We start from the raw sequence: 180036 nt of genomic DNA, 5'->3' as shown, positions 1-180036 counted from the left end.
AATGGACCACCACCATCCGGGACTGGGCGCATGTCTATGGAGAACTGAGTATCATGTATGAAGGACGGCTTCCAGAATAAAGAAAAATAAGCAGAAAGACAGGCGGCAAGCCGCCTGCTCTTGACATACATGGAAGTACCTGTTATATATAAAACAAGGGTGAAAAACCTGATTTAGAAGTTTCCCACCCTTCATTATCATAGAAGAATCTTATTTACAGAAATTTTCTCATACTCTCACTTCTCGCCCCCACAGCCATGAATCAGCAGAAATTCACTTTTATCCTGGAGGAAAATACTGTCTCCCTTAAGGCCGGGATCGGATTCTATACAAAAGTAGATTTGGGCATCGTAAAATACCACTTCGAGATTGGAGCTGGAGAAAATAACTTTCACTGGACGCCATCCAGACACAGCTGAAAGATTTTAAAAGTACCAATATAGAACTGTCAACCACCGCCATTTATTGTTATGGAATTAACACAGTAGATTTTGAGAAAGAACCGAAAAAATCACTTTACTTAAAATATAACGCCCGATAACAGACAAGAGGGCTTGCAGGGTTTCTAACCTTTCAAGTCCTCTGCTGTATCATGGTGCTGCCTGCTGTGTCCGTTCCGTCAAGGACTGCCCTACGGCGTATCGGCTTCGCCTTGTCCCTTGACCTCACTACGTTTTCTCATATACTCATTATCTTTTTCTTCAAATATTTTGTTCGCAAATCCTGAATGATTGTATTACTATATTTTTCCATAAAATTCCAATCTGGATTTTCCTTTTCATCAATAGGTAATAAAATTTTCTGCTTTCTCATACGTTCTTCGTTAAATTTATATCCATAGGCGTACTTCACTTGTTGCTGTAAAATAACTGTTTTTAAAAATAAATAGATTTCTCTATTTCCAATTCTATCTTTCAATGAAAATCGTTTTACATCATCTGAAAAAATGCAAACATATGGATGATAAAAATTTTCCACTACACTTCCATTATAATTGACGCCTAATACATTTTTATCCTCAGAAGCATTTGTGTTTTTAACAAAAGCTGTCACACCATTATTTGAATCAGATGCACCAATAAATGGTTTTTGCCCTTTTATCATATTACTTTTTGTCAATCGTTTTCCAGCATGAATAACAAAAATATCTTCAATATAAAACTCTTTCCATTTTTTCTCAGTTAATCTGAAAATCCACCCCCCCCCACCGATTTTTCGGCATTTTTGCCAATATATGATATGTATTTTTGTATAATTTGCTTTTCTCGTTCTTTAATATATTGTTCCATAAAAGCATAGTCGGGATTACCATTTTTATCAATAGGTAGCATTATTTTCTGTCGTTTTAATCTTCCTGTTCCCATTTTATATCCATAACTATATTTTCCTCTTTGAGCTGTAATTTGCGTGGTAATAAAAATAGCTACATATTTATTTGGATATTTTAACCTTAATTTTCTACAATCATTTGAATATAAAGCTTTATAGGGATGATAAAAAGCATATCCCACAGAACCGTTCCTATTTACTGAAATACACCCAGCTTCCATTGTTGCATTTTCATTACTTACAAAATGACAAATACCATTATTAACTGATGACGAACTCACATATGGGTTATTTCCTTTTTTTCTTTCTGCTTCGTAAATATCACGTCCTGAATTTATTGTTGCAATTTCCTCTATAAAGAAATCCTTCCACTTTCTATCTTTTATATCCAACATTTTATTCCCCTCTTTCATCGAACAAATATCCTTTTCCATGACTAATCATATTAAACTCAAATGTCAAATAATCTGCTATGCTATTTAGAAAATCTTCTTCTGTCGGAATTTCATCATTATAATAGTAAAATGAATGTAACCATTCATCAGTGTCTTCAACTGTTGTTTCCACCATAAAACTAGACGGAAATTCTTTTACTTTTCCTTTCCAACAATCCAGTAAAAACTGCTTTCTATCTCTAGCCCTTTCTGTTTCCACCAATCCCAAGTGCTTTTTTACTTCAAATCCATCATTTTCAAAATTTATAAATTTAACCAGTTTTTCCTTTGGGTGCGGTTCTCCTGTGCTAAAGACTGCAATACATGGTACTGTTCCTACCCGATAAAATGTATCTTTATTCAAACTGATAACACCTTCTAATGTGTGGTTTTTTAAAATCTCTTTCTTTACTTGTTTATCTTCTTTCGTCTTTCCAATCATTGCTGAAACAGGAACAATAACTGCCACTTTTCCGCCAACCGTCACACAATTTAACAAATGCCTAATAAAGCATAGTTCCGATAATTGTGCCGTTTCTTTATTCTTTGCCTGTGAATACGGCGGGTTAATAAAGCCAACAGTAATTCCTTTTAATTGAATATCACTAGGATTTTTACTGAGAAAATCATTGCAGGTAAGATTGCTTTGTCCATCTCCACGCAATATCATATTTGTTGTAGCAATAGAGAACATATCATCTCGAATCTCTATTCCATATATTTGATTTTTCTTTATCCTCTTTCTTTCAGTATCGTTCTTAGCTTGTTGCAACATTTTGTGCATTCCAGAAATCAAAAAACCACCTGTTCCACAACATGGATCAAAAATAACATCTGTCGATTTTAAATCTACCAATTCACAAAACAATTCTGTAATATGTCTAGGTGTCAAAACAACTCCCAATGCCTGACCATCTCCACCCGAATAAGAAACAAATTCCCCATAAAAACGTCCCAGATAATCTTCTGGAGAATTTGAAATAACTGCTTGAAAAATATTTGTATTGATATATTCCGCAAAAAATTTCAACGGAGTTTTTCCTAAATCTTCTCTGATTGTGTTTAATTGTGGGCGGTCTTTAATTAACGTAAATTGATTTAAAACACGACTCTTTTTTACTTCTGGAGAAACTTTTGCCCTTTGAAGATTATTTTCTAATTGTTTATACAATATTGCTCCATCAGTATTCGTTTCAACCGTATCCCCTGTAAGCTGTTTCAAAGAAAATCCATGTTTTTGTTCTCTTAATGCCAACAAAATAGCTGATACAACTAACGGCTTTTCGTCTTCTCCTAATCCTCCATAATTTCTAAGATATTCATGTAATTCTTTTGCCTTTTTTAGTATATCTCCTAATTCCAAATCTTCCGGCGGTGTTTCTTCTAATACAAGTCTTTTATAGTATTCAAGGATATGCTCTTTAGAAATATTTTCAAATGTTTCTACTTCCGGCAAAATCTTATAATCATCTGTTTCATCAACAAAAACAGGTTGCAAAATATGATGTTTTCTATCCCCTGCATTTCCAAATGCAAATACTTTTTTGTATGAAGTATTCTCTATAATTTTCTTTGCATAATAAACAGCTCCATTAACAGCATAATCTCGTGTAGCAGAAACAGATAGTAAGATTTTATCCTCATCATCTTTCAACCAAAGATTATTCCTATCTGCTTTATCCTCCATTACAATTACAAAATCCTGTACAACTGCAACATATTCAGGATATCCAGCTTTTCCTGTTTGATGTTTAGAAGCTGTTTTTAAGGCATTATCAATTTCTACATTGTTACTTCCTTGTGTATCCGCCTTTATTCCTGCTTCACACAATAATTGATGTATATATAAATCAAAATTCGCTTCTTTTTTCGCCATAAAACTATCCCCTATCTTAGATTATATTTTCTAATAATCTTACATATAGCATTATACATGAAAAAAATAGCGTAGACAATGCTTTCATTATCCACGCCATTTCTCATTACATCTTTGAAATATTTACTCCATTTTCTTTCAATCTTTACTCCAAATTTACTCCATTTTAAAAATCTGTTACGATATTTTGCGGTATTCTACGATACCTTTTCTTTGAAGAAAAATGTCTGTAAACCCTGATTTTCAGCGAACTTTTCAATATTTCCAAGCACCTTATTCGATTATGAGATTTCCACTCAAATTATTTCTGCACAATATTTACAATCCGTCCGGGAACATAGATTTCCTTCACGATAGTCCCTGTAAGCTTATCCTTCACTGCCTCTCTGCCCTGAGCAATTACATCATCCTTAGTAATGTCGGCAGGCACGCTGATCACTGCGCGGGTCTTTCCATTTACCTGGACTGCGATCTCAATCTCGTCATCCTTCATGGCTTCCTCATCGCACTCCGGCCACTGGGAATGGAATACACTGTCCGTTCCTCCAAGCTGGCTCCAGAGTTCCTCGCCGATATGAGGCGCGAAGGGCGCAAGCAGGGTAACAAAGGTCTTTAATGTCTCCTTGTCAATGCCGCCTTCCTTCTTTGCCAGCTCCATCAGCTTGTTATTGTACTCCATAAAGCCGGAGATCACTGTGTTTAAGCTGAACTGGTTAAATCTCTGCTCAATGTCAAATACCAGCTTGTGGCGAAGCTTGATCATCTCCTTCGTGGGCTGAATGTCCTTGTCCCTGCTGTCCATGACCAGGTTCCAGAAACGGTTTAAGAAACGGGAAACACCCTCAATGCCTCTGTCGTCCCACTCTGCATCCAGTTCCGGCGGTCCTACGAAAAGCTCGTAAAGACGCAGGGAGTCACAGCCATAGTCTCTTACCAGATCATCCGGAGAAACCACATTTCCCTTAGACTTGCTCATCTTAATCCCGTTCTTTCCTGTGATCATTCCCTGATTGAACAGTTTCTTAAACGGCTCGTCAAAGTCGATTGCGCCAATATCGCAGAGGAACTTGGTGTAGAAACGGGAGTACAGCAGATGGAGCACCGCGTGTTCTACGCCCCCGATATACATATCTACGGGAAGGTACTGATCCGCCTTTTCCCTGGATACAAGAGCCTCGCTGTTATGGCTGTCCACATAGCGCAGGAAGTACCAGGAGGAACCGGCCCACTGAGGCATGGTATTTGTCTCTCTCTTAGCAGGAGCACCGCAGACCGGACAGGTGGTATTGACCCACTCCTCAATACCCGCTAACGGAGACTCTCCGGTGCCGGTAGGCTGATAGCTTTCCACCTCAGGCAGGCGCAGAGGCAGCTGATCTTCTGGCACAGGCACACAGCCGCACTTGGGGCAATGAACGATGGGGATCGGCTCACCCCAGTATCTCTGGCGGGAGAATACCCAGTCGCGCAGCTTATAATTTACCGTCTTGCGTCCAAAGCCCTTTTCCTCGATCATATGAGGAGCTTCCTTCTTAAGGACAGATGATTCCATACCGTTCCACTCGCCGGAATTGATCATGGTGCCGCTTGCCTCTGTATAGGCCTCGGTCATATTTTCAATCTCCTTGCCGTCCTTTGCGATCACCTGAACGATGGGAAGGCCGAATTTCTTCGCAAACTCAAAGTCTCTGTCATCGTGGGCCGGTACGCACATGATCGCACCGGTGCCATAGTCTGCCAGTACATAATCGGACAGCCAGATCGGCGTCTTTGCCCCGTTTAAGGGGTTGATGGCATAGCTTCCGGTAAATACGCCGGTTTTCTCCTTTGCCTGCATACGGTCTACATTGGAACGCATGGAAGCGTCGAAAATGTATTTCTCAACCGCCTCTCTTGTTTCATCGGTAGCCAGGCTCTTTGCCAGCTTATGCTCCGGCGCCAGCACCATAAAGGTAGCTCCATGGAGGGTATCGGGCCTTGTAGTGTAAACTGTGATCTTCTCATCTCTTCCGTCAATGGAAAATTCCACCTCAGCACCATAGGACTTTCCGATCCAGTCTGCCTGCATCTTTTTAACCTTCTCAGGCCAGTCTAACTTATCAAGATCATTTAACAGCCGCTCTGCGTAGGCAGTGATCTTTAACATCCACTGGCGAAGGTTTTTCTTTGTAACAGCGGTGCCGCAGCGTTCGCAGCAGCCGTTTACTACCTCTTCGTTTGCAAGGCCGGTCTTACAGGAAGGACACCAGTTAATCGGAAATTCCTTCTCATACGCAAGGCCCTTTTTAAACATCTGGACAAAAATCCACTGGGTCCACTTATAGAATGCGGGATCTGTGGTATTTACTTCCATGTCCCAGTCATATATAGCTGCGATCTGCTTGATCTGGCGCTTGATATTGGAAATGTTTGCCTCCGTTGACTTTGCAGGATGCACGCCCATCTTAATGGCATAGTTCTCAGCGGGAAGGCCGAAGGCGTCCCAGCCCATGGGATGGATCACATATTTGCCTCTTAACAGCTGGTATCTGCTCCATACATCGGAAATTACATAGCCTCTCCAATGGCCTACATGAAGGCCGCTTCCGGACGGATACGGGAACATATCCAGGCAGTAGTATTTTTCTTTCTTTCCGTCGTTTACATTGATCGGATTCTTTTCCCAGTTCTCACGCCATTTCTTTTCAATGGCGCTGTGATTGTACTGTGATGCCATAATCTTCATTCCTCCGTAAATAGTTGGTCTGCTGCCCCGCATAACAAAAAACCGCGTCTCTTATCCTCAAGAGACGCGGTCAAACATTCCACGCGGTACCACTCTGATTTATGCAGATAAACTGCATACACTCATGTACTCCTGTAACGGTGAGCCTCCGTCTTTTCCTACCCAGGGGCGTTAAAAAACTCCCCCTTCAGAAAAGCTGCTCCAGGACCAGTTCAGCACTCCTCTGTCACCGGATCTCATCTTCCACCGGCTCTCTGTGGGGCAGAACGAATACTTACTATTTCCTGTCAATGCATTTGCACTGAATCATAATTTAGCATATTTGATGTTGGCTGTCAATAGCGGACGCGGGAAAAATCACCAAAAATGCAACGATTCGTCCATGCCCTGTCAGAAGGGTACAGGCGCCATCCTGTTACTGTGCAGACTCCGGGGTCATATGCTCCAGCACGTCATCCACCTTCTGCTCCACTGCAAGGATGCCGTGAGCCAGCCACAGGCGGGAATCCACCTCATATACATTTCCCTTCTTTACCGCAGGGACCTCCTGCCAGAGGGGATCCTGCTGCATTTCCTCAAACCGTTTCTTCGCCTCCTCATCGGAACTGCCTCCCGCCGTACCGTATCCGGCCACTAAAAAGATATGCTCCGCCGTCAGTTCCGGAAGCATTTCCATGGAAATGGCAAGGCTGTCCTTATTATCATATTCCTCTGCCATGGGATCGGGCGTCAGTCCCAGATCCTGGTATAAAAAGCGGCTCATATCGTTCGTAGAGGCCGGATAAAGGCGGACTTCCTTTTTTAGTACGCGAAGCATGGCCGTCTCATTGTCAGAAACCGCGGATAATGCCTCTTTTGCATCGTCCAGCTTCTGATGGTACTGCTCCAGACGTGAAAGAGCCTCTTGTTCCATTCCAAGAGCCTTACCCATGGCAAGGAGAGAAACCTCCGTATCCTTTAAATCAAAGGCGGCCACCGGGGCAATCTTGCTCAGTTCCTCATAAACGGACGGCTCAAAGGAATCCCTTAAAAGGATCAGATCCGGCTCATAGGAGAGAACCTGCTCCAGATTCACCGTGTTGCTCTCTTCATCCACTGCAATGCTCCCGATTCCAAGGCTCTGAATCTGATCCTCCAGATAATACCCCTCCAGCTGCTGGCAGGCCGTCAGATCCACTCCCAGGGCCAGCGCCAGATCTTCCAGCTTGATGCATACAATCCGCTGCGGATGCTCCGGCATCACCGTCTCACCATATTTGTGTGAAAGCACAATCTGTCCATTCTCATTCTGATGGACCAGAGCAGCCGCCTCTGCCTCGATCTGAGCCCTCGCCGTGCCTGAATCCTTTACTGTAGCGGACGTTACGGCATCCGTCTGGCCTGCGCTGGCCGAAGAAGGCTCAGAGGCGCTTTTTTCCCCAGCTGCGCAGCCGCTTAAAAGCAGAGCCGCGGCTGCCGCTCCGGTTACAAGTCTCAGAACATATTTTTTCATTTTCATCCGTGATATCCTCTCTTTTATATCTCATTTTCCCCTCCCGCCATTACATGGTCATACGGAATACAAAGAGGACGGTTCGTCCTCGGATCCGTAAATACATCTGCCATCACCCCAAATACCTCCCTGCAGGTCAGGGGCGTAATCACGCTTTCGGGCCTTCCCATTTTTACGATCTTTCCCTTCTTTACCGCCACGATATGATCTGCAAACAGGGACGCGTGATTCAGATCGTGAACCACCATGATAATCGTTTTCTGATACGCCTCATTAAGCCTTTTTAACAGCTTCATGATATCAAGCTGATAGGAGATGTCCAGATAAGTGGTCGGCTCGTCCAGAAACAGAATCTCCGTATCCTGTGCCAGACACATGGCGATCCACGCCCTCTGACGCTGTCCTCCGGACAGCTGTTCCAGAGAACGTCTGGAAAATTCTTCCATCTGAGTTACCGACAGCGCCCATCGGATCTTTTCTCTGTCCTCTCCGCTCAGGCGGCCGTAGCCGGCGCGGTGAGGAGAACGGCCATAGGCAGCCAGTTCCTCCACCGTAAGTCCTTCCGGCGCTTCCGGCCCCTGCGGCAGGATGGACAGACGTCTGGCAAGCTCTCTGCTGCCCATCCTGTGAATGGATCGCCCATCCAATATTACCTGGCCTCTATCCGGCTTCATAATCCGGCACAGCGTCTTTAAAATCGTGGATTTTCCCGAACCATTGGCCCCGATCAGGGCGGTTATCTTTCCCTCTGGTATTTCCATGGAAAGATCCTCTACGATTCGGTTTCTTCCATAAGAAATATCTGTGTGCTCCGCATAAAATCTCACAGCGCTCCTCCTTCCTTTTTCCCCGCTCCCAGCAGGATATAGAGAAAATACGGCGCTCCCACAAGCGACACCACAATGCCAAGGAGCATTTCATCCGGGGCGATCACCGTCCGGGCGATCCAATCTGCTCCCAAAAGAAGGATCGCGCCTAAAAGAGCTGCGGCCGGAATCCTGTGCCGGTGTCCTGCCCCGGTCAGCTTTGCCGCCAAATGAGGGCAGATTAAGCCCACAAAGCCAATGGCTCCGCCCACGCTGACACAGGCCGCCGCCAGAGCCGCCGCCATCATAAGATAAATTAGGCGGCTTCTCTTTAGCGCAGCCCCCAGACCAATTGCCACCTCGTCCTTCAGATGCAGAAGATCTAATTCCCTGGACTGAACCAACAGCGCCGGAACCAGAATGAGGATCCACGGCAGAAGCGCCAGCACGTGTTTCCAGCTGTTTCCATACACACTGCCGATCATCCAGGTATTAACCAGATGGAATTTTTCAGGAGAAAGCCGTACCGCAATCAGGATATCCGCCGCATTGATCCCCGCAGTAACGGATACTCCGATCAGCACCATGCGGATGGGCGAAACCGCCTCTCCCTTCCGATGGGCAATGCCATAGATCAGCACAGAGGTAAGCAGAGCGCCGCCTAAGGACACAACCGGCAGCAAAAACACATTTCCTCCCTGTCCCTCCGGCTCCAGAAGCGTATACAGCATCACCGCCATTCCCGCTCCTGCGCTGACGCCCAAAAGATCCGGGCTTGCCAGGGGATTTTTGGAAATCGTCTGAAATACAGTTCCTGATACGGAAAGCCCCGCCCCCACCAGAACCGCCAAAACGATCCGCACCATACGAAAATCAAACAGAATCAGATTTTCCTCTCTGGTTCCGCCCCCTGTAAGAACACGAAATACATCTCCCATGGTCAGGCTGGTAAAGCCTGCCCGAAGGCTTCCAAGTACCATAACAGCCAAAAGCAGGCACATCAGAAAAAAACGCCTTCTGATTCTTTGCTCCTGTCTCATTTGCGTCCTCCTTTCCCAGATGCCAGCCAGATAAAAAACGGCACTCCGATCAGAGCTGTAACCGCACCTGCCGGCGTTTCAAAGGGCGGATGGATCAGACGGGATATGATATCGGCGGCAACCACCAAAAGCGCACCCCCAAGCACGGAGCAGGGAATCACCTTCCTGTAATCGGCCCCGGCCAGAAACCGCACCCCATGCGGAACAACCAGACCTACAAAGCTAATAGGGCCTGCAATCGCCACTGAAGAGCCCGTCAGGATCAGCACCGCCGCCATGGACATAAACCGGATGCGGCGTATTTTTCCTCCTAACCCTACCGCCGTCTCCTCTCCCAGACTTAAAAGCGATACCTGCCCGGCCATCAAAAGAGCCAGAAGCAGTCCTGCCGCCGTCCAGGGAAGGAGCATGGCCGCCTGCTGAGGCCGTACCCCGGAGATCCCTCCCGCATTCCAGAAGGTAAGTTCCTGAGAAATATTAAAAAACATGGCAAGAGCCTGACTGACTGCATGAAACAGCGCCGTAATGGCTGTTCCTGCCAGGGCCAGCCCCACCGGCGTGCTCCCTGCCCGGCTGAAAGCTGCGATCAGAAATATAATCCCTGCCGCTGCTCCCGCTCCTCCAAAGGAAAACAGTACCGTCACATTAAAGGAGGCTGCCGGACATACGATCATGGCCAGAGCCAGTCCCAGTCCTGCGCCTGCGTTGATGCCTAATACCGAAGGACTTGCCATGGGATTTCTGGTGGCCGCCTGCATCAGGCTTCCCGATACCGCCAGGCTGCTTCCCACCGCAGCTGCCGCAAATGTCCTGGGAATGCGCAGCGTGCGCAGAATCACATGGTTTTTATTTCCCGGATCAAACGCAAAGAGCGCTCCGGCCAGCTCTGAAAACGTGATCTTTTTTGCTCCCACGCACAGAGACAGCGCCAGCGCGCCCCCAAGAAGAACGAAACACAGACCCGCCGTCATACCCGCCCCAAAGACGCCGGATCGCCTATTTCTGCCAGACATACTTCACCTGCCTTTCCTATGTTCCAAACAAAGAGTTAGCAGTTGCTAACTATACCACAAAAATCTCCCTTTGGCAAGAAACGCAGATGAGAATTTTTCTCTCCATATAACTGATTTTTCTTGTACTGTTCCTCCCCTATATCTTAGACAGGTTCGGCTGTCCGGTCCCCCCCTTCAGCCTCCACCTTCTGCTTATATTCCGTTCCCCATGCTACCATGGCGTCCAGGATGGGCTTTAGACTGTATCCTGTCTCTGTCAGCGTATATTCCACCCGGGGCGGAACCTCTGCATAGACTTTCCGCGTCAAAAGCCCTGTTTCCTCCATGGAGCGCAAGTTGGAAGTCAGAACCTTCTGGGAAACACTTCCAACCGACCGTTTTAATTCCCCAAACCGCTTTGTTCCGTCCATCAGATCCCGGAGGATGAGCACTTTCCAGCGGTCGCTGATCAGCATTAGCGTAGTTTCTACCGGGCAGGCAGGTAATTTTTTATCCATTGGTATCCCTCACTTCTTTGCGATTTGCTGTTTATTCCTTACTGTACTTATTTATCTATCTTATAATTCATACAAATTCTATATCTAATTTTCGATTATCCGCATAAATACTATACTTTTAAGTATTTTGGAATATAGAAAAATACTCATTTTACCACAAATTTACCACGATTGAATGAGCCCTGATATGACTATAAAATAACACTAAAAAGACATCGTTGACACTTAAATGGTGTCTTTTTTAGCAGTCAATCCTAAGACTAACTGCTTTGTGTATAATGGATATGAAGTTGTCAAACTGAATTTTATAAATATCCTCTGTTTTTTGCCTCTTCAATTAATTTTGGTTGAATTAGCGGATATGTCCAATTTTTTACTAAATTATCCGTAATTAATATTTTCTCTATCTCACTATGTATTTCTTCAAAAGAAAATACATCTGCATAGAAAAGCATACCAAATGTTTCATCGTCAATGCTTTCGCTTACTCTTGTTTTTCCCTTGACAGAATATACACAAATCGGTTTGATAGTAAAGTCTGTCGCACCCGTTTCCTCCATCAATTCTCGCTTAGCAACAGATAAAATATCTTCACCACTTTCCCTGTGCCCTCCTGGGACTTCATAAGTGTCTCTTTCTCTATGTTTACAAAATATCCATTTACCATTTGTTTTGGAGATAATAACTGCAAATTTCAATAATTTATCATCTATGCTATCATAAAACTTTACTTCTACCATTTGTAAACACCTCTCTAAATTCTAATTTTTCTATTTCTTTCTCAGCTAAACAAGCTGGAATTCATCACTATAAATCAATATCTATATCGTACTTATCATCAATAAGCATATATTCTGTATTGTACTTTTTTACAAGTTCCAAAAACCGTGCATTATCTTCTAAAACACTCTCTATGGTACACCATTCATCATCTAAGCGGTTTTCTACGGCACTTGCATATTTTTTGATATTGTCAAAATGATTTTTAATATAATTTTCACTCATCACAAGACAATAATACTTGATGTTGTCAAGATATTCTCTTGTAAAGTGATTTTTCCAATCAAAAGGAATATAACACCCTTCAATAATAAGGTTTTGCTTATTCTCAATGGCAGTTTTAATCATTTCACGGATAATAGGCCACAGATACTCTGTGAGCTTATTATCATCTTCAGGTGTAAGTTTAGTATAACCGCTACGAATTAAACCCATTTTCAAGTGGTCTATTGATAAATACGAATATTTATATTTTTCAAGGAGTTTTTGTGCAAGAACAGTCTTGCCTGTGTGCGAAGCACCAGTAATTAAAATAATCATTTTTATTTCTCTTCTACTTTAACTTCTAAATTTGCCCGTTTCTTCATACCCACATTATAACAGTTCCATATATCCGCCACAACAAAAAACAGCATACCCCTTGCCATTTTTCTAACAAAAAATGCACACTTTTTCTTTCTTCCTCTTGGCTATCCAACACAGAAAAGAAAAAGCCTGTCAAGAGCCTTGCCACCATTGGTGGTGCTTTGCACTCTTTACCAGGCTTTTTGTTTGCTGTATCTTTCATGCAAGAGAAAAATTAAAGTCCTCTTTTCCATTTCTCTTTTAGATAATCGTCATAGTCCGCTTCATTAAAATCTAATTGTGGCGAAGTGTCGGGAATAGATATGTGAGGTTTACCACAAAAGCAAAATGCCCGTAGAGCCGATAAAATAAGGCTTTGCGGACATTTAAGAAGATATAAATAGATAGTCAAAAAGACATATATATTTTCTACAGCTGCCTGATAATCTCCTCTGTATACTCCTTCGTTCCTGCCGTACCCCCAAGATCCGGCGTCAGCGCCGTTCCCTGCCTTAAAACCTCATCCACCGCCCTGCGGATCTTTACGGCTGTCTCCTGTTTTCCCAGATGCTCTAACATCATACAGGCAGACCATAAAAAGGCCGTAGGATTGGCGATTCCCTTTCCCGCAATATCCGGCGCGCTTCCATGAACGGCCTCAAACATGGCAAAATCTTCTCCCATATTGCTGGAAGGCAGAAGGCCCAGGCCGCCGATTAAGCCGCTTGTAAGATCCGACAGGATATCCCCGTACAGATTCTCTGTCACAATGACATCGAATTTCTGAGGCTGCATCACTAACTGCATGGCCACATTATCAACAATTTTATCCTCTGCCTGAACCTGGGGGTACTCTTTGCTGACCTCATAGAAAATATCCCTGAACAGGCCGTCAGAAATCTTCATTATATTGGCCTTATGAACGCAGGTCACTTTCTTTCTTCCATTCTTTTGCGCATAACCAAAGGCTGCCCGGATAATGCGCTCACTGCATTTTCTTGTGATTATCTTGATGGAATGAGCCGTATCCTGATCCACCTGCGTCTCCACTCCTGCATACAGATCCTCCGTATTCTCCCGAAACATCACGATATCCACATTTTCAAACGGTGTCTTTACCGCAGAATTGGATCTTGCAGGACGCATATTGGCGTACAGGTCATACTTTTTACGAAGCATTACGTTCAAAGAGCGGAATCCCGTCCCAAGAGGCGTGGTAATCGGAGATTTTAAGAGCACACGGTTCTTTTCAAAGGATGCAAATCCCGCCTCCGGGATCAGCGCCCCGTTTTCTTCATACTCTGCCGCTCCGACCCGGAAAATCTCATACTCCAGACCAGCTCCTGCCGCATCCAGGATCTTAAGCACCGCATCTGTAATCTCCGGCCCGATGCCGTCTCCCTTAAACACTGTGATCGTATTCTTCTCCATGGCTATCTCTCCTCCATCATCATATAATCCTTATTTTCCCCTACATATTTCGTTGCCGGACGCATGATCCTTCCGTCATACAGCTTATTCTCGATGTTGTGAGCCACCCAGCCCACCATGCGGCTGCACATAAACAGAGGTGTATACAGGTCTCTGGGGATATTTAACATTCCATAAGCAAAACCGCTGTAATAGTCTACGTTGGTAGGCAGCGCCGTTCCCTTTCTCTCCTTCATCACATCCAGAGCCGCACGCTCAAACCGCTGGCGGAAATCAAATTCCGTCTGCTGCTTCTTCTCCTTTGCCACCTCCGCACAGCAGGCCCTTAACATCTCTGCCCTGGGATCAGAAATCGTATAGACTGCATGGCCGAAACCGTATACCAGGCCCGAACGGTCGTACAGCTTTCCGTCCATTAAACGGTTGACTGCAGCCCGCAGTTTCTTATCGTCGGCCGTATAGCCTCCAACATCCTCCAGTACCGCATCCATCATTTCTGCCACCTTGATATTGGCTCCGCCGTGTCTCGGCCCTTTCAGAGAGCCGATGCTGGCTGATACCGTAGAATAAATATCTGTTCCCGTAGAAGAGATGACAACGTTGGTAAAGGTGGAATTGTTGCCGCCGCCGTGATCCGCGTGGAGCATAAGAATAGTGTCCAAAAGCCTTGCTTCCTGATCTGTAAACTTCTGATCCTTTCTCAGAAGGCTCAGGAAATTTTCCGCAATGGAATACTCGGGGTTTGCATAGTGGATAAACAGGCTGTCACGGTCATAATAATGCACCTTGCTCTGATAAGCGTAGCAGGCGATGGACGGCAGCTTTGCCACCAGATTGATGCCTTTTACCAGAGTTTCATAAACATCCGTATTATCCGGGTCATCGTCATAATTATACAGCGTCAGCACGGCATCCTGAAGCTTATTCATCAGGTTCTTCCCCGGCATCCGCAGCAGGTTCATTTCCACAAATTCATCCGGGATCTCGTAGCAGTCTCTTAAAATACCGCAGAAATGCTCCAGTTCCTTTTTCTTTGGCAGGTAGCCGAACAGGAGCAAAAAGCAAACCTCCTCATATCCGAAATGACTTCCCATCTTTCCCTTTACCAGATCCGTCACATTGTAACCTCTGTAATAAAGTTCTCCCGGAATAGCCTGGATCCCGCCTTCCAAAGCCTCCGCATAGCCCACAACGTCGGCCACTCTGGTCAGCCCCACCCGGACACCGGTGCCGTCCTCATTTCTCAGGCCCTTTTTTACGTTGTATTCCTTATACCACTTATTGGGAATATCTGTGTAATTCTGGGATTTCCCATAAAACTGCGCAAGATAGCTTTCCTTTGTCATGGCCGCTCTCCTTTCCTGACCGGTTCTGTCAACGATTTCTGTTGTAGTTGATCAGACAGCCGGCCTTTACGATCTCTCGTTCCTCAGCTGTCATATCCGCCATATAAAGCATAAGTTCCCGTACCGGCTCTATACCGGCTGTTCCCAGAACGTAAGCCCGAATCTCCTTTAAATCACCGTCTAAAGCGGCGCGGATCCCCGGCACATAAATATAATCCCCTACCTCAAAATCCGGTTCCTCCTTCATCTGGAAAGGCAGCATCCCCCAGTTGATCACATTAGAACGGTAACGCTTGGTTGCGTATTCCTTACAGATATTGGCAAGTCCGCCTAATACCCTCTGGCAGCTGGCCGCCTGCTCCCTGGCTGATCCGTCTCCCGGTTTTACGGCATAAACCATGCTGCCAATCTCCGTTTCCTCTGCTGTAACCGTTTCATTTCCAGAAATAGTTCGGATGGCTGCAAAGAGAGTCTCAAGATCCGGTTCGGCCTTAATCTCTGCCTCTGCCCCTTCAGTTCTGCGTATGATTTCCAGACGTCCCATCTCCTTAGCCCGGCCTACATAGCCCGGATCCCTTCTGGATAAGGTAAATTCTGCCAGTCCCAGAGGATTGGAGCGGTAGGAAGAGGTTTCTCCTGAGGGGATCAGCTCATCCGTGGTAGTCACCGGATCCATGATCTTAGAACACACCTTAAGGAGAACATTCTCTGTCAGAGGGCTCATCTCAGGCCAGTCCTTGATATTTGGTCCGTAGATCAGATCGCTGGCCGTATCGCCCTTTTCATACCCCATATATACGCGGTTTTTATAAGAGGTATCATTAAATTCATATTCCGGTACCTGATCCCAGCCTTCCATCTCCCAGGCAGAGGTCAGCCTCCCGCCGTTTGCTGCAGTGGCGGCGATGGAACGGGCATCCATCAGGGCCACTGCAGCCATCTGGCCGCTGCCTGGTTTTGATCCCTCTCTGTTGGGGAAGTTCCTGGTAGTGTGACGGATGCTCAGGCCATTGTTGCAGGGCGTGTCTCCTGCGCCAAAACAGGGGCCGCAGAAGGCGGTTCGGATGACGGCTCCTGCATTCATCAGATCGGATACAGCCCCTTTCTTAACCAGATCCGCAAGCACCGGCTGGGAAGATGGATAAACGGCAAGAGAGAATTCTCCGCAGCCGCAGTTTCTGCCCCGCAGCGCCTGCGCCGCTTCCATTACGTTGGTATAATTGCCTCCGGCACAGCCTGCAATCACAGCCTGCTGAACCATCAGATCCTTTCCCTTCACCTTGTCAAGAAGTGTAAAATGCGCTCTGCCTCCGGATATTCTCTCTGCCTCCTTTTCCGTAAGAGCCAGAATATCCGTAAGATTCTCCTTCAGTTCGTCGATCTCATACACATTGCTTGGGTGAAACGGCAGGGCGATCATGGGCTTTACTGTGGACAAATCCACATAAACGCAGCCGTCATAGTAAGCCACTCCCTCTGGATCCAGCTGCGTAAAGTCCCCGGCCCTATGATGCTTTGCCAGATATGCTTTTGTATCGTCATCTGTGCGCCAGATGGAGGTAAGGCAGGTGGTCTCCGTAGTCATCACATCTATACCGTTTCTAAAATCCGTAGTCATGGAGGAAACGCCGGGGCCAACAAATTCCATTACCTTATTTTTCACATATCCGTTCTTAAACACCGCTCCGATAATGGCAAGGGCAATATCCTGGGGGCCTGTGCCGGGCCTTGGCGCACCGTCCAGGTATATGGCTACCACGCCGGGATAGGCAATATCGTATGTATCGCAAAGAAGCTGTTTTACCAGCTCGCCTCCGCCCTCTCCCACTGCCATAGTACCCAGAGCACCGTAACGGGTGTGACTGTCTGATCCCAGGATCATTTTTTTGCAGCCGGCCATCCTTTCTCTCATATACTGATGGATCACGGCCATATGGGGCGGCACATAAATGCCCCCGTACTTCTTCGCCGCAGACAGGCCGAACATATGGTCATCCTCATTGATGGTGCCACCTACGGCGCAAAGGGTGTTGTGACAGTTAGTCAGCACATAGGGAATGGGGAATTTTTCCATTCCTGAAGCTTTAGCCGTCTGTACGATCCCCACAAATGTGATATCGTGGGAAGCCATGCTGTCAAAGCAAAGCTTTAAATGCTCCATATCGCCAGATGTATTATGCTCCTTTAAAATAGAATAAGCGATGGTTCCTTTTTTTGCAGTCTCACGATCCACTGCCTTTCCTGTCAGTGCTTTTGCCCTTGCTGCTTCCGCTTCTGGAACCAGCTCTGTTCCATTTACCAGATACACGCCGCCTTCATATAATGATACCATGCTTTCTACCTCCTGGATCTTTCCTCGCACTCTCTGCTCCCCTGATCGGTGCAGCTGTCTGTGTGTTCTGCTGTTTTTGCAACAATTCAGGATGAACTCTCCTCTTGAACAGTTACTGTTTTTAATACTATAAAACAGAGAAATGCATTTGTCCAGTCTTATAGTTGTAATTATTACAACTTTTTAGTTGTAGATTTAAGACATTTTCTTCATTTTCCACTGTTATTTATTATCACTTCACTGCATTAAACTTATCAGCATTTGCAGACGCTGAAATTCATGTTGCATTTGCAACAATTTTATTTTATAATACCTCTGTAAAACAGTTCTTTTTAATGCAGCATCCAAATATCAGGAAAGGACAGGAAACACATATGACGGATTTCTTTCAGAAGAATTTATTTAAAAATATTTCTTTAGACGAATATAAACACCTTATTGCCTGTATGGGCGGACGGACAAGAACTTTCCGGCCGGAGGAAACCATCTGCTGCTACGATTCCGGCTCCCAGGAAATCGGAATCATCGGCAAGGGAACGGCGTCTGTGGTCCGATTTGAATACAATGGGGCAAGGACGATTTTAGAGCGCCTGGGCCCTCAGAGTACCTTCGGCTCCATGCTCTCTTACGGCAGCAGCGATCAGACGGGCGTAAGCGTTATCTGCAATACGGAATGCGAGGTTCTGTTCCTTCAATATGACCGGATCAGCGCTCCCTGCACCAAAGCCTGCGCCTTTCACCATCAGCTTACAAGGAATCTCCTTGATCTGATCTCCTGCCGCGCCCAGAATTTAAGCCGCCGGGTAGAGGTTTTATCCCAGCGCACTATCAGGGACAAGCTCATGTGCTTTTTTTCCCAGCTGGCCGTCCAGTTTGATTCCCCCTCCTTCAGCCTCCCCTTCACCATGGTGGATCTGGCTGACTACCTCTCCATTGACCGAAGCGCCATGACACGGGAACTGAAAAAGATGAAGGATGAAAAGCTGGTGGAAATTGACCGTAAAATAGTGCATCTTCTGGTATAAATATAATAATACAAACAGCGCGCAAAAGATCACTCTCTTGCGCGCTGCTGTTTAGTATGGAGATTAAAAAATGGGGTTTATTCCTCTACAACAGAAAACAGATCCTTGCCCACTCCGCAGATGGGACATACCCAATCCTCCGGGATATCCTCAAATGCAGTTCCGGGAGCGATGCCGCTGTCAGGATCACCTACCTCCGGATCATAGATATAGCCGCATGGATCGCATAGATATTTCTTCATAATAAATGTCTCCTTTCCTATTGGTAAGCATAAACAAGGCCGGGGAAAATCGCTGTCCTTATGCTCCTGTTTCGCTGTTTTCTTAACTTTGTGACCTTATATTACCATAAGTATCCCACATTTTCTGTGATATATGCAACATCATGCCCTGTTTTTGCAGAAACATCCCTGATTTCAGGCGCTTCAAGCCAAAAGAGGCTTTCGTCTTTGCCGGCCTCTGTCCTCAAAAACAGACGCACAGCCAGCCCCGCCCTGCCTATGGCGGAACCGGCTGTACCCAACAGACACACCTCGGCTTTATTCTTCTCTGGCAGCCGTCCTTGCCTCGATCTCCTTTTTCTGTACATCACCAGGAGCCTGCTCATAGCGGCTGAACTCATAAGAGAAATCTCCCAGTCCACCTGTCATGGAGCGCAGGTCTGTATTGTAGCCAAAGAGTTCAGACATTGGAATATCGGCCTCAATAACCTGCTTGCCCCGATGGTTGGATTCCATACCAAGAACACGGCCTCTTCTGCGGTTTAAATCCCCCATCACATCTCCGGTAAAGCGGTCGGGAACCGTTACCTTTAAAGAAGCGATCGGCTCCAGAAGCACTGGATTTGCGTCCATAAAGCCCTGCTTAAAGGCCAGAATGGTGGCCATCTTAAATGCCATCTCAGAGGAGTCAACGGGATGGTAGGAGCCGTCTAACAGGGTAGCCTTTAAGCCAACTACGGGGTAGCCGGCCAGCGGTCCCTTCTGTACGCACTCCTGAAGCCCTTTCTCCACTGCGGGGAAGTAATTCTTCGGCACAGAACCTCCGAATACCTTCTCCTCGAACACATACGGCGTCTCCAGATCGCCGGAAGGCTCAAACTCCATAATGACATCGCCGTACTGTCCATGTCCGCCGGACTGTTTCTTGTGCTTGCCCTGTACCTTTACCTTCCTGCGCAGCGTCTCGCGGAATGCAAACCTGGGTTTTGATAATTCCACCTCTACCTTGTAACGGGTCTGGAGCTTGCTCACCACTACCTCCAGCTGCTGGTCACCGATGCCGTAAATCAGAGATTGACGGTTTTCCGCGTCATTTTTTACAATCAGTGTCAGATCCTCTTCCATCATACGGGCCAGAGCGGTAGATACCTTATCATCCTCCCCCTTATTGACTGCCTTGTAGGCCATATATGTATATGGAGTGGAAATCTGAGGCTTGTGGTACACGATCGGGGCCGTGCGCACAGCCATGGTATCGCCCGTCTGGGTCACAGTGAGCTTTGCAGCGGCTCCGATATCACCAGCCCTTAACTCAGAAACCTCTATAACGTCCTTTCCCCGGAGCACATAGAGTTTTCCGATCTTCTCCTCAGCATCCTTATTTACATTATATACGGTGGTATCTCCCTTTAAGGTGCCGGTACAGATCTTCATCAGAGAATACTTTCCGATAAAGGGATCCACAATGGTCTTAAATACCCTGGCTGACAGGGATACGTCGTCATTGTACTTTGCAGTAAAACGCTCACCTGTAGATACGTCCACGCCAATACACTCAAAGTGATCCGGTGACGGGAAATACTTATCCATAGCCTGCAGAAGTACCTTAAAACCCTGGCAGTTAATACCGGATCCCATCATAACAGGAACGATATCACCCTCAATTACATGGGTCCTTAATGCCTGGGAGATCTCCTCCTGTGTGAACTCCTCACCCAGGAAATAGCGCTCCATATATTCTTCACTGGTCTCGGCAACGGCCTCCATAAGAGCGTCCCTTGCGATGGTAAGATTCTTCTGAACGTACTCAGGGATGGGGCACTCTTCATAATCGCTGTAGGTCGTAAAACGGCGTCCCGCCAGCTTTACCACGTTGACGAAGCCCACAAATTTTTCATTTTCACGGATCGGCAGCTGGAAGGGGGCGATCTTTCGTCCAAACTTCTTCTCCAGCTTTACAACCAGCTCACGATAGCTGGCGCGGTCGTCATCCATATTGGTGACGAAAATCAGACGGGGCAGATTGTACTTTTCGCACATCTCCCATGCTCTCTCAGTGCCAGGCTCGATTCCGGCCTTGCAGTTTACAACAATAACAGCAGCATCCGCTACGCTGATAGCTTCCTCTGCTTCTCCCACAAAGTCAAAAAAACCGGGAGTATCCAGGAGATTGATCTTGATCGGGCCGTTCTCGCCTTCATATTCCAGCGGAATCATGGTGGTGGAAATGGAGAACTGACGCTTGATCTCTTCTTTGTCATAATCACTGATGGTGTTGCCGTCGGGTACTCTTCCCATACGTTTTGTCACACCCGTAATAAATGCCAGAGCTTCCGCAACGGTCGTCTTACCGGCGCCTCCGTGTCCAAGTAATACGACGTTGCGGATCTGTTCAGTACCATATACGTTCATAAGCTTCCCTCCTGTGCGTTAAGTGTACGCTCGAATCCTAGAGCTACATGATATTCAAGCCATGTATTTATTTTACTAAATTTTTCAGTTTTTTTCAAGTATTTTGACTTATTTGTACAACTAAATTTTTATCTTTTTCAAAACATTCCGTGAAACATTATAAAACAAAACATTTTTATCCTATCTCTGTGCTCTTTTTATAAGAGGCCATTGCATCCGCCTTCATTTTCTCACATAAAAGCGTCGAACTTTAAAGCAATAAAGTGTTGACATTTTCACATTCAGGCGATACACTGGGATATAATAAAACAGCGGCCCTGCAGATACATGGGCCAGCCGAAAAAGGAGAATACTGCTATGATCATTATCATGAAGCCGAACGCCTCCGAAGAGGCTGTAAAAAAAGTAACCGATCTGATCGAATCCAAGGGGCTTACTCCCCATCTCTCACAGGGTTCCCAGGTGACTATCGTAGGCGTGGTAGGGGACAAGAGCCGCTTAGCCGGCAGCAACATCGAGATAAGCGAAGGAGTAGATAAGGTAGTGTCTGTCACAGAATCCTACAAACTGGTCAACAAAAAGTTCCATCCTGACGATTCTGTGGTCCCGGTGGGAAATACCCATATCGGCCCCGGAAACCTTACCGTTATGGCCGGCCCCTGCGCCATCGAGTCCAGAGAACAGCTGATGGAAACTGCATTTGCCGTAAAAAAGGCCGGGGCTACCTTCCTGCGGGGCGGCGCTTACAAGCCGCGCACCTCCCCCTACTCCTTCCAGGGCTTAGAGGAAGAAGGTTTAAAATATATGAAAGAAGCCAGAGAGGCTACCGGCTTAAATGTCATCTGCGAGGTCACAAGCGCCCATGCTATCGAAGCGGCTTCCAAATATGTAGATATGCTCCAGATCGGAGCCAGAAATATGCAGAACTTTGAGCTTTTAAAGGAAGCGGGAAAATCCGGTATGCCTGTACTCTTAAAGAGAGGGCTGTGCGCCACCGTCGACGAGTGGCTCAATGCTGCTGAGTATATCATTTCAGAGGGAAATCCCAATATCGTCCTCTGCGAAAGAGGAATCCGCACATATGAGACCTCTACCCGCAATACATTAGATATCAGCGCCGTGCCGGTGATCCGCCAGAAAAGCCATCTTCCGGTGATCGTTGATCCCAGCCATGCCACTGGCGTAAGAGCCTATGTGGGGCCTCTCGCAAAGGCGGCTGTAGCAGCAGGAGCGGACGGACTGATGATCGAGGTACATCCCAACCCGGCCTGCGCTCTGTCCGACGGTCCTCAGTCACTGACCTTTGATGCCTTTGAGAAGCTTATGGATGAATTAAAGCCCTACTGCGAACTGTCCGGAAGAAGAATCTCATTTTAAAAAAGCAAGGGGGATGCGCTATGGAACCATTCGCTATCAAGGATTCCACGATGGCATTCATCGGTCTTGGACTGATCGGAGGTTCTCTCGCAAAGGGAATCAAACGGGCCAGACCTGATATCCGCATTATGGCCTATATGCGGACCCGCGCCAAATTAGAGCAGGCGCAAAAGGACGGCATCGTAGACGTAATCTTAGAAGGCATTGGAGAAGAACTTCGGGAATGTGATCTCATCTTTCTGTGCACTCCGGTGGAATATAACGCCAGGTATCTCTCCGCCATCCGGCCTTTCTTAAAGCCCGGAGCGCTGATCACCGATGTGGGCAGTACAAAAACAGATATCCATGAGGAAATACGGCGTCAGGGCCTGGAGCACTGCTTTGTGGGCGGCCATCCCATGACCGGCTCGGAAAAGACAGGATATGAAAATTCCACGGATCATCTCCTGGAAAATGCCTACTATATCGTGACCCCGCCGGAGGGACAGAGCGGGGAAAGCGCCCAATATACAGAGAACGTCCGCCGCATCCTGGCGGTGGCTCAGGCAGTGGATGCGATCCCACTGGTTCTTGATTACAGGGAGCACGACCGGGTAACGGCAGCGGTAAGCCATCTGCCCCATCTGGTTGCATCCAGCCTGGTAAATCTTGTGAAAGACAATGATTCTGCCGCTGGAACCATGCGCCGGATCGCGGCTGGAGGCTTTAAGGATATCACCCGGATCGCCTCTTCTTCACCAGAGATGTGGGAGCAGATCTGTATGACAAACGCGGCTCCCATCGGAGATATGTTAGAACAGTATATCTATTCTTTACAGGAAATCCTGGCACAGATCCGCGGACATAAGGGCAGGGATATTTACCGGCTTTTTGACCAGTCCCGCTCTTACCGCAATTCTATATCAGACCGGGCCAAAGGCCCCATAGAGCCCTCCTATGAGTTTTCTGTGGATGTGGCAGATGAGGTGGGATCTATTTCCACCATTGCGGTGATTCTGGCTGCCAAGGGCATCAGCATCAAAAATATCGGCATCAATAACAACAGGGAACGGGGCGAAGGCGCTTTAAAAATCGCCTTTTACAACGAGACTTCCATGAAGGAGGCCTGGGAGCGGCTCGAAAAGTACAAATTCGACCTGGTGCGGCTGTAGAGAAATCTGTCCCTCATGGCAAAGGCATTGACACAAACCCCATGACCGGTTAAAATTTCGTGTAGAATGTTACCATCAGCTGATAAGAGAACACACGCCCCAACCGCTGGGAGTCCGAGGGAGTTCTTCGTCACAGATTTGCGGTCCTGTAAGGCACTGCCCCAGTTTCACGAATCTGCGGCGCAGAACCGTGTGTCCCCTTGTCTGCTGATGGTATGTTGCATTTAAAAGTCTAGAAAAACGAGGAATCATACATATGGAATTAAGAAAATGGGGTCCCCTTCGGGGAGAAATCACTGTCCCCGGCGACAAATCCATCTCCCATAGGGCGGTGATGTTTGGTTCCCTGGCAAAGGGAACTACGGAAATCCATGGCTTTCTCCAGGGGGCAGACTGCCTTTCCACAATCTCCTGTTTTGAGAAAATGGGGATTTCCATAGAAAACAGGGGAGATACAGTGCTGGTTCAAGGCCGCGGCCTTCACGGACTTACGCGGCCCGAGACAATTCTTGACTGCGGCAACAGCGGTACCACCACCCGCCTGATCTCCGGTATCTTAAGCGCCCAGAATTTTGATGTGACGCTCACTGGAGATGTTTCCATCCAGAAAAGGCCTATGAAGCGGATCATAGAACCCTTATCCCAGATGGGTGCCGATATCACCAGCATACACGGAAACGGCTGTGCTCCTCTTTCCATCCGCGGAAAAAGCCTCCACGGAATCCACTATACATCCCCTGTGGCTTCCGCCCAGGTAAAATCTGCGGTTCTTCTGGCAGGCCTCTATGCGGAGGGCATCACAAAGGTTACTGAGCCTTTTGTATCCAGAAACCATTCAGAACGAATGCTTAAGCTGTTCGGAGCTTCTGTTTCCACAGAGGGAACCACAGTTTCCATCTGCCCCGCTGGACAGCTCTACGGTCAAAAGGTAATGGTGCCGGGAGATATTTCCTCTGCCGCCTACTTTATCGCAGCCGGACTGATGATTCCCGGTTCTGAAATCTTAATTAAAAATGTAGGCATCAACCCCACCCGTGATGGTATTCTCCATGTATGCCGGGCTATGGGAGCCGATCTTACCCTGCTTAACGTGCGCGGCCAGGAGGGTGAACCTACCGCTGATATTCTGGTACGCTACAGCAGGCTTCACGGCACAGATATCGCAGGAGCTATCATTCCCACACTCATTGACGAACTCCCAATGATCGCCGCCATGGCAGCTGTGGCAGAAGGCGAAACAAGAATCAGCGATGCAGGTGAACTTAAGGTAAAGGAATCCAACCGGATCGCCGTCATGGCACAAAACCTGACTGCCATGGGCGCGGATGTGACGGAAACGGAGGACGGCATGATCATCCGTGGCGGAAAACCGCTCCGCGGCGCAGCCATTGAAAGCCATCTGGACCACCGGATCGCCATGACCTTTGCCGTGGCCTCCCAGTGTGCCGAAGGCGTAACCGAGATAAGAAGCGGAGAATGTGTCAGCATCTCCTATCCCTGTTTTTATGAGGATCTGATGAACCTTTCCGGAAAAAGGAGGTAAGCGCTAAATGAATCTGCAGTTAGTCAAAATGGAGCCGCAGTACCGCAGTCTGGCTGAGGACATGATACGCGAATGGAAGACAAGCGGCGAGGCCATTGTCCCCTGGGCCATTGACAGAGCGGATATCCGTGACTTTTCGGCCTATATGGACAGCCTGGAACAAACGGGGACGGCCGACGGCCTGGTGCCTGAATCTACCTTTTTCTGCCTGGATACAGACAGAAATCTTATGGTGGGAGCCATCAATATACGCCATTATCTCAATGACAATCTATTAAAACACGGGGGCCATATCGGCGACGGCGTAAGGCCTTCAGAGCGCCAAAAGGGCATCGCCACCCGGATGATCGCCCTTGGCCTTGAAGAATGTAAAAAGCTGGGCCTGAAGCGGGTTCTTATGACCTGCCGAAAAGACAATATCGGCTCTGCCAAAAGCATTATAAACAACGGCGGAATCCTGGAAAACGAAATAAAACAGGACGATGGCGTCGTGACACAGAGATATTGGATCGATCTCTGATCCCGTCAAAATCAAAAAGCCCTGGGCGGGCGTTAAACGCTACCCCAGGGCTACATCCAATACCATCATCAGTACAAATCCGGCGGCAAATCCCATGGTTCCTATATTGGAATGACTTCCCTCGGAGGCCTCCGGAATCAGCTCCTCTACCACTACATAGAGCATGGCTCCGGCGGCAAAGGATAAAAAATAGGGAAGGGATGACCCCAGCTGATCAGCCAGAAGGAGCATGACAACCGCTCCCACCGGCTCTACAATGCCCGAAAGCATTCCATAGACAAAGGCCTTTTTCTGGCCCGCCGCCTCCCTTAAGGGAAGAGAGATGACCGCTCCTTCCGGAAAATTCTGGATTGCAATTCCCAAAGCCAGTGCCAATGCACCGGTCATGGAAATGGTATGGCTCCCGGCCATCATTCCCGCAAAAGCCACGCCTACGGCCATCCCCTCAGGAATATTGTGAAGGGTCACAGCAAGCACCAGCATGGTGCTTTTTTTCAGGCTTTTTTTTGCTCCCTCCGGTTCGTCAGCATCCATGTGAAGATGCGGCACCACTGTATCCAGAAGGAGCAGGAAACCCATTCCCAGCAAAAATCCCATTGCGGCAGGAATAAAGGCAAGTTTTCCCATATTCCCGCTCATCTCCATGGCCGGGATCAGAAGAGACCACACAGAAGCCGCAACCATCACACCGGAGGCAAAGCCCAGGAATGCCTTCTGCACCCCAGGCTTTAGTTCACCCCGCAGGAAAAAGACACAGGCGGCTCCTGCCGTCGTTCCGAGAAAAGGGATCATAATCCCTGCAAATATATTCATCTTTCACCTCATATTATGTACGCGCCACTGTCCCCGAAAACGCCTTTCCCTCCTTCCCCGCCTAATCTTCCAGAAAGCCCCGAAGTTTCATATAATTCTTGATCAGCACGATCATCTGATCGTAATCAATGCGGCTGGCATTGATTGGAAGATCATAATTCTCCATATCCATCCAGTTTTTTCCAGTAAAATACCGATGATACTCCGTGCGGGTTCGGTCAATGCGCTTCATCCGGCGCAGAGCCTCCGCCTCGTCTACCTTATCTACATCCATGATCCTGCGAACTCTGGTAACCGTATCCGCGTAAACAAAGATGCGGATCACATCATCTAACTGATCCTGGAGCACATAGTTGCCGCAGCGCCCAACGATAATGCAGTTCTCAGAAGCCGCCAGCTTACGGATCACAGAGGACTGGAAACGGAACAGATTCTCCGGCGAGGTAATATTATGGCCGTTTTGGGCCGGCTCTGTCAGATCCGGTTTTATATTCGTCACAATACGGTACAGAAGGTTGTTGCCCGCCTTCTCATCCGCCAGACGGAAATACTGTTCTCCAATGGCGCTGGTTTCTGAGGTCATTTTTAAAATATCCTCGTCATAAAAATGGATTCCCAGCTCCCTGGCCAGACGCTCGCTTGTCAGGCGTCCTCCGCTTCCGTACTGGCGTTCAACGGTAATTACAAAATGTCTGCTGCTCATAAATTCAAGCCTCCTTTATGGTTTCGCTTATATCAGACTGTCAGGACATAAGCCCTAGATCACATCAATATGACACATCTTCATAGCATTTAGAGCATTTTCATGGCTCTTTGGCGTTACACCCGCACAGCAGCCTGCCCTGACGCAGATCTCCGTCTCCGGTACCTCTGCCTTAATCACCATGGCATTTGAGATCACGCAAATATCGGTACACAGGCCAATCAGTTCAATCCTGTCATATCCTCCGGCCTTTATATAGGCCGCCAGTTCCATACTTCCAAATGTATGCTTTTCAAACCGTTTTCCCGGCATATCCTTTAAGCAGGAATCCAACTCCCAGCCCTCCGTACCCCGGATACAGTGAGGAACCGGCAGTTTCCTTCCCTCCATCGTCTCCATATAGTCCTTTTCATGGGTATCCAGGGTAAATACCACCTCATCCCCTGCTGTCAGATACTCCTTAATCCGCTCCCTCACAGCCGGCACGATGGCCTCTGCCTCTTTTGTTCCCAGCGCTCCGTCTATGAAATCCTTCTGCATATCTACTACTGCCAGCAATCTTTTCACAGTTTCACTCCTCCCGGTATTTGCGGCGTCTCAGGCTCATGTCTGTTCACGCAGGCATAGCGGACATGAGCCCCTGGCCCGCGATATCACTATTATAATACCACAAATTTATATATTGGGGAATATGGGGAATCAAAAAAGTAGTTGACAAATGACGCATCCTGTATTAAGATACGAATCAATAAGCTAAACCGATGAGAAAGAGGAGTAAGTTTCCAGGGCATTTTTACAGAGAGCCGCGGGCGGTGGGATCGCGGTATTATGCAGGCAGCTGAATGGACTTTCGAGGGCAGTCCTGAACGGTATGGATATCCGCTTTGGCGGTCAGGGTAGGGACTGACGGATTCTGCACCCGTTATATTTGCAGCACATATGATAGTATGTGAGAGTGGACTTTTATTCAGTCAATTTGAGTGGCACCGCGGATTTATTTCGTCTCAATTACAACCTGGTTGTAATTGGGACTTTTTTATTATTATCAAGGAGGAACTTATTATGAAAAAATCAATGGCGATCCTTTTAACAGCAGCAATGGGCGTTTCCCTCTTAGCAGGCTGCAGCTCTTCCGGCCAGTCTGCCGCTGACAGTACAGCTCCTTCCAGTGCTGGAGCAAATACCGGCGATTCCGGCAAAAGCACGGCGGATGAGGACGGCACTTACACCATCGGTATCGGTCAGTTTGCGGAGCACGGCTCCTTAGACAACTGCCGGGAGGGCTTTCTTGCGGGCCTGGCTGAGGCGGGTATTGAGGAAGGGAAAAACCTGACCGTTCTTTATAACAACGCACAGGCTGACGGCGGCACAGCCAGCCAGATTGCAAATACCTATGCAGGCAAAAATGTAGATCTGATGTGCGCAGTCGCAACCCCCATGGCCCAGGCAGAATACAGCGTGGCCATGAAATCCGATATCCCCGTCATCTTTACCGCAGTTACCGATCCGGTAGCCGCCGAGCTGGCCAATGCGGACGGTACTCCCGTCGGCGAGGTTACAGGTACCAGTGATAAGCTTCCCATCGAACAGCAGCTGCAGATGATCCGCGAAATCCTTCCTGAGGCCAAAAATATCGGCATCATGTATACTACCAGCGAGGTAAATTCCGAATCCGCCATTGCCGAGTATAAAGAGCTTGCTCCCAAATATGGTTTTGAGATCGTAGATTCCGGCATCTCCTCTTCTGCCGATATCCCTCTGGCTGCGGACACACTGATCGGAAAGGTAGACTGCATCACCAACTTAACAGACAACACCGTGGTTGCCTCCCTTCCTGTGATCTTAAGCAAGGCTTCTGCTAAAAATATTCCTGTATTCGGAAGCGAGATCGAGCAGGTAAAAGCAGGCTGTCTGGCCGCCATGGGCCTTGACTATGTAGAACTTGGCAAGCAGACCGGACAGATGGCTGCGAAGGTTTTAAAGGGCGAAGCAAAGGCCAGTGAGATGAACTTTGAAACTATCAAGGAGGCCGCCTTCTATGGAAACCAGAAGGTTGCTGAAAACCTGGGCATCACACTCCCTGAATCTCTCACCGGCACAGCGGCCGGGATGTTCGATACGGTCACCGAATGATCCGTTATCCGCGTAAGTAAAACCACCGGCTGCCGCCCTTTATATGACGGACGGCAGCTGTGAGTATGTTTGGAGGAATATCATGACAATCATCTTAGGCATCCTTGAAGAGGGTCTGGTTTACGCCATCATGGCCCTTGGGGTTTATATCACCTATAAGATCCTGGATTTTCCGGATCTCTCCGTAGACGGCACCTTCCCTCTGGGAGCCGCTGTCACAGCCGCAGGCATCGCCGGAGGCTTTCTCTCACCGGGCTCCGCTCTGGCTGTCGCCTTTTTAACCGGCGCACTGGCCGGCTGTATCACCGGTCTGATCCATGTGAAATTAAAGGTTCGCGACCTTTTATCCGGCATCATTGTCATGACAGCCCTCTATTCCATCAATCTGCGGATCGCCGGGAAGGCAAACCTTCCTATATTTAGTAAGGAAACCATTTTTACAAACGACTTTCTCTTTGCCCATGTGCCGGAAGCCTTAAAGCCCTTTACTACCACCCTGATTCTTCTTGTACTGGTTCTCGTCTGCAAGATCCTGTTAGACGCCTACCTGCAGACGCGCTCTGGTTACCTGTTAAGGGCTGTGGGCGACAACGAGGCCTTAGTCACCGCCTTAGCCAAAGACAAGGGCATGGTAAAGATCATCGGTCTGGCGATCGCAAACGGCTTTGCTGCTCTGGCAGGCAGCGTTTACTGTCAGCAGAAGGGTTTTTTTGAAATTTCCACCGGCACCGGCACCATGGTCATCGGTCTGGCAAATGTAATCATCGGCACCCAGCTTTTTAAACGATTTGGCTTTGTAAAATCTACCACTGCTGTTATAATCGGCTCCATCATCTACAAGGCCTGCGTTTCCGCAGCCCTCCTGGTCGGCGATCTGAGCATCGGCGGATGGTCCATCCCGGTCACTGCTTCGGATTTAAAGCTCATCACCTCTGTGCTGTTTTTAATCATTCTCGTATTAAGTCCTGCGGGCGGAAAGAAGGTAAAGAGCCATGCTTGAACTGCAACACATCCATAAATACTACAATGCCGGCACGGTCAACGAGATGTGCCTGTTTGATGATTTTAACCTGACGGTCAAAGACCACCAGTTCGTATCCGTGGTGGGAAGCAACGGTTCCGGAAAAACCTCTCTTTTAAATATTATCTGCGGCAGCATCCCCTTAGATCAGGGTACCATCCGCATCGGAAATGCAGACATTACAAGGATGCCGGAATACAAGCGCCAGCGCCGCATCGGCCGGGTATACCAGAATCCGTCCATGGGCACCTGTCCTTCCATGACCATTGCTGAAAATATGGCTCTGGCAGACAATAAGGGGAAATTCTTCAACCTGCGCCCCGGAGCCAACAAACACCGGATGGATTTTTACCGGGAAAGCCTCCGCTCCCTGGGCCTTGGACTGGAGGATAAGATGGATGTTAAAGTAGGTGTTCTCTCCGGCGGCCAGCGTCAGGCCATGGCGCTTCTTATGTCCACCATGACCCCCATTGAGTTTCTCATCCTGGATGAGCACACCGCCGCCCTGGATCCAAAAACAGCAGAAACCATCATGGAACTGACGAACCGTATCGTAAAGGAGAAGGAACTGACTACCATCATGGTGACGCACAACCTGCGCTACGCCGTAGAGTATGGGAACCGCCTGCTGATGATGCACCAGGGCCATGCCATTATGGATAAAGAAGGAAAAGAAAAGGATGCAATCCAGATCGATGATATTCTGACTAAATTCAATGAGATCAGCATTGAGTGCGGAAACTGATTTTCCCGCGCCTCATCAGATCCATGTTCCCAAAAAAGAGCGGATGAAACCCGCCGGTCTGTCCCCGGCGATTCTCATCCGCTCTTATCATCATAAAACGTAACTGCTCTCACAGCCAAAGAAAATGCCCCGTCCTGAATCATTGCCATAAAACAGGAAAGCCTGCTTTTTACTCTGCAAATACCATGATTCTTGTAGCCGTATTGTCCTCATCGGACCATACTGCCGCCTTTCTCCCCTGAGTCAGATCATCCAGGGTGACGATATTTCTGGTCAGATACGGGAAGATCTCACAGTCCTCAGACAATGTATACTCTGTGCCGTCTGCCCCGGTCAGCACAGTATGTGAGGTCTGGGCATCCGTTACAACAGATTTGACCTCTACATAATCAGGCACCTTAAAATCTGCCGGAATATTGGCAAAGATCACTGCCGCATTTGTCATAGGAGGCAGGCTCATAGTCATAGCCGGGCCAATATAGGCGTAGACCGTATCTCCGTCCCTGATGTCTTCTAAGGCCATCGGCATACCGGAAACCGCATCCAGAACATACGTAGACTCCTGAGATACATTTAAAATGATCTCACCTGCCGAGCTGGCGTCCGACTGATTATCAATGGAAAGACGCCCGTCCTCCATATGAGTCACCGGGCCGTAGATCCGAACAGCCTCCATCTTCTCAGGCTGACTCCCTTCTGCGCTCTCGATCGCGCCGCTCACAGGCTCAACCACCGTGGTGCTTTCCTCCTTCGTCGTCTCCACTGCCGTCTCTGACTGGAGCTCTGTGGAATCTGCCTTTGCCGTGGCTGCACAGCCGCCGACTCCCACAACTGCTGCTGTACAGATAGCTGCTGCATATAAACCATATCTTTTCAATTATAATCTCTCCTTTAATTGCGTTTCCCTGTCTGCTGATGATACCATCATTTTTTGAAGTATATACTATTTTTCCGGAAAATCCAATAAAGGAATTCTTAACAATTATGACATAAGGATTAAATCGCTGCTTTTATCTTGCCATTTCGCTCTGAGGCCCGGTCTGGTTATGGGCCTTTATGATGGTCTCAATCTCCTCCAGATTGGAAGAGGGAAGGTCACCCGGAATAGTGTTCTTAACCGCTGCGGTGGCATTTCCGAAAGCAATGGCCCTGGAGCAGTCGCCGCCGCTGCTTAACAGCCCGTAGAGCGCGCCGGAGATATAGGCGTCTCCGCTTCCAATCCGGTCTACTACCTCAATATCATGGTACGGCTCTTCCTCATAATACATATCTCTTGCCGCGTCATAAATCACAGAGCCAAAGGTATGACGCTTGGGGCTGTGTACAATCCGCTGAGTGGAAGCCACGATGGAGATTGGATATTCCTCGGTAAAGCTCTTCATCATCTCTTTTGCAGTACCGGTTTTTAAAAAGGTAAGACGGGCTGTGTCCTCAGAGCAGAAGAAAATATCCACATAGGGAAGGATCTTTAAGATACATTCCCTCGCTTCATCGCCGCTCCACAAATTTCCCCGGAAGTTTACATCAAAGGATACCAGCGTGCCGGCCTCCTTAAAACGCTTGATCATCTCAATGGCAGTCTCGCGAATCTGAGGGCTTAAGGCCAGAGTAATGCCGGTAGTATGGAAACACTTGGAGGCAGTATAGACCTCCTCCGGAATCTCATCGATATTCAGACTGAAAAAGGAACTGTTCAGACGGTCATAGATCACCTTTGGCTTTCTGGGATACGCTCCATTTTCATAGAAGTAAACGCCCACACGGGCGGAAGGAGAATCATCATACATAAAGAAATCATCGCTGACTCCGAAGGAACGGATCTTGCCCTTCATAAAGCTTCCGATGTCATGGGAAGGAAGCTTGGAAATAACGCCGGTGCGCAGTCCTAAAAGGGATGCGCCTACGGCTACGTTTAATTCGGCTCCTCCTACCTGCTTTACAAAGGTGTCTCCTCTGGAGAGACGGTCATTGTCCGGCGGTGAAAGCCGCAAAAGCACCTGTCCCAGTGTCAGCAGGTCAAAGCTTCTTCTCTTACTCTCTTCCATTTTTATATCCTCCTAATTGTTTTCATATAACAGGGAGCCTGTCTGAAAATCCATCATTGAAACGCAATTTTCATACAGGCTCCGCTGTTTATAAGGTATAGATTGTGTTCGTTAAATGATTATCTCTGAACACGGCCGGATCCGTCGCCGCCTGCCAGATTGTCAACATCTGCACGGGTAACCAGATTGAAGTCGCCAGGAATGGTGTGCTTTAATGCGGAAGCTGCTACTGCAAACTCCAGAGCTGCCTTCATATCCTTTCCGTCAGCCAGACCGCAGATCAGACCTGCTGCGAAGGAATCACCGCCGCCTACACGGTCAACGATAGGAGTGATGTGATACTTTCTGGAATGATAGAACTCACGTGTCTTTCCATCCATGATGCAGGCAGACCAGCCGTTGTCGGAAGCGCTGTGGCTTTCACGCAGAGAGCTGATGATATACTTAAAGCCAAACTTGTCAGCCATCTGATTGAAGATATCAACATAGCCAGCCAGCTCCAGCTCACCGGAGGTAACATCTGTATTGCCTGGCTTGAAGCCAAGAACCTTCTCAGCGTCCTCTTCGTTGCCGATGCAGACATCTACATACTGCATCAGGTTTGTCATAACCTTCTGTGCCTTCTCAGATGACCACAGTTTCTTACGGAAGTTTAAGTCTACGGAAACAGTCACACCATGAGCCTTAGCTGCCTTTAAAGCTGCCTCAGTCAGTTCGATCGCTGCATCGCTGACAGCTGGAGTGATGCCTGTAAAGTGGAACCAGTCAGCGCCCTCGAAAATCTCATCGAAGTTAAACTCGTCAGGAGTAGCTGTGGAAATAGAGCTGTGCGCGCGGTCATAAACTACGTTGGAAGCTCTCATGGCAGAACCGGTCTCCAGGAAGTAGATACCCAGTCTCTCGCCGCTTCTTGCAATATGCTTTGTGCCTACGTTGTACTTTCTTAAAGCTGCTACTGCACAATCGCCGATTGGGTTTGCAGGTACTGCAGAAACGAACTCTGCATCATGACCGTAGTTTGCTAAGGATACAGCTACGTTAGCCTCACCGCCGCCGTAGTTTACGTCGAACTCGTCTGCCTGGATGAATTTCTCATTATTGGGGGTAGATAATCTTAACATGATCTCGCCCATGGTAACGATCTTTGCCATTTTTATGATCTCCTCTTAACTTTAATTGTATCTGCACCGCCCGGAAGATCCGGGCGGCGGTTTCTGATTTCTGGAGCGCCTTTAGATCGCGCAAAGGCCAGGCCTCTGCCTCTCCTGCGCCAGGGCAGCAAAAATTGCTGTTTTATTTTGCACGTGCTGCTGCTACAGCTGCTACGAACTCCTGAGCCTTTGCGGTAACAGCTGCGAAGTCGCCGGTATTTGCGCCCTTTGTTAAGCTGCTGCCGGTGCCGACTGCGTATGCGCCTGCCTTGATCCACTTGTCAACATTGTCAACATCAACACCACCGGAAGGCATGAACTCGCCCTGTGGAAGGGGGCCCTTAAAGGAGCTGATCGCAGCAGGTCCTACGATATTGCCTGGGAAGATCTTGATTACGTCGCAGCCTGCTTCCATCGCTGTAATCGCCTCGGTTGGGGTCATAACACCCGGAAGCATAGGCACTCTGTAACGGTTGCACATTTTAATTGTCTCAAGGTTCAGGCCTGGGCTTACTACATAGTTAGCGCCAGCCATGATAGCCATTCTTGCAGTCTCAGGATCCAGAACGGTGCCGGCACCAATGACTACCTTGTCGTTGTCCTTATATTTCTCAACCATGTTAGCGATCAGATCAATAGGGCTTCCCTCATCAACTGTCATGCAGATCTCGATGAAGTTGATGCCGCCGGCTACGATAGAGTCGATCACCTTCTCGCCCTGCTCCAGATTCTTTGCGCGAACCACAGCTACCAGACAATCTTCTTTCAGTCTTGCCAGAACTTGTTCTTTTTTCATTTCTCTTCTCCTTCTTTCATCTTTGTTCGTAAATGCGAATAAGTTTCATATTTACGATTTTATACTTAAATTTTAATAGTTACCGCATGATTTGTCAACAGAAATCCTGTGGAAAAATGCACATTTTTATACGCATAAACGGGCACTTTTTACATTGCAGACCAAAGAGGAAGGCCGCAGCCCCCATCCTTATATTTTTCCAATAAATCCCAAAAGTTTTGAGATCTGAACCGCCTTTTTACAGACCGTGCGTCCCAGAGCTTCATAATCCTCCGTGGGCTTATAGAGGCTGGAAACACTGATGGCGCCCATCACAGTTCCGTCAGGGCCGAAAACAGGAGCGCCTGCGCACTCCATATGTTCCTCCAGCTCTCTGGCATCCAGCGCGTAGCCCTTTTCCCTCACCAGCTCCAGTTCCTTCAGAAAATCAGTCCGGTTCCTGATGGTTCGGTCCGTGTACGTCTTAAAATGGATCCTGGCCATAAGAGCCTCTCTCTCCTCCTCCTGAGAATAAGCCAGGATGGCCTTTCCCAGTGAGGTGCAGTAAATGGGATTTTTGGTGCCGACGGTTGCCGTGGTGATAATAGGATTTTCCGGCTCATACTTGCAGATATATACGATCTCATCATCCGCACGTACACCGAAAAACACCGTTTTTCCCACTTCCCTTGCAAATGCCTTCAGCACCGGGTCGATGGTGCTGATAAAGTCCATATTGTTGGTATAATTGATTCCCACCCGGTATGCCGTAAGGCCGATGGTATAGCGCTGCTTCTGCTCCCTGGCCACATGGATCATGCCTGTGTGAACCAGGGTTGTCAAAATGTCATAAGCGCTTGTTTTCGGGATGGAAAGCTGCTCACAGATCTCATCCAGAGTAATGCCGTCCGGTTTTTGGGACACCAGCTTCAGTATATCCACAGTTCTCAGCGCAGTCCTGTTTAGTTTCATCGAGTCTCCTTTTTCTCTCAGGCCGAACCAACCGGCCGGCAGTCCGATCCCTGCTACAGAGTCACGCCCTGCTTGAAAATAGCCATATCATGGAAACCTGCTTCCTCGGATTTTACCTTCCGGCCGGAAGCCACCTCAAGCACATAGTCAAGCAGCTCCTGTGCAAGCTCTTCCTTTGTCTTATCCTCTACCATGCGGCCCGCGTTAAAATCGATCCAGTTATTCTTATGGCCTGCCAGCTTTGAGTTGCTGGAGATTTTCACGGTGGGAACCGGAGAAGCAAACGGTGTGCCTCGTCCGGTGGTAAAAAGCACGATATGAGCGCCGGATACAGCCAGGGCCGTCGCAGCTACCAGGTCATTTCCAGGTGCGCTTAAAAGATTCAGTCCCTTTACCTTAACAGGCTCCCCATATTCAAGCACACCCTTTACCAGAGAGCTTCCTGACTTCTGGGTACAGCCCAGGGACTTGTCCTCCAGAGTGGAAATACCGCCCTTTTTGTTTCCCGGGGACGGATTCTCATAAATGGTCTGATTGTGGCTGGTGAAATAATTCTTAAAGTTATTGATCAGATCCACCGTCTTTTCAAACAGTTCCGGTGTAGCGCAGCGATCCATAAGGAGGGTCTCCGCTCCGAACATCTCCGGAACCTCTGTCAGGATGGTGGTTCCGCCCTTGCTTACCAGCAGATCGGAAAACGCTCCTACCACCGGATTTGCCGTAATGCCGGAAAGACCGTCGGATCCCCCGCATTTCATGCCGATGATTAACTCGCTGGCATCAATCTTTTCTCTGGAAAATGCTCCTGCGTAGGCTGCCAGTTCTTCGATGAGCTTCATGGCCTCCTCCATCTCATCTTCCACATCCTGGCACTGAAGGAACTTTACTCTCTGTTCATCATACTCGCCGATGTAGTCCATAAGTACCGGGATATTGCTGTTTTCGCAGCCAAGCCCTAACACCAGCACGCCGCCTGCGTTTGGATGACGGATCATATCTGCCAGAACCCTGCGGGTATTTTCCTGATCATCGCCCATCTGGGAACAGCCGTAGGGATGCTGAAACGCGATCACATCTTCCACATTTCCGCCTACAAACTTTCTGGCCGCCGTCTCCAATGCCTTCGCGATGGAATTAACGCAGCCAACGGTAGGAATGATCCAAATCTCGTTGCGGATGCCCGCCTTCCCTCCAGCTCTGCGGTAACCTTCAAAATAAGTATGCCCGGTGGGTTCTACATCCTCATGGCCCTCTGGCTTATAATCATAGGTAAGAACCTCTCCAAGCGTGGTCTTTACATTATGAACGTGTACCCACTGTCCGGGAGTGATCTCTTCTTTGGCAAAGCCGATGCGAAAGCCGTATTTTACAACCTCATCTCCCGCTTTGATGGCTTTTAAGGCAAATTTGTGGCCCTGGGGGATATCTTCGATAAGCGCTACATCGGCATCCGCCACGTGCAGCACCTCTCCCTTGCTTAAAGGACGAAGGGCGACGGCAACATTGTCATTCTGATTGATCTTTACAATATCCTGCATGATCGTTCTATTCTCCTGTTCTTTATTGGTGCGCTTCGCCTGCCGGCTCTTTTTGTGGGGCGCCTGCAGGTTTATGTAAGTGCTTACATTCATTTTATCCACTTTCTCGTAGGAAGTCAATAAAAAAATAGAAAACTCTTGCAATATTTACCGAAAATATGTATAATAAAGTCAGCTTGTAAGCGCTTACAGAATGTGAGGTTGTTCCAATATGAACATTTACGATGTATCTGAGCACGCCGGAGTCTCGATTGCTACGGTATCCCGTGTATTAAACGGCAACCCCAACGTCAGCGAGCGCACCCGGGAGAAGGTGCTTCGGGTCATGGATGAGCTTGGCTACACGCCCAATGTATTTGCCAGAGGGCTGGGGCTTGACACCATGCAGACCATCGGGATCATGTGTTCCGACTCCTCAGACCCTTATCTGGCCGGCGCTATTTACTATCTGGAACGTGAGCTTCGCAGCCACAGCTACGACTCCATCCTATGCTGCACCGGCTATGACTTAAAGGTCAAGCAGAAGTATTTCAACCTGCTGCGCTCCAAGCGTGTGGATGCCATTATCCTGGCTGGTTCCAAATTCGTGGAACTGCGCCCGGAGGACAATGACTATATCTTAAAAGCTGCCGCCGAGATCCCCGTTATGCTTGTAAACGGCTATCTGGAGGGCAAAAATATCTACAGCACCGTCTGCGATGATTACGCAGCCGTATACGATGCCGTTTCCCGTCTGATCCATTCAGGAAGCAGACGGATCCTGTATCTTTATACCAGTTATTCCTACAGCGGCCTCAACAAGATGGACGGCTATAAATCAGCCCTGATCTCCTGCGGCCTTCCTGTTCGGGAAGATCTGATCCATCAGTGTCCCAAAAACATTGAGGACGCCAGAGACCTGTTATTGCGTCTGGCAGAACAGGGGCTTGATTTTGACGCGGTGGTAACTTCCGATGATTCTCTCGCTGTGGGCGCGGTAAAGTACGCCCATGCCAGACATATTTCCATCCCGGATAAGTTCAGCGTCATTGGTTATAATAACTCTCTTCTGGCCCGCTGCACCGATCCTGAAATCACTTCCATTGACAGCAGGGTGGAGTTTTTGTGCACTACGACGGTTCAGACGCTTATGAGAGTTTTCAGCGGCGCCGCGGTTCCAGGACGGACTACGATCGCTTCTGAGCTTATAAAAAGAAACACAACAAATTTCTAATTTTTAAGGAGGCTGCACTAAAATGAAACAGTTTTTAGACAAGGATTTTTTATTATCCACAGAGATGGCACAAAAACTTTACCATGACTATGCTGAGACGATGCCTATTCTGGACTATCACTGCCATATCAATCCCCAGGAGATCTGCGAGGACCGCAAGTTCGAGAACATCACCCAGGTATGGCTTGGAGGCGACCATTACAAGTGGCGTCAAATGCGTTCCAACGGCGTCGATGAAAAGTACATCACCGGCGACGCTACCGACAGAGAGAAATTCCAGGCATGGGCTGAAACGCTTCCAAAGCTGATCGGCAATCCTCTGTATCACTGGAGCCATCTGGAGTTAAGAAGATACTTCGGCTATGAGGGATATTTAAACGGCGATACCGCTGAGGAAGTATGGAATCTGTGCAACGCAAAGCTGCAGGAGGACTCCATGACCGTCCGCAACCTGATTAAGCAGTCTAACGTAACTCTGCTTTGCACCACAGATGATCCTGTTGATTCTCTGGAATTTCACAAGAAGTTAGCTGAGGATGATTCCTTTGACGTACAGGTTCTCCCTGCATGGAGACCGGACAAGGCTCTTAATGTTGAGAAACCGACCTATGCAGCTTATATCGAGCAGCTGTCCAGTGTAAGCGGCATTGAGGTAAAGGATTTCGCATCCTTAAAGGAAGCCATCAGAAACCGTATGGAATTTTTCAATTCCATGAAGTGCTGCGTATCTGACCACGCTCTGGAGTATGTAATGTACGTTCCTGCTTCCGATGCAGAAGTAGACTCTATCATCGCCAAGAGCTTAAAGGGCGAGGCTGTTTCCCGTGAGGAAGAATTAAAGTACAAGACTGCATTCATGCTGTTCGCTGCAAAAGAGTACAATAAACTCGGCTGGATCATGCAGCTGCACTATGGCTGCAAGCGTGACAACAACGCTTATATGTTTGAACAGCTTGGCCCCGATACCGGCTTTGACTGCATCAACAACTACGCTCCAAGCGCACAGATGGCTGATTTCTTAAACGCTTTAAGCGCTACCAACGAGATTCCAAAGACCATCCTCTACTCTCTGAATCCGAATGATAACGCCTCCATCGGCACTATCATCGGCTGTTTCCAGGAGAAGTTCCCAGGAAAGATCCAGCAGGGCTCCGCATGGTGGTTCAACGATCACAAGACCGGCATGACCGAGCAGATGACCTCTCTCGGAAACCTGGGATGCCTTGGAAACTTCATCGGTATGCTGACCGACTCCAGAAGTTTCCTTTCCTACACCAGACATGAATATTTCCGCCGCATCATGTGCGAGCTGATCGGCGGCTGGGTAGACAACGGCGAGTATCCGGCAGATATGAAGTCCTTAGAGAAGATCGTAAAGGGTATCTGCTACAATAACGCTGTAAATTACTTTGGGTTTGATTTAAAGACAGTGGAATAATAAACAGGTAAAAACGGGAAACATTCGGCAAAAGGAATGTTTCCCGTTTTTATGTATCGACGGCACGCAAATGATGGGCTATACAAACATGGAAATAATCAGGCCAGCAGCCAGACTCGTAAGTCCAATGACCGTTTCCATAATCGTCCAGGATTTTAGCGTTGTTTTTTCATCTATTTCCAGAAATGTTCCCACCAGCCAGAATCCGACATCATTGACATGGCTTAATGCCGTTGCGCCTCCGCAGATGGCACAGCACATGACTGCCCGGTACACCATACTCTCTCCCATAACCGCCGGCATGGAAGCCATAATTCCTGAAGCCATGGTTATTGCCACAATAGAACTGCCCACCGATGCCCGCACCATGAGCGCAACTAAAAATGCTATAAGAATCAACGGCATATCACTGTTTTCCAGCAGAGGGCCGATTACATTGCCAAGGCCGGAATCCTGAAGCATCCATCGGATAACGCCTCCGCTGGCAATTACCAAAAGGATCATGCCTACTGGCCTTAAAGAATGTTCCAGGATCTCCTTGATCCGTTTCTTGGAGAATCCCCTTCTGATCCCCAGAAAATAGATAGCCAGCAGGGTGGCAATCGTCAATGCCAAAAAGGGCTCGCCCAGAAATTCCATTATACTCTTTATGTGTTCTGCAACGGGCAGATACGCCGAAACCGTACTTAAAAGGATCAGCACCAGAGGAACCAGTATCACGAAAAATACCAGTCCAAATGACGGGAGCGTTTCATCCTCATCATGAATCTCTTCTATATTTTTCGGAAGATAAGTAAATATTTTAGTTCCGATCCATCTTCCCCAGACAATTCCCCCAGTCACCATGCAGAGGATTGCCATGGGAACTCCTACCATGATCATCGTCCCCAGATTGACCTCAAGAGCATTTGCCGCCAAAACAGAGGCCGCCGACGGAGGTACGAAGGCGTAACCGCTGGCAAGCCCTGAAAGCAGGGGAATCGCATAATACAGTGTGGATTTCTTAGTCTGTTTCGCCACACTGAATACCAGAGGGATCAGTACGACTACGCCGGCTTCAAAAAATACGGTTGTACCTATAACAAGTCCAGTCAGGCCCAGTGCCCATCCGGCTTTCTCCTGCCCAAATTTCCCAACCAGCGTTTGTGCGATCCTTCTCGCTCCGCCGCTGGATTCCAACACTCCGCCGAACATGGATCCTAATCCTACAAGCAGAGCAATTCCCTGAAGGGTTTCGCCCACTCCCTTTTCTACTGTATCAGAAATCATGGCCAAAGGCATACCGGCCCCGATTCCGATCACAATAGCTGAAATCATCATTGATATGACCGGATGCAGCTTTAATTTAATGATGAGTACAAGCAGACAGACAATCCCTGCCGCTGCCGCTATCAGCAGTCTTACAGGCTCTGCCGCAAAGGTGGTTTCCGTCATTCTCTTTTATTCCTCCTGGATTCATCTGATGTTTTTACCCAACTTGTGATTATACCCCGTTTTATTTTAATTTTCTCCTAGTGATAACCTATTCTTCCCCAAATTCATCTGATGTTTTATATTATAGTTTTTTATTTTGTAAAAAGCAATATCGTAATTTTCTCCAATTTTACAATACTCTTTTTTGCATATATTCACCGTTTTTAATAGGTTGTTTGCGATTACAGATTTTATCCTGAGTTAAAAGCATGACTTACGTTATACGCCGGGTCTTTCATTTCCTGTACAGTAAATTCATCATACCATTACAGCCTTTCCTCCTTTTTCATCAGATATCCCTTCTTTCTCAGTTCCTCCTCAATCCGGTCCAGGTTGCGTTCAGAGGGCGCAGCCACAGTATGATAATGGCATCCGCCGGTCAAAGCCTTCATGGGCTGGTCGGTGCAGCGGGCCATCTGTTCCGTAAATTCCGCCGCATCCAGGCGGTTGTTTATAATCAGATCCGCCCGGATCTGTCCATAGAGCCTGTGCTCCACCGATACGTCCAGCACACGGCCGCCGCAGTCAACAATCGTCTGCAGCTCATCCAGCGTATCCTCCGTTGTGTGATCCACAGAAAACACCCGGATACAGGAGCCTTCCCGACCGGTATTTTTCTGAAGGACGTAGCCCCGGTAGGTAGAAAGAATCCCCCTGTCCTCTGCCCGCAAAAGAGCCACATCCTGGACAATCACCTGGCGGCTGACTTTAAATTCCTTCGCAAGCTCCGTTCCGGATACAGGGGCATCCGCTGTGCTCAGGCGTTTTATAATCCCTTCTCTTCTCTTTTCTCCTTCCGTCATCTTCCTTCCTCCTTTAAAATTTCCATATCCTCTACTGTCAAATATCTCCCCAAAAAGCCCAGCCCGGCGCAGAGAGCAGTAACATGAGGCTGTTCCAGATGAGCCTCCTTTAAGGCACACGCGTCATAGAACACCTTCCGCCCGTCTCCGTCCGCCAGTACACGTCCATGGGCCATGACGATGATACGCTCAAAATATTTTGCCGCAAAATCCATATCATGCAAAACAGCGATCACCGCTTTTTTCTGGGATCTGAGCCTTCTGACAATCTCTCCGATGCAGCGGCGCCCCCTTACGTCCTGGGCGATGGTCGGCTCGTCCAGGATCAGAACCCTGGTGTCCATGGCAAGGACAGAGGCAATGGCTGTAAGTTTGCGCTCCGACAGATCCAGATCATAGGGGTTTTCGTCTCTGACCTCCCACAGTCCTACTGTCTTTAGGGCTTCCTCTGCGTGACGCAGAGCCTTTTCCCGGTCCATCCCTATATTTAAAGGCCCGACCATTACTTCATCCAGCACGCGGTTTTTAAAAATCTGATCGTCGGGATTCTGAAATACATATCCGATGCTGCCTGCCAGTTCCGCCACCGTCTTTTTTGCCAGGTCTGTTTCCTGAAATAAAATCCGCCCGGACTGCGGCTTTAAAAGCCCCTTTAAAAGCTTTATAAGCGTGGTCTTTCCTGCTCCGTTCTGGCCCACGATTGCCGTAGGGCGTGTATCCAGAGTCAGATCCAGTCCCTGCAGAACAGGCGTATCTGCTGTATAAGAAAATGAAACCTGATCCAGAGCAAATACTGCATCCTCCTTTTGAGACTCCTCCTGCCGCCCGATAGCACCTGTATTTTCTTCGCCTTTATGCGGCTCTTTCATTTCGCCGGTACTTTTCTCAAGGATCTTAAGCGTCTCCTTTGGAAACTGTTCCCTAAGCGCCTTTGTCTCCTCCTCTGTGACAGGGTATAAAAGACCTGAGGTCTGATCCTTAAGATATCCCAGCGTCACCCCAAAGCTGCGGCTGACCCTGGTAAATACAGGTGCCTCCATTCCAAACATTTCCAGATCATCTCTGGAGAAAATACGCTCCGGCGTATCAAAGGCAATCTGTTTTCCCTCATGGAGCAGAAGGATCTTATCACAGTAGGAGGCCAGTTTTTCCACTTTATGCTCTGCCATAAAAATGGTAATACCCGAATGGGCCAGCTTCTCCACCACCTGAAACACCTCATCGCTGCCCTGTGGATCCAGCTGGGAGGTTGGTTCATCCAGTACCAGCACATCCGGCTCCATGGCCAGGATACCCGCCAGGGCTACCCTCTGGATCTGGCCGCCGGACAAATCAAAGGGATTGCGGTCTCTGTACCCTTCTATCTCTAAAAGACGCAGTTTTTCCTCCACCCGCCGCCGGATTTCAGAAGCCGGCACTCCCAGGTTCTGAAGGCCGAAGGCCACTTCCTCAAACACGGTATCCTTTGCCCCGGAAAGCTGGTTAAAGGGGTTTTGAAAAACAAGCCCTACCTTTTTGCACAGCCGGGCCACAGGCACTGCTTCCGTCTCCAGACCATCCACCCACACTCTGCCGCCGTAAGCTCCCTTAAACATATTGGGAACAAGTCCAGCAAGGGCCTGGCAGAGCGTGCTCTTTCCTGCCTGATTTGCTCCTGCTATGCCGATAAATTCCCCTTTTTCCACCTGAAAGTCCAGGCCATCCAGAGCCAGCCTCTTTCCATGGGGATAACGGTATTTTAAATGTTCCACACTAATAAATGACATGAATGATCCTCCAAACCACAGAAATAATCACAAGCGCCGCCATACAGGTCATAAACCCGTGGTCTCTTTTTTCCATCCTGCGTTCCCGCAGGAAGGTCTTTTTCTCGCCGCTCCCAAACCCCCGAACCTCCAGAGCAATGGCCCGTTCCCTGGTGTTGATCAGGGAACTGCTGACTACAGGGGATATCAGGGGGATAAATGCCTTTGCCCGGGTAATAAGATTCCCCTCCGTCTCCATTCCCCGGCTCCTCTGGGCATCCATGATTATATTCATCGTTCCCATCATCTGCGGAATGATCTGAAAAACGGAATTGATCATATAGCCAAAACGGGGCGAAAAGCCCAGCTGCTCCAGATCTTCTACCAGATCCGCCGGGCGCACAGAAAGCACGAACACAGCAAAAGCCAGAAGCATATTTAAAATATTGCAGCCAATGCGGAGGGCATACAAAAGGCCCTCTCTGTAAAATTTAAGAGGACCTGCCTGAAACAGCAGGTCATGATTGTTCTGGTTAAACAATCCATGGATCAGAAATACCGTCAGAATAATGGTAAAGGAAAAGGCAATCAGGGGCAGCACCCGCCCGATTACCTTTCCGCTGATGAGAAAACACAGGCTTATGGCAATCATAAGCCCGTACATCCACAGCGCTCCCCCGGCCAGGGGAACCGCCACCGCTGTGAGTATGTAAAACAGTTTTGAAAATGGATGGAGCCTGGTAAGCCAGGTGTCCTGTTCCACATAAAGAGTGATCCGTTTCATATCCGTCCCTTTCCTTGGTCATTCCCCGTCTGGTCAATCCAGCCTTTCGATCTCCTCATTTACATCATACAGGGAGGTCAGCTTCCTGGGAAGCCCCTTTACAATAGCATAGGTGATCAACAGAGTAATCAGCTTATCCGGCACATCCACCACTATCTCATCAAGGAGAGAGCCAAGGACAACCGGCATAGCCGATGCCTGAGACCAGGCAAATACAGCATCGCCCCATACATTTCCTGTGGTGCCTCCCCAGAACAGGATATTCAGCGGGGTGGAGACCGCAACAGCCGTAAAACCTCCTGCGCAGGCAGTAAGAACAGCGCCCTTAAGGCTCTTCATCTGTCCCAGTCTTGCCATGATTCCCACTGCTACGCCGATACACAGGCTGGTAAGGGCATAGATAAGAGTAATGGCATCTCCTGTGGTAAAGCCGTAGATCAGGTTATTAGCCGCGCCGCAGATCGCTCCGATCACCGGTCCTCCCAGGACAGCGCCGATGCAGGTGCCAATAGAGTCCAGCCACAGGGGCAGCTTTAAAACAGAAGCAAACAGCTTACCCAGATAGTTGATGCCGATGCAGGCCGGAATCAGCACGAAACAGGCTGCATTGAATTTTGTCTTGAAAATATGGTTCATCATCATTTCCTCCCTGTTCTCCGGCTTTACAAACCGGAATCTAAACGATTTTCATTTTACCGCCCCGCCACTGTCTTGTCAATCATTTTTGATATATGACAAGACAGTTTGTGCAGTAAAAAAGACCACCTGGACGGAATGAGTCTCTTCCGATCCCTGTGATCTTCTTTGCACTGTGAGCAAAACGATAAGCCGGGTTATGTCATTGGATGGCCATCTATCTAGGACTGCCGTCACCGGCAGCCTCAAGCAACCTACCCGGAAGCTGACGGGCCGCCATATGCTTCCTGTTTGGTCTTGCTTCGAGTGGGGTTTACATATGCCCCGCCTGTTACCAGCCGGGCGGTAGTCTCTTACACTGCCCTTCCACCCTTACCAGCCCGAAAGCCGGCGGTATATTTCTGTTGCACTATCCCTGGAGTCGCCTCCGCCAGACGTTATCTGGCACCCTGCCCTGTGAAGCCCGGACTTTCCTCTCCTGCGGCCTCTCGGTATCGCAGCAGCGGCCATCTGTCTTACTCACAATGATGGTAGTTTAGCACAAAATATGCGGTGTGTCCAGTTTTTTCGGAAGAATCCCCCGCCGCCTTATTCTCTATTTTTCTATTTCCCGGATCAGATTCACCATCTCAATAGCGCTTACCGCGCAGTCATAGCCTTTATTCCCGGCTTTTGTACCCGCCCGCTCAATGGCCTGTTCCAGATTCTCGGTCGTGAGAACACCGAACAGCACAGGGACTCCGCTTTCCAGCGATACGGCTGAAATTCCCTTTGAAACCTCATTGCATACATAATCATAATGGCTGGTTGAACCGCGAATGACCGCACCCAGGCAGATCACCGCGTCGTAGGCTCCGCTTTTGACCATTTTTGACGCAGTCAGAGGGATCTCAAACGCTCCCGGCACCCAGGCAACATGAATATCCTCCTCTTTCACATCATGACGGAGCAGTCCGTCCACGGCTCCGCTTAACAGTTTTGAAGTGATAAACTCATTAAATCTTGCCGCAACAATACCGATTTTTATTTCATGTGATACCAGTTTCCCCTCAAATATTTTCATATCCATTTTCCTCACTTTCACTCTTAATAGTTTAAAATATGCCCCATACGGGCCTGCTTGGTTTTCAGATAAAACAAATCATGGGCCGTAGCCGCCATCTGAAGCGGTACTCGCTGAGTTATCTTCATTCCAAATTCTTCCAGTTGATATACCTTATCCGGGTTATTCGTCAAAAGTCTGATACTTGTAGCGCCCAAATCCCTCAAAATCTGCGCTCCAATATAATATTCCCGCTCATCCCCGGAAAATCCCAGCGCGAGGTTGGCCTCCAGCGTATCCATCCCCTTTTCCTGCAGTTCATAAGCCCTCATTTTATTGATAAGCCCGATCCCGCGCCCCTCCTGCCGCATATAAAGCAGAATTCCCCGTCCCTCTCTTTCTATTTGCATCAGAGCGGCGGCAAGCTGCTGTCCGCAGTCGCACCGCAGAGAGCCAAAGACATCACCAGTCAGACACTCGGAATGAACGCGGCATAAAATATCCGTTCCATCGCCAACCTCGCCTTTTATCAGCGCCACATGATGTTCTCCATTCAGCCGATTCACATATCCGCAGGCAGTAAAATCCCCGTACTTTGTGGGCATTTTGACCGAAGTTACACGGTCGATCAGCCTCTCATGACACTTTCTGTAATTTTGCAGATCCCGGATCGTGATGATTTTTATCCCAAAACGCTGCGCCAGCTCCAAAAGTTCCGGCGTACGCATCATGGTCCCGTCATCTCCCATCACTTCACAGCACAGCCCGCACGTGTTCAAACCGGCCAGACGGCATAAATCCACTGTAGCCTCTGTGTGTCCGTTTCGTTCCAGTACGCCGTTTTTCTTTGCCAGCAGAGGAAACATATGTCCAGGTCTGCGGAAATCTTTTGGCTTCGCATTTTTTGCCACACAGGCAAGCGCCGTTGCCGAGCGTTCTGCTGCTGAAATCCCCGTAGACGTTGATACATGATCAATGGACACCGTAAAAGCGGTTTCATGATTGTCTGTGTTTTTATCTACCATTTGAGGGATTTCTAACTTTTTCACGTAGTCCTCTGACATAGGCATACAGATCAGCCCTTTTCCGTAGGTTGCCATAAAATTGATATTTTCCGTGGTGGCAAACTCTGCCGCACAGATAAAATCCCCCTCATTTTCACGCTCCGCATCATCTGTGACCAAGATAATTTTACCCTTTTTTAAATCTTCTATTGCCTCATCCACTGTGTTAAATGCTCTCATCCTTACCTCCTAAAATCCGCAATTGGTTAAAAATTCCTTTGTGATCCTATGACCCTTCTGCTGCTCTGCAGAGGGAAACAGAAATTTTCCCGCATATTTCCCCATAAGATCGGTTTCCAGATTAACAAGCTCCCCCTCTTTCAGATCCTGCAAAATGGTCTGCCTTACCGTATGTGGAATGGCTGAAACAGAAAAACTGGTCTTTTTAATATTTACCGCGGTAAGACTGATGCCGTCAATCGCCACAGAGCCTTTTTCCACAATATAACGCATTATTTCCGGCTTTGTCTGTATTGTAAACCAGACTGCCGTATCGTCTCTATGTATATGGATGATTTTTCCTGTTCCGTCTATATGGCCGGCTACCATATGCCCGTTAAAACGGCCGTTTATCTGCATGGCCCTCTCTAAATTCACGCGTTTTTGGCAGGCAAGCCCTGACATTGCCGCACGGTTCAGTGTTTCGTGCATAACGTCCGCTGTAAAGGCGTCGGGAAACAGGGATATAACGGTCAGGCAGATCCCATTAACCGCAATGCTGTCGCCCACCTTTGTTCCCTCCAGCACACGCTCTGCACGGATATTCAAAACCGCAGAGGCCGTTCCCTGTCTGATCTGCTTTACGGTTCCGATTTCTTCAATAATCCCCGTGAACATTTGGCTTCACCTCGCTTTCTATCAGAATATCCTCACCCAGGCGTATGACTGTGCTGTTTTTTAGTTGAAACGCAGAAGAAGGAAACTCAACGCCTGCGCCCTCTACCGGTGTCTTTGCTTTTTCTCCGCCAAACAGCTTCGGGGCAATATAAGCCTGTACTTTTTGAACGATGCCGCTTTCAAGCGCCGCCCAGTTGAGCGTACCGCCGCCCTCCAGCAAAATGCTGTCAATCTGCTCCCGCCCCAGCCTTTCCATCAGCTTTTCCAGATTCACATGACCCTCTTTCTCCTCAACCGTAAAGATACGGCAGCCCTTTTCCTCGTAAATACGCTTCCTATCCCTGTCATTGCAGCAGGTCGCAAGAATGACGGGAATCTGTTCGGCTGTGGAAATAACCTGTGCATGAAGCGGTGTGCGAAGTCGGGTATCACAGATGATGCGTATGGGATTTTTCCCGTTTTTTATCCGGCCGTCCAGCATGGGATCGTCTGCCAGCACCGTTCCAACCCCTGCCATAATTGCCGTATACCGGCGGCGCTGTTTCCACACATGATTTCGTGCGGTTTCTCCTGTGATCCATTTTGACGCACCCGTGTAAGCGGCAATCTTCCCGTCCATGGTCATCGCATACTTCATCACTACAAAGGGACGTTTCGTTAAAATATAGTGAAAGAACACTTCATTGAGCCGGTCACATTCCTCCTGCAAAACGTGCTCTGTCACCTTGATCCCATGCTCTAGCAGAATTTGAATTCCCTTCCCGTCAACCTTCGGATTTGGATCGGCGGAACCGGTCACTACGCGGGAAATGCCTGCGTTTATAATGGCCTCCGTGCAAGGTGGCTGTTTCCCATAGTGACAGCACGGTTCCAATGTCACATACATAACCGCGCCTTTGGGATTTTCCGTGCAGGTTTCCAGAGCATTCCGCTCTGCATGGGGCCTGCCATATGCTTCATGCCATCCCTGCCCGATGATCTTCCCGTTTTTTACAATGACAGCCCCCACCATAGGATTGGGAGATGTCCAGCCGCGGCCTTTCTTTGCAAGCTGCAGCGCAAGATTCATATATGCGCTGTCATTCATCTCATCACCTCCAGATAAAAAAATGCCCTGAACAAAACCGTTCAGGGCCAAGGGGAACGCCGCAGGAAACTCCTGCGATCAATATACACAAAAAAACTCTGGAATGTAATACACACCAGAGCACTATGCTATACACAGAAAGCAATCCTTCTTTCTGCATTCCACAATCTTCTTTCATCCAGACTATACGGTCGGCTTCGGAGTTTCACCGAATCATGCCTTACGGCTCGTGGGCTGTACCACCGGTAGGGAATTGCACCCTGCCCTGAAGATTTTATTTAATTTATGAGTTGAGTATATCCCCCTGCTGCATGATTGTCAAGATATTTTTTAATCCTGTGGATACAAACGCCTCGGGCCCAAAACCATAGACTTACTGACTGCACGCATAGCTTCCTGCCGTCTGAAGTGCCGCCCGAATAGAAGGCAGTTTCTTTATTGTGTAGCTGTACGCCATTTTCATGGACATTTCCATCGTATCAAAGGTAAGAAGGCCAGCTCCCTCCGGCTGGGGCGGCGTCAAAAGAAACGCCTCTCCAAGGGAACTGCAGTCCTTTAAGCGGCGGCTCATAATGGAAAAAGAATGCGTCACCACCTCCGGCAGAGAATCGTCCCTTGGCGGGTCATAGGCGTTTCCCACATCCACCGCCAGCACAGGCCCTGCCCCTGCACGTTTTAACAGCCGGACGGGCAGATTAGCCGCCACCCCTCCATCCACTAAAAGCCGGCTTCCCATCCGCCTTGGCGAAAAGACAGCCGGAAAGCTGGCGCTGGCCATCATAGCCTCACATAGACGTGCCTCCCATTCCCACTGGACATGGGGCATCTTCTCTGGATTTTCCACATTGGTAAATGCCACCGTATCGCCGGTGTTCAAATCCACCGCCGGGATCACCAGCGGAAGAAGAGCTTCATCCAGCTTTTTGCCCCCGGTCAGGATGCAGAAATAAGACTGAAGGCGGTTTCCTTTTAAAAGCCCCGAAAGAGTCAGCGGGCGGCCGGATAACAGCCTGGGAATCAGGGCCGCCATGGCTTTGTACTGGGGATCCAGATAATGCTTTCCCCAACGAGACAAGTAATGCACCGTTTCCTCCATCTCTGAAATTTCCAGCCCTGAGGCATACAGACCGGCTGCCAGGGCCCCGGCGCTGGTGCCGGCGATCCAGGACGGTTTCAGGGCTGCCTCATCCAGGGCTTTTAAAACGCCGATATGGGAAGCCCCTCTGGCACCTCCGCCGGAAAGGGCCAGCCCGTATACTATCTGCTGCTTCATCCCTGTACCTCCGGATCTTATCGTAGCTGATAATAAAATATGAGGATACCTGCCTCTTTAGACCTGTACCCTCATAAAACTATTTTACAGCATTTTAAAACTGAACAATATCCTTGATCTCCTCAGCCGGCTCCACATATTCTCCGTAAAGCACAGGGCCTTCACCGTGGTAATCCTTCTGATACTCGATCCCCACCCTGGCGCGAACCTTAACCCACTGCCTGGTGCGGTACTGCTCCGCATCCTTCCATCTGCACATAAACCCTAAGAAGGTCATGTCCGCTTCACAGCAGGTCATGGCCATACGGCCCGGCACAAAATGTCCCTTGGGGAATTTAGGGGATTTTAAGACCATGGCGGTAAATTCCACTGTCTTTCCCTGGTAGCGCTCCGGCTGATCCATACAGTCAATATACCAGATCCCATAGTGTTCCGGTTTGATCCGGATCACCTCTGCATTGATATCATAGGGCAGATCCTCTTCCAGCGTAGTCTGCTCAATCTCACCGTCCTTATCCTCCAGCACGATCTCGCTGTCGCGGCTCATGGCCCGGATGGTACGGCGGTAAGAGGTAAGCTTCTCATCAGGAATACCGTCGCAGCGATTCATGATCACAAGCTCGGAGCTGCGCAGCATAGGCCCTAAAAGCGGCTTCATATTCTGCAGATACAGTTCAAAGGTAGAGCCGTCAATAATGGTGATCTGCTGGTAAACGGCCCAATCCTCAGGAAGCTTTAATTCATCCTGATTCCACATACCATTCCACTCCATCAGCACACGCTCCGGCCGGTAGATCACCTCCAGCTCATTGAGATATTCCGGGGTCAGCTTGGAATAATCGTCTACATACACCACTGCCGTGCGATTTTTTTTAAGTTTTTTCTCGTCATACTCTGTATCCCCCTCTTCGCACACGATCAGCAGCGTCTTTCCTTCTGCCTGAAAATATTCCTGATTCATAGTAAATTCCAGAAACTGGGTTTTTCCAGCCTCCAGAAAGCCGTTGATCAGAAACACCGGCATTACATTATCATCTATCTCATTTCCCATCATATAAACCTCTTTAGCCTCTTGCAAATACGCTGTTTAACTCTTCTTCCTTTAAACTGGCACCGATTACGCATACCTTACCCGTATAATCCGGACGGCCTTCGCGGATCTCATACTGCTGAGGAACAAGATCAAAGTACAGCCACTGGCCGGGATTTTCCGTGGGCAGCATTCCCTTTGCGCGGAGTACATCTCCAAATTCCTTCGTGTCTGCCAGACGCTTTAAGATATCCTCCAGCTGATCCTTTGTCACGGGAACGATAGTCTCCATCCCCCAGCTGGTGAACACCTCATCTGCGTGGTGGTGGCCCTCGTCATCATGGCCATGGCAGCCGCACTCGCCGTCGTGGTGATGATGCTCATGACCCTCATGGCCGTGGCAGCCGCACTCGCCGTCGTGATGATGATGCTCATGACCCTCATGGCCGTGGCAGCCGCACTCGCCGTCGTGATGATGATGCTTATGACCCTCATGGCCGTGGCAGCCGCACTCGCCGCCGTGGTGATGATGCTCATGACCCTCATGGCCATGGCAGCCGCACTCGCCGTCGTGGTGATGATGCTCTCTCACCTCTTCCAGCAGATCATCCAGCATGGTGTCTCTTTTCTCAATAATCTCAAGAAGCTGATCTCCGCCCAACTCTGCCAACGGAGTTGTAACGATCACTGCTTTTGGGTTCTTCCCACGGATCATATCTGCAGCCTTCTGAATCTTATCCGCGTCTGTGATATCGGTACGGCTCAAAACAATGGTACCCGCATTTTCGATCTGATTGTTAAAGAACTCGCCGAAATTCTTCATATACATCTTGCACTTGGCAGCGTCTACAATGGTCACAGCGCTGTTTAACGCCACATCCATATCTGCGGACACGTCGATCACGGCCTTCATAACGTCGGACAGCTTGCCTACTCCCGATGGCTCGATGATGATCCGGTCCGGCTTATAGGTGGACAGCACCTCTGCCAGGGATTTTCCAAAATCTCCCACCAGAGAGCAGCAGATACAGCCAGAGTTCATCTCCCGGATCTCAATACCGGAATCCTTTAAAAATCCGCCGTCAATGCCGATCTCGCCAAATTCATTTTCAATCAGCACCACCTGCTCGCCGGACACAGCCTCTTTTAACAGTTTTTTAATAAATGTAGTCTTTCCGGCCCCAAGAAAACCGGAGATAATATCAATTTTTGTCATATCTGATTTTTCCTTCTTTCTGCTGATTCACAAACTCTTACCAACTTAATATTGTGGCACATCCCGTCAGTAATGTCAAGGCTCTGACACAGGCTCCACATGGGGCCCGGCGCGTACGCGTCCTATTTTCTCCTGCCAAGCACCTTCCATGCGCTGAAAATGCCAAAGGCCAGCAGATTTACCACTACCACGCTGGCTCCCGCCGGAGTGGAAAACTGGTAGGAGGCCATCATTCCCAGAACAAAGCAGATAAGTGACAGAATCCCAGATGAGATCATGACCCCGCCAAAGCTTTTAAATACCCGCATGGAGGTGAGACAGGGAAAGATCACGAGGCTTGAGATCAGCATAGCGCCCATCATCCGCATTCCAAGCACGATGGTAACCGCCGTCAGCACGGAGATCACCATGTTGTAAAAACCCACATTGACGCCGGTGGCCCTTGCAAAGTTCTCATCAAAGGTCACAGCAAACATCTGGTTATAGCAGAGGATGAAAAGCCCCAGCACAATCAGGCTTAACGCCACGGCAAAAACCACATCCTCTTTTGTCATGGCCAGGATGCTTCCAAACATATAGCTGCTTACATCCGTGGTCATTCCCGTGGTGAGGGATGTAACGATGATGCCGATCGCCAGGGCGCTCGCAGAGATCATGGCAATAGCGGCATCGCTTTTGATCCGGCTGTTTTCCGTAATGCGCAGCAGAAAAAATGCCGCCAGCACCACCACCGGAACAGACACCTTAAGAGGGGACCAGCCCATGGCCAGCGCGATGGAAAGCGCGCCGAAGGATACATGAGACAAGCCGTCCCCAATCATGGAATATCGTTTCAATACCAGGCTCACACCCAGCAGGGAAGCGCACAAAGACACTAACATACCTCCCGCCAGGGCGCGGACTAAAAATGGATAGGAAAGCATTTCACTTAGTATGGTCATGGCAGCAGCCTCCTTTACAGCCGTCCTCTTCCTTTAAGGGAGAGTTCTCATTTTCATCCTTCTGCCGGGCCATGTGGCAGGCAGCAGTAGGCACGCACTGCCCCTGTTCCTTCTCATGGAAGAAATGGCCGGCGGCCCTGCTGTTCATATAATCATGGGCCGGGCCATAAAACAGAACCTGTTTTTGAAGGTGAAGGATCTTATTGGCTTCCTCTACAGCATTTCGAAGGTCATGGGATACCATGAGGATCGCAACCCCATCCTCCCGGTTCAGTTTTCTTAACATTGCATAAAAATCCTGGATCGCCATGGGATCCAGCCCCGTGATGGGTTCGTCTAAAAGAAGGAGTTTCGTAGTGGCGCACAGCGCTCTTGCAATGAGCACCCGCTGCTGCTGCCCCCCGGAAAGCTCCCGGTAACAGTGTTTTGCCAGAGGTGTGATCCCCAGACGCTCCATATTTTCTGCGGCAATCCGCTTCTCCGTCCGGGAATAAAAGGGACGCCGTCCTCTTCTGCTTAAACAGCCGCTTAATACCACCTCACGGACCGACGCCGGGAAATCCTTCTGGGCGGCCGTCTGCTGGGGAAGATAACCGATTCCGGTAGTTTTCAGTTCCTCCGATACCGTAAGAACGCCCGCTGAAGGCTTTAGCAGGCCCAGAAGCCCCTTCATCAGCGTGCTTTTTCCCGAACCGTTCTCGCCCACGATACAGAGATAATCTCCGGGGCATACTTCCATGTTTACATCTACCACTGCATCCTGGTTCTCATATCCGAGATCCATATGCTCACATCTGATCAATGGTTCCATTTCTCCTCCTACTTAAGTCCCTGCCGCAGGTTCTCCACATTCCGGCGCATCAGCTGCAGATACGTGACGCCCTCATCAAATTCTCTGCGGCTCACATTGTGGCAGGAATGAAACAAAAGAGGCTTGGCCCCTGTTTCCTCGCTGATAATATCTGCTGTCCGATGGCTGGAAAGTTCCAGATAGTATACGGCTGTCAGGTGATTCTCCCGAACGCGGTCAATGAGATAGGCAATGGTCTTGGCACTGGGCTCCGTGTCTGTACTGCACCCGGAAAAGGCGGCACGATACGACAGACCGTATGTGTCGGCAAAATACCGCAGAGGGAATTTATCTGCCACTACCATCATCCTGTGGCGTCCCTGAGATACCACCTGTCTGAACTGGCTGTCCAGTTCGGAAAGTTCTGCCAGATAGGCCGCCTCATTGTCCCGGTAGTAGGCTTCGTTGGCGGGATCCATATTTGCCAGAGTGTCTGAAATGATCTTCACAATTTCCATCGCATTGACAGGAGAAGTCCAGATATGTTCATCATATTCGATCTCCAGCTCCTGTCCATCGTGAGTTTCAAACCGGGCAGGCTCATAAACGCCTTCGGTTCCTGATGTTTCCGCCTCATCCTCCGTTTCATGAGCTCCAGACGCCTGTTCTGTCTTATGGTTATGGTCTGCCTCATCATGGCCGGCATGGTCGTGATCCTCATGGCTGTGATCATGGCCCTCCTCCTCCATTCCTTCCACAACTTCCTCTTCCACCACATCCACATAATCCATCATGGTAAGACGCCTCATATGGCTGGTATCCAGGGAATCCGACACCTTTTTCACCCATTGCTCCATAGCCCCGCCGTTGCAGATCAAAAGATCTGCGTTCTGCAGAGTAATCATATCCGCCGGAGTCGGCTCAAAGGAATGGCTGTCCATTCCCGCAGGCACTACCAGCTTCAGCCGCACCCGGTCCCCGCCGATCTGGCGTACAAAATCGTAATACGGGAAAATGGTTGTGGCCACAAAAAGACGTTCATCCTCCTTTGTGCCCCCATCTCTCCCAGAGATATTTTCCCCTTCACTGCCTCCAGAACGCCCCGCGCAGCCTGCAAGCCCCAGACACAAAAGAACTGCCATAAGCAGTGAGGCCAGTCTCAATGGGTTCCCGCAAGGCATCCGTTTTTTTTCTTTTTCTCTTCTTTTACTCAATATGGTTCACATCCTTAATGAATTCCTTTACATCCATGGGATGAGCCGCAAGCAGCCTGGGGTGGAATCCTTCTAATTCCTCTCTCCCACGGAAACCCCAAAGGACACCTGCTGTGTCTACCTGAGCATTTTGTCCTGTTTCCATATCTGTATTGGTGTCCCCCAGATAGAGGCACTGGCTCTTTTCAAGGCCCAGTTCCCGGATCAGAGCGTTCACTCCGTCCGGAGCCGGTTTTTTGCGGATCCCCTGGGACTCCCGCTCCCCGTATACACGGTCAAAGGTGCCTGGAGCAAAAACATGACTTACATTGTCCAGTGTCCTCTGATGAGGCTTATTGGAAAGGACGGTACAGAAAATCCCCTGTTCCTTTAAAAATGACAGCAGCTCCGGGATTCCCTCATAGGCCTCCACCCGGTAAAGGCAGCATTCCTTAAATACTTCGTTATATACGGTCAGCGCTTCTTCATAGTGGGTCAGTTCTGGATCCCCGTATGCCTTTAAAGACCTCTCGATCAGTCTTTTATAGCCGTCGCCCACGAACCGCTTCGTATCTTCTATGGAAACAGGCCCCAGGCCAAAATGCTGAAGCGTTTGGTCTACAGACTGTTTCAGCGCATAAATGGAATTTACCAGAGTGCCGTCTAAATCAAAAATACAGCATTTATACATAACCGATTTCCTCCCTGTCTTGATCCGTGTCCCCGCCATACCACGTTTTTTTGCCCCGGCAGCCGCGCAAACCGCGCTCTGCTGCACCGATGGTAAAATACCCCCAGAAGGCGGAAACGCTTCCACCCTCTAAGGGTATCTATCATATCACAGAAAACGGGCCTTGGCTAGAGCGTACCCTTTCTGCTCATTCAGATTTTTTCTCAAAAACGCCTAAAATGCGGTCAGCTTACCTTTCCTATTTTAAACAGAAGGAAAAATCCTGCCGCCAGGGCCGCCAGGCTGTACACCAGTTCCATTCCCGTGGGGATCCCCGGAAAAAGCTCCGGCAATGAGGCGAACATAAAGCCCAGTATAATTAGGAAGGTGGGTCTTGTGTGCTTTTCCAGAAGTCCCTCCAGCACCTTCGCAGATACAAAGGTTCCCGCCAGGCCGCCGATTCCCAGAGGGATTAAGGCCATGATATCCAGATGGCTGACTGCCTGCAGGGTGCTTTCATAGATTCCAAGCATATACAGCATCTGAGAGGCGCTGATGCCTGGAAGGACTAAAGCCACTGCGATGATCACGCCGCCGACAGCCTGTAAAAGAACGGAGGACAGGCTGCCGCTTTCTCCCGGCGCAAACAGGCCGGTTGGAATCAGTGTCAGCAGCAGCGCGCTTAAAATACCGATTCCCACAAAAATGGCATCCTTTGAGCCAAACCGCCGGATTCCCGCTTCTTTAAAGATCAGAGGGATCCCTCCGCCTACGGCTCCTAAAAAGAAGAACCGGGCCGAAACCGCCGCTTTTGTGGTAAGCAGCAGGCTGATGCCTCTGGAAAAAAGCACTATCCCGGCACAGCCTCCCACCGCAAACCACAAAAGGAAGGGGATGGATTTTCCCGGCTCCTTAAAAATACGGCTCACAGAGGTAATCAGGCGGTCATAAATTCCAAGCACCATGGCCATCGACCCGCCGCTGACTCCAGGCACGGTCATCGTGCCGCCGACCCAGGCTCCCTTTAAGAGAGTCTTTATATTTTCTCTTTGATTATCAAGCATATATTTCCTCTTTTCTGATATATTGCCGCCTCGGCGGCATTGCCTTCCCTTATCCAATCACCGTCTCTGCATAGTGAACCGACGCCATGGCATCCTTGCAGTAGGCATCTGCCCCAATGGTATCCGCATACTCCCTGGTAAGCACAGCGCCGCCCACCATCACCTTCACCCAGGGCGCTTTCTGCCTCAGCTGGCGAATGGTTTCCTCCATGCTTGGAACAGTGGTCGTCATAAGCGCGCTCAGCCCCACTAAAGGAACATGGCGTTTTACCGCTTCCTCTGTGATGGTCTCAGGCGGTACATCCTTTCCCAGATCGATGACCTCGTAGCTGTAGTTTTCCAGAAGAACCTTAACAATATTCTTTCCGATATCATGGATATCCCCCTTAACCGTAGCAAGGATAATGACTCCTTTTTTCTCCTGGCCCCGGCCGGTCTTTTCCATTTCTGCCTTAATGACCTCAAACGCGCCTTTGGCTGCCTCGGCGCTCATCAGAAGCTGGGGCAGGAATACGGTTCCCTTCTCAAAGCCCTTTCCCACCCGGTCCAAAGCCGGAATCATCTCTGTATTGATCACTTCCAGAGCCTCTTTGTCCTTTAAAAGGAGGGTTACCGCTTCCACCGCAGCCTCCTTAAGTCCCCGCTCAATGCAGGCCCCTAAGGATGCGCTGCCGGTGCTTTCCTGCGCTCCTTCCTTTCCGCCCTGCCGTATGGTCTGCCCAAGACTGCCTGTCTGTCCGCTGTAAATGCTGATATACCGGCTGCACTGGGGATCCCGGTCCATCAGAGCGTTAAAGCTGTAGTAAGCCCGCATCATAGCCTCAGAATTTGGATTGATAATAGCCCCATTCAGCCCACATTCCATAGCCATGGTAAAGAAAGCACTGTTGATGATCTCCCGCTGAGGCAGCCCAAAGGAAATATTGGACACCCCCAGCACGGACTTGCCGCCCAGCTCATCCCGAATCCTGCGAAGGGTTTCCAGTGTAGTCAGCGCCCCTTTATTATCGGAACTTACCGTCATGCACAGACCGTCCAGAATAATGTCCTCCGGCCCGATTCCATAAGAGGCTGCCGTCTCGATGATCTTTCTTCCCACCGCGATCCTGCCCTCTGCCGTTTCCGGTATTCCATCCTCATCCAGGCACAGTCCCACCGTCACGCCGCCGTACTTTGCCACCAGCGGAAAAATCTGTTCCATGACCTCTTTTTTTCCATTAACCGAATTGATCAGCGCTTTTCCGTTATAAACCCTTAAGGCCCGCTCCATTGCCTCAACATCAGACGTATCAATCTGCAGCGGCAGATCAATTACCGCCTGGAGTTCTTTTACCACCGCCTCCATCACAGAAGGCTCGTCGATCTCCGGCAGCCCCACATTTACATCCAGAACATCCGCTCCATTATCCTGCTGGTTCACTCCCTCCCGCAGAATATATTCCAGATCGTTATCACGCAGAGCCTGCTTAAACTTCGGCTTTCCTGTAGGGTTGATCCGCTCTCCGATGATCACTGTCCTGCGATCGAATACCACCGCCTGAGAATAGGATGAGATCACCGTCCGGCGTTTCTTTTCCGGCCAGTTCACCGGAAGTTTTTTGCACCGCATCACCGTCTCACGGATATGTTCCGGGCCGGTTCCGCAGCAGCCGCCCACGATCACCGCGCCCATTTTTACAATTTCTTCCATCACCTGTCCGAACTCAGCCGCGTCAATGTCATAAACGGTCTTTCCGCCCTCGCTCCTTGGAAGTCCTGCATTGGGATTTACCAGCACCGGAGTGGACGACACCTGAAGGATCTCCTTAAGGATACCCTTCATCTGCACCGGCCCCAGACCGCAGTTGATTCCCAGCACATCCACTCCCAGGCCTTCTAAGAGAGCTACCGTAGAAGACACATCTGCACCGGTAAGAAGCTTTCCTTTTTCATCATAAATGACCGTAGCAAAAATGGGAAGCCTCTCACCCGTCTCAGGAGAAATCCCCGCTTCCTTTGCCGCCAGTACCGCTGCCTTCAGCTCATAGCTGTCGCTCATGGTCTCAATCAGCACCAGATCCGCCCCGGCTGAGACACCGTAAGACACTACTTCTTTATAAAGAGATACCGCATCCTCAAATTCCAGATCCCCCAAAGGTTTCAGCAGCTTTCCCGTCGGCCCAAGATCCAGCGCCACATAGCCGTGCCCCGCCTCCTGTACCGCCTTTTTTGCATTCTCCACCGCCGCTTTTACAATTTCTTCCAGTTCATCCCCATACTTCAATCCATTGGCCCCAAAGGTGTTGGTGGTCATAATATCCGCCCCGGCTTCCAGATACATAAGATGGATCCGGGTAATTTCCTCCGGATGGGTTACATTCCACCGCTCCGGCAGTTCTCCCGCCCGCAGGCCTTTTGCCTGAAGCAGGCTTCCCATACCGCCGTCAAAAAAAAGGCGGCGCTGTCTCATTTCCTGTAAAATATTCATACCTTAAACCTCGCTTATGTTTCCCGCCGGTAGGCGCAATCTGTTTTCCCGCAGGCCTCGCAGCCTTTTACTTCACACCGGTAAGGCTTCCTGCTAAGTCCCATAACCGCTGTAACGGACTTGGAGGGCATCATCAGACACCCGGACGTCAGCCGGATTCCCAGGCGTTTTCCCGCCTCCAGGCCGTCCAGAAGGGAGGACTGACATTCCAGCGGAAAATCCCCGTATCCCGGACTGAACCTTGGACGCAGATACCACTCCCCAGCTTCATACCTTTCCTTAAGCTCTCTGCAGACCTGATCGCAGTATTCTTCAATCATAGCCGTCGCCGCTGCCTGAAGGATCACGGCCCGGCTCATCTGTAAATGGTTATATTTTTGAATGACATAATCGGTTCCCAGGCCCAGAGTGGCTGCAAACACAAGCACCATCTCACATTCCTGCAGATTTTTAGAAAGGTTTTTGCTTCGAGTGCAAAAACAGCCGCAGTCGATCTCATATTCCGTCCCCAAACGCAGAGGAAAGGAACGAACCAGATGCTTCGGCTCCGCCTTCTGCCCTAAAAGTTCCAGACAGGCCTCCACTTCGTCCTCTACCGCCCCCTGGATTTCCATAGTTCCCTTATATCCCAGATAACGCAGCACTTCTTTCCTGCTCACAGCGGAAATATCCATCTCTGAGGCCTCCTATTTTATGATATCCGACAGGTTCTCCCGGATCTTTGCAGCCACATCCGGCTTATTCATGGTGTATACATGGATTCCCCGGATCCCGTTTGCAATCAGGTCAATGATCTGATCCGTGGCGTAGGCGATTCCCGCCTGCTTCATGGCCGCCGGATCATCCCCGAACTTATCCACCAGGGACATAAAACGGGCCGGCATATAGCACCCGGACATCTGGATGCTCCGCTTCACCTGCTTTACATTGGTGATAGGCATGATCCCGGCAATCACAGGCACGGTAATCCCCTTTTCCCGGATCCTGTACAGATAGCTGTAAAGAATACTGTTGTCAAAAAACATCTGTGTGGTGACAAAATCACAGCCTGCCTCCACTTTTTCCTTCAGATAATCCATATCCACCGTTTTGTTGGCCGATTCCACATGGCCCTCTGGATAGCAGGCAGCTCCAATACAGAAATCTCCCGCCTCGCGGATCTCGCGGATGAGTTCAGAGGCATAATGGTACACCTTTGGTGTATTTCCGTCCTGGGGGATATCTCCCCGCAGAGCCAGGATATTTTCGATCTTATGTGCCTTTAATTCCTCCAGAACGCGATGTACCTTTTCTCTGGTAGAGGATACGCAGGTCAGATGGGCCAGAGGCGTTACCCCGCAGGTCTTTTGAAGCTCTGATGCAATTTTTACCGTATAGTCACTGGTTCCCCCTCCCGCTCCGTATGTAACGCTCATAAAAGCCGGATCCAGTTTTGCGATCTCCTCTGCCGCCCGTTCCACCGACGCAAACGCATCCTGGGTTTTTGGCGGAAATACCTCAAATGACAGGGTCGGCTTTCCCTCTGCTAAAATGTCACGTATCTTCATGTCATGACCTCCCTTGTATAATGTATACCCACAGATGTTCTCTCCGGGGTTCTTTTGTATGCAGCCCTCAGGGCCAGAAAGGCTCCGGCGCCCTGTTACAGACGCCGGAGCCGGATCTTTCACGATCTTCTCCCATCCATGGATGGCAGCTGCGGTCTATTACACTTCCACAGTGATCTTTTTAAGATGCCAGATATCTCTCACATATTCCTCAATGGTGCGGTCAGAGGTAAACTTTCCGCTGTGGGCAATATTGAGGATCGCCGCCTTTGCCCACCAGGAAGAATCTCTGTATGCCTGATCGATCTTCTTATGAGCCTCAGCATAGGAACGGAAATCCTTCAGTATAAAATATGTGTCTGCGCGGTCGCTGCTCTTTGTATTTAAGAGGGAATCGTAAATATCCCGGAACCGTTCCGGATCGTCCGGTGCATAGAAGCCATTCACTAACTGCATCAGCACCCGGCGGATCTCCTGATCGTTATTAAAGATGTCCATAGGCTGATAATCGCGGTTCTTCTCATGGGCGATCACCTCGTCGGAGGACATACCGAAGATGAAGGCATTTTCCGCTCCCACCTCTTCTACGATCTCCACGTTGGCCCCGTCCATGGTTCCAAGGGTCAGCGCGCCGTTTAACATAAATTTCATGTTGCCTGTACCGGAGGCCTCCTTGCTGGCCGTAGAGATCTGCTCGCTCACATCCGCCGCCGCAAAAATAATCTCAGCATTGGATACGCGGTAATCCTCGATAAATACCACCTTTAGCTTGCCGCCGATGGATTTATCATTGTTGATCACATCTGCTACGGAGTTGATCAGTTTAATGGTCAGCTTGGCTCTCTTATAGCCGGCCGCCGCCTTGGCGCCGAAGATAAAGGTTCTGGGCACCATATCCATATCCGGGTGATCCTTTAACTGGTTATACAGGTACATCACATGAAGGATGTTCATCAGCTGGCGCTTATACTCGTGAAGCCGCTTTACCTGCACATCGAAAATGGATCTGGGATCTACGTCAATTCCATTGTGCTCCTTAATGTACGCAGCAAGGCGGACCTTGTTTTTGTACTTTAGCTCCATAAATTCCCTCTGGCACGCCTTATCCTCCGCGCAGGGAAGAAGCTCTGCAATATGGGGAAGGTCTGTGATCCACTGGTCTCCGATCTTGGAAGTCACCCAGTCTGCCTCTAAGGGATTGCCGTGAAGCAGGAAACGCCTCTGTGTAATGCCGTTGGTTTTGTTGTTGAACTTCTCCGGCATCATTTCGTAAAAATCCTTTAATTCCTGATGCTTTAAAATCTCCGTATGCAGTCTGGCAACACCATTTACGGAGAATCCGGCCACAATGGCCATATAAGCCATACGCACCTGGCCGTCGTAGACAACAGCCATCTTGCGGATCTTCTCCTGATCTCCCGGATAACGGGCCTGGATTTCATTTACAAAGCGGCGGTTGATCTCCTCCACAATCTGGTAGATACGGGGGAGAAGTCTGGAAAACAGGTCGATGGGCCATTTTTCCAGCGCCTCTGACATGATGGTATGGTTGGTGTAGGCACAGGTTCTGGCAGTAATATCCCATGCCTCATCCCAGGTCATCCCTTCCTCATCTAAAAGAATGCGCATCAGTTCAGGGATTGCTACTGTAGGGTGCGTGTCATTTAACTGGAATATCACCTTATCCTGAAAGCCGCGGATTGTGCCGTGAAGTTCCTTATACTTGATCAATGCGCGCTGCACGCTGGCGGAAATAAAGAAGTACTGCTGCTTTAAGCGCAGTTCCTTCCCCGCATAGTGGTTATCGTTAGGATAGAGCACTTCCACAATCGTTTTGGCCAGATTCTCCTGCTCCACTGCCTTCTGGTAATCTCCCCGGTCAAAGGAATCCAGATTGAAGGTGTTAATCGGCTCCGCATCCCAGATCCGCAGGGTATTGACCATGTTGTTTCCATAGCCGATCACCGGCAGATCATAGGGCACAGCTCTCACAGACTGGTATCCTTCCTGGACAAAACGATCCATGCCGTCCCGGTTTTCAATGCGCACATAACCGCCGAATTTTACCTCTACGGCATACTCAGGGCGGCGGATCTCAAAGGGATTGCCGTTCTCCAGCCAGTTATCCGGCACCTCCACCTGATAGCCATTTTCAATCTTCTGCTTAAACATACCATAGCGATAGCGAATGCCGCAGCCATAGGCCGGATATCCCAGAGTTGCCAGAGAATCGAGAAAGCAGGCGGCCAGGCGGCCCAGACCGCCGTTTCCAAGGGCTGCATCCGGCTCCTGATCCTCAATGGCGTTTAAGTCGAAACCAAGCTCCTCCAATACCTCGGCAATTTCTTTGCGTGCACAGATATTGATGATATTGTTGCCCAGCGCCCTGCCCATTAAAAATTCCATGGACAGATAGTAAACTGCCTTGACATCCCTTTTCTCGTACTCCTTGTGAGTGGCAATCCACTCATCAATGATCACGTCTTTTACCGCATAGGCCACTGCCTGAAACACCTGTTGAGGTGTCGCCTCGTCAATGGTGCGGCGGAACATATTTTTCACATTATAGATCACGGAATTCCTAAATGCGGCCTTATCAAAATCCGGACGACTCATTGGACTCTCCTCCTTCTTCTCTGTGTACTCCCGCATATTCTCACATTTATGGAGAACCACTGCCGGGAGTACGCTCTGCTTTTAAATACTCCCATCTGCCCTCGCAGCTTCCTGTCCCTGCTACATCAGCTTTTCAACGCCAAGCATTACGCTTTCGCCGTTGATGTTCCACTCCTTTACAAAGCCCTTCATCTGGCCCAGGTGGATGTGGTCTGCCATAACCTCATTCTTGATCTCGTCGGCATTGGCCTTAACAAGCTCTGCGATCCGGTCGTTCCCATCCTGATATACGGCAATATGATCCATCACCTCAAAGCCGGCTTCCTTACGCATGGTCTGGATTTTGCTGATCACCTCGCGTACAAAACCTTCCTCGATCAGTTCAGGCGTCAGGTTGGTATCCAGAACAACGGTCACAGAATTATCCTCCTCTGTCACATAGCCGTCCTTCTTTGCCACGTCGATAAGCAGATCCTCCTTTGTAAGGACAACCTCCTGACCGTCAAAATCAAAGGTCAGAGCGCCGGATTCATTCAGGGTATCCATGGCTGCGCTGCCGTCAAGCTCTGTAAGGGCCTGGCGGATTTTCCCAAGAAGCTTTCCGTACTTGGGCCCAACGGTCTTTAACTGAGGCTTAAAGGTATAGGAGGTAAATGCCCGTACATCCTCTGTAAAGGTTACCTTCTTTACATTTAATTCTTCCTCAATGATCTTTACATAGAAATCAGACAGCTCATGATCCGCCTTTACATACATCTGAGCGATGGGCTGGCGATTCTTGATATTGGCGGTGTTTCTGGCGGCGCGGCCCATAACGACGGTATCCAGCACCTCATCCATATCGGACTCCAGGGCCAGGTCGATCCACTCCTCCTTTACCTCCGGGAAGTCGCACAGGTGGACACTCTCAGGCGCATTCCCGTCGATATTTCTTACAATGTTCTGATAGATCTGCTCTGTCATGAACGGGATCATGGGAGCCGCTGTCTTTGCAACGGTCACAAGGGCAGTGTACAGGGTCATATAGGCATTGATCTTATCCTGTTCCATACCTTTTGCCCAGAAACGCTCGCGGCTTCTGCGCACATACCAGTTGCTCATATCGTCTACAAACTCCTGGAGCGCTCTTGCCGCCTCAGGGATCTGGTAATTCATCAGGTTATTGTCAACCGCCTTTACCATGGAATTCATCTTGGATAGGAGCCAGCGGTCCATAACAGGCAGCTTATCGTACTCCAGTCTGTATTTTGTCGCGTCAAACTCGTCGATATTGGCATAGAGAACCCAGAAGGCATAGGTATTCCACAGAGTACCCATGAACTTTCTCTGTCCCTCGGTCACTGCCTTATCCTGATATCTCTTGGGAAGCCACGGTGCACTGCAGGTGTAGAAGAACCAGTGGATGGCGTCTGCGCCGTGAGCTGCCAGGGTCTCAAAGGGATCAACGGCATTTCCCTTGGACTTGCTCATCTTCTGTCCGTTCTCATCTAATACAAGCCCCAGCACAACGACATTTTCATAAGGAGCCTTGTTAAAGAGCAGGGTAGACTCTGCTAACAGAGAGTAGAACCAGCCTCTGGTCTGATCTACGGCCTCAGAAATAAACTGAGCCGGGAACTGGGACTCGAACAGTTCTTTGTTCTCAAACGGATAATGATGCTGTGCAAACGGCATAGCTCCGGAGTCAAACCAGCAGTCGATCACCTCCGGCACTCTCTTCATCACACCGCCGCAGTGAGGACACGGGATGGTCACTGCGTCGATATAAGGACGGTGCAGCTCGATCTCATCGGGGCAGTTGTCTGAAAGGCTCTTTAACTCCTGGATGCTGCCTACGGAATGCTGATGTCCGCAGCCGGCACACTCCCAGATATTAAGAGGCGTACCCCAGTATCTGTTTCTTGAAATTCCCCAGTCCTGGATATTTTCCAGCCAGTCGCCGAAACGGCCCTTTCCGATGGAATCGGGCACCCAGTTTACGGTATTGTTGTTGCGGATAAGATCGTCTTTCACCGCGGTCATCTTGATGAACCAGGATTCTCTTGCATAGTAGATCAGAGGGGTCCCGCAGCGCCAGCAGTGTGGATAGCTGTGCTCAAAATCAGGAGCGCAGAACAGAAGCCCTCTCTCCTCCAGATCCTTTAATACAAGGGGATCCGCATCCTTTACAAACCTGCCCGCAAACGGAGTGTCCTCTGTCAGATCACCCTTTGCATCTACCAGCTGTACGAAAGGCAGGTCGTATTTGCGGCCCACATTGGCATCGTCCTCACCAAAGGCCGGCGCGATGTGTACGATACCTGTACCGTCCGTCAGGGTTACATAGGTGTCGCAGACAACGTAATGGCCCTTTTTGTGCTGCTTTTCGCAGTATGGCTTAGAGCAGTCATAAAGAGGCTCATACTCTTTGTATTCCAGTTCCTTTCCCTTATAGGTTTCGAGGATCTGAGTCTCTTCGCCCAGCACCTTCTCTACCAGAGCGTGAGCCATATAATAGGTATAACCGTCTGCAGCCTTTACCTTTACATACTCCTCATCCGGGTTTACACAGAGAGCCACGTTGCTTGGAAGAGTCCATGGCGTAGTTGTCCATGCCAGAATATAAGCATCCTCATCCTTTACCTTAAAGCGGGCGATGGCGGAGCGCTCTTTCACATCCTTATAGCCCTGAGCCACCTCATGGGATGACAGGGGGGTTCCGCAGCGGGGGCAGTACGGAACTACCTTAAAGCCCTTATATAAAAGGCCCTTATCCCAGATCTGCTTTAATGCCCACCACTCGGATTCGATAAAATTATTGTCATAGGTGACGTAAGGGTTTTCCATATCCGCCCAGAAACCTACGGTGCCGGAGAAATCCTCCCACATCCCCTTATACTTCCAGACGCTTTCCTTACACTCCTTGATAAACGGCTCCAGGCCGTACTTCTCGATCTGATCCTTCCCGTCTAAGCCCAGCTTCTTCTCTACTTCCAGCTCAACGGGAAGTCCGTGAGTATCCCAGCCGGCCTTTCTCGGTACCATATAGCCCTTCATGGTTCTGTATCTTGGAATCATATCCTTAAATACACGGGTCTCAACATGGCCGATATGAGGTTTTCCGTTGGCTGTCGGCGGGCCGTCATAGAACACATAGGGCGGGCAGCCCTCGCGCATCTTGATGCTCTTTTCAAAAATATGCTCTGTTTCCCAGAACTTTTCCACTTCTTTTTCCCGTTCTACAAACTTTAAGTCTGTGGGGACCTTGTTGTACATCCTAGTCTACCTCCATTCGATATTGTGCACTCTCAGAGCCTCCAAGAGGACACGGTTTGGCAGCTTTTTCTTTATGTGAAAAGCCGCAGCCTTTGCGATGCCTCACAGGAAAGAATCTTTTCTGAACTGCAAACAACAAGGCGGCGCCCTGCGAACACCTCGTTGTTATAAAAAAAGACTCCCGTCCCCGTAAAAGGACGAAAGTCTTGGATTCGTTTAACCACCTGTTACTGCATACTGTCATATGAGTTCCTCTAACGCAGGAAAAACGGCCGGGCCTACTTAAGCGTTCAGCCGGCAGCTCCGGAGCGATCTTCGCATCTTTCCTACTGACACCGGATTTCCACCGCCACCGGCTCTCTTTTGCCTTCGGAAAGGGCTACTGTCTCCTTCATGGCCTTTTTCTTATAACGATTTTATTATAATGACTGGGCCATAAAATGTCAAGCTGTGCTAGTCTACAAATTTGGCATTGGGATAGATCCGTTTCATTCGCTCATCTGGAAAATGATAATCCAGCCAGCCGTTCAGCCCCTCTGCCAGGGTGTTTCCTTCCTCTCGCCCCATCTCTGTCCCGGCCCTTTCTTCCTCTCCCGCCGCTTTTTGCAGGGAGGCCTCCTGGGATCCCATCTGGCTCTGAAGGACTTCCTTATCCTGTCTGGCCGAATACCGTCCCAGGGCAAGGCCGGATACCGCCATATCAAAGACCATAAAAAGGATCAGTCCGTTGCAGAGGAATTTCCCCCATTTCACGGGAATCCGTTCAATCGCCCTGGACAGAAAGGGATACAGTATTTTAAGCCATACTACCGCCACAATGCCCCAGAAAAAGCAGTAGAGCAGATTGATCCGACCGCCCAGATTAAAAGGAATGGCGCTGTAATCCCAGAATACGGTGCCGAAAACCAGTTCGGAAAACACACTGCATATATATTCATAGGCTCCGCCCAAGATGGTGCCTGCCAGAAAGATATACCGGTCATTTTTCTCCCGGTAAGGATATAAAAACGCAGTCAGCAGGACACAGCCGAATCCCCATACGATACTGAACGGCCCGTATACCACACTGCTTCGGCTCATGATAATTCCCGTCCGGCTGTAACAGAAAACAGTCTCTGTGATATCCCCCAGAAAGGCTCCGATAAAGAAAAGCGCTGTCAGTTTGTAAAAACAGCAGCCGGCGGCAAAAACCGTTTTCTCTGCGCTGTGCTCATTTTCGGCCGCCTCATGTCTCTGCCCTGCAATCAGCCGCTCTGCCTTTAAGCCGGGATACGCCCCCATCATCCGCCGCTGAATCCTCCGGGTCAGGGCGTTTCCAAAGGAGTCCGCCAGCCGCTGCATATCGCCGCTGACCTGGCTGGCCATCTTCCTTAACCGGCGGTGCATCTGAAATACAGCCGCCGAAGAACCAAGGCCGTCTAAGAGCGCTGTTCCTAAAATGATCCCCAAAAGGAGCTTTCCTGCACCGGCCGGAAGTATGTGGATCAGCTTTATCAGAAACGGGTTAAACACCCGGATGCAGAGTACAGCGCATATTCCCCAGAAAATGGAAGTTTCCAGAGCCACATAGCCTCCAGCACAAAAGCGTTTTTCCGAATAATCCCACCACTTCTGCCGGAATATGCGCTCTAAGAGAAAGCCGCATATATATTCTGTAAATGCCGCCAGTATCATGCCGCCAAGAAACAAAAACACCAGATGTTCCTTCAACTCCGGCAAAAACACTGCAAAGGCGGCGGCCGACAGACCGTATACCGGGCAGAACGGCCCGTTTAAATAGCCCCGGTTTACAAACCGGTGCCGTTTGACTGCTGCCGCTCCCACCTCCAGCCACCAGCCTGCCGCCGAATAGACTGCAAACAGCCATAAGAGCTCATATCCTGTGTAATTCATGGGCCTCCTCCTGTTGGTTCCCGCAAAATTCCCGCTGCTTTTTTTATATTCGCAGCAATTCAGGACGGGGTATCTTCTTGAACAGTTTCATTCTATCAAATATTTCTCGTTTTGCAACCTCTGTCCTTGATCAGAAACTTTTATTTCTGCCGGAGCTGAATATCTTGTTATTTTTTTAACAATTCGCTTGTCTTTTGTAAAATTTGTGCTATACTACTGTCAATACACAGTTTGCTGCCGTCCCGTACAGGGAGGACACCGCCAAACCAGGGAGGAAAACCATATGGACCAGAGAAATCTTACACTGCTGACAGACCTGTATGAGCTTACCATGATGCAGGGCTATTTTAAGGAAAAAGACGCCAACGAAACGGTCATTTTCGATATGTTTTACAGGAACAATCCCCATGGAAACGGATTTGCTGTCTGCGCCGGGCTGGAACAGGTGATTGAATATATCAGGGATCTCCATTTTGACGAAAGCGACATTGATTATTTAAGAGGCGTGGGAATTTTTGAAGAAGATTTCCTGGACTATCTGAGAGACTTCCGCTTTAGCGGAGATATCTACGCTATTCCCGAGGGTACGGTGGTTTTCCCCAGAGAACCGCTTGTAAAAGTAATCGCTCCCATCATGCAGGCTCAGCTAGTGGAAACGGCTCTCCTTAACATCATCAATCACCAGAGCCTCATCGCCACCAAGACCGAGCGCATCGTCTATGCAGCCAAGGGGGATGGCGTGATGGAATTTGGTCTGCGCCGGGCTCAGGGCCCCGATGCCGGCACCTACGGCGCAAGAGCCGCCATGATCGCAGGCTGTATAGGCACCTCAAACGTGCTCTGCGGAAAGATGTTTGATGTTCCCGTAAAAGGCACTCATGCCCACAGCTGGATTATGAGCTTCCCGGACGAGCTGACCGCCTTCCGCACCTATGCAAAACTCTATCCCTCTGCCTGTATCCTCTTAGTAGATACCTATGATACCCTGAACTCCGGCATCCCAAATGCCATTCAGGTATTTAAGGAAATGAAAAACGCCGGTATACCGCTCACCTTCTACGGAATTCGTCTGGACAGCGGCGATCTGGCCTACCTGTCAAAGAAAGCGAAAAAGATGCTGGATGCTGCCGGATTTTCTGATGCGGTAATCTCAGCCTCCAATGATCTGGATGAATACCTGATCGACAGTTTAAAGATGCAGGGCGCCACTATCAATTCCTGGGGCGTGGGAACCAATCTGATCACAGCTAAAGACTGCCCCTCCTTCGGCGGCGTCTACAAACTGGCTGCGGTAAAGGATAAATCCACCGGCAGTTTCATCCCCAAGATCAAGCTTTCCGAAAATGCGGAAAAGATCACCAACCCCGGCAATAAAACCATCCAGCGTATCTATGATAAGGAAACGGGAAAGATCATTGCAGACCTGATCTGTCTGGTAGGCGAAACATTTGACACCAGCCACTCTCTCCTGCTCTTTGATCCCATCGAAACCTGGAAAAAAACCATGCTGGCACCCGGAACCTACACCATGAGGGAACTTCTCGTTCCCATTTTCCTAAAGGGCGAATGTGTTTACGAAACGCCAAAGGTGATGGACATTCAGGCTTACTGCAGACAGGAACTGGATACCCTGTGGGATGAATCCAAACGTCTTGTCAACCCCCACAAGGTTCATGTGGATCTGTCCCATGAATTATGGCATATGAAGAATCAGCTGTTAGATACTTACCACAGAAAATAATGGATTAAAACGCCAGGAAATGATATAACACGGAGGGCGCTGCAGAATCATCCGCCAGGATGGTATCTGCAGCGCCCTTTGCTGGATACGGCAAGACTATTTCTTTATTTTTCCGGCATTATTTCAGCAGCTCATTGACGCAGACCGCCCCATAAGGCCGGATACTCATACGATACGCGCAGCCCTCGCCCAGACAGCCCTCGATGTACTTTATATACTCATCGGTCAAATCATTCGGCAGCATGGCCATGATGACCCCGGCGAAACCGCCTCCATGGACTCTGCAGGCACCTCTCTGTTTTTCAGCGATAAACAGTTCTGTAAGCGCCAGTGCGATTGTGATGCCCTGTTCCTGGCAGGCGCTGGCAGTAAAGCAATTCTGGAGCCATTTCCATGAGGAATTGCCAGAGGCGGTGATGTTTCTGAGGAAGTCCTCAAACCGGCCCTCTTTTAAAGCCTTCACCTCCTCTTCCACTCTCTTATTTTCCTCAAAGAAATGAAGGGCGCGCAGAACGGAGCGGTCTCCTGCATACGCACGTACCTTTTCCAGATGTTCGATCACCTGCTCCTCTGCTACCTGGGCCAGCACTTCTTTTCCGAAAAACCGGGCTACCTTTTTCATCTCGTTTGGAACCGAAGAGTAGTCGGCGCTGAGATCCGCATGGCCTTTTCCTGTCTGTACGATAATCAGGCTGTGATCCTGGGAGCCAAAATCAAAATCAATTTTCTCTACTCTGGGGGATGACGGCTCTGCAAAATCAATGGTGATCAGGCCGCCCACCGCACAGGCCATCTGGTCTAAGAGGCCGGAAGCCTTATCCCAGTACACGTTTTCTGAGTATTTTCCAATATGGGCATAGGCCACGTTGTCCATACGGCCTTCATTGAAAAATGTGTTGAGCATGGAACACAGAAGCATCTCAAAGGAGGCAGAGGAGCTGACGCCGGCAGCGCTGATCACGTTGCTGGTCACATAAGCGTCAAATCCGCCAATCCTGCAGCCGGATTCCTTAAAGCCTTTTAAAAGCCCCTTGATCAGATCTGCGGTTCCGGCTTTCTTAGCGCTTGGCTCCAGCTGATTTAAGTCAATGGTAATGTCCTGATCATAGGTTTCGCTGATGATATGAACCAGATCCGACTGATTTCTTGCAGCCGCGCCTACGCAGTCCAGGTTAATGCTTCCTGCCAGCACCTTTCCGTGGTTATGATCCGTATGGTTTCCGCTGATCTCCGTGCGCCCCGGAGAAGAGAATAAAAGAATATCCCCGGTATCCCCAAATTCCTGTTCAAAGCCTGTCAGCACTCTTTCATAACGGGCCTCATTTGCAGCTGCCCCTTCTTTGCCGTAAAACTCTGCCATCAGAGCAGCCGCCTTGTCACTTTTTAAAAGCTGGATCGTTTCTTTTACATTCATCCCTGTTTTACCTCTCCTTCTTAAAACACATAGGGCGGCGTCCTTACAGGGCAAAAAGCTTACCTTCCCTGATCACACACCCCCTTTACGCACAGTTTATCATAAGATGGAGCTTACCTTCAATACAATATTTTCCTGTGTTCCTACAATTTTCTGGACAGACTGTTTTTTTCTGTTATAATACCCTCAGAATCATGCTGTTCTGCTGACAGCCCCAAGTTCTTTTTTATCCCCCTTTAAAGAAAGGATACGCCTATGACCCCAAAAAACTGGAATGGAAAGCCCTATCATTCTCTGGACTATGAACTGAAGCATACCTTTGGCCGAAAACTCTACAAGCTTTCTCTGGACGGCGGCATGACCTGCCCCAACCGGGACGGAACCTGCGGAAACCGGGGCTGTATCTTCTGCAGCGAAGGCGGCTCCGGCGACTTTGCCATTCCGGCCGGAAGGGACGTCTGGGATCAGATTGAAGCTGCCAAAGAACGGATCCGTCTGAAAATGCCTTTAACCGGCAGCCAGCCGGCCTACGTGGCCTATTTTCAGTCCTTTACCAATACATATGCGCCGATTTCCTATCTCTCCCCCCTGTTTTCACGGGCCATTTCCCATCCACAGATCGCCGCTTTGTCCATCGGTACCCGGCCGGACTGTCTGGAAACGGAAACAGTAGAACTGTTAGCTGATCTGAACCGGATAAAGCCAGTATGGGTAGAACTGGGACTGCAGACCATCCATGAGGATACGGCCCGTCTGATCCGCCGGGGATATGAACTGCCTGTGTTTGAATCTGCCCTAAAACAGCTGAAGGAGGCGGGAATCACGGTTATTGTTCATGTAATTCTTGGCCTGCCGAAAGAAACGAAAAAGCAGATGAAAAAAACAGTCTCCTGGCTGTCTTGCCAGCCCATTGACGGGATCAAGCTTCAGCTGCTTCATATATTAAAAGGGACGGATCTGGCAGCTTTATACCAGGACCATCCCTTTCCCGTGTTTTCCATGGAGGAATATATTGACTTTGTGATTGACTGTGTAGAAATTCTTCCGCCTTCCTTAACTATCCACCGGCTCACCGGCGATGGCCCCAGGCAGCTGCTGATCGCACCGCTTTGGAGCCAAGATAAAAAAAGGGTCTTAAACACGCTCCATCAACGTTTCAAAGAGCGGGATACATGGCAGGGAAAGCTGTGGAATCCCCAGAACACAGTCTAGCATGGAATGCTGCGGTTAAACCGTGCGAGAAAACAGAGCCGGGCATACGCCCTCGTTTACTCTGTTTCTGACACCTGTCCATTCTCATTCACCGTCACTCCATAAGAAATTCCGGTCATGTACTCGTAAAACTCCCTGGTCTCATCCTGAGTTTGAAGCATCCTGGTATACCCGGCCGAGGAAACGCCTGGGATCAGGGACAGCTTTGTCTCCCTTCCGTCCCATTCCGCCTGCAGCAGAGCTGTCTTTGGGATACTGCTTCCAAATATAAAATTGCCCAGACTGTATACAATGGGCTTGCCCTTATAATATTCTATTCCCTGGAGCACATGAGGATGACTGCCGATTACCAGATCTGCCCCGGCATCAATGTACTGCTGTCCCAGAGAACGCTGATAGGCTTCCGGCCGTTCACTCCGTTCGATGCCCCAGTGGACATAAACCACCACATAGTCGCACGTTTCCTTTAAAGTGCGTATCTCTTCCAGCAAAAGCGTGGGATCGTAGGTGGTCAGCAGCCCTGGTGCAGCGGCAGCGGCATTCCATGAAGCGACAGGAATCACACGGGACGCTCCCAGAAAACCGATCTTCTTTCCCTTTGCCGTAAGAACAGCCGGCTGTTTTGCCTCTTCAAGATTCCTGCCGGCCCCCACATGGTAAATTTCAGCCTGATCCAGTGTATCACAGGTATCCATCAAAGCCTCCGTTCCAAAATCCAAGGTGTGATTATTAGCCAGAGTGACAATATCAATTCCCATTTCCTGGAATATGGACACATTCTTTGGAGGAAGCCGAAAGGTAAACTGCTTATCCTCCGCCGCCGTTCCCCGGCTGCTGAACGGAAATTCCTCATTTGCCATGAAAATATCGCTTTCATCTATCATCTTCTGAAAGCCTGAATCCAGAATCCCCCGGATTCCTCCGCCCTTGGAATAGGCATTTAATACGTGATCCGAAAGAAGAATATCCCCTGCAAATACAAGACGGACGGGAGCGTCCTCCCTGGCCTCTTCCTCGTTCTCATTTTGTATAAAGATTTCCTGGGGTTCCTCTGCAGCTTCAGACTTTTCTGTTCCTGGACTGGAGGGGCTTACATAGCTGCCCTCGTTCCCATATCCCAGGGCAAATATACCAAGGGCTGCCAACAGCAGTCCGAAGAATACTGCAGCAGCCCAAATCCATCTTCGTTTCTTCATCTGCACATCCTGTTCTACATGGCAAGCACAATACCGCCGTCATTGGCATAGACCGTAGCCACGCCTGCGGCCTCTGTGATCACAACTTCCTTAAACCGGGCGCGCTTCTCCAGCTCTTCCTTTACATACCGGGCGCGTTCCGGGTTATTTACATGGCAGATCACCGCCCGTTTCCGGGAAACCATGTCTCCGGCCTCCTTTACCGCGATATCACACATCCTCTGCAGAGCCTTATTGATTCCTCTTGCCTGATCCAGCTTGATGATCACGCCTTTATCTGCGCCCATCACCGGTTTAATATTCAGCGCCGTGGCAAAAAATGCCTGAAGTCCTGAAAGCCGTCCGTTCTTGCGAAGCGTATCCAGGCTCTCCAGAACAAAATAGGTCTGCATATGGCCGCAAAACGCCTGCACCTTCTCCACTACTGCCTCAAAATCCAGTCCCTCCTCACAAAGTTCCTGAATATACAGAGCCATATTAAGCTCTCCCGATGAGGCAGAAAGGGAATCAATAACCGCAATTTTCTTTGTTGCCGTCTCTTTGGCCTCCCTTTTTTCCTCCTCATACAGTTCCTTTGCCAGAACGGCAGAATTATAGCTTCCGCTCAGATGACTGGAAAGAGTCACCACAAAGACAGCCTCCGCTTCTGCCTCCTCATATGCCGTCTTAAAACGCTCCGGCGAAGGGCAGGCCGTCTTGGGGCACTCCGGGCAGGCCTTTACCATATCTATAAATGATTTTTGATCAAAGGTCTCATCATCTACCACCTGTGCACTGCCTACCTGCAGGGTCAGCGGCACCATCTGAAATCTTGGATCCCTTTTTAATTCTTCTGTCAGATCCAAGCAGCTGTCTCCAATGATCTTATAAGTCATAATCCTATCCTCCGAAAATACCATGTCCGTTCTTCAACACGTAGTTTTGATTACTACTTATTATAACAGCATACTTTATAAAATGCAAGACCCAGACGCAGGATAGCGCCAAAACGCACCCGGCAGTGTACGGCTCATGATTTATTGACCAATGCTCTGATATACCTGATCCGCCTGGCCTTTTAACTCCTCATAGTAGTCAAAATGCAGGATCACAAATTTATCCTCGATCTGTCTCACATACCAGTCGGAGTGATGGGAGGTACCGTCCGCAAACCGGGTGGAAGTCCGGCAGGAACGGTATGTATGGCCTCCAAGCTCCACATTTTCAGAGCTGTCCACCTGATATCCCTCTGTGCTCCCATACTGTCTCAATACATCCATAAACCGGTCTAGCTCCACATCCGCTTCCGTAAAATCCACCGTCACACGGTAGCTTAATTCCGGGTCATCGGGATCCACGTGCTCACCTCCTACCAGCGCATAGGTCCGGCTGCTTCCATCCCCCTTTAGCACGACGGCTTCCTCCGGAAAAGTCAGCGTTAGATCCGCCCATGGATTGGTATAGTGATTTCCCTCAAGGGTTCCCAGGGTAAATTCCTCCTTTGGCCGTTCGCTGCCCTCCTCCATATATCCGTCAGCCCCAAAGGTGTATTCCACCCCATCCACCGCTTTCGTAACGGAAGTAACCATATGGCCCAGCTCATCCACATATTTCCAGCCTCCTGCATCCTGGATCCAGGCACTGTACTGGATCTTTCCTTCGTTATCCAAATGGTACGTCAGCCCCAGTTCATCCTGCTTCCAGCAGTTTGCAGCAAAACTCCCGTCAGCCAGCCGGTATTTCCAGCCCGTTTCACCGGTCTGTTCCCAGCCCTCGATCCCGCTGTAGGGCGTAAGACAGCTTAAAAATGCAGCCGCCCGGTCTGACTGGTCTGCAGAATAGGTCTGGCACAGCACATAGATCTGGTTTCCCTCCTGACGGATGTAAAAATCATTGACCAGCATTTTTTCCATCTGCACGATATACGCCTGAACCGTCTGCTTTTGGAGGTCGGAAAGTTCCGCCGTGTTTAAATAGTCCCGCATGGAGTCGGCCATCAGCTTTCCGTAATCCACCTTCAGATATTCGTATTCCTTTGTACCCAGAGTAATTCTTCCGCTTTGGGCCGCCGCTTCATCTAACCCCGACTGCGCCAGTTCCGCCTTCAGAGTCTCAACATTAAAAGAGGTTCCTGTTCCATCGTCTGCCGGCATTACAAGCCCCATATTGACTATATAAGATTTATCCGTCTCATTAACCTCAGACGCCGCAAAATCCACCTGTACCTGATCTGTGGATTTCATCTGCGCCACCAGCTGTCTGGAAAGTTCCCAGGAGCCGCCTGTACGGTCTACCTCATACTCCTGGGGAACCTGAACGACAAAACCTCCCATACGGCTGGTCACGGTCTGTCCGTCAATGGTGCTTAAACCCAGAGGCTCCCCAAAAGCTCCAAAGGCTCCCCAAAGGGAGAGGGCCGCCCCCACTGAAAAGCTCAGGCACACACGCAGCAGACGACCCGAAAGCCTGCCTGCTGCAGCGTCAGTTCCCCTGCGCGTTCTTCTGTTCAAATGTCTTTGTTCTATCCAACGTTTCCCGCTCTCATATCTGGTCGCTTTCAATGCTCTGTTTCCTCCTGATGCAGTCTGCCCTTTTCCTGTGCAGACCTGAATTTACTGACGGCAGCAAAAAGCCGATGCAGTCCCTTACCGCACCGGCTTCCCCTGCAGAGTCGCTCACAGCCTCTGCCGTAGTTTTATTCTACTCTTTATTCTACCTTCTGTCCAGCCATAATCATCATAATTTCATTGCTGCGGCTGACAAATTTTGTCATTCTCTCAGGAGAGAGCGCTCCATGAGCCAGACTTGCAAGATCGTAAAGCTGCTCACAGATCTTTTCCGTGTTTGCACCGTCCTTATGTTCCAGAACAAACTTTACCAGAGGATGGTTTGCATTGAGTACCAGAGTCTCACCGGCTCCGCCGAACATACTCATATCCATGCCGCCCATATTGTACATCTTCATCATATCCTGCATTCTTCTTGTTTCCTCGGATACAGTGATCATGGAGGCGATGCCTGTATTCTTCATCTTCTCCACCCGGATATCCATCTTATCGTTGTTTAAAGCCTTCTTAAATAACTCAGTCAGCTCCTCAGAGGACTTCTTAAACGCCTCGTCATCCTCCTTCACCTCTTCCTTAAAGGAAGCGTTCAGATCTGTATCGATCCGTAAGAACTTCACGCCCTCTTTTTTCTGCTCCACATGGCTGATAAATGGATTATCAATCGCAGCCGGCATGATCACAGCGTCAATGCCCTCTTCCTTAAAGAGATTGATATACTGGCTCTGCTCCTTCTCATTGGTCACATAGAAAATGGTATTTTCATGCTTTTCCTTATTCTCATCCAGACAATCCTGTAAGGTCAGATACGTTCCGTTCAGATTCTTATACAGGATATAGTCGCCCATCTTCTCTGCAAACTTTTCATCCTTAATATAGCCGAACTTGATGAAGGGAGCGATATCGTCCCAGTATTTCTCATAGTTTTCACGGTCTGTCTTGCACATACCGGACAGCTTGTCAGCCACTTTCTTTGTAATATAATCAGAAATCTTCTTTACAAAGCCGTCATTCTGCAGAGCGCTTCTGGATACGTTCAGAGGCAGATCCGGGCAGTCGATCACACCCTTTAAAAGCATCAAAAACTCAGGGATCACTTCTTTAATGTTGTCTGCGATAAATACCTGGTTATTGTACAGCTTGATGGTCCCCTCAATGCTCTCATATTCCATGTTGATCTTGGGGAAGTACAGAATACCCTTTAAGTTGAACGGGTAATCCATATTCAGATGGATCCAGAATAAAGGCTCCTTATAATCTCTGAACACCTTGCGGTAGAAATCCTTATACTCATCCTCCGTGCACTCATTGGGGTGCTTATTCCACAGAGGGTTAGTATCGTTTAACGCCACCGGACGCCGTAAGATCTTATACTTTTCTCTGGAAGGCTCGATCTCCACTGTCTCCTTGGTTCCGTCCTCATTCTCCTTTTCCTCGGTCTTTGCAGGCTCGATAACCGTCTCAATTACCTTGTCCTTATCTGTCAGTTCATCCTTCTCAATGGTATCATACTGAGGCTCTGCCGTTTCATTTTCCAGGAAAATGCTTACAGGCATGAACGCGCAGTATTTCTCAATGACCTCTCTTGCACGGTACTCATTGGAGAACTCAGTGCTGTCCTCATTAAGGTACAAAACGATGGTGGTACCCACCTCTGTCTTCTCGCCCTCTGTCATTTCAAAATTGATACCGCCCTCGGACTCCCAGTGGATGGCTTTCGCGTCCTTCTGGTAAGACAGAGAGTCAATGGTAACCTTGTCAGCCACCATAAACGCGGAATAAAATCCCAGACCGAAATGTCCGATGATCTGATCCTCATTTGCCTTATCCTTGTACTTCGCCATAAAGTCCTGAACACCGGAAAACGCGATCTGGTTGATGTACTTGTCGATCTCTTCCTCTGTCATGCCAAGGCCGTTGTCCTTAATGGTAATGGTCTTTTCATTTGGATTTACACTGACCTGGATCTTGTATTCTACCTCTTCCGGTTTCTCATACTCTCCCATTAACTCCAGCTTTTTAAGCTTTGTGATCGCATCGCAGCCATTGCTGATAAGCTCGCGGTAAAAAATATCGTGATCGGAATAAAGCCACTTCTTGATCACCGGGAAAATATTCTCGCTGGTAATGGATAAACTGCCTTTCTTTGCCATAATATGCGCCTCTTTCTTCTGAATTTTTCTTAAAATCATATCATTTGGAACCTCGGAATTTTCTCCGGTTCTGTTCCACTGTCTGCAAATATTTTTCAGGGGCAGCAGCCTGTTTTTCCTTCTGCTGTCCGCTCACAGATACCATTGTAGTACCAGTTAGGTGAAATGTCAACAAAAAATTAGCACTCATTTTAATCGAGTGCTAGCAAGCATCGTGAATGACCGGCCGGGATCAGGCAGAATCGGTATATGGCTCAAAACAGATCCTCCTGTAAAAACAGATCCGGCCCGAAAAAAGGAGCTGTATCCCTTTTTTCGGGCCTCATATTTTGTTAAAGAGCAGGCTGGTTTCCGCCTACGGCAGAAAATCCCGTATCTTCCTGCTTCTGGAAGGATTTCTCAGTTTTCTCAGCGCCGCAGTCTCGATCTGGCGGATGCGCTCGCGAGTGACCTTAAAGCGCTTTCCCACCTCCTCTAATGTCATGGGATGACCCGTTTCCAGACCGAAACGAAGAACGATCACCTCCCGCTCCCTTGGGTTTAATCCCTGAAGCATCTGATCAATCTCTTCCCTTAAAAATACGCTTTCTGCCTTTTCCTCGGTGGATGCGTTGGCATCATCGGCTACAAAGTCTCCCAGATTAGAACCGTCCTCATCCCCTACGGGCGTTTCCAGGGATACAGTATCGCCGGAGGACTGCATCAGTTCTGTGACTCTCTTTTCCGACATTCCCACTTCTTTTCCAATCTCCTCATTGGAAGGCTCTCTGCCCAGACGCACAGCCAGCGCCCGCTGGGCTCTGCGCACCCGGTTCACTGCCTCTACCATATGAACCGGAAGCCGGATGGTGCGGGACTGGTCAGCCAGGGCGCGGGTGACCGACTGCTTAACCCACCAGGTAGCATAGGTACTCAGACGATAGCCCTTTGCGTAGTCAAACTTCTCCACTGCCTTCATAAGGCCGATATTACCCTCCTGAACCAGATCCAAAAAGCTCATGCCCCGTCCCGTATACCGTTTTGCAATACTGACTACCAGCCGCAGATTGGCTTCCACCAGTTTCTGTCCTGCAAGAGTATCCCCCTCTGCCTTTCGTTTTGCCAGCTCCTGCTCCTGTTCCTGCGTCAGCAGGGGAATGGAACCGATCTCTTTTAAATACTCCCGGATGGGGTCTGTACTGGCAACGCCTTCCAGAAGCTGCTCATGCAGCGCATTTTCCTCGTCCTCACCCTCGTCGGAAGAAGGAGAAAAGTCCTCGTCCTCATCTTCAGAGGAATCACGATTCCAGCGGTATCTGCTGCCAATCAGGTCAGATACTGCCTCATCTGAATCATCCTCATCCTCCAAAAGCAGTCCCTCATCTCCCGGAGTCTCTGCGCCCTCATCCGAAAGAATCTGAATTCCCCGCTTTTCCAGTCTGGCGTAAACCTCCTCCATCTCCTCAGGCGTTACCGCATCCTGGGCAAAGCAGTCCAGCACCTGCGTCATCTCCAGCCGGCCTCCGTTGGTCTCTGCCTGAGCCATCAGTTCCTCCAGTTTCTTCGTCCATTTCGTTTTATCCATAATGCTCCCCTTCCTGCGTCTTAAAGCCGATCCCTTATCCGCTCTGTTTCCTACCGGTCTGCTGCCTCAGTGCATGGAATCTGATGAGAGCGGAAAAAGTCTCTCACCGCCTGATCCCACTGTGTATCCAGCGTCTTATCCATGGTGAAAAACTTCAGCGCGGTCCCTGTAATACAGTATAATTCCCCTTCTTCATACCGGATATTCAGATAAAGTCCCTGTATCTGGTCTCCCTCAATCCCCGCTCCGCTGCTGGCCGCAAAACGCTCTGTGTTTTCCGGCGGAAGCTGCAGCACGATCTTAAAGCTTTCCGGCAGCTTTTTCCCCTTAATCAATGAAAAACAAAAAGGACGCAGCTTTTTCCAGGAAGAAAACTCCCCGATCTTCTGCTCCTCCCGCTCTTCCTCTGTATAATACCCCTGTCTGGTATGCCCATCCATGGTAAAGCTGTTATATGTAACGATATTTACTTCCTTAACCCAGAATGAGTCAAAATCCTCTTTCACAAAGAGTCTGGAAGTAAAGGACTTAACATCCTCGGCCTTTAATGCGATCATCACTTGTCTCCTGTCCGGGCTGTAAATGTTGTCGAAATTTTCCAAATCTTATTTAATTATACCTTTCATGCCTGAAAACGTCAATCAGTTTACGGGAAATGACGCAAAAACCGGCGGCAGAGAAACACTCTCTTCTCTGCCGCCGGCCCGTTTGCTGGCCTTATCTGTTTTTGGCTTTAAATTCCCGCTTTCCGGTAGCGTTCTGCCATCTCCTCCTGGGAAACCTGCTCCACCAGAGGCGCTTTTCCAAAGGAACCGAACTCCACAATCAATATTCCTGCCACTTCCTTTACGCCCCGTTCAATACAGTCCACAATGGCTGCCCGATCCTCATCTTTCACCGTTCCGTACATCACGGTATCCATGATCGGCGTAAGAAATACTCTGGGATCAAACTGATTCTTTTTTGTCTCCAAAAGCTCATAGATCCCGCCAACTGACGGACTGCTGCGAAGCTGGGGCCTGGCCGCAAACAGCTCCTTCATATTCCGGGTCACTGCCAGACGGATATCGGTATCTACATTGATTTTATTGATGCCGCAGCCGACGGCGGCCTTCAGCTCTTCAATGAAGATCCCATGGGTGTCTTCCAGCTCCCCGCCCAGGGCGTTGATCTCATCCACAATATATTTCGGAACGGTAGAAGAACCATGAGAAACCAGCGCTCCAAAGATTCCCAGATGATTCATACACTCCCGGATCGCCACCGGAATCTCTTTACGCAGCTTCACATTCTTCCCCTTGGAGGCCCCATGCATGGTTCCGTAGGAAATTGCCAGGGCATCAACTCCCGTTTTCTGGAAAAACTCTACGGCAGACAAGGGATTCGTATAGGTAGAGGACGCGGCAAATACATGATCCTCCACCCCTGCTAAAACCCCCAGCTCCCCTTCTACGCTGACGCCTCTGGGATGGGCATATTTTACCACCTCACGGGTCAGTTCCACATTTTCATCAAAGGGAAGAGATGAGCCGTCGATCATAACCGAGGTATATCCGCCCTCAATGGCTGCCACGCAGGAATCAAAATCGCGTCCATGATCCAGATGGAGCACCACCGGAACCGACGCATTTTCGGCGTGTTTCTTTACGACGGCTGCAATATTGCGGGCGCCGGCCTTTTTATCCTCCAAAGCAGCATGAATAAAGTCGGTTCTTCCGCCCATAAAGCCGTTGGCCAGATCCGCCCCCTGTAAAATGGCCGGGGAACGGAACATCTCATGGACCTCAATGGCCGCTTTGGCCTGGGCCGCCGCATTTACATTAAACGCGCCCTGGCCGAAGCCGTATCTCATGGAAGCCTCCAAAAGAGGCCGCAGTGGAATTAAAGACATGGATCTCCCTCCTTCATCATCAGATGGACTGCTCCCAGCTTAAAAGTCTTTGGCAGAGCCAGAATATTAGGCTCAGGCCCTGTAAACTTCTTTCTGGCATCCTCCAGGGCCTCCTCGATGGTGGCTCTTGTCTTAAGTCCCATCCCTCTTGCGTATCCGGGTTCCTGAGCGCCGCATACGTAGATGGCCGCTGTGTTCATTTCCGCAATATGGGCAGAACTTATCATGGAGAAACCGTGGAAGGGATGAAAGGCATTGCAGTAACGATACCTGCGGATGTATTCTTCATTGGTGGCAAAATACTCGCCGTAACGGTTCAGATCCGGCAGCGTGTTCATGTAATCCTTCTGAAACAGGTCGTAAAGCTCTCTCATATAAGGCCATCTTTCATCATGGAAGTATCCGTTGCAGATAGAGGAGCAGATGATCACGCAGTGATCGCTCATCACTCTCTTATGGCGCACTACCTGGGCGGAAATGGCCTGCATCATCATCACCGGATTGGTTCCCATTCCATCGCCGTAGTGGAAATTCTGGGGAAGGCCGAAGACCATCACATCGTACTTCTTCTCTGCCCAGGGGATATACGTCCGCTTATCGGCCGTGATCCAGGAATGTGGCTGCATTACCTTTGCGTAACCGCTGTTGATCTCGATCTGTCTGGAATAGGTGTCCAGCACCGCATCACAGCAGAAAAACTTCTTTCCCATGCACTTTTCCATATGCTGGCCAATCTCATCAAACTTGGTGCGCATAAGGGAATGGCCGCTGACCGGTGTAAAATCCTTCCGGTGCATCACCTGGGGTACATGGTGGGAAGCAATGGAACGCCAGTGGGTGATGCCGGTAGAACAATGTTTATAGCCGCCGGAATAGCCTCCATAGGGATTTCCCTGGGTGTGTCCAATGAGGATTGCAACATCGCTGTCATATACATATTTGTTCATGAGGACAGGATCTCCCCGGTCTGTGGTACCCAGACCTACCATATGGTCATAATCCTCGCTGTCATGAGTGATGATCTGATGGGTATACCAGAACTCATGAAACAGCTCTTCCCCCAGGATCGCCCGTATCTCCTTCTCCGTGCTTCTGGGGTGAAGGCCGTTGGAGCAGATCATCAGGATATCCTTTTTCTCCACGCCCACAGAATACAGTTCCTTAAGGATCAGCTTAATGGAGAGTTTCCGGTGTGCCGTAGGCTGAAGCCCCCCTTTTACGATATCCGGGAAAATAATCACAACCCTGGAGCCTTTATGAGCCAGTTGTGTCAGCGGCGGCATCCCCATTGGATTGCGGATGGATTTTAAGGTTTCCTCCTCCAGCTTATCCTCCGGGATACAGGGCGGATCCGGCACCGTTTCTCCTGGGATAAAAATGTCTGTATTGTCCGGCAGAACGGCATCTACCATCCCCTGCCCGTATTCAAATGATACTTTCATAATAAATGTTCTCCTTCCCGGATCCGCAGATCCGTTTTTATTGATGCTGCGGCTTACAAGTCAGACCGTTTTGATCCTTTCGTTTCCCGCCTCTCTCCGCCGTCCAGATACAGCCTCACAATCTCCAGATATTCATTGGGATAAAAGCCGATCTCACCGGAAAACCTCGTCAGGGCGATAAGACCGCCGTCCATATCCGGTACCGCTGCCACCATGGCCGCATTATCCTGCTTTAAGCCGCCGCCGTAAACTACGTCCATGCCTCCCGTCGTCTCCTTCACAAAAGCGCCGATCTTTCCAATATAATCCGAATCCGGAGGCGTCTTTCCCGGCCCGATAGCCCATACTGGTTCATAAGCGATGGTAACCTTTGTCCGATCCGTATCCTTTAGCCCTTCATCCAGCTGCTCCTTTAAAACCTCCTGCCACCGGGGCTGCTCTTCAAACGTCTCTCCAATACAGTAAAGAACGTTAAGCCCCGCGCGCACAGCCTCCCGGATCTCCTGATTTAGGATCCTGTTTACTGCCGATGGATCTCCGCCTCCGGCCTCCAGGATCCCCGCCTTATCCCTCCGCTCCTCGCAATGGCCGATGAGCACGCAGCTGCAGCCAAGAGCCTTTGCCGCATTGGCCGTGCGGCTGGAAGTAAATGCGCCGAAGTTGCCGCCGATGGCCGTATCCTGACGAAAGACCCCCTGACAGCCAACCTTTACCGGACTGTCCTCACAGAGGGCTCCCACCGCATTCAGCACATGGGCCTCCGGGAAAAACATGACAAATTCTGTATCCCTCCCCTTATAGGCCTTCAGCGCCTCCTGAGTATTTCTTACGATGAAGGAGCCCCACTGTTCCACCGGGGCAATGGCATTGACACCGCCGTACTCCTTTGGAATGTCAAAACGTTTCAGGTTTAAAAAAATATGCTTCATCCTCTTCCCTCTTCTCTTTTCCTGTATATCTCCTGAAAATCAATGTAGTCCGGTTCGTCCTCTCCCGTAAGGGGACGGCACCATGCTGCAAAAGCTTCTGTCACATCATTTCCCCGGTCATTGATATACGTTTCCGGCATGGTGCGCTCTGTAAGCATAACCTGATCGATGGGAATACGTATGGGACGGATACAGTATTCCCCCGGCTGCCGTTCAAAGCCGATCATGATGCCGGTTTCCCCCTCCATGGCAGCTTTTAAAGCCTCTCTGCCCGCCAAAACAGCCTCCTTACGGTCTGTAGGGGACTGAAGGGCGATGGAAGCCCTGCCGCAGATCCCCGGCTTTTCGCTCCTTGCTTTGATCCCAAGCTTTCTGATTACCAGCTGTGCCAGGTACGCTCCCACATCCCCATAATATACCGACCGTCCTGTCTGGAAAACAGGAGGAACGATGGGAGTTCCGTTCTCATCCTTTAATCCCTCGCTGGCAACCACTACCACTCCGCCCAGCCTCTCATACAGTTCCTTCACATCCTCCAAAAATTCTTCTTCCTTAAAAGGGCGTTCCGGCAGATAGATCAGGTGGGGCGCATCCCCCTTGTTTTTCCTTGCCAGGGCAGAAGCGGCTGTAATCCAGCCGGCATTTCTCCCCATGGCCTCCAGGATACACACATGAATCGGAAGAGACCTCACATCCGCCCCCACCTCCGCCGTTGTCCTGGCAATATATCTGGCCGCGCTTCCATAGCCCGGAGTATGATCTGTTATGCCAATGTCATTGTCTATGGTTTTGGGAATCCCGGCTACTTTAATATCAGAATCTGTTCCCAGGGCGCGAGCCAGCTTTCCGCAGGCATCCATTGTGCCGTTTCCGCCGTTAAAGAGCACATAACGGATTCCATATTTTCGCAGAATGGGCTCCATCGCCCTGTAATCCTCCTCTTCCAGCGCATATCTGGAAGAGCCGATGGCTGTTCCGGGGGTAGAAAGAAGCTTCTTGCCTTCGTCTCCGGCAAACTCCAAAAGATCCAAAAAACGCTCCTTCAAAATCCCTTCACTGCCTCCGATAGCCCCATATACTGCGCCGATCCTATCGCTTTCTTTGGCCTGTGCAAGCACACCATACAAGGAGGCGTTGAGCACCGCCGTAGGGCCGCCTCCGTGAACTACCAGTACATTATTTTTCATAAGCCAACCTGCCTTCCGGCCATTTTCACAGCCTGTTTTTCCTGTACATATCACACTTATATTCCGTCAGAAAGAGCCGCCACATAGTCTGTAAAGGTGAGCGTCAGATCTGGATGGCCCTGAAGCAGACTGACCGGAAAAGCGGATGATGGTTCGCCGTAGGCTGCCCGGCGCACCACTGCACGATGCCAGTTTCTGAAACAGCCCAGACGGATCTTTCCCGCATGAGCGATCTCATATATGCCGATGGAGACACAGTAACGGGGCATATCCTCCAGGGCTCCGTTAAAGTCCCCAATGGCGTTGGCAGTCCGTGTCTGGGGCGTAATTTCTAAAACACGGGTCTTTTGAGCCAGAAATTCCTCATTCGTCAGAGAGGGATCAGCCTCATTAAAGGCTACATGGCCATTGATTCCAATTCCTCCAAAAGCGATATCCACGCCCCCCAGTTCTTCGATCAGCTCTGGGATCCGGCCAGTATCAAGGGGATCGGGGAATACTCTCTGCTCTGGCGGCATCAAAAGCTCCGGACGGATTCTGTCATACACCGTCCGGTTCATAAACCCCCGAAAGCTTAGGGGATGCTCTGCCGGTATCCAGTGCTTCTCATCATCCAGATATTCGTCCATGTTAATAAACCAGACATTTTTCAGGCTAATGTTCTGTTCATTTACCATATCCACAAAATAGGGGTACTGACCCACGGGGCCTACGGGACAGATAAATACGGTTTTCTTCCCCTCTGCATTGTGCGTCCTTATTTCCTCTGCCATTTCCTCTGCCATCTGCTTAAATACGGATGCATTATCCTTAAGGCAGAACAGCTTTATTTTCGGATCTGCCAGCAGCTGTTCTTTTGTATAGCTGTAATAGTCATGTCTCATGGGTGCTCCTTTCTCGTCTCCTGCGGCCTGATATGCATAAAGAGAACGCCCGGCGCCCAATACCGGCCCCCAGGGCGCTCTCCGCGATGATTTTATCTATTTTCCTGCTTCGATCATATTCTCAAGCATCACATAATCGGACACCGGAACTTCCTTCTCTACCTGTCCGCCGGCAATGAAATTATCCTGCTGGATCTTGTAATAGTTCTCTACTGTGCCGTCTGCAGCGCCCTCAGCCACCTCTTTGCCAGTCAGCCAGTCAGCGTCGCCTCTCTGATCAAATACACTCGCCTCGTCTGTCTTTGTTATGGCCGCCACTGCCTTTGCAGTCTCCTCATAATGATCATCTGCCGCATAATCCATTCCCTTAAAGAGGGCCCTTGTAAAGCGGAGGATCTTATCCTGGTTCTCCTCTGCATACTTTGGAGTTACGATCCAGCTTGCCAGAGAAACGGTAGTATCCTTAAAGGTCATGTTGTCTGCCAGCTTGGTTGCCTCCGGAACCTCTTCCAGGATCTTTAAGCTGTTGGGAGACCAGGTTGCGCAGGCGTCTACGCCGCCGGAAATCATAGCGGTCACGATACCGGATGCGTCCATGTCTACCGGTGTGATATCACTCATGGTCATGCCTGCCTTTGAAAGTGCGTTATTTAAAATATCTTCGCTGGAGGTACCGGAGGAGTAAGCCACTTTCTTGCCCTTTAAATCCTCCATGGTCTTTACTTCCGGTCCGCCGATGAGAGCGTCTCCATTGGAAATATGGGACAGCGCAGCGATCTTTGCCTGACCGTTGACGCAAAGCTTATGGGCGCCCTGGCCGATATAGCCGATATCGATGGTGCCGGATTCCATAGCTGCAATAATGGTGGGACCGTCTGCAAATTCTGCCAGATTCAGCGTAATGCCCTCTTCCTCCATATACCCCTGGGCCTGAGCCGCCGCAACAGACCATAGACTTCCGTAGTTAGGCATATATGCAATGTTCAGAGTAATGGGCTCCTTTTCTGCCCCGCTCTCCCCGGCATCTTCTGTCTTAGCCTCTTCCTTTGATGCCTCTGCGGTTTTCTCCGTCTCAGAGGGAGCCGCCGCAGAACCGGAAGCGGAGCCGTCGGAGCAGGCTGCCAGAGACAGTGCCATTACAGATGCCATTGCTGCTGCTAAAAAACGTTTTTTCATAAATAAATGTCCTCCTTAAACATTATATAGTTTTGAAACACGTACCTTTCCTACTTTCTGACTTCCAGATATTCCTTGTATACCTCACCCCAGATATACGTCTTAAGATCCAAAAATGGAAGCTCCATCTTCATCTCCTGAGTTCTTGGATATGGAAGATTGATATCCACAATCTTTTTGATCCGTCCCGGCCTTGCGCTCATGATAATAACCTTGGTTGCCAGAATAACCGCTTCTTCTACATCATGGGTAATAAAGAAACAGGTTTTCTTCTCCTCCTGCCAGGTTCTTATAAGCTCTGACTGAAGCTGTGTTCTGGTCTGTGCATCCAGCGCTCCAAAGGGTTCATCCATCAAAAGCACCTCCGGCTGAACCGCATACGCTCTTGCGATGGCCACTCTCTGCTTCATACCGCCAGAAAGCTCCTTTGGATAGGCATCCACAAACTCCTCCAGCTGAACCATCTTTATGTACTTCATGGCCAGCTCCCTGGCCTCATCATCCTTCATTCCCTTTAATTTCAGGCCGAACATGACATTTTTAAGAACGGTCAGCCAGGGGAATAACGCGTACTGCTGGAATACCACGCCGCGCTCAGTTCCTGTCCCCTCTACCTTCTTTCCGTCCACATATACAGCGCCGGATGTAGGCTGCAGCAGACCCGCTATGATGTTGAGCAGCGTGGACTTTCCACAGCCGGAAGGCCCTACCACACAGATAAATTCATTTTCCATGATATCAAGATCCACGCCGTTTAAGGCGACCATGCGGCCCTTGCGGCCATCATAGATCTTTTCCACATGATCAATCTTTACCTTTACACGTTTCTCGTCTCCTGCCATCCGGTGAACCTCCTTTCCAGATATTTGATAATCTTCTCACTGGTAATGCCGATCACGCCGATGATAATGATGTAGAGCAGCATGGGGGCCACCTCAAAGCTGTTGTTTAACGAACGGATACGCATACCCATACCGGCGTAGGCACCTGTGGATTCTGCGGCGATCAGTGTTGTCAGGGCTACCGATACGCCCAGGCGGACCGCTGTGATGATAAAGGGCGTGGTAGCCGGGAAGATCACCTTTACAAACAGATCCCTGTCCTTTGCCCCCAGCACTCTGGCCGCCTTGATCAGCGTCTCATCCACATTGCGGACTCCCTGATAAATTGTCACGGTCATAATAAGGAAGGTCGCCATCCAGATTACGATTACCTGAGGCCTTCTTCCTACTCCGGCAGAGATAACCACCAGCGGAACATAAGCCAGAGGCGGAATGTTTCGGATGAACTGAATCCAGGGCTCTACAATGTAACGCACAGGCCGGTACCAGGCCATAAGAAATGCCACGGGAACCGATGTTATGAATCCGAATACGAAACCAAGGATCACGGAGATCATACTGCTGCTGAAGTCCTCCCACAGCACTCCCCTTTGTACCATGGTTCCAAGAGCCGCTAAAACCTCCGGCACAAAGGGAAAGCTGCGGGCCGTAGTCTCGTTTACCGACAGCCATTTCCATAGAAGGATGGCTGCCAGAAAGGAGATCAGCAGCCATCCCCAGTTTGGGATACGGCTGACAGCGTCACGCTCCGTACCATCCTTCTTCCTTTTTTCATCAGAAGCCATAATTTTTCCTCCTGTTTTTTATTTTTGGCTATTATTCTTTGTGTTCTTTGCCAAATTATCCCCATCTTTTATGAATTAAGTATATCATATTATACAAAAATGTCACTTCGTTTCTAGACAAACGTTTGCGTTATTTTTTCTGCAATTTTTGTTTATTTTGCGTTTTTCTCTGTCCTTTTGCGTTGAGATACGTTATACTGGGATATATAAAAAGGAGGCGAGCTGCAGTGACGCTTAAAGAGATTGCCGCAGAGGCCGGCGTATCCATTTCCACCGTATCACGAGTGATCAACAAAAGCACCAGAACACCTGCTGGAAAAGAAGTGCAGGACAGGATCTGGGAGATTGTGCGGCGCACAGGCTATACGCCCAACCACACAGCAAGAGAATTAAAAAAGGGCTCCTCCGTCAGGGAGGAGCCTCTGTCGCGTTCCCTGGCCTGTCTCTTTGCCAGGGTGGAGGACGGCGCTGCTGACAGTTTCTTTACTCCTTTGGCAAGAAGTATAGAAAAAGAAGCCTTCCGTCACGGCTATATTTTAAAATATTCTTTTTCTGCCTTTGACATCCGCCATCCTGGTACCTTTCGTCTGATTGAGGACAATCAGGCAGACGGCGTGGCGGTTCTTGGCCGCTGTGATAAGGAACTGCTGAAATTTTTGAAGCAGCACTTTAAATATGTGGTCTATGCAGGACTCAACAGCCTGGATGCCAAATATGATCAGATCATCTGCGACGGCGGCCAGGCAGCCTTCACCGCTGTAAACCGCCTGATCGAACTGAAGCACCGAAAAATCGCCTATATCGGCGAAACAGACAAAGAGGAGCGGTACGGCGGTTACTGCCGCGCGCTTAAAGAGGCAGGTATCCCTGTTTTAAAAGGATATATCAGCAATGTGAAACTGTCCTCCGAAGGCGGATACCACGGAGCCAATGTACTCTTTGACAGGGACTGCGATGCAACCGCTTGGTTCTGCTCCAATGACATGACCGCCATCGGAGCCATGCGGGCTGTCAAAGAGCACGGCCTTCGGATTCCGGACGATATCTCTATAATAAGCATTGATGACATTGATACCGCCCAGTATCTCACCCCCATGCTGACCACCATCCACATCCCCATTGAGGAAATGGGAAAAATGGCTGCAAAAACACTGATCGACCGGATCGAGGGCGGCCACACCCTGCCTATGAAGATTCACTTTCCGTTTTATATTGCAGGCAGGGAGAGCTGTCGGGAATATCGGGGGTAGATTGACAGCCATTATTCAAAGTACGCCCTCTCAGCTATTCAGCGCCTCTGCCAGCGCCAGGATAGTCAGGGACTGACCGTAGGCCATGGGAGCAATCAGAATATTTTTGTAATGATCCTCATTAGCGCCCATTCCAGTGCCGCCGGATACCTGAAGAACCGTGCCGTCCTCGTCGATGTTATTTAATATGCCCTGGATAGCTTTTTGCGCACAGGGAAGATAGGAGTCATCTAAAATACCATACCGGATGCCCTTTAAAATGCCTGCCGCAATTGCCGCCGTACCAGAGGTCTCTACATAGCTGTCAGGATCGGTAAGCACCGTATGCCACAGACCGGTCTTTGGATCCTGAAGTTCCTTCAGTTTCTCGGTCTGAGCCTTGTAGGTATCTACTACGAAGGTCTTTAAACCGGCGTTCATGCTTCCCTCAAACATATCAATGTAGTCCAGGATCCCCAGAGTGAACCAGCTGTTGCCGCGGCACCAGAAAACACCCCCGAAATTGTTTTTCTCATTGAAGGTCCAGCCATGGTAAAACAGGCCGGTTCTGCGGTCGCAAAGATATTTAATATGCATCAGCACCTGATGAATAGATTCGTCGATCCAATCCTGACGGCGGTATTTCTGTCCCATACGGTTTAAGAAGAGAACGGTCATAAACAGGGTATCAATCCACATTTCATTTTCATTGAGGCGGACGCCCTGGCGGTCTCCGTTGGCGCTGGTAACGTGCTGGAATCCTCCCTCTTTTGTCCTGGGAAGGCAGTTCATCAGCCAGTCGGCCCATTTGAGGCAGAGCGTTTCAAATTCAGGGTCCTTAAAATCTTCATTCAGTTCTGCTAATGTCAGCAGCGGTGTGGTGGTGTTGATGTTTTTAGAAGGAAGCCCCTGACGGATATTGTCTTTAAACCACTGGTATAAGAAATCCCGGTATTCCTGATTTTTTTTCTCCTTCATGATCTTTAAAAGGCCGTAAAGCCCTACTCCCTGGGGCCAGTCCCACTCTCTGATCCCGAAATCCCTGCGGAAAAATCCAATCTTTTCTCCGCCTTCTTCCAGCTCTTTTTCATCCTCCGGCCCGCCCAGATTCATCAGCTTTTCGATGACCAGATTCAGCTTTTTTTCTAATTCTTCCTTATTGATTCCTTTCATATTTTCCTCCCTGTGGTCACAGTGCGCCGCCGCAGTTTCCAGGAGCGCACTGGATTTTTTTTCATTCCTGTTATATAATTTGAATGGCTGTCTCTAATGGTCTAAAATGAGTCCCAAGGAGCAGCCAAAACTCTTTAAAAAGGTGTGGATTCCATGGAAAAAGTGACTTACTACGGCGAAACTGAGGGCATTTCCTTAGAGCAGATGGTCCGTTCAGGAAAATTTGATATGCGGGTGAAGCATTTTCACACCCAATATGAAATCTTCTATATCGTGGAAGGGGAACGCATCTTTTTCTTTAATAACCGGGAATACCTGGCTAAGGCCGGGGATCTGATCCTTGTAAATTCCAATCTGATCCACATGACCCGTTCTGCTTCCGGTTCGGATACGGGACATAACCGGATCATCCTCTACATCAGCCGTGAAAAGATGAACTCCTATGAGACCATGTTTCCCTCGCTTCATCTCATCCAATTTTTCGATGACTACTATGGAATTTACCATCTTAACGAAGAACAGAGGGTTCTGATCCTTTGCCTGTTCCGAAGCATCCGTCACGGGCTTTCCAATCGCACCCGCAATTACCGCACAGGCATTGATCTGGATATTCTGGCCTGGCTCTTTAAGATTATGGATTTTGCCAGACAGCGGCATCAGGAGATGCCAATAGAGTCGGATGATCCCAAATACCGGGCCGCATACAGCATTGCCGACTATCTGACGGAGCACTGCGAACGTCCGGTTACTTTAAATGAACTCTGCGGACATTTTTACCTGAGCAAATCCTACATCTGCCGGATTTTTAAGGAGGTAACAGGATATACGGTCAGTGAATATACCAATATTCACCGCATCCGCAAAGCCAAACGGTATCTGGAAGAGACGGATATGAGCATCTCCGAGATTTCTCACCTGCTGGGGTATGAGAGTCTGACTTATTTTGAACGGATGTTTAAGCACTATACCACACTCTCGCCTCTCAAATACCGCAAGACCCTGAATACGGTCACTTATGCCAATCAGTTCAAAGAGGCGCAGGACGCCTGCGCTTTGGATTCTTCCTCTGCCGACGTTTTGTAAAGGTGCGCCTGCACAGCCTTTAAACATCTCCCGGCTTTTACAATGTACCACAGGGGCGGGAGGAATTCTTCTTCTGGATTGACGGGAATTAAATTTTTTCAAACTATATTGTACTGGGACTGCCTCACAGAGGCAGACTGTCTCTCACACACAGCGCTCCGTATCCCAGCTGCTCATTGGGCCACAGGGCATGGCCGGGCAGGGGGCGGGCGCCTCGTATCAGATATGCTTTTACCTTTTCTCCGTAGAGAAAGGGATCCTGACCATCTATGATCCCCCACTGCATCAAAAGGGCAGCGCTTCCGGTGACAAACGGCGCCGCAAAGGAGGTGCCTGTAACGGCTCCGTATCCTCCCTGGGCCCTGGCTGTGATAATATCCACACCAGGGGCTGCCAGATCCGGCTTCACCTGACGGGTCTGGCGGGTGAAACCGCGGCCGGAAAAATCGGCATAGGCCAGGGTAGAATCATTGTAGGCTCCCACGGAAATAATCCCTGCGGCGGTAGATGGGATCGTAAGGGTGGTGTCCGGTACAGGCCTTAAAAAACGGGTGGAGGGATTCAGTATACGGCCCGAGGGCAGCCAGAAATCGTACACTCCGGTCACCAGGCGAACCGGCGTCAGACGGAACGTCCAGATCCCGCTGTCTACGTAGTCGCCCAGCGGGATAAAATCAAAAAACACTTCCTGCGCGCGGCTGTATGGGCTGGGTTTTCCATAATAGATGAGAATGCGGGTTTTGCCGTACTCCGCCCGCTGGGGTCCCAGCCGTTCCTCCAAAGGGCCAATGCTCCTTCCGTCAGGAGCAATGATAGTGATGGTAAACTGATCCGCATAGGATTTCCACAGCTGCACGCTGAAGCTGGTTTCAAAGGGGGCGGCAGACAGTTCGATATCCTCAAAGCGGCCCTCGGTCAGCCGACCGGAGGTATGACCGGCCGCAGCCCCCTCATTTCCCGTTCCAGCAACGATCACATTCCGGCTGTAGTTGGCAGCCTCATTCATAAAGGTTTCTAAGAGGCTGGTGCCGTCATGAGAACCATAGGTATTTCCAAAACTTAAGTTGACCGCGGCCGGACGGTTAAGGGAAGCCGCCTGCTTTATGACGAAATCCAGGGCTTCCATCAGCTGGGTGGTATGGGGAAAGCTGCCCGCAGGCGGGGTTCCAAGCTTCACAATGATCAGTTCACTCTCGTAAGCCACTCCCCGGTAAACGCCGCCGCTCTCCCGGCCATTTCCAGCGGCAATGGCCGCCACCGCCGTGCCATGGCCGCTGGAATCTGCAGATGGAACGACAGCCAGAGCGGCGGTACGGTTTCCCTGATTCAAAGGGGCCTCCTCCTGATCAGTAATTCTGCCGTCATAGGCCTCCAGCGCCCGATTGATGTCCTCTTTCTCATACACCTGTCCCCGATCCTGATCCCACAGATACAAAATCCTGGTACTGCCATCCTCATTTCTGAAATCCGGGTGAAAATAATCGATCCCGGAATCAATAATTCCCACAATTACGCCACGTCCGCTCAGCCCCTGATCCAGCCCGTTGATGAGTCGGAGCCGGCCTGTTGTCTGCCGCGCTCCCGCTCTCTCCTGGATACCTGACAGGCAGGAGGCCGCCCGTGCCATATGAATGGCAAAGAACAGCCTCTTAGGTTTTTCCACATATTGGATTTCACTTAAATTACTGACCGCATCCAGCATTCCTTCCGGTACACGGGCTACTGCATAGCCATTTAAAAGCTCACGAACCTCTACCCCCCGGGCAGACATTTCCCGCAGACGGTCCAGATTTCCCGAATACCGCAGGATCAGCTCCCAGGTCTTATCTGCCGGATCGTACCCGACTTCCAGATTTTCCGACTTAAGCCGCTCCTCCTGAGTGGCGCTCAATGCAAGATTTAACAGGTTTTCCCGTTTCTGATCCACTACATCCAACGTTTCTATCTCCTCTGCCGCCTTCCGGGCCCATCGATCCTGGGGCCGCCTCTTTCTGAAGCTTATGCTTTGACGAAAAAAATCATTCCGGATCCCCGCAGCTTTTGCAGCTGTATCATCCGCAGACAGGAAAAACGAAACCGCCGGCTCCGATACAAGGCATCAAAAAGAGACGGTTTCTGTCTTTTATATACCTGACAGGAACCGCCTCCTTTTGATGTGATTATAAAGTTTTACTGCCGCAGAAGAAAACTCACTCTACCTCATCCTCTCCTACCAGCTCATCATACTCCTGATCGTCCAGCATCTCGTCAAAGGCATCAGCTACAATCTCGTACTCATCATCATCCTCGATGTTATCCAGGACAGGGGTGCCGTCCTCCGTCTCGCTGTAGCGGTATAAATATACCTCACCTTCCTCAGAATCTTCTCCTTCCATAGGAAGAAGGGCGATATAATCACGGTCGCCGGCTGTAAAAATAGTGAGAACCACGCACTCTACCTCTGTATCATCATCCAGAGTCAGGGTAACGGTCATTTCCTCTTCTTCATTTAAATTCTTCTCGTCTGCCATAATGGTTTCCTTTCTCAGATAGGGTCTGTTTACCACTTACAATGTACCAGAGGATGGAAAAAATTGCAAGAGATTTTCGCCCTAATATTCAATCCCTTTTCTTGCTTTGATCCCTTTTTCATAAGGGTGGCGAACCATAACCATCTCGGTGACATAATCCGCCTCATCAAGAAGCGCCTGAGAGGGATTTCTTCCTGTGAGGATTACCTCTAAAGACCGGGGGCGGGATCTTAAAAGCCCTATAAGCCGGTCCTCCTCAATAAAGCCCTGGCTGCAGGCTCCGATTGCCTCATCCAGGATCAGCAGATCCGCAGGCATCTTTTCGCCCCCTTTCCCTGCCGCCAGCTCCCAGGCCAGTTCCAGCTGTCCGCTGTAATAAACGGCCGCCTCTTTTTTCTGTTCCGGCGTCATATTCCAGGAAAACCCAAAGGAACGCAGACAGGGGAGCAGCCGGATGCCGCAAAGGGACGAAAGCGCCTTTACCTCCCCGGAGTCATCCGTCTTTAAAAGGCGCAGGATCAGCACCCGGTATCCCCGGCCCGCAGCCCGGACGGCTGCTCCCATGGCGGCTGTGGTCTTTCCCTTCCCATCACCGCAGTAAATGTGTATCAGCCCTCTGTTTTCGTTTCTGTCTTTCATTTATCCCCTTCTCTCTTTTCCAGCAGTCTCCAAAAGCCCTGTCTCCTCCACAAACCGCGACACGGTCTGTTTCTTATGAAACCGCTCCTTTACATAGAAAATGTGAAGCCGGTCCCTGGCGCGGGTCATAGCTACATAGAACATCCGGCGTTCCTCCTCCATATCGGGATCCAGCACCGCCTTGTGGTGAGGTGTAACTCCCTCATTTGCATCCAGGATGTAAACCACCTTAAATTCCAGCCCCTTGGAACTGTGCATGGTCATCAGGCTGACGCCGGTTCCCTTCGATTCCCGGTCTGCGGCCTGACGTTTCAGTTCCTCCTTGTACTCCTCCATATGAGCAAACCACGCCTCACAGGTTTTAAATCCCCCTGCACTTTCCTGCAGAGCATCCAGCACCTCAAACAGTTCCTCCGGCTTCAGCCTCCGCTCCTGGGCGTAATCTCTGATATAATCATCATACCCCACCGCCTTGCGTATATAGTTTACCGCGCCGGCCGGCGGCATATCCGCCAGCATGGAAAGATCGTATTCCAGCTGCTCGATCCGGTCCAGCATCCAGTTCTTATCCTGGTAAAATGACTTGACCTGTTCCCAGTTTACCCTTGTTCCCTCCAGTGCATCCCGGCTGATATAGCGGGCGGGCCGGTTGATGAAGGTAAGGACATTGGCACGGCTGACATCGCCTCTGGCCGCTTTTATGTAAGCGAATATATTTTTTGAGATCCAGTGCTCATAGAGATTTGGAACTGTATCCCGCATATGAAAGGGAATATTATACTCCATCAGTTTCTCAATCAGCAGCCTGGGGCCCTGATTGGTGCGGTAAAGCACCGCCATCTCTTCATAAGGAACTCCCATCTGCACATAATCCCGCAGCTGGGAAACGATCGCCAGTGTCTCGTGGACCGGATCCGGCCACAGGCGTATATCTATTGGCCGTCCCTCTCCTCTGGCGGCCCGGATATCCTTGGGAAAACGGGTTGTGTTATGAGAAATAACTCTTCCTGCTCTTTCTGTGATGGTGCAGACGGAGCGGTAATTGGTATCAAGAAGGATGCGTTCTGCCTTGGGGTAGTCATTTTCAAAGCCCAGCATAAGCTCCGGCCGGGCACCTCGAAAACGGTAGATAGACTGGTCATCGTCCCCCACAATAAAAAGATTGTTCTGAGGAAGGGCCAGCATTTTCACAATCTCATACTGGATCCGGTTGATATCCTGAAATTCGTCGATCAGGATATACTGATACTTGCCCTGCCAGGCCGAAAGGATATCCGGCCGGGCCTTAAACAGTTCGTAGCACATGGACAGCATATCGTCAAAATCCAGGAGTTTTTCTCTTTGCATCCGTTCCTCATACCCTTTATAGAGAGCCTTAAACACTTCCTCCGAGCAGCTTTTGGGATAATAATGGTCCAAATCCATCAGTTCTCCCTTAATGAGGCTGATCTCGCTTAAAACAGAGGCTGTAAACTCTCCCGGATCCTCCAGATCAAAGTCCATACGGTCGATCATCTCCCGGATAAAGCGGATGCGCTGCTCCTCTTTTACAATGTTGGCCGCCTGGTAGCCATAGGCCAGCTTTAAAATAAGGAAAAATATGGAATGAAAAGTGCCAAAGGAAACTCTGCCGCCTCCCTGATCCGCCATGCGCTCATACCGCTCCCTCATCTCCCTGGCAGCCGCCCTTGTAAAGGTGATAACCAGGATACTGCCCGGTTTAACACCGTATTTTTCCGTTAAATAACGAACCCGGTTGGTAATGACCGTAGTCTTTCCCGAACCGGGTCCTGCAAGTACAAGGGCCGGTCCGTCTTTATGACGGATGGCCCTCTTCTGTGCTTCACTAAATGACATTCTATGCCTCCAGCAGCTCAATGCCCCTGCGGATGCGCGCCAGGGATTCCTCTTTTCCCAGCACTTCCATGATCTCAGTAGCTCCCGCAGGCGTCATCTGCTTCCCTGAAACGGCGGTGCGGATAGGCCACATGACAAAGCCGGTCTTTACTTCAGTATTGCTGACATACCCGGACAGCAGCTCATACAGCGCGTCGTTGCTGTAATCCTTCTGTGCCTCCAGCAAAGGAAGAACGTCCTTTAAAACCTTGAGAGAGGTTTCGCTGTTTGTTTTCATCTTCTTATGGGTATACATGGCAGTATCATACTCAGGAAGAGCCTCAAAGAAGTCAATATGCCCCTGGATATCCGGGAATACCTCGATTCTTGTCTTTACCATGGCCGCAATCTTCTTAAGATCCAGTTCCTTTGTAATCACACTGCGGATATAAGGCTCTGCCATCTCATAGAATCGGTCAAAGTCCATAGCCTTGATATATTCACCGTTCATCCAGCGCAGTTTCGTCATATCGAATACAGCCGGGGATTTGCTCATACGGCGGTAGTCGAACTCCCTTATCATCTCCTCTAACGAGAATATCTCCTGATTTCCCTCCGGGGACCAGCCCAAAAGAGCCACATAGTTTACCACGGCCTCTGATACAAAGCCCTGGTCCATAAGATCCTCAAAGGAGGAATGGCCGCTGCGCTTGCTGAGCTTGTGATGGTTCTCATCTGTAATCAGCGGACAGTGCACATAAACCGGAACCTCCCAGCCGAACGCATCGTAGAGCCGGTTATACTTGGGAGAAGAAGAAAGGTACTCATTTCCACGAACTACATGAGTAATCCCCATCAGATGATCGTCTACAACATTAGCAAAATTGTAGGTAGGATAGCCGTCGGATTTGATCAGAACCATATCGTCCAGTTCAGAATTATCCACCGTGATATCACCGTAGATCTCGTCATGGAACGTGGTCGTGCCTTCAGTGGGGTTATTCTGGCGGATTACAAAGGGGATTCCTGCCGCCAGGTTAGCTTCTACCTCTTCCTTTGATAAATGGAGGCAGTGCTTGTCATAGGACATAATCTCCTCTCCGTTTACATTCTTTCGCAGGGACTCTAAGCGCTCCGGCGTGCAGAAACAGTAATACGCCTCTCCCTTTTCCACCAGTTTCTTGGCATACTCCATATAAATGCCTGAGGCCTGACGCTCGCTCTGGACATAGGGGCCGCAGCCGCCGTCCTTGTCAGGGCCTTCATCATGGATCAGACCGGTTTCAGCCATCGTGCGGTAGATAATGTCTACAGCTCCCTCTACATAGCGTTCCTGGTCTGTATCCTCGATTCTTAAAAGGAAATCGCCGCCCTCATGCTTGGCAATGAGATAGGCGTAAAGAGCGGTTCTTAAATTACCTACGTGCATTCGGCCCGTAGGACTGGGTGCATACCTTGTTCTTACTTTCATGGTCTGTTTTCTCCCGTAATTTTATAGTTTTTCCATCTGAAAATATGCTGCTTCAAAGTCCATTATATAACGGCCTTTAAGAAAAGGCAATGCCCCTTTGACGGCACTGCCTTTTCCTTTTGTCATCCTGTTATTCTGCCAGATCGCTTGGTCTCATGGTCAGGTTAATGCGTCCCATCTTGTCTACTTCTGTTACCTTTACAGTAACCTCGTCTCCGATGTTTACCACATCCTCTACCTTGCCCACTCTCTTATCGGACAGCTTGGAAATATGAACCATACCGTCCTTATTTGGGGCCAGCTGTACAAAGGCACCGAAGTTCATGATGCGGACTACCTTGCCTGTAAATACCATGCCAGCCTCGATATCAGTAACAATACTGGTGATGATATCGATAGCGCGGTCGATCATAGCCTCGTCTGTGCCGCACACATTTACGGCTCCATCGTCTGTGATGTCGATCTTTACACCGGTCTCCTCGATGATCTTGTTGATCACCTTGCCCTGCTTGCCTACCACATCACCGATCTTCTGAGGATCAATGGAGATCTGCTTGATCTTTGGAGCATATGGGCTTAAATGCTTTCTCGGCTCGGAAATCACAGGTTTCATCACCTCATCCAGAATATACATTCTGGCCTGTCTTGTCCTTGCGATGGCCTCCTCGATGATGGGGCGTGTAAGGCCGTGGATCTTGATATCCATCTGGATCGCGGTAATGCCGTTCTTTGTGCCTCCTACCTTAAAATCCATATCGCCGAAGAAGTCCTCAAGTCCCTGGATATCCGTCAGAACGATGTAATCATCATCTGTATCGCCGGTTACAAGGCCGCAGGAAATACCTGCCACCATTTCCTTAATCGGCACGCCTGCTGCCATTAAGGACAGGGTAGAAGCGCAGATACTTGCCTGGGAGGTAGAACCGTTGGACTCCATGGTTTCAGATACGGTACGGATGGCGTATGGGAACTCTTCCTCGCTTGGAAGAACGGGAACTAAGGCTCTCTCAGCCAGCGCGCCGTGTCCGATCTCTCTTCTGCCTGGTCCTCTGCTTGGCTTTGTCTCACCTACAGAGAAGGAGGGGAAGTTATAGTGGTGCATATAGCGCTTGCTGGTCTCATTTACATCCATGCCGTCAATTTTCTGTGCCTCAGATAAAGGAGCCAGGGTGCAGGCATTTAAAATCTGGGTCTGACCGCGGGTGAACATACCGGAGCCATGCACTCTCGGCAGAAGATCAATCTCGGCTGCCAGAGGACGGATCTGATCAATGGCGCGGCCGTCGGGACGCCTGTGGTCCTTTAAGATCATCTTGCGGACCGTCTTTTTCTCATACTGGTAAATGGCGTCTCCTACTAAGGGCAGCCATTCTTCATTCTCTGCAAATGCCTCTTCCAGACGGGCTGTGATGGCATCCATGTTCTTGTCGCGGGTCTGCTTGTCATCGGTAAATACAGCCTCTTCCATCTCCTGATGAGGAACCAGCTCCCGGATAGCCGCAAAGAGTTCTTCCGGCACAGCGCAGCTTTCATAGGTATGCTTTTCCTTGCCGCACTCCGCTGCGATGGTATCAATGAAGCGGATGATCTCCTGATTAACCTCATGAGCTTTAAAAATAGCGTCAAGGACCTTCTGCTCAGGAACTTCGTTGGCGCCTGCCTCGATCATGATCACCTTTTCTCTGGTGGAAGCCACGGTCAGAGCAAGATCGGATACGCGCTTTTGATCTGCAGTGGGGTTGATGACAAACTCGCCGTCAATAAGGCCTACCTGAGTGGTTGCGCAGGGACCGTCAAAAGGAATATCGGAAATGCAGGTTGCAATGGCAGAGCCTAACATGGCAGTCAGTTCCGGGCTGCAGTCCGGGTCTACAGACATAACTACATTGTCCAGGGTTACGTCATTGCGGTAGTCCTTTGGGAACAGCGGACGCATCGGACGGTCGATAACACGGGAGGTCAGAATGGCATTTTCAGAGGCCTTTCCCTCTCTTTTGTTGAATCCGCCGGGGATCTTTCCGACTGCGTACAGCTTCTCCTCATACTCTACGCTTAAGGGGAAGAAATCGATCCCCTCTCTGGGCTTGGAGGATGCAGTTGCGGTGGAAAGAACAACGGTATCGCCGTAGTGCATAAACGCTGCGCCGTTTGCCTGCGCTGCCACTCTGCCCACCTCTACGGTCAGCTTACGGCCAGCCAGATCCATACTGAAACTTTTAAACATGGTTTGTCTCCTTTTCTTTTTTGTTAAGCCGGTCAGAAAACAGCGAGACATCTGCCGGGATACAGAAAGACGCCGAAACTACTGATCTGGGCCAAAGAAACCTTTGGAACACATCAGCGGTCCCGGAGTGAACCTTCTGCAGCTGCCGCAAATGTTCTCTTTTGCGTGTCCCTGCATGAAAAATCCATACAGCCCCAACGCGCCGCACGTACCTGACTCTCATACGCACAGTTGTAAAACAGGGTGGAACTTGCGCTCCACCCTGGTGTTTCCGAAATTACTTTCTGATGCCAAGCTTTTCGATCAGTGCACGGTAGCCTTCCAGATCTGTCTTCTTTAAGTAGTCTAACAGACCTCTTCTCTGACCAACCATCATCAGCAGACCACGTCTGGAGTGATGATCCTTTGGATTCTGCTGCAGATGAGCAGTCAGCTCTGTGATTCTCTCTGTGAGAATAGCAATCTGAACCTCTGGTGAACCTGTGTCTCCAGCCTTACGGCCGTACTCTGCGATAATCTGTGCTTTCTTTTCCTTAGAAATCATGGTAACTTCCTCCTGTTAAAATAAATTTACTGAATCTCACCGTAAACCAGGCTGCCGGCTGGAGTCACCGGGCAACGGGGGATCGGCGTCTGTTCATACTGGCTAAGTATAGCATAGGGAGCGGGGATTGTAAACTGGTTTTTCATATTTTCAGCCCGCTTTCTTTCATTCCCCCGGATGCTCCCTGAAAAAACGCACAGCCGTCTCTTTATCATGGCTGATCTGCTGCTTTAATTCCTCCAGGGAATCAAACTTCTTTTCTCCCCGGATAAAATCAAGCAGCTGTACCTCAATGGTACTGCCGTAGATATCGCGGTCCAGGCCTATGATAAAGGTCTCTGCTCCCGGCGGGTTGTCCCCTTCTACCGTAGGCTTTTTTCCGATGTTTGTGACGCCGCCATAGTACCGGCCGTCTACCAGAACTCTGGAAACATAGACCCCGTATCTTGGAAGGCGTTTGATCGGCGGCGGGATCAGATTCGCTGTGGGAAAGCCCAGTACGGCGCCGCCGATATGGTTCCCATGCACTACCTGTCCGTGGATGGCGTAGGGCTCTCCCAAAAGCTCATTGGCCTTGGCTACGTTTCCTTTATCCAATTCCTCTCTGATATAGGTGCTGCTGATATCCCTGTGCCTGTCCTCGTCCTGTTCCTTTTCGATCACATAGAGGCTGTAGCCGCAGACACCGGCCAGCTTTCTTAAAAGTTCTGCGTTTCCCGCTCCCTTATAGCCAAAGCTGCAGTCCGGCCCCACCACAATGGCGGCAGCCTTCATTCTGCCTGCCAGGATGTCCTTTACGAACTCCTCCGGCTCCATATGCCGCACCTGATCGTCAAAGGGGTATTCCACCAGATAGTCAATATCCATTTTTTCCATGTTGCGCCGGCGCTCCATGCTGGTCGTGATTACCGTTTCCGGCTCTCCCTTCATCCATGCGGCCGGGGCGATGGAAAACGTAAAAATAGCTGTGGACCAGCCCGTTTTTTCCTTCAGCGCCTTCATCGTCCGAAGAAGCTTCTGATGCCCTCTGTGTCTGCCGTCAAATTTCCCCAGCGTGACGATCGTAGGCTCTGTCAGCTGAAACTTTGTGGTGTCTGCAATATATTTCATAGTTTCTTTGCCCCCTTAAAGGTATCGGGATCCAGGTCAAACATCTTCCAGGGTTTCCACCAGTGTTTTTCCTGCTGATACTGGTATACTCCCTTAAAGATTCCCTCACTGTTGTAAAAGCGGAACCGGTCTCCATCCTTCGCTGTTTCCAGCGGTGCGGACCGCCCGGAATCCAGCAGCTGCCTAAAGCAAGGATTCCCGTTTTTCAAATTCTTATCGCCTTCCGGCAGGGTATACACCGCCGGATAAGCCTCTAAAGCCTCTTCTACAGTATAAAGGCAGCCTTCAATGTCCCCCTGGTCTCTCAGCTGTTCAATCTGATCCAGCCTCAGGCTGTCCTCCACCTGAAAACGGTCTACTCTTGTGCGCAGCAGATGCTCCATACAGCCGCCTACCCCAAGGATCCTCCCGATATCATCGCAGAGTGTCCGTATGTAGGTGCCCTTAGAACAGGTAACGCGGATGGATACCCGCGGCAGTTCCAGCTTTAATATGGAAATGTCCAGGATCTCCACCCTCCTGGCCTTTCGCTCTACTTCCTTTCCCGCCCGCGCCAGGTCGCAGAGTTTCTTTCCATCTACCTTTAAGGCCGAATACATGGGCGGAATCTGGTCATAATCACCCTTAAATCCCAGGATAACCTCCCGGACCTTCTGAGGATCCAGCGCCAGGGCCCCTGTCTCATCCCGGGTCAGTGTAAGGCCCGTAGTATCCTGGGTGTCTGTGGAACGGCCTAAAAGAAGCACTGCCTCATAGGTCTTTGTCCGGTCTGCCAGCATATCACAGAGCCTGGTTCCCATCCCCAGACATACCGGCAGAACCCCTTCTGCCGCCGGATCGAGAGTACCGGTATGGCCGATCTTTTTCTGCTTTAAAATCCCTCTGAGCCGGGCCACCACATCATGGGATGTGTAGCCCGGCTCCTTATATACATTGATGATTCCGTGATACATTTATTCCTCCTGGCCGCCGGCCGCATCAAGCTGCCTGGCGATATGGAGAGACAGGTTATTAACTACGTCATGAATCCTTCCAGACATGGTGCAGCCGGCCGCGCGGACATGGCCGCCGCCGCCGAAATAGGCCGCAATCCGGCTCACGTCCACCTGGCTGTGAGAGCGCAGGCTGACCTTAAACTGCTGTGGTCCGGTCTGGTACATGAAAATAGCAACCTCCACGCCCTCAGTCAGGCGCAGCTGGTCGATGATACCATCCATATCCTTGCCGTCTACTCCATAAAACTCCATTTCTGACTGACGAAGGGCACTGAAAATACATTTTCCATCAAAGAACGTAACGCTCTCCAGGAGAGCCCTGCCCAGAATCTGATTCTGGACATAGGTTTTCTTATAAAAGCTGTCGTCAATAATGGTTCCGAAATCAATCCCCTTTGCCATCAGCTTTCCCGCAATTTCCATGGTACGGGCACTGGTACAGGAGTATTTAAACACTCCTGTATCGTGAATCAGGCCTGTATAGAGACACTCGGCAGCGGCTTTATCGATCTTTTCCTCATCCAGCTGTTCAAACAAAACCTCACAGGTAGAGCTTGCATTTTCAGCCACCAGATTGACTTCGCAGTAGCGGGTATTGGTAATGTGATGATCCAGACACAGGCTCTTTTTTGCCCTTTTTAAATAGATCCCAAACTCTCCCAGCCGCTCCTCGTCCCCGCTGTCTAAACAGATGCAGAGTTCATAGCTGTCGTCATCTGCCTGATGGCGGATGGCATCATAGCCTTTCAGATAGCTGAACTTGGGCGAACTTTCCTCCAGGTACACAGCCGCCCGTATATCCGGACAGCTGATCTGCAGATAGTGATAGAGTCCCAGGGCGGATCCCAGACAGTCACCGTCTGGCCTCACATGGCCCAGAATAACAACGGAGCCTGCGCCGTCTAACATCTGTTCCAGAACCGTCATTTACAGTCCCTCCTCTTCCTCATCGTGAAGATCTCTGGTAACCTCGTCAATCAATCTTGACATATTTACACCATATTCAATGGACTGATCCAGTATGAACCTGATCTCGGGCGTATTGCGCAGATTCACTCTTTTTGCCAGTTCCCTGCGCACGAAGGAGGAGGCGCTGCGCAGGCCCTCAACCGTAGCCTTTGCAGCCTCCTCATCGCCCAGAACACTAATATATGCCTTGCAGTATTTGAGATCTGGCGTCACCTCTACGGCAACCACACTGGTCATGGGATGGATCCGCGGATCCTTGATCCCCGACCGGATGATCTCGCTTAATTCCCTCTGAACCTCCATATTGATCCTTGTGTTCTTGATGCTGTTTTTACGCATGATAATTCCTTTCCGGTATGCATCGCCCGAAATAAGCCTACCTTGGCACCTCTACCATGGTATAGGCTTCAATGGTGTCATCTTCCCTTAAGTCATTGAACTTTTCAAATACGAGACCGCACTCATAGCCTGCGGCTACTTCCTTCACATCATCCTTAAAACGCTTCAGAGATGCTAACGGGCCCTCGTAGATCTGCTCTCCTTCTCTTGTGATACGGCAGCTGCAGCCTCTCTGGAACTTTCCGTCCAGTACATAGGAACCTGCGATGGTGCCTACACCGGAAGCCTTGAACAGCTGGCGAACTACTGCATGGCCGATGACCTTTTCCTCAAATACGGGATCTAACATACCCTTCATAGCTGCCTCTACATCCTCGATGGCCTGGTAGATAACCCTGTAGAGACGAACGTCTACCTTTTCACGCTCTGCAATAGACTTGGCCGTTGTGTCAGGACGCACATTGAAGCCAATGATAATAGCATTGGATGCAGATGCCAGGGAAACGTCGGACTCGTTGATAGCGCCTACGCCGCCGTGGATCACCTTTACCATTACCTCTTCGTTGGAGAGCTTTGTGAGGCTCTGTTTTACTGCCTCTACAGATCCCTGTACGTCTGCCTTGATGATCAATGGCAGTTCCTTTACGTTTCCTGCCTTGATCTGACTGAACAGGTCATCTAAGGACAGTTTTGCCTTTGTATCCTCAATCAGCTTGTTCTTGCCCTCAGAAATGAAGGTTTCTGCAAAGCTTCTTGCCTCTTTTTCATTCTCAGTCGCAACAAAGACCTCTCCGGCCTGAGGAACATCGTTTAAGCCCAGGATTTCAACAGGTGTGGATGGCCCTGCCTCTTTTACTCTCCGGCCTCTGTCATCCATCATGGCGCGGATCTTTCCATAGCAGGCTCCTGCCGCAATGGTTTCACCTACTCTTAGGGTTCCCTTCTGCACCAGAACGGTGGCAACAGGACCCTTGCCCTTATCAAGCTCTGCCTCAATCACAAGGCCTCTTCCCTTACGGTTTGGATTTGCCTTTAATTCAAGGACATCCGCTGTCAGAAGAACCATTTCCAGAAGGTCTTTGACGCCTTCCTTTGTATGTGCGGAAACAGGCACGAAAATGGTGCTGCCGCCCCAATCCTCAGGAATCAGCTCATACTCGGATAACTCCTGCTTTACCTTATCTATATTGGCGCTGGGCTTGTCGATCTTGTTGATGGCAACGATAATCTCAACGCCGGCTGCCTTTGCATGGTTGATCGCCTCTACGGTCTGAGGCATCACGCCGTCGTCTGCCGCTACTACCAGGATGGCAATATCCGTAGACTGGGCGCCTCTCATACGCATCGCTGTAAATGCCTCATGTCCCGGTGTATCTAAGAAAGTGATCTTTCTGTCATTCATCTCGATCACAGACGCACCGATATGCTGGGTGATGCCGCCTGCCTCTCTAGCAGTTACATTGGTCTGGCGGATAGCATCCAGAAGAGAGGTCTTACCATGGTCAACGTGACCCATCACGCAGACAACGGGCGGTCTGGAAACCATATCCTCTGCATTCTCCTCATCTTCCTTTAAAAGCTCGGCGATTACGTCCACCTTTTCTTCCTGTTCACAGAGCACGTCAAATTCCATGGCGATCTCTTCTGCCTGCTCGTAGTCGATCTCCTGGTTTAAGGTTACCATCTGACCCTTTAAGAAAAGCTTCTTAACAATCACGGATGGCTGCAGCTTCATCTTATCCGCCAGTTCCTTAATTGTCAGACGCTCTGGAAGGGTGATGGTCTTTACATCCTCAACCTTTGCCTCTTCCTTCTTAGGCTGCGGCATAATGAAAGCTCCCTTTCCTGTCTTTGGTGCCTTCTTTCCGTCCTCATCCCTGTCTCTCTTGTCAAAACGGTCATTCTTATGAGCATTCTTGTTGGTCTGACGGGTGCTGCTTGGCTTTGTCTGGATAGGACTGTCAAAGGAGGAAGAACGACCGCTGTCTCTTCCGCCAAAACGGCGGCTGTCACGGTTGCCTCCGTTTCTGGAATCCCTGTCCTTATCCTCGCCTCCGCGGCCAAAGCCTCCGGTACGGCCGTCACGGTTTCCGCCAAATCCGCCGGAGCGGCCGTCTCTGTTTCCAAAGCCGCCCTGGCTTCTTCCATCACGATTTCCAAAGGAACCGCCCTGATTCCTTCCATCGCGGTTTCCTCCGTCTCTTCCTCCGAAACCGCCGGTTCTTCCGTCACGGTTTCCATCGCGGCCGCCGGTAAATCCACCCTGCCGGCCATCTCTTCCGTCACGATTTCCAAAGGAACCGCCCTGATTCCTTCCATCGCGGTTTCCTCCGTCTCTTCCTCCGAAACCGCCGGTTCTTCCGTCACGGTTTCCATCGCGGCTGCCGGTAAATCCGCCCTGCCGGCCGTCTCTTCCATCACGGTTTCCAAAAGAACGGCCATCTCTTCCGTCGCGGCTTCGTCCGTCGCCTCTGCCTGTATTCTGACGCCCCTCACGGTTTCCGTCTCTGCCGCCGGTAAATCCGCCCTGACTTCTTCCATCGCCCCTGCGGCCATCTCTTGCCTGTGCGCCCTGGCTGCGCTCCTCACCCTGTGCCTCTGCTCTGGCAGGGGCGGCTGACTGCGCCTGAACCTTCGTCTCAGGGGCCGTCTGGGCAGGCGTTTCCTTCTTTGGCGTCTGTTTGGAAACCGGACGCTTTAACTGCTGCTGTGCGTTCTGGGGACGGAATACAGCAGTAAGTTTCTTCTTTGCAGGCTCTGCCTTTGCTCCGCCTTCTGTCTTAGGCGCTTCTTTTTTCTGATTCACCGCCGCCCGCACCATGGCTTCCTGGTCTCCGGATAAGCTGGATGCGGCAAACAGAGAGGCAGACTGATCCTTCTGCTTCACAATATCTAATACCTCTTTACTGGACTTGCCCAGTTCATTTGCCAGTTCACTTACTCTCATTCAAACTACCTCCATTTACATTCATCAGTGCTGCCATTGACTTTGCGAACCCTGCGTCCTCCACAGACAGGGAAGCCCGAAACTCCTGCCCCATGGCATGACCGAGTTCATCCTTTGTACCAAACAGATAGATCGGGACTTTATAGTGAGCACACATATTTGTGAACATTTTCTTTGTGTTGTCCGAAGCCTCCTCTGATACGATCACCATGCGGGATCTGCCGCTTTTGACGGACTTTTCCGTTGAAAATTCTCCGCTGACCGCCTTTCTTGCCCTGGTCGCAAGGCCAATCAGGCTCAGCAGCTTTTTACTGTTTACCAAGCTCTTCCATCTCCTTTTCCAGAGTCTCATACACCTCTTTGGGGATCGCCATTTTAAAGGAGCGTTCCAGTCCGCGGCCCTTGACAGCCGTTTTCAGACATTCCATGGATGGGCACAGGTAAGCGCCTCTGCCGTTTTTGCGGCCTGTGGCGTCTAACAGGATCTCGCCCTCAGCGGTCTTTATCACTCTTATCATTTCCTTCTTGCTCTTCATCTCACCGCAGCCGATGCACTGCCTCAGCGGGATCTTCTTTCCACTCACTCTTTATCACTCCTAATCCTTAGGTCTCCTCCTACTGTTCGCCGTTCTCTTCCTGGTAGTCATCCTGAACCGCGTTTTCCTGGCCGGAAACTTCATACTCCTCTTCGCCTGCATACTCTTCTTCCTCATAGGAAGGAGCCGGGCTATCGCCGTACTGTAAGCCCATCTGCTCAAACAGTCCCATTTCTTTTGCCTGGGTTTCGCTCTTAATATCGATCTTAAAGCCGGTCAGCCTAGCTGCCAGTCTTGCGTTCTGTCCCTCTTTGCCGATGGCCAGGGACAGCTGGTAATCAGGCACGATCACCTGCGCTTCCCTTGCCTCCTCATCTGCCACAACGCAGATTACCTTTGCAGGGCTTAATGCGTTCTCGATCAGGTAAGCCGGATTCTCATCCCAGTTGATGATATCGATCTTTTCACCGCGAAGCTCATTTACAATGGCATTGACTCTGGCTCCGTTTACACCAACGCAGGCGCCAACGGGATCCACACCGGGATCGTTTGACATAACGGCGATCTTTGTACGGGAACCAGCCTCTCTTGCAATGGCCTTAATCTCTACCGTACCGTCATGAACCTCGGAAACCTCCTCCTCAAAAAGGCGCTTTACCAGATCCGGATGCGTTCTGGATACAGAGATTCTTGGTCCCTTGGTAGTGTCCTTTACTTCAAGGATGTAGACCTTGATATGCTCTGTGGGGCGGAAGGTCTCTCCCTTTACCTGCTCACTTTCATTTAAAATGGCGTCTACCTTGCCCAGGTTAATACTGATATTTCTGCCCAGATAACGCTGAACAATACCGGTTGCCACATCCTTTTCCATGCTGTAATAGTCATTGTAAAGGGCCTTGCGCTCTTCCTCGCGGATCTTCTGCAGGATCACGTTCTTCGCATTCTGTGTGGCGATACGGCCAAATTTCTTAGAGTCAAGGGGCACCTGTACGGTATCGCCCAGCACATACTTTGGACTGATCATACGGGCATCTGCCAGACTGATCTCCATGACCGGATCCGCCACCTCCTCTACCACGGTTTTCTCTGCATACACGGCGAAATCCCCTGTGGTACGGTTCATTGCCACTCTTACGTTATCGGCCTTTCCGAAATGATTCTTGCAGGCGGTGATAAGGGAATTCTCGATCGCCTCGATCATGGTATCCTTAGAGATATTTTTCTCCTTTTCCAATATCTCCATCGCCTCTAACAGTTCCTTGTTCATGATTATCCTCCTATCTATGCCTCTTAAAAATCAAACGCCAGCCGGATCAGCGCAATCCCTGCTTTATCAAAGGTCTGAGCGCTGCCGTCTCCCATGGTCAGAGTGACCGTCTTATCATCATATGCGCTTAAAATACCGGTAAATTCCTTCTGACGGTCAATGGCCTTATAAAGACGCACCTCTACCTCCCTGCCCATACTGCGGACATAGTCCTTTTCCTTTTTTAAAGGACGTCCCAGACCAGGAGAACTTACCTCCAGGATGTAACTTTCGGAAATAAAATCCTCTTTATCCAGCCAGTCTCCCAGCTGTCTGCTGATGACCTCACAGTCATCTACGGCAATGCCGCCTTCTTTGTCAATGTATGCGCGCAGGTACCAGGTTCCTGCTTCCTTTACATATTCTACATCCACCAGCTCGAAATGATTCTCTTCCATCAGAGGAAGGAGGAATGCCTCCACTCTGCTCTCATAGCTTTCCTTCTTTGCCATCGTTCCACCACCTTTCTTTTCCCTTACAATACGAAAGAGTGGACCGCCGCCCACTCTTACTTTCAGTAAAAATATCTGTTATCACGTATACTATACCATCAGACCTCACAAAATGCAAGCTTTTTTTATGAAAATCAGGCTTTTTGCAGAAAACAGCCTTCTGCTGTCTTAGAGCATCTTCCTGCCGCGGCACCAGGTCTGAACCACATTATAATCCCTATCCAGCACAGCCAAATCGGCATCACAGCCTGCTGCGATCCGTCCCTTGGTGCGGTCTGCGCCAATACAGCGGGCAGGATTTAACGTGCAGGAATTGATGGCTGCATCCACCGGAACCATGGCTTCCTCGATAAGTATCTTAAGCCCCCGGTTCATGCGCAGAGTGCTTCCCGCAATCGTGTCTGTTCCCTTCAGCCTTGCGAGTCCGTCCTCTCCGATCTCAATATCATGGCCGCCCAGCTGATAATTGCCGCCGGGCGGGCAGTGTTTTGCCCGAAGGGAATCGCTGACCATAACGGCGTAATCACGGCCCTTGGCTGTAAAAAAGTTATTTAAAGCCGCCAGATGGGAATGGCAGCCGTCGCAGATCACTTCCCCGTAAATATCCCTGACCCTGAGTGCGGTTCCCACCAGCCCTGGCTTGCGGTGATGATAAGGCGTCATGCCATTATACACATGAGTCATGGAGGTGGCGCCGTTGGCGATTCCCAGAAGAGCTTCTTCATAAGAAGCGGAGGAATGGCCCATGCTGACGGTCACCCCGTGAGAAGCACAATAGCGGGTCAGGGCATGGCCGGGATCGTGCTCCGGTGCAAGGGTAATATAGCGGATCAGCCCCTTTGCCGCCTCCTGATACATCTGAAACTGTTCGATAGAGGCAGACGCAATAGCCTCCGGCGGCTGGGCTCCCTTATAATCCATATCAAGATAGGGGCCTTCAAAATGGATTCCCAAAATCTGGGCTCCCTCGTAGCCCTCCTCCACTACCTCTGCCACACTGGATACCGCTCTCGTGAGGACGTCGGGCATCTGAGTCACCGTGGTAGGCAGAATGGATGTAACGCCCTCTTCTGGGATCCGGCGCATCCACTCTCTTAAGCCCTCCGGCTGGGCATCATTTGTGTCATAGCCGTAAGCGCCGTGGGTGTGGATGTCGATAAAGCCGGGAAGCACCCGGTTATCTCCGTAATCCTCATCCGCCTCACCGGCTCCGTATGGAAGAACCGCTCTTATGGTTCCCTCCTCGATCAACAGCTGCGCGGCCATAAACTGACCTGCGATCCATATATGTTTTCCCTGAATACGCATATTGTTCTCCTTTTCCTGCCGTACTGCATCGTTTTCTTTAGTTTCAGTATATCACACAGGAATTATTTTTCAAGTTGCAAATCCAGACAAAATATTTTTCTTTTACCTTTCACTCTCCTCCCATCCCGTCTTTGCTTTTTAACAAAATGCGGCCTGTACAAACAAAACCGACTGGGGTATAATAGTCACAATGCACATCAAATACTGGAGGTATTTTTCAATGACATTTACATATCCCGCAGTTTTTACTCCCCACAAAGACGACAAGGGCTTTCACGCTTACTTCCCGGATCTGGAATGCTGCGTAGCCGACGGCCCGGATCTGGAGGATGCCGTAGAGAACGCAAGAGAAGCCGCAAGAGACTGGATCACGGTGGAATTAGAGGATGCCTGTGATATCCCGCCTTCCAGCCATGTGGACGATATCGAACTGGAAGAGGGCTCTTTTGTCAAATTTATCATGGTAACGATCAAGCTGCTGCCGGATAATGACTGACACCGTATTACCACTCCCCACAGGATATCAGACTGTCTTTTTACGTTCCTGATATTCAAAGAAGGAGAAGCGCTCCCGGAAACAATCCTTTTTCCACAGAGCGCTCCTCCTTCTTTATTTTTTTGTTCCTAATGGATCCATCTTCCCTCAGAATCCACGGAATATCCGTCAACTGTCACCGTATTTTCTGCCATCACACCATCCTTTCCCAGATAATACCAGTTATCCTCATAAAGAACCCAGCGATCCGTACACATTCCGCCGCTTTCATTGACAAAATACCACTTGGGGCCATCCTTTATCCACTGATCAGAAACCATGCGGCCATCTGCTCCGAAGAAATACCAGGTTCCATTGATACAGCCCCATTCACTGACCGCAGCATTTCCATCTGCTTTAATATATGTCCATACATGACTTTGAGGATCCCGTTTCCAGTTTCCTCCATCCATAATACCGGATGGCCAGCCAGTCTGCGCCGCCTTCCCTTCCCAGGCCTTGCCCGCAGCAGAGGAATCCTCATTTCCATCGCTGTCACTTCTTTCATAAGGCCGAACGGTAACGGAAACATTGTCCCTGAACACTCTGGGATCTCCATTTATATCCAATCCAGTATAGGAAATGACTACTTTTATATTGCCGCTCTTCATAAATACAGACGGACTGGCCTGATAATTGAAAACCTCCATCTGCTGTTTTTCTCCTGTACTCCGATTGATCTGATGAGCCACTACCGTCATGCCTGCGGGATCAAAACGCTCCCCCTCTTCATAAACAAGACGGTTCGGCAAAGAAACAATCTCGATTTTATCCGTATAGAAACCTTCCGGTGCTTCCTCAGCCACCTGTACAGTAATCTTATCATAGAACGCCTTTTCTTCCTGTTCTTTGTCAACTCCATAATAGCAAATCTTCACTGTTTGTGTTCCAGGCTGTGAAAAATCATAGAAATATTCCAGATCATCCAGGGAAATTTCTTCCTCCCGCGTATTGCCGGACAGATCTCCCTTCAATACCTGAATCACCTTCATGCCTTCTGGATCAAACTCCTCGCCAATTCTGTAAATCCGTTTATCCGGTTTATCTGTAATGCGGATCCTGGCGGTATAAAACAGTTCTTCTTTCATCACTGTCACATGAAGTGAATCCTTAAATTCCGTCTGCTCCCCGTCTGCATCCAGGTCATTGTAAATCACCGTTACCTCCGAACTTCCAGGCTGTGAGAAATCATATTCTGTCAGGTAATCATCCTGTTCCAAAGGAACACGGACTGCCTCACTGGAACTGGCTGTTCTAACACCTGCTCCAGCCTTTTTTGCATTGCTTGACGTTGCTATTTTAAAATTTTGGATCGGAACACGGATGGGCTGGGCATCACTGGCAGTGGCCGCCTTAATGGCCTCAACCTTCATACCCTCAGGATCAAATTCCTCATCTGTATAATATTTTGTTTTATCCGGGGCTTTTGTTATTTCAATTCCAACGGTATAATATCTGGACTGTGCTACTATTACTGTAAATTGTTCCCGGTATTCCTTTCCTGTCCCGTCTGTATAGGTAACTGTAATCACCTTTTCCCCTACAGTTCCCGAATCATACCCCTCCAGTGTATAATCCTCCTGATTAAGAATCACCCGTGTCCCATCACTCATAATGGCTTCTACTTCCAGTCCCTGAGAATCAAAGGCTTCGTCTATCCGATAAATCATCTGATCCGGCAGAGACTTAATCTCAATGCCCACAGGCCTTACCTCATCCGCCCTTGCTGCGGCTACCCAGCTGATCACAGGATCATCGCTGTGCTCCATCTTTTCTGCTTTCAGTATAACCGTGGAGGGCTGATCCAGCGTAACTTCCAGGGTCACACGGCCATCCGTATCACTTCCGCTTACAGCCAGTTCATCTGAGGCCGCCTCCTGCCCGTTCAAATAAGCAGTTACCTTCATATGGCGATCCTTATTCCACCACTCTCTCGCTCCTGCAGTAATGGAATAGGTGCCAGCCTCCAGGGGAAGATAGTAGGTTGCAGGTTTTCCTCCTGACATATAATAGCCAGAGTCATATTTGTCATTGATATCCGTACCGCCCTTTTCGTTCACACCAGCCGCATCAAATCCCCACCTGCTTCCATCGGATACCTGGTCAGCCGCCTCATTGAGCAGCTGATTCTTCGTCAGCCGCCGGACTGCCTCATATACCGGTGTCACTGCATTTTCCTCCGGCGAAGCAGAAAAGCTGTCCATAAAGTAAACAAGATTTCTTGGAACAATTTCCACAGGGATTGTCACCTTAAGTATTCTGTCTCCTGCAACTGTACCGGTAATCACTGCGGTATCATAAACCGCTGCCTCTTCATCATCAAACTCCCAGACAATATCTCTTTTTTCCTCTGAACCATCCGCCAGTTTTACCTTTACCTTTTCAGGCATATCCTCCGGTTCATCCCCAATAAAGACTGCCAGGTGTTCCGGAAGTTCTGTATCTGTGATCTCCACAGCTTCATCCAGCCGCAGCAGTCCGTTCCTGGCGCTGCGAAGTTCTGCATCTGCCTGATCAATCTCAATTTGAACTGCATCCTCCTTTTCAAGTATCTCCTGCGCTTTCTGAAGTGTTTTCTCAAACACAGTCCATGTTTCTGATGTATAGTCCCCGGAATACAATCCGCTGCATTCTGTCACCAGTGCTTTAAGGGCCTCTGTTCCTCCCCCCGGCACCGGATCGCCCAGAATATACACGCCGTCAATGGTCAGCTGCCCCGATGTGACAACCACCTTAAATTCATGCTCCTTATTTTCCTCTCCGTCAAGCAGAATTGTGGAATAGCGTTTATCGCTTTCCATATTTTCCTGGCCGCCGACTCTCAGCTGACCGTCCACATAGATATCGACCACCGCCTTCTCTTTATTCTCTCCAACCAATGTAAATCCGGTTCCGGTTCCCTTAAAACTTACAGAAACACCCTCCTTTTTATTGTAAGCAGTTGTGCGGTACCAGTTGTCTGCGCTTCCTTCTCCCGGTCCATCTAGCGCCCAGTCTCCCGTATACTGCACCTCATCATCATGGTCATCATAAAATGCGTCAGCATAAGGAATATATCCCGGAATCTGCTCCACCTTTAAATGATCGAAATACGTTTGTTTCCATGCACTTCCCAGGAATACACGGCCAGTAAGATACGGCTTATCATTATCGGTATAAGACGCTATCATCTGGCCGTCTACATAGGCCGTGATCATATTTTCTCTTCCTTCAAGAGCCAGATTATAATAATCCCCGTCCCGCTCTGGAAGCAGCCCTTCTTTCAGAACAGTGCCTTTCTTTCTAAGTTTCCATTTTCCCTGTTCAATCAGCAGATTGTAACCACTGTTATCGCTGTTCATTCCGCTCTGCTGGCGGATTCCCAAAAGCGCATACCCGTTATCCGCCTGTACATCAATGCTGGCGCGGTAGTTCATCCAGCGATGATCCCCCACGATCGTCTCAGGATCGCCGCCGTTCCATTCGCTGACCTTTTCAGACAGAATCTGCCCCAAACGCCGGTTTCCGTCTCCGTCCTCTTCTACGACCCAGGCCCCGTGGGTATCCATCAGATACCGTGGTTCATTTCCTCTGGAATACAGGTAGTCCTGCTCTTCTTTTCCCCCTGCCGCACAAACCAGAACATCTCCCTCTTCCTCATAGTCAAAATCGTCTGCATACAGGATCTCGTTATCTGTTACCTCCGTGAAATCTTCTCCCATTTTTCCATCATCATCGGTATCCAGCACCGCTTTTTCTCCAGATGGTATATTCTCCGGCAGATCCAGCGCACGATCCTCTTCATTTTCCTCCGTATTCTCTGCATAATCCAGGGTCGTATAGGTCGCCATCGCGCCCGGATCTATGGCAACGACATAGTACCCGGCGCCATCCGGTTCCACCTGTCCCTTAAATTTCATGTATTCATCTGCCTTTGTCTGCCAGATCTCCAGAGGCGTTCCCTCCTGAATCTCCATATCCTCTGCCTTGATGCGGTATGTAAGCTCTTTATTGCTGTTGTTTACCGCCACCACAGAAAAATCTGTTTTGTCGGGATCCGCAAGAGTCATATAACTGGGCTCCCCCTCCTCGTTGGAGAGATGTTCATTTGTGCTGTTATCTCCCGCATAGGCACCGCTGGCCTGAGGAATACCAAGCCAAATCCCGTTGCTGTTTTCCTTATCCGGCCACCCCGCCTGTGAAAACTGGGTAAAATGCGCTGTCAGATAAAGAGCCTCATCATAACGGACATATCCCGCCCAGGGCTCCCTTGCGCTGACAAGATCCTTATGGGCGTACTGAAGCCCATCGTAGAAGGCTCCAACTGCGGGCTGGAATACATAGTGGGTCATCCGGTTAAACACAAATGAGTTTAAAAATCCGTCTGCCATGGCCAGCGGCCCCTGTTTGCCCCCCATAGGAACATATGTATTGGTACGGCGTTCTGACTGAGGCGTCTGACCAAAAGAGGCGCAGCCTTCGCTGTACCAGATCTGTTTATTGTATTTATCTGCCAGATCCCTTGTTTTCTGATCCGTTCCCGTTACATAATGAATTCCTACCGCATCTGTGTTTTCCCAGGCCCCGTCCGGCTCTGTCTGCGTTTGATACATCTGATCCACAATAGACCAGGAATCAATCTCGTCTGCTGATACAAATTTTATGCTGCGGTAGGCATCCTGTATCTCCTCATCTTCCATATATTCAGGAAAATCACTCTCATTTTCCATCCGTTCTGTAAATTCATTCATCATGCGGACACTGACCGGCACATCATTGCTCCTGGCCTCATTCACTCCTGCCGCCACATAATCCGGCATGATCCCATACTTTTCATAGGCATCAAAAATGGTATCCCGATACCACCGGTAAATTGTTTCCGTATTCGTATTGCCATTGGTCCAATTTGGGGAACGCCACCGCAGAACGCTGATCTTCATCTCAGGATTAACGCTTCTTGCATCCGCCGCCAGCTGCCAGCCCGGAGACCTGGATGCATCTGCCTCCTCTCCCTCAAATCGGATCGTAGCCGGATCTGCCGCTGTAGAAGTATTTCCATCATTCCCCATCTCAATTTTTATATGGGTAAAAATAGGATGATCCCCTCCAAAAAGCGTATTGATTAGCTCCCAATACTTTCCCGGCGCTTCTGCCTTATAGTCCATCAAAAGATTGCTGGTGCCGTTGCAGCTTAAAAGCCCCCAGCCCTTGTAAGAAAGTCCTTCGGGCACCCTGGCCGCCGCATCTACATCTTTTCCCCTGATAACAATCGTAGCATCGTATGCCGGTAAAATTGCCCGGATCTGGCTGATTACATCTGAAATATCCCCAATAGAGGCAGATTCATCATTCAACAGGATCTGTCCTGCAAAAATCAACTCCATTAACTCCTGATTTTCAGCTCCATCCCCCTCCGTATACGCCTTGGCCTCGGCAAGCAGCTCTTTCAGTTCTTTTTTTAATGGCTGCAGAACCCTCTGTCTTGTTTCTTTTACAGCCTCCTCTTCCGAAAGAGCCGTATCTTTTACCACAATGTTGTCATATAAGCCGTTAAGCAGGAAGCTTGTTTTAAAGGAACGTCCCACCATAGCGGTTATCTGATCTGACATTGTACTCAGTTTAAACCCTATATCGGCAATTTCCCCCGCTTTTTCACCGTTGATATAGACACAGACGGAACCATTTCTGTCATCCTTTTCCTCATAAACCAATGCCATGGAATTCCAGCCGTCTGGATCGATATTTGCAAGCTCAATATTATTTTCGCTGATTCCTCCTTTTGCAGCGGAATCTCCGTATCCCAGCTTGCCTGACAAGGTAAATATATGAAGATTCTGACTTTCTTTACCAATGGTAAAGGCTGCCTTTTTATCATTCGCAGCATCATCCTCTGTGTCTGTCATCTTGATATCCGCCAGCAGGGTAAATGACTTTTTTCCAAACAGGTCTGCTCCATTGGGGATATTTGCATGGCCGGAATTCTGGTTATTCCATCCCCCTGTCACTGTTAAAACGTTTCCCCGTTCAGAATCCGTATCCAGATAGGCTCCTTTTAGCTCGAGCCCTCCAACCTCCTCCAGCGCGCCATCCTGCGAACGTTTTCCTGATACGCCGTAAGCGTCCCGAACCAGACCGGAGGCTCCATAGGCAGTGACAGGAACCGATACTGCCGGCACTGCCATGGAGGCCGCCAGAACACAGGACAGGATTCTTCGTCCATGCTTTTTCCTCTTCATTTTTTCTCCTTCCCTTTCCCTTGTTTTTGCTGCATTTTAAGGAACTTTTCCTTATTGTGTATTATGGCACCCCGTTTGACTATTTAGAATAATTTTTCTACCGATTTTCATGCATTTTTCTACTTATTATACAATTTTTATTTTGATTTATGGTGTAAATGTTTTATTTTATTCAAACCATGTCTTTTTTATCAAAAATGCCGCTTTAGGTTTATATCCCTAAAGCGGCAGAATCCGATTATCACTTTCTCTTTTATATTATTCCCCAATCATAATCTTAATGATTTCCTCATTCGTCTCCTTCATTCCCTGTTTTCCCAGCCGTCCCACATTTTTCAATGTCTCTTCCACTCCCTTTGTGACAATGCCGTCACCGCCAAAAAACTGCTGACCGCGGATGTACATCTGGTATCCTAAAATGCCCGCATCCACCGCAGAGGCAATCTTTGCCGCGCAGGAGGCCTTCGCGCCGTCACAGACGATCCCGGACACAATAGCGAGGGCATTTACCACAGTATGCACGATCTCCTGATAGCCGCCGCCATTCAGATAGGCAATCCCCGCCCCTGCGCCTGCCCCTGCGCTGACAGCGCCGCAGTAAGCAGACAGCCTTCCAATCGGCGTTTTCTGGTGGATGGCAGTCAGATTGGAAACCGTCAGGGCGCGCAGCAAAGTTTCATGGCCAACTCCCATATCCCTGGCATAAACAATCACCGGCACAGACGCAGTAATCCCCTGATTGCCGCTTCCGGAATTGATAATCACCGGCAGTTCACAGCCGTTCATCCTTGCGTCAGATCCGGCGGCGGCCATGGCCTTGGCGCGGACACGGACGCTTCCGCCCTCCATATCCAAAAGCACGCTTCCAATATTGGCTCCGTAGCTGCCGCGTATGCCCTCCTCTGCAATCGCCCAGTTGTACTCGATCTGGCGTTCCAGCGTTTCTCTCACATCCTCTATATCAACCGTCCCGGCAAAATCGAGGATATCCTTCATATTCAAAATGCTTCGGTCCGTAAGCCCCTCCTCCGACTCTCCGGCCACTTCCTTTTTCTCCAGAATCTCCCCATTCTTTTCCACCAGAACGATATTTGTATGGTAATTAGCGATCCGTACCCTGACCCAGGCGTCCCCTTTATAAAGGGTTATCACAATATCAAAGGTAATGCCGTTGTCGATATGCTCCACTGTAACCGGTACCTGTTCCAGAAAATCCTTTATCTGCGCAATCTGTTCCCCCGATACAGCTGCGATCACTTCCAGCTTTTTATCTGCGTCACCGGCCACAATTCCGGCGGCCGCAGCTGCGGGAATCCCCTTTAGATGATCCGTATTCGGCACGATCACAGATTTGACATTTTTTATAATACTTCCACTGGCACCGATCACTGCCCGGTCCGGCATCTGACCCAGCACCTCTCTCGCCCTGGCAGCTCCATAAGCCAGAGCGATAGGCTCTGTGCATCCCATGGCCGGAACCAGCTCTTCCTTTAAAATCTGAACGTATGCGCCATACCTGATATCCGTTTTTTCCATCTCTTTCTTCCTCCCGACAACCCGTTTACCGCCAATCCAGTATCCGTTTTCCTTGCTTTTTCTGTTATTTTACTGTACCATACAACTATACATTTGTAAAATTTAAGCTTTTTAAGATATGGTTAAAATATTTTTAATCATTCTGTTAAAAGAAGGGAGCTTCCATGGAATTTCGCGAAATTGCCACCTTTTTACAGGCTGCCAAGCTGCAGAGTTTTTCAAAGGCTGCCAGTCAGCTGGGTTACTCACAGGCCGCCGTCACCATTCAGATCAAGCAGCTGGAGCGGGAACTTGGCGTCCATCTCTTTGACCGTATCGGCAAGCAGACGACGCTCACCCACCAGGGACAGGTATTTTACGGCTACGCCTCTGCCATCATGCGGGATCTGGCCCAGGCGAAAGACGCCATGGCAGATCCGGTGCAGCTGACCGGCCAGCTGTGCCTTGGAACCATTGAATCCATATGCAGTTCCATTTTTCCAGAGCTTCTGACCGAATACCACCAGCTGCACCCTGATGTAAAGGTCAGTATTATCACCGATTCCCCAGACCGGCTTTTGAAGCAGATGAATGCAAATGCTATCGATATCGTCTATTTTCTGGACAAACGGATCTACGACTGCAAATGGAAAAAGGTAATGGAACAGCCAGAGCAGATCCTGTTTGCCGCCTCCGCCGATCACCCTTTAGCCAGCAGAAAGCGGCCGCTCTCTTTGACAGAAATCCTGTCTTACCCTTTCGTCCTCACAGAAAAAGATGCCAGCTACCGGTTCATTCTGGACCAGTATCTGGCATCGGAGGGGATTACGCTGCATCCCTTTCTAGAAACAGGGAATACAGACTTTATTCTGAAATTTTTACAGCATAATCAGGGAATTTCCTTTCTCCCTGCGTTCACCGTCCGGCAGGCGGTAGAGGATGGCCGTCTCTGCATCCTGAACGCCAAAGACTTCCATATCCAGACCTGGCGGCAAATCGTATACCACCGTGATAAATGGGTTACACGGGAAATGGCGGAATTTTTAAAACTGGCCAGTCAGCCGCACTCCTCTTTTTAAGCAGTATGCAAACGTTTTTCAGTCTGCCTCTTTCCCGTTGATATAGGCCACCAATCCTCCCGCCTGGATAATCCTCTGCATAAAAGGCGGGAACGACTGTCCCTGATAGGTTTCATTCCTGGTGCGGTTGGTAATAAGACCGCTGTCAAAATCCACCTCTATCTCGTCTCCAGCGCAGATGGATCGGGCCGCCTCCGGACATTCTATGATGGGCAGGCCAATATTGATGGCATTGCGATAGAAGATCCTGGCAAAGGTTTCGGCAATGACACAGCTGATCCCGGCGCATTTGATTGCTAAGGGGGCGTGCTCTCTGGAGGAACCGCAGCCGAAATTTTTCGATGCCACAATGATATCCCCAGCCTGCACATTATTTATAAATCCGGGATCAATATCCTCCATACAATGCTTTGCCAGCTCCTCGCCGCTGGTGGCGTTCAGATAGCGGGCCGGAATAATCACATCCGTATCCACATTATCACCATATTTAAAAGTATGTCCACATACGTTCATGCTGTTCTCCCTTCTTTTCCCTGCCTTTTATATTTCATCGCCGGGAACTGTGATCTTTCCTGCCACAGCGCTGGCTGCCGCTACGGCCGGACTTGCCAGATAAATCTCCGAATCCACATGGCCCATACGTCCTACGAAATTGCGGTTTGTAGTGGAAATACATCTCTCACCGGCTGCCAGAATTCCCATATATCCCCCAAGGCAGGGGCCGCAGGTAGGTGTACTCACCACAGCGCCGGCCTCGATAAAGATCTCCAAAAGCCCCTCTCTCATAGCCTGAAGGTAAATGGACTGGGTTGCCGGGATCACAATGCAGCGAACGCCCTTTGCCACCTTTTTCCCTTTCAGGATCTTTGCCGCTGCACGGATATCTCCGATCCGCCCATTGGTACAGGAGCCGATTACCGCCTGGTCAATCTTTATATCGCCCGCCTGATCAACGGTCTTTGTATTGGATGGCAGATGCGGAAATGATACAGTAGGCTTCAATTCTGACAGATCAATCACATACGTCTCATCATACTCTGCATCCGCATCTGCCTCATATACACTAAAGCCTCTCTTTGAGTGTTCCTTCATATACTGAATTGCCGTATCATCCACAGGGAAAATACCGTTCTTTCCTCCGGCTTCAATGGCCATGTTGCAGATGGTAAAGCGGTCGTCCATGGACAGATGCCTAATGCCTTCACCGGTAAATTCCATGGAGCGGTAAAGCGCCCCGTCCACGCCAATCATACCGATAATATGCAGGATCACATCCTTGCCTGAAACCCATTTGGAGGGCTTTCCTACCAGCTCAAAGCGAATGGCAGACGGAACCTTAAACCATGCCTTTCCCGTTACCATGGCGGCCGCCATATCGGTGCTTCCCACACCGGTAGAAAAAGCTCCCAGAGCTCCATATGTACAGGTATGGGAATCCGCGCCGATCACCGCATCGCCTGCAACCACCAGTCCCTTTTCCGGAAGAAGGGCGTGTTCAATCCCCATCTCTCCTACGTCAAAATAATGGCTGATCTCATGGCGACAGGCAAAATCACGGCAGCATTTGCAGTTTTCCGCAGATTTAATATCCTTATTAGGTATAAAATGATCCATGACAAGGGCGATCTTATCCTTATCAAAAACCGTCTGCCGGTTCATCTTTTTCATTTCGTTTATGGCTACTGGAGAGGTAATATCATTTCCCAGCACCAGATCCAGATCCGCTTCGATCAGCTGTCCCGCCTTTACCTCCGAAAGCCCCGCGTGAGCGGCTAATATCTTTTGGGTCATGGTCATTCCCATCGCTTTATCCTCCTCACTGATGGCCGGTATTTGCATCCTGCCATATAATAGGTTCTTTATTTCTGTACTTTACATTTTATCACAGGTACTGTTATAATAAAAATATATAATATGAATAGTACATATGAAAAAATATTATACAGGAGCGTGGATCATGGATCAGAATCTTTCTCAGTACAAAATATTTTATGAAGTGGCACGAACCGGAAATATTTCCCGCGCCGCCAGGGAGCTTTATATCAGCCAGCCGGCTATCAGCAAAGCCATCAGTAAATTAGAGGACAGCCTGGGCCTTTCCCTGTTCAGCCGCAGCTCCAGAGGAGTTCAGCTTACGCCTGAGGGCCAGGTTCTCTTTGAACACGCCGCCGAAGCCTTTGATGCTCTAAACCGGGGTGAACAGGAATTGAAACGTATTCAGGAATTTGACATCGGCCATCTGCGCATCGGCGTCAGCAATACCCTTTGCAAGTATGTGCTCCTTCCCTATCTTAAGACCTTTATCGATCAGTATCCCCATATGAAGATAACCATTGAAAGCCAGTCCACGGCCCAGACCATCACACGGCTGGAGCAGCGCAAGCTGGATCTGGGACTGATCGCAGAGCCTTCTTCCCGCAAAGATCTGTCCTTTATCCCTGTGATGGAGATTCAGGATACCTTTGTCACAACCCCTACCTATCTGGAAAATCTTTATCTGCGGGAGGGCCGGGACACCAATGTATTCGAGACGGGAAATATCATGCTCTTAGATCAGAGCAATATAACCAGAACCCATGTGGACGAATACATGGCGGAGCACTCTATTTCCCCCCATCAGATTTTGGAGGTCACTGCCATGGATCTTCTGATCGAATTTGCAAAAATCGGACTCGGGATCGCCTGCGTCATCCGTGAACTGGTGCAAAAGGAGCTTGACAGCGGCGCTTTCATCGAGCTCCCCCTTCAGGCTCCTATCCACAGGCGAACCATCGGTTTCGCCTATCATACCGGAAATCAGGCCATGGCCCTTAAAACCTTTTTGGAATTTTTATATTAAAAACCGCGCCGCAGACTGATTGTGCAGCCATATGGACGGGCTGTGTCTTATCCTTTGATGACAAACTCCACTTCTCCCGCCGCGCCGGGAGCGATCTCATAGGGCGCAAACACCACTACCGGCTCCCCTGCCTCATTGATATAAAAAGGTGTCTCGTCTGTGATGCCATTAAAGCCGCCTTCCTCCGCTGTCCAGAACTTCAAACCTGTTTCACGCTCTTTTTCAGGTATCTGAGAACGGACAGCGTTATCCGCAATCTTTTTATAATCCTCTCCCAGTATATCCTTTAACGACAGACGTTTTCCGTTTTTCAGATCCAGATTGTAATATTTTCTTTCACTATAAGCAGATGACCAGTTTTCCGTCCCCCGCACCACAAAGGAAATCCGATCGGCTGTCTGCGACTTCAGTTCATACCACACCCGTATCTCTATATTGTGGGCCGCCCACTCCTCTTTTGTCCCTCCTGTGGCCAAAAAGGCCTCTCTGTATTCCACCGCCCGCTTCTTTGCCCCCTCGACATATTCCAGACACAGCCTGTAGATCTCCTGGTTTATGGAATCGGCCAGACCGCCCGTATCCTGCTCTATCGTCTCAATTTCAGGTACCTCGACCGCAATCTTCATATCCTCATTTTCCTCCGTAAAAGAACGGAAGGTCAAAAGCCTAGCCGCCGCGCCTATAACAGGAATCTCGCTGACCGTATCCGCAAATACGGTATTTGTATTTACCATCAGGGTAAAGACAGCCACCACGGCCGCAGCGGCTGTCAGGCTTCTGCCGGCCGCCCTGTAAAACAGGCGCGTGATCCGTTTCTTTCTCTGCTGCTTCTTTGACCGTGCAACAGCTGCCTGCACCCGCTGTCCAAGCGCCTCCGGCACAGGTATGTCTTCGTACTTTTTCTTCGCATCCTCCATTCGATTCATGCTTCCACCTCCTGAATATTCTCCTTTAACTGTTTCAATCCCCGATACAGCTTCGTCTTTACCGTGTTCAAATTAAGCCCCGTGATCTCTGCCACTTCTTTTAAAGACAATTCTTCAAAGAAACGAAGTTTTATGATGGTCTGGGTTTGTTCCTCCAAACGCTGGATCTGCTCATACAGATCATCCTCTGCATCATAACCCTTTTCGTGATAAGGGATATCCCAGTCCTCTCCGTCTGAAAGAAACTCCGTTTTCTTCTTTTTTAAGATCCCAAGGCTTTCGTTGACCAGGATGCGGTAAAACCAGGTTCTGATCGCCTGTTCATTCTTCAGCGCGCCATAGTGCTCAAGCGCCTTGCAGACCGCATTCTGCACTGCGTCCAGCGCATCCTCCTGATTGCGTACATAGCTGTAAGCCAAACGGTAAAACTGATTCTGGTGTTCGATGATATATGCGGTGATTGTTTCGTACAGATCCTGTCTCATGAGATTACCTTCCATCTGTATATTGAGAGGAGCAGTCTGTTCCTCTCTGTATGTATAGATACAAAAACGGATGCGGAAGTTTCAATAAATACAAAAAAGAATCCAAAGAGAAGCCTGCGGGCAAACCCGCCTCTTTCTTTGGATCCCTTTTTCGCCCTGTGGACGGTTATGTTTTAGTTGTTGATCAGCTTATCCTCTTCGTTGTTCCAGCTGTACAGCTTGCGGATCTCAGCGCCAACCTGCTCCGACGGATGCTCACAAGCCAGCTTTCTCATTGCCTTAAAGTGTACCTGACGGCCGGCCGGAGACATATCCACCAAAAACTCCTTGGCAAAGCTTCCGTCCTGAATATCGGAAAGGATCTTCTTCATAGCCTTCTTTGTATCCTCTGTAATAATCTTTGGTCCGGTGATGTAATCACCGTACTCGGCTGTATTGGAGATGGAATAACGCATTCCCGCAAAGCCGGACTGGTAGATCAGATCTACAATCAGCTTCATCTCATGGATACACTCAAAGTATGCATTCTTCGGATCATATCCTGCCTCCACCAGCGTTTCAAATCCTGCCTGCATCAGGGCGCATACGCCGCCGCAGAGAACTGCCTGCTCGCCAAAGAGGTCTGTTTCCGTTTCTGTGCGGAAGGTGGTCTCAAGGAGTCCGGCTCTTGCTCCGCCAATGGCAAGGCCATATGCCAGCGCACGGTCTAAAGCCTTTCCTGTATAATCCTGTTCTACCGCCACCAGACAGGGCGTTCCCTTGCCCGCCTGATACTCGCTGCGTACCGTATGGCCCGGAGCCTTGGGAGCGATCATGGTAACGTCTACATTCTTCGGAGGCTTGATGCAGCCAAAATGGATATTAAAGCCATGAGCAAACATCAGCATGGCGCCTTCCTTTAAGTTTGGCTCTATATCCCTCTGGTACATATCTGCCTGCAGTTCATCATTGATCAGAATCATGATAACGTCAGCCTTCTTTGCTGCCTCTGCCGCTGTATAAACCTCAAAACCCTGCTCCTCAGCCCTCTTCCAGGAACGGCTGCCCTCATACAGGCCTACGATCACCCTGCATCCCGATTCCTTTAAATTCAGAGCGTGCGCGTGGCCCTGGCTGCCGTAGCCGATGATGGCGATGGTCTGTCCATCCAGCATGGATAAATTACAATCTTCCTGATAATAGATCTTTGACATATTCTTATCCTCCTTGAAACCTGTGGCGCGCTCCCTGCACAGAAACGCCCTTTTTTAATGGTATAACCTGCTATGTAATCATACTCCAGCCGCCTGCGCCTTTTAAGGCAGATAGCGGATATCTTCGCTGCCCCGTTCCAGTCCGGTCAGTCCCGTACGGGCCAGTTCCAGAATCTCATAGTCCTCTAACAGATTGATCAGAGCATCCAGCTTCGACTGATCGCCTGTCAGCATGACGGTCAGAGAATCCCTGCCCACATCTACGATGGTAGCGCGGAAAATGTTCGATATGGCGCTGACTGCCTGACGGTCCTGGGCATTGGCTCTGACCTTAATCATCATCAGCTCCCTGTATACGGAGCGGTCCGGTTTTAATTCCTTAATATCCCTTACATCCTCCAGCTTGTCCAGCTGATTCTTGATCTGTTCCAGAACGGTCTGATCCCCCAGAGACACTACGGTCATCCTGGAATATCTGGGGTCTGCCGTAACGCCTACCGTCAGACTTTCAATATTGTAGCCGCGGCGGCTGAAAAGACCGGCCACACGGGCCAGAACACCGGCCGTATTGTCTACCAGGAGTGACAATACGATTCTGTCATCCATCATATCTGATTCCTCCATATCGGCCCATTGTCTCTCAGCCGTTTTCCTGCTGTTTCTTTGCAGGAATTTGTCTGAAAATTCCCCGTGCCGCATATTAGTTTTTATAATAGCAACCATTATTTTATTTGTCAAATGTATAAAGGGAATGGTTATCATAAATTCAGGTTATACATTTAAACCTTTCACAAAAGGATTCCCCTCAGTTCCTCTACGGTCTGTGCGATCCGCTCTGCGCGGCAGCCCTCAAGTTCCTCTCTGCTTCCGTACCCATACAGCACTCCGATAGACCCGATCCCCTGTTCTCTCGCCCCCAGTACATCATATTCCCTGTCGCCTACCATCACCATGTCCGTCTTTGCAATCCCGTTCCGGGCGTTCTGCAGCAGGCCGCAGCGTGTTCGGACATAGCCGATCACATCCCCTTTTCTCACCCGCGTTTCCTCTAAATCCGCTCCGCCGATAAAGTCAAAAAACTCTGCCAGTTCAAAATGCTCCAGTATCTGCACCGCAAACGGCTCCGGCTTGGAAGTAGCTACATACAGTTTCCTGCCCGCCGACCTTAAATCTTTAAGCAGCCTGCGGATACCTGGGTATACCTTATTCTGCACCCAGCCATCCTTACAGAAATACTCCCGGTATACCCCTATGGCTTCTGTTGCCTGTTCTTCTGAAAACCCGTAAAACTTCATGTAGCTGTCTCTTAGGGGCGGGCCGATAAACGGGCAGAGCGCATCCAGATTTTCCTCCTCAATCCCAAAGCGGCGAAGGGAATGCTGCACCGATTTTGTAATCCCTTCCTTCGGATCAGTCAGCGTTCCATCCAGATCGAATAATATGTACTTCTTTTTCCTCATCAGAGCTTTCCTTCCTTAAACGCTTTCATCATCTCATGTCCCACACTGATATAGGGCGGGTATTCCACAATCTCATCCCTGGTATACCAGCCAGCCTCCGCCAGTTCCTCTTCTTCCAGACGGATGGCATCATCCCCGTCAAGATCCGCCACAAAACCGATCATCACGGTATCGGAAAAGGCCCAGGGCTGGCTTTTATAGTAACGGATATTTTTCACCTTAAGGCCAACCTCTTCCATTACCTCCCGTCTGACGCAGTCCTCAAAGGTTTCTCCCACCTCCAGATACCCTGCAATCAGGGCAAAATTGCGGTAGGTTCCTCTGGCGTACCGGGACATAAGAAGCTTATCCCCGTTTTTAATGGCAACAATCACTGCAGGACTTATCTTCGGATACTCCGTGTGGCCGCAAGCCGTGCAGACCATGGACCGCTCCTTTGTACCCGGCTCCATTTTTCCGCCGCAGCAGCCGCAGAACCTCCTGCTTTCCCGCCAGCGATAGATCTGGCTTCCCGTAATCCCGGCAAAGGCAGCCTCCATAGGCTCAAAAAACCGGAAGATCTGCAGCCCTTCCATCACAAAGCCGCCAAATTCTGGCAGCCTTGCGTCATCTGACAGAAAATATCCCGTTCCGTCAATGGAAAAAAGGTAATATGCGTTTTCCTTAAAGCTGCCCTCGTCCTTTAAGTCTTTAAAAGAAGGGAGACGACAGCCTTCTCCCTCCTTTATCAGCATGACTTTATTGTATTCGTAATGAAGCAGTATATCCTCATCCTTGGGCCTGCGTCTTTTAAAGGCCGGATCATATTTCTTTGGCTCAATATCCTGTATCATCAGTATCGCTTCCTTTCCTCATCTTCCCCCATAGGGATCATTTTGCAGCGATTCAGTCGTGGATCACTACTCTCAGCCGCTTTCCCGTGCCGAAGCTCATGACCCCCAGCAAAGACTTTCCGTCTACCACACAACTCCCCAGGCAGACATCCACGTCCCAGCACACCTTCTCAGCCTGGTTCACAAAACAGATGATCTCCTCCACATTTTTGAAAACAACCTCTCCTGATGTCATAGATAAACCTCCTGTAATCATTATACAGGAAGTTTATCCCTCTCTTTCCTATCTATACCGACGTTTCAAAAGAATTTTCTTTAAATCCACCCGCTTTAAGCTGCTGAAGAAATAGTAATACACCACAAAGGCGATGGAACTTAAAGTCCAGGTCAGAGGATAACAGAAGGCCGCCGCCAGAATAGACTGGAAATGAGGCATGGCACAAATGATCCACAGGACACGCACCAGGCAGACGCCTATGCCGGTAATAATAAGCGGCATCCAGGCATCTCCCACGCCGCGCAGCGTACCCGAAAGGATCTCAATGGTGATATAGGTAATATACGTGGGCGCCATGAAGCGGATCAGATCCATGCTGATCTGCTGCACCTGCTGGTCAGCCGTAAAAAGTTCCACAAACAGGTAGCCCCAAAAATACAGGCCAATTGATACAGCTGCTGTAAGAATCACACCGATAGCCATACAGGCCCCGGCGCCCTTACGCACCCGGTCCATTCTCCTGGCTCCGAAGTTCTGTCCTACAAAGGTCGTAACAGAGATGCCCAGAGCATTGATCATCATCCAGTACAGTCCATCTACCTTTCCGTAGGTCGCCCAAGCGGTTACGTTGTCCGTACCCAGGTTGTTGACTCCGGCCTGGATGATAATGTTGGATATATTATACATCACCGACTGCATTCCCGCCGGGATACCGATGCGCACGATCCGCTGAAGCATACGGCCGTCGATCTTTACCTTCTTCCACTCCACCTTATACATATCTTCTGTATGTGTCAGGCACCAGATCACCATAATGGCGGAGAAAAGCTGCGAGGAAATGGTTGCCAACGCCGCTCCTCCCACTCCCATATGGAACCCAGCCACTAAAAGCACATCCAGCACAATGTTCACAAAGCAGCTCCCTATGAGGAAATATAAAGGCCGTTTCGAGTCCCCCACTGCCCGCAGGATACCCGCTCCCATATTATAAAGAAGATTCGGGATCATTCCCAGGAAATAGATGCGGATGTATGTCACCGCATGGTCCATTACATCCTCCGGTGTGTGCATGGCCGTCAGGGCCCATCTGGCTCCCACAAGGCCGATCACCATAAAGCAGATCCCGCCTATGAGGGAAAAGGCCACGGAAGTATGAACCGCCCAGTGCACCTTATCCGCCTTCTTTGCCCCATAGTACTGTGAAATAACCACCGTAGCGCCGCTGGACAGTCCTACGAAAAAACCTACCATCAGATTGATCAGAGTGCTGGTAGTTCCGCCTACCGCCGCCAGAGCCTGTTTTCCCACAAAACGTCCTACCACCACAGCGTCCGCCGTATTATACAGCTGCTGGAAAAATGTTCCAAATAAAATAGGAAAGAAAAACAGCAGGAGCTGTCCGAAAATACTCCCCTCTGTGATTCCATTTACCTGCGTTTTCTTTCCCCTGCATTCCGCATCCATTCCATTATCTCCTCATATCCGTCATGATTTTTCTGTCTGTAACGCCGGGGCCGTCTGTTTAGGCTTACTTCCCGGCCTTTCCCTCTCCCGCCACCTCTGTGATGGACTTTACAAGGCCTGCAATCCCCTGGATCTCGGAGGGAATGATGATCTTGGTGGCTCTGCCGTCAGCCGCCGCTATAAAAGCCTCCAGGCTCTTAAGCTGGAGCACAGCTTCATCTGCCCCTGCATCCTTGATATAGCGGATGCCTTCCGCAGTTGCCTGCTGCACGGTGCGGATGGCCTCTGCCTGGCCTTCTGCCTCCTTGATCTTTTTCTCCTTCTCTGCTTCTGCCCGGAGGATTGCCGCCTCCTTCTCCGCCTCCGCGTTCAGTACGGCAGACTCTTTATTGCCCTCCGCCACCAGGATCATGGACTTCTTCTCTCCCTCTGCCTTTAAGATGGCTTCACGGCGCTCACGCTCCGCCTTCATCTGCTTCTCCATGGCTTCCTGGATCGCAGCCGGCGGTATAATATTCTTAAGTTCCACACGGGTCACCTTAATGCCCCAGGGATCCGTTGCAATGTCCAAAGACTCCTGCATCTTTGCATTGATGGTCTCACGGGAGGTCAGCGTTTCATCCAGTTCCAGATCTCCGATGATATTTCTTAAAGTAGTAGCTGTCAGATTTTCGATTGCCAGAATCGGCCGTTCCACACCGTACGCATACATCTTGGGATCTGTAATGTAGAAAAAGACTACTGTATCGATCTGCATGGTAACATTATCCTTTGTGATTACAGGCTGGGGCGGAAAATCCTCTACCTGTTCCTTCAGATTGACCTTTTTGGCCACACGATCCACAAAGGGCATCAGAAAATGAACACCCACGCCATAGGTTCCAAGATATCCTCCCAGCCGCTCTACCACCAGAGCCTGGGCCTGGGGCACAATACGGATACAGGATGAAAGAATCACCAGAATAATAACCGCAATAATAATAAATGCCATAAATCCTCCGATCACACCAAACATAACCTACCTCCTACTTTTCTTCGTTCTTTCCTTCTTGCTCTACCAAAAGCTTAACGCCCTGGATCTCCCGTATAACGGCCGCAGTCCCCGGCTCAAGGATCTGATCCTCCCGAACGGTTCTTGCAAGCCAGGTCTCCCCTGCCAGCAAAACGCTTCCTGTTCCACGGATGTTATCGATGGTATCCTTCACCACGACCTTCCTTCCGATCAGCCCGTCTGTATTGGTTCTGGCCCGCTTTGTCTTTAAGCAGCCAGAAGCCAGGGGGCGCACCATAAGAAGAAGCCCAAAGGAGACCGCAGCAAACAAGGCAAACTGCAGCTTCACGCCGCCTCCGAGGACCTGCACCGCCAAAGCCCCAAGCGCGCCGCCGGCAAACCAGATGCAGGTCAGCGAAACTGTAAGCGCCTCTGCCGCCACAAACACAATAAATGCACCGATCCAGAATACAGCCATCTGCTTTTTCCTCCTTTCCAAAGAACCGCACGCAAAAGCAGCATACGTGCTTCCTGTACGGATATAATTCCCATCATCCAGAGAAGAAACTCCCTGCTGATGAAAGATATACCCATTGTAGCATATTTACAGTTATATTCAAATATGGGAATGAAAAAATTGACAAATCGTAAGAGAATCGTTAGAATACAGACAGACCATCAGTTCCGGCAGCTTCCATCAGGCAGCACCGGCATTTTATAAGGAGAATCCATTATGAAACGTATCCTGCTTCTTGGCACCGGCGGCACCATTGCCTGTAAGCGCACCCCCGAAGGGCTAAAGCCCCTTCTTTCCTCAGAAGAAATCCTTTCCTATGTTCCAGCCAGCAAAGAATTCTGCTCCATTGACGCCATTCAGGTCTTAAACATCGACAGCACCAATATCCAGCCTTCTCACTGGCTGGCCATGGCAGGGGCGATTGAGGAGCATTATGAGGACTATGACGGCTTTGTCATCACCCACGGTACAGACACCATGGCTTACACGGCAGCGGCTCTCTCCTACCTGATCCGAAACTCGAAAAAGCCCATTGTGATCACCGGTGCCCAAAAGCCCATTGATATGGAAAATACAGACGCCCGTACCAATCTGGCCGACAGTCTCCGCTTTGCCTCCCACAGCCAGGCCCACGGAATCAATATTGTCTTTGACGGCAAGGTAATCGCGGGAACCCGCGGAAAAAAGGAGCGGACCAAAAGCTACAACGCCTTTTCCAGCATCAATTTCCCCTATATTGCCATGATCCAGGAAGAGCACATTCTCTTTTATCTGGATGACAAGGCCCTGATCACAGAGCCGGTCATATTTTTCCGCCGGCTCAATCCCAATGTAGGGCTTTTAAAGCTGATCCCCTCCACCGACGCCTCCCTTTTGGACTATATGGCAGAACATTATGACGCCGTGATCATCGAGTCCTTTGGCGTAGGAGGACTGCCATCTTATGACAGGGAGGATTATTACCGGGCCGTCAGCCGCTGGACCAGTCTGGGAAAAACCGTGATCATGACCACCCAGGTCACCAATGAAGGTAGCAATATGTCCGTCTATGAGGTGGGAAAAAACCTCAAAAAGGAATTCGGCCTTCTGGAGGCCTACGATATGACGCTGGAAGCCGCAGTCACAAAGACCATGTGGATCCTGGGCCAGACCAGCGATCCACAGGAGATCCGCCGGCTCTTTTATCAGACCGTCAACCGCGATATTCTCTGGAAATCGTAAGCTATGGTTCCTCCATCGCCCATCCATAAGAGCACCGGACCGCCTTCTGCCAGCCCTTTAACATCCGGTTTCTCTGTTCTTGCTCAATCCCAGGGCAAAAGCTGCGGTCTGCTTTCCAGTTACGGGCGATTTCATCCTTATTTTTCCAGAATCCAACCGCCAGGCCAGCCAGGTACGCCGCTCCCATAGCCGTCGTCTCTACACAGGAAGGCCGGTCCACCTGTACGCCCGTAAGATCCGCCTGTGTCTGCAGAAGATAATTGTTGGCGCTGGCCCCTCCGTCTGCCTTCAGACGCAGGATATCCCGGCCCAGATCCGCCTTCATGGCTTCCAGCACATCGTTTGTCTGATAGCAGAGGGAATCCAGTGTGGCGCGGATGATGTGGTACTTATTTACCCCTCTGGTAAGCCCAAGGATAGCCCCTCTTGCATAGGGATCCCAGTGTGGCGCTCCCAGCCCTGTAAAGGCCGGCACCACATAGCAGCCGTTAGTATCTTTTACCTTGGCAGCCATATACTCGGAATCAGCGGCAGACTCAATGATCCGCAGCTGATCCCTGAGCCACTGGATCGCCGCCCCTGCCGCAAAAATCGATCCTTCCAGGGCATACGTCACCTTTCCATCCAACCCCCATGCGATGGTTGTTACCAGGCCACTCTTTGAAAATACAGGCTCTGTTCCTGTGTTCATCAGAAGAAAACAGCCGGTTCCATATGTATTCTTAGCGTCTCCCGGCTCAAAGCAGGTCTGCCCGAACAGGGCGGCCTGCTGGTCTCCCGCCGCCCCTCCTACAGGAATGGGATCGCCGAAAAACTGCCTGTCCGTCATACCGTAGACGCAGCTGGAGGGCACCGCCTTCGGGAGCATACACTCTGGTATATCAAGAAGCCTTAAAATATCTGCGTCCCAGGTAAGCGTATTGATATTAAACAGCATGGTCCGTGACGCATTGGAATAATCCGTCACATGAACCTTTCCCCTGGTCAGTTTCCAGATCAGCCAGGTTTCCACTGTTCCAAAAAGCAGTTCTCCCCTCTGAGCCCGTTCCCTGGCCCCAGGCACGTGATCCAAAATCCATTTCAGTTTGGTGGCGGAAAAATAGGCATCCAGCACAAGGCCCGTCTTTTCCCGGATCATCTCGGTAAACCCATGTTTTTTTAAGGAATCGCAGTAATCAGCCGTCCGCCGGCACTGCCATACAATAGCAGGACACACCGGTTCCCCGGTAGCCTTATCCCAGACAATGGTCGTCTCCCGCTGGTTGGTAATGCCGATGGCTGAAATATCCGCTGCCAGAGTCCCGATCTTTGACATGGCCTCCACTGCCACTCCCAGCTGAGTAGACCATATCTCATTGGCATTATGTTCCACCCAGCCCGGTTTTGGAAAATACTGGGTAAACTCCTTCTGTGCTGTGCTGCATACCTCTCCCTTTTCATTAAAAAGGATACATCGGCTGCTGGTAGTACCGGCGTCAAACGCCATAATGTATTTTCCCATATGCTCCCCTCCTCTTTATACTGGTATCCATTCCCGTCAGGACAGCAAAAATTCACTGAGTACGAAGTTGCTCACATCCATGCCCCACTCCGTCAGAGACAGCCATACCCCGTCTTTTTTCAATAGGCCGTTGGCCATGAGACGGCGGATTTTCTCTCCATAAACGGTATCCATCTTCACTCCAAACAGACGGACGAAATCCATCTCCGATACGCCCCTTGTCATCCGAAGCCCCAAAAACATAAACTCTTCCATACGGGCTTCTCGGGAAAGCTGCTCCACCGGACCTGCCAGTTCCCTTAAGCCTTCTCCGCAGTCATGCTCCAGATCCAGCGACAGATACCGCCTCATATCCTTTTCATTGGAAAAACGGCAGCCGTCCATGTAGGAAGAGGCTCCCAGCCCCAGCCCCAGATAGGACACCTCAGTCCAGTAGCCAATATTGTGGCGGCATTCCTTCCCCGGCTTTGCGTAATTTGAAATCTCGTACCGGTTATACCCCATGTCACGAAGAAAATCCCGCGTCAGATGGTAGATCCGATTCTCTGTATCCTCATCCGGCAGAGGGAAGGCTGCTCCCGCTTTCACTCGCCCCGCTCCCGGCCCGTACTGATCCCAGAAGGGAGTTCCCTCTTCAATAATAAGGCTGTAGGCGGAAATGTGCTCCGGCTTAAGCATCGTTACCTTCTTTAACGTGTTTTTCCAGGATTCCAGAGTCTGTCCGGGGATCCCGCTCATCAGATCCACACTGATATTTGTAAACCCGGACATCCTGGCACTCTGGTAGCTTTTTAAAAATTCCTCAAAGGAATGAACCCGCCCCAGATTTTTAAGTTCTTCATTGTCTGCCGACTGAAGGCCCAGACTCAGGCGGTTGATCCCGCAATCATGGTATACCGGCAGCTTGTTGTATAAAAGAGTTCCGGGATTTGCCTCAATTGTGATCTCAGCGTCAGGTTCCAGCGTGAAATTCTCCCCCACTGCCTCCATAATCCTGCGAATCAGTTCCGGTTCCATCACAGTAGGGGTACCACCGCCGATAAACACAGTTGCAACCGTCAGTTCCTGACAGAAAGCCCCTCTGGCCCGAATCTCTCTTACCAGCTGATCCACATAGGCCTCGTGATCCGAGGCCAGCGCCCGAAAGGAAAGAAAATCGCAGTAAAAGCATTTCTTCACGCAAAAAGGAATGTGGATATACAACTCAATGGTATTTTTATTTGCATTTGTCATAAGGTGATCGTCTCACTTTTCCTCTTACTCGTCATCCAGCTTCAGGACGCTCATAAAGGCTTTCTGCGGAATCTCCACGCTTCCGATCTGACGCATACGCTTTTTGCCTTCCTTCTGCTTTTCAAGAAGCTTTCTCTTTCGTGAAATATCGCCGCCGTAGCACTTTGCCAGCACGTCCTTGCGAACGGCCTTTACTGTCTCTCTGGCGATGATCTTACCGCCTACAGCCGCCTGAATGGGCACCTCAAACAGATGGCGCGGAATCTCCTCTTTTAATTTCTCACACATCCTGCGGCCCTTTTCATAGGCAGAGGCAGCATGGACGATAAACGAAAGGGCGTCCACCTCCTCCCTGTTTACCAGGATGTCCAGCTTTACAAGTTCAGAACGCTCATAGCCCTTTAACTCATAGTCAAAGGAAGCATAGCCTCTGGATCTGGACTTTAAGGCGTCAAAGAAATCGTAGATGATCTCATTTAAGGGCAGCTCGTATTTTAAAAGGGCTCGGGTAGTCTCAATATACTCCATCCCAAGGTACACGCCCCGGCGCTCCTGACACAGAGTCATAATGGAGCCTACATATTCAGTAGTCACCATGATCTCAGCGCTGACAATGGGTTCCTCCATATATTCGATCTCACTGGGATCCGGCAGATTGGACGGATTGGTCAGTTCAATCATCTCCTTGTTTGTCTTATGGACCCTGTACACTACGCCCGGAGCCGTTGTGACAAGATCCAGATTATACTCCCGCTCCAAGCGTTCCTGAATGATCTCCAGATGGAGCAGTCCAAGGAACCCGCAGCGGAAACCAAAACCCAGTGCGACCGAGGTCTCCGGCTCATAAAAAAGAGAAGCGTCATTAAGCTGAAGTTTTTCCAGAGCGTCTCTTAAATCATTGTATTTGGCTCCGTCTGCGGGATAAAGGCCGCAGTATACCATAGGTGTTACCTTTTTATAGCCGGGCAGAGGGCTCTCACAGGGGCGGGAGGCATCTGTAACCGTATCTCCCACTCTGGTATCACGGACATTTTTAATGCTGGCCGTGATGTAGCCCACCATTCCGGCGCTGAGTTCATCGCAGGTGATAAACTGTCCGGCTCCGAAGTAGCCTACCTCCACCACCTCTTCTTCTGCTCCCGTTGCCATCATGCGGACTCTGGTTCCTCTCTTTACAGTGCCTTCCATAACGCGGCAGAAAATGATTACTCCTTTGTAGGAATCATAAACAGAGTCAAAAATCAGCGCCTGAAGAGGAGCATCCGGATCGCCCTTGGGAGCCGGGATCTTATGGACAATCGCTTCCAGGACGTCCTCAATATTAAGGCCCGTTTTCGCGGAGATCCGGGGAGCGTCATGAGCCTCCAGGCCGATCACGTCCTCAATCTCAGCCTCTACATGGTCGGGATCAGCGCTGGGAAGATCGATCTTATTGATCACAGGGAACACATCCAGATCGTGATCCAAAGCCAGATATACATTGGCCAGCGTCTGCGCTTCAATTCCCTGGGAGGCATCTACCACCAGGATCGCTCCGTCGCAGGCGGCCAGGCTTCTGGACACCTCGTAGTTAAAGTCCACATGGCCGGGAGTGTCAATCAGGTTGAAAATATATTCCTCACCGTCCTTAGCCTTGTATACCGTGCGGACCGCCTGAGACTTGATGGTAATGCCCCTCTCTCTCTCAAGGTCCATATTGTCAAGGATCTGCTCCTGCATCTCTCTGCTGGTCAAAAGCCCTGTCTTTTCAATGATACGGTCAGCCAGGGTGGACTTGCCGTGGTCAATATGGGCGATGATACAAAAATTACGTATTTTACTCTGGTCAATCGTTGCCATTCTTTATCCTCGTTTTCTTCTTAAAATTGGAATAAACCGTGTGTATCATTATACCTTTTTTTCATTCCCCTTGCAACACCATATCCAAAAGTTGTGCCAGGGGCTCCATCGCGTTTTTGGCCTCTTCATAGGTGTTTGTCTGCGCGCCTACCTCTACAAGGGCGGACCGCGGCCTCAGGTGAAGATTGTATCGCAGGCCTTTTAAATAGATTTTCCGTGTCAGTCCGGGAAAATATGCCTGAGCGCCCAGCTGCATTTTCAGACTGAAGGCCAGGTTGTCAGACCGGTAAGGATTGGGAAGGTAGGCGATCTCTCCCTCCGGCGTCTGGCTGAGACCGTTAAAAAACATAATCTGAGCCGTAGGCTTTCCGTTTACCTCAGAAACCAGATGAAGCCCCTCATTCACTCCGTCACGGTGGATATCAAGAACCACCTGGATAGACGGGTTTTGCTGCAGAATGCGGTTTACTCCCTCCAGAGCATAATTGTAGGCCTTGCTGCGGTCCAAAATACCGTCCTTCAGGTCATAGACCGTGGTATCATGATAGACGCCATACCCCTTTTCTGTGAGAAGCTCCGCCAGATACGTTCCTATGTCTGCCACCGTCTGACCCTGGGGAGCGGAATCTTTAAATGATTCCTGGGAATGCGTGTGGTAGATCAGGATCTGGGGGACTGACGCATCTTTTTTCATGGTCAGGTCACGTTTTAAAAGATCGTCGGCATTTAAAAGACTGCGGTCCGCCGTAGTGGAGGTATGTACGCTGTAGAAATGCTTTATGAGAAAATCGTAATCCTGAAGCTGCTGGGGCTGATAGAGCGTTCCAGTAACAGGAAGCGGAAGTGTTCCGGCCATCATAAGCGCCGATGAAGCTACTGCGGAGGAAGTATCTGCCGGCCGGCTGGCGGATGGGTCATCCTTTTTTGCAGCCATATCCTGAGAACCTGTCTTTTCCTCTCCCGTGCTCTCTGCACCGGTCGTTTCATCTCCATACCAGGCAAGGTAGGTATGCTCCCGGTAAAACTGACGCGCATCCATATGGCGGCGGTACGAGGGGTCTGCATCCACACCGCCGGCCGCGGCGCTGCCAGTAAGTATTCTGTCTGATACTGCAGTTTTACTCCATCCCTCCTTTTCCCTGCTTCCTGCGGGATGTACCTGCTCCCTGAGCAGCTCCACCAGCTGTTCCCCGGCCTGACGGATCTGCTGCTCCCAGGGCACAGCGGTCAGAGCGGTTATGCTTGTCTTAAGAAACCATTTTATCCCAAAGGCAGCTCCCGCCATTACTGCAGCGGCGAGAAATATCCTCACAAGTGTTCTCCTTCCTCTCGCTCTCTTGCTCATATCACGATCCCCGCCTGTCCTTTTTGGTCTGCTCCGTGCCAAAGTGCTGTATCCTATGATATGACGGGGCGTCAGAGAAAATGCCGGCAGCGGACAGCACCGTCAGATGTTTTTGCCGTTTTCAAACACTGCCCGGTGAATCCCCTCAGAAATAGTAAAGCTCAGCTGCTGCACTGACTGGTCGATATCCGGCGGCGTCACATACATGGGGCCGAATTCCGGTTCCAGAAGTTCTCTGATCAGCTGATACTGTCCCTCCGGATCCATCTGACGGATCCATTCTCCCGTGCTTCTTGAAGATTCATTTTCCTGCAAAACCCCAAGAAGGGCGGAAATGGTATCGTGCACAATGGCCGCCGCTCCCACCACGGTAGGCACGCCAATGGCGATCACCGGTACTCCCAGGCTCTCACGCGTGAGACTGTGGCGGTGGTTGCCAACACCGGAGCCAGGATGAATACCGGTATCCGTCAGCTGGATCGTGGTAGCAAGCCTGCGCACACTCCTGGCCGCCAGGGCATCGATAGCGATCACCAGGTCAGGTTCTGTTTCCTGTATGATGCCATGAAGGATCTGAGCCGTTTCCATCCCCGTCTGAGCCATGACGCCGGGAGCGATCGCGCTGAGCGCCGGATAAGCCTGCTTTCCTTCTATCCCGTCTTTTACAAGATGAGACGTGACCCGCAGATTGCCCACGGCTCTCGGCCCCAGGGAATCAGGAGTTACAAAACGGTTCCCAAGTCCCACTACCAAAAGCGAAGGGGCTTTCTCTTGATCCCATCCCGCTGCTTTCATAAGTCCCTTCAGCTGCTCTGCCAGTTCATCCGCCACATGGCTGTGATAGTCCTCATCCGGTGTCTGCAGCTCATCCGCCTCCAGCGTCAGATAAGCTCCTACCGGCTTCCCCATGGCCCTGGCCCCCTGTTCATTTAAAATCCTTACCTCCGTCAGCTTCACCGACCCGCCCTCCGTTTTTTTCTCCTTTAAGACTACTCCCGGTAATTCTCCTCCGTTGCCTTCAAAGCTCTCCTTCTCCTCTAAAGCCAGATCGGTCCGTATATCAAACTCCCGGCGGAGCGGGCCTTCTGCCTTTTTGTGTCCTTTTGCGGTTTCCTCCATCAGATTTTCTTTCCTTTGATTTCTTTTTTCCATCCCTTTATCCTTTTCTTCCATGCCATGTCCTCCTCATATGATGCGTCTTTCAATGGCCTTACGCAAATTCTCATGCTTTGCCGTCCAAAACAGCTGTCTTATCCTATTCTCTTCCTGCCTGGAAAAAATATTCCCATAAACTTCAAAAAAACGCCAAATTCTGCTTGACATTCCTGTAGGGATTCGCTAGAATACAATAGTATGTTTACATTGAACTGTCCGTGTCCAGGCTTTGATGGAAAACACAACGATTAAGAAGAGAAAACCGAACGGAGGTGTATTTCATTGGCTAACATTAAATCTGCAAAGAAGAGAATCTTAGTAAACGAGACTAAGGCTGCAAGAAACAAGGCAATCAGATCCAAAGTTAAGACCGCGATCAAGAAGGTTGAGGCTGCTGTTGCTGCTGGGGATAAGGCTGCTGCCCAGACTGCATTACAGGTGGCAATCACAGAGATTGAGAAGGCCTGCACTAAGGGCGTTTATCACAAGAATAATGCTGCCCGCAAAGTGTCCCGCGTGACCAAGGCTGTCAACACACTGGCTTAATTTTATAAAAATAAAACATCCCTCCGGATTAACCCGCCGGAGGGATTTCTTTTTACTTTTTCTGTTCATCATAACAGGCTCTCTCACCGCCGATAAACTTCGGTCTTGTCCTGGCGCAGACCACATGGGCCTTCCCAATCCTATTCCTTGCCGTCCGCACTGGAACCGCCACATCCCTCAAATGCATCCCAATCAGCGTATCACCAATATCGATTCCCGCATGAGCTCTGATATGCTCCACAGCTGCCGGATGTTCCAGCGTCTGATAAGCCGCTGTTGCAAAGGAGCCTCCCGCCTTCAGCTGAGGCACTGCGTTCACCAGCTCCCAGCCGTATTTTGCAGCCGCCTCCTCTTCTAATATAATTGCACGGTTCAGATGCTCGCAGCACTGGGCCGCCAGATAAATGCCCGCAGGCTTCAATTCCTCATATAAAGCTTCATACACTGCACGGCCAATCTCCCCGTTTGAATGAGAACCTATCTTAAAGTTTCCGATTTCACTGGAGGAACAGCCTGCCACCAGGATCTGCCCCGGCTGCAGTTTTGCCGTTTCCAGAAGTTCCCGCAGAACCTCTTTTGCCTGTTTCCGGATCTCTTCTAACTGTAATTCTTCCATTTTCATCTTCCTCCTGCCGGCATGGCGCACCTTCACATTTCCTGTACGTAGCCTGTTTTAATATTTTTTAGCAATGAGCAATTCCACTGCCAGACGGTCTGTAAGCCGTCCTGTCTTTACCCCTTCCTCTGCATCCACGCAAAGATTTACATAGGAAAGAATCTGCTCCTTTGAAAATGCCTTTGCCTGAAGCATGATCTTTCCCGCCACAAAGGGCTGAAGCTTCAGCTTAGAAGCAATGGCACTCTTCTCCTCCCCCCGTCCCACCAGCTCCTTCACCTGAAGAAGCTGATTAAACTGTCTGGCAATAAGAAAAAGGATCCGCATGGGAGGTTCCTTTAACGTAAGCAGGTCCTCATAAAGATCCATGGCCTTTCGGGTCTGACGGTTGGCAATAGCCGCAATCATGTCAAAAATCTTATTTGTGACCTGAACCGTGCAGACCGCCTCAATATCCTCTTCTGTAATTACCTCACGCCCAAGGGTGTAGCTGATGAGTTTTTCCAGCTCAGAACTGATATTTTCCATATCGTCTCCTGTCCTGCTCAGAAAAAATTCCATGGTCCGTCCGGTAATCTTTTTCCCATTCTTTGCCAGAATCCCTGCGGCCCAGCGGCCCAACTGAGCTGAGTCCTGACGGCCCAGTTCCGCAGCATAGCCCTGTTTTTTCACTGCCTTAAACATTTTTCCCCGTTTGTCCACCTCTGTTTCCACAAATACCAGACAGGTGGTTTCCGGGATATGCTCCAGATAGGCGCTCATCTCCTCTGCCCCCGAACCTCCCTTAAACCAGCCGCTGTCCTCCATAAGCACCAGCCGGCGTTCTGCAAAAAAAGGCATGGTATCGGAAATGCTGATGATTTCATTTACATCCATTCCCTTTCCCTCATAGTGATTAAAATTCATGGTATCTCCGGCGGTAACCGCTTCTTTTAAACGGTTTTTGTAGCTCATTTTCAAAAATACTTCCTCGCCGTAGAGAAGATATACCCGTTTAAAGGAATGATCCCTGATATCCTGATTCAGTGTCTGCATAGGCTGCTTCTCCCTGTGTTCTTGATTATGTCCATTATACCATACCATCTTCCTCTTGACAATTTTTCGTTAAGGCGTATAATTTCTTTTTAGAACAGTTCTTTTTAGAAATTTTTAAAAATCTCTATTATCCAGGGAGGATCTCATGGCCTCAAACACTGATTTTCTTTTAAGTATCCGGACTTCCGTCAAGCTTCATGAAACTCTTTTAAAAAAAATCTGTGAAACCTGCCGCCTGACTCTCATTGAAGGAAAAGTAATCGCATTTCTCCACAATAATCCAGGAAAAGACACTGCCGCCGATATCGCAGAGTTTCGGATGCTCTCAAAGGGAAATGTTTCCCAGGCTGTGGAAAGCCTGATTCAAAAAGGACTTTTACAGCGGATCCCTGACCTTCATGACCGGCGGCGGATTCATCTGGTTCTTCTTGCGTCATCGGATCCCATCACCGCAAAGATCGACTGCATGATGGAAGAATACAGACAGTATCTGTTTCAGGGATTTTCCCAAAAAGAGCTCGACTGCTATCAGAAGCTTTCAGAACGGATCATGGAGAATACAAAAAATGCTATGAAAGACAGGAACACATATGAATGAGAACAAGGATTTTCTGGCAAAAGAACCCATTGGGCATCTTCTTTTGAAGCTGGCCCTTCCTACGGTTGCAGCCCAGATCATCAATATGCTTTACAACATCGTAGACCGTATCTACATAGGCCACATTCCAGGAGACGGTGCCCTGGCCCTTACGGGCGTAGGCGTCTGTATGCCGCTGATCATGATCGTATCTGCATTTGCGGCCCTGGTCGGAAACGGCGGCGCGCCAAGAGCCTCCATTTTCATGGGACAGGGAGACAAGGCTGCCGCGGAAAAAACGCTGGGCAACTGCTTTACCGTCCAGATCATCATTTCCGTAATTCTTACAACAGTGCTGCTGCTGTGGAACCGTGAGTTTCTTCTGGCTTTCGGAGCCAGTGAAAATACGGTAGGATACGGTGTGGATTATATGAACATCTATGCCCTGGGAACTATTTTTGTACAGCTGACTCTAGGCATGAACGCCTTTATCACTGCCCAGGGCTTTGCAAAAACAGGTATGCTTTCCGTTATGATCGGAGCCGCCGCCAATATCATTTTAGACCCCATTTTCATCTTTGTTCTGGGAATGGGCGTACGCGGCGCAGCCCTGGCTACCATCCTGTCACAGGCCATGTCCTGTATCTGGGTGCTGGCATTCCTATTTGGCAAAAAGTCCTTTATCAAGATCCATAGGGCCAATTTAAAGCTTACCAGATCCATCATCATTCCCAGCCTGGCCCTGGGACTGTCCACCTTTATCATGCAGTCCAGCGAGAGCGTGATCTCCGTGTGCTTTAACTCCTCTCTCTTAAAATACGGGGGAGACATTGCCGTAGGTGCTATGACCATTTTAACAAGCGTCATGCAGTTTGCCATGCTGCCCCTTCAGGGGCTTGGACAGGGAGCGCAGCCCATCATCAGCTACAATTACGGCGCCAGACTCACCGGCCGCGTGCGGTCCGCCTATAAGCTGCTTCTCACGCTGAGCGTTTCCTATGCGGCATTGCTGTGGCTGGGCGTCATGATCGTTCCCCAGGCATTTGCAGCTATGTTTACCTCAGATCCGGCTCTGATTGCCTTCACCAAGCACGCGCTCAGGATCTACATGGGCTGTATGTTCCTCTTCGGCATCCAAATGGCCTGCCAGATGACCTTTACCTCCATCGGAAATGCCAGGGCCGCGATCATCGTAGCAGTTATGCGCAAGTTCATTCTTCTGCTGCCCCTGATCTATCTCCTGCCCCGGCTCATGCCCTCTGATCCCACCACAGCCGTCTATATGGCCGAACCGGCAGCAGACTTCTTTGCAGTCACCTTTACAGCTGTCCTGTTTTTCTTCCAGTTCAGGAAAGCCATGAGTACACTGGAAGGATAAGACAGAGATGTCTTCTTAAATCCCTGTCCTGATCCATGGAAATTGGTATCAACCATTCATGGCAGGACAGGCGTTTTGGTTTATAAACGGCGTTTTGAGAGGGAAATTGTCGAAATTATTTCTTATATTTTTTCCTGATTGCCAACGAATAAACTACTATCAAAACAATTTTCCTCATATATAAGCATATTTTTCTTATCAAAGATTGTTATTCTTATCAAACCCCAAAATTTTTGCAGCGCTTACTGTATGGTTCCTGTCCCATGCAGTCGGTTCTGTAGTTAATTGAGGCCAGCGCTGTACCTTATGTTGTCAAGGTGTAAACCAGTGCAGTAAAAAGGCTATTACACAGGTTTAGGGAAACAGGTGGTTTTTCACTACAAAAACCGTATCCCCCGCAGAGATAGGTTTGTGCGGAAGATACGGTTTATTTAAACGTGTATAATGTTTACTGCAACCCCTGCTCCTTAGGGCAGTGTGCCTTATTCAAGTTCAAAGGTCACGGTAACCTGGGCCTCCACGCTGACTTCACCGGGCATGACAGCCATATCGGCGGATGCTGCAGCCGTCTCTTCCACCGCTGATTTGGCCCCGGCTGCCGGAGCATTGTAGGCGGAATACCGCAGCTCCGGGTTATAGCCATACTCCTGGATATTCACAGCCGAGGCAACCGTCCTTCCTTCAGCGGCTGCCATGGCCTCTGCCTTGGACCTGGCCATGGCAATCGCGCCCTTTAGGGCCTCCTGATAGCTGTCGTCGTATTTGCTGGAAAAATAGCTTACCGACTCTACCTGATTTACACCGGAAACCACAGACTGGCTTAAAATCTTTCCTGTCTGGTCGATGGGGATATCGGAAACAGTAATCTCTGTTGTCATCTCATACCCTGTAACGGCTCTGTCACCGGAATCCCAATCGTAAATAGGATTCAGACCATAGGCTGAGGTCTGAATGGATGCCTCCTCCACCCCCAGATCTTTTAACGTCTCTATGGTCTGACCCAGCTGTTTTCCATTTTCTTCCTGGCATCCCGCCGCTGTTTCTGACCGGGTATAAATGCCGTAGCGGATCTGCGCCATATCCGGAATTACCTTCGTCTCTTCCTTTCCCGTCACAGTAATCTCCTCAGCCAGACCTGCGTTCTGTACCTTAATAATATCCGGTTTTGCGGCAGAGCAGCCGCTCAAAGCGGCGGCCAGCATACATGACAGCGCGGCGGCGGCTACAGGGCGGATGGGGGTGTTTTTCTTATCCTGTCTCATATGTTTCCTCCTCTCTTTGGGGACATGGTACTGCCAGCCCCTGATCTGTTTTTATTTTACCAGATGAGGAGGAAATTGGTATTTCTTTTCTCTTAAATTGTCTTACAAATTTTAAGGCAAACATACGGATTCGCTGCCACGATTCTAAAGCTTACAGCTCACTCTATTTCTTTGACGTCCCCCTGGCTTTCTCCACAGGATATTTGCACCCGTTTCAGTCCATTTCGCCATTTACAATCATATCCTTATCCAGCATATCCTGGCAGTAAGTGATACCGCCAGCCAGTTCTTCTCTTTCATGCTTCAGTTCGTAATCCATATCCCCCTGTTCCCCCGCCCTGGGGATGAACCCTTCATTCAGTGCTGTTTCTCTGAAAGCCCATGAGACGGCATACCTGCTCCCAGGGATTTCTGAACCTTATTCATCACATACAGATACGACACTCCCGTAAATACACCGGCTCCCACCCAGGCGGCGGGATCGCAGGCGCAGGCAAGCCAATAGCTGTGGATGTTCATGGCGACGACGGCTACTGCCAGACGGGCCACCAGCTCCACTACGCCGCCCATCATGGGCAGGAAGCCGTAGCCGCAGCCCTGCATGGTATTTCGGAAGATAAAGATGGTGCAGAGCGGGACATAAAACAGGGTGCAGATGGTGATATAAGTCCTGGCCCAGGGCATCATGGCCGTTAAGTCTACCTCACCGGAGAAGAAAAGCCCGAGACTTGGCTCCAGAGCCGAGTAGACGATTACAGCTGACACAAGGGAGTAGATCACTTCGATGACAAGAGCCGCACGAACTCCCTGACGGATCCGGGCCGCATCTCCCTTTCCGTAATTCTGCCCACTGTACACTGCCATAGTCTGTCCCATAGCCACCATGCCCTGGGTCAGAAGGCTGTGTATCTTGCCGGCCGCCGTATAGGCTGCCACGGCCTCTGAGCCGAAGAGATTGATGGCTGACTGCATAACCATAGTGCCGGAGGAGGTAATGGCAAACTGCAGCGCCATGGGGATACCTGTAGCCAGCTGGAAACGGGTATCCCCCCGGTGAATGCGCCAGTGTCTCTTTTCCGGCACCAGAGAAGGCACCTTTTTATAAATATACACGGCGCAGAGTACAGCGGAAATCGCCTGGGACAGATTGGTCGCCCAGGCGGCTCCCGCAACGCCCATTTGAAAGTTGATGATAAACACAAGATCCAGCACTACATTCAGACAGGCAGACAGCACCAGAAAAAAAAGGGGCATCTTACTGTTTCCCACTGCCCGCAGGTAGGCGGAAAACAGGTTGTAAAATACATTTGCCACCATGCCAAGGCTGATGAGGCTGATGTAGCAGTAGGCGTCGGCAAAAATATTTTCCGGCGTATTCATCAGATGGAGCAGCGGTTTCATAAACAGAATGCTTGCTGCTGTAAAGAATACCGCACCGATCACAGAAAGCAGGATTCCGTTGGATACGCTCTGCTTTACCCCCTCTGTCTTTTTCGCCCCGTAGCGCTGGGAGGTCAGCACCGCAAAGCCTGCAGTTATGCCCTGGGCAAAGCCGTTCAGCAAAAACATGACCGTTCCCGTAGATCCCACCGCCGCCAGAGCGTCTGCGCCTACATACCGCCCTACAATAATGGTATCCGCCATATTGTAAAGCTGCTGAAAAATATTTCCAATCGCAAGGGGCAGCGTAAACATGATCAGCACCTTAAAAGGGCTTCCTTTTGTCATATCCTGTTCCATTGTCTCTTTCCTTTCTGGCTGTTTCATTCACAACCGGCGTTTTTCAGGTACAGAGCGTCAGTCCATCTCTCATGGCCTGCTGCCTGCAAAGCTAAAACCGCCCAAAAAGAACATTCGCACATATACCAGTTAGGACATTGTAGCACAGGAATGAACCCTTGTCACATATAAATTTTGCCGACTTTTTCTCAGCCCACACCAAAATCGGTAATCTCGTACAACACCTCTGTATCCGGGTCGTCAAGAAGCCACTGGTACTCTTCCATGAACCATTTTACCAGTTCCTCATCCCTCTTGACAGCCGTGGAATTATTGTTGAAAACGTTGATTGTCCCATGTTTAAAATGGGCTTTCAGCTGGCGGATGTCATTTCGGATCATCTCCTTTGTCTGCCCCTTGATTCCCACCATCAGGCAGATGGAATCAAAATAGGCCGCCGCCTCCTGGGCACTTTGAAACTCTGCGTGCTTATTGAGTACCTTTTCGCGGAATTCGTAGTCAAAGGTCTCCACTCCCATTTTATAGGTAATGGGGATCTTAAAATACTCCCGCAGCTCATTCAGCCGTTTCCGGTAGATCCAGTGGCTCTCAAAAATCAGCCGGCCGATGGAATGCCGCTGTGCGATTTCCTTAATATCCTCCAGCGTTTTCTCAGGAAGCTCAAAACAGCTGCCGGAATTGATCACCTCCAGAACGCCGAAGGCACCTGTAACCCTTGATAAAACCTGACGGTTCTCCTGAACCATTTCTTCCCTGTCTCTTCCATTGTCCCCAATGTAGTCGCAGAACGTGCATTTTCCCCAGGCACAGGGAAAAGCCCTTAAAAGAACAATCTCCCGCTGGTTTTTTTCTGTAATCCTGCTGTAGCGCTCCATCCTATCTGCCTCCTGCAAGCTTTTGGCGGAGTTCTCCTCCCATAGCGGTCAAAAGAGCACCAACTGCGATTAAAGCCAGGCACCGATCCGCATAATCCGTCAGGATCTGCACCACAAAAATACTTCCTGTAAGCCCCAGAGGCGTATGCATCAGAAGCTGCACCAAAACAGAGGATCCGGAGGATGTAACGCCGCCGAAAAGAACGGCGTTGATCAGGGAACTGACCATGGTTCCCGGCACCGTTACCGCCAGCGCAGCCGGAAAAACAGAGACCCTGTTCAGAGAGATCCGGCGGAACACAAGTCCTGCCGTAAAACCGGTAATCATGGCAACGGGAGCAAAATACAGAGAGTAGATATCCACTGTCACCCCCATGATGAGACCGCTTAAAAGCCCCGGCAGAAGGCCAAACCACGGGCCTAAGACAACGCCCGTAAACACCGTGCCCACACTGTCCAGATACACCGGCAGGCGAAGAGCCAGGGCAATCTGTCCTCCTGCAATATTGATGCCTGCGGCAAAAGCCACCAGGCAGATCTGATACGCTGTTATCCTTTTTTTCTCTCTCATACCAATACCTCCAGTAATTTTAGTTCTTCTTCCTCATAGCGGCCTCCATCAGGCTTTCTCAGGATCCTTGACAGGAAGAAATACATAAATGCTTTGCAGTCCGTCTCTGTGAGCACATGGCTGTTCGCCGGTTTCTTCCAGATATTCATGGCGTCCGCCACCGACTGTCCGGCGCAGATCCCTTCCGTTTCCACTGCCGTATAGCAGTCAAAACCACTGCAGAGACTGCGTTTCACAAAATAAGCCGCTGCCAGAGGATCATTGATGACACAGCCGATAATTCCCTCCTGTTTCCAGTGGAAATCCATGTAAAAACCGGTGAGACGGCGGATCCATTCTCCCGTATCCGGATCCAGGCGGCAGATATATTCCAGCAGATTCGGCGTCAGCACAATCTTCCTTGTCACATCCAGCCCCACCATGTGGATCTTCTTTCCCGCTGCTCCAAAGGCCTCAAAGCACACAGCAGCGGCCTCTGGATCGCACCAGTAGTTGTACTCTGCCACCGGCGAACAGTTTCCATGGCTTTTAAAGCTCCCTCCCATGGAAATGATCTCCCTGATATTTTTAAGAAGATCCGGCCGTTTCCGGGCCAGTCTTGCCAGATTGGTCATTGGCCCCAGCGCCAGGACCGATATCTCCTCCTGTTCCAGAAGCGTTTCCAGATATTCCACAGCCCCCATTTCCTGATAAGGGATATCCGCCTCCTCGAAGAAGCTCTCTCCCATACCATCGGATCCGTGAGTATCCATAGCATCCACATAGGCCCGTTTCAATGGAACCGGCTCCCCCACATATACCGGAATATCAAGACGACCCATGCGTTTTAAAACCTTTCCTGTATTGGCAGCCCCCATATGGGCCGGCACATTTCCCGATACCGTGGTAATGGCGGCGACAGAAAGTTCCGGGGAGTTTAAAGCCAAAAGAAGCGCCAGAGAATCATCGATTCCCGGATCACAGTCAATCACAATTCTGCACATAAAAAAACTTTCAACCTCTGACCCTTTCTCTGTTTCGAGATCTCCCCCCAAGGCTGCAGCGCATCTCCTGGAAGCATAACAGAAAAAAGGTACCTAAGCTGAAAGATACCCATTCCAAAACCTAGTTTTTTATACTGGGAGGATCTCGAACCAGTGTATGTAATTTTCTTTGCCATCCGCAGCTGTTTGTTTGCGGATGGCATATAGCACCTGCGCCAGTATAACAAAACCGGTCGAAAAATGCAACTGCAAATTTCAGACCGGTCTCCGGTCTTTAAAACACGCCTAAACCGCCCTGGATCAGCTTAAGCCCCACATTTCCAAATTCTTCCAGAATTATAAGAATCCCTACCCAGAAAAGAACGGTATTCCCTATGCCGTCGGCATGGCAAAGCCTTAAGCAAACGCCTTTTTTCCATGGGTAAAAGATCTCTACCGGCTTTTTATTCAGCAGATCCAGCGCCATATGTGAGAGAAATCCTGCGGCCACAAAGGGCGTCAGCGGCGCGTATAAAAGCTGAAATGACGCCATTAAAAGTCCCAAAGCTAAAAATGAATGGGTAAAACTTCTATGAGAAGAGAGCTTTCCAATCACAGTTACCGCCAGAAAGATCCCAAGCCCGGCCATCTGCGCGCCTCCCACATGGGAACTGATATGGTTCCAGATTCCGGTATTCCATTTCCAATCTAAAAACATCACCCCTGCTCCCAGGACAAGAGCCGCATTTCTCACAATCCCCGCATCCCGGCAGTAGGTGCTGGACTGCACATCCAGATCGCAGATCAGGCCTCCCAGCGCACCGCCAAGAATAGCCTCCAGACAGCCTCCCAGGGTATCCGGCCGGGCTATGAACGCCGCAGCCGCAATTCCCGCTATCATATGTGTTTTTCCCATCATGTCTCGTGTCTCCTGTCTGTAGCTTTTGTCATTTGTATGTATTTTAATGTCTGCACCCGCTGCAGCCGGAACAGTTTCCCGAACAGCCGCCGGAGCCGTTTTTCCTGTCTTTCCAGAGTTTTCGGACAGCAGCTCCCAGGGCAGCCGCCACCAGAATAGCAATTACCAGATTCCATAGATTCATATTACGCCGCTCCCATCAAGGTTCCCGCCATTTTTACTGCAAAGGCTGCGATCCAGGCAATCCCGCACTGCCAGAACACCACCAGAATCGCCCACTTTCCTCCCAGTTCGCGCTTTACGGAGGCAATCGCCGCCACACAGGGGGTATAGAGCAGGCAGAATACCAGAAGGGATGCTGCCGCCAGGGTAGTAAGAGTGTTCTCTACGCCGCCGGCAAAAAGCACCTCCAGTGTGGAAACTACGCTTTCCTTTGCCATAAAACCGCTGATCAAAGAGGTGATGATTCTCCAGTCTCCCAGGCCCAGCGGGGCGAACACAGGAGCCATCCAGCCGGCGGCTGCCGCCAGGATACTATGAGAGGAATCCTCTACCATGTTAAAATGAGTATCAAAACTCTGAAGGAACCACACCGCCACCGTTGCCACCAGGATAACTGTAAACGCCCGCTGCAAAAAGTCCTTTGCTTTTTCCCATAAAAGCTGGCTTACATTTTTAAAGCCGGGCAGGCGGTAGTTGGGCAGCTCCATTACAAAAGGAACCGCCTCTCCCTTAAATAAGGTACCCTTAAACACAAGCGCCACCAGAATTCCAACCAGGATTCCCATAATATAAAGGCCTGCCATAATAAGACCGCCTCTCTTTGGGAAAAAAGCGCTTACAAAGAAGGCGTAGATGGGAAGCTTGGCGGTACAGCTCATAAAGGGCGTTAAAAGGATGGTCATTTTCCGGTCCCGTTCACTTGGAAGGGTACGGGTGGCCATTACCGCGGGAACCGTACAGCCAAAGCCGATCAGCATAGGCACGATGCTCCGGCCGGAGAGACCGATTTTTCTTAAAAGTTTATCCATAAAGAAGGCCACTCGGGCAATATAACCGCTGTCCTCCATCATGGAGAGAAAGAAAAACAGGGTCACGATCACCGGAAGGAAGGACAGAACCGAACCCACGCCTGAGAAAATACCGTCGATCACAAGTCCATGAAGCACGGGATTGACATGGGCTGCCGTAAGCCCTGCGTCCGCCCACTGGGTCAGTGCGCCGACCCCAATCTCAAGAAGACCCTGGAACCAGGCTCCGATCACATTAAAGGTCAGATAAAACACTGCGGCCATAATTCCGATAAAGCAGGGAATCGCCGTGTATTTTCCCGTGAGCACCTGATCAATCCTGCGGCTGCGTATATGCTCTCTGCTCTCCTTGGGCTTTACCACTGTCTTTTCACATATTTTTTCAATAAAGGAAAAACGCATATCTGCCATGGCTGCGCTGCGGTCCAGGCCGCGTTCCTTTTCCATCTGGAGAATGATGTGCTCCAGCGTCTCGACCTCATTCTGGTCTAACTTCAGCTGTTTTAAGATCAGGGAGTCGCCTTCAATCAGCTTGGAGGCTGCAAACCGCAGAGGGATACCGGCGCTCCTGGCGTGATCCTCGATGAGGTGGCAGACCGCATGGATGCCCCTGTGAACCGCGCCGCCAAAATCATTTTCATCACAAAAGTCCTGACGGCCCGGCCGCTCCTGATATCTGGCAATGTGGATGGCGTGCTTTACCAGTTCATCCACCCCCTGATTCTTCGCTGCAGAGATGGGGACTACCGGAACGCCCAGCATGGCCTCAATGCCATTTACATCAATCGTTCCGCCGTTTCCTGTGATCTCATCCATCATATTAAGTGCAATGACCATGGGGACATCCATCTCCAGCAGCTGCATGGTCAGGTACAGATTGCGCTGAATGTTGGTGGCATCCACAATGTTGATTATGGCCTTTGGCTTGTCATTCAGCACAAAGTTTCTGGATACGATCTCCTCGCTGGTGTAAGGCGACATGGAATAAATGCCCGGAAGATCCGTAACCAGAGTGTTGGAATATCCCCGGATGGGGCCGTCCTTGCGGTCCACTGTAACACCCGGAAAATTTCCCACGTGCTGATTGGCTCCCGTCAGCTGGTTAAACAGTGTGGTTTTTCCGCAGTTCTGATTTCCCACCAGTGCATATGTAAGTGTTTCCCCCTCAGGAAGAGGATCGGCCTCTCCCTTTACATGGTATTTGCCATCCTCTCCCAGTCCGGGATGAACTGTATTGTTTATATCCCTTGCTCCCTCATGGGGGCGGGTACGGGAATCAATGGGCTCGATCTCGATCTGATCCGCATCTGCCAGACGCAGCGTCAGTTCATAGCCGTGGATCTGAAGTTCCAGAGGATCGCCCATGGGAGCCAGCTTCACCGCCGTCACCTCAGCTCCGGGAATCACTCCCATATCCAAAAAGTGCTGCCGCAGAGCGCCCTCTCCGCCCACCGCTTTTATGACAGCGCTCTTTCCTATTTCCAGGTTTTTCAGTGTCATTTTCAATCTGTCCTTTCTGGTACGTTAGAACATTCTTTCGTAGCTTTCCTGCGAAGTTAGTTTATGATAATTATTCTCATTTGTCAAGGAATAACAGGGATTTTACGAAAAGTATTTTGTCATGACTAACTGAAACTTCTGGATTTACAACATCCCTCTGCGTTCTCTGTTATAGTTGATCAGACAGCCTGCCTTTATGATCTTTCTTTCGTCTGCTGTCATATCTGCCACATACAGCCGGATCCCAGCTGCCTTTTTTGTATTTTTTCCGATTACATAAGCTGTGATATCTCTCATATCCTTGTCCAGAGCCTGGCGTATTCCTGGTATATAGATATAATCACCCACCTCAAATTCCGGCTCTGCCTCCATCTGGAAGGGGATCATACCCCAGTTTATCACATTAGAACGATATCTCTTGGTGGCGTACTCCTTTGCGATATTGGCCAGTCCTCCAATAACCCTCTGGCAGCTGGCTGCCTGCTCTCTGGCCGAGCCGTCCCCCGGCTTTACGGCGTAGATCATGCTTCCAATCTCCGTATCCGCAGCTTTTACAGCTGCCTGTCCCGGCAGTTCTCTCACTGCCTCAAATACAGCCGCAAGCTCCGGCTGGAGCTCTGAAGGATCCTCTCCCCTTCTTCTTGCCTTTTCAAATATATCCACTGCTTTGCTGCGTCCTACATACTCAGGATCTCTCCTGGATAAGGTAAACTCCGCCAGTCCCAGAGGATTGGAGCGGTAGGAAGAGGTTTCGCCGGAAGGAATCAGCTCATCGGTAGTGGTAACCTCATCCATGATCTTAGAGCATACCCGTAAAAGGATATTATCTGTAAGAGGACTCATCTCCGGCCAGTCCTTGATATTGGGGCCGTATACGAGTTCCTCTGTCTCATCTGCAGCCTTATACCCCTGATAAACACGGCGCTCATATACCGCAGGGTCAAAATCGTATTCCGGCACCTCTCCCCAGCAGTTCAGGGCAGAAGCCGCCGTCAGGATCCCTCCGTTTGCGGCCGTCGCTGCAATGGAACGGGCATCCATTAAAGCTACCGCCGACATCTGCCCGTTTCCCGGTTTAGAGCCCTCTCTGTTAGGGAAATTCCGGGTAGTATGGCGGATGCTCAGACCATTATGGCAGGGCGTATCCCCTGCGCCAAAACAGGGTCCGCAGAACGCGGTGCGGATAACCGCGCCGGCCTCCATCAGATCCGCAATCATTCCCTTCCTGATCAGATCCATAAATACAGGCTGTGAGGAAGGGTATACAGACAGCGAGAACGCACCGTCTCCGCAGCTTCTCCCCTTTAAAGCACGAGCTGCCTCTGTTGCATTGATATAATTGCCTCCGGCACAGCCTGCAATGATCCCCTGCTGCACTCTCAGACGGCCATTCTCAATCTTGTCCGTCAGTGTAAAGGGAGCGCGGCCGCCGCCAACCCGCTTTGCTTCCTTCTCAACGGAGCGCAGGATATCTCCCAAATCCGCATTCAGCTGGTCGATCTCGAAGGTATTGCTTGGATGGAAAGGAAGAGCGATCATGGACTTGACTGTGCTTAAATCTACATAGACACAGCCATCATAGTAAGCCACATCCTCCGGATTCATTTCTTTATAATCGCCGCCTCTGCCATGTTTGGTTAAAAATTCCTTCGTATCTTTGTCCGTACGCCAGATGGAGGATAAGCAGGTGGTTTCTGTCGTCATTACATCCACGCCATTGCGGTAATCCGTTGTCATGGAAGAAACTCCGGGGCCTACAAACTCCATTACCTTATTCTTTACATACCCATTCTTAAATACAGCTCCAATGATGGCAAGAGCCACATCCTGGGGACCAATGCCCGGCCCCGGCTTTCCAGTCAGGTAGACCGCTACCACGCCCGGATACGCCACATCGTAGGTGTCCTCTAAAAGCTGCTTTACCAGTTCCCCGCCGCCTTCACCGATGGCCATGGTGCCTAACGCGCCATAACGGGTATGGGAATCGGAGCCCAGGATCATCCTGCCGCAGCCTGCATACATTTCACGCATATACTGATGAATGACCGCAATGTGAGGCGGAACATAGATTCCCCCGTACTTTTTTGCCGCAGACAGGCCAAACATATGGTCATCCTCGTTGATGGTGCCGCCTACGGCGCAGAGGGAATTGTGGCAGTTGGTCAGCACATATGGAATGGGAAACTTTTCCATGCCGGAGGCCTTTGCCGTCTGGATAATGCCTGCAAATGTAATATCGTGAGATGCCATGGCGTCAAATTTCAGCTTTAAGCGATCCATGTCCTCTGATGTATTATGCGCTTTCAGAACGGAATATGCGATCGTACCCTTTCTGGCCTCTTCCTTACAGACCTTCGTTCCTGCCAGCATCCCGGCACACGTTTCATCCTGTGCAAGCTCTGTTTTGTGTATCAGGTATACGCCCCCGTCATATAATTTCACCATCTTAAAATTCCTCCTGTTTCAATGTGTGATAAGATCTGGCTTTTCCTGATTCCACTATATAACCTGCCTCTGTCAAAAACAAATAGCAAAAATCATGGACTGCTATCGGAAAATCCGATAGCAGGGCGGCCCCGTCAGTGCAGTCTGTATATTTCCCGTACAACCTGTTCCAATGCTTTTGCGCCGTTGGAATGGTATTCGCCGGAAGGGTACGCAATCCCCAGATCCAGAAACACACCGTTCCTTCCGATCCGCAGATACCTCACATTTTCATTCGCTTCCGCACAGGACCGGTAGGTGAAGGCTAATCCCAGGCCTTCTCGTGCCATGGCTACCGCCATTGGGGCTGTAATATTATTATTCAACGAATTCCACTTCAGCCTTTTCTTTCGGAACATTTCTCTGCCAAAGCTCCCAAGGATGGTATCGTGTCCGCTCATGATGTACTCATACTGCACCGTATCTTCCAGATCGACCCAATACTGTCCCTCTGCCTTCATAGGACGTACATATTCCATCACCGGATGATCCTTATTTGCAATCAGAAGAATCTCATCCCGTTTTAAGATGGATACCTCATTTTTAAGCCGTACCGCAGGCATGGCGATTACCGCCAGATCCAGCTTTCCTTCTAAAAGCAGCTCCTCCAGACGCATACTGTTCTCTTCTACAACCTCTACTTTTACATTTGGATATCTTTCATAGAAGTTTTTTAAAATCTTAGGGAGCACACCAAGCCCCCTGAAGGAACTGATTCCGAAAATAATCTTACCGGCTGCCAGATTTTCGTTATCCCACAGCTCATTTTTAGCCCGTTCATATTCTAAAAGCATGGCCCTGGCGTGCTCGATAAAACATTCTCCGTTGTTTGTGGGGCGTATTCCCTTGGACGTCCTTACAAACAGCCGAACCCCCAGTTCTGTCTCAAATTGCTGTAAAAACTGACTCAGAGACGACTGAGCCATGTACAGCCGTTCTGCGGCTTTTGAAATGTTTCCCTCCTCCGCAAGGGTAATCAGATATACAAACTCCTTCATTTCCATCCTGTATTCCACCACCTATCGTTTTTTTCGATACGTGCTATCGTTTTTTACACGTTGCGCCGATATCAGCTTGTATTATAAAATCCAGGTAAAGATTTGGCAATCCTGAACAATCATTTTTTTATCCACTGATCAAAGCAGAAGGAGGATCGCAAAAAATGCACAGAAATCTTTTAAACGGCGTAATCGATATGCACGTTCATTCCAATCCAGACATACGTATCCGAGCTTATGATGATTTTGAACTGACAAACGCCGCAGTCCGCGCAGGGGCCAGGGCAATCGTAATCAAAACACATCAGGGGTCTACCGTAGACCGCGCATACCTCTGCAACCAATATAACCGGCTGACCAGCAGAAACGACAATCATTTCACAATGTTTGGGGGCATCACACTGAACCGGCAGGTTGGCGGCATCAATCCATACGCGGTAGAAAGCGCTTTAAAACTAGGGGGTAAGGTGGTCTGGCTTCCCACCCAGTCTGCAAGAAATACGTTTGAAAAAATGAACCAGCCCGCCGACGCCTGCGTTGACGTGATTCGTGACGGAAAATTGGTTCCCGAAATGTATGATGTATTTCAGCTGATCAAAGATTTTGATGTTGTTTTAGGCACAGCCCATATTTCCCCGCAGGAATGCTTTCGTGTTGTGGAGGCTGCAAAGAACGCCGGTATCCATAAGATCGTTGTAACACATCCTGAATGGTGGCTTGTGGGAATGAGCCTGGAGGACCAGATTCGTATTGTGAACGATTACGGCGTCATTTTAGAACATTGCTATGCACAGCCCATGGGCGGTGGAAAGTATAAAAGCAATCTCCCAATGAATCTGGAAGCAATCAAAGCCTGCGGATATAAAAATGTCATGGTATGTACCGATGGGGGACAGGTGGAAAATCCCCACTGGGAGGACGCCCTTTCCCAGTATATCCAGTATCTGTCTGACCACGGTATCCCGGAACATGAGATCTTTCATATGACGCACACGATCCAGGCCGGACTGCTTGGCCTTGACTCTTAATCATTCAAAAGACGGGAGGGTATCATGCTTAGTTTCTGTATTGTGGCAGCAATCGCTGTTTCTGTTATCATCGGATATAAAACTGGATTTAACACCGGATTTTTCGCTATTATCTTTGCCTATCTTATTGGCAGTTTTGCAATGGCTATGTCCCCGAAGGAAATAATAAACGGCTGGCCTGTCAGCACAATGTTTGTTATTTTCTCGGTGTCATTATTTTACAATTTTGCGCTTGTAAACGGAACACTGGAAAAAACCGCCCGCTATCTCCTTTATATGTTCCGCAGATTTCCAGGCCTGCTTCCGTTTGCGCTTTATCTTGCAAGCGCAGGCATTGCTGCTCTGGGGGCCGGTTTCTTCACCGTTATGGCCTTTATGGCTCCCATTGCTCTGCTGATCTGTGAAGAATCAAACATGGACAAGCTGACCGGCGCCGTTTCCATAAACTGCGGCGCGCTCTCGGGCGCTAATTTTATGACCAGCGGCAGCGGCATTATCTTCCGCGGACTTATGGAGGAGAGCGGCTATGCAGACGTTTCCTTCCGATATTCTGCAGCCATATTCACTGCCAGCGTGATTTTTTCACTGCTTTTTATCGTTCTCTTTCGTTTTGGAACCAAAAATGGCCGATGTATCCCTCAGAATGCCTCGTTTGAAAAGCCGGAACCATTTACCCCGCTGCAAATAAAAAATGTATATCTTATGATCCTGATGATCGGAACCGTGCTTATTTTTCCGATTCTTCACATTCTGTTTCCGACCGCAGACTGGATTACCTTTATAAACAGCAAGATGGATGTTGGTCTGGCTGCCATTCTGTTTTCCGCAGCCGCTCTTTTTATGAAACTGGCTCCTCAGAAGGAGGTGCTTGCCAGGGTTCCCTGGAACACCATTATCATGATCTGCGGCGTTGGTATGCTGATCCAGGTCGCTGTTTCAGCCGGAACCATAGACCTTCTTGCAGCCTGGGCCGGGAGCAGCCTTCCTGTGTGGCTGATTCCCATTGCATTCAGTATCGTCAGCGCCGTTATGAGCTTTTTCTCCAGTACGCTGGGAGTAGTCTGTCCGGCTCTCTTTCCATTAGTGCCTGCATTGTCCGGCGCAGTGGGAATCCCACCGCTGATTCTCTTTTCCTGCATCGTGATCGGGGCTCAGAGTTCTGCCATCTCGCCCTTTTCTTCCGGCGGAAGCCTGATCATGGGAGCCTGTACGACCGACGAGGAGCGCAGTCATATGTTTCCGCGGCTTTTATTTCAGGCCGTTCCAATGAGTGTAATCTTTGCCACATTATTTAATCTTGTTCTGTCTGTAATCCTGTAAAAACAGAGAGCCTGCGCAGCATCCCTACTGCGCAGGCTTACCGAAGAGCCCGAACCAGATCGTAGCTCTCCGCGATCATCCGCCGGATATCCTGATCTGGAACTGTACCGTCCAGAATAATGGAGTTCCAGTGTTCCTTGTTCTGATGGTATCCGGGCAGCACGGATGAATAGGCATTTCTCCAGAAATCCCGCCACTGGGGATCTGCCTTTACATTGACCCAGATATGACCTTCCCTCTCATAGGTCCAGGCAAAGGCCCGTCTGCTGCCCTTGCAGCGCAGCAGCACCCAGTTGGTATCGCGAAAGGGGGTGTCTATGTATACGTCCGGAAATGTCATTCCATAATCCAGAACTTCTTTGCGTTCTTTCATGGCAGCGTACTCCTTTTTTGTGCTTTTTTCCTTCATTATATTCTTCATTTTTCCCGCTTTCAACCAATATTTTTCTTTATCCTTATTGGAAATTATTCTGCTTCTGCCATGAGTTTCAGTTTACAAGCGCCCTTTTCCTGTGGTAAAATAAAATCCATACGCCGGCCGGTTTTCTTTATGCAACCTGCCGGCCATCTTTACGCTGTTATAAAGGGGGAGTAAACATTATGCCAAAAAAATGGAAGCATGACAGGAAAAGCTTTCATTTATCCATTGTTTCCATGATCCTGTGGATCAATCTATGCGGAATCATCATTCTTACAGCCTTTAACTACTATGTGTTCCAGCACAAGAACGGGAAGGCCTACCAGGAAAGCTTTATTTCCTATAACCAGCAGGTCACAAATCTGGCCTTTAAAAATATTGATCAGCAGATCATGCAGGCAGTACTGGAACTGCCGCAGCTGTACTTTTCACCCATTGACCAAAACAGATCGCTTCTTCTGCCCCAGACGGAATCCATCGCAGATTCCTCGGAGCATATTATGGCGCTTTCGATGGAAATGCAGAAACTGCAGAAAAGTTATCCCTATCTGTCCGGAATCGACATTTATTATGAGGCTACCGATACAATTATCACTCAATTTAACCATGTCCATTTTCCGACAGATGAAGATGAAAGAGACCGGTATCTGCCCTGGTATGCCGATTACCGGAGACTGGATGCACAAACAGACAAGGACCGGATCTGGACCAGCGGAACTCTGTATCCCACCAATGAGTCTGCCATCCTCTACATCAGCCGGATTTCCCGCCCCGGCTGGGGCTCTGACAGCATCATCCTGTGCACGGCGATCAGTCCTGCTGTATTCAGCAACTACATTGACCAGAGCGCCGGCTCCCTCCTGATCACAGCGGGAGACGGGCAGATTCTCTATGGCGGAAATGAGTGGGGGGATCTAAGCATCCCCTCTCCGGAAGACAGCCCCAGGGTTCATGAAACCGGCGACTTTATTATCTTCCAGAGTACCTCGCCTTCCAGCGGCTTAAACTATTACTACGCCGTAGACAGCACGCTCTTTTACCGGGATTACACGGCGATCAGCCATACGTTCCTGGTGAATTTCCTGCTGTCTCTTATATTCAATGTGATCCTGCTCCTTGTGATCTCCTACTATAACCATTCCGCCTACCGCAGCCGTGTCCGCGTGTTATCGGAAAAAACCGGTATCTCCATGGATGATTCGGAACGCAGCTTTGATGGTTCCTTAAACCTTCTGGAAAAGGAAATTCTGAATCTCCATGAAGCGGTGGACTCATCCAGAGGTCTGGTGCTCCAGAGCGGTATCCGATCCGCCCTGCTGAGTGAGACTTCTCTTCCTACGGAGGATGCCTTACTGCCCTATCTTACCCGTCCTCTGTGTCAGGTTATCCTGATTGACTTTCCCCAGGCAGATGCGGAGACGCTGCCCGTGGAGGAGCTTCAGGAGGATTATCCGGCCGGCAGAGAGGGCTATGATGTGCTTTTTGCTGCGGTAGACAAGCAGAAGCTGGCCGCTGTGCTGATCTTTGAGAATGGTCTCTGGGAAAATGTTATCGCTGACTTTATCCAGGATATGAACGGACGATGGAAGGATTACCGTATGGTTTCCGGCGCCATCTCTCCCACCGGCCAGGAAGGTATGAGAAGCAGCTATCAATGTGCGGCAGAGGCAGCCCGCTACCAGTATATTTTTACGGATCAGCCCTTTTTATCCTATGATGAGCTTCATATCCCCCAGCGAAAAAATGAGGGCAGCCATCTTAAGATCTTTGAGGCAGTCCGAAAGGATATCAACAGTTCCAATCTTCTGGAACTGAAGGCTCACATTGAAATGCTGGTGACCTCCTTTAAGACAGGGCATTATACCATTGATTACTGCCGTTCCACACTCCGCGACCTGGTAACTCTGCTGTATCAGGTCATGCAGCAGAATCAGCTGGATACATGGATGATATTTGGCTATGGCATCCGCACCTACTATCAGAAGATTGAAAATATCGATTCCTTCCAGACCTGGTGCAATATGGCCTGTGAAATGATCCTGAAAAACATCTGCCAGAAACGCCAGTCCGTAGACGAGGATATGCGCCTTAAGATCCTTCATTTTGTGGACGAGCATCTGGAAAATGATATCTCCCTGGATCTGCTGGCCGACAGGCTTCAGATCCGTCCTGACAATGCCAGCCGGCTGTTCCGCCAGGTCATGGGAACCGGCTACACAGAATACATCAAGACCAGAAAATTAAAACGGGCCGAAGAACTGATGGCCCAGGGCTGCAGTGTCAAGGATACCGCTGAAAAGCTGGGATACAGTTCCGCCCAGTATTTTATCAAGGTATTTAAGGAAAATTACGGTATGACGCCTCACCAGTATAAAAAATCCCGTGAAAATGAGGCCTCCGTCAAGACCAGACAATAACGCGCCGGATATATAAAACGGACGGATGAAGCATACCTTTAAAGCAGCTTCATCCGTCCTTCTTTGCTATTCCTTAGGAATCAGGGTCTGGTCACTGACGTTTTTTTCCTTCTTCCCAGACGCCATCTTTATTTACATAATACTCACCAATCCATGTATCGGTCATTTTGGCCCCCCTTGTGCCGTCAGACGTCTCGTTAAGATAATACCATTTTCCGTCAATGAGCTGCCAGCCGGTAAGCATCCTGCCCTGGGTGCCGTCGGATGCCGGGTTGAGGTAATACCATTTTCCATTGTTTAATACCCATCCGGTAGACATATAGCCGTCTTTATCAAAATAGTACCACTCGTTCTTTCCTGCGTATCCTAACTGGAACCAGCCGTCCTTTGGATAGGTCTGATCCTGTTTCTTAAACCACCAGCCCTTATTATCCTTGATCCAGGTTCCGCCGGACACTGCTGAGGCATTCATGCCCGGACCGCCTGCCGCACTGCCGCCGCCTTTGCCGCCTCCAAAGCTGCCTGCGCCGCCGCCATGGCTGCTGCCTCCTCCGCCGCTGGGCGGCTTAACCCCTTCGCCTTTTTGTACCAGGCTGAAGGCAGAGAGGCTGTCTGTACGGAAAACTGCCGTGTTATCGGCTCCGTTGTAGGTGAAATCCAGCCATCTGTCCACACCCTTTCCCGTCTGACGAATCTGATCCTGGCTGAATGGGAAATATTCTGGCGGAAGTTCAACGATAAGAGTTACCGGAAGCTTCAGATCGGCACTCCGTCCGTCCACAGAAAGATCGCATACAAAGGCTGCATATGCGCCGTCTGTTGTCTCAGTCTGCGCTACCTTAAGATCCACATCTGCATTTATATCATTCGTATCCAGTCCTGCCGCAACGAGACCGCCGATGATTTTCACATCCTGGATCTGCTCATTTTCAGCCAGACCGGAAGGCACGCTCAGATCAAGCTCCGGCTCTGCGCCGATTGCTGTCTGAAGAAGCTGATCCGCTTTCTCAATGGTTTCCTCTGGGAGATTTGCCTTTTCTTCTGCATCCAGCTTGTGGATCTGTCCCAGAAGATCATCAATGGCATCATAGTCATCCGGCTGGATGTTTTCAACCAGATTATCAATGTCCCCTACGGTTGGGTTCTCACTCAGTTCTATCTTCTGACGGATTTTCAGATATTTGTAGGTCTGAATATCCTCTGCCTTATACTCTGCTCCCGGACGTCCGCCTGGAGAGGTGCTGGCGCTGATTCTCACTTCACCGCTGTATTCCTCCGTGTTTGGCGCCTGACCCATAGCGGATCCGTCTCCATGATTGACTGCGGTAACAGAGGCGGTTCCTCCAATGCCAATGATCCCGCCAGTCTGAATGGCTGCTTCCTGGTCTGCGCTGACCGCATCAACCGCGGCAGTATCCTTGATTGTAATATTTCCGCCTGCCTGAACAGCCGGGCCATCACTGGTATTGTTCACAGCTATGACAGGATTTCCTTTCACAGTAAGAGTGCCTTCTGCGCTGAGAGATGCCCCGTCCCCCTGGATCGTAAGAAAGGTCTCATTAAATATCTCTACATTCCCCTTACTTTCAACAGAACCATTTACAATCAGCTTCGGAACGCTTGTATTTTCATCCTTTGGCTTGTCGATACGGATCATCAGCTTTCCGGCTGCAAATACTGCGGGCTTACCAGCATCCGGCATAAGCTCTACGTCGCTGTTGACCTTAAGAAGTACAGGCTTACTGTTTGCAAATATGATCTGCTTATTTCCAGAGAAACGATAGTTGATGTTCAGTGTATCGTAGCTTTCTCCCAGAGACCAGTCCCAGCCTTCATCCCTATTTCCGCCTTTCTGCTCAGAAAGGGTGAGAACACCGTCCTTAAAGGAGGTTTCGGGAAGAGGCTCAGGAGCTGCCTTTTCAAATACAGTTCCATTCCAGAGGTATGTGCCTGCCGTCAGCTGGTTGTCGGCCGCAGAAACGTTTGCATCACCTACAGTTACTGTCTCATTGGTGGTAAATGTTTTTCCCTGGTCGCTGAATATACCAGTGGTATCCGTAACCTTAAAGCCCGCGGCCATTTCAATTCCTGCACCGTCCGAGCCGATCAGCTTGCCGCCTTCGTTGATGTTAAGGATTTTTTCGCTTTTTCCAGAAAGACCTGCTGCTGAATTTACCTTCAGCGCTGCACCCTTGCGAATTGTCAGTTCATTTTCAATACCAATACTGGTTCCTTCATTCAGGAAAACCGTAATGTCTTTCTCTGCACCACCTGTTCCCAGATAGATCCTCCCTGACAGACAATCCTCTCCTCCCTGAAGGATCACAGTTCCTTCTCCAGAAAATGTGAGTTTGTTACTATTTTGTAAAATTTTTCCACTGATTGTCAGTGTCTTTCCTTCGGGAACAATCAGCTCCTGTCCCCTTGCCATTGACACATCGCCTGTAAGTTCGATATCGCCTGTTATCTGAATTCCAAACTTCGCATCTTTATTGGATAATATCTCTTTCAGTTCCTCTTCCGTATTGATACCATCATCCTGCTCCTGAACAGGCTTGGAAAATTTCTCCCCATCCCATAAATAAGCACCAGCAGTCAGCTTGTCGTTTTCCGGTGAAGCAGAAGCAGCGTCAACGATTACCTGCTCATTGACAGAGAAGTCCATTCCCTGATCGCTGAATACTCCGCCTGCGTTGGTAACTTTAGCTTTCTCTGAAAGATCAATTTTGGATCCTTCAACAGTGCTGGTCAATGTACCTGCCTGTGTAAAAATGATACCTTTCCCTGACTCAGCTATACTGATTCCCACCGTAGAATTCACTTCTACGTATGCCCCATTGCCTATGTAATTTAATTCAGTAAGTGACAGTCCGCTTCCCTCTTCTGCTATTACGCTGATCTGTGTACCCTTTTCCTTCTTTCCCAGCCAGATTCTGCCTTTAATACACTCCTCATCTCCGGCGGCTACAACCGTACCATCTCCATCAAAGGTTAACGCTTTTCCATCTGTATCTATCCTGCCTGTAATCGTCAGTGTTACATCTTCTGGAACGATTACTGCATGATTCGCACCAAGCAAAGCCTCCAAATTAAATTCCATGTCGTGTTCTATACTGATATCCGTATATTCTTTTACCGCTAATTCTTCTTTTAACTCCTGCGCTGAATTAACTTTAATTACAGCCCTTGCCGCCGGCGCCTCTTCCTCCACAATCACCTTAATCTGCGGCAGCGGCACATCCATATCCATCTCATACTCATCGGGAATGACCGGCTCATAAACATAGGTTCCGGGAACTGAAGGATCAAATTCGCTCTCTGTGCTCTCCGTCCAGTTCAACTCCCACTCAATGTCCTTGATGGTTCTTCTGACTGTTTCCTCAACGCTTTCCTCTTCTTTCCCGGCATCGGAAGCAGTGGCGGCCGGTTTCAGTTCAATCATTTCCAGAGTTTCTGCGGTTTCCTTTTGAGCCTCTGTCTCTGTCTGATCTCCCTCCGTTTCCTCCTGTGCATCCTGACTTTCGGCTTCATCCGTTTCCTCCGGAAACTCTGCTGCGGAATCGTCACTCTCAGACTTTGTTTCCTCTGCTTCTGTCTCCTCAGACTCCACTTCTGTTTCCTCGATCTCTGCCTCGGTTTCCTCTGCTTCGACTTCCGTTTCCTCGGTTTCCGCTTCGGTTTCTTCTGCTTCGACTTCCGTTTCCTCGGTTTCCGCTTCGGTTTCTTCTGCTTCGGCTTCTATCTCCTCGGTTTCCGCTTCGGTTTCTTCTGCTTCGACTTCCGTTTCCTCGGTTTCCGCTTCGGTTTCTTCTGCTTCGACTTCCGTTTCCTCGGTCTCTGCCTCTGTTTCCTCCGCCTCTGTCTCGGATTCTTTGGCCCCATCCTCTGTTTCTAAGGTTTCGTTCTGTTTTTCGCCGGAGGCGGCTGTGGTTTCAGCCGTCTCCTCTTTATTTTCCTCTTCTGCTTTTTCTACCACCATATCCGCCCAGATCTTTTTGGGGAATTTGATATCATTTTCATCATCTTCTCCCGCAGTCAGGGTCTGAACCGCAACCTTTTCGTCCAGCTCGTCAAAGCCGACTATGGTCTTTACTGTATCATCATTTTCAGCTGCATATAAATTTCCCGCATTCACGCCGGACAGCACCATGGCAGCTGATAAAAGCACTGATACTCCCTGTTTTACTTGCCGTTTCATACTCCGATTTCCTTTCTCCTCAATTTGCCTGACATCAGTCCTCTACCGTGACTGTTAGAATATCTTCTTTTTTCACCTGGAAGGAATACCCGTCTACATCTACTGCATTTTTCTTATTCTTAACGATATCCCCGTTTGCACCTACCAGATAATACGTCACACCCTCAGGACGATAGCGTACCGTCCAAACAGTTTCTTCTTTCTTTTCATCATAAATACCGGAGTTGCAGACCTCTGCGATAAATTCCTCCGGTGTGATCTTCTCAATCACGCCTTCTAATTTGCCGTCTCCGTCTACGTCCTTCTTATCAAATGCCTTACGCTCTTCCTCGGTCGCACCCTCTGGAAGGGTCTCATAGGACTCCTTAAAGATAACGTATTTCTCGCCTTCCTCCGGCTTAAGCAGCATTCCTGCCTTGTAGAGACGTCCGTCCTTTTCTCCATGAACGCCGCTTCCCTTTAACGGGCCGCTGGTTTCAAACATAAATTCAATGGGATCTCCGAATTTTCCCAGACGGATCTGCTGTTTTCCGGTAGACATTGCCCCATAGAGGCCGCCAAAGTAGTACATACGCATTTTACCGCTGGCAAAATCCTCTGCGTACGTTTCAACCAGCTCGTGAAAGCTATTCTCATCCTCATATGGCCCCCGGCCTTCTTTTACTGTGGCATCAGAACTAAAGCTGTATTCAATATCGCAGGTCGAATCCTCATCATCCATTTTCACACAGGTCATTCCGCTTATAACTCTTCCCGCATTGTCAAAGCCATACCGCTCTCCGTCAATATTTCGGATCTCATTGGCATACAGATTTCCGTCTCCATCGGCGTAATAGGTATACATTTCTCCATCCTCATACTTGGACTTCATCAGGTATTCACTTGGCCTGGCCTTAAACCATCCTTTGGTGTATCTGGCGCCGGACTCCGGCGTGCCAAAGTACATAAACTGTCTTGTGTAGTCCTCCTGTCCCTGATAGAGTTTTCCTTCCCCAGCCTCCGTTTTGGAAGTAGCCAGGGTGACCACTTCAGGATCTGCGTACCAGGTAGAGATCATGCGGCCATACTCATCAAAGCCGTATTTATTTCCATTGATATTTTTAAACCGTGCTTCTCCCGGCTTGCCTTTCAGCTTCTTTCCGCTTTCCGTAAAGTAAAACCACCGGTTCTGATCCTCTTCCCAATAGTCGCTTCCTGGCTGCTCCGTCTCCGGGTCATCCACATGGATGCTTACCTTAGCCCAGCCCTGATGTAAAGAACCGTCATCGGGAGCGCCAAAATAATAATCAGCCTCTTCCCAGGCATCGTCTCCCGTCTGGCGCTCTCCGTCTGATACCCAGCCGTAAAGCATACGGCCTTCTGTATCAAACGCATATTTCTTTCCATCAATGGTCTTAGCACTGATAGAATCGGAAGAAACACTGTCTGAGCGTTTATATGCCCGGCCGTTTTCCTGGAAATAGTACCAGTAACGCACCGGTTCCTGATCCACTTCTCCTGTTTCTTCAGCATATTCATCTACATATGCTGCCACTGCTTCATTGGGAATACTGACCCACTGACTGCTGACCATAGATCCGTCTTCTCTGAAATAGTAATAGTTATCTTTGATCTGCCGCAGTCCGTCGTTCGCCATAACGCCGTTTTCATCCAGCCAATACCAGTGGTTCCCCTCTTTGACCCAGTCCTCTGTTACACGCTCACCGTTTGCATTGTAATAAGCCCAGCCGCCGTTTTCCTGTGTCCACCCCTGAGACGCAAAGGAAATGAGGGGCGCACACATGGACAGGAATGCCGCCGTGGACAGCACTGCCGCAACTTTGATCTTCTTTTTCATAAACCCGTTCTCCATTCTCAACTTATTTTACTTCTTCATCTGGATATGATAGGTTCCAGCCTGACCTGTGAAGTAAATGATTCCGCCTTCTTCTTTTGCAGTCTTTGTCTGAACATTTCCATTATCATCGGTAATAGTCCACTCTCCTGCTGTGATGCCTGCAAGAGTCGCGGCGATCTGTCCTTCTCCCGGAATCGTAACGGTCATTTCACCGGAATAGCGCTCCTTATCCTTTACAAAGAGCGTTGCCTTGTCAAGGATTCTTGCGCCTAAAAGCACATCTGTCTCAATCAGCTCTGCCTCGTCTACAGGCTCTAAATTATCCGCGTCCGTAGCGTACATTACATTCAGGAAATAATCGGTCTTGGCAGGTGTGGACGGGCTGATCTCCACACGGCCCCAGCCATGCTCAGAGCTTTTAGCAGGATCATAGCCTGTGTAATATTTTCCGCCCTGGGGTGCATAGTTTCTGTCAACGACCCAGTTCTGACGCTCAGGACCGCCGATGGTGGTAATCTCCGGGTTCTTTGGATACAGCGTCTGGTTGATAAGCTTTCCGTTATAGCCAATCTGGTCTCTCTTGATAACTGTCACGTTGTCCTTCACCTCAGGAGCCTGAAGGGAGTGAAGAAGGAAACTCTTCTTAAAAGCAGGATCCTTTGCAGTTACCTTATCCATTACCACAAAGATGCCAGGCTTGTTCTCAATGCCTGTAGGCATAAAGAGCATGGAACGTCTTACCTCAGATACCTTGTCGGAGTATCCGGGAGCCAGATCGCCGCTGATGTAGGAATATTCCGGCTTCATGGGATCCTCTCCGTACTCCATGGCAAGAAGGTCAGCCTTATGGTTGTCCTCACCAGAAAGATCCTCTAAAGAAAGAGCCGCTTTTCCAGGCCTTCTCTGGCCGCCGGAGTTCTTAGGTTCAGGAATAGTAGTTTCACTGATCATCTCCTCGTTGGGGTCGTAGATCAGCAGAGAATTGTGGGCAATGGTTTCCTTTGCATAATTGGCGTCATGCTGACTTCCAAATGCATCATAACGGCCATTATCCCAGGCCAGCTGCCCCTTATAATAGATCTGAAAGCTTCCCGAATCCAGATGGGCATGGTTTCCAGCGTAGGTTTCGCCGATCTTGGCCCATACCAGCATATCCGGCTGCTCCACACCCTCGTTAAAGCCCGTTCTTGCCAGCATCATTCCCACGGGAGAACCGTATAAGCGGGTCAACGGCAGCTCTGTCCTGGACTTCGGCTCCACATAAGGGTCATTTACGATCAGGAAATGCACTGGTGTGATCAGAGGATGGAAACTCTTATAGGATAACCATTTGAAGTTCTTGCTGCAGCGCTGGAACTCACCCTTCAGATAGCCGTCATCCCAAAGCGAGGAGACATACAGCAGATGCGGCATATCACCTCTGGTCCAGGTAGGGATCTTATCAACCAGCGAATCGCCGTTTGTATCGCCCTCAGGAAAAGAACGGCCGTCCGGTCTCTGGTTATAGACCTCCATATATGGCACCTTTGCCATATCGTCGCTGAAAATCTTGGTTCCATTCATCCGGTAGAACAGGAAATAGCTGCTGAGGTCGCAGTCAAAACGAAGAGGATTGTAGCCCAGACCCTGATGATAAGTGCCTGAACGGTACCACCAGTTCTTTGTGGGCGCCAGACCATTCATCACATATCCGCCTACATGGTTATAGATATCAGGATATTCGTCATAGCAGGCGATGGACAGGGCTAACAGATCCCTCTTGATGTGGGTCTCTTCATTATGGCCGTTTACAGAGTATACCTCTGTAATGGGCCAGCCTCCCATGCCTGTGATGGTCGCCGCCAGCTCCTCCGCTTTTGCCACAAAAAGGCTCTTATCCTCCTGGCTCATGAGAGGATAGCACCAGTCGTAAACCATGGCTGACAGGTAGATGGTCGCGCCCTTCTCACGCACGATATCGCTTGCCTTTGGCTTATATTTAAACCGGGTTACAACATTTCTGGTGGCCTCAATGGCTCTTTTTCCGTTTTCCACATTTCCATTGATCACATAATCAAATGCGTAGGCCTGAATAACTGCAAAGGTATTGTAATCAAAGTTGGATTTTCCGCTGTAAACGTAGTCGTCGGGAAGCATACCGTCTACATCCTGGGCAAGGAGCTTTTTAAGCTCCTCCATGGCGTAGGCCCCTTCCTCATTTGCCATATTGGCCCGGATCGCCGGTATATCCTTTTCCGTAAACATTACTCTTGGGTGCTGTCCCTTTGTAGGAAAACTGTAAGGCATCCCAAAACTGGCAGGTAGCGTCTTTCTCTCCGTCACTGCCTGCGCCCCTGCTTCTTCCTGACCGGCTGCCTGGGTTTCTGCCGCAGGTGCAGTGTCCGCAAAGCAGGTTCCTGCAAAGGAAAGCATCAGGGCTGCTGTAAGAAAACCCGTAGTCATCATTTTCTGCTTTTTCATAGTAACCGCTCCATTTCATTTACTTATATATTGTGTTATAGCCTGCTCGTAAGAGGCAGGCTATAAGCTTTATCTTTTCGTCATTCCCACAAGAGACAGGCCGGGCCGGTATGCCTGCATATTCGGCGGCTGCCGTGAGATTGTTGCTTATCCCTTCACAGAACCTACAATCATACCCTTTACAAAGTATTTTTGTAAGAACGGATATGTACATACAATGGGGATCAGCGACAGGACAAGAGCCGCCATTTTCATGGTTTCCGTATGGATCACAATATCGGTCATAGCTTCCATGTCCGCCGTCTGTCCGTTTGTTAAGATAGTCTGCAGCACATACTGCAGCACATATTTGCTCTTTTCTGTCACATAGAGCATATTGTCCATCCAGGAGTTCCAGTGCTGTACGCAGTACCACAGAGAAATGGTGGCTACTACGGGAGTGGATAATGGAAGATATACCTTAAACAGCACATCCAGGTTGGTAGCTCCGTCAATCTTGGCCGACTCCTCCAGAGCCGGAGGGATGCTCATAAAGAAATTTCTCGTGATGATCAGGGCAAAGCCGGTGATCAGACAGGGCAGAATATATACCAGGAAGTTATTTGTCAGCCCCAGGCTCTTTACCAGCAGGTACTTGGGGATCATGCCGCCGGAAAAATACATGGTGAATACCACAAACATCATCAGCCCTCTTCTGTATGGCAGGTTGGTCTTTGCCAGGGGATATGCCGTCAGCATCGTAACCAGCACGCCGGAAGCGGTGCCCAGTACGGTACGGATAATGGTATTTAAATAGCTGTGCCAGAAGTTGGGATCCGTAGCAATCTGCTCATAGCCGGAAAAATCAAACTTGGTAGGAATCATATGAAAGCCGGTCTGGTTTACCACGGAAGCCGGACTCATGGAAATGGTAACTACCTGCATGAAGGGAAGGAGGATGGACAGGGACAAAAGACCTGCAAATCCATAGGCCACGATATCAACGAACCAGTCCTCACCGCTTCTTTTTCTTTTTCTTCTAACTGTTTCCATGTTTTCACCTCTTACCATAACGCATAGTCATTTGTCTTGCGGGCCACATAATTGGTCAGCATAACCAGACCGAATGAAATAATATTTTTAAACAGATCCACTGCCGTTGTAAAGCTGTACTGCATCTTCTGGATACCCATCCGGTATACGAAAGTGGAAATAACATCTCCTACCTCGTAGGTGGTCGGAGTCAGGAAGTTGTACACCTGTTCAAAGCTGTCATTTAAGATCTTGCCTGACTGCATGATCAGCATAACGGTCACGATAGGCGCCAGCGCCGGAAGGGTAATGTGGATGATCCTTTTGATCCTTCCTGCGCCGTCCATCTCCGCCGCCTCATAAAGAGACGGGTCGATTCCGGTGACAGCCGCCAGGTATACGATGGAGCCCCATCCGATGGATTTCCACAAGTCGGAGGCTACCAGCACCCCTCTGAAGTATTTTGGCTCTGCCACAAAGAAAACGGGATCAAAGCCGAGATTCTGTAAAATGATGTTTACAGGACCTCTGGATGGAGATAAAAACTCAATGATGATACCGGATACTACAACCCATGAAATAAAGTGAGGCAGATAGGATACGGACTGAGCAAACTTTTTAAACTTGGCGTTCTTGATCTCATTTAAAGCAATACATAAGAAGATAGGTGCCGGAAAGCACACGATCAGCTTATATATGCTGATGATCAGCGTATTTTTCAATACGGATAAGAAGAACGGGTTGCTGAAAAGCGCTTTGAAATGCTTCAAACCTACAAATCCGCTTCCTGAGATTCCCTTTAATGGGTAGTAATCCTGAAATGCAATCACCAGGCCATACATGGGTCCATAGCAGAATACCAGGAAAAACAGGATGCCAGGGATCAGCATGATATAGTATTCTCTGTATCTGTACAGGTTGGTGAAGAGTCCCTGCTTCTTTTTAACTGTGTTTACCTTCTTGGCTGATGCCATTTGTGTTCCCCCTTACTGCTGAACTGCTGCCAGCTTTTCTGCATATGCCTCCTGAACAGCCTTCTCAGCCGCCTCACCGCCTGCCTTCTTAAACTCTTCTACATATGTATCAAAGTAGTCTAATGGTTTCTCGCCGGTGATCATTGCAAAGTATGCCTGCTCGGTAAGAGAATCCAGGGTAGAGATTACGTTGGAGAATTCCTCTACCGGCGGAGCGTTAAAGCGATAGTAGCCGTTTCCGGTAATGCTCTCTGCGTACTCTGTTTTCTCAGGTGTCAGGTTCTTTGCATACAGAACCGTTGCGCCGAAATCTGCCTGCAGAACGCCCTGCTTTCTTAACTCAATGCCGTCCATGATGCGGATGGGGCCATGCTCAGTCTGCTTAAAGTGAACGCCCTCCAGACCAAAGTTGCTTAACTTGGCGTATTCCATATCAGAATAGTAAGCGTCTAACATTGCAAGGAATGCGTCAACCTTTCTTGGATCCTGGGTTGCCTTGGTGGTCAGACAGGTAAAGCGTCCGATCTTTCCCCAGGCCTCTGTGCCGGATTTTCCTTCAGGACCTACAGGAGCAGGACCAGGAACAACGACTGCGTCAGGATTAACTGCTACCATCTCTTTCATGCAGATACCCAGGTTATCCTCTGCGTTCATGTCAGAGCTGTATACGAAGTATGTATATGGCTGGCCGGAGGTCAGGCCGATCTGTCCGTTCATAAAGGAATGGGAAAGACCTGCGTAGCCGCCGTGGTTCTCACCGGTGATGAATTCCTTATCAATGATTCCCTTCTCATACCAGTTATGAAGTACGGTAAGGGCTTCCTTTGCCTCAGGACGGATATATGGGAAGAAGGGAACATTGTCCTCGCCTAACTGCATCTCTTCTACGGTAAAGCCGGAGCCTGCACCTACGCCGGTTACACAGCGCAGACCGAAAGCACCGAATACGGCTCCGAAGATACGCTCTGCAGCACCTGCTGTATCCGCCTTGCCGTTTCCGTCGGGATCCTGCTCCACAAAGGCGGTAAGCACTTTTTCATACTCCTCAAGGGTCTCAGGAACCTCCAGCCCCAGCTTGTCTAACCAGTCTTTTCTCCAGAACATAGCCATAGGCGCCTGATTCATAGGCTGTGCAATACCGTAGTTCTTTCCTTTATAGATCATGGTGCTCCATAAGGAACCGTCATCGTACTCATCCGCTACCTTAGCGAAGTTAGGAGCCTTTTCACGGATGGTTTCAATCGGGATCTCACCGATGATACCTCCCTCTATATAGGTAGCAAGTTCTGCCGGGCTTCCTACTACCATCACGTCAGGCATCTCGCCGCCCGCAAATTTTACGTTTAAGTTTTCCTGGAAGTTGTTTGGATCTACATAGAAGCCCTTCAGGTCAATATTGAAACGCTCCTCGATCATTTTTACTACCTCTGCGTTGTCATCTACCTCTGCTGTTGTCTGGCTGGTCAGAAACTCCATCTGCACCGGGCCGTCGTCCGCCGCTGCGGAAGTGTCCGCTGCCTTATCAGATGAGCCGCAGCCTGCCAGCATGGTGCCCGCCATAGCGGCGCTCAGAAGGCAGCAGGTAAAACGCTTGGTCTGTTTCATGTTCAGATTTCTTTTTTTCACTGTTTTTCTCCTCTTTTTCTATTCACTTTCTTTTCTGTCCGAATCCTGCATTTTAGTATGAAGAGGATCCGCCAGCTGCCGGATTTGCACTGCCTGTCACTTGTTATGACCAGGGCTTTCATGGCCGGCTTGCTGTTTTTGTGAACTCAGCGTATCACAGGGGGACAAAACGCACAATATCTAATAAAATGTAAAATAACAATTTTTTGTACTGTCGATAACCTATTGATTTTACTGGTTTTTTTAATATTTTTACATTTTTTTACAGTGCATTTTTTATCATAGTATAACTTTTTTTTCTATTTTCATGATGCTATTAAAAGCCCGCTTTTCCTCTTTTGCAGATAAATGTCATTCCGCAGAAAAGCATCATTGAAGAAGTATTTCTTCTAATATATACTTCCTTTAAACCAGACCTTTGTCTGGCTGTTCTGAAATACATATATGCAGCAAAAGGAGAACCTGTATGAAATTCATTCCAACCGATGAGCGAAATATTACGGATCAGGATGTATTCGCGGCTCTGGATTTAAACCTACCTCAGCTTGCGCCGGTTCGGGAGGCTCTTGAAAAAAATGACCTGCCCAAAGCAAAGGAAGCCCTGATCCGTCACTTTGAGACGCGGACCGCTCCCAAATATCTGTTTGATTATCGGAAGCTTCCCCTGGAGAAGATCGATACCGATTCCTGCCCCCATGACTTTCAGTGTTCCATGGGCTTAAACGGCAGTCTGAAGGAATTCTGCCTTTACGCCGGCAATCAGATCATGGATCACTATTATGTACGGCCAGGAAAAACCAGTGAACCTATTTTCCTCGGAGGAGATGATGAGAATTTTCCTCATTTTAACTTTCTGGAGGATCTGGGAAAGCGGCCCAGAGCTATTATGGACATCTTTGTAAGAGGCCCTGTCTTTGAATATCTGGCAGTTCTTTACCATGAAACCGGGAATAAGGCAGTGTTGAAGCGTTTTGAGGATTTTTCTCATAAATTCTTTGAGAATTATCCTCTCGTACTGGAATACACTGGCGCTGACGCCAGCCGTTTCAGCTTTACCGATGAACGGGACGTTATGAGCACCGGCTGGCTGACCCTCCAGTACCTCAGTCTCTTCTACACCCGTCTCCCTTATGAAATCCCTGCGGAGTCTGCCTTTGAGTTCATCAAGCGGATCTGGTTTATGGGAATCCAGTTTGCCCGCTTTGAACATGACACATACAGGAAATACAATCACCATATGTGGGAGCGCGGCCTTGTCCCATTTATCCTTGGAACACTGATGCCGGAAATCCCGGATTTTGCCGCTATGACAAAGCGGGGCGCTTCCATTATCTGCCAGCATATCAAAGATGACTTTAATGAGGCTGGCGGCTACAGCGAGCACTCCATCCCTTACTGGGGAGGCGCAGCCCTCTGTGAGATGATCTACCGCGGCGTTCATCTGGCTAATTTAAACGGTCGGCCTCTTTTAGATGAGGAATCGGCCAAACGCCTTGCTCTCACCTTTGAGGCACTGGCCCGGATCAGCTCACCGCATTTGCGCTACTCTTCTCTTGGAGATAACGGCGGCCCTATGGTAGACCCGATCCTGACTATCGGAGCCAAAACCATGGGAAGCGCCTCCTGCAGCCAGGTACTGGCCGTCCGTGAGGGCCAGCTTTGTGAGGCTGACTGCACTGTTCCTCTGGATTATGCCGATGATCGCTGCGGCTTTGCCAGCTGTCGAAGCAGCTTTGGAAAAAATGCCAATTTCATGCTCATGTCTGCCAAAACAGACTGCAGGGATTCCGGACACAACCACATGGATATGCTCTCTCTCTTTATCTCCTTCCGGGGTCAGGAATTCATCGGCGAACCATTTGCCAGAACTCTCTACCACAATGTAACCATGGCAAGTCCCCAGAGAGGCTATATGTACAACATGGGCTCCCACAACACCGTGCTGGCCTACGGAAAACCGGTGCAGCCTGATGAGATGTACGCCAACAAATGGGGCGTATACCGGCCGGATTCACCGGTATCGGAGCTTACATCAACCAAGGATGGCTGTGTGATTCAGGCATACCATGATGCCTATACCACCTGCCGCCACACCAGAACCTGCTACTTCCACCGCAAGAAAGGCCTGCTGATCCATGATGCCATGGAACACGGAAACCGTCTCCCGGATACCCACATCCAGCGCTGGCATCTGATGCAGGACGTATCCTGCACCCAAATCGACGATTCCCGCCTTCTTCTTGAAAAAGAGGGGGTAAAAATCCTTCTTTTCTGGCCGGAAAAGGCAGATATCACCATCTGGAAGGAAGAGATGCTGGTTCCTTCTATTATAAAGGATCCTGCAGAGCTGCTTCCGGTGATCGACGCTGCCTTTGCCACAGGAAAAGAAGGGGCAGAGGATATCGCTACCGTTTCCCTGTCTCTGCTGATGCTGGATGTAACAGACCTTAAAGAGCTCCCTGAAACAGAAGAGCTTGCAAAAACAGTCAATGAGATATTGAACCAGCCGGACCGTGCCGCTGCCTTAAACAGCATGGGCAAGCTGGACTGATTATAAGGAGGAACCTATGAATATCAACGAAACACGTTTTGAACATATGCCTGAAATCACGAAGGAGGAGTTGTCTGCAGCTCTTGAAACCGCCATCCGCCAGACAAGAAGCTGTCTCCCGGAATTTGCCGGCCAGTTTAAACACATTTTCTCAAACAATAACTTCTATTCTGCTGCTCCAAATGATCAGTGGACCAACGGTTTCTGGACCGGAGAGCTGTGGCTTGCCTATGAAAATACAAAGGACGAGCTGTTTTGCGATGCTGCCATGATACAGGTTAAAAGCTTTTTAGACCGGATCGAGCAGGGAATCGAGACCGACACCCATGATCTGGGTTTCCTCTACTCTCCTTCCTGTGTGGCTGCCTACAAGCTGACCGGAAATGAGACCGCAAAGAAGGCCGCTTTAATGGCTGCCGACAAGCTGGCCAGCCGGTTCCACGAAAAAGGCCAGTTTTTGCAGGCCTGGGGCTCTTTGGAGGATAAGAACAACTACCGCCTGATCATCGACTGCCTGTTAAACCTTCCTCTGCTCTACTGGGCAACGGAAGAAACGGGAAATCCACGCTATGCGGATCTGGCACGAAGACATTTTGAAACCGCCCTTAAGGTGGTGGTACGTCCTGACTACTCTACCTACCACACCTACTATTTTGACCCGGAAACAGGGAATCCTGTCAAAGGCGTGACCCATCAGGGCTACTCCGCCCAGTCTGCCTGGTCCAGAGGCCAGTCCTGGGGCGTATACGGAATTGCCCTGGGATACCGTTACAACCGCAAGGATACATATAAAGAGCTCTTTGAGCACGTGACTGCTTATTTCCTGGATCACCTGCCCCAAAACTGTATTCCCTACTGGGATTTCACCTTCACAGACGGCAGCGACGAGCCCCGCGACTCCTCCGCTCTGGCTGTAACCATCTGCGGGCTGCTTGAAATGGCAGACTGCGTATCCGGCAAAGACCGCGAGATCTGCATCAGCACTGCCAGACGCCTCATCAAACCTCTTATCCAGCTTTGTTCCGCAAAATCCCCTGAGGAATCCAACGGACAGCTGCTTCACGGCGTTTACGGAAGAAAGACTCCCTACAACGACTGTATTGACCACGGCATCGACGAGTGCAACCTGTGGGGCGATTATTACTATGTAGAAGCTCTGACCCGTCTTTCCAGAAAATGGAATCCCTACTGGTAAAATGAAAGGAGAAGGTAAGATATGAGCAGCCTGTTTTCCATTAACAGCCCTCTTTGGGAAATGACGGATAAGCTGGTGCGCTTTCTGTGGCTCAGTATTTTGTGGACCATCTGTTCCATTCCTGTTGTCACTATGGGCGCTTCCACTACAGCCCTTTACTCCGTGACCCTTAAATACGTCCGGGGTGAGGAGGGGTATCTTACCTCCTCCTTCTTTCGGGCCTTCCGTGAAAATTTCAGACAGTCCACCATCGTGTGGCTCCTGTCTCTGGCAGCAGGGCTCTTTTTGTTCGCCGATTTTGTGGTCTATTATCGGGGAGATTATAAAAACATGGTATCTATGGCTCTTTTCATCCTTTTTATGGGAGTATTCGTGACCTTTATCTTTGCCAATCTCTACGTTTACCCTCTGCTGGCCTACTTTAACA

At 49.6% G+C, this 180036-nt stretch carries 147 protein-coding genes, 1 other RNA gene, 2 riboswitches and 2 other annotated features (1 of these 152 only partly in view); of the genes, 28 read left to right on the top strand and 120 right to left on the bottom strand.

Going from position 1 to position 180036, the window contains the following annotated elements; genetic code table 11:
* Nucleotides 1-212: 212 nt before the first annotated feature.
* A complete protein-coding gene (locus tag HW447_RS18380; RefSeq protein WP_207714798.1) occupies nt 213-419 on the top strand; it encodes a nitroreductase family protein in 207 nt (68 codons plus the stop codon).
* Nucleotides 420-678: 259 nt separating this feature from the next.
* Here HW447_RS18380 and HW447_RS06885 read toward each other — a convergent pair whose 3' ends face one another.
* The 14 genes from HW447_RS06885 to HW447_RS06820 all read right to left on the bottom strand — a co-directional run bounded on the left by HW447_RS06885 (nt 679) and on the right by HW447_RS06820 (nt 17665).
* Nucleotides 679-1194, bottom strand: coding sequence for a restriction endonuclease subunit S (locus tag HW447_RS06885; RefSeq protein WP_176254589.1), 516 nt, complete (start codon nt 1192-1194; stop codon nt 679-681).
* Nucleotides 1182-1742 (bottom strand): restriction endonuclease subunit S, encoded by a 561-nt coding sequence (locus HW447_RS06880; RefSeq protein ID WP_207714795.1) that lies wholly within the window; start codon nt 1740-1742, stop codon nt 1182-1184. The genes HW447_RS06885 and HW447_RS06880 overlap by 13 nt, the downstream gene beginning before the upstream one ends.
* A complete protein-coding gene (locus tag HW447_RS06875) occupies nt 1726-3639 on the bottom strand; it encodes an HsdM family class I SAM-dependent methyltransferase (protein ID WP_176254567.1) in 1914 nt (637 codons plus the stop codon). The genes HW447_RS06880 and HW447_RS06875 overlap by 17 nt, the downstream gene beginning before the upstream one ends.
* 301 nt (nt 3640-3940) lie before the next feature.
* Nucleotides 3941-6355, bottom strand: a complete 2415-nt coding sequence (gene leuS, locus HW447_RS06870; RefSeq protein ID WP_176254566.1) for a leucine--tRNA ligase — start codon at nt 6353-6355, stop codon at nt 3941-3943.
* A 66-nt stretch (nt 6356-6421) separates the two neighbouring features.
* Nucleotides 6422-6664, bottom strand: a binding site (T-box leader).
* Nucleotides 6665-6779: 115 nt separating this feature from the next.
* Complete coding sequence (locus HW447_RS06865) at nt 6780-7862, bottom strand: ABC transporter substrate-binding protein (RefSeq protein WP_176254565.1); 1083 nt, start codon at nt 7860-7862, stop codon at nt 6780-6782.
* Between the two features lie 17 nt (nt 7863-7879).
* On the bottom strand, nt 7880-8683 hold the full coding sequence (locus HW447_RS06860) for an ABC transporter ATP-binding protein (RefSeq protein WP_243176228.1): 804 nt from the start codon (nt 8681-8683) through the stop codon (nt 7880-7882).
* Nucleotides 8680-9702, bottom strand: a complete 1023-nt coding sequence (locus tag HW447_RS06855; RefSeq protein ID WP_176254564.1) for a FecCD family ABC transporter permease — start codon at nt 9700-9702, stop codon at nt 8680-8682. Before HW447_RS06855 ends, HW447_RS06860 begins: the two co-directional genes overlap by 4 nt.
* Nucleotides 9699-10715, bottom strand: coding sequence for a FecCD family ABC transporter permease (locus tag HW447_RS06850; protein ID WP_176254563.1), 1017 nt, complete (start codon nt 10713-10715; stop codon nt 9699-9701). The genes HW447_RS06855 and HW447_RS06850 overlap by 4 nt, the downstream gene beginning before the upstream one ends.
* 143 nt (nt 10716-10858) lie before the next feature.
* Nucleotides 10859-11212 carry a winged helix-turn-helix transcriptional regulator gene (locus tag HW447_RS06845; RefSeq protein WP_176254562.1) on the bottom strand — a complete coding sequence of 118 codons (354 nt, stop codon included), beginning with the start codon at nt 11210-11212 and terminating at the stop codon, nt 10859-10861.
* 305 nt (nt 11213-11517) lie between these two features.
* Nucleotides 11518-11952, bottom strand: coding sequence for an NUDIX hydrolase (locus HW447_RS06840; protein WP_176254561.1), 435 nt, complete (start codon nt 11950-11952; stop codon nt 11518-11520).
* A gap of 67 nt (nt 11953-12019) precedes the next feature.
* Nucleotides 12020-12532: an ATP-binding protein gene (locus HW447_RS06835; RefSeq protein ID WP_176254560.1), complete on the bottom strand. Its 513-nt coding sequence runs from the start codon at nt 12530-12532 to the stop codon at nt 12020-12022.
* A 453-nt stretch (nt 12533-12985) separates the two neighbouring features.
* Entirely contained in the window at nt 12986-13987 is a 1002-nt protein-coding gene (locus tag HW447_RS06830; protein WP_176254559.1) for an isocitrate/isopropylmalate dehydrogenase family protein, read from the bottom strand.
* A gap of 2 nt (nt 13988-13989) precedes the next feature.
* Nucleotides 13990-15333 (bottom strand): citrate synthase, encoded by a 1344-nt coding sequence (locus HW447_RS06825; RefSeq protein ID WP_176254558.1) that lies wholly within the window; start codon nt 15331-15333, stop codon nt 13990-13992.
* Between the two features lie 28 nt (nt 15334-15361).
* Nucleotides 15362-17665 carry a hydratase gene (locus HW447_RS06820; protein ID WP_176254557.1) on the bottom strand — a complete coding sequence of 768 codons (2304 nt, stop codon included), beginning with the start codon at nt 17663-17665 and terminating at the stop codon, nt 15362-15364.
* Between the two features lie 374 nt (nt 17666-18039).
* Here HW447_RS06820 and HW447_RS06815 point away from each other — a divergent pair, with 374 nt between their 5' ends.
* Complete coding sequence (locus HW447_RS06815; protein ID WP_176254556.1) at nt 18040-18690, top strand: Crp/Fnr family transcriptional regulator; 651 nt, start codon at nt 18040-18042, stop codon at nt 18688-18690.
* 77 nt (nt 18691-18767) lie between these two features.
* On the opposite strand, the gene rd is transcribed toward HW447_RS06815, so the two are convergent.
* Both rd and HW447_RS06805 read right to left on the bottom strand, forming a co-directional pair.
* Nucleotides 18768-18932 carry a rubredoxin gene (rd, locus tag HW447_RS06810; protein WP_176254555.1) on the bottom strand — a complete coding sequence of 55 codons (165 nt, stop codon included), beginning with the start codon at nt 18930-18932 and terminating at the stop codon, nt 18768-18770.
* 297 nt (nt 18933-19229) lie between these two features.
* Nucleotides 19230-21323, bottom strand: a complete 2094-nt coding sequence (locus HW447_RS06805; RefSeq protein WP_176254554.1) for an elongation factor G — start codon at nt 21321-21323, stop codon at nt 19230-19232.
* 357 nt (nt 21324-21680) lie between these two features.
* Between HW447_RS06805 and aroF the strand changes: the two genes are divergently transcribed.
* The 4 genes from aroF (at nt 21681) to HW447_RS06785 (ending at nt 25914) form a co-directional block, all read left to right on the top strand.
* On the top strand, nt 21681-22700 hold the full coding sequence (gene aroF, locus HW447_RS06800; protein ID WP_176254553.1) for a 3-deoxy-7-phosphoheptulonate synthase: 1020 nt from the start codon (nt 21681-21683) through the stop codon (nt 22698-22700).
* A 20-nt stretch (nt 22701-22720) separates the two neighbouring features.
* On the top strand, nt 22721-23851 hold the full coding sequence (locus HW447_RS06795) for a prephenate dehydrogenase (protein WP_176254552.1): 1131 nt from the start codon (nt 22721-22723) through the stop codon (nt 23849-23851).
* Nucleotides 23852-24107: 256 nt separating this feature from the next.
* Nucleotides 24108-25394: a 3-phosphoshikimate 1-carboxyvinyltransferase gene (gene aroA / locus HW447_RS06790; protein WP_176254551.1), complete on the top strand. Its 1287-nt coding sequence runs from the start codon at nt 24108-24110 to the stop codon at nt 25392-25394.
* Nucleotides 25395-25401: 7 nt separating this feature from the next.
* Entirely contained in the window at nt 25402-25914 is a 513-nt protein-coding gene (locus HW447_RS06785; RefSeq protein ID WP_176254550.1) for a GNAT family N-acetyltransferase, read from the top strand.
* Nucleotides 25915-25953: 39 nt separating this feature from the next.
* Here the strand turns inward: HW447_RS06785 and HW447_RS06780 are convergent, their stop codons facing one another.
* From HW447_RS06780 to HW447_RS06770, 3 genes are all read right to left on the bottom strand, one after another.
* Nucleotides 25954-26727 carry a ZIP family metal transporter gene (locus HW447_RS06780; RefSeq protein WP_176254549.1) on the bottom strand — a complete coding sequence of 258 codons (774 nt, stop codon included), beginning with the start codon at nt 26725-26727 and terminating at the stop codon, nt 25954-25956.
* A gap of 61 nt (nt 26728-26788) precedes the next feature.
* Entirely contained in the window at nt 26789-27430 is a 642-nt protein-coding gene (locus HW447_RS06775) for a cytidylate kinase-like family protein (protein ID WP_176254548.1), read from the bottom strand.
* Nucleotides 27431-27484: 54 nt separating this feature from the next.
* Nucleotides 27485-27997, bottom strand: coding sequence for a cysteine hydrolase family protein (locus HW447_RS06770; RefSeq protein WP_176254547.1), 513 nt, complete (start codon nt 27995-27997; stop codon nt 27485-27487).
* A gap of 185 nt (nt 27998-28182) precedes the next feature.
* Nucleotides 28183-28440 (top strand) — a binding site (T-box leader).
* A gap of 52 nt (nt 28441-28492) precedes the next feature.
* Between HW447_RS06770 and HW447_RS06765 the strand changes: the two genes are divergently transcribed.
* The 3 genes from HW447_RS06765 to HW447_RS06755 all read left to right on the top strand — a co-directional run bounded on the left by HW447_RS06765 (nt 28493) and on the right by HW447_RS06755 (nt 31329).
* Nucleotides 28493-29563: an ABC transporter substrate-binding protein gene (locus HW447_RS06765; protein ID WP_176254546.1), complete on the top strand. Its 1071-nt coding sequence runs from the start codon at nt 28493-28495 to the stop codon at nt 29561-29563.
* A gap of 79 nt (nt 29564-29642) precedes the next feature.
* Nucleotides 29643-30563, top strand: a complete 921-nt coding sequence (locus tag HW447_RS06760) for an ABC transporter permease (RefSeq protein ID WP_176254586.1) — start codon at nt 29643-29645, stop codon at nt 30561-30563.
* Complete coding sequence (locus tag HW447_RS06755) at nt 30556-31329, top strand: ABC transporter ATP-binding protein (protein WP_176254545.1); 774 nt, start codon at nt 30556-30558, stop codon at nt 31327-31329. The genes HW447_RS06760 and HW447_RS06755 overlap by 8 nt, the downstream gene beginning before the upstream one ends.
* A gap of 169 nt (nt 31330-31498) precedes the next feature.
* Here the strand turns inward: HW447_RS06755 and HW447_RS06750 are convergent, their stop codons facing one another.
* The 6 genes from HW447_RS06750 to HW447_RS06725 form a co-directional block, all read right to left on the bottom strand.
* A complete protein-coding gene (locus HW447_RS06750) occupies nt 31499-32206 on the bottom strand; it encodes a hypothetical protein (protein WP_176254544.1) in 708 nt (235 codons plus the stop codon).
* Nucleotides 32207-32339: 133 nt separating this feature from the next.
* A complete protein-coding gene (locus HW447_RS06745; protein WP_176254543.1) occupies nt 32340-33374 on the bottom strand; it encodes a sugar kinase in 1035 nt (344 codons plus the stop codon).
* Between the two features lie 119 nt (nt 33375-33493).
* Nucleotides 33494-34525: a sugar kinase gene (locus HW447_RS06740; RefSeq protein WP_176254542.1), complete on the bottom strand. Its 1032-nt coding sequence runs from the start codon at nt 34523-34525 to the stop codon at nt 33494-33496.
* Between the two features lie 142 nt (nt 34526-34667).
* The gene (locus tag HW447_RS06735) at nt 34668-35321 is read right to left on the bottom strand and encodes a bifunctional 2-keto-4-hydroxyglutarate aldolase/2-keto-3-deoxy-6-phosphogluconate aldolase (RefSeq protein WP_176254541.1); all 654 of its coding nucleotides are present in this window, start codon (nt 35319-35321) and stop codon (nt 34668-34670) included.
* A gap of 189 nt (nt 35322-35510) precedes the next feature.
* Nucleotides 35511-36272 carry an IclR family transcriptional regulator gene (locus tag HW447_RS06730; protein ID WP_176254540.1) on the bottom strand — a complete coding sequence of 254 codons (762 nt, stop codon included), beginning with the start codon at nt 36270-36272 and terminating at the stop codon, nt 35511-35513.
* A gap of 53 nt (nt 36273-36325) precedes the next feature.
* A complete protein-coding gene (locus HW447_RS06725; protein ID WP_176254585.1) occupies nt 36326-37810 on the bottom strand; it encodes a UxaA family hydrolase in 1485 nt (494 codons plus the stop codon).
* Nucleotides 37811-38021: 211 nt separating this feature from the next.
* On the opposite strand from HW447_RS06725, the gene HW447_RS06720 reads away from it, so the two are divergent.
* Nucleotides 38022-39023 (top strand): LacI family DNA-binding transcriptional regulator, encoded by a 1002-nt coding sequence (locus tag HW447_RS06720; protein WP_176254539.1) that lies wholly within the window; start codon nt 38022-38024, stop codon nt 39021-39023.
* 22 nt (nt 39024-39045) lie between these two features.
* Complete coding sequence (uxaC, locus tag HW447_RS06715) at nt 39046-40461, top strand: glucuronate isomerase (RefSeq protein ID WP_176254538.1); 1416 nt, start codon at nt 39046-39048, stop codon at nt 40459-40461.
* A 78-nt stretch (nt 40462-40539) separates the two neighbouring features.
* Here the strand turns inward: uxaC and HW447_RS06710 are convergent, their stop codons facing one another.
* The 24 genes from HW447_RS06710 to HW447_RS06595 form a co-directional block, all read right to left on the bottom strand.
* Nucleotides 40540-41895: a GntP family permease gene (locus HW447_RS06710; protein WP_176254537.1), complete on the bottom strand. Its 1356-nt coding sequence runs from the start codon at nt 41893-41895 to the stop codon at nt 40540-40542.
* A 305-nt stretch (nt 41896-42200) separates the two neighbouring features.
* Nucleotides 42201-42737, bottom strand: coding sequence for a transcription repressor NadR (locus HW447_RS06705; protein ID WP_176254536.1), 537 nt, complete (start codon nt 42735-42737; stop codon nt 42201-42203).
* Nucleotides 42734-44503, bottom strand: coding sequence for an ABC transporter ATP-binding protein (locus HW447_RS06700; RefSeq protein WP_176254535.1), 1770 nt, complete (start codon nt 44501-44503; stop codon nt 42734-42736). Before HW447_RS06700 ends, HW447_RS06705 begins: the two co-directional genes overlap by 4 nt.
* A complete protein-coding gene (locus HW447_RS06695) occupies nt 44490-45266 on the bottom strand; it encodes an energy-coupling factor transporter transmembrane component T family protein (protein WP_176254534.1) in 777 nt (258 codons plus the stop codon). Before HW447_RS06695 ends, HW447_RS06700 begins: the two co-directional genes overlap by 14 nt.
* Before the next feature lie 33 nt (nt 45267-45299).
* A complete protein-coding gene (locus tag HW447_RS06690; protein WP_176254584.1) occupies nt 45300-45902 on the bottom strand; it encodes an ECF transporter S component in 603 nt (200 codons plus the stop codon).
* Nucleotides 45903-46074: 172 nt separating this feature from the next.
* Nucleotides 46075-46424, bottom strand: an RNA gene (gene rnpB, locus HW447_RS06685) — RNase P RNA component class A.
* 73 nt (nt 46425-46497) lie between these two features.
* A complete protein-coding gene (gene ribH / locus HW447_RS06680) occupies nt 46498-46965 on the bottom strand; it encodes a 6,7-dimethyl-8-ribityllumazine synthase (RefSeq protein ID WP_176254533.1) in 468 nt (155 codons plus the stop codon).
* Nucleotides 46966-46988: 23 nt separating this feature from the next.
* The gene (locus tag HW447_RS06675) at nt 46989-48188 is read right to left on the bottom strand and encodes a bifunctional 3,4-dihydroxy-2-butanone-4-phosphate synthase/GTP cyclohydrolase II (RefSeq protein ID WP_176254532.1); all 1200 of its coding nucleotides are present in this window, start codon (nt 48186-48188) and stop codon (nt 46989-46991) included.
* Nucleotides 48189-48197: 9 nt separating this feature from the next.
* A complete protein-coding gene (locus HW447_RS06670) occupies nt 48198-48845 on the bottom strand; it encodes a riboflavin synthase (RefSeq protein ID WP_176254531.1) in 648 nt (215 codons plus the stop codon).
* Complete coding sequence (gene ribD, locus HW447_RS06665) at nt 48826-49932, bottom strand: bifunctional diaminohydroxyphosphoribosylaminopyrimidine deaminase/5-amino-6-(5-phosphoribosylamino)uracil reductase RibD (RefSeq protein WP_176254530.1); 1107 nt, start codon at nt 49930-49932, stop codon at nt 48826-48828. The genes HW447_RS06670 and ribD overlap by 20 nt, the downstream gene beginning before the upstream one ends.
* Before the next feature lie 162 nt (nt 49933-50094).
* Nucleotides 50095-50209: riboswitch (FMN riboswitch) on the bottom strand.
* 96 nt (nt 50210-50305) lie between these two features.
* On the bottom strand, nt 50306-51205 hold the full coding sequence (locus tag HW447_RS06660) for a patatin-like phospholipase family protein (protein WP_243176227.1): 900 nt from the start codon (nt 51203-51205) through the stop codon (nt 50306-50308).
* A gap of 94 nt (nt 51206-51299) precedes the next feature.
* Nucleotides 51300-52256, bottom strand: a complete 957-nt coding sequence (locus HW447_RS06655; protein ID WP_176254582.1) for a TIGR03943 family putative permease subunit — start codon at nt 52254-52256, stop codon at nt 51300-51302.
* 13 nt (nt 52257-52269) lie between these two features.
* Nucleotides 52270-53451, bottom strand: coding sequence for a CobW family GTP-binding protein (locus HW447_RS06650; protein WP_176254529.1), 1182 nt, complete (start codon nt 53449-53451; stop codon nt 52270-52272).
* Nucleotides 53452-53573: 122 nt separating this feature from the next.
* Complete coding sequence (locus HW447_RS06645) at nt 53574-54392, bottom strand: metal ABC transporter permease (RefSeq protein WP_176254528.1); 819 nt, start codon at nt 54390-54392, stop codon at nt 53574-53576.
* Nucleotides 54376-55203: a metal ABC transporter ATP-binding protein gene (locus tag HW447_RS06640; RefSeq protein WP_176254527.1), complete on the bottom strand. Its 828-nt coding sequence runs from the start codon at nt 55201-55203 to the stop codon at nt 54376-54378. The genes HW447_RS06645 and HW447_RS06640 overlap by 17 nt, the downstream gene beginning before the upstream one ends.
* A gap of 8 nt (nt 55204-55211) precedes the next feature.
* Nucleotides 55212-56363: a metal ABC transporter substrate-binding protein gene (locus HW447_RS06635; RefSeq protein ID WP_176254581.1), complete on the bottom strand. Its 1152-nt coding sequence runs from the start codon at nt 56361-56363 to the stop codon at nt 55212-55214.
* Between the two features lie 25 nt (nt 56364-56388).
* Complete coding sequence (locus HW447_RS06630; RefSeq protein ID WP_176254526.1) at nt 56389-57066, bottom strand: HAD family hydrolase; 678 nt, start codon at nt 57064-57066, stop codon at nt 56389-56391.
* A 224-nt stretch (nt 57067-57290) separates the two neighbouring features.
* The gene (locus tag HW447_RS06625; protein ID WP_243176226.1) at nt 57291-58109 is read right to left on the bottom strand and encodes a DUF368 domain-containing protein; all 819 of its coding nucleotides are present in this window, start codon (nt 58107-58109) and stop codon (nt 57291-57293) included.
* 49 nt (nt 58110-58158) lie between these two features.
* Nucleotides 58159-60576, bottom strand: coding sequence for a homocysteine S-methyltransferase family protein (locus tag HW447_RS06620; RefSeq protein ID WP_176254525.1), 2418 nt, complete (start codon nt 60574-60576; stop codon nt 58159-58161).
* 14 nt (nt 60577-60590) lie between these two features.
* A complete protein-coding gene (locus tag HW447_RS06615; protein ID WP_176254524.1) occupies nt 60591-61250 on the bottom strand; it encodes a vitamin B12 dependent-methionine synthase activation domain-containing protein in 660 nt (219 codons plus the stop codon).
* 12 nt (nt 61251-61262) lie between these two features.
* Complete coding sequence (gene metF, locus HW447_RS06610) at nt 61263-62123, bottom strand: methylenetetrahydrofolate reductase [NAD(P)H] (protein WP_176254523.1); 861 nt, start codon at nt 62121-62123, stop codon at nt 61263-61265.
* A 159-nt stretch (nt 62124-62282) separates the two neighbouring features.
* On the bottom strand, nt 62283-64739 hold the full coding sequence (locus HW447_RS06605; RefSeq protein WP_176254522.1) for a glycogen/starch/alpha-glucan phosphorylase: 2457 nt from the start codon (nt 64737-64739) through the stop codon (nt 62283-62285).
* A gap of 120 nt (nt 64740-64859) precedes the next feature.
* Nucleotides 64860-67994 carry an isoleucine--tRNA ligase gene (ileS, locus tag HW447_RS06600; RefSeq protein ID WP_176254521.1) on the bottom strand — a complete coding sequence of 1045 codons (3135 nt, stop codon included), beginning with the start codon at nt 67992-67994 and terminating at the stop codon, nt 64860-64862.
* A 453-nt stretch (nt 67995-68447) separates the two neighbouring features.
* Nucleotides 68448-69887 (bottom strand): putative ABC transporter permease, encoded by a 1440-nt coding sequence (locus tag HW447_RS06595; protein WP_176254520.1) that lies wholly within the window; start codon nt 69885-69887, stop codon nt 68448-68450.
* Nucleotides 69888-70170: 283 nt separating this feature from the next.
* On the opposite strand from HW447_RS06595, the gene HW447_RS06590 reads away from it, so the two are divergent.
* Nucleotides 70171-71628 (top strand): nicotinate phosphoribosyltransferase, encoded by a 1458-nt coding sequence (locus HW447_RS06590; RefSeq protein WP_176254519.1) that lies wholly within the window; start codon nt 70171-70173, stop codon nt 71626-71628.
* 118 nt (nt 71629-71746) lie between these two features.
* Here HW447_RS06590 and HW447_RS06585 read toward each other — a convergent pair whose 3' ends face one another.
* Entirely contained in the window at nt 71747-73042 is a 1296-nt protein-coding gene (locus HW447_RS06585; protein WP_176254518.1) for a galactokinase, read from the bottom strand.
* A 255-nt stretch (nt 73043-73297) separates the two neighbouring features.
* On the opposite strand from HW447_RS06585, the gene HW447_RS06580 reads away from it, so the two are divergent.
* On the top strand, nt 73298-74254 hold the full coding sequence (locus HW447_RS06580; protein ID WP_176254517.1) for a TIGR01212 family radical SAM protein: 957 nt from the start codon (nt 73298-73300) through the stop codon (nt 74252-74254).
* A 56-nt stretch (nt 74255-74310) separates the two neighbouring features.
* Here HW447_RS06580 and HW447_RS06575 read toward each other — a convergent pair whose 3' ends face one another.
* From HW447_RS06575 to HW447_RS06510, 14 genes are all read right to left on the bottom strand, one after another.
* Entirely contained in the window at nt 74311-75450 is a 1140-nt protein-coding gene (locus HW447_RS06575) for a CapA family protein (RefSeq protein ID WP_176254516.1), read from the bottom strand.
* A gap of 14 nt (nt 75451-75464) precedes the next feature.
* Nucleotides 75465-76325, bottom strand: a complete 861-nt coding sequence (locus tag HW447_RS06570) for a DegV family protein (protein ID WP_176254515.1) — start codon at nt 76323-76325, stop codon at nt 75465-75467.
* 141 nt (nt 76326-76466) lie between these two features.
* Nucleotides 76467-77990 carry a hypothetical protein gene (locus tag HW447_RS06565; protein ID WP_176254514.1) on the bottom strand — a complete coding sequence of 508 codons (1524 nt, stop codon included), beginning with the start codon at nt 77988-77990 and terminating at the stop codon, nt 76467-76469.
* A 146-nt stretch (nt 77991-78136) separates the two neighbouring features.
* Nucleotides 78137-80146: a molecular chaperone HtpG gene (htpG, locus tag HW447_RS06560; RefSeq protein ID WP_176254513.1), complete on the bottom strand. Its 2010-nt coding sequence runs from the start codon at nt 80144-80146 to the stop codon at nt 78137-78139.
* Between the two features lie 355 nt (nt 80147-80501).
* Complete coding sequence (locus HW447_RS06555; protein WP_176254512.1) at nt 80502-81710, bottom strand: sigma-70 family RNA polymerase sigma factor; 1209 nt, start codon at nt 81708-81710, stop codon at nt 80502-80504.
* A gap of 50 nt (nt 81711-81760) precedes the next feature.
* Nucleotides 81761-82267 (bottom strand): DUF5721 family protein, encoded by a 507-nt coding sequence (locus HW447_RS06550; protein WP_176254511.1) that lies wholly within the window; start codon nt 82265-82267, stop codon nt 81761-81763.
* Nucleotides 82268-82443: 176 nt separating this feature from the next.
* A complete protein-coding gene (locus HW447_RS06545) occupies nt 82444-83601 on the bottom strand; it encodes a class II fructose-bisphosphate aldolase (protein ID WP_176254510.1) in 1158 nt (385 codons plus the stop codon).
* Nucleotides 83592-85043, bottom strand: coding sequence for a lactate racemase domain-containing protein (locus tag HW447_RS06540; protein ID WP_176254509.1), 1452 nt, complete (start codon nt 85041-85043; stop codon nt 83592-83594). Before HW447_RS06540 ends, HW447_RS06545 begins: the two co-directional genes overlap by 10 nt.
* Before the next feature lie 53 nt (nt 85044-85096).
* Nucleotides 85097-85972, bottom strand: a complete 876-nt coding sequence (locus HW447_RS06535; RefSeq protein ID WP_176254508.1) for a triose-phosphate isomerase — start codon at nt 85970-85972, stop codon at nt 85097-85099.
* A complete protein-coding gene (locus HW447_RS06530) occupies nt 85969-87159 on the bottom strand; it encodes a diphosphate--fructose-6-phosphate 1-phosphotransferase (protein WP_176254507.1) in 1191 nt (396 codons plus the stop codon). The genes HW447_RS06535 and HW447_RS06530 overlap by 4 nt, the downstream gene beginning before the upstream one ends.
* A gap of 56 nt (nt 87160-87215) precedes the next feature.
* Complete coding sequence (locus HW447_RS06525) at nt 87216-88043, bottom strand: sugar phosphate isomerase family (RefSeq protein ID WP_176254506.1); 828 nt, start codon at nt 88041-88043, stop codon at nt 87216-87218.
* A gap of 96 nt (nt 88044-88139) precedes the next feature.
* Nucleotides 88140-89219: an ABC transporter substrate-binding protein gene (locus tag HW447_RS06520; RefSeq protein WP_243176225.1), complete on the bottom strand. Its 1080-nt coding sequence runs from the start codon at nt 89217-89219 to the stop codon at nt 88140-88142.
* A 50-nt stretch (nt 89220-89269) separates the two neighbouring features.
* On the bottom strand, nt 89270-90061 hold the full coding sequence (locus HW447_RS06515; RefSeq protein ID WP_176254505.1) for an ABC transporter ATP-binding protein: 792 nt from the start codon (nt 90059-90061) through the stop codon (nt 89270-89272).
* Complete coding sequence (locus HW447_RS06510) at nt 90037-90846, bottom strand: ABC transporter permease (RefSeq protein ID WP_176254504.1); 810 nt, start codon at nt 90844-90846, stop codon at nt 90037-90039. The genes HW447_RS06515 and HW447_RS06510 overlap by 25 nt, the downstream gene beginning before the upstream one ends.
* A gap of 227 nt (nt 90847-91073) precedes the next feature.
* On the opposite strand from HW447_RS06510, the gene HW447_RS06505 reads away from it, so the two are divergent.
* Nucleotides 91074-92096, top strand: a complete 1023-nt coding sequence (locus HW447_RS06505) for a LacI family DNA-binding transcriptional regulator (RefSeq protein ID WP_176254503.1) — start codon at nt 91074-91076, stop codon at nt 92094-92096.
* A gap of 30 nt (nt 92097-92126) precedes the next feature.
* Here HW447_RS06505 and HW447_RS06500 read toward each other — a convergent pair whose 3' ends face one another.
* Entirely contained in the window at nt 92127-93248 is a 1122-nt protein-coding gene (locus tag HW447_RS06500; RefSeq protein WP_176254502.1) for a glycoside hydrolase family 88/105 protein, read from the bottom strand.
* Nucleotides 93249-93401: 153 nt separating this feature from the next.
* Between HW447_RS06500 and HW447_RS06495 the strand changes: the two genes are divergently transcribed.
* Nucleotides 93402-94331, top strand: coding sequence for a helix-turn-helix transcriptional regulator (locus tag HW447_RS06495; RefSeq protein WP_176254501.1), 930 nt, complete (start codon nt 93402-93404; stop codon nt 94329-94331).
* A 124-nt stretch (nt 94332-94455) separates the two neighbouring features.
* Here HW447_RS06495 and HW447_RS06490 read toward each other — a convergent pair whose 3' ends face one another.
* The 17 genes from HW447_RS06490 to nagA form a co-directional block, all read right to left on the bottom strand.
* Nucleotides 94456-96267, bottom strand: coding sequence for a S8 family peptidase (locus tag HW447_RS06490; RefSeq protein ID WP_176254500.1), 1812 nt, complete (start codon nt 96265-96267; stop codon nt 94456-94458).
* Nucleotides 96268-96520: 253 nt separating this feature from the next.
* Nucleotides 96521-96841 (bottom strand): DUF1292 domain-containing protein, encoded by a 321-nt coding sequence (locus HW447_RS06485; protein ID WP_176254499.1) that lies wholly within the window; start codon nt 96839-96841, stop codon nt 96521-96523.
* Between the two features lie 81 nt (nt 96842-96922).
* On the bottom strand, nt 96923-97480 hold the full coding sequence (locus HW447_RS06480; protein ID WP_176254498.1) for a cob(I)yrinic acid a,c-diamide adenosyltransferase: 558 nt from the start codon (nt 97478-97480) through the stop codon (nt 96923-96925).
* Nucleotides 97481-99337: an ATP-dependent helicase gene (locus tag HW447_RS06475; RefSeq protein WP_176254497.1), complete on the bottom strand. Its 1857-nt coding sequence runs from the start codon at nt 99335-99337 to the stop codon at nt 97481-97483.
* Between the two features lies 1 nt (nt 99338).
* Nucleotides 99339-100787, bottom strand: a complete 1449-nt coding sequence (gene gltX / locus HW447_RS06470; RefSeq protein ID WP_176254496.1) for a glutamate--tRNA ligase — start codon at nt 100785-100787, stop codon at nt 99339-99341.
* A 130-nt stretch (nt 100788-100917) separates the two neighbouring features.
* Complete coding sequence (locus tag HW447_RS06465) at nt 100918-103011, bottom strand: polyribonucleotide nucleotidyltransferase (RefSeq protein WP_176254495.1); 2094 nt, start codon at nt 103009-103011, stop codon at nt 100918-100920.
* Nucleotides 103012-103288: 277 nt separating this feature from the next.
* Nucleotides 103289-103555 (bottom strand): 30S ribosomal protein S15, encoded by a 267-nt coding sequence (rpsO, locus tag HW447_RS06460; RefSeq protein WP_066543962.1) that lies wholly within the window; start codon nt 103553-103555, stop codon nt 103289-103291.
* A 165-nt stretch (nt 103556-103720) separates the two neighbouring features.
* Nucleotides 103721-104665, bottom strand: coding sequence for a bifunctional riboflavin kinase/FAD synthetase (locus HW447_RS06450; protein WP_176254493.1), 945 nt, complete (start codon nt 104663-104665; stop codon nt 103721-103723).
* Complete coding sequence (gene truB / locus HW447_RS06445; RefSeq protein WP_176254492.1) at nt 104662-105618, bottom strand: tRNA pseudouridine(55) synthase TruB; 957 nt, start codon at nt 105616-105618, stop codon at nt 104662-104664. The genes HW447_RS06450 and truB overlap by 4 nt, the downstream gene beginning before the upstream one ends.
* On the bottom strand, nt 105619-106587 hold the full coding sequence (locus HW447_RS06440) for a DHH family phosphoesterase (protein WP_176254491.1): 969 nt from the start codon (nt 106585-106587) through the stop codon (nt 105619-105621).
* Nucleotides 106588-106968 carry a 30S ribosome-binding factor RbfA gene (gene rbfA, locus HW447_RS06435; protein ID WP_176254490.1) on the bottom strand — a complete coding sequence of 127 codons (381 nt, stop codon included), beginning with the start codon at nt 106966-106968 and terminating at the stop codon, nt 106588-106590.
* Nucleotides 106969-107005: 37 nt separating this feature from the next.
* The gene (gene infB, locus HW447_RS06430; protein ID WP_176254489.1) at nt 107006-109915 is read right to left on the bottom strand and encodes a translation initiation factor IF-2; all 2910 of its coding nucleotides are present in this window, start codon (nt 109913-109915) and stop codon (nt 107006-107008) included.
* The gene (locus HW447_RS06425) at nt 109902-110267 is read right to left on the bottom strand and encodes a L7Ae/L30e/S12e/Gadd45 family ribosomal protein (protein ID WP_408609676.1); all 366 of its coding nucleotides are present in this window, start codon (nt 110265-110267) and stop codon (nt 109902-109904) included. The genes infB and HW447_RS06425 overlap by 14 nt, the downstream gene beginning before the upstream one ends.
* Complete coding sequence (rnpM, locus tag HW447_RS06420; RefSeq protein ID WP_176254487.1) at nt 110224-110499, bottom strand: RNase P modulator RnpM; 276 nt, start codon at nt 110497-110499, stop codon at nt 110224-110226. The genes HW447_RS06425 and rnpM overlap by 44 nt, the downstream gene beginning before the upstream one ends.
* A gap of 31 nt (nt 110500-110530) precedes the next feature.
* Nucleotides 110531-111718 (bottom strand): transcription termination factor NusA, encoded by a 1188-nt coding sequence (gene nusA, locus HW447_RS06415; RefSeq protein WP_176254486.1) that lies wholly within the window; start codon nt 111716-111718, stop codon nt 110531-110533.
* Between the two features lie 23 nt (nt 111719-111741).
* Nucleotides 111742-112209, bottom strand: coding sequence for a ribosome maturation factor RimP (locus HW447_RS06410; RefSeq protein ID WP_176254485.1), 468 nt, complete (start codon nt 112207-112209; stop codon nt 111742-111744).
* A gap of 168 nt (nt 112210-112377) precedes the next feature.
* A complete protein-coding gene (nagA, locus tag HW447_RS06405; RefSeq protein WP_176254484.1) occupies nt 112378-113517 on the bottom strand; it encodes an N-acetylglucosamine-6-phosphate deacetylase in 1140 nt (379 codons plus the stop codon).
* 220 nt (nt 113518-113737) lie between these two features.
* Here nagA and HW447_RS06400 point away from each other — a divergent pair, with 220 nt between their 5' ends.
* A complete protein-coding gene (locus tag HW447_RS06400; RefSeq protein ID WP_176254483.1) occupies nt 113738-114013 on the top strand; it encodes a type II toxin-antitoxin system HicB family antitoxin in 276 nt (91 codons plus the stop codon).
* Between the two features lie 128 nt (nt 114014-114141).
* Here HW447_RS06400 and HW447_RS06395 read toward each other — a convergent pair whose 3' ends face one another.
* Complete coding sequence (locus tag HW447_RS06395; RefSeq protein ID WP_176254482.1) at nt 114142-120267, bottom strand: bacterial Ig-like domain-containing protein; 6126 nt, start codon at nt 120265-120267, stop codon at nt 114142-114144.
* 258 nt (nt 120268-120525) lie between these two features.
* Complete coding sequence (locus HW447_RS06390) at nt 120526-121803, bottom strand: L-cysteine desulfidase family protein (RefSeq protein ID WP_176254481.1); 1278 nt, start codon at nt 121801-121803, stop codon at nt 120526-120528.
* A 164-nt stretch (nt 121804-121967) separates the two neighbouring features.
* Between HW447_RS06390 and HW447_RS06385 the strand changes: the two genes are divergently transcribed.
* Entirely contained in the window at nt 121968-122861 is an 894-nt protein-coding gene (locus HW447_RS06385) for a LysR family transcriptional regulator (RefSeq protein WP_176254480.1), read from the top strand.
* Between the two features lie 18 nt (nt 122862-122879).
* Here HW447_RS06385 and leuD read toward each other — a convergent pair whose 3' ends face one another.
* Together leuD and leuC are read right to left on the bottom strand one after the other, a co-directional pair.
* Nucleotides 122880-123374 (bottom strand): 3-isopropylmalate dehydratase small subunit, encoded by a 495-nt coding sequence (gene leuD / locus HW447_RS06380; RefSeq protein WP_176254479.1) that lies wholly within the window; start codon nt 123372-123374, stop codon nt 122880-122882.
* A 27-nt stretch (nt 123375-123401) separates the two neighbouring features.
* Nucleotides 123402-124664, bottom strand: a complete 1263-nt coding sequence (gene leuC, locus HW447_RS06375) for a 3-isopropylmalate dehydratase large subunit (protein ID WP_176254478.1) — start codon at nt 124662-124664, stop codon at nt 123402-123404.
* Between the two features lie 154 nt (nt 124665-124818).
* Here leuC and HW447_RS06370 point away from each other — a divergent pair, with 154 nt between their 5' ends.
* Nucleotides 124819-125700, top strand: coding sequence for a LysR family transcriptional regulator (locus HW447_RS06370; protein ID WP_176254477.1), 882 nt, complete (start codon nt 124819-124821; stop codon nt 125698-125700).
* Nucleotides 125701-125747: 47 nt separating this feature from the next.
* Here HW447_RS06370 and HW447_RS06365 read toward each other — a convergent pair whose 3' ends face one another.
* The 10 genes from HW447_RS06365 to HW447_RS06320 all read right to left on the bottom strand — a co-directional run bounded on the left by HW447_RS06365 (nt 125748) and on the right by HW447_RS06320 (nt 133747).
* On the bottom strand, nt 125748-126626 hold the full coding sequence (locus HW447_RS06365) for an RsiV family protein (protein ID WP_176254476.1): 879 nt from the start codon (nt 126624-126626) through the stop codon (nt 125748-125750).
* Nucleotides 126623-127111, bottom strand: a complete 489-nt coding sequence (locus tag HW447_RS06360) for an RNA polymerase sigma factor (RefSeq protein ID WP_176254475.1) — start codon at nt 127109-127111, stop codon at nt 126623-126625. The genes HW447_RS06365 and HW447_RS06360 overlap by 4 nt, the downstream gene beginning before the upstream one ends.
* Before the next feature lie 173 nt (nt 127112-127284).
* Entirely contained in the window at nt 127285-128304 is a 1020-nt protein-coding gene (gene ilvC / locus HW447_RS06355) for a ketol-acid reductoisomerase (RefSeq protein WP_176254474.1), read from the bottom strand.
* Between the two features lie 102 nt (nt 128305-128406).
* On the bottom strand, nt 128407-128910 hold the full coding sequence (gene ilvN / locus HW447_RS06350; RefSeq protein WP_176254578.1) for an acetolactate synthase small subunit: 504 nt from the start codon (nt 128908-128910) through the stop codon (nt 128407-128409).
* A gap of 182 nt (nt 128911-129092) precedes the next feature.
* Entirely contained in the window at nt 129093-129764 is a 672-nt protein-coding gene (locus HW447_RS06345) for an HAD family hydrolase (RefSeq protein WP_176254473.1), read from the bottom strand.
* Nucleotides 129764-130597 carry an NAD(+) diphosphatase gene (nudC, locus tag HW447_RS06340; RefSeq protein ID WP_176254472.1) on the bottom strand — a complete coding sequence of 278 codons (834 nt, stop codon included), beginning with the start codon at nt 130595-130597 and terminating at the stop codon, nt 129764-129766. The genes HW447_RS06345 and nudC overlap by 1 nt, the downstream gene beginning before the upstream one ends.
* 52 nt (nt 130598-130649) lie before the next feature.
* Nucleotides 130650-130832, bottom strand: coding sequence for an HPr family phosphocarrier protein (locus HW447_RS06335; protein WP_176254471.1), 183 nt, complete (start codon nt 130830-130832; stop codon nt 130650-130652).
* 48 nt (nt 130833-130880) lie between these two features.
* Complete coding sequence (locus HW447_RS06330; RefSeq protein ID WP_176254470.1) at nt 130881-132278, bottom strand: MATE family efflux transporter; 1398 nt, start codon at nt 132276-132278, stop codon at nt 130881-130883.
* Between the two features lie 64 nt (nt 132279-132342).
* Nucleotides 132343-133293, bottom strand: coding sequence for an SPFH domain-containing protein (locus HW447_RS06325; RefSeq protein ID WP_176254469.1), 951 nt, complete (start codon nt 133291-133293; stop codon nt 132343-132345).
* Between the two features lie 10 nt (nt 133294-133303).
* Nucleotides 133304-133747: an NfeD family protein gene (locus HW447_RS06320; RefSeq protein ID WP_176254468.1), complete on the bottom strand. Its 444-nt coding sequence runs from the start codon at nt 133745-133747 to the stop codon at nt 133304-133306.
* A 255-nt stretch (nt 133748-134002) separates the two neighbouring features.
* On the opposite strand from HW447_RS06320, the gene HW447_RS06315 reads away from it, so the two are divergent.
* Nucleotides 134003-135007, top strand: coding sequence for an asparaginase (locus tag HW447_RS06315; protein WP_176254467.1), 1005 nt, complete (start codon nt 134003-134005; stop codon nt 135005-135007).
* A gap of 1 nt (nt 135008) precedes the next feature.
* On the opposite strand, the gene glpK is transcribed toward HW447_RS06315, so the two are convergent.
* The 5 genes from glpK to gpr form a co-directional block, all read right to left on the bottom strand.
* Complete coding sequence (glpK, locus tag HW447_RS06310; protein ID WP_176254466.1) at nt 135009-136508, bottom strand: glycerol kinase GlpK; 1500 nt, start codon at nt 136506-136508, stop codon at nt 135009-135011.
* A 36-nt stretch (nt 136509-136544) separates the two neighbouring features.
* The gene (gene hemW, locus HW447_RS06305; RefSeq protein WP_176254465.1) at nt 136545-137741 is read right to left on the bottom strand and encodes a radical SAM family heme chaperone HemW; all 1197 of its coding nucleotides are present in this window, start codon (nt 137739-137741) and stop codon (nt 136545-136547) included.
* A 24-nt stretch (nt 137742-137765) separates the two neighbouring features.
* A complete protein-coding gene (gene lepA / locus HW447_RS06300) occupies nt 137766-139580 on the bottom strand; it encodes a translation elongation factor 4 (protein WP_176254464.1) in 1815 nt (604 codons plus the stop codon).
* A gap of 61 nt (nt 139581-139641) precedes the next feature.
* Nucleotides 139642-140925, bottom strand: a complete 1284-nt coding sequence (spoIIP, locus tag HW447_RS06295) for a stage II sporulation protein P (protein ID WP_408609675.1) — start codon at nt 140923-140925, stop codon at nt 139642-139644.
* 102 nt (nt 140926-141027) lie between these two features.
* Nucleotides 141028-142044 (bottom strand): GPR endopeptidase, encoded by a 1017-nt coding sequence (gene gpr / locus HW447_RS06290; protein WP_176254576.1) that lies wholly within the window; start codon nt 142042-142044, stop codon nt 141028-141030.
* Nucleotides 142045-142362: 318 nt separating this feature from the next.
* Here gpr and rpsT point away from each other — a divergent pair, with 318 nt between their 5' ends.
* The gene (gene rpsT / locus HW447_RS06285) at nt 142363-142626 is read left to right on the top strand and encodes a 30S ribosomal protein S20 (RefSeq protein ID WP_176254463.1); all 264 of its coding nucleotides are present in this window, start codon (nt 142363-142365) and stop codon (nt 142624-142626) included.
* A gap of 52 nt (nt 142627-142678) precedes the next feature.
* Here the strand turns inward: rpsT and HW447_RS06280 are convergent, their stop codons facing one another.
* Entirely contained in the window at nt 142679-143248 is a 570-nt protein-coding gene (locus tag HW447_RS06280) for a TIGR01440 family protein (protein ID WP_176254462.1), read from the bottom strand.
* Between the two features lie 51 nt (nt 143249-143299).
* The gene (gene holA / locus HW447_RS06275; protein ID WP_176254461.1) at nt 143300-144277 is read right to left on the bottom strand and encodes a DNA polymerase III subunit delta; all 978 of its coding nucleotides are present in this window, start codon (nt 144275-144277) and stop codon (nt 143300-143302) included.
* Between the two features lie 145 nt (nt 144278-144422).
* Here holA and HW447_RS06270 point away from each other — a divergent pair, with 145 nt between their 5' ends.
* Complete coding sequence (locus HW447_RS06270; RefSeq protein WP_176254460.1) at nt 144423-144875, top strand: MarR family winged helix-turn-helix transcriptional regulator; 453 nt, start codon at nt 144423-144425, stop codon at nt 144873-144875.
* Complete coding sequence (locus HW447_RS06265; RefSeq protein WP_176254459.1) at nt 144868-146232, top strand: MATE family efflux transporter; 1365 nt, start codon at nt 144868-144870, stop codon at nt 146230-146232. The genes HW447_RS06270 and HW447_RS06265 overlap by 8 nt, the downstream gene beginning before the upstream one ends.
* A gap of 482 nt (nt 146233-146714) precedes the next feature.
* Here HW447_RS06265 and HW447_RS06260 read toward each other — a convergent pair whose 3' ends face one another.
* The 10 genes from HW447_RS06260 to HW447_RS06215 all read right to left on the bottom strand — a co-directional run bounded on the left by HW447_RS06260 (nt 146715) and on the right by HW447_RS06215 (nt 158580).
* Nucleotides 146715-147494, bottom strand: coding sequence for an SIMPL domain-containing protein (locus HW447_RS06260; RefSeq protein ID WP_176254458.1), 780 nt, complete (start codon nt 147492-147494; stop codon nt 146715-146717).
* Between the two features lie 357 nt (nt 147495-147851).
* The gene (locus HW447_RS06255) at nt 147852-149234 is read right to left on the bottom strand and encodes an MATE family efflux transporter (protein WP_176254457.1); all 1383 of its coding nucleotides are present in this window, start codon (nt 149232-149234) and stop codon (nt 147852-147854) included.
* A 188-nt stretch (nt 149235-149422) separates the two neighbouring features.
* Nucleotides 149423-150109 carry a radical SAM protein gene (locus tag HW447_RS06250; protein WP_176254456.1) on the bottom strand — a complete coding sequence of 229 codons (687 nt, stop codon included), beginning with the start codon at nt 150107-150109 and terminating at the stop codon, nt 149423-149425.
* Nucleotide 150110: 1 nt separating this feature from the next.
* Entirely contained in the window at nt 150111-150680 is a 570-nt protein-coding gene (locus tag HW447_RS06245; protein WP_176254455.1) for an ECF transporter S component, read from the bottom strand.
* On the bottom strand, nt 150677-151663 hold the full coding sequence (locus HW447_RS06240) for a nucleoside hydrolase (RefSeq protein WP_176254454.1): 987 nt from the start codon (nt 151661-151663) through the stop codon (nt 150677-150679). Before HW447_RS06240 ends, HW447_RS06245 begins: the two co-directional genes overlap by 4 nt.
* A gap of 120 nt (nt 151664-151783) precedes the next feature.
* A riboswitch (PreQ1 riboswitch) is annotated at nt 151784-151823 on the bottom strand.
* A gap of 114 nt (nt 151824-151937) precedes the next feature.
* On the bottom strand, nt 151938-152561 hold the full coding sequence (locus HW447_RS06235) for a metal-dependent hydrolase (RefSeq protein ID WP_176254453.1): 624 nt from the start codon (nt 152559-152561) through the stop codon (nt 151938-151940).
* Nucleotides 152562-152604: 43 nt separating this feature from the next.
* Nucleotides 152605-152745 carry a FeoB-associated Cys-rich membrane protein gene (locus HW447_RS06230; protein WP_176254452.1) on the bottom strand — a complete coding sequence of 47 codons (141 nt, stop codon included), beginning with the start codon at nt 152743-152745 and terminating at the stop codon, nt 152605-152607.
* A 1-nt stretch (nt 152746) separates the two neighbouring features.
* Nucleotides 152747-155092 (bottom strand): ferrous iron transport protein B, encoded by a 2346-nt coding sequence (gene feoB, locus HW447_RS06225; protein ID WP_176254451.1) that lies wholly within the window; start codon nt 155090-155092, stop codon nt 152747-152749.
* A 144-nt stretch (nt 155093-155236) separates the two neighbouring features.
* Nucleotides 155237-157537: a hydratase gene (locus tag HW447_RS06220; protein ID WP_176254450.1), complete on the bottom strand. Its 2301-nt coding sequence runs from the start codon at nt 157535-157537 to the stop codon at nt 155237-155239.
* A 134-nt stretch (nt 157538-157671) separates the two neighbouring features.
* Nucleotides 157672-158580: a LysR family transcriptional regulator gene (locus HW447_RS06215; RefSeq protein WP_176254449.1), complete on the bottom strand. Its 909-nt coding sequence runs from the start codon at nt 158578-158580 to the stop codon at nt 157672-157674.
* Between the two features lie 158 nt (nt 158581-158738).
* Here HW447_RS06215 and HW447_RS06210 point away from each other — a divergent pair, with 158 nt between their 5' ends.
* Complete coding sequence (locus tag HW447_RS06210; RefSeq protein ID WP_176254448.1) at nt 158739-159602, top strand: DUF6282 family protein; 864 nt, start codon at nt 158739-158741, stop codon at nt 159600-159602.
* Nucleotides 159603-159626: 24 nt separating this feature from the next.
* The gene (locus HW447_RS06205) at nt 159627-160922 is read left to right on the top strand and encodes an SLC13 family permease (protein WP_176254447.1); all 1296 of its coding nucleotides are present in this window, start codon (nt 159627-159629) and stop codon (nt 160920-160922) included.
* Between the two features lie 37 nt (nt 160923-160959).
* Here the strand turns inward: HW447_RS06205 and HW447_RS06200 are convergent, their stop codons facing one another.
* A complete protein-coding gene (locus tag HW447_RS06200; protein WP_176254446.1) occupies nt 160960-161295 on the bottom strand; it encodes an MmcQ/YjbR family DNA-binding protein in 336 nt (111 codons plus the stop codon).
* A gap of 227 nt (nt 161296-161522) precedes the next feature.
* Between HW447_RS06200 and HW447_RS06195 the strand changes: the two genes are divergently transcribed.
* Nucleotides 161523-163757 (top strand): helix-turn-helix transcriptional regulator, encoded by a 2235-nt coding sequence (locus tag HW447_RS06195; RefSeq protein WP_176254445.1) that lies wholly within the window; start codon nt 161523-161525, stop codon nt 163755-163757.
* Between the two features lie 91 nt (nt 163758-163848).
* On the opposite strand, the gene HW447_RS18110 is transcribed toward HW447_RS06195, so the two are convergent.
* From HW447_RS18110 to HW447_RS06165, 6 genes are all read right to left on the bottom strand, one after another.
* Nucleotides 163849-167955 carry an N-acetylmuramoyl-L-alanine amidase family protein gene (locus tag HW447_RS18110; RefSeq protein WP_279285665.1) on the bottom strand — a complete coding sequence of 1369 codons (4107 nt, stop codon included), beginning with the start codon at nt 167953-167955 and terminating at the stop codon, nt 163849-163851.
* Between the two features lie 34 nt (nt 167956-167989).
* Nucleotides 167990-169792, bottom strand: coding sequence for an N-acetylmuramoyl-L-alanine amidase family protein (locus tag HW447_RS06185; protein ID WP_176254444.1), 1803 nt, complete (start codon nt 169790-169792; stop codon nt 167990-167992).
* Nucleotides 169793-169819: 27 nt separating this feature from the next.
* Nucleotides 169820-172252, bottom strand: coding sequence for a heparinase II/III domain-containing protein (locus HW447_RS06180; protein ID WP_176254443.1), 2433 nt, complete (start codon nt 172250-172252; stop codon nt 169820-169822).
* A gap of 147 nt (nt 172253-172399) precedes the next feature.
* Nucleotides 172400-173284, bottom strand: coding sequence for a carbohydrate ABC transporter permease (locus tag HW447_RS06175; RefSeq protein ID WP_176254442.1), 885 nt, complete (start codon nt 173282-173284; stop codon nt 172400-172402).
* Nucleotides 173285-173295: 11 nt separating this feature from the next.
* Nucleotides 173296-174237, bottom strand: coding sequence for an ABC transporter permease (locus tag HW447_RS06170; protein ID WP_176254441.1), 942 nt, complete (start codon nt 174235-174237; stop codon nt 173296-173298).
* 12 nt (nt 174238-174249) lie between these two features.
* A complete protein-coding gene (locus tag HW447_RS06165; RefSeq protein ID WP_176254440.1) occupies nt 174250-175863 on the bottom strand; it encodes an extracellular solute-binding protein in 1614 nt (537 codons plus the stop codon).
* 466 nt (nt 175864-176329) lie between these two features.
* Between HW447_RS06165 and HW447_RS06160 the strand changes: the two genes are divergently transcribed.
* The 3 genes in view from HW447_RS06160 to HW447_RS06150 are tightly spaced (at most 21 nt apart) and all read left to right on the top strand, a layout consistent with a single transcriptional unit that may run on beyond the window.
* On the top strand, nt 176330-178414 hold the full coding sequence (locus HW447_RS06160) for a heparinase II/III domain-containing protein (RefSeq protein WP_176254439.1): 2085 nt from the start codon (nt 176330-176332) through the stop codon (nt 178412-178414).
* A 16-nt stretch (nt 178415-178430) separates the two neighbouring features.
* Nucleotides 178431-179609, top strand: a complete 1179-nt coding sequence (locus tag HW447_RS06155; RefSeq protein ID WP_176254438.1) for a glycoside hydrolase family 88 protein — start codon at nt 178431-178433, stop codon at nt 179607-179609.
* A 21-nt stretch (nt 179610-179630) separates the two neighbouring features.
* Nucleotides 179631-180036, top strand: the 5' portion of a protein-coding gene (locus tag HW447_RS06150) for a YesL family protein (RefSeq protein WP_176254437.1). Its footprint extends 218 nt past the window's final position; 406 of the gene's 624 nt are visible here — the first part of the coding sequence; it begins with the start codon at nt 179631-179633; its stop codon lies off the right edge, out of view.

Source organism: Enterocloster alcoholdehydrogenati (assembly GCF_013282095.1).
Taxonomy (GTDB): domain Bacteria; phylum Bacillota; class Clostridia; order Lachnospirales; family Lachnospiraceae; genus Enterocloster; species Enterocloster alcoholdehydrogenati.
Note: the sequence above shows the minus strand (reverse complement) of the source record. Positions and strands in the feature narration are given on the sequence as shown.

Coding starts and splice junctions, on each gene's coding strand:
- HW447_RS06880 (WP_207714795.1), bottom strand. CDS start 1,742: ATGAAAGAGGGGAATAAAATGTTGGATATAAAAGATAGAAAGTGGAAG.
- HW447_RS06875 (WP_176254567.1), bottom strand. CDS start 3,639: ATGGCGAAAAAAGAAGCGAATTTTGATTTATATATACATCAATTATTG.
- leuS (WP_176254566.1), bottom strand. CDS start 6,355: ATGGCATCACAGTACAATCACAGCGCCATTGAAAAGAAATGGCGTGAG.
- HW447_RS06865 (WP_176254565.1), bottom strand. CDS start 7,862: ATGAAAATGAAAAAATATGTTCTGAGACTTGTAACCGGAGCGGCAGCC.
- HW447_RS06855 (WP_176254564.1), bottom strand. CDS start 9,702: ATGAGACAGGAGCAAAGAATCAGAAGGCGTTTTTTTCTGATGTGCCTG.
- HW447_RS06850 (WP_176254563.1), bottom strand. CDS start 10,715: ATGTCTGGCAGAAATAGGCGATCCGGCGTCTTTGGGGCGGGTATGACG.
- HW447_RS06845 (WP_176254562.1), bottom strand. CDS start 11,212: ATGGATAAAAAATTACCTGCCTGCCCGGTAGAAACTACGCTAATGCTG.
- HW447_RS06840 (WP_176254561.1), bottom strand. CDS start 11,952: ATGGTAGAAGTAAAGTTTTATGATAGCATAGATGATAAATTATTGAAA.
- HW447_RS06835 (WP_176254560.1), bottom strand. CDS start 12,532: ATGATTATTTTAATTACTGGTGCTTCGCACACAGGCAAGACTGTTCTT.
- HW447_RS06830 (WP_176254559.1), bottom strand. CDS start 13,987: ATGGAGAAGAATACGATCACAGTGTTTAAGGGAGACGGCATCGGGCCG.
- HW447_RS06825 (WP_176254558.1), bottom strand. CDS start 15,333: ATGACAAAGGAAAGCTATCTTGCGCAGTTTTATGGGAAATCCCAGAAT.
- HW447_RS06820 (WP_176254557.1), bottom strand. CDS start 17,665: ATGGTATCATTATATGAAGGCGGCGTGTATCTGGTAAATGGAACAGAG.
- HW447_RS06815 (WP_176254556.1), top strand. CDS start 18,040: ATGACGGATTTCTTTCAGAAGAATTTATTTAAAAATATTTCTTTAGAC.
- rd (WP_176254555.1), bottom strand. CDS start 18,932: ATGAAGAAATATCTATGCGATCCATGCGGCTATATCTATGATCCGGAG.
- HW447_RS06805 (WP_176254554.1), bottom strand. CDS start 21,323: ATGAACGTATATGGTACTGAACAGATCCGCAACGTCGTATTACTTGGA.
- aroF (WP_176254553.1), top strand. CDS start 21,681: ATGATCATTATCATGAAGCCGAACGCCTCCGAAGAGGCTGTAAAAAAA.
- HW447_RS06795 (WP_176254552.1), top strand. CDS start 22,721: ATGGAACCATTCGCTATCAAGGATTCCACGATGGCATTCATCGGTCTT.
- aroA (WP_176254551.1), top strand. CDS start 24,108: ATGGAATTAAGAAAATGGGGTCCCCTTCGGGGAGAAATCACTGTCCCC.
- HW447_RS06785 (WP_176254550.1), top strand. CDS start 25,402: ATGAATCTGCAGTTAGTCAAAATGGAGCCGCAGTACCGCAGTCTGGCT.
- HW447_RS06780 (WP_176254549.1), bottom strand. CDS start 26,727: ATGAATATATTTGCAGGGATTATGATCCCTTTTCTCGGAACGACGGCA.
- HW447_RS06775 (WP_176254548.1), bottom strand. CDS start 27,430: ATGAGCAGCAGACATTTTGTAATTACCGTTGAACGCCAGTACGGAAGC.
- HW447_RS06765 (WP_176254546.1), top strand. CDS start 28,493: ATGAAAAAATCAATGGCGATCCTTTTAACAGCAGCAATGGGCGTTTCC.
- HW447_RS06755 (WP_176254545.1), top strand. CDS start 30,556: ATGCTTGAACTGCAACACATCCATAAATACTACAATGCCGGCACGGTC.
- HW447_RS06745 (WP_176254543.1), bottom strand. CDS start 33,374: ATGGAAGAGAGTAAGAGAAGAAGCTTTGACCTGCTGACACTGGGACAG.
- HW447_RS06740 (WP_176254542.1), bottom strand. CDS start 34,525: ATGGCAAAGATCGTTACCATGGGCGAGATCATGTTAAGATTATCTACC.
- HW447_RS06735 (WP_176254541.1), bottom strand. CDS start 35,321: ATGAAAAAAGAACAAGTTCTGGCAAGACTGAAAGAAGATTGTCTGGTA.
- HW447_RS06730 (WP_176254540.1), bottom strand. CDS start 36,272: ATGAAACTAAACAGGACTGCGCTGAGAACTGTGGATATACTGAAGCTG.
- HW447_RS06725 (WP_176254585.1), bottom strand. CDS start 37,810: ATGCAGGATATTGTAAAGATCAATCAGAATGACAATGTTGCCGTCGCC.
- HW447_RS06720 (WP_176254539.1), top strand. CDS start 38,022: ATGAACATTTACGATGTATCTGAGCACGCCGGAGTCTCGATTGCTACG.
- uxaC (WP_176254538.1), top strand. CDS start 39,046: ATGAAACAGTTTTTAGACAAGGATTTTTTATTATCCACAGAGATGGCA.
- HW447_RS06710 (WP_176254537.1), bottom strand. CDS start 41,895: ATGACGGAAACCACCTTTGCGGCAGAGCCTGTAAGACTGCTGATAGCG.
- HW447_RS06705 (WP_176254536.1), bottom strand. CDS start 42,737: ATGACGGAAGGAGAAAAGAGAAGAGAAGGGATTATAAAACGCCTGAGC.
- HW447_RS06700 (WP_176254535.1), bottom strand. CDS start 44,503: ATGTCATTTATTAGTGTGGAACATTTAAAATACCGTTATCCCCATGGA.
- HW447_RS06695 (WP_176254534.1), bottom strand. CDS start 45,266: ATGAAACGGATCACTCTTTATGTGGAACAGGACACCTGGCTTACCAGG.
- HW447_RS06690 (WP_176254584.1), bottom strand. CDS start 45,902: ATGAACCATATTTTCAAGACAAAATTCAATGCAGCCTGTTTCGTGCTG.
- ribH (WP_176254533.1), bottom strand. CDS start 46,965: ATGAAAATATTTGAGGGGAAACTGGTATCACATGAAATAAAAATCGGT.
- HW447_RS06675 (WP_176254532.1), bottom strand. CDS start 48,188: ATGAGAGCATTTAACACAGTGGATGAGGCAATAGAAGATTTAAAAAAG.
- HW447_RS06670 (WP_176254531.1), bottom strand. CDS start 48,845: ATGTTCACGGGGATTATTGAAGAAATCGGAACCGTAAAGCAGATCAGA.
- ribD (WP_176254530.1), bottom strand. CDS start 49,932: ATGAATGACAGCGCATATATGAATCTTGCGCTGCAGCTTGCAAAGAAA.
- HW447_RS06660 (WP_243176227.1), bottom strand. CDS start 51,205: ATGAAGCAGCAGATAGTATACGGGCTGGCCCTTTCCGGCGGAGGTGCC.
- HW447_RS06655 (WP_176254582.1), bottom strand. CDS start 52,256: ATGGGAAATGAGATAGATGATAATGTAATGCCGGTGTTTCTGATCAAC.
- HW447_RS06650 (WP_176254529.1), bottom strand. CDS start 53,451: ATGACAAAAATTGATATTATCTCCGGTTTTCTTGGGGCCGGAAAGACT.
- HW447_RS06645 (WP_176254528.1), bottom strand. CDS start 54,392: ATGACCATACTAAGTGAAATGCTTTCCTATCCATTTTTAGTCCGCGCC.
- HW447_RS06640 (WP_176254527.1), bottom strand. CDS start 55,203: ATGGAACCATTGATCAGATGTGAGCATATGGATCTCGGATATGAGAAC.
- HW447_RS06635 (WP_176254581.1), bottom strand. CDS start 56,363: ATGCCTTGCGGGAACCCATTGAGACTGGCCTCACTGCTTATGGCAGTT.
- HW447_RS06630 (WP_176254526.1), bottom strand. CDS start 57,066: ATGTATAAATGCTGTATTTTTGATTTAGACGGCACTCTGGTAAATTCC.
- HW447_RS06625 (WP_243176226.1), bottom strand. CDS start 58,109: ATGCTTGATAATCAAAGAGAAAATATAAAGACTCTCTTAAAGGGAGCC.
- HW447_RS06620 (WP_176254525.1), bottom strand. CDS start 60,576: ATGAATATTTTACAGGAAATGAGACAGCGCCGCCTTTTTTTTGACGGC.
- HW447_RS06615 (WP_176254524.1), bottom strand. CDS start 61,250: ATGGATATTTCCGCTGTGAGCAGGAAAGAAGTGCTGCGTTATCTGGGA.
- metF (WP_176254523.1), bottom strand. CDS start 62,123: ATGAAGATACGTGACATTTTAGCAGAGGGAAAGCCGACCCTGTCATTT.
- HW447_RS06605 (WP_176254522.1), bottom strand. CDS start 64,739: ATGAGTCGTCCGGATTTTGATAAGGCCGCATTTAGGAATTCCGTGATC.
- ileS (WP_176254521.1), bottom strand. CDS start 67,994: ATGTACAACAAGGTCCCCACAGACTTAAAGTTTGTAGAACGGGAAAAA.
- HW447_RS06595 (WP_176254520.1), bottom strand. CDS start 69,887: ATGAATTACACAGGATATGAGCTCTTATGGCTGTTTGCAGTCTATTCG.
- HW447_RS06590 (WP_176254519.1), top strand. CDS start 70,171: ATGGACCAGAGAAATCTTACACTGCTGACAGACCTGTATGAGCTTACC.
- HW447_RS06585 (WP_176254518.1), bottom strand. CDS start 73,042: ATGAATGTAAAAGAAACGATCCAGCTTTTAAAAAGTGACAAGGCGGCT.
- HW447_RS06580 (WP_176254517.1), top strand. CDS start 73,298: ATGACCCCAAAAAACTGGAATGGAAAGCCCTATCATTCTCTGGACTAT.
- HW447_RS06575 (WP_176254516.1), bottom strand. CDS start 75,450: ATGAAGAAACGAAGATGGATTTGGGCTGCTGCAGTATTCTTCGGACTG.
- HW447_RS06570 (WP_176254515.1), bottom strand. CDS start 76,325: ATGACTTATAAGATCATTGGAGACAGCTGCTTGGATCTGACAGAAGAA.
- htpG (WP_176254513.1), bottom strand. CDS start 80,146: ATGGCAAAGAAAGGCAGTTTATCCATTACCAGCGAGAATATTTTCCCG.
- HW447_RS06555 (WP_176254512.1), bottom strand. CDS start 81,710: ATGGATAAAACGAAATGGACGAAGAAACTGGAGGAACTGATGGCTCAG.
- HW447_RS06550 (WP_176254511.1), bottom strand. CDS start 82,267: ATGATCGCATTAAAGGCCGAGGATGTTAAGTCCTTTACTTCCAGACTC.
- HW447_RS06545 (WP_176254510.1), bottom strand. CDS start 83,601: ATGTCTTTAATTCCACTGCGGCCTCTTTTGGAGGCTTCCATGAGATAC.
- HW447_RS06540 (WP_176254509.1), bottom strand. CDS start 85,043: ATGAAAGTATCATTTGAATACGGGCAGGGGATGGTAGATGCCGTTCTG.
- HW447_RS06535 (WP_176254508.1), bottom strand. CDS start 85,972: ATGAAGCATATTTTTTTAAACCTGAAACGTTTTGACATTCCAAAGGAG.
- HW447_RS06530 (WP_176254507.1), bottom strand. CDS start 87,159: ATGAAAAATAATGTACTGGTAGTTCACGGAGGCGGCCCTACGGCGGTG.
- HW447_RS06525 (WP_176254506.1), bottom strand. CDS start 88,043: ATGAGACATGACTATTACAGCTATACAAAAGAACAGCTGCTGGCAGAT.
- HW447_RS06520 (WP_243176225.1), bottom strand. CDS start 89,219: ATGAAAAAACGTTTTTTAGCAGCAGCAATGGCATCTGTAATGGCACTG.
- HW447_RS06515 (WP_176254505.1), bottom strand. CDS start 90,061: ATGGCAGGAGACGAGAAACGTGTAAAGGTAAAGATTGATCATGTGGAA.
- HW447_RS06510 (WP_176254504.1), bottom strand. CDS start 90,846: ATGGCTTCTGATGAAAAAAGGAAGAAGGATGGTACGGAGCGTGACGCT.
- HW447_RS06500 (WP_176254502.1), bottom strand. CDS start 93,248: ATGAAAGGAATCAATAAGGAAGAATTAGAAAAAAAGCTGAATCTGGTC.
- HW447_RS06495 (WP_176254501.1), top strand. CDS start 93,402: ATGGAAAAAGTGACTTACTACGGCGAAACTGAGGGCATTTCCTTAGAG.
- HW447_RS06485 (WP_176254499.1), bottom strand. CDS start 96,841: ATGGCAGACGAGAAGAATTTAAATGAAGAAGAGGAAATGACCGTTACC.
- HW447_RS06480 (WP_176254498.1), bottom strand. CDS start 97,480: ATGAAAGACAGAAACGAAAACAGAGGGCTGATACACATTTACTGCGGT.
- HW447_RS06475 (WP_176254497.1), bottom strand. CDS start 99,337: ATGTCATTTAGTGAAGCACAGAAGAGGGCCATCCGTCATAAAGACGGA.
- gltX (WP_176254496.1), bottom strand. CDS start 100,787: ATGAAAGTAAGAACAAGGTATGCACCCAGTCCTACGGGCCGAATGCAC.
- HW447_RS06465 (WP_176254495.1), bottom strand. CDS start 103,011: ATGTTTAAAAGTTTCAGTATGGATCTGGCTGGCCGTAAGCTGACCGTA.
- rpsO (WP_066543962.1), bottom strand. CDS start 103,555: ATGATTTCTAAGGAAAAGAAAGCACAGATTATCGCAGAGTACGGCCGT.
- HW447_RS06450 (WP_176254493.1), bottom strand. CDS start 104,665: ATGAAATATATTGCAGACACCACAAAGTTTCAGCTGACAGAGCCTACG.
- truB (WP_176254492.1), bottom strand. CDS start 105,618: ATGTATCACGGAATCATCAATGTATATAAGGAGCCGGGCTACACATCC.
- HW447_RS06440 (WP_176254491.1), bottom strand. CDS start 106,587: ATGACGGTTCTGGAACAGATGTTAGACGGCGCAGGCTCCGTTGTTATT.
- rbfA (WP_176254490.1), bottom strand. CDS start 106,968: ATGCGTAAAAACAGCATCAAGAACACAAGGATCAATATGGAGGTTCAG.
- infB (WP_176254489.1), bottom strand. CDS start 109,915: ATGAGAGTAAGTGAACTGGCAAATGAACTGGGCAAGTCCAGTAAAGAG.
- HW447_RS06425 (WP_408609676.1), bottom strand. CDS start 110,267: ATGAGACTCTGGAAAAGGAGATGGAAGAGCTTGGTAAACAGTAAAAAG.
- nusA (WP_176254486.1), bottom strand. CDS start 111,718: ATGAACAAGGAACTGTTAGAGGCGATGGAGATATTGGAAAAGGAGAAA.
- HW447_RS06410 (WP_176254485.1), bottom strand. CDS start 112,209: ATGGCAAAGAAGGAAAGCTATGAGAGCAGAGTGGAGGCATTCCTCCTT.
- nagA (WP_176254484.1), bottom strand. CDS start 113,517: ATGCGTATTCAGGGAAAACATATATGGATCGCAGGTCAGTTTATGGCC.
- HW447_RS06400 (WP_176254483.1), top strand. CDS start 113,738: ATGACATTTACATATCCCGCAGTTTTTACTCCCCACAAAGACGACAAG.
- HW447_RS06395 (WP_176254482.1), bottom strand. CDS start 120,267: ATGAAGAGGAAAAAGCATGGACGAAGAATCCTGTCCTGTGTTCTGGCG.
- HW447_RS06390 (WP_176254481.1), bottom strand. CDS start 121,803: ATGGAAAAAACGGATATCAGGTATGGCGCATACGTTCAGATTTTAAAG.
- HW447_RS06385 (WP_176254480.1), top strand. CDS start 121,968: ATGGAATTTCGCGAAATTGCCACCTTTTTACAGGCTGCCAAGCTGCAG.
- leuD (WP_176254479.1), bottom strand. CDS start 123,374: ATGAACGTATGTGGACATACTTTTAAATATGGTGATAATGTGGATACG.
- leuC (WP_176254478.1), bottom strand. CDS start 124,664: ATGGGAATGACCATGACCCAAAAGATATTAGCCGCTCACGCGGGGCTT.
- HW447_RS06370 (WP_176254477.1), top strand. CDS start 124,819: ATGGATCAGAATCTTTCTCAGTACAAAATATTTTATGAAGTGGCACGA.
- HW447_RS06365 (WP_176254476.1), bottom strand. CDS start 126,626: ATGAATCGAATGGAGGATGCGAAGAAAAAGTACGAAGACATACCTGTG.
- HW447_RS06360 (WP_176254475.1), bottom strand. CDS start 127,111: ATGAGACAGGATCTGTACGAAACAATCACCGCATATATCATCGAACAC.
- ilvC (WP_176254474.1), bottom strand. CDS start 128,304: ATGTCAAAGATCTATTATCAGGAAGATTGTAATTTATCCATGCTGGAT.
- ilvN (WP_176254578.1), bottom strand. CDS start 128,910: ATGGATGACAGAATCGTATTGTCACTCCTGGTAGACAATACGGCCGGT.
- HW447_RS06345 (WP_176254473.1), bottom strand. CDS start 129,764: ATGAGGAAAAAGAAGTACATATTATTCGATCTGGATGGAACGCTGACT.
- nudC (WP_176254472.1), bottom strand. CDS start 130,597: ATGATACAGGATATTGAGCCAAAGAAATATGATCCGGCCTTTAAAAGA.
- HW447_RS06335 (WP_176254471.1), bottom strand. CDS start 130,832: ATGACATCAGGAGAGGTTGTTTTCAAAAATGTGGAGGAGATCATCTGT.
- HW447_RS06330 (WP_176254470.1), bottom strand. CDS start 132,278: ATGGATGCGGAATGCAGGGGAAAGAAAACGCAGGTAAATGGAATCACA.
- HW447_RS06325 (WP_176254469.1), bottom strand. CDS start 133,293: ATGTTTGGTGTGATCGGAGGATTTATGGCATTTATTATTATTGCGGTT.
- HW447_RS06320 (WP_176254468.1), bottom strand. CDS start 133,747: ATGGCTGTATTCTGGATCGGTGCATTTATTGTGTTTGTGGCGGCAGAG.
- HW447_RS06315 (WP_176254467.1), top strand. CDS start 134,003: ATGAAACGTATCCTGCTTCTTGGCACCGGCGGCACCATTGCCTGTAAG.
- glpK (WP_176254466.1), bottom strand. CDS start 136,508: ATGGGAAAATACATTATGGCGTTTGACGCCGGTACTACCAGCAGCCGA.
- hemW (WP_176254465.1), bottom strand. CDS start 137,741: ATGACAAATGCAAATAAAAATACCATTGAGTTGTATATCCACATTCCT.
- lepA (WP_176254464.1), bottom strand. CDS start 139,580: ATGGCAACGATTGACCAGAGTAAAATACGTAATTTTTGTATCATCGCC.
- spoIIP (WP_408609675.1), bottom strand. CDS start 140,925: ATGAGCAAGAGAGCGAGAGGAAGGAGAACACTTGTGAGGATATTTCTC.
- gpr (WP_176254576.1), bottom strand. CDS start 142,044: ATGGAGGAAACCGCAAAAGGACACAAAAAGGCAGAAGGCCCGCTCCGC.
- HW447_RS06280 (WP_176254462.1), bottom strand. CDS start 143,248: ATGAAAATGGAAGAATTACAGTTAGAAGAGATCCGGAAACAGGCAAAA.
- holA (WP_176254461.1), bottom strand. CDS start 144,277: ATGCAGACACTGAATCAGGATATCAGGGATCATTCCTTTAAACGGGTA.
- HW447_RS06270 (WP_176254460.1), top strand. CDS start 144,423: ATGGCCTCAAACACTGATTTTCTTTTAAGTATCCGGACTTCCGTCAAG.
- HW447_RS06265 (WP_176254459.1), top strand. CDS start 144,868: ATGAATGAGAACAAGGATTTTCTGGCAAAAGAACCCATTGGGCATCTT.
- HW447_RS06260 (WP_176254458.1), bottom strand. CDS start 147,494: ATGAGACAGGATAAGAAAAACACCCCCATCCGCCCTGTAGCCGCCGCC.
- HW447_RS06255 (WP_176254457.1), bottom strand. CDS start 149,234: ATGGAACAGGATATGACAAAAGGAAGCCCTTTTAAGGTGCTGATCATG.
- HW447_RS06250 (WP_176254456.1), bottom strand. CDS start 150,109: ATGGAGCGCTACAGCAGGATTACAGAAAAAAACCAGCGGGAGATTGTT.
- HW447_RS06245 (WP_176254455.1), bottom strand. CDS start 150,680: ATGAGAGAGAAAAAAAGGATAACAGCGTATCAGATCTGCCTGGTGGCT.
- HW447_RS06240 (WP_176254454.1), bottom strand. CDS start 151,663: ATGTGCAGAATTGTGATTGACTGTGATCCGGGAATCGATGATTCTCTG.
- HW447_RS06235 (WP_176254453.1), bottom strand. CDS start 152,561: ATGATGGGAAAAACACATATGATAGCGGGAATTGCGGCTGCGGCGTTC.
- HW447_RS06230 (WP_176254452.1), bottom strand. CDS start 152,745: ATGAATCTATGGAATCTGGTAATTGCTATTCTGGTGGCGGCTGCCCTG.
- feoB (WP_176254451.1), bottom strand. CDS start 155,092: ATGACACTGAAAAACCTGGAAATAGGAAAGAGCGCTGTCATAAAAGCG.
- HW447_RS06220 (WP_176254450.1), bottom strand. CDS start 157,537: ATGGTGAAATTATATGACGGGGGCGTATACCTGATACACAAAACAGAG.
- HW447_RS06215 (WP_176254449.1), bottom strand. CDS start 158,580: ATGGAAATGAAGGAGTTTGTATATCTGATTACCCTTGCGGAGGAGGGA.
- HW447_RS06210 (WP_176254448.1), top strand. CDS start 158,739: ATGCACAGAAATCTTTTAAACGGCGTAATCGATATGCACGTTCATTCC.
- HW447_RS06205 (WP_176254447.1), top strand. CDS start 159,627: ATGCTTAGTTTCTGTATTGTGGCAGCAATCGCTGTTTCTGTTATCATC.
- HW447_RS06200 (WP_176254446.1), bottom strand. CDS start 161,295: ATGAAAGAACGCAAAGAAGTTCTGGATTATGGAATGACATTTCCGGAC.
- HW447_RS06195 (WP_176254445.1), top strand. CDS start 161,523: ATGCCAAAAAAATGGAAGCATGACAGGAAAAGCTTTCATTTATCCATT.
- HW447_RS18110 (WP_279285665.1), bottom strand. CDS start 167,955: ATGAAACGGCAAGTAAAACAGGGAGTATCAGTGCTTTTATCAGCTGCC.
- HW447_RS06185 (WP_176254444.1), bottom strand. CDS start 169,792: ATGAAAAAGAAGATCAAAGTTGCGGCAGTGCTGTCCACGGCGGCATTC.
- HW447_RS06180 (WP_176254443.1), bottom strand. CDS start 172,252: ATGAAAAAGCAGAAAATGATGACTACGGGTTTTCTTACAGCAGCCCTG.
- HW447_RS06175 (WP_176254442.1), bottom strand. CDS start 173,284: ATGGAAACAGTTAGAAGAAAAAGAAAAAGAAGCGGTGAGGACTGGTTC.
- HW447_RS06170 (WP_176254441.1), bottom strand. CDS start 174,237: ATGGCATCAGCCAAGAAGGTAAACACAGTTAAAAAGAAGCAGGGACTC.
- HW447_RS06160 (WP_176254439.1), top strand. CDS start 176,330: ATGAAATTCATTCCAACCGATGAGCGAAATATTACGGATCAGGATGTA.
- HW447_RS06155 (WP_176254438.1), top strand. CDS start 178,431: ATGAATATCAACGAAACACGTTTTGAACATATGCCTGAAATCACGAAG.